The 230,686-nt window shown below is 68.0% G+C and carries 189 protein-coding genes, 3 tRNA genes and 2 pseudogenes (2 of these 194 cut by a window edge); 120 read left to right on the top strand and 74 right to left on the bottom strand.

All coding sequences use genetic code 11. The features are described 5' to 3' along the window. The 5 genes from J2W78_RS16975 to J2W78_RS16945 all read left to right on the top strand — a co-directional run. Window positions 1-18,318, top strand: partial view of an LEPR-XLL domain-containing protein gene (locus J2W78_RS16975; RefSeq protein ID WP_301288599.1) — the 3' portion only. The gene continues 30,561 nt to the left of window position 1, outside the view; 18,318 of the gene's 48,879 nt are visible here — the last part of the coding sequence; its start codon lies beyond the left edge, outside the window; its stop codon occupies window positions 18,316-18,318. Between the two features lie 171 nt (window positions 18,319-18,489). After that, window positions 18,490-19,305, top strand: coding sequence for a 2OG-Fe(II) oxygenase (locus tag J2W78_RS16960; protein ID WP_253372363.1), 816 nt, complete (start codon window positions 18,490-18,492; stop codon window positions 19,303-19,305). After that, on the top strand, window positions 19,280-20,092 hold the full coding sequence (locus tag J2W78_RS16955) for a class I SAM-dependent methyltransferase (RefSeq protein WP_253372361.1): 813 nt from the start codon (window positions 19,280-19,282) through the stop codon (window positions 20,090-20,092). Before J2W78_RS16960 ends, J2W78_RS16955 begins: the two co-directional genes overlap by 26 nt. Window positions 20,093-20,230: 138 nt before the next feature. After that, window positions 20,231-21,610 carry a B12-binding domain-containing radical SAM protein gene (locus tag J2W78_RS16950; protein WP_253372359.1) on the top strand — a complete coding sequence of 460 codons (1,380 nt, stop codon included), beginning with the start codon at window positions 20,231-20,233 and terminating at the stop codon, window positions 21,608-21,610. Next, on the top strand, window positions 21,607-22,920 hold the full coding sequence (locus tag J2W78_RS16945) for a B12-binding domain-containing radical SAM protein (RefSeq protein WP_253372358.1): 1,314 nt from the start codon (window positions 21,607-21,609) through the stop codon (window positions 22,918-22,920). Before J2W78_RS16950 ends, J2W78_RS16945 begins: the two co-directional genes overlap by 4 nt. A gap of 73 nt (window positions 22,921-22,993) precedes the next feature. On the opposite strand, the gene J2W78_RS16940 is transcribed toward J2W78_RS16945, so the two are convergent. Beyond that, complete coding sequence (locus J2W78_RS16940) at window positions 22,994-24,451, bottom strand: multicopper oxidase family protein (RefSeq protein WP_253372357.1); 1,458 nt, start codon at window positions 24,449-24,451, stop codon at window positions 22,994-22,996. A gap of 163 nt (window positions 24,452-24,614) precedes the next feature. Between J2W78_RS16940 and J2W78_RS16935 the strand changes: the two genes are divergently transcribed. The 7 genes from J2W78_RS16935 to J2W78_RS16905 all read left to right on the top strand — a co-directional run bounded on the left by J2W78_RS16935 (window position 24,615) and on the right by J2W78_RS16905 (window position 33,622). Then, window positions 24,615-24,699: transfer RNA gene (locus J2W78_RS16935), tRNA-Leu, on the top strand. Between the two features lie 119 nt (window positions 24,700-24,818). Next, window positions 24,819-26,255, top strand: a complete 1,437-nt coding sequence (tig, locus tag J2W78_RS16930; RefSeq protein ID WP_253372356.1) for a trigger factor — start codon at window positions 24,819-24,821, stop codon at window positions 26,253-26,255. A gap of 131 nt (window positions 26,256-26,386) precedes the next feature. Continuing rightward, window positions 26,387-27,013 carry an ATP-dependent Clp protease proteolytic subunit gene (locus J2W78_RS16925; RefSeq protein ID WP_012454265.1) on the top strand — a complete coding sequence of 209 codons (627 nt, stop codon included), beginning with the start codon at window positions 26,387-26,389 and terminating at the stop codon, window positions 27,011-27,013. Window positions 27,014-27,264: 251 nt separating this feature from the next. Beyond that, window positions 27,265-28,536 (top strand): ATP-dependent Clp protease ATP-binding subunit ClpX, encoded by a 1,272-nt coding sequence (gene clpX, locus J2W78_RS16920; protein ID WP_060769918.1) that lies wholly within the window; start codon window positions 27,265-27,267, stop codon window positions 28,534-28,536. Between the two features lie 267 nt (window positions 28,537-28,803). Continuing rightward, a complete protein-coding gene (lon, locus tag J2W78_RS16915) occupies window positions 28,804-31,224 on the top strand; it encodes an endopeptidase La (RefSeq protein WP_253372355.1) in 2,421 nt (806 codons plus the stop codon). 137 nt (window positions 31,225-31,361) lie between these two features. Next, window positions 31,362-31,437 (top strand) — tRNA-Val (locus J2W78_RS16910). A 1,012-nt stretch (window positions 31,438-32,449) separates the two neighbouring features. After that, on the top strand, window positions 32,450-33,622 hold the full coding sequence (locus J2W78_RS16905) for a glycosyltransferase (protein WP_253372354.1): 1,173 nt from the start codon (window positions 32,450-32,452) through the stop codon (window positions 33,620-33,622). A 99-nt stretch (window positions 33,623-33,721) separates the two neighbouring features. Here J2W78_RS16905 and egtD read toward each other — a convergent pair whose 3' ends face one another. The 4 genes from egtD to J2W78_RS16885 form a co-directional block, all read right to left on the bottom strand. Next, entirely contained in the window at window positions 33,722-34,669 is a 948-nt protein-coding gene (egtD, locus tag J2W78_RS16900; protein ID WP_253372353.1) for an L-histidine N(alpha)-methyltransferase, read from the bottom strand. Beyond that, on the bottom strand, window positions 34,666-35,682 hold the full coding sequence (locus tag J2W78_RS16895; RefSeq protein ID WP_253372352.1) for a methyltransferase: 1,017 nt from the start codon (window positions 35,680-35,682) through the stop codon (window positions 34,666-34,668). Before J2W78_RS16895 ends, egtD begins: the two co-directional genes overlap by 4 nt. A 2-nt stretch (window positions 35,683-35,684) precedes the next feature. Then, entirely contained in the window at window positions 35,685-36,440 is a 756-nt protein-coding gene (gene gntA, locus J2W78_RS16890) for a guanitoxin biosynthesis heme-dependent pre-guanitoxin N-hydroxylase GntA (RefSeq protein WP_253372351.1), read from the bottom strand. A gap of 275 nt (window positions 36,441-36,715) precedes the next feature. Continuing rightward, window positions 36,716-37,312, bottom strand: coding sequence for a DUF1989 domain-containing protein (locus J2W78_RS16885; protein ID WP_253372350.1), 597 nt, complete (start codon window positions 37,310-37,312; stop codon window positions 36,716-36,718). A gap of 168 nt (window positions 37,313-37,480) precedes the next feature. Here J2W78_RS16885 and J2W78_RS16880 point away from each other — a divergent pair, with 168 nt between their 5' ends. The 3 genes from J2W78_RS16880 to J2W78_RS16870 all read left to right on the top strand — a co-directional run bounded on the left by J2W78_RS16880 (window position 37,481) and on the right by J2W78_RS16870 (window position 40,710). Next, the gene (locus J2W78_RS16880; protein WP_253372349.1) at window positions 37,481-39,502 is read left to right on the top strand and encodes an OPT family oligopeptide transporter; all 2,022 of its coding nucleotides are present in this window, start codon (window positions 37,481-37,483) and stop codon (window positions 39,500-39,502) included. Between the two features lie 68 nt (window positions 39,503-39,570). Next, window positions 39,571-40,365 carry an ABC transporter permease gene (locus J2W78_RS16875; protein ID WP_253372347.1) on the top strand — a complete coding sequence of 265 codons (795 nt, stop codon included), beginning with the start codon at window positions 39,571-39,573 and terminating at the stop codon, window positions 40,363-40,365. 269 nt (window positions 40,366-40,634) lie between these two features. Continuing rightward, window positions 40,635-40,710 (top strand) — tRNA-Ala (locus J2W78_RS16870). Between the two features lie 261 nt (window positions 40,711-40,971). Here J2W78_RS16870 and J2W78_RS16865 read toward each other — a convergent pair. Continuing rightward, complete coding sequence (locus J2W78_RS16865; RefSeq protein WP_253372345.1) at window positions 40,972-41,673, bottom strand: hypothetical protein; 702 nt, start codon at window positions 41,671-41,673, stop codon at window positions 40,972-40,974. 247 nt (window positions 41,674-41,920) lie between these two features. Between J2W78_RS16865 and J2W78_RS16860 the strand changes: the two genes are divergently transcribed. Then, window positions 41,921-43,114, top strand: a complete 1,194-nt coding sequence (locus J2W78_RS16860) for a YihY/virulence factor BrkB family protein (protein ID WP_253372343.1) — start codon at window positions 41,921-41,923, stop codon at window positions 43,112-43,114. 17 nt (window positions 43,115-43,131) lie between these two features. Here the strand turns inward: J2W78_RS16860 and J2W78_RS16855 are convergent, their stop codons facing one another. Together J2W78_RS16855 and J2W78_RS16850 are read right to left on the bottom strand one after the other, a co-directional pair. Further along, entirely contained in the window at window positions 43,132-43,650 is a 519-nt protein-coding gene (locus J2W78_RS16855; protein WP_253372341.1) for a cupin domain-containing protein, read from the bottom strand. Between the two features lie 156 nt (window positions 43,651-43,806). Beyond that, window positions 43,807-44,232 (bottom strand): hypothetical protein, encoded by a 426-nt coding sequence (locus J2W78_RS16850; protein ID WP_253372339.1) that lies wholly within the window; start codon window positions 44,230-44,232, stop codon window positions 43,807-43,809. Between the two features lie 501 nt (window positions 44,233-44,733). On the opposite strand from J2W78_RS16850, the gene polA reads away from it, so the two are divergent. Next, window positions 44,734-47,877: a DNA polymerase I gene (gene polA, locus J2W78_RS16845; RefSeq protein WP_253372337.1), complete on the top strand. Its 3,144-nt coding sequence runs from the start codon at window positions 44,734-44,736 to the stop codon at window positions 47,875-47,877. An 18-nt stretch (window positions 47,878-47,895) separates the two neighbouring features. Here the strand turns inward: polA and nfi are convergent, their stop codons facing one another. From nfi to J2W78_RS16820, 5 genes are all read right to left on the bottom strand, one after another. Beyond that, on the bottom strand, window positions 47,896-48,558 hold the full coding sequence (nfi, locus tag J2W78_RS16840) for a deoxyribonuclease V (protein WP_253372335.1): 663 nt from the start codon (window positions 48,556-48,558) through the stop codon (window positions 47,896-47,898). A 13-nt stretch (window positions 48,559-48,571) separates the two neighbouring features. Next, the gene (gene ychF / locus J2W78_RS16835; protein ID WP_253372333.1) at window positions 48,572-49,669 is read right to left on the bottom strand and encodes a redox-regulated ATPase YchF; all 1,098 of its coding nucleotides are present in this window, start codon (window positions 49,667-49,669) and stop codon (window positions 48,572-48,574) included. A 79-nt stretch (window positions 49,670-49,748) separates the two neighbouring features. Further along, window positions 49,749-50,381 (bottom strand): aminoacyl-tRNA hydrolase, encoded by a 633-nt coding sequence (pth, locus tag J2W78_RS16830; protein ID WP_253372331.1) that lies wholly within the window; start codon window positions 50,379-50,381, stop codon window positions 49,749-49,751. Between the two features lie 103 nt (window positions 50,382-50,484). Continuing rightward, window positions 50,485-51,171: a 50S ribosomal protein L25/general stress protein Ctc gene (locus J2W78_RS16825; RefSeq protein ID WP_253372329.1), complete on the bottom strand. Its 687-nt coding sequence runs from the start codon at window positions 51,169-51,171 to the stop codon at window positions 50,485-50,487. A gap of 170 nt (window positions 51,172-51,341) precedes the next feature. After that, window positions 51,342-51,824, bottom strand: a complete 483-nt coding sequence (locus J2W78_RS16820) for a pilus assembly protein N-terminal domain-containing protein (RefSeq protein ID WP_253372327.1) — start codon at window positions 51,822-51,824, stop codon at window positions 51,342-51,344. Window positions 51,825-52,175: 351 nt separating this feature from the next. Here J2W78_RS16820 and J2W78_RS16815 point away from each other — a divergent pair, with 351 nt between their 5' ends. From J2W78_RS16815 to J2W78_RS16760, 12 genes are all read left to right on the top strand, one after another. Further along, window positions 52,176-52,382 (top strand): Flp family type IVb pilin, encoded by a 207-nt coding sequence (locus tag J2W78_RS16815; RefSeq protein ID WP_200943148.1) that lies wholly within the window; start codon window positions 52,176-52,178, stop codon window positions 52,380-52,382. Window positions 52,383-52,522: 140 nt separating this feature from the next. Next, window positions 52,523-53,032, top strand: a complete 510-nt coding sequence (locus J2W78_RS16810; protein WP_253372325.1) for an A24 family peptidase — start codon at window positions 52,523-52,525, stop codon at window positions 53,030-53,032. Window positions 53,033-53,225: 193 nt separating this feature from the next. Continuing rightward, window positions 53,226-54,011, top strand: a complete 786-nt coding sequence (cpaB, locus tag J2W78_RS16805; protein WP_253372323.1) for a Flp pilus assembly protein CpaB — start codon at window positions 53,226-53,228, stop codon at window positions 54,009-54,011. 11 nt (window positions 54,012-54,022) lie between these two features. Then, the gene (locus J2W78_RS16800; protein WP_253372321.1) at window positions 54,023-55,531 is read left to right on the top strand and encodes a type II and III secretion system protein family protein; all 1,509 of its coding nucleotides are present in this window, start codon (window positions 54,023-54,025) and stop codon (window positions 55,529-55,531) included. 25 nt (window positions 55,532-55,556) lie between these two features. Then, window positions 55,557-56,303, top strand: a complete 747-nt coding sequence (locus J2W78_RS16795; RefSeq protein WP_253372319.1) for a CpaD family pilus assembly protein — start codon at window positions 55,557-55,559, stop codon at window positions 56,301-56,303. Window positions 56,304-56,387: 84 nt separating this feature from the next. After that, window positions 56,388-57,632, top strand: coding sequence for an AAA family ATPase (locus J2W78_RS16790; RefSeq protein WP_253372317.1), 1,245 nt, complete (start codon window positions 56,388-56,390; stop codon window positions 57,630-57,632). A 47-nt stretch (window positions 57,633-57,679) separates the two neighbouring features. Further along, window positions 57,680-59,128, top strand: coding sequence for a CpaF family protein (locus J2W78_RS16785; RefSeq protein ID WP_253372315.1), 1,449 nt, complete (start codon window positions 57,680-57,682; stop codon window positions 59,126-59,128). Then, on the top strand, window positions 59,125-60,096 hold the full coding sequence (locus J2W78_RS16780; RefSeq protein WP_253372313.1) for a type II secretion system F family protein: 972 nt from the start codon (window positions 59,125-59,127) through the stop codon (window positions 60,094-60,096). Before J2W78_RS16785 ends, J2W78_RS16780 begins: the two co-directional genes overlap by 4 nt. A gap of 72 nt (window positions 60,097-60,168) precedes the next feature. Continuing rightward, window positions 60,169-61,140, top strand: a complete 972-nt coding sequence (locus J2W78_RS16775; RefSeq protein WP_253372311.1) for a type II secretion system F family protein — start codon at window positions 60,169-60,171, stop codon at window positions 61,138-61,140. Window positions 61,141-61,240: 100 nt separating this feature from the next. Continuing rightward, window positions 61,241-62,239 (top strand): MaoC family dehydratase, encoded by a 999-nt coding sequence (locus J2W78_RS16770; protein WP_253372309.1) that lies wholly within the window; start codon window positions 61,241-61,243, stop codon window positions 62,237-62,239. Continuing rightward, window positions 62,236-63,498, top strand: a complete 1,263-nt coding sequence (locus J2W78_RS16765; protein ID WP_253372307.1) for an MFS transporter — start codon at window positions 62,236-62,238, stop codon at window positions 63,496-63,498. The genes J2W78_RS16770 and J2W78_RS16765 overlap by 4 nt, the downstream gene beginning before the upstream one ends. Before the next feature lie 150 nt (window positions 63,499-63,648). Beyond that, entirely contained in the window at window positions 63,649-64,074 is a 426-nt protein-coding gene (locus J2W78_RS16760; protein WP_056192596.1) for an organic hydroperoxide resistance protein, read from the top strand. Window positions 64,075-64,134: 60 nt separating this feature from the next. On the opposite strand, the gene J2W78_RS16755 is transcribed toward J2W78_RS16760, so the two are convergent. Further along, window positions 64,135-64,698: a CoA-binding protein gene (locus J2W78_RS16755; RefSeq protein ID WP_253372305.1), complete on the bottom strand. Its 564-nt coding sequence runs from the start codon at window positions 64,696-64,698 to the stop codon at window positions 64,135-64,137. Between the two features lie 43 nt (window positions 64,699-64,741). Between J2W78_RS16755 and J2W78_RS16750 the strand changes: the two genes are divergently transcribed. Next, complete coding sequence (locus J2W78_RS16750) at window positions 64,742-65,173, top strand: PaaI family thioesterase (protein WP_253372303.1); 432 nt, start codon at window positions 64,742-64,744, stop codon at window positions 65,171-65,173. Between the two features lie 37 nt (window positions 65,174-65,210). Here J2W78_RS16750 and J2W78_RS16745 read toward each other — a convergent pair whose 3' ends face one another. Beyond that, window positions 65,211-66,530, bottom strand: a complete 1,320-nt coding sequence (locus J2W78_RS16745; RefSeq protein ID WP_253372301.1) for an MFS transporter — start codon at window positions 66,528-66,530, stop codon at window positions 65,211-65,213. Between the two features lie 347 nt (window positions 66,531-66,877). On the opposite strand from J2W78_RS16745, the gene J2W78_RS16740 reads away from it, so the two are divergent. Continuing rightward, window positions 66,878-68,404, top strand: coding sequence for a sensor domain-containing diguanylate cyclase (locus tag J2W78_RS16740; protein ID WP_253372298.1), 1,527 nt, complete (start codon window positions 66,878-66,880; stop codon window positions 68,402-68,404). A gap of 105 nt (window positions 68,405-68,509) precedes the next feature. Here the strand turns inward: J2W78_RS16740 and J2W78_RS16735 are convergent, their stop codons facing one another. The 3 genes from J2W78_RS16735 to J2W78_RS16725 all read right to left on the bottom strand — a co-directional run bounded on the left by J2W78_RS16735 (window position 68,510) and on the right by J2W78_RS16725 (window position 70,373). Further along, window positions 68,510-68,929 (bottom strand): BA14K family protein, encoded by a 420-nt coding sequence (locus tag J2W78_RS16735; protein ID WP_253372296.1) that lies wholly within the window; start codon window positions 68,927-68,929, stop codon window positions 68,510-68,512. A 152-nt stretch (window positions 68,930-69,081) separates the two neighbouring features. Next, the gene (locus J2W78_RS16730; protein ID WP_253372294.1) at window positions 69,082-69,993 is read right to left on the bottom strand and encodes a PhnA-like protein; all 912 of its coding nucleotides are present in this window, start codon (window positions 69,991-69,993) and stop codon (window positions 69,082-69,084) included. A gap of 47 nt (window positions 69,994-70,040) precedes the next feature. Then, window positions 70,041-70,373, bottom strand: coding sequence for a CsbD family protein (locus J2W78_RS16725; RefSeq protein ID WP_253372292.1), 333 nt, complete (start codon window positions 70,371-70,373; stop codon window positions 70,041-70,043). Window positions 70,374-70,679: 306 nt separating this feature from the next. Between J2W78_RS16725 and J2W78_RS16720 the strand changes: the two genes are divergently transcribed. The 10 genes from J2W78_RS16720 (at window position 70,680) to bchI (ending at window position 79,384) form a co-directional block, all read left to right on the top strand. Next, window positions 70,680-71,057: a ComEA family DNA-binding protein gene (locus tag J2W78_RS16720; RefSeq protein ID WP_253372290.1), complete on the top strand. Its 378-nt coding sequence runs from the start codon at window positions 70,680-70,682 to the stop codon at window positions 71,055-71,057. Between the two features lie 95 nt (window positions 71,058-71,152). Next, entirely contained in the window at window positions 71,153-71,782 is a 630-nt protein-coding gene (locus tag J2W78_RS16715; protein ID WP_253372288.1) for a ribonuclease D, read from the top strand. 268 nt (window positions 71,783-72,050) lie between these two features. Continuing rightward, window positions 72,051-72,809, top strand: coding sequence for a lipopolysaccharide-assembly, LptC-related protein (locus J2W78_RS16710; protein ID WP_253372286.1), 759 nt, complete (start codon window positions 72,051-72,053; stop codon window positions 72,807-72,809). Then, complete coding sequence (locus tag J2W78_RS16705) at window positions 72,806-73,534, top strand: LptA/OstA family protein (protein ID WP_253372284.1); 729 nt, start codon at window positions 72,806-72,808, stop codon at window positions 73,532-73,534. Before J2W78_RS16710 ends, J2W78_RS16705 begins: the two co-directional genes overlap by 4 nt. A 17-nt stretch (window positions 73,535-73,551) precedes the next feature. After that, window positions 73,552-74,421: an LPS export ABC transporter ATP-binding protein gene (gene lptB, locus J2W78_RS16700; protein WP_253374069.1), complete on the top strand. Its 870-nt coding sequence runs from the start codon at window positions 73,552-73,554 to the stop codon at window positions 74,419-74,421. 543 nt (window positions 74,422-74,964) lie between these two features. Next, window positions 74,965-76,500, top strand: a complete 1,536-nt coding sequence (rpoN, locus tag J2W78_RS16695) for an RNA polymerase factor sigma-54 (protein ID WP_253372283.1) — start codon at window positions 74,965-74,967, stop codon at window positions 76,498-76,500. Between the two features lie 112 nt (window positions 76,501-76,612). Next, on the top strand, window positions 76,613-77,221 hold the full coding sequence (gene hpf, locus J2W78_RS16690; protein ID WP_253372282.1) for a ribosome hibernation-promoting factor, HPF/YfiA family: 609 nt from the start codon (window positions 76,613-76,615) through the stop codon (window positions 77,219-77,221). 198 nt (window positions 77,222-77,419) lie between these two features. Beyond that, the gene (gene ptsN / locus J2W78_RS16685) at window positions 77,420-77,887 is read left to right on the top strand and encodes a PTS IIA-like nitrogen regulatory protein PtsN (RefSeq protein ID WP_253372281.1); all 468 of its coding nucleotides are present in this window, start codon (window positions 77,420-77,422) and stop codon (window positions 77,885-77,887) included. A gap of 1 nt (window position 77,888) precedes the next feature. After that, complete coding sequence (locus J2W78_RS16680; protein ID WP_253372280.1) at window positions 77,889-78,230, top strand: hypothetical protein; 342 nt, start codon at window positions 77,889-77,891, stop codon at window positions 78,228-78,230. 140 nt (window positions 78,231-78,370) lie between these two features. Continuing rightward, window positions 78,371-79,384 carry a magnesium chelatase ATPase subunit I gene (gene bchI / locus J2W78_RS16675; RefSeq protein WP_253372279.1) on the top strand — a complete coding sequence of 338 codons (1,014 nt, stop codon included), beginning with the start codon at window positions 78,371-78,373 and terminating at the stop codon, window positions 79,382-79,384. A gap of 3 nt (window positions 79,385-79,387) precedes the next feature. Here bchI and J2W78_RS16670 read toward each other — a convergent pair whose 3' ends face one another. From J2W78_RS16670 to J2W78_RS16655, 4 genes are all read right to left on the bottom strand, one after another. Beyond that, on the bottom strand, window positions 79,388-80,026 hold the full coding sequence (locus tag J2W78_RS16670) for a 2,3-bisphosphoglycerate-dependent phosphoglycerate mutase (RefSeq protein ID WP_253372278.1): 639 nt from the start codon (window positions 80,024-80,026) through the stop codon (window positions 79,388-79,390). Between the two features lie 136 nt (window positions 80,027-80,162). Next, window positions 80,163-80,966 (bottom strand): 4-hydroxy-tetrahydrodipicolinate reductase, encoded by an 804-nt coding sequence (gene dapB / locus J2W78_RS16665; RefSeq protein WP_253374068.1) that lies wholly within the window; start codon window positions 80,964-80,966, stop codon window positions 80,163-80,165. Window positions 80,967-81,041: 75 nt separating this feature from the next. After that, window positions 81,042-81,737, bottom strand: coding sequence for a MarC family protein (locus J2W78_RS16660; protein ID WP_253372276.1), 696 nt, complete (start codon window positions 81,735-81,737; stop codon window positions 81,042-81,044). A 39-nt stretch (window positions 81,738-81,776) separates the two neighbouring features. Next, window positions 81,777-82,511, bottom strand: a complete 735-nt coding sequence (locus J2W78_RS16655; RefSeq protein ID WP_056192650.1) for a class I SAM-dependent methyltransferase — start codon at window positions 82,509-82,511, stop codon at window positions 81,777-81,779. A 230-nt stretch (window positions 82,512-82,741) separates the two neighbouring features. Between J2W78_RS16655 and gloB the strand changes: the two genes are divergently transcribed. From gloB to J2W78_RS16630, 5 genes are all read left to right on the top strand, one after another. Then, on the top strand, window positions 82,742-83,521 hold the full coding sequence (gloB, locus tag J2W78_RS16650; protein WP_253372274.1) for a hydroxyacylglutathione hydrolase: 780 nt from the start codon (window positions 82,742-82,744) through the stop codon (window positions 83,519-83,521). A 260-nt stretch (window positions 83,522-83,781) separates the two neighbouring features. Further along, window positions 83,782-83,934 carry a histidine kinase gene (locus J2W78_RS16645; RefSeq protein ID WP_253372272.1) on the top strand — a complete coding sequence of 51 codons (153 nt, stop codon included), beginning with the start codon at window positions 83,782-83,784 and terminating at the stop codon, window positions 83,932-83,934. Next, entirely contained in the window at window positions 83,931-84,917 is a 987-nt protein-coding gene (locus J2W78_RS16640; protein ID WP_253372270.1) for a site-specific tyrosine recombinase XerD, read from the top strand. The genes J2W78_RS16645 and J2W78_RS16640 overlap by 4 nt, the downstream gene beginning before the upstream one ends. Window positions 84,918-85,085: 168 nt before the next feature. After that, entirely contained in the window at window positions 85,086-86,309 is a 1,224-nt protein-coding gene (locus J2W78_RS16635; RefSeq protein WP_253372268.1) for a GGDEF domain-containing protein, read from the top strand. A gap of 209 nt (window positions 86,310-86,518) precedes the next feature. Beyond that, window positions 86,519-88,681, top strand: a complete 2,163-nt coding sequence (locus tag J2W78_RS16630; protein WP_253372266.1) for a glycoside hydrolase family 3 N-terminal domain-containing protein — start codon at window positions 86,519-86,521, stop codon at window positions 88,679-88,681. A 6-nt stretch (window positions 88,682-88,687) separates the two neighbouring features. Here J2W78_RS16630 and J2W78_RS16625 read toward each other — a convergent pair whose 3' ends face one another. Genes J2W78_RS16625 through J2W78_RS16615 form a run of 3 tightly spaced genes read right to left on the bottom strand, consistent with a single transcriptional unit; the run spans window position 88,688 to window position 91,633 of the window. Further along, the gene (locus J2W78_RS16625) at window positions 88,688-89,890 is read right to left on the bottom strand and encodes an ABC transporter permease (RefSeq protein ID WP_253372264.1); all 1,203 of its coding nucleotides are present in this window, start codon (window positions 89,888-89,890) and stop codon (window positions 88,688-88,690) included. Window positions 89,891-89,927: 37 nt separating this feature from the next. Continuing rightward, complete coding sequence (locus J2W78_RS16620) at window positions 89,928-90,452, bottom strand: DUF4112 domain-containing protein (RefSeq protein WP_253372262.1); 525 nt, start codon at window positions 90,450-90,452, stop codon at window positions 89,928-89,930. After that, a complete protein-coding gene (locus J2W78_RS16615) occupies window positions 90,449-91,633 on the bottom strand; it encodes an aminotransferase (protein WP_253372261.1) in 1,185 nt (394 codons plus the stop codon). Before J2W78_RS16615 ends, J2W78_RS16620 begins: the two co-directional genes overlap by 4 nt. 436 nt (window positions 91,634-92,069) lie before the next feature. Here J2W78_RS16615 and J2W78_RS16610 point away from each other — a divergent pair, with 436 nt between their 5' ends. The 6 genes from J2W78_RS16610 to zwf all read left to right on the top strand — a co-directional run bounded on the left by J2W78_RS16610 (window position 92,070) and on the right by zwf (window position 103,670). Beyond that, window positions 92,070-92,243 carry a hypothetical protein gene (locus tag J2W78_RS16610; RefSeq protein ID WP_253372259.1) on the top strand — a complete coding sequence of 58 codons (174 nt, stop codon included), beginning with the start codon at window positions 92,070-92,072 and terminating at the stop codon, window positions 92,241-92,243. A gap of 156 nt (window positions 92,244-92,399) precedes the next feature. Further along, on the top strand, window positions 92,400-93,779 hold the full coding sequence (locus J2W78_RS16605) for an MdtA/MuxA family multidrug efflux RND transporter periplasmic adaptor subunit (protein WP_253372258.1): 1,380 nt from the start codon (window positions 92,400-92,402) through the stop codon (window positions 93,777-93,779). A gap of 12 nt (window positions 93,780-93,791) precedes the next feature. After that, window positions 93,792-96,929 carry an MdtB/MuxB family multidrug efflux RND transporter permease subunit gene (locus J2W78_RS16600; RefSeq protein WP_253372256.1) on the top strand — a complete coding sequence of 1,046 codons (3,138 nt, stop codon included), beginning with the start codon at window positions 93,792-93,794 and terminating at the stop codon, window positions 96,927-96,929. Between the two features lie 256 nt (window positions 96,930-97,185). Further along, entirely contained in the window at window positions 97,186-100,500 is a 3,315-nt protein-coding gene (locus tag J2W78_RS16595) for an efflux RND transporter permease subunit (protein WP_253372254.1), read from the top strand. A gap of 73 nt (window positions 100,501-100,573) precedes the next feature. Continuing rightward, window positions 100,574-102,061 carry an efflux transporter outer membrane subunit gene (locus J2W78_RS16590; RefSeq protein ID WP_253374067.1) on the top strand — a complete coding sequence of 496 codons (1,488 nt, stop codon included), beginning with the start codon at window positions 100,574-100,576 and terminating at the stop codon, window positions 102,059-102,061. A 100-nt stretch (window positions 102,062-102,161) separates the two neighbouring features. Then, window positions 102,162-103,670, top strand: coding sequence for a glucose-6-phosphate dehydrogenase (gene zwf / locus J2W78_RS16585; protein ID WP_253372252.1), 1,509 nt, complete (start codon window positions 102,162-102,164; stop codon window positions 103,668-103,670). A 113-nt stretch (window positions 103,671-103,783) separates the two neighbouring features. Here zwf and leuB read toward each other — a convergent pair whose 3' ends face one another. Together leuB and J2W78_RS16575 are read right to left on the bottom strand one after the other, a co-directional pair. Next, window positions 103,784-104,893, bottom strand: coding sequence for a 3-isopropylmalate dehydrogenase (gene leuB / locus J2W78_RS16580; RefSeq protein WP_253372250.1), 1,110 nt, complete (start codon window positions 104,891-104,893; stop codon window positions 103,784-103,786). A gap of 91 nt (window positions 104,894-104,984) precedes the next feature. Beyond that, on the bottom strand, window positions 104,985-105,302 hold the full coding sequence (locus J2W78_RS16575) for a hypothetical protein (protein WP_253372248.1): 318 nt from the start codon (window positions 105,300-105,302) through the stop codon (window positions 104,985-104,987). Between the two features lie 246 nt (window positions 105,303-105,548). On the opposite strand from J2W78_RS16575, the gene J2W78_RS16570 reads away from it, so the two are divergent. The 3 genes from J2W78_RS16570 (at window position 105,549) to J2W78_RS16560 (ending at window position 109,355) form a co-directional block, all read left to right on the top strand. After that, window positions 105,549-107,054: a hypothetical protein gene (locus J2W78_RS16570; RefSeq protein WP_253372246.1), complete on the top strand. Its 1,506-nt coding sequence runs from the start codon at window positions 105,549-105,551 to the stop codon at window positions 107,052-107,054. Between the two features lie 163 nt (window positions 107,055-107,217). Then, entirely contained in the window at window positions 107,218-108,906 is a 1,689-nt protein-coding gene (locus tag J2W78_RS16565) for a thiamine pyrophosphate-binding protein (RefSeq protein WP_253372244.1), read from the top strand. Between the two features lie 20 nt (window positions 108,907-108,926). After that, entirely contained in the window at window positions 108,927-109,355 is a 429-nt protein-coding gene (locus J2W78_RS16560) for a thiol-disulfide oxidoreductase DCC family protein (protein ID WP_253455022.1), read from the top strand. Window positions 109,356-109,359: 4 nt separating this feature from the next. Here J2W78_RS16560 and J2W78_RS16555 read toward each other — a convergent pair whose 3' ends face one another. Beyond that, window positions 109,360-110,322, bottom strand: a complete 963-nt coding sequence (locus tag J2W78_RS16555; protein WP_253372240.1) for a polyprenyl synthetase family protein — start codon at window positions 110,320-110,322, stop codon at window positions 109,360-109,362. Window positions 110,323-110,358: 36 nt separating this feature from the next. On the opposite strand from J2W78_RS16555, the gene mtgA reads away from it, so the two are divergent. From mtgA to J2W78_RS16535, 4 genes are all read left to right on the top strand, one after another. Then, window positions 110,359-111,144, top strand: a complete 786-nt coding sequence (mtgA, locus tag J2W78_RS16550) for a monofunctional biosynthetic peptidoglycan transglycosylase (protein ID WP_253372238.1) — start codon at window positions 110,359-110,361, stop codon at window positions 111,142-111,144. An 83-nt stretch (window positions 111,145-111,227) separates the two neighbouring features. Then, window positions 111,228-111,470 (top strand): hypothetical protein, encoded by a 243-nt coding sequence (locus J2W78_RS16545; RefSeq protein WP_253372236.1) that lies wholly within the window; start codon window positions 111,228-111,230, stop codon window positions 111,468-111,470. Between the two features lie 57 nt (window positions 111,471-111,527). Continuing rightward, complete coding sequence (locus J2W78_RS16540; protein WP_253372234.1) at window positions 111,528-111,833, top strand: GyrI-like domain-containing protein; 306 nt, start codon at window positions 111,528-111,530, stop codon at window positions 111,831-111,833. A 68-nt stretch (window positions 111,834-111,901) separates the two neighbouring features. Continuing rightward, a complete protein-coding gene (locus tag J2W78_RS16535) occupies window positions 111,902-112,981 on the top strand; it encodes an IS630 family transposase (protein ID WP_253372232.1) in 1,080 nt (359 codons plus the stop codon). A gap of 36 nt (window positions 112,982-113,017) precedes the next feature. Here the strand turns inward: J2W78_RS16535 and J2W78_RS16530 are convergent, their stop codons facing one another. Continuing rightward, the gene (locus J2W78_RS16530) at window positions 113,018-114,421 is read right to left on the bottom strand and encodes a deoxyribodipyrimidine photo-lyase (RefSeq protein WP_253372230.1); all 1,404 of its coding nucleotides are present in this window, start codon (window positions 114,419-114,421) and stop codon (window positions 113,018-113,020) included. A 526-nt stretch (window positions 114,422-114,947) separates the two neighbouring features. Then, window positions 114,948-116,078, bottom strand: coding sequence for a TRAP transporter substrate-binding protein (locus J2W78_RS16525; protein WP_253372228.1), 1,131 nt, complete (start codon window positions 116,076-116,078; stop codon window positions 114,948-114,950). A gap of 134 nt (window positions 116,079-116,212) precedes the next feature. Here J2W78_RS16525 and J2W78_RS16520 point away from each other — a divergent pair, with 134 nt between their 5' ends. Further along, window positions 116,213-116,788, top strand: a complete 576-nt coding sequence (locus J2W78_RS16520; RefSeq protein ID WP_253372226.1) for a tyrosine phosphatase family protein — start codon at window positions 116,213-116,215, stop codon at window positions 116,786-116,788. Window positions 116,789-116,797: 9 nt separating this feature from the next. Here the strand turns inward: J2W78_RS16520 and J2W78_RS16515 are convergent, their stop codons facing one another. The 4 genes from J2W78_RS16515 to J2W78_RS16500 form a co-directional block, all read right to left on the bottom strand. After that, window positions 116,798-117,922 (bottom strand): branched-chain amino acid ABC transporter substrate-binding protein, encoded by a 1,125-nt coding sequence (locus tag J2W78_RS16515; RefSeq protein ID WP_253372224.1) that lies wholly within the window; start codon window positions 117,920-117,922, stop codon window positions 116,798-116,800. Window positions 117,923-118,240: 318 nt separating this feature from the next. Beyond that, window positions 118,241-119,413, bottom strand: coding sequence for a polysaccharide biosynthesis/export family protein (locus J2W78_RS16510; protein WP_253372222.1), 1,173 nt, complete (start codon window positions 119,411-119,413; stop codon window positions 118,241-118,243). Between the two features lie 181 nt (window positions 119,414-119,594). Beyond that, entirely contained in the window at window positions 119,595-121,079 is a 1,485-nt protein-coding gene (locus J2W78_RS16505) for an LTA synthase family protein (protein WP_253372220.1), read from the bottom strand. A 7-nt stretch (window positions 121,080-121,086) separates the two neighbouring features. Next, window positions 121,087-123,033 (bottom strand): capsular polysaccharide export protein, LipB/KpsS family, encoded by a 1,947-nt coding sequence (locus J2W78_RS16500; protein WP_253372218.1) that lies wholly within the window; start codon window positions 123,031-123,033, stop codon window positions 121,087-121,089. 353 nt (window positions 123,034-123,386) lie between these two features. On the opposite strand from J2W78_RS16500, the gene J2W78_RS16495 reads away from it, so the two are divergent. Genes J2W78_RS16495 through J2W78_RS16485 form a run of 3 tightly spaced genes read left to right on the top strand, consistent with a single transcriptional unit; the run spans window position 123,387 to window position 126,374 of the window. Further along, the gene (locus J2W78_RS16495; protein ID WP_253372215.1) at window positions 123,387-124,694 is read left to right on the top strand and encodes a capsule biosynthesis protein; all 1,308 of its coding nucleotides are present in this window, start codon (window positions 123,387-123,389) and stop codon (window positions 124,692-124,694) included. 55 nt (window positions 124,695-124,749) lie between these two features. Beyond that, window positions 124,750-125,517: an SDR family NAD(P)-dependent oxidoreductase gene (locus J2W78_RS16490; protein ID WP_253372213.1), complete on the top strand. Its 768-nt coding sequence runs from the start codon at window positions 124,750-124,752 to the stop codon at window positions 125,515-125,517. After that, entirely contained in the window at window positions 125,517-126,374 is an 858-nt protein-coding gene (locus J2W78_RS16485; RefSeq protein ID WP_253372211.1) for a formyltransferase family protein, read from the top strand. The genes J2W78_RS16490 and J2W78_RS16485 overlap by 1 nt, the downstream gene beginning before the upstream one ends. Window positions 126,375-126,377: 3 nt before the next feature. On the opposite strand, the gene J2W78_RS16480 is transcribed toward J2W78_RS16485, so the two are convergent. Next, window positions 126,378-127,658, bottom strand: coding sequence for an O-acetylhomoserine aminocarboxypropyltransferase (locus tag J2W78_RS16480; protein WP_253372209.1), 1,281 nt, complete (start codon window positions 127,656-127,658; stop codon window positions 126,378-126,380). A 406-nt stretch (window positions 127,659-128,064) separates the two neighbouring features. Here J2W78_RS16480 and petA point away from each other — a divergent pair, with 406 nt between their 5' ends. The 4 genes from petA (at window position 128,065) to J2W78_RS16460 (ending at window position 131,938) form a co-directional block, all read left to right on the top strand. Further along, window positions 128,065-128,613 carry a ubiquinol-cytochrome c reductase iron-sulfur subunit gene (gene petA, locus J2W78_RS16475; protein WP_253372207.1) on the top strand — a complete coding sequence of 183 codons (549 nt, stop codon included), beginning with the start codon at window positions 128,065-128,067 and terminating at the stop codon, window positions 128,611-128,613. Window positions 128,614-128,647: 34 nt separating this feature from the next. After that, entirely contained in the window at window positions 128,648-129,940 is a 1,293-nt protein-coding gene (locus tag J2W78_RS16470; RefSeq protein ID WP_253372205.1) for a cytochrome b, read from the top strand. A 21-nt stretch (window positions 129,941-129,961) separates the two neighbouring features. Beyond that, window positions 129,962-130,855, top strand: a complete 894-nt coding sequence (locus J2W78_RS16465) for a cytochrome c1 (protein WP_253372203.1) — start codon at window positions 129,962-129,964, stop codon at window positions 130,853-130,855. 207 nt (window positions 130,856-131,062) lie between these two features. Next, a complete protein-coding gene (locus tag J2W78_RS16460; protein WP_253372202.1) occupies window positions 131,063-131,938 on the top strand; it encodes an S-methyl-5'-thioadenosine phosphorylase in 876 nt (291 codons plus the stop codon). A gap of 130 nt (window positions 131,939-132,068) precedes the next feature. Here the strand turns inward: J2W78_RS16460 and J2W78_RS16455 are convergent, their stop codons facing one another. Both J2W78_RS16455 and J2W78_RS16450 read right to left on the bottom strand, forming a co-directional pair. Then, on the bottom strand, window positions 132,069-132,332 hold the full coding sequence (locus J2W78_RS16455) for a YARHG domain-containing protein (RefSeq protein ID WP_253372200.1): 264 nt from the start codon (window positions 132,330-132,332) through the stop codon (window positions 132,069-132,071). 35 nt (window positions 132,333-132,367) lie between these two features. Then, complete coding sequence (locus J2W78_RS16450; protein ID WP_253372198.1) at window positions 132,368-133,273, bottom strand: metallophosphoesterase; 906 nt, start codon at window positions 133,271-133,273, stop codon at window positions 132,368-132,370. 237 nt (window positions 133,274-133,510) lie between these two features. Here J2W78_RS16450 and hisB point away from each other — a divergent pair, with 237 nt between their 5' ends. From hisB to J2W78_RS16405, 9 genes are all read left to right on the top strand, one after another. Continuing rightward, window positions 133,511-134,098: an imidazoleglycerol-phosphate dehydratase HisB gene (gene hisB, locus J2W78_RS16445; RefSeq protein WP_060769995.1), complete on the top strand. Its 588-nt coding sequence runs from the start codon at window positions 133,511-133,513 to the stop codon at window positions 134,096-134,098. 22 nt (window positions 134,099-134,120) lie between these two features. Beyond that, a complete protein-coding gene (locus J2W78_RS16440; RefSeq protein WP_253372197.1) occupies window positions 134,121-134,624 on the top strand; it encodes a DUF2628 domain-containing protein in 504 nt (167 codons plus the stop codon). Then, entirely contained in the window at window positions 134,621-135,283 is a 663-nt protein-coding gene (hisH, locus tag J2W78_RS16435) for an imidazole glycerol phosphate synthase subunit HisH (protein ID WP_253372195.1), read from the top strand. Before J2W78_RS16440 ends, hisH begins: the two co-directional genes overlap by 4 nt. A gap of 41 nt (window positions 135,284-135,324) precedes the next feature. Beyond that, the gene (hisA, locus tag J2W78_RS16430) at window positions 135,325-136,080 is read left to right on the top strand and encodes a 1-(5-phosphoribosyl)-5-[(5-phosphoribosylamino)methylideneamino]imidazole-4-carboxamide isomerase (protein ID WP_253372193.1); all 756 of its coding nucleotides are present in this window, start codon (window positions 135,325-135,327) and stop codon (window positions 136,078-136,080) included. Between the two features lie 42 nt (window positions 136,081-136,122). Continuing rightward, window positions 136,123-136,899 carry an imidazole glycerol phosphate synthase subunit HisF gene (hisF, locus tag J2W78_RS16425; protein ID WP_253372190.1) on the top strand — a complete coding sequence of 259 codons (777 nt, stop codon included), beginning with the start codon at window positions 136,123-136,125 and terminating at the stop codon, window positions 136,897-136,899. Window positions 136,900-137,019: 120 nt separating this feature from the next. Continuing rightward, the gene (locus J2W78_RS16420) at window positions 137,020-137,343 is read left to right on the top strand and encodes a phosphoribosyl-ATP diphosphatase (RefSeq protein WP_253372189.1); all 324 of its coding nucleotides are present in this window, start codon (window positions 137,020-137,022) and stop codon (window positions 137,341-137,343) included. After that, a complete protein-coding gene (coaA, locus tag J2W78_RS16415) occupies window positions 137,340-138,353 on the top strand; it encodes a type I pantothenate kinase (protein ID WP_253372187.1) in 1,014 nt (337 codons plus the stop codon). The genes J2W78_RS16420 and coaA overlap by 4 nt, the downstream gene beginning before the upstream one ends. 657 nt (window positions 138,354-139,010) lie before the next feature. Continuing rightward, window positions 139,011-140,144, top strand: a complete 1,134-nt coding sequence (locus J2W78_RS16410) for a transglycosylase SLT domain-containing protein (RefSeq protein WP_253372185.1) — start codon at window positions 139,011-139,013, stop codon at window positions 140,142-140,144. A 191-nt stretch (window positions 140,145-140,335) separates the two neighbouring features. After that, on the top strand, window positions 140,336-140,857 hold the full coding sequence (locus J2W78_RS16405) for a response regulator (protein WP_253372183.1): 522 nt from the start codon (window positions 140,336-140,338) through the stop codon (window positions 140,855-140,857). Between the two features lie 49 nt (window positions 140,858-140,906). Here the strand turns inward: J2W78_RS16405 and J2W78_RS16400 are convergent, their stop codons facing one another. Further along, entirely contained in the window at window positions 140,907-141,413 is a 507-nt protein-coding gene (locus tag J2W78_RS16400) for a hypothetical protein (protein ID WP_253372182.1), read from the bottom strand. 486 nt (window positions 141,414-141,899) lie between these two features. On the opposite strand from J2W78_RS16400, the gene J2W78_RS16395 reads away from it, so the two are divergent. Further along, complete coding sequence (locus tag J2W78_RS16395) at window positions 141,900-142,571, top strand: L,D-transpeptidase (protein ID WP_253372181.1); 672 nt, start codon at window positions 141,900-141,902, stop codon at window positions 142,569-142,571. Window positions 142,572-142,695: 124 nt separating this feature from the next. On the opposite strand, the gene J2W78_RS16390 is transcribed toward J2W78_RS16395, so the two are convergent. Together J2W78_RS16390 and J2W78_RS16385 are read right to left on the bottom strand one after the other, a co-directional pair. Then, a complete protein-coding gene (locus J2W78_RS16390) occupies window positions 142,696-143,022 on the bottom strand; it encodes a hypothetical protein (protein ID WP_015822918.1) in 327 nt (108 codons plus the stop codon). 208 nt (window positions 143,023-143,230) lie between these two features. After that, window positions 143,231-143,707 carry a phasin gene (locus tag J2W78_RS16385; RefSeq protein WP_253372180.1) on the bottom strand — a complete coding sequence of 159 codons (477 nt, stop codon included), beginning with the start codon at window positions 143,705-143,707 and terminating at the stop codon, window positions 143,231-143,233. Between the two features lie 241 nt (window positions 143,708-143,948). Between J2W78_RS16385 and J2W78_RS16380 the strand changes: the two genes are divergently transcribed. From J2W78_RS16380 to J2W78_RS16365, 4 genes are all read left to right on the top strand, one after another. Next, window positions 143,949-146,477 carry a PAS domain-containing sensor histidine kinase gene (locus J2W78_RS16380; protein WP_253374066.1) on the top strand — a complete coding sequence of 843 codons (2,529 nt, stop codon included), beginning with the start codon at window positions 143,949-143,951 and terminating at the stop codon, window positions 146,475-146,477. Window positions 146,478-146,737: 260 nt separating this feature from the next. Further along, window positions 146,738-148,687 carry an acetate--CoA ligase gene (acs, locus tag J2W78_RS16375; protein ID WP_253372179.1) on the top strand — a complete coding sequence of 650 codons (1,950 nt, stop codon included), beginning with the start codon at window positions 146,738-146,740 and terminating at the stop codon, window positions 148,685-148,687. Window positions 148,688-148,908: 221 nt separating this feature from the next. After that, window positions 148,909-149,295 carry a DUF485 domain-containing protein gene (locus J2W78_RS16370; RefSeq protein ID WP_253372178.1) on the top strand — a complete coding sequence of 129 codons (387 nt, stop codon included), beginning with the start codon at window positions 148,909-148,911 and terminating at the stop codon, window positions 149,293-149,295. Next, the gene (locus tag J2W78_RS16365) at window positions 149,292-150,992 is read left to right on the top strand and encodes a cation acetate symporter (RefSeq protein ID WP_253372177.1); all 1,701 of its coding nucleotides are present in this window, start codon (window positions 149,292-149,294) and stop codon (window positions 150,990-150,992) included. The genes J2W78_RS16370 and J2W78_RS16365 overlap by 4 nt, the downstream gene beginning before the upstream one ends. A gap of 373 nt (window positions 150,993-151,365) precedes the next feature. On the opposite strand, the gene purH is transcribed toward J2W78_RS16365, so the two are convergent. The 3 genes from purH to sseA form a co-directional block, all read right to left on the bottom strand. Beyond that, complete coding sequence (gene purH / locus J2W78_RS16360) at window positions 151,366-152,964, bottom strand: bifunctional phosphoribosylaminoimidazolecarboxamide formyltransferase/IMP cyclohydrolase (protein ID WP_253372176.1); 1,599 nt, start codon at window positions 152,962-152,964, stop codon at window positions 151,366-151,368. Between the two features lie 246 nt (window positions 152,965-153,210). After that, window positions 153,211-154,923 (bottom strand): heparinase II/III family protein, encoded by a 1,713-nt coding sequence (locus J2W78_RS16355; RefSeq protein ID WP_253372175.1) that lies wholly within the window; start codon window positions 154,921-154,923, stop codon window positions 153,211-153,213. Window positions 154,924-155,109: 186 nt separating this feature from the next. Then, complete coding sequence (gene sseA, locus J2W78_RS16350) at window positions 155,110-155,958, bottom strand: 3-mercaptopyruvate sulfurtransferase (RefSeq protein WP_253372174.1); 849 nt, start codon at window positions 155,956-155,958, stop codon at window positions 155,110-155,112. Between the two features lie 212 nt (window positions 155,959-156,170). Here sseA and J2W78_RS16345 point away from each other — a divergent pair, with 212 nt between their 5' ends. The 9 genes from J2W78_RS16345 (at window position 156,171) to gyrB (ending at window position 163,926) form a co-directional block, all read left to right on the top strand. Next, window positions 156,171-156,407: a hypothetical protein gene (locus J2W78_RS16345; RefSeq protein WP_253374065.1), complete on the top strand. Its 237-nt coding sequence runs from the start codon at window positions 156,171-156,173 to the stop codon at window positions 156,405-156,407. Between the two features lie 267 nt (window positions 156,408-156,674). Beyond that, window positions 156,675-158,207, top strand: coding sequence for a DEAD/DEAH box helicase (locus tag J2W78_RS16340; protein WP_253372173.1), 1,533 nt, complete (start codon window positions 156,675-156,677; stop codon window positions 158,205-158,207). Window positions 158,208-158,380: 173 nt separating this feature from the next. Further along, window positions 158,381-158,566 carry a YegP family protein gene (locus tag J2W78_RS16335; RefSeq protein WP_253372172.1) on the top strand — a complete coding sequence of 62 codons (186 nt, stop codon included), beginning with the start codon at window positions 158,381-158,383 and terminating at the stop codon, window positions 158,564-158,566. Between the two features lie 128 nt (window positions 158,567-158,694). Beyond that, complete coding sequence (locus tag J2W78_RS16330) at window positions 158,695-158,976, top strand: hypothetical protein (RefSeq protein WP_253372171.1); 282 nt, start codon at window positions 158,695-158,697, stop codon at window positions 158,974-158,976. A gap of 209 nt (window positions 158,977-159,185) precedes the next feature. Then, a complete protein-coding gene (locus J2W78_RS16325) occupies window positions 159,186-159,329 on the top strand; it encodes a hypothetical protein (protein WP_253372170.1) in 144 nt (47 codons plus the stop codon). A gap of 85 nt (window positions 159,330-159,414) precedes the next feature. Then, entirely contained in the window at window positions 159,415-159,819 is a 405-nt protein-coding gene (locus J2W78_RS16320; protein ID WP_253372169.1) for an acyl-CoA thioesterase, read from the top strand. Between the two features lie 72 nt (window positions 159,820-159,891). Beyond that, a complete protein-coding gene (locus J2W78_RS16315; protein WP_253372167.1) occupies window positions 159,892-160,536 on the top strand; it encodes an MBL fold metallo-hydrolase in 645 nt (214 codons plus the stop codon). 106 nt (window positions 160,537-160,642) lie between these two features. Then, a complete protein-coding gene (locus J2W78_RS16310) occupies window positions 160,643-161,266 on the top strand; it encodes a hypothetical protein (protein WP_253372166.1) in 624 nt (207 codons plus the stop codon). 212 nt (window positions 161,267-161,478) lie between these two features. Beyond that, window positions 161,479-163,926: a DNA topoisomerase (ATP-hydrolyzing) subunit B gene (gene gyrB, locus J2W78_RS16305; protein WP_253372164.1), complete on the top strand. Its 2,448-nt coding sequence runs from the start codon at window positions 161,479-161,481 to the stop codon at window positions 163,924-163,926. A 62-nt stretch (window positions 163,927-163,988) separates the two neighbouring features. Here the strand turns inward: gyrB and J2W78_RS16300 are convergent, their stop codons facing one another. Continuing rightward, entirely contained in the window at window positions 163,989-164,696 is a 708-nt protein-coding gene (locus J2W78_RS16300) for a sigma-70 family RNA polymerase sigma factor (protein ID WP_253372162.1), read from the bottom strand. Window positions 164,697-165,109: 413 nt separating this feature from the next. On the opposite strand from J2W78_RS16300, the gene mscL (J2W78_RS16295) reads away from it, so the two are divergent. Further along, window positions 165,110-165,499 carry a large conductance mechanosensitive channel protein MscL gene (gene mscL / locus J2W78_RS16295; RefSeq protein ID WP_253372160.1) on the top strand — a complete coding sequence of 130 codons (390 nt, stop codon included), beginning with the start codon at window positions 165,110-165,112 and terminating at the stop codon, window positions 165,497-165,499. A 62-nt stretch (window positions 165,500-165,561) separates the two neighbouring features. On the opposite strand, the gene J2W78_RS16290 is transcribed toward mscL (J2W78_RS16295), so the two are convergent. Further along, on the bottom strand, window positions 165,562-166,389 hold the full coding sequence (locus J2W78_RS16290; RefSeq protein ID WP_253372158.1) for an abortive infection family protein: 828 nt from the start codon (window positions 166,387-166,389) through the stop codon (window positions 165,562-165,564). 229 nt (window positions 166,390-166,618) lie between these two features. Here J2W78_RS16290 and J2W78_RS16285 point away from each other — a divergent pair, with 229 nt between their 5' ends. The 6 genes from J2W78_RS16285 (at window position 166,619) to J2W78_RS16260 (ending at window position 175,274) form a co-directional block, all read left to right on the top strand. Then, window positions 166,619-167,917, top strand: a complete 1,299-nt coding sequence (locus J2W78_RS16285; protein WP_253372156.1) for a hypothetical protein — start codon at window positions 166,619-166,621, stop codon at window positions 167,915-167,917. Window positions 167,918-168,095: 178 nt separating this feature from the next. Beyond that, the gene (locus J2W78_RS16280) at window positions 168,096-168,860 is read left to right on the top strand and encodes a hypothetical protein (RefSeq protein ID WP_253372154.1); all 765 of its coding nucleotides are present in this window, start codon (window positions 168,096-168,098) and stop codon (window positions 168,858-168,860) included. A 143-nt stretch (window positions 168,861-169,003) separates the two neighbouring features. Beyond that, complete coding sequence (locus J2W78_RS16275) at window positions 169,004-170,494, top strand: DUF2235 domain-containing protein (protein ID WP_253372152.1); 1,491 nt, start codon at window positions 169,004-169,006, stop codon at window positions 170,492-170,494. 106 nt (window positions 170,495-170,600) lie between these two features. Further along, window positions 170,601-171,230 carry a hypothetical protein gene (locus J2W78_RS16270; protein WP_253372150.1) on the top strand — a complete coding sequence of 210 codons (630 nt, stop codon included), beginning with the start codon at window positions 170,601-170,603 and terminating at the stop codon, window positions 171,228-171,230. Beyond that, complete coding sequence (locus J2W78_RS16265; protein WP_253372148.1) at window positions 171,227-173,182, top strand: hypothetical protein; 1,956 nt, start codon at window positions 171,227-171,229, stop codon at window positions 173,180-173,182. Before J2W78_RS16270 ends, J2W78_RS16265 begins: the two co-directional genes overlap by 4 nt. Then, entirely contained in the window at window positions 173,130-175,274 is a 2,145-nt protein-coding gene (locus J2W78_RS16260; protein ID WP_253372147.1) for a hypothetical protein, read from the top strand. Before J2W78_RS16265 ends, J2W78_RS16260 begins: the two co-directional genes overlap by 53 nt. Before the next feature lie 68 nt (window positions 175,275-175,342). Here the strand turns inward: J2W78_RS16260 and J2W78_RS16255 are convergent, their stop codons facing one another. The 5 genes from J2W78_RS16255 to zorA are packed head-to-tail and all read right to left on the bottom strand — an operon-like array spanning window position 175,343 to window position 183,639. Further along, on the bottom strand, window positions 175,343-176,197 hold the full coding sequence (locus J2W78_RS16255) for a hypothetical protein (protein ID WP_253372146.1): 855 nt from the start codon (window positions 176,195-176,197) through the stop codon (window positions 175,343-175,345). A 10-nt stretch (window positions 176,198-176,207) separates the two neighbouring features. Further along, the gene (locus J2W78_RS16250; protein WP_253372144.1) at window positions 176,208-179,207 is read right to left on the bottom strand and encodes a DEAD/DEAH box helicase; all 3,000 of its coding nucleotides are present in this window, start codon (window positions 179,205-179,207) and stop codon (window positions 176,208-176,210) included. Further along, complete coding sequence (locus J2W78_RS16245) at window positions 179,207-180,607, bottom strand: EH signature domain-containing protein (RefSeq protein ID WP_253372142.1); 1,401 nt, start codon at window positions 180,605-180,607, stop codon at window positions 179,207-179,209. Before J2W78_RS16245 ends, J2W78_RS16250 begins: the two co-directional genes overlap by 1 nt. Continuing rightward, window positions 180,598-181,518, bottom strand: a complete 921-nt coding sequence (locus tag J2W78_RS16240) for an OmpA/MotB family protein (protein ID WP_253372139.1) — start codon at window positions 181,516-181,518, stop codon at window positions 180,598-180,600. The genes J2W78_RS16245 and J2W78_RS16240 overlap by 10 nt, the downstream gene beginning before the upstream one ends. 9 nt (window positions 181,519-181,527) lie before the next feature. Further along, window positions 181,528-183,639 carry an anti-phage ZorAB system protein ZorA gene (gene zorA, locus J2W78_RS16235; protein WP_253372137.1) on the bottom strand — a complete coding sequence of 704 codons (2,112 nt, stop codon included), beginning with the start codon at window positions 183,637-183,639 and terminating at the stop codon, window positions 181,528-181,530. Between the two features lie 347 nt (window positions 183,640-183,986). Here zorA and J2W78_RS16230 point away from each other — a divergent pair, with 347 nt between their 5' ends. The 9 genes and pseudogenes from J2W78_RS16230 to J2W78_RS16195 all read left to right on the top strand — a co-directional run bounded on the left by J2W78_RS16230 (window position 183,987) and on the right by J2W78_RS16195 (window position 194,110). Then, window positions 183,987-184,541, top strand: a complete 555-nt coding sequence (locus tag J2W78_RS16230) for a metallophosphoesterase (protein WP_367399391.1) — start codon at window positions 183,987-183,989, stop codon at window positions 184,539-184,541. Between the two features lie 271 nt (window positions 184,542-184,812). Next, on the top strand, window positions 184,813-185,154 hold the full coding sequence (locus tag J2W78_RS16225; protein WP_253372135.1) for a hypothetical protein: 342 nt from the start codon (window positions 184,813-184,815) through the stop codon (window positions 185,152-185,154). A gap of 178 nt (window positions 185,155-185,332) precedes the next feature. Further along, the gene (locus J2W78_RS16220) at window positions 185,333-187,354 is read left to right on the top strand and encodes an AAA family ATPase (RefSeq protein ID WP_253372133.1); all 2,022 of its coding nucleotides are present in this window, start codon (window positions 185,333-185,335) and stop codon (window positions 187,352-187,354) included. Continuing rightward, window positions 187,347-187,553, top strand: a complete 207-nt coding sequence (locus J2W78_RS16215) for a hypothetical protein (RefSeq protein WP_253372131.1) — start codon at window positions 187,347-187,349, stop codon at window positions 187,551-187,553. The genes J2W78_RS16220 and J2W78_RS16215 overlap by 8 nt, the downstream gene beginning before the upstream one ends. Window positions 187,554-188,034: 481 nt before the next feature. Next, on the top strand, window positions 188,035-188,706 hold the full coding sequence (locus J2W78_RS16210; protein WP_253372129.1) for a hypothetical protein: 672 nt from the start codon (window positions 188,035-188,037) through the stop codon (window positions 188,704-188,706). 94 nt (window positions 188,707-188,800) lie between these two features. Next, a complete protein-coding gene (locus tag J2W78_RS16205; protein WP_253372127.1) occupies window positions 188,801-191,059 on the top strand; it encodes a hypothetical protein in 2,259 nt (752 codons plus the stop codon). Beyond that, window positions 191,056-192,042, top strand: coding sequence for an ATP-binding protein (locus tag J2W78_RS16200; protein WP_253372125.1), 987 nt, complete (start codon window positions 191,056-191,058; stop codon window positions 192,040-192,042). Before J2W78_RS16205 ends, J2W78_RS16200 begins: the two co-directional genes overlap by 4 nt. Before the next feature lie 19 nt (window positions 192,043-192,061). After that, window positions 192,062-192,565 (top strand): annotated as a pseudogene (locus J2W78_RS24855) (TniQ family protein); the annotation flags it as partial. 198 nt (window positions 192,566-192,763) lie between these two features. Beyond that, window positions 192,764-194,110 (top strand): hypothetical protein, encoded by a 1,347-nt coding sequence (locus J2W78_RS16195; RefSeq protein ID WP_253372123.1) that lies wholly within the window; start codon window positions 192,764-192,766, stop codon window positions 194,108-194,110. Window positions 194,111-194,230: 120 nt separating this feature from the next. Here the strand turns inward: J2W78_RS16195 and J2W78_RS16190 are convergent, their stop codons facing one another. Continuing rightward, window positions 194,231-194,893 carry a hypothetical protein gene (locus J2W78_RS16190; RefSeq protein WP_253372121.1) on the bottom strand — a complete coding sequence of 221 codons (663 nt, stop codon included), beginning with the start codon at window positions 194,891-194,893 and terminating at the stop codon, window positions 194,231-194,233. Between the two features lie 206 nt (window positions 194,894-195,099). Between J2W78_RS16190 and mscL (J2W78_RS16185) the strand changes: the two are divergent. Further along, a pseudogene (gene mscL, locus J2W78_RS16185) lies at window positions 195,100-195,210 on the top strand (large conductance mechanosensitive channel protein MscL); the annotation flags it as partial. Between the two features lie 6 nt (window positions 195,211-195,216). Here mscL (J2W78_RS16185) and J2W78_RS16180 read toward each other — a convergent pair. From J2W78_RS16180 to J2W78_RS16150, 7 genes are all read right to left on the bottom strand, one after another. Continuing rightward, complete coding sequence (locus J2W78_RS16180) at window positions 195,217-195,507, bottom strand: hypothetical protein (protein ID WP_253372119.1); 291 nt, start codon at window positions 195,505-195,507, stop codon at window positions 195,217-195,219. A 290-nt stretch (window positions 195,508-195,797) separates the two neighbouring features. After that, complete coding sequence (locus J2W78_RS16175) at window positions 195,798-196,211, bottom strand: DUF1236 domain-containing protein (RefSeq protein ID WP_253372117.1); 414 nt, start codon at window positions 196,209-196,211, stop codon at window positions 195,798-195,800. A 183-nt stretch (window positions 196,212-196,394) separates the two neighbouring features. Beyond that, on the bottom strand, window positions 196,395-197,576 hold the full coding sequence (locus J2W78_RS16170; RefSeq protein ID WP_253372115.1) for a pyridoxal phosphate-dependent aminotransferase: 1,182 nt from the start codon (window positions 197,574-197,576) through the stop codon (window positions 196,395-196,397). A 127-nt stretch (window positions 197,577-197,703) separates the two neighbouring features. Beyond that, window positions 197,704-197,889, bottom strand: coding sequence for a hypothetical protein (locus tag J2W78_RS16165; RefSeq protein WP_056192824.1), 186 nt, complete (start codon window positions 197,887-197,889; stop codon window positions 197,704-197,706). A gap of 133 nt (window positions 197,890-198,022) precedes the next feature. After that, window positions 198,023-199,429, bottom strand: coding sequence for an ATP-binding protein (locus J2W78_RS16160; RefSeq protein ID WP_253372113.1), 1,407 nt, complete (start codon window positions 199,427-199,429; stop codon window positions 198,023-198,025). Window positions 199,430-199,436: 7 nt separating this feature from the next. Continuing rightward, complete coding sequence (locus J2W78_RS16155) at window positions 199,437-200,165, bottom strand: response regulator (protein WP_253372112.1); 729 nt, start codon at window positions 200,163-200,165, stop codon at window positions 199,437-199,439. Continuing rightward, complete coding sequence (locus J2W78_RS16150) at window positions 200,165-200,728, bottom strand: MarR family winged helix-turn-helix transcriptional regulator (protein WP_437178539.1); 564 nt, start codon at window positions 200,726-200,728, stop codon at window positions 200,165-200,167. Before J2W78_RS16150 ends, J2W78_RS16155 begins: the two co-directional genes overlap by 1 nt. A gap of 220 nt (window positions 200,729-200,948) precedes the next feature. Between J2W78_RS16150 and J2W78_RS16145 the strand changes: the two genes are divergently transcribed. From J2W78_RS16145 to J2W78_RS16135, 3 genes are all read left to right on the top strand, one after another. Further along, window positions 200,949-201,836, top strand: coding sequence for a branched-chain amino acid aminotransferase (locus tag J2W78_RS16145; protein ID WP_253372110.1), 888 nt, complete (start codon window positions 200,949-200,951; stop codon window positions 201,834-201,836). 102 nt (window positions 201,837-201,938) lie between these two features. After that, entirely contained in the window at window positions 201,939-202,202 is a 264-nt protein-coding gene (locus J2W78_RS16140; RefSeq protein ID WP_253372108.1) for a DUF3072 domain-containing protein, read from the top strand. Between the two features lie 276 nt (window positions 202,203-202,478). Continuing rightward, a complete protein-coding gene (locus J2W78_RS16135) occupies window positions 202,479-202,697 on the top strand; it encodes a Flp family type IVb pilin (RefSeq protein ID WP_253372106.1) in 219 nt (72 codons plus the stop codon). Window positions 202,698-202,925: 228 nt separating this feature from the next. On the opposite strand, the gene J2W78_RS16130 is transcribed toward J2W78_RS16135, so the two are convergent. The 3 genes from J2W78_RS16130 to J2W78_RS16120 form a co-directional block, all read right to left on the bottom strand. Then, complete coding sequence (locus J2W78_RS16130; protein WP_253374062.1) at window positions 202,926-203,687, bottom strand: DUF937 domain-containing protein; 762 nt, start codon at window positions 203,685-203,687, stop codon at window positions 202,926-202,928. Between the two features lie 278 nt (window positions 203,688-203,965). After that, on the bottom strand, window positions 203,966-205,411 hold the full coding sequence (locus J2W78_RS16125; protein ID WP_253372104.1) for an MATE family efflux transporter: 1,446 nt from the start codon (window positions 205,409-205,411) through the stop codon (window positions 203,966-203,968). Then, window positions 205,404-207,302 carry a monovalent cation:proton antiporter-2 (CPA2) family protein gene (locus J2W78_RS16120; RefSeq protein WP_253372102.1) on the bottom strand — a complete coding sequence of 633 codons (1,899 nt, stop codon included), beginning with the start codon at window positions 207,300-207,302 and terminating at the stop codon, window positions 205,404-205,406. The genes J2W78_RS16125 and J2W78_RS16120 overlap by 8 nt, the downstream gene beginning before the upstream one ends. A gap of 287 nt (window positions 207,303-207,589) precedes the next feature. On the opposite strand from J2W78_RS16120, the gene ispH reads away from it, so the two are divergent. Then, the gene (ispH, locus tag J2W78_RS16115) at window positions 207,590-208,612 is read left to right on the top strand and encodes a 4-hydroxy-3-methylbut-2-enyl diphosphate reductase (RefSeq protein WP_003600714.1); all 1,023 of its coding nucleotides are present in this window, start codon (window positions 207,590-207,592) and stop codon (window positions 208,610-208,612) included. A gap of 97 nt (window positions 208,613-208,709) precedes the next feature. Next, window positions 208,710-209,675 (top strand): homoserine kinase, encoded by a 966-nt coding sequence (gene thrB, locus J2W78_RS16110; protein ID WP_253374061.1) that lies wholly within the window; start codon window positions 208,710-208,712, stop codon window positions 209,673-209,675. 48 nt (window positions 209,676-209,723) lie between these two features. Here the strand turns inward: thrB and J2W78_RS16105 are convergent, their stop codons facing one another. Then, complete coding sequence (locus J2W78_RS16105; RefSeq protein WP_253372100.1) at window positions 209,724-210,206, bottom strand: peroxiredoxin; 483 nt, start codon at window positions 210,204-210,206, stop codon at window positions 209,724-209,726. Window positions 210,207-210,345: 139 nt separating this feature from the next. Between J2W78_RS16105 and J2W78_RS16100 the strand changes: the two genes are divergently transcribed. Continuing rightward, entirely contained in the window at window positions 210,346-210,954 is a 609-nt protein-coding gene (locus tag J2W78_RS16100; RefSeq protein WP_253372098.1) for a YqgE/AlgH family protein, read from the top strand. A gap of 140 nt (window positions 210,955-211,094) precedes the next feature. Here J2W78_RS16100 and J2W78_RS16095 read toward each other — a convergent pair whose 3' ends face one another. From J2W78_RS16095 to J2W78_RS16085, 3 genes are all read right to left on the bottom strand, one after another. Then, window positions 211,095-212,159, bottom strand: a complete 1,065-nt coding sequence (locus J2W78_RS16095) for a zinc-binding metallopeptidase family protein (protein ID WP_253372097.1) — start codon at window positions 212,157-212,159, stop codon at window positions 211,095-211,097. Between the two features lie 178 nt (window positions 212,160-212,337). Then, the gene (alaS, locus tag J2W78_RS16090; protein ID WP_253372095.1) at window positions 212,338-215,013 is read right to left on the bottom strand and encodes an alanine--tRNA ligase; all 2,676 of its coding nucleotides are present in this window, start codon (window positions 215,011-215,013) and stop codon (window positions 212,338-212,340) included. Window positions 215,014-215,106: 93 nt separating this feature from the next. Continuing rightward, window positions 215,107-215,826, bottom strand: coding sequence for a helix-turn-helix transcriptional regulator (locus J2W78_RS16085; RefSeq protein ID WP_253372093.1), 720 nt, complete (start codon window positions 215,824-215,826; stop codon window positions 215,107-215,109). 74 nt (window positions 215,827-215,900) lie between these two features. Here J2W78_RS16085 and J2W78_RS16080 point away from each other — a divergent pair, with 74 nt between their 5' ends. Further along, on the top strand, window positions 215,901-216,503 hold the full coding sequence (locus J2W78_RS16080) for a glutathione S-transferase family protein (RefSeq protein WP_253372091.1): 603 nt from the start codon (window positions 215,901-215,903) through the stop codon (window positions 216,501-216,503). 81 nt (window positions 216,504-216,584) lie between these two features. Here the strand turns inward: J2W78_RS16080 and recA are convergent, their stop codons facing one another. The 8 genes from recA to flgB all read right to left on the bottom strand — a co-directional run bounded on the left by recA (window position 216,585) and on the right by flgB (window position 224,510). Then, window positions 216,585-217,664: a recombinase RecA gene (recA, locus tag J2W78_RS16075; RefSeq protein WP_437178559.1), complete on the bottom strand. Its 1,080-nt coding sequence runs from the start codon at window positions 217,662-217,664 to the stop codon at window positions 216,585-216,587. A 342-nt stretch (window positions 217,665-218,006) separates the two neighbouring features. Further along, window positions 218,007-220,718 carry a cell cycle histidine kinase CckA gene (cckA, locus tag J2W78_RS16070; protein ID WP_253372089.1) on the bottom strand — a complete coding sequence of 904 codons (2,712 nt, stop codon included), beginning with the start codon at window positions 220,716-220,718 and terminating at the stop codon, window positions 218,007-218,009. A 158-nt stretch (window positions 220,719-220,876) separates the two neighbouring features. Continuing rightward, on the bottom strand, window positions 220,877-221,941 hold the full coding sequence (flhB, locus tag J2W78_RS16065; RefSeq protein WP_253372086.1) for a flagellar biosynthesis protein FlhB: 1,065 nt from the start codon (window positions 221,939-221,941) through the stop codon (window positions 220,877-220,879). A 39-nt stretch (window positions 221,942-221,980) separates the two neighbouring features. Next, on the bottom strand, window positions 221,981-222,757 hold the full coding sequence (fliR, locus tag J2W78_RS16060) for a flagellar biosynthetic protein FliR (protein ID WP_253372084.1): 777 nt from the start codon (window positions 222,755-222,757) through the stop codon (window positions 221,981-221,983). A 45-nt stretch (window positions 222,758-222,802) separates the two neighbouring features. Further along, the gene (gene fliQ / locus J2W78_RS16055) at window positions 222,803-223,069 is read right to left on the bottom strand and encodes a flagellar biosynthesis protein FliQ (RefSeq protein ID WP_003603418.1); all 267 of its coding nucleotides are present in this window, start codon (window positions 223,067-223,069) and stop codon (window positions 222,803-222,805) included. Between the two features lie 249 nt (window positions 223,070-223,318). Further along, window positions 223,319-223,642, bottom strand: coding sequence for a flagellar hook-basal body complex protein FliE (fliE, locus tag J2W78_RS16050; protein WP_253372082.1), 324 nt, complete (start codon window positions 223,640-223,642; stop codon window positions 223,319-223,321). A gap of 5 nt (window positions 223,643-223,647) precedes the next feature. After that, entirely contained in the window at window positions 223,648-224,058 is a 411-nt protein-coding gene (gene flgC, locus J2W78_RS16045; protein WP_003603420.1) for a flagellar basal body rod protein FlgC, read from the bottom strand. Window positions 224,059-224,093: 35 nt separating this feature from the next. Continuing rightward, complete coding sequence (gene flgB / locus J2W78_RS16040; protein WP_253372081.1) at window positions 224,094-224,510, bottom strand: flagellar basal body rod protein FlgB; 417 nt, start codon at window positions 224,508-224,510, stop codon at window positions 224,094-224,096. A 330-nt stretch (window positions 224,511-224,840) separates the two neighbouring features. Between flgB and J2W78_RS16035 the strand changes: the two genes are divergently transcribed. Continuing rightward, on the top strand, window positions 224,841-226,064 hold the full coding sequence (locus J2W78_RS16035) for a hypothetical protein (RefSeq protein WP_253372079.1): 1,224 nt from the start codon (window positions 224,841-224,843) through the stop codon (window positions 226,062-226,064). Window positions 226,065-226,169: 105 nt separating this feature from the next. Next, complete coding sequence (locus tag J2W78_RS16030; RefSeq protein ID WP_253374059.1) at window positions 226,170-227,264, top strand: NAD(P)/FAD-dependent oxidoreductase; 1,095 nt, start codon at window positions 226,170-226,172, stop codon at window positions 227,262-227,264. Between the two features lie 2 nt (window positions 227,265-227,266). Here the strand turns inward: J2W78_RS16030 and J2W78_RS16025 are convergent, their stop codons facing one another. Next, entirely contained in the window at window positions 227,267-228,106 is an 840-nt protein-coding gene (locus tag J2W78_RS16025; protein ID WP_253372077.1) for a transglutaminase-like domain-containing protein, read from the bottom strand. A 197-nt stretch (window positions 228,107-228,303) separates the two neighbouring features. Here J2W78_RS16025 and J2W78_RS16020 point away from each other — a divergent pair, with 197 nt between their 5' ends. The 4 genes from J2W78_RS16020 to J2W78_RS16005 form a co-directional block, all read left to right on the top strand. Then, on the top strand, window positions 228,304-229,110 hold the full coding sequence (locus tag J2W78_RS16020) for a heme ABC transporter permease (protein ID WP_253372075.1): 807 nt from the start codon (window positions 228,304-228,306) through the stop codon (window positions 229,108-229,110). A gap of 34 nt (window positions 229,111-229,144) precedes the next feature. Further along, window positions 229,145-229,297, top strand: coding sequence for a heme exporter protein CcmD (ccmD, locus tag J2W78_RS16015; protein ID WP_056192892.1), 153 nt, complete (start codon window positions 229,145-229,147; stop codon window positions 229,295-229,297). Then, window positions 229,294-229,914 (top strand): DsbE family thiol:disulfide interchange protein, encoded by a 621-nt coding sequence (locus tag J2W78_RS16010; protein ID WP_253372074.1) that lies wholly within the window; start codon window positions 229,294-229,296, stop codon window positions 229,912-229,914. Before ccmD ends, J2W78_RS16010 begins: the two co-directional genes overlap by 4 nt. A gap of 122 nt (window positions 229,915-230,036) precedes the next feature. Next, a protein-coding gene (locus J2W78_RS16005; RefSeq protein WP_253372072.1) for a (Fe-S)-binding protein crosses the window boundary here: on the top strand, window positions 230,037-230,686 show its 5' portion. Its footprint extends 94 nt past the window's final position; 650 of the gene's 744 nt are visible here — the first part of the coding sequence; the start codon lies at window positions 230,037-230,039; its stop codon lies beyond the right edge, outside the window.

The raw sequence follows: 230,686 nt of genomic DNA, 5'->3' as shown, positions 1-230,686 counted from the left end.
GTCGAGATCTCCACGGACGGCATCACCTGGGCAGATGCGCTGACGCTGCGCTTCACCGCCGTCCTCGACAACATCAGCAACACCTACGTCTGGAGTGCCGACCGGACGGTCTTCGTCCGCGCCAAGTCGGACACGGCGCTGGAGGGCGACCAGAACGTGGCGATCGGCCACTCAGTGATCAGCTCCCATGCGGAGGTGAACGGCACCTTCGTTCGCAACACGCTGGTCAAGGTCATCGACAACGACAAGCCGGGGCTGATCATCGTCGAGAGCGGCGGCGGGACCTCGGTCATCGAGGGCAACGGCAACAAGCCCCAGAACAAGGACAGCTACACCGTCGTCCTCAACAACGCCCCGCTGGTCGGCGAAGAGGTGCGTGTCACGCTCAACGTGTCGAGCACGGAGGTCGCCTTCACCGACGGCAACGGTACGCCGCTGCCGCGGGACGGCAACGGCCGGGCCTATCTCACCTTCACGCTCGCCAACTGGAACCAGCCGCAGACGGTGCTGGTCTCCTCGCCGGCAGACCTGAAGCCCGAGAACCGCTTCGTCGCGGAGATCACCCACACCGTCACCAGCACGCTGAACGGCACGGCGACGGAGGGCTTCTTCAAGGCGGCGCTCGTCGGCCAGCCGGTGGTGCGGGTGCAGGTGACCGACGGCAACACCGCCGGCGTGGTGGTGACGCCCAAGGAGGGCGGCGTCGTGGTGACGCCGAGCCAGACCTCCCATTACGACGTCGTCCTGACCATGCAGCCGAAGGCGCCGGTGACGATCACGCTGGCCGGAGACGGCCAGACGATCACGTCGAGCGCCGACAGCCGGTTCAAGGCGGCCGACGGCACCAACCCGGCCACCATCACCTTCACCGCGGCGGATTGGGACCAGGCCGTGCGGGTCACCGTGGCGCGCGACCCCAACGGCGCGCGGACGACCTCGGACCTCAAGACCTTCTCGCGTCAGCCGCACGAACTCAGCGCCATTGAGGGACCGCTGGTCCTGGAGGGCGGCGTCGGCCCCGAGAGCCGTTCGCTGACCCCGGCGATCGTCCTGCCGGGCGAGAACAACCCCGTCGTCAACCGCAACATCGTCGATGATGGCTTGCCGGACTTCGACAAGGTCACGCTCTACAACGACTCCACGACGGCGGGCGTCTCCGGCACGGTGAGTGCTACGCATATCGACGGCTTCGGCATGTCGACGAACGACGTCACCACGGCGACGAGCACGAACAACACCGTGCGCACCTTCGAGGGCGGCGTGACCTATAGCGGCATGCGGTCGGTCGAGCTGCTGCTCGGCTCCGGCGCCGACACGGTCACGGTGACCGGCACGGCCGTCGGCACCCTCACCGCGATCCATGGCGGCGGCGGCGCCGATACGATCAAGGTGACCGGCTCGCAGGGTACGCTCGCCCTGTTCGGCGATACCACCGCCGACGGCAGCCGCTACGACTCCACCTTCGCGAAGCAGACCGGACGCGCCTACGGCTTCCGCGATGAGGGAACCCTGGATCGCGACAACACCGTCGTCAGCCTCAACGACATCATCGATGCCTCGGGTGCGACCGGCCTCGTCATCATCGACGGCGGCGCCGGTAACGACACGATCACCGGCGGCAAGGGGCGCAACATCATCGCCGGCGGCACCGGCAACGACACGATCGTCGGCGGACCGGCCGCGGACACCATCCTCGGTGATTCCAGCCTCAACCTCGACGACGTCCGCCGCATCGTGACGATCGCCGATCCCTTCATCGATCAGCCGCGGGCCGCGGGCACCGACACGATCGATGCCAAGGGCGGCGACAACGTCATCGTCGGCGATCACGGCCAGATCTGGCAGGACGGCTCGGCCACCGCGGGCATCGCGCTCGAAGGCACCCACGTCGTCAGCCGGATCGTCTCGACCTTCACCGGCATCGGCGGCGGCGACACGATCACCGCGACCGACGGCAACAACATCGTCATCGGCGGCTTCGGCGCCGACACCATCACCGCGGGTGCGGGCAACCACGTCATCCTCGGCGACAACGGCGAAGCCGTGTTCGAGAACGGCGTCCTGACCAGCCTGCGCAGCATCGCCGGGACGACCGGCGACGCCGACACGATCAAGGCGAGCGACGGCGACACTACGATCATCGGCGGCGCCGGCAAGGACGGCATCACCGTCGGCAAGGGCACGCATGTGATCCTCGGCGATACCGGCGAGGCGCGCTTCGTCCCGGGTACGCGGATCATCAACGGCGTGACCGTCCCGGTCCCAGTGCTGACCAGCATCAAGACCACGGACAACGAGGCGGCCGTCGGTGACGACGACAGCATCGAGACCGGCGACGGCAACGTCACGGTCATCGGTGGCGCGGGTGCGGACCGGATCACGCTGGGCAAGGGCACGCAGGTCGTGCTCGGCGACAGCGGCTCGGCCACCTTCACGAACGGTAGGATCGCGACCATCACCTCGGTGGCGACCGGCATCGGCGGCGGCGACACGATCACCGCGTCCGACGGCGACACCACGATCATCGGCGGCGCGGGCGCCGACGCGATCGAGGTCGGCGCGGGCAACCACGTGATCCTCGGCGACAACGGCCGGGCCGTGTTCACCGCAGGTGCGCTGGTTTCGATCGAGAGCATCGATCCCGAGATCGGCGACGACGACACCGTGTCGGCCAAGGACGGCAGCGCCACGGTCATCGGCGGCGCGGGTGCGGACCGGATCACGCTCGGCAAGGGCACGCAGGTCGTGCTCGGCGACAGCGGCTCGGCCACCTTCACGAACGGTAGGATCGCGACCATCACCTCGGTGGCGACCGCGATCGGCGGCGGGGACACAATCACCGCGTCCGACGGCGACACCACGATCATCGGCGGCGCAGGCGCCGACTCCATCGATGTCGGCGCGGGCAACCACGTGATCCTCGGCGACAACGGCCGGGCCGTGTTCACCGCAGGCGTGCTGGTCTCGATAGAGAGCATCGATCCGGGCATCGGCGGCAACGACATCATCACCGCCAAGGACGGCAACGTCACGGCGCTCGGCGGCGCGGGTGCGGACCGGATCACGCTGGGCAAGGGCACGCAGGTCGTGCTCGGCGACAGCGGTTCGGCCACCTTCGCGAACGGCAAGATCCAGGACATCACCTCGATCGCGACCGAGATCGGCGGCAACGACACGATCACGGCGGCCGACGGTGACACCACCATCATCGGCGGTGCCGGCGCGGACGGCATCGATGTCGGCGCGGGCAACCACGTCATCCTCGGCGACAGCGGCAAGGCCCGCTTCAGCGCCGGAGCACTGGTCTCGATCGAGAGCATCGATCCGGGTATCGGCGGCGACGACACCGTCACCGCCAGGGACGGCAACGTCACGGTCATCGGCGGCGCGGGCGCGGACCGGATCACGCTGGGCAAGGGCACGCAGGTCGTGCTCGGCGACAGCGGCTCGGCCACCTTCGTCGCGGGCATCATCGAGACGGTGACCTCGACGGCGACCGAGATCGGCGGCAACGACACGATCGAGGCCACCGAGGGCGACACCACGATCCTCGGCGGTGCGGGCGCGGACACAATCAAGGTCGGCGCAGGCAACCACGTGATCCTGGGCGACAGCGGCAAGGCGGTGTTCCGCAACGGCCGCGCCCAGCGCATCGAATCGATCACGCCCGAGGTCGGCGGTGCCGACATCATCACGGCTGAAGACGGCGCCTCGCAGATCATCGGCGGTGCGGGTGGCGACACCATCACCACCGGCGCGGGCAACCACGTCATCCTCGGTGACAGCGGCGAGGCCGACTTCACCGTGACGGTGACGAACGGCATCACCACCAGCGTACTGGCGCGCATTGCCACCACCGCGCCCTCCATCGGCGGAAGCGACACGATCACCTTCGGCGCGGGCAACAACGTCGTGCTCGGCGGCATGGGCGGCGACACGATCAGGGGCGGCGACAAGGGCGCCATCATCCTGGGCGACAACGGCATCGTCACCTTCGATGCCCTCGGCCTGATCCAGCGCGCGCTCTCCTTCGACACCGCGATCGGCGGCGACGATACGATCACCATCGGCGACGGCAACAACGTCGTGCTCGGCGGTACGGGCCGCGACACGATTACCATCGGCGACGGCAACAACGTCGTGCTCGGCGACAGCGGCCAGGCCGATTTCGAGGCCGGCATCATCGTCGAGATCGCGAGCATCAGCCCGGAGGTCGGCGACAAGGATACGATCGCGCTCGGCAGCGGCCGCAACACCGTCATCGGCGGTGCCGGCGGCGACAGCATCACCGCGGGCATCCGCAACGGCGTGAAGCTCGGCACCGGCACCAACGTCATCCTCGGCGATGCCGGTCATGCCCGGCTCACCACCGCCGGCCTGCCGATCGTGGTCGAGACGACCTACAACAACGTCGGTGGGGACGACACGATCACGGTCGGCGACGGCGTGGCCGTGATCCTCGGCGGCTCGGGCAGCGACCTCATCTCGGCCGGCAATGGCCGCAGCACCGTGCTCGGCGACAACGGTGGAGCGACTTTCGACGCGCAGGGCCGCGTGCTCCAGGCTGCGACCACCGCCGCCACGGCCGGCGCGCGCGACGAGATCGCCCTCGGCGATGGCGGCAGCGTCGTCATCGGCGGCGTCGGGGCCGACAAGATCCAGACCGGCTCGGGCGCCGACGTGATCCTCGGCGACAACGGCAGCGCCGTGTTCGTGAACGGGATCCTGGTCTCGATCGAGACGATGGAATCCACCTTCGGCGGTGGCGATGCCATCGTGGCGGGCGAGGGCGACAACGTGGTGTTCGGCGGCGTCGGGGCCGACGACATCACCACGGGGGCCGGTCTCGACATCATCCTCGGCGACGACGGCGCAGCGACCTTCGCGCAGGGCAAGCTGGTGCGCGTCTCGACCAAGAACGAGAGCGTGGCGGGCGACGACATCATCCGCGCGGGCGACGGCGACAACGTCGTGCTCGGCGGCTCGGGCAGCGACACGATCACCACCGGCATCGGCGCCGACCTCGTGTTCGGCGACAACGGCGCCGTCGACTTCGTGGACGGCGTCCTGCGCGAGGCTCTCAGCGAGCGCGTCGGCGGTGGCGGTCGCGACACCATCGTCACCGGTGCGGGGGCGGACCTCGTCATCGGCGGCCTCGGCGGCGACACCATCGATGCCGGCAAGGACGATGCGGACGCCGACATCGTCTTCGGCGACAACGGCCACATCATCTTCGACGCCCTCGGCCGCGTCTCGCTGGCCGAGACCGTCGATCCGACGCTCGGCGGCGACGATGAGATCCTGGCGGGCGCAGGCGCCAACCTGATCCTCGGCGGCGCGGGTTCGGACACGATCACCACGGGTGCCGGCGCGGACATCGTGCTGGGCGACAACGGCAGCGTAATCTTCGCAGGTGGAATCCGCCTCGAGGCCAAAAGCGACCTGTCGGGCGGTGCGCGCGACACCATCGTCACCGGTGCCGGCGCCGACCTCGTCATCGGCGGCCTCGGCGGTGACACGATCGATGCCGGCAAGCTGGATGCCGACGACGACATCGTCATCGGCGACAGCGGTCACATCACCTTCGACGAACTGGGTCGCGTCATCCGCGCGGAGGCCACCGATCCGACCGCCGGCGGCGACGACAGCATCGATGTCGGCGGCGGCAACAACATCGTCATCAGCGGCGCGGGCTCCGACACGATCACTACGGGTGCCGGCGCGGATGTCGTCCTGGGTGACAACGGCTTCGTGACCTTCACAGGCGGAGTCCGCCTTGAGGCCAAGAGCGATCCGGCCGGCGGCGCACGCGACACGATCCGGACTGGTGCCGGCGCCGACCTCGTCATCGGTGGCCTCGGCGGCGACATCATCGATGCCGGCAAGGACGATGCGGACGACGACATCGTCTTCGGTGACAACGGCCACGTCACCTTCGACGAGCTCGGCCGCGTCAAGTTCGCTCAGAGCATCGATCCGACCAGCGGCGGCGACGACAGCATCGAGGCCGGCTCCGGCAACAACATCGTCCTCGGTGGCGCGGGTTCCGACACCATCACCACGGGTTCGGGTGCCGATGTCGTTCTGGGCGACAATGGTGCGGTAACCTTCTCAAGCGGAATCCGCCTCGAACTGACGAGCGGCCGTGACGGCGGTGCTGCCGACACGATCACCACCGGAGCCGGCGCGGACCTCGTCCTCGGCGGCCTCGGCGCCGACACCATCGATGCCGGAAAGAATGATGCCGATGCCGACATCGTCTTCGGCGACAACGGCCATGTGACCTTCGACGGCCAGGGCCGTGTGAAGCGAGCCGAGAGCCTGGATTTTGGCCTCGGTGACGACGACAGCATCGATGTCGGCGGCGGCGACAACATCGTCGTCGGCGGCACCGGTGCCGACCGGATCACGGCGCTCGGCGGAAACGATGTGGTGCTCGGCGACGACGGTCGTGCCACCTTCGAGTCCAGCGGCCGCGTGAAGCGGGCCGAGAGCTTCGACCTCGGCTTCGGCGGCAACGACACGATCGATGTCGGGGCCGGTGACAACGTGGTCATCGCCGGAGCCGGCAGCGACGTCGTGACGGCGCTCAGCGGCAACGATGCGGTGATCGGCGACGGCGGCTATGCCGAGTTCGAGGCCGGCGTGCGCGTGGTCTTCGTCTCGACCGATGCCACGGGCGCCGGCAACGATCGGATCGCGGTCGGCGACGGCGACAACGTCGTGCTCGGCGGCTCGGGCAACGACACCATCACGACCGGCGCGGGCGCCGACGTCGTGCTGGGCGACAACGGCACGATCCGCTTTGCAGGCGGAATCCGTCTGGAGATCGTCAGCGACCGGATCGGTGGCGCCTCCGACACGATCACCACCGGAGCCGGCGCGGACCTCGTGCTCGGCGGCCTCGGCGGCGACACGATCGATGCCGGCCAGACCGACAGCGACGCCGACATCGTGTTCGGCGACAACGGCCACGTCACCTTCGACGCGACCGGTGGCGTGATCCGCGCCGAGAGCTTCGATGCCGGCTTCGGCGGCAACGATGAGATCAAGGTCGGCGGCGGTGACAACCTCGTCATCGGCGGCACCGGGGCCGACACGATCACGGCGCTGGGCGGCGGCGACATCGTCATCGGCGACAACGGCTACGCGGTGTTCGAGGCCGGCGTGCGGATCGAGTTCGCCTCGACCGACACCGCCGACGGCGGCAACGACCGGATCGAGGCTGGCGACGGCGACAACCTCGTGCTCGGCGGTTCGGGCAGCGACATCGTCACCACGGGCGCGGGCGGCGACATCGTGCTCGGCGACAACGGGCTCGTCGCCTACGAGCTCGGCATCCGGGCGCGGGTGGTCAGCGATCGCAACGGCGGGGCGCGCGACACCATCACCACCGGTGCGGGTGCCGATGTGGTGCTCGGCGGTCTCGGTGCCGACACGATCGACGCAGGCCGTCTGGATACGGATGCCGATGTCGTGTTCGGCGACGACGGCCACGTGACCTTCGATGCGCAGGGCCGTGTGAAGCGGGCCGAGAGCCTCGATCCGGGCTTCGGCGACGACGACACCATCCATGTCGGCGGCGGCGACAACCTCGTCATCGGCGGCACGGGTGCCGACGTCATCACCGCGCTCGGCGGCAACGACATCGTGCTCGGCGACCAGGGCTACGCTCTGTTCGCCGCCGGTGTCCGCGTCGAGGTGGCCTCGACCGAGACCAATGACGGCGGCAACGACCGGATCGAGGCCGGCGACGGCGACAACGTCGTGCTCGGCGGTTCGGGCAGCGACACCGTCACCACGGGCGTGGGTGCGGACATCGTGCTCGGCGACGACGGTCGTGCCACCTTCGAGTCCAGCGGCCGCGTGAAGCGGGCCGAGAGCTTCGACCTCGGCTTCGGCGGCAACGACACGATCGATGTCGGGGCCGGTGACAACGTGGTCATCGCCGGAGCCGGCAGCGACGTCGTGACGGCGCTCAGCGGCAACGATGCGGTGATCGGCGACGGCGGCTATGCCGAATTCGAGGCCGGCGTGCGCGTGGTCTTCGTCTCGACCGATGCCACGGGCGCCGGCAACGATCGGATCGCGGTCGGCGACGGCGACAACGTCGTGCTCGGCGGCTCGGGCAACGACACCATCACGACCGGCGCGGGCGCCGACGTCGTGCTGGGCGACAACGGCACGATCCGCTTTGCAGGCGGAATCCGTCTGGAGATCGTCAGCGACCGGATCGGTGGCGCTTCCGACACGATCACCACCGGAGCCGGCGCGGACCTCGTGCTCGGCGGCCTCGGCGGCGACACGATCGATGCCGGCCAGACCGACAGCGACGCCGACATCGTGTTCGGCGACAACGGCCACGTCACCTTTGACGCGACCGGTGGCGTGATCCGCGCCGAGAGCTTCGATGCCGGCTTCGGCGGCAACGATGAGATCAAGGTCGGCGGCGGTGACAACCTCGTCATCGGCGGCACCGGGGCCGACACGATCACGGCGCTGGGCGGCGGCGACATCGTCATCGGCGACAACGGCTACGCGGTGTTCGAGGCCGGCGTGCGGATCGAGTTCGCCTCGACCGACACCGCCGACGGCGGCAACGACCGGATCGAGGCCGGCGACGGCGACAACCTCGTGCTCGGCGGTTCGGGCAGCGACATCGTCACCACGGGCGCGGGCGGCGACATCGTGCTGGGCGACAACGGGCTCGTCGCCTACGAGCTCGGCATCCGGGCGCGGGTGGTCAGCGATCGCAACGGCGGGGCGCGCGACACCATCACCACCGGTGCAGGTGCCGACGTGGTGCTCGGCGGTCTCGGCGCCGACACGATCGACGCGGGCCGTCTGGATGCGGATGCCGATGTCGTGTTCGGCGACGACGGCCACGTCACCTTCGATGCGCAGGGCCGTGTGAAGCGGGCCGAGAGCCTCGATCCGGGCTTCGGCGACGACGACACCATCGACGTCGGCGGCGGCGACAACCTCGTGATCGGCGGCACGGGTGCCGACGTCATCACCGCGCTCGGCGGCAACGACATCGTGCTCGGCGACCAAGGCTACGTTCTGTTCGCCGCCGGTGTCCGCGTCGAGGTGGCCTCGACCGAGACCAATGACGGCGGCAACGACCGGATCGAGGCCGGCGACGGCGACAACGTCGTGCTCGGCGGCTCGGGCAGCGACACCGTCACCACGGGCGTGGGCGCGGACATCGTGCTCGGCGACAATGGCCTCGCCACCTTTGAACTCGGCATCCGTGCCCGCATCATCAGCGACCGCAATGGCGGCGCGCGCGACACCATCACCACGGGTGCAGGCGCCGACGTGGTGCTCGGCGGTCTCGGTGCCGACACGATCGATGCCGGCCAGGCCGACGCCGATGCCGATATCGTCTTCGGCGACGACGGTCAGATCACCTTCGATGCGCAGGGCCGTGTGAAGCGGGCCGAGACCCTCGATGTCGGCTTCGGCGACGACGACGAGATCAAGGTGGGCGGCGGCGACAACCTCGTCATCGGCGGCGCGGGCAACGATGTCGTTACGGCGCTGGGCGGCAACGACGTCGTCATCGGCGACCATGGCTACGCGGTGTTCGAGGCCGGCGTGCGCGTCGAGTTCGCATCGGCCGACACCACCGATGCCGGCAACGACCGGATCGAAGCCGGCGACGGCGAGAACATCGTGCTCGGCGGTTCGGGCAGCGACACGGTCGTGACCGGCACCGGCGGCGACATCGTGCTGGGCGACAACGGCCTCGTCCGCTTCGAGGGTGGCATCCGGGCCGTCGTCCAGAGCAGCCGCGATGGCGGAACGCGCGACGTCCTCAAATCGGGCGCGGGCGCCGACGTGGTGCTCGGCGGTCTGGGCGCCGACACGATCGATGCCGGCCGCGACGATGCCGATGCCGACATCGTGCTGGGCGATGACGGTCGCCTCACCTTCGATGCTCAGGGCCGCCTGAAGCGCGCCGAGAGCCTCGACCCCACCTTCGGTGACGACGACATCATCGAGGCCGGCGGCGGCGACAACGTCGTCATCGGCGGCACGGGCACGGACACGATCACCGCGCTCGGCGGCAACGACGTGATCCTCGGCGACAACGGTTACGCGCTGTTCGAGGGGGGCGCTCGCGTCGAGTTCGCCTCGACCAATCCGGACGACGGCGCCCGCGACCTGATCAACGGCGGTGACGGCGACAACGTCGTCATCGGCTCCGTCGGCTCGGACGACATCACCACGGGTTCGGGCGCCGATATCGTGCTCGGCGACATGGGCGTCGTCACCTTCGAGAACGGCCTCGTCCGCGAGGTCTACACCACCGATGAGCGCCGCGGCGCAGGCGACGTCATCCGCGGTGGCGACGGCGACAACATCGTCTTCGGCGGCGCGGGCCGTGACGAGATCACCACCGGCAACGGTGCGGATCTCATCCTCGGCGACTTCGGCGAGGCGAGCTTCACCGGCGGACGCCTCGTGCGCGTGGCCACGCTCAATCCGAACCGCGGCGACGACGACACCATCGTGGCGGGCGACGGCGACAACGTCATCCTCGGCGGCTTCGGCAATGACAGCATCACCGTCGGCTCAGGCGCCGACGTGGTGCTGGGCGACAATGGCCTTGCCACCTTCCGCACCGACGGCAAGCGGGTCCTCGTCCGCACGACGGATGTGGAGATCGGCGGGACCGATACGATCGCGGCGGGCGACGGCGATAACCTCGCCCTCGGCGGCGCGGATGCCGACACGATCACCACCGGCAAGGGTGCCGACGTGATCCTCGGCGACTTCGGCAGCGTCAGCTACGACGCGGCCGGCCTGCTCACGCAGATCCTGTCCACCGACACGGGTCTGGGCGGCAACGACACGATCACGGCCGGCGACGGCAGCGACACCCTCCTCGGCGGCTTCGGCTCCGACACGATCACGGCGGGCGACGGTGCCAAGACCGTGCTCGGCGACAGCGGCCAGCTCGACCTTACGGCGGGCGTGCCGACCCTGATCCAGACGCTGACGCCGGTCCTCGGCGCGGCCGACACGATCAAGCTCGGCAACGGCCGCAAGCTCGTCCTCGGCGGCGCCGGCGGCGACCTCGTCGACGGCGGGTCCGGCGATGCCATCGTCATCGGCGATGCTGGGCTCGTCCGTCTGGTCAACGGCAGCCCGGTCCATGCCGAGAGCACGGATGTCGGCGTGTCCGGCGACGACACCGTCACGCTCGGCGCCGGCAACGGCGTGGTGCTCGGCGGCTCGGGTGCCGACCGGCTGACGCTCGGCACCGGCCGCTCGGTGGTGCTCGGCGACAACGGTACGGTCGACTTCGACGGGCAGGCGCGTCCGGTCGAGATCACCTCGATGGCGCCGGAGGTCGGCGGCGGCGATGTGATCGTGGTCGGCGACGGCGGCTCGGTGGTGGTCGGCGGCTTCGGCTCCGACACGATCAGCACGGGCTCGGGCTCGGACGTGATCCTCGGCGACAACGGCGCGGTGACGCTCTCGGCCTTCGTTCCGGTCTTCGTCCGCACGACGAATGCGGGCGTGGGCGATGCGGACGAGATCCGGTCGGGCGAGGGCGACAACGTCGTGCTCGGCGGCGTCGGTGGCGATACGATCGTGACGGGCTCCGGCCGCGACACGGTGTTCGGCGATGCCGGTCAGGTGCGCTTCGACGCGAAGGGTCTGGTCGAGCGGGCCGAGAGCCTGGACACGGCCATCGGCGGCGATGACACGATCGAGGCGGGCGCGGGCGACAACCTCGTCATCGCGGGCGTCGGCGCCGACAAGGTCGCGACGCTGGGCGGCAACGACATCGTGCTCGGCGACAACGGTGTGGCGGTCTTCGTCGGCGGCGTGCGGGTGAGCCTTGCCACCACCGCTCCGGCGGACGGCGGCAAGGACATCCTGTCGCTCGGCGACGGCGACAACCTCGCCCTCGGCGGCGCGGATGCCGACACGATCACCACCGGCAAGGGTGCCGACGTGATCCTCGGCGATTTCGGCAGCGTCAGCTACGACGCGGCCGGCCTGCTCACGCAGATCCTGTCCACCGATACGGGTCTGGGCGGCAACGACACGATCACGGCCGGCGACGGCAGCGACACCCTCCTCGGCGGCTTCGGCTCCGACACGATCACGGCGGGCGACGGTGCCAAGACCGTGCTCGGCGACAGCGGCCAGCTCGACCTTACGGCGGGCGTGCCGACCCTGATCCAGACGCTGACGCCGGTCCTCGGCGCGGCCGACACGATCAAGCTCGGCAACGGCCGCAAGCTCGTCCTCGGCGGCGCCGGCGGCGACCTCGTCGACGGCGGGTCCGGCGATGCCATCGTCATCGGCGATGCTGGGCTCGTCCGTCTGGTCAACGGCAGCCCGGTCCATGCCGAGAGCACGGATGTCGGCGTGTCCGGCGACGACACCGTCACGCTCGGCGCCGGCAACGGCGTGGTGCTCGGCGGCTCGGGTGCCGACCGGCTGACGCTCGGCACCGGCCGCTCGGTGGTGCTCGGCGACAACGGTACGGTCGACTTCGACGGGCAGGCGCGTCCGGTCGAGATCACCTCGATGGCGCCGGAGGTCGGCGGCGGCGATGTGATCGTGGTCGGCGACGGCGGCTCGGTGGTGGTCGGCGGCTTCGGCTCCGACACGATCAGCACGGGCTCGGGCTCGGACGTGATCCTCGGCGACAACGGCGCGGTGACGCTCTCGGCCTTCGTTCCGGTCTTCGTCCGCACGACGAATGCGGGCGTGGGCGATGCGGACGAGATCCGGTCGGGCGAGGGCGACAACGTCGTGCTCGGCGGCGTCGGTGGCGATACGATCGTGACGGGCTCCGGCCGCGACACGGTGTTCGGCGATGCCGGTCAGGTGCGCTTCGACGCGAAGGGTCTGGTCGAGCGGGCCGAGAGCCTGGACACGGCCATCGGCGGCGATGACACGATCGAGGCGGGCGCGGGCGACAACCTCGTCCTCGGCGGCTTCGGCGCCGACAAGGTCACGACGCTGGGCGGCAACGACATCGTGCTCGGCGACAACGGTGTGGCGGTCTTCGTCGGCGGCGTGCGGGTGAGCCTTGCCACCACCGCTCCGGCGGACGGCGGCAAGGATATCCTGTCGCTCGGTGATGGTGACAACCTCGTCCTCGGCGGCGCGGATGCCGACACGATCACCACCGGCAAGGGTGCCGACGTGATCCTCGGCGACTTCGGCAGCGTCAGCTACGACGCGGCCGGTCTGCTCACGCAGATCCTGTCCACCGACACGGGTCTGGGCGGCAACGACACGATCACGGCCGGCGACGGCAGCGACACCCTCCTCGGCGGCTTTGGCTCCGACACGATCACGGCAGGCGACGGCGCCAAGACCGTGCTCGGCGACAGCGGCCAGCTCGATTACGCGGCTGGCGTGCCGATCCTGATCCAGACGCTGACGCCGGTCCTCGGCGCGGCCGACACGATCAAGCTCGGCAACGGCCGCAAGCTCGTCCTCGGCGGCGCCGGCGGCGACCTCGTCGACGGCGGGTCCGGCGATGCCATCGTCATCGGTGATGCCGGCTTGGTGCGGCTTGTGGGCGGTCTTCCGGTCCATGCCGAGAACACGGATGTCGGCGTGTCCGGCGACGACACCGTCACGCTCGGCGCCGGCAACGGCGTGGTGCTCGGCGGTTCGGGTGCCGACCGGCTGACGCTCGGCACCGGCCGCTCGGTGGTGCTCGGCGACAACGGTACGGTCGACTTCGACGGGCAGGCGCGTCCGGTCGAGATCACCTCGACGGCGCCGGAGGTCGGCGGCGGCGATGTGATCGTGGTGGGCGACGGCGGCTCGGTGGTGCTCGGCGGCTTCGGCTCCGACACGATCAGCACGGGCTCGGGCTCGGACGTGATCCTCGGCGACAACGGCGCGGTGACGCTCTCGGCCTTCGTTCCGGTCTTCGTCCGCACGACGAATGCGGGTGTGGGCGATGCGGACGAGATCCGGGCAGGCGAGGGCGAGAACGTCGTGCTCGGCGGCGCCGGTGGCGACACGATCGTGACGGGCTCCGGCCGCGACACGGTGTTCGGCGATGCCGGTCAGGTGCGCTTCGACGCGAAGGGTCTGGTCGAGCGGGCCGAGAGCCTGGACACGGGCATCGGCGGCGATGACACGATCGAGGCGGGCGCGGGCGACAACCTCGTCATCGCGGGCTTCGGCGGCGACACGATCACCACCGAAATCGGCGCGGACGTCATCCTGGGCGACAGCGGCGAGGTGCTCTACACGGGCGGCCGTCTCGTCCAGGCGCGCAGCCTGGATGCCGGGATCGGCGGTCGCGATGCGATCAAGGCGGGTGAGGGAGCCAACATCGTCATCGGCGGCATGGATGCCGACGTGATCGAGACCGACTCGGGTCGCGACGTGATCCTGGGTGATAGCGGCCTCGTGCGTCGCGACGCCGACGGCCTCGCGCAGGCGGTGTCGACCGACACCGCGCTGGGCGGCGACGACACGATCCGGGCGGGTGAGGGCGACAACTTGGTCCTCGGCGGCGTTGGCGCGGACACGATCGACACCGGGGCCGGCACGGACATCGTGCTGGGCGACAGCGGTGACGCTCGGTTCGAACTCGGTGTCATCGCCTCGGTGACGACGCTCGATGCCCTCAACGGCGCGGGCGACACGATCCGGGCGGGCAACGGCGACAACCTCGTCTTCGGCGGTCTGGGCGGTGACGCGATCACCACCGGCACCGGCAACGACACCATCGTCGGCGACCAAGGCCGGGCCGGCTTCGCCGGCGGCATCATGGTCCTGCTCGAAACGATCGACCCGAATGCGGGCGGCGACGACCAGATCGTGGCGGGTAACGGCGACAATCTCGTCCTCGGCGGGATCGGTGCGGACCGCATCGTGACGGGTACGGGTGCCGACATGATCCTCGGCGACAACGGCCGGGCGGATCTCGCTCTGGTCGCGGGTCGCGCGGTGATCCGGCGTGTGGCCTCCACGGATCCGCTCGCGGGCGGCGACGACCGCCTCGAGGCGGGTGAGGGCAACGATTACGCTGCCGGCGGTACCGGTGCCGACGTGATCCTGGGCGGCGGTGGCCACGACGTGCTGTTCGGCGACCACATGCTGTACGACCGGGCTCTGCCGGTGAACCAGCGCGCGGTCTCGATCTTCACCGCAATCACCGATGGCGGCGGCAACGACACGATCGAGGGCGGCGCGGGCGACGACTTCCTCTACGGCCAGCAGGGCAACGATTGGCTCTCCGGCGGCGAGGGCGACGACGACATCACCGGCGGGCATAACGTGCTCGGCGGGGCCGACGGCGACGACCTCATCAACGGCGGCGTCGGCGCGGACGTGATCCTCGGCGACAACGGCGTCATCACCCGCAACGTGCTCGTGGACGACGTGAAGTCGGTCACGTGGCAGCGCAATCCCGGCACCTTCGCCGACACGGTGATGCGCGACGTGCTGCGCTTCGATCTCATCGACTTCGTCGGCGGCAACGACGCGATTGCCGGCGGCGCGGGCGATGACCGGATCTTCGGTCAGATGGGCGACGACCTCATCTACGGTGAGGAAGGGTCCGACGAGATCGTGGGCGGCCTCGGCCGCGACAGGATCGATGGCGGCACCGATGTCGACTATCTCCTCGGTGACGAGGGCCGGATCGTCCGCGCCTTCACCAAGGACGGCGCGGCGGTCCTCAACAGCGACGGCACCTGGCACCGCGACGTGGTGCTGGAGGAGATCGGCACCGTCACGGCCGCCATCGCCACCGACGCGCAATCGGCCGCCGCACGCACCGCCGACCTCGCCGAGAAGCTGGCGCAGGCCGACCTCGTCCTCGCGGTGGGCGCCCGTGATGGGTCGGGCACGCGCCTGACCTCAGCCACGGGGGGAGCCTGGGCGACCTCCGCGCTGACCGTCTCGCTGGCCAGGGCCGACGACGACATCATCGCGGGCGGCGACGGCAACGACGTGCTGTTCGGTCAGCGCGGCAACGACAGCCTGTTTGGCGGGGCCGGCGACGACCTGATCTACGGCGACCGCGCCTCGAACCTGTCGGAGATCGCCTCCGACAAGCCGACCATCGTCAACGCCATCCGGCTCATCGGTGCCGCGGCGGAAACCGGACTCGTTCTGCCGCTCGGCGGCGAGGTCGTGGTGCCGGCCCTCAACCTTCTGCCCGGCGCGTTCGGCGCCGGGGCACCGCGGATCGAGGTGTATCCCTCGATGGCGGGCGTGGTCTCCGACATCGCCGGATCCGATCCGATCCGGCGCGGTGACGGCGCGAAGCTCACGGTCTACGCCTCGCTGGTTCCGAGCCTCTACGGCACCAACAACGTGCTGGCGGGCAACGACGTCATCGAGGGTGGCGCAGGCAACGATACGATCTACGGCGACAGCAGCGAGACCTACACGCTCGACGTGACGGCCTACGCCGCGCTCAACGGACAGATCGACAAGGTCTCGGCCTCGGTCTCCGATCTGCTCGGTGTCTTCGCCACGCTCAGCCGCGGTGTCGACCTCCTGCAGGGCGGCCCGAGCCGGACGATCACCTACGGCAACGACACCATCACCGGTGGCGAGGGCGACGACGTCATCGTCGGCGATGCCGCCCGCACCATCGTGCAGGGCTCGGGGCCGCTGCGCAGCTTGTCTCTCGATGCCGCCCTCGCGCTCAGCGACGCGCTCTCCGACATGCGCTCGGTCATCACCGACCTCGCCATGACGGGCCGGGTCGCGCAGGCCGCGGTGACGGTGAAGCTGGAGACGATGGCGCAGCTGCCGCTGAACCAGATCCTCGCCTACGGCCTGCCAGAGGGCATGGGGAACAACCACGTGGTGTCGATCGGCAACGACAGCATCGATGGCGGCGCGGGCGACGACCTCGTGGTCGGCGACACCCTCGTGATGTTCCAGCCGGGAGTGGCGCGCGGCCTCGCGATCCACGATCCCGCGACCGCGGCCGGAGCGGCCCAGGTCGAGGCGGCCGTGGCGGCCCGTGCCGCCGAGCGGTTCTCCGCCATGCAGCAGCATCTGACGGCGGATTACCCGGTCGATCTGAAGTCGGTGGCCCTCCACTGGATCGTGTCCATCGCCTCGCGCGGCGACAGCTTCCTGAGCGGGAACGACCGGATCGAGGGCGGCGGCGGCAACGATCTGCTGATCGGCGATACCGGCTTCATCCAGTTGCCGGCCGCCAATGCGGCGCAGAGCCAGCGCGTGACGACCGCGACCCTCGCCGAGGATCGCAACCAGGTCGAAGCCCGCGTGCTCGGCACCGGCGCGACCGGCCTCGACGGGGATCTCGACGCCTGGAACCGCTCGGCCTGGGACGCCCTGGCCGGGAGCGTCGTCAGCTGGCGCAACCCGCTTTACGGCGGTCTCGCCTGGAGGAGCCCGTTCGGCTTCGGCGGCCATCAGAATCTGACTGCGGGCTACCGCGGTTGGATCGGAGCTCCGAGGGATGCCCGGCTCGACCTGCAGAGCGTGCTGTTCGACATCCGCTTCATCCTGGGCGTTCCGGACGCGGCGCAGCCGGCCTCCGGTGTCTATGCCGGCGCGATCAAGGCGGGTGAGGACATCATCTCGGGCGGTGCGGGCAACAACCGGATCTTCGGGGCGAAGGCGACGCTCGTCCCGACGGTGGATGCCAACGGTCAGATGGTCGGGCCGAATGCCTTCACGGTGCTGCTGCCCACCAACCTCGGGATGCTGCAGGGAAGCTTCACGCCGTTGATGTTCCCCAACAGCATCGGCGTGATCAACACGGCCGGCGTCGGAACGCAGTTCCTCAACTTCCACTACGGCGTCGCCGTCGCCGGGAAATGGGGTGCCACGTCGCTGGCGACCTACGGGCAGACCTACGGCGCTTCCGCTGCGAACCCGTCGGGGCTCAACGCTGCGGCGCCGCAATACGGGGTTCCGCAGGGGTCGCAGACCGGCGCGGATCAGGTCAGCGAAGGCGACAGCGGCATCAAGGTCATCGGCTTCCATAAGAAGCGGGCGATCTGGTCGTTCGATGCCGGGGTGACCCTGCCGTCCTTCTCGGCGACGGCGGCCAACACCCTCACGCCGACCTCGGTTGCCGGTCGCCCGGCCACGATCGAGGCGATCGCTCACAAGCCGCTGCTGGCCAATGAGGTGATCCGTTCCATCGAGGGCGGCAACATCGTCCTGCGCGGTGCCGACCGGCCGGCCTCCAACCCGTCGAAGTACGACACGTGGTTCTTCGACGAGGCCAAGGGCAGCTTGGTGGAGCAGGCGAAGAGCGAGGATGACATCCTCTTCCTCGCCAAGCGCTTCGGTGATCCGACGCTGCCGACGAAGTGATCGCGGCCCGCAAGGCTACCCGGCGACACCTCGAAGCCGCCGCCCGACTTTGATCGGGCGGCGGCTTCGATCATGGTCGTGGATGCAACTCGGACGGTTCGGCCAGGGCGCTCACCGCCGAAACCGGTCTAAGAGCGAGGATCGCCGAAGTCCGGGCGAGGGGATGGGGCGATGCCGTTTCTGCAAACGATCTCGATCGACGCCGCCGAGGCCTCGGTCCATGCCGATGCGCTGACGCGGCTGCGGGAGGATGCGCTTCAGGCCGTTGTCATCCGCAACGTCCTGACGCCCCCCGAATGTGCGTCGATCGTCGCGGATCTCGCGGTCAACCGGCAGGGCTTCCCCACCACCTCGTTCCCAGCGCCGTTCCGGTCGCACTTCTACGGGATGAACCTGAACCTCGCGGATCCGGATCTGCGCGCCTACTTCGACATGGCACCCGGCTTCGCCCGCAGCCTCGGCGACCTGATGGCGCCATGGGGCGGGTTCGAGACCCGCGTCCTCGCATTGCTCTCGCGCCTCGATGGCGGGCGGCCCTACGGCCCACCCGCCCTGCACGATGGGCGGACATACATGGCCACGACCCTGCGCTCGCACCACGAGGGCGGATACATTCCCCCGCATTTCGACAACGAGCAGAAGGACCGCCCGAGCTACCGCCACCTCGAAAGCGTGGTCGAAGGTGACATCTTCTCCTTCGTGCTGACCCTGTCCAAGGCCGAGCGCGGCGGGATGCTCGAAGTCTTCGACGCCAAGGCGGAGGCGTGGTCGGGTCGGTTCCAGAATCGCGATCGCCCGAGGGACAAGCCCGACCTCGCGCGGTTTGCCCGCCACGCCTTCGATGTCGAGGCAGGGACCATCGTGATCCTGCGCTCAGGCCGCTTCCTCCACCAGGTCACGCCGGTGGAAGGCGCTCGCCTGCGCTGGACCGCCTGCTCCTTCATGGCCCGATCCCGAATCGGTGACGCCGTCCATTGCTGGGGCTAGGTGGGTGGTGCGGGTTCCGGCCTATTTCGATGCGTTCCTCGCGGCGGTCGCAGAGGGGGCTGCGATCGATCATGTCCATCTCGGCCATTGGGACGAGCCGGGGGCAATCGGCCCGGCCCGGGCGCGGGCGGGTTTCGTGCAGGCACAGGAACGATTGAGCGCGGCGCTCGTCGCGTGGCTCGGCCTCGCGCCGGGCCACCGCGTGCTCGATGTCGGCTGCGGCTTCGGCGGCACCCTGCAGGCGATCCGGCGGAGCGATCCCGAGGTGGAGGTGATCGGGCTCAACCTCGATCCGCGCCAGCTCGCGATCGGACTTCGCCGGGACGACCGGCTGCGCAACGCTGCCTGGGTCGCCGGTGATGCCTGCCGCCTGCCTTTCGCGGGAGCCGCGTTCGATCGGCTCCTCTGCGTCGAGGCGGCGTTCCACTTCGCCTCCCGGCGCGCCTTTTTCAGTGAGGCGCACCGCGTGCTGACCCAGGACGGGGTTCTCATGATGAGCGACATCGTCCTTACTCGGCCGCCGGAGCGGCTCGCGCTGTTCGCGGATGGGCTCGAAGCCGCCTTCGGCCCCTGGCCGGACAAATGGGCGGGGCTCGATGCGATCCGGCGCGATGCGCACGCCGCCGGCTTCACCTTCCGGGTCACCGACGCCACGGCGAACATCGAGCCGAGCTATCACACCATCGCCTCGGATCGGCGTGGCCAGCCGACCGGTGGTGACGTCTTGCGGGAGCTGCACCGTCTCGGCTGCCTGCATTACCTCTACTGTCGCCTCGACAAGCGATGACCCGAATCGGTCCGCCCAGGCCTCAAGACGATGTGAGGGCGGGACGCGTCGATTGAATTCCTCAAGTTCTGCCGCAGCCTTAAATTCGCTTCCCTCACGCCTGATCGCATCGGGCGTCCCTCCGGTCATCGCGAAACCATGCTAGAGCCGTCCTCCCCCACGCATCGGCGTATCGCCCTCGTCTGCATGACGCCGCGCCCCGATGCGCAGGAACTCGGCGAGCTGCTGCTGCCGAGCTACGGCATCCGGCGCATCCACGCGGCTTTGCTCGGCGATCCCGATCTCGCCGACGCGTCCGTGCGGCTGTTCGACCGCCGCACCGCCGACATCGAGGCTTACGTCGCCGACATCCTGGAATTCGAGCCCGACCTCGTCGGCTTCTCGATCTATGTCTGGTCGGCGCCGGCGATGATCGCGGTGGCGCGGGCCCTGCGCGCGCGCCGCCCCTCGCTCGCCATCGTCTTCGGCGGTCCCTCGGCGCGATCCGCTTTCTTCGATCTCGAACCGTACCGCCCGGCCCATGCCTATCTCGACGCCGTGGTCGAGGGCGACGGCGAGGAGATCATCTGCGAGATCGCGCGGCTGCCGCAGCTCGACCGGACCGCGTGGGAGCAGGTGCGCGGGTTGACGCTGCCGACCGCAACCGGCTGGCTGCGGACCGAGCGGCGCCCGCCCATCACCGCCCTCGACCGGATCGCCTCACCCTACGCACACGGGCTGATGCCGCAGGGGGGCGTCGCCTATCTGGAGAGTTTCCGCGGCTGCCCGCTCTCCTGCCGCTTCTGCGAGTGGGGCACCAAGGAGAACAGCAAGGCCTCCTTTTCGGCCGACTACATCGCCCGCGAGCTCGACGCTTTCCGCACCCTGGAGGCGCCGGCGGTGTTCCTGCTCGATGCCGGCCTCAACCTGAACATCGGCGCCTTCCGCAACCTGCGGCTCGCCAACCAACGGTCGGGCTTCCTCAAGGAAACGCTGCTCTGGGCGGAGATCTACCCGTCGATCGTGCGCGACGAGCATCTCGCCTTCATCGAGGAGATCGGCACCGCCTATCTCGGCGTCGGGATGCAGTCGATGGACCCGGCGGTGCTGCGCTTGCACGACCGCCCCTCGGATTCGCCCCGCTTCGAGGCGGCGGTGCGCGCGCTGGCCCGCGTCACCAATATCGAGCTGCAGATCATCGCGGTGCTGCCCGGCGATACGCCGGAGGGCTTCTTCCGCACCCTCGATTACGCCCTGTCGCTGCCCGCGAGCGTTCGGGTCTATCACTGCCTCGTCCTGCCCGACGCGCTGCTGACCCGCAGCCGGCCCGAATGGAATGTCCGCTTCGACCCTCACACCCTGACGATGCGCTCCTGCGAGGGATGGAGCGAGGAGGCGGTCGCGCGCACCCGCGCGGAGCTGCGCCGCCGGGCGCTCGCCGCCGGCGGCAAGGCTGGTGAGTTCTGGTGGGCGTTCCCGCGTCAGCCCGAGCGCGTCACCCAAGCCCGCGCTTCGTGGCGGCAGGCCGCCGCGCGATGAGCGCGGCCCGCTCCGGCCTGCGCATCGCCCTGGTGGCGCAGTACCCGGAACGCGATCCGGCGATGCCGAGCTTCGTGCCCAATCTCGGCTTGCGCATGGTCGAGGCCACCCTGCGCGCCGCCGCCCTTCCCGGCCTCGTCTGCCGGGTCTGGGATCTGACCGGCGGCGACGCCGAGCGGGTTGCCCGCGAAATCACCGCTTTTGACCCCGACATCGTCGGCTTCTCGGCCTATCTCTGGTCGCTGCCCTTTCTTTGCCGCGTCGCCGCGCTCATCAAGCAAGACGACCCCGCCCGGCTCGTCGTGTTCGGCGGACCTTCCGCGCGGCCGGTCATGTTCGCGCGTCCGCCGTTCTCGAACGCGGCGGACGACATCGACGTCCTCGTCATCAACGAGGGAGAGGAGACCTTCCTCGAGATTGTCTCGCTCGAACAGCGCACGCCGGCCGCGCTGGGCACGCTGCGCGGCGTCGCCGTCCGGGACGGCGCGGGCTGGCGCGAGACCCCGGCGCGTCCGCTGGCCAACCTCGACAGCCTCGCCTCGCCCTACACGCTGAACCTCGTGCAGCACGGCGGCCTCGGCGTGCTGCAGACCTATCGGGGCTGCCCGTTCACCTGCTCGTTCTGCGAGTGGGGGACGATGGAATCACCCAAACGCGTGCGGGCGGTCGATCATCTGACCCAGGAGTTCGAGGCCATCGCCGGCCACGATGTCTACGCGGCGCTCCTCGTCGATGCCGGCTTGAACCTCAACCGCAACGCATTCCTCAACCTTCGGCGCGCGGCCGAAGAGAGCGGCTTCTTCGAGCGCCACGGGCTGATCTGCGAGGTCTACCCGGCGGCGGTGCGGCAGGAGCATCTCGATTTCCTCGCCACCGTCAGCAACGCCTATGTCGGCATCGGCCTGCAGAGCTTCGACAACGCGGTGCTGGCCCATGTCGATCGCACCTACGACGAGCGTCGCTTCGACGAGACCTTCGCTCGGCTCGATACGGTGGCGAGCCTCGCCGTCGAGATCATTCTGGGATTGCCCGGCGACAATCCCGAAACCTTTCGCCGCAACTTCGAGCGCGCTCGCCGGCTCCCCTGCGCGCTCCGGGTGTATCACTGCGTCGTCCTGCCCTCGGGCCTGATGGTGCGTTCGCCCCCCGAGCATCGCCTCGAATACGACCCGGTCTCCCTGAAGATGACCGCCTGTACCGGCTGGAGCGAGGCCGCCCTCGCGGCGGAGTGCCGCTTCCTCACCCGGCAGGCCTCGCTCCAGGGCGGACGCTCGGGCGAATTCTTCTGGACGTTCCCGCCGCCCCGGTGAGACGGTGCGGCGCCTGAGCGACGTCCAAAGCCGCCATCCCGAAGGGATCAGCCGAATTTGGTATGGGGGGCGTTCAACTCACTTCGAAGCTCGTCCACAGCCCCGTGTCGAACCGCTCCAGCACGGTCGCACTGAGCAGCCATCGACCGGGATTGTCCGCGACGAAGGCGATCTGCGCGCTGCGGCCCTCGGGGATCTGCACGGTGTCGAGCCAGTAGGGCTCCCAGCCGTCATCGAGCTGGTGCAGCAGGCGGAAGACGTGGCCGTGCAGGTGTAGGCTCTGGAGGAAGCCGGTGTCGTTGCGGATCGACAGCACCACGACCCCGCCGCGCTTGACCGAGAACAGGGGGGCTGCCCCTGCCGCCCCGCTCGCGCCGTTGATCTGCCAGATCTTGGCGGGATCGCCGGAATAGGGCGTCTCGGCGCCGGGCCTCGCCTTGTCGGGCCGCACGCCGCCCGTCAGCACGAGTTCGCGGCGGAGTGCGCTTTGCAGCCGGATCTCGGCCGGCAGACGCTTGTTCTCCGGAATCGAGCCGATCGCGGCGCGGCCGGATTGCGCCACCGGCTCGCCGGTGGCGGTCAGCGTCGCCAGCGGCAGGCCCTGCCCGATCAGCGCGGTGATGGTGCCGGCTGGTCCGGCTTGGGCCGGGAGATCGAGGAGCAGGTCGTAGCGCGTGCCCGGTGCGAAGGGGAGGGTGGCCTTCAGAGGCTCGAAGGTGTCGGTCGGCTGGCCGTCCACGGCCGCGACATAAGCCTTCACATTGTCGAAGCGGATGCGCAGGCCCCGCGCGTTACAGGCGTTGGCGAGCCGCAAGCGCAGGCGGCTGCCGGGCCGCGCGTCGAGCGCCAGCGGGATCGGCTGTCCGTTGAGCGTCACGACGCTGCCGAGCCGCCCGGCCGCTGCAGAGAAGGCGACCTGCCCGAAGGGCTGGAGCGCACCGGCCTCGTCGAGCCGCCAATCCTGCACGAGCAGGGCAAGATCCCCATCCACCGGGGGCGGGGCTGGCTCCTCCACGATCAGCATGCCGGCGAGGCCCCGGCCCGACGGCTCGCTCGATCCGCCGACGACGAGCGGGCGGATCAGGAAGCTGCCGGCATCCGGCGGCGTGAAGTCGTAGGTGAAGCTCGCGCCCGGCTTGATCGGCTCCTGGGTGACGCCGCCGACGCCGTCCATGGCGTTGGCGATCCGCACCCCGTGCCAATGCAGCGACAGCGGCTTGTCGGTCCCGTTCTCGACGCGCAGGCGGATTGCTTCGCCGAGCTTGATCCGCAGGATCGGCGCCTCCGCTTCGCCCAAGCGCCATACGGCCGTCTCGGGCGCAGGATCGGGCTTCAGGCGGAGCTTGGCCGACGCGGCCTTGATCGATTTCGGCTCCGGGGGCGGGGCTTTCCCGGCGGGCGCTTGGGCCGAGGCCGTCCCTTGGGCCGAGGCCATCCCCGGCATCAGTGCGAGGGCGGCGCTGCCCGCGAGCAGATCGCGCCGTGAGAACGATCCCGGCGCGGGCTCGGCCGTCGGGTCGGGATTTCGCATGGCGTCTCGCGTCGTCGGTCGGTCGGGCTCGCGTTGTAGACAGGCTTCGTCCCAGCCGCCACCGCACGCGGCGCCCCGCAAGTTTTTTGCTGCGGCCCCGAGCCCGCGTGCTATAGACGCGCGCTTCGACGGCCCGGTATCCGGGCTCGTGTCGATGGCGCTCGCGGGCGTGGCGGAACTGGTAGACGCGCTGGATTTAGGTTCCAGTGTCGCAAGACGTGGGGGTTCGAGCCCCTCCGCCCGCACCATGTCCGTATCGGCGTCAGGAACCCGAGCGGTTCCCGCCGGAGCGCCCGCACGGGGCTTCCCTGGCGCAGCGGCACGCGAAGACGAGATTGCGGTTTTAGAAAACAGCGGACGAACGACGATGCAGGTGACCGAGACGACCTCCGAGGGGCTGAAGCGCGAGTTTCAGGTGCTCCTCCCCGCGAACGAGCTTGAGGATCGCCTCAACACCGAGCTCTCGAACATCAAGGGCAAGGTCCAGATCAAGGGCTTCCGCCCCGGCAAGGTGCCGGTCGCGCATCTGCGCAAGGTCTACGGCAAGTCGGTGATGGCCGACGTGCTGCAGAACGCCGTCAACGAGGCCAACCAGCAGATCGTCTCCGACAAGGGCCTGCGCCTCGCGCTCGAGCCGCAGATCGAGTTCCCGAAGGACGAGGAGCAGACCATCATCGAGCGCGCGCTCGATGCCAAGGGCGACCTCGCCTTCAAGGTGAAGCTTGAAGTGCTGCCGAGCTTCGAGCTCGCCGACCTCTCCGACGTGTCGATCAAGAAGCTCGTGCTCAAGCCCTCCGACGAGGAGATCAACGAGACGCTCGAGCGCATGGCCAAGGACAGCCGCTCCTTCGAGCCCCGCGAGGAGGGCGCCGAGGCGCAGTCCGGCGACCGCGTCACCATCGATTTCGTTGGCCGCATCGACGGCACCGAGTTCGAGGGCGGCAAGGGTGAGGACGTCGATCTGGAACTCGGCTCCAACACCTTCATCCCCGGCTTCGAGGACCAGCTCGTCGGCGCCAAGGTCGGCGACAGCCGCCTCGTGAAGGTCGCCTTCCCGTCCGACTATCAGGCCGAGCAGCTCGCCGGTAAGGACGCCGAGTTCGACGTGACCGTGAAGGTCGTCGCCGCCCCCGGCGAGACCCAGATCGACGACGAACTCGCCAAGCGCTTCGGCATGGACGACCTCGAGAAGTTGAAGGAGGCCGTCTCCAAGGCCGTCGGCTCCGATTACGAGGCCCAGTCCCGGCGCAAGCTCAAGAAGGAGCTTCTCGACGCGCTCGACGGCAAGTACGCCTTCGACCTGCCCCCGAGCCTCGTCCACCAGGAATTCGCCGCCGTGTGGGCGCAGGTCGAGCAGGACCTGAAGACCCGCGGCAAGACCTTCGAGGACGAGGGCACGACCGAGGAGGCGTCGCAGGCGGAGTACCGCAAGATCGCCGAGCGGCGCGTCCGCCTCGGTCTGGTGCTTGCGCAAGTCGGCGAGACCGCCGATATCAAGGTCTCGGATGACGAGGTCAATCAGGCCCTGTTCGCCCGGATCCGGCAGTTCCCGGGCCAGGAGAAGCAGGTCTACGACTTCTACCGCAACAATCCGCAGGCGCTCGCCGAGCTTCGCGCGCCGCTGTTCGAGGAGAAGGTCGTCGACCATGTCCTCGGTCAGGTCCAGGTCGTCGAGGAACCCGTCTCCAAGGAGGCGCTCTTCGCCGAAGACGACGAGGCCGACGCCGTGAACGGCGCGGCCGCGACGGACGAGAAGCCGAGCGAGTCCAACAACGAGGCGGCGGCCGACAAGGCTGCCGGCTGATCGCCGACCCACCGGCTCCGCGGCGGGCGGCGATCTTCGAGATCAGGCGGCGTTAACGCTTGCCGTGTTCGCTGTAACCATCCGGCCTCGGGCGATTCGCCCCGAGGCCGGACCCGGAGCCGAGGGCTGATATGAGAGATCCGGTCGATTACTTCCACAACTCGCTCGTGCCCATGGTGGTCGAGCAGTCGAGCCGCGGCGAGCGCGCCTTCGACATCTACTCGCGGCTTCTGCGCGAGCGGATCATCTTCCTCACCGGCCCCGTCGAAGACCAGGGCGCGTCGCTGATCGTCGCCCAGCTTCTGTTCCTGGAAGCCGAGAACCCGAAGAAGGAAATCTCCTTCTACATCAACTCGCCCGGCGGCGTGGTGACCTCGGGCCTGTCGATCTACGACACGATGCAGTTCATCCGCTGCCCCGTCACGACGCTCTGCGTCGGCCAGGCCGCGTCGATGGGCTCGCTCCTGCTGGCCGCGGGTGAGGCCGGCCACCGCTTCGCCCTGCCGAACGCCCGGATCATGGTGCACCAGCCCTCCGGCGGCTTCCAGGGACAGGCGACCGACATCCTGATCCATGCCCGCGAGATCGAGGCGCTGAAGAAGCGTCTGAACGAGATCTACGTGAAGCATACCGGCCGCGACTACGAGACGATCCATCAGGCGCTCGAGCGCGACAACTTCATGACCGCCGACGCGGCCAAGGAGTTCGGCCTGATCGACGACATTCTGCACAAGCGCCCCGAGCCGGCCGCCGCCTGAGCGAGAACGGAAACCCGAGGCGCTCGGGGTACGCAGGCCCGACCATGTCGGGTCATGCGTCCTTTGGGCGCCCACCCCAGCCGATAGGCCGGTTGATCCCGAGCCGGCTGCATGATTGCATCGGGATTCGAGCGCCTCAATCCCGACGCATCCGCCCTGTGTGACTGTTTCTTTAGGCGGATGCGCTTACATCGTATGATCGACGCGCGTGCCCTCCTGGCTGGGGCCGCGCCCGCGAACCGGAGACCGACATGAGCAAGACAGGCGGCAACGACTCGAAGAGCACGCTGTACTGCTCGTTCTGCGGCAAGAGCCAGCACGAGGTTCGCAAGCTGATTGCGGGCCCGACGGTGTTCATCTGCGACGAGTGCGTCGAGCTGTGCATGGACATCATCCGCGAGGAATCGAAATCCTCGCTGGTGAAGTCCCGCGACGGGGTGCCGACCCCGAAGGAGATCCGGCGGGTCCTCGACGACTATGTCATCGGGCAGGACTTCGCTAAGAAGGTTCTCTCGGTGGCCGTGCACAACCACTACAAGCGGCTCGCCCACGCGACGAAGCACAACGACGTCGAGCTCGCCAAGTCCAACATCATGCTGATCGGGCCGACGGGCTCGGGCAAGACGCTGCTCGCGCAGACGCTCGCCCGCATCCTCGACGTGCCTTTCACCATGGCCGACGCCACCACGCTGACCGAAGCGGGCTATGTCGGCGAGGACGTCGAGAACATCATCCTCAAGCTGCTCCAGGCCTCCGACTACAACGTCGAGCGCGCGCAGCGTGGCATCGTCTACATCGACGAGATCGACAAGATCTCCCGCAAGTCGGACAACCCCTCGATCACCCGCGACGTCTCGGGCGAGGGCGTGCAGCAGGCGCTCCTGAAGATCATGGAAGGCACCGTCGCCTCCGTGCCTCCGCAGGGCGGCCGCAAGCACCCGCAGCAGGAGTTCCTGCAGGTCGATACCACGAACATCCTGTTCATCTGCGGCGGCGCCTTCGCCGGGTTGGAGCGCATCATCTCCCAGCGCGGCAAGGGCACCTCGATCGGCTTCGGCGCCAGCGTCCAGGCGCCCGACGACCGCCGCACCGGCGAGGTGTTCCGCTCGGTGGAGCCCGAGGATCTGCTGAAGTTCGGCCTCATTCCCGAGTTCGTCGGCCGTCTGCCGGTTCTGGCGACGCTGGAGGATCTCGACGAGGAGGCCCTCAAGAAGATCCTGCAGGAGCCCAAGAACGCGCTGGTCAAGCAGTACCAGCGGCTGTTCGAGATGGAGAACGTCGAGCTGACCTTCCAGGACGAAGCGCTCAGCCTCGTCGCCCGCAAGGCCATCGAGCGCAAGACCGGCGCCCGCGGCCTGCGCTCGATCCTGGAGACCATCCTCCTCGACACGATGTACGACCTGCCCGGCCTCGACTCCGTCGAGCAGGTGGTGATCGGCCCGGAGGTGGTCGAGGGCAAATCCAGGCCGCTGTTCATCCACGGCGACCGCAACAAGGAAGCCCCGGCCAGCGTCAGCGCCTGACCGGCAAACATCCGGGGCCGCACGGTTTTTGAGCCGGCGGCCCTTTTTCGTTCCGGGGGGTGCCCGCGCTTGAAAGCACCCCCCGCAACGACCATTTCAGGCGCAACGCAGGGCTCCACGCTTCATCCCCCGAAAGGTCGGGCCCGCGCCACCAGCCGCAAACTGATTATCCGCTTCCGACCCTTCGCGGCCCGGTCGGCACCTGGCAAGATGCTTGCTCGCCGTTGAGGAGCGACTGCCCGGCGTCAACACATAAGGGAAGAACCCATGACCCAGTCGAAATCGCGCCAGCCGGTCGTTCCCGGTTCGACGGGCTCCTACGCCGTCCTGCCGCTGCGCGACATCGTCGTGTTTCCGCACATGATCGTGCCCCTGTTCGTGGGCCGCGAGAAGTCGATCCGCGCGCTCGAGGAGGCGGTGCGCTCTGACCGTCACATCCTGCTCGCGACGCAGATCAATGCCAGCGACGACGATCCGGCCACCGACGCGATCTACACGATCGGTACGCTCGCCTCCGTGCTGCAGCTCCTCAAGCTGCCCGACGGCACCGTGAAGGTGCTGGTCGAGGGCGCCGGCCGTGCGCAGATCGAGTCCTTCGTGCGCTCGGACGAGTATTACGAGGCGCAGGCGCTCACGCTCACCGACGACCTCGGCGACCGCGTGGAGGCCGAGGCGCTCGCCCGCTCGGTAATCTCCGAGTTCGAGAACTACGTGAAGCTCAACAAGAAGATCTCTCCCGAGGTCGTCTCCGCCGTCACGCAGATCGACGAGCCGTCCAAGCTTGCCGACACCGTCGGCTCGCACCTCGCGGTCAAGATCGCCGACAAGCAGGCGATCCTCGAGATCCCCACGGTGGCGCAGCGCCTTGAGCGCGTGCTGTCGCTGATGGAGAGCGAGATCTCCGTGTTGCAGGTGGAGAAGCGCATCCGCACCCGCGTCAAGCGGCAGATGGAGAAGACCCAGCGCGAGTACTACCTCAACGAGCAGATGAAGGCGATCCAGAAGGAACTCGGCGACGAGGACGGTCGCGACGAGCTGGCCGAACTGGAAGACAAGATCGAGAAGACCAAGCTGACCAAGGAGGCCCGCGAGAAGGCCACTGCCGAGCTGAAGAAGCTGCGTCAGATGTCGCCGATGTCGGCCGAGGCCACGGTCGTGCGCAACTACCTCGATTGGATGCTCGGCATCCCGTGGGGCAAGCGCTCGAAGATCAAGAAGGACTTGCTCGGGGCTCAACAGGTCCTCGACTCGGATCACTTCGGCCTCGACAAGGTCAAGGACCGGATCGTCGAGTATCTCGCGGTACAGCAGCGGGCGAACAAGCTCACCGGCCCGATCCTCTGCCTCGTCGGCCCGCCCGGCGTCGGCAAGACCTCGCTCGGCAAGTCGATCGCCAAGGCCACCGGCCGCGAATTCGTGCGGATGTCGCTCGGCGGCGTGCGTGACGAGGCCGAGATCCGCGGTCACCGTCGGACCTATATCGGCTCGATGCCCGGCAAGATCGTCCAGTCGATGCGCAAGGCCAAGACCTCGAACCCGCTCATCCTGCTCGACGAGATCGACAAGATGGGCATGGATTTCCGCGGCGATCCCTCCGCGGCGCTCCTTGAGGTGCTCGATCCGGAGCAGAACGCGACCTTCAACGACCATTACCTCGAGGTCGATTACGACCTGTCGAACGTGATGTTCGTGACGACGGCGAACACGCTCAACATCCCCGGCCCGCTCATGGACCGGATGGAGGTGATCCGTATCGCCGGCTACACGGAGGAGGAGAAGCTCCAGATCGCTCGCCGCCACCTGATCCCCGAGGCGGTCAAGAAGCACGGGCTCACCCCCGACGAATGGTCGATCACCGATGACGGCCTGATGATGCTCATCCGCCGCTACACGCGGGAGGCGGGCGTCCGCAACCTGGAACGCGAGCTCTCCAACCTGATCCGCAAGGCGGTCAAGGAGATCTTGCTCACCAAGGTGAAGCAGGTCGAGGCCAACCCCGAGACGCTGCCGGAATTCCTCGGCCCGCCGAAGTTCCGGTACGGCGAGATCGATGCGGACGATCAGGTCGGCGTGGTCACGGGTCTGGCCTGGACCGAGGTGGGCGGCGAGTTGCTGACCATCGAGGGCGTCATGATGCCCGGCAAGGGCAAGATGACGGTCACGGGCAACCTGCGCGATGTGATGAAGGAGTCGATTTCGGCGGCGGCGTCTTACGTCCGCTCGCGGGCCATCGATTTCGGCATCGAGCCGCCGCTGTTCGAGCGTCGGGACATCCACGTCCACGTTCCGGAGGGGGCGACCCCGAAGGACGGTCCGTCGGCCGGTATCGCCATGGCCACCGCGATCATCTCGACGCTCACCGGGATCCCGGTGCGCCGCGATGTGGCGATGACCGGCGAGGTGACCCTGCGTGGTCGCGTCCTGCCGATCGGCGGCCTGAAGGAGAAGCTGCTCGCCGCACTCCGCGGCGGCATCAAGACGGTGATGATCCCGGAAGAGAACGCAAAGGACATCGCCGAGGTGCCCGACAGCGTGAAGAACGGTCTGGAGATCATCCCCGTCTCGCGGATGGATCAGGTGCTGCAGCACGCCCTCGTGCGCCAGCCCGAACCCATCGAGTGGGACGAGCCGCTCCCGGCCAAGACGCCGAAGCGGGATGAGGACGGCGCGGCGGTCATCGCCCACTGATCCTCGGTTCGTCGATCACGGACGAAGCCCCCGGAGCGCTGCTCCGGGGGCTTTTTCGTGCGCTGAGTCAGGGGAAGAGCGCGAGCCCGGCCTTGCGCAGCCGCGATCCCTTCCGTAACGCTTCGCGGCGCCGGTTCGGGCGGTTAGCTCAGTTGGTAGAGCGTCTCCTTTACACGGAGAGGGTCGGGGGTTCGAGTCCCTCACCGCCCACCAAATCCGGGCGCAGGATGGTTCAGAGGCGGGCGCAACGGTTCTTGCCGGCTCCGTTGGGCGTCTGCGACGGAACACCCTCGTCGAGACGTTCGTCCGCGATCGTTGCGGGCATGCTCAGTGAGTGAGCATTCCGGCCCGGTATCGGGCAGACGATCGGCATCGTCCGGCGGAGGCGAAAACGGTAAACCAATGTCCTCCTGCGCGTTCCCCGTTCAGGCGTGAGCGGGGAGCGACATGGAAGGTAGGCTGATCTGGCTCGGCCTCATCGCCGGCATCCTGGGATCGAGCGGCGTCGGCGATCTGCTTGCGGCCTGGGCGAAGGCGCGGAGGGAGCCGCGCTGGAATCTTGTCGTGCCCGAGGAGAGAGTGCGAGCCGCGTGTGCTCTACCGCGAAGCGAGCGCCGCCTGACGATTGCGCGGCTCATACCGGTTCGGCGCGTCCCGTGCCGTCGCGTTGTCGTTGTCGCTGGGCTGAGGGCTCGTGTTCCCGGTCCGATCCGTCTTCTCTTTACCGCGAAGCAACAGCGGCACGATGCGTGTCGAGCGTCGGTAGATCCAGGCCTCGTGCCGGCGGCGCAGGGGGCGTCCGTACTGGACGGTTTCTTTTCCACACATGGTCATTCTTCACGGTGCCGTCTGGCTGACTAGTCCCTGACGCTAGCCGCGAACTGCCTCGACACATTGCCTGTACGTCCCAAAATATACGCCGCTGCGCTTTGCCGCACGGATGCGGCGATGTCGCAACCCGGTAGGGAGTGGATTGGCCGGCATCGACACCCGGGTCGGCATGAAGCGCCGTCATCCGGAGCAGATTTTTTGCATCGCCAAAGCGTCAATGCGGATGAATTGCCCCGGCTGAGCCGCTCAACTCTTTGGTGCAGAAGAAGGCGCATGTCAGCGCCCGCTGCGTTGCGCCGGTTCGACACGAGGGCACCGGCGCGCCGGAATGACGGATTTCCTGTTCGTTCACGACCACTTCCCGGGACCTTTCGGCTTTGTTGCCGAAGCGCTGATGGATCGAGGCCATCGCTGCGCTGCCATTGCCGGAGAGGCCGCGCCGGGTTTGGCCAACTTGCCGATCCTGCGGTGGCGTCCGGGGCGGAAGGTGACGCCGGGCCTGTTCCCGCTGGCCCATCCAACCGAATCGGCATTCATCAACGCCACAGCCGCCCTGCGATGCGCGCTCGAACTGCGCAAGCATGGCTTCGATCCGGCCGTCATCGTCGGGCATCCGGGGCGCGGAGAATCGCTGCTGCTCAACCAAGTCTTTCCCCGGGCGCGTCGGCTTGCCTACGCGCCGTATTATCGGGCGGACGGTGATGCCCTCGGTTTCGATTCCGAGTGGACGCGCCCGCCCAATCTCGAGGACCGCGTGCGTGACCGCGCCGGGAATGCGGCGCTGGCCATGGCCTATGCCGAGGCCGAGCGGCTGGTCTGCCCGACGGAGTTCCAGCGCAGCCTGCTGCCGGCGGGCTTGCGGGCGCAGGCCAGCGTGATCCACGAGGGGATCGATACGGACGAGGTGCGCTACGATCCCAATGCCGTCGTGCACCTGCCGAACGGGCGCACGCTGACCAAGGCGCGCCCGGTCATCACCTTCATCGCCCGGCAACTGGAGCCGCTCCGCGGCTTCCCGACCTTCATGCGCGCCTTGCCGGCGCTGCTCGAAGCCGTGCCCCAGGCGGAGGTTCTCGTGGTCGGAAGCGATCGGCGCCGTGATGCCGCGGCAAAAGGGGACCAGCCGCAGACGTGGAAGGAACGCCTGCTGGCCGAGTTGGACGGACGGCTCGATCGCGAGCGCGTTCATTTCCTCCCCCGTCTCACGCACGAGGAAATGGTTGCCGCCCTCTCGATCGCAACGGCGCATGTCGCCTACACCTATCCCTTCTCGCTCTCGCGGGTCTTCCTGAAGGCGATGGCGTGCGAATGCCTCGTGATCGCTTCGGATACCGCGCCGGTGCGGGAGGTGGTGCGGGACGGCGTGAACGGGATCATCCGCGACTTCTTCGATGCCGACGCGCTGGCGGAGGCACTCATCGAGGCCTGCCGCGCGCCCGAACGGTGGCGGCCCCTGCGGGAGGCAGCCCGGCGCACGGTGATCGAACGCTACGACCGGCGGCGTCACTGCCTGCCGACTTGGCTCGCGCTCCTGACCTATCTCGCCGACGCGCCGGCCCGTGCGTGATGTATCGGACCGGATATCGGATCCCGGCCCATGCACCAATCTTTTGGTTTTGCATCCTCTTTTTCCCGAAAGCCGGAAGCCACCTTTCGGGATGATGTTCTAACGCGCCCGGAACAGGTGGAGGCTGAAGCCGCTGTCCTCATCGACCCAGAGGCGGACCGGCTCCCAGCCCTGCGCCGAGGCGAGGGCCCGAAACGTATCCGGCGCGTATTTGTGGGAGGTGTCGGTGCGAATGGTCTCGCCCGCTGCGAAGCGGATCGTCCGGTCGCCGAGCCGGTAGGCGCCGGGCCGGGTTGCCACGAGATGGGCCTCCACCCGGAACGGGCCGTCGGCGAGCCGTGCCTCGTGGCGGAAATGGCTCCGGTCGAAATCGCTGCCCAGCTCCCGGTTCATCCGCTCGAGAAGGTTGAGGTGCAAAGCCGCCATCAGCCCGCCGGCCTCTCCGTAGGCACGGCGTAGGCGGGCCGGGTCGTGCGTCGGGTCGGCCCCGATCAGGAAGTGGCTTGCCCCCAGCGTCTCCCGCGCCCGCGCCAGGAAACCCGCCGCCTGCTGCGGCGTGAAGTTACCGACGCTGGTGCCGGGAAAGAAGCCGAGAATCGGCGGCACGACCGCCCCCGGCGGCAGTCGGATGGGCTTCGAGTAATCGGCGCAGACCGGCATCATCGTCACGTCCGGATAATCCGGAGCGAGGCGCGCAATCGCGGCTTCGAGATAGGCTCCCGAGATGTCGAGGGCGAGGTAAGAGGCCGGCCCCTCCAAGGCGTCGAGCAGGGTGCGGATCTTCCGGCTGGCACCGCTGCCGAATTCCACGACGCTGACGCCTGGGCCGACCAGCGCGGCCACCTCTGCCGCGACCCGCGGCAGGAGCGCCATTTCCCGCTTTGTTGGGTAGTAGTCTGGATGCGCGCAGATCCGGTCGAACAGATCCGAGCCGGTCTCGTCCCAGAGGTATTTGCCGGGCAGGGTCTTCACCTCGTCCGACAGACCGGCAAGAGCGTCCTGAAGGAACTCGGCACGCTCGTCGGCCGCTGCTTCTGCCGCGCTCATCGCGGTCCGCTCGGGCGGGTCGCTGTGAGAATCACGAGCGCGATGCGCTCGGCCGCGGCATAGCCCGGATCGTCGAGTTCCTCGCCATACGCGTCCGGATCGAACTCGCGGTACGAGACATCGAGACCGGCCCGCGCGCCGATCGCGGTCGCCTCTTCCCGGAAGCCGTCATGGCCTTCGACGATGGCCGAGCCGGTGAACAGGACAAGGCTGCCGCCCGGCGCCAAGCGCTCGGTCGCCGCCTCGACCACGCGCAGCGACAGCCCGGCCCCGAGCGGTCCGCCTCCCTGCCGGTAGGCCCGCCCCCCCGAATCCACCATGAAGGGCGGGTTCGAGACGATGAGATCGAACGCTCCCTCGACGCCGCGCAGCATGTCGCTGTGAACGGGCTGCGCGTTGCCCGCGCCCGCGAGCCGGGCATTGACGCGTGCGGCGCGGAGCGCCGCCGGGTTGACGTCGACGAGAACGACCTCGGCCTCAGGCAACCGCTTGGCGACAAGGATGCCCGCCGCGCCCGAGCCGCAGCCGATATCGGCCACCCGCCGCGGTGCCGGGTGTCCGGCCCTGGCCCGCTCTTCGAGATGGGCGAGGACGGCCTCGGCAAAGCGCATCGTGTCGGGGCCGAAGAACACGGCATCGGCCGCGAGCGGCGGATAGGCCGCGTGCAGAAACAACGAGTCGTCGAGGCTCGACAACCGAATCCGCGCCTTCATGAGAGAACCGTCCGGCCCCTCCGAGCGGTCGAGCACGCCCGCCCGCTCCATCAGGTCGGTCAGGTCCACCGGGATCAGGCCCGCGCGAAACGGGCGGCTCCAGCCCAGAACGTCCCGTAGCGATCGCGCCAGAGCATTCTCGGGCCGGGCGTTCACCCGCGCATGCGTGGCGGGCGTGACGGTGGTGAACCGGTAGCCGGTATCCCGCACCGCGCGAGCGAGAGCGAGGAGCGCGTCCTCGCTGCCTATATCCGGTTCCTGGGAGGCCGAGGGATGCGTTGCAACATCGGCCCCCGTCATCCTCAACCCTCCATCTGTCCGGCAAGGAAGGCACCCGAGCGCAGATCCGCCGCGACCTGTTGCGCGTCCCATTCCACCGCCTCCGTTTGGCGGTGGTAGGGGCAGACCCAATCGTCCGGCACGGCCCGCCCGCTGAATTGCCGCGCGGCAGAGCGCTCGCCATGCTGCGCAAGCATCGGGTTGGCGGACCCGGCCCAGGCCACGTCCCGCTCGACGATCGAATCGCGCAGCCGGTCGTAGCGTCCTTCGGCCCGCAAGCGCTCGAACTGGTCGTGCAGGTTGAACACCAGAACCGGATGCTCGAAGCGGCGCGCCTTGCGGCTCGCCCCGGGATGCAGCCCGACGATGAAGAAGCCTTCGCCCCCGAGGCTCATCGAGAAATGCGTGTCTTCCGGGTTGGCCGACACGCGCGGATCCTGGGCATGACCCAACTCGCTGTCGCGGTCGGACAACGACTGCATCCGCCGCCAGAGCGCCGCCTCGAACGCCTCCTCTGAAAGGTGGTGAGGGCCTTCGAACACCACGGCGAAGCTCTGGAACTGGTCGCGCCGGGCGCGATAGCGACAGATGAAGGCCAGCAGCGCCGGGTAGATCCGCGCGTCGTCGCCGTCGGAGGCGACGTCTCGGGCGACCAGCACCTTGAGCTGGCCGCGGGACAGAGCGGACTTGGCGCCGACGCAAGGGAAGGGCTGTTGGCGAATGAAGTGCCGGAACCGCTCAGCGAGCGGATGGCCGGTGTCGTCGGTAGGCAGCAGCATGACACCTCGTGGAACGCAGACAAACGAGCGACGCGACCGAGCCTGTCGGCCCGGCACGGTGAAGATTGTGGGAGAGAAGGCGGCTGACCCACAGTCCGCCGACTCCCGGAAAAGATGAACTGCGCGGAGGAACCTCAGTCTGTGCCCATTGTTCCGCCGGGTCTGGGGATAACTAATGAGCTACGATACGGCTTCATCTATATGTTGTCTTGATCCGCCGCGGCATCGTAGCGCAGTAATCTATCCGATCGTGACCGTTTCTTGGACGCGGAACTTCAAGATTCGATCTCGTAATGGATCGGCTTGAAGGAGAAGTTGTTCGACTGCAGGGCGGAGCAGGCTGTAAGACCGATGACGAGGTCGGCCTCGGCCACGAAACTCACCCGGTCGCCGGCCCGGCTCAGCGGCGGGCGCACCGCGATCTCGCCGCTCTGCCCATCGATGGTAACGTGCATGAACACGTTGAAGGCCACCGGGATGCGGTCCGGCTCGATTCCGTAGGGCGCCAGCGCTTCGGCGAGATTGCCGAAGCAGCCCCGATGGGGGTGCTCGTCGCCGTAGATGATCCGGAAGGTGTCGGCCGAGCAGGGTGTGAGCAGGAAGTCGTGCCGGCCCACCGTGTCCTCCACGATGCGCAGGAGCACGTTGGAGCGGTTGGAGTAGATCGGGTCGCCCGTCGTCAGGAAGATGCGCGAGGCGTAGTCGATGGTGCGGCCTGAGGAGATCACCTCATCGAGGTCGTTTCGGCTGAAAGCCACGAGGTCGGCCACCTGCTCGCCCTGAGGATCGATCACGGTGAGGCGCTGGCCGCGATCCAGCGTGAAGGCCGCCCCCGAGCGCGGTGGAATCTCATGGCGCATCGGTTGGCTCATCCGTCGTTGTCTCCTTGCGGGTGAGGCCCGCGGGCTCGCGTGCCGATCCGCGGCGGCTCCAAGCTTGGCCGCCGCCGCATCACGACGGGGGATCGGACGAGACCCCCGTTGGGTTCCCGATAAATGTCGACGTCTCGAGCAACGGGGCGGCACCGGAGATGCCTGCCCGTGGATGCCCGATCCGACGAACGCTCCCCCCCGCGTGGCAAGGATAGTGGAGATCACCCTCGCCATGCCGCCGAACTCACCCTCCGAGGGCTTCTGCTCGGGGCGGTGATCACCGTCGTGTTCATGACCGCCAACCTCTATATGGGGTTGAAGACGGGCGTGACCTTCTCCACCTCGATTCCCGCTGCGATGCTGTCGATGGGGCTGCTGCGCCTGTTCGGTGGGTCCGGCATCCTCGAAAACAACATCGTCCAGACGCAAGGGTCGGCGGCCGGCACGCTGTGCAACGTCATCCTGGTCCTGCCGGGCCTCGTGCTGATCGGCCACTGGCACGGTTTCCCGTTCTGGCAGACGACGGCCGTCTGCCTCGTCGGCGGTCTGATCGGCCTCGTCTACTCGATCCCCCTCCGCCGCGCCCTGGTGATGGGCGCCGGGCTTCCGTATCCCGAGGGCACCGCCGCCGCCGAAGTGTTGCACGCGGGTGAGGCCGGCGACCGGGGTGGTCTGCGCATCCTGCTGGGCGCGGCGGGGGCGGGTGGGCTGATCGGCTTCGCCACCACCGGCTTGCGCCTCCTCGCGGACGGCCTCCACACCACCCTCGCCGTGGGACCGGCCCTGTTCCGGTTCGCCACGGGCTTCTCCCCCGCCCTCGTCGGGGTGGGGTATCTCGTCGGGCTCGGCGCCTGCCTCGCCCTTCTGGCGGGCGTGGCTCTGGCTTGGGGCGCCGCGGTGCCGCTGCTCACCGCCTTCGGTGACGGGGCCGGCTCCGGCTCTGCGGAGGTGACGGCGAGAGCGGTCTGGTCGGAGAAGGTCCGTCTTATCGGTGCCGGCATCATCGCCGTTGGCGCGATCTGGACGGTCGCCTCCCTCGGCCGCTCGATCCTCGGAAGCATCCGTTCCGCCTTCGGTGCCGCGCAGGGCGGTGGGCAGGCTCTGCGCCGGTTGCCGCGCCAGGAGCGCGACCTGCCGATCACCTGGGTTGCGGGCACCTCGCTCCTGCTTACGCTGCCCCTGGCTTGGCTGTTCTTGAATTTCAGCGCGGAGGCCGAACTCGGTGGTCTGCGCTTCGCGCTGGTCGCCGTCGCCACCGTCTTCACGGTCGGCTTCGGCTTCCTGATGGCGGCCGCCTGCGGCTATCTCGCGGGCCTTCTCGGCTCCTCCTCCAGCCCGATCTCCGGCATCGGCATCCTGACGACGCTCCTCGCCGCGCTGCTGCTCCCGCTGCTGCTCGGCCGGTCCGCCGGGCCGGAGGGTGAGCGCTTCGTCGTCGCCGCCGTCCTGCTCCTGTCGGCCATCGTCGTCACCACCGCCTCGATCGCCAACGACAACCTTCAGGATCTCAAGACCGGCCAACTCGTCGATGCCACCCCCTGGCGCCAGCAGGTGGCGCTCGCGGCGGGCGTCGCGGTGGGCGCCCTGGTGATCGCCCCGCTCCTCAACCTTCTCTACAACGCCTACGGTTTTGTCGGCGCCCTGCCGCGCGAAGGCATGGACGAGGCCGCCGCCCTTCCGGCACCGCAGGCTGCTCTGATGACGCAGATTGCCGGCGGTATCGTGCGCAACGAGTTGCCCTGGTCGATGGTGGCGACGGGGGCGGGCCTCGGGGCGATCCTTGTCGCGGTGGAGGCGCGTCTGCGCCGCAGCGGCCGTTCTTTTCCGGCGCTCACCGTCGGGATCGGCATGTACCTGCCGCTGGAGGTGGTGGTGACGATCGCCTGCGGCGGCCTCGTCGGACGCCTCGCCGAGCGCCGACTGCGCGGGGCGGGCGACGCGGCGCGGGCCGAAGGACGCCGCCGCGGCGTGCTGCTGGCCTCGGGCTTCCTGGTCGGCGAGAGTGTCGTCGGCGTCCTGCTCGCTGCCGCCGACACGCTGAGCGGACGCGGCGGTTCCCTTGCCTTCGCGGCCGATGCGCTCGGCGGGGTCGGGCCCTGGCTCGGCCCCATCGTCTTCCTGCTGGTGCTCGTCGCCTTCTACCGCATCGCTTCGCGCACGGACGAGACGGGCCGCCGCGGCGACGCCTGACCCGTCCTCGATTTCGTCGCGATTGCAAGCGAGCATAAGGGCGCGACTGCCCCGTTGCGACGGATATCATGAACGCCCACGCCTCGTCCCTGCCGCGCCGGCAGAGCCATCTCGACGTCTACCTGCGCGTCCTCAGCGCCCTGATGCTGCGCGACATGCGCAGCCGCTTCGGCGGAAACTACTGGGGCTACCTAGTACAGGTGCTCTGGCCCTGCGTGCATCTCGGGATCATCGTCGGCGCCATGACATTCCGCGGAATGAAGTCACCCATGGGTGACGAACCGATGGTCTTCGTCGCTTCGGGCGCATTGCCGGCCCTCGCCTTTCAGTACATCTCCCGCGAGGTGATGAAGGGATACATGGTCCACAAGCCGCTTACTTACTTCCCACAAGTAAAACGCTTCGATACAGTGGTCGCACGCATCCTCGTCGAGATCGTCAGCAGCTTCATGGGGGTCTGCCTGGTTTTTGTGGTCCTTGTCTGCTTCGGTGTCGATCCCGTTCCCGCCGACATGACGACGGCAATCACTGGCTATCTGACGGCAATCGCGCTCGGAATCGGTGTCGGGACGATCAATGTTGGGATTTGCTCGGTTTTTCCCGGTTGGGCACTCGGTTACATCTTGGTGACGCTCACCTTGTATTTGACGAGCGGCGTGTACTTTATGGCATGCTATATGCCCGATGAGATTTATTACTACATGAAATGGAATCCCATCACGCAGCTCATTGAATGGGTTCGCCTGGCTTACGATCCGACCATTCCTGCTCAGATCGACTATCTTTATCTCTTCTGCTGGGTCTTCGGCAGCCTCACCATCGGTCTTCTCATGGAACGCTACGTCGTTCGGGCCCAGCAGTGACCGGACTTCGGTACTGCCGGGTATAGCCGGGATCGGTGTTTGGGCTCGGTTTCGGCGGTTCCAGAGAAGATCCGCCGTCGGGCTGGGCCGGTGGACCGACGTTCTCCAGTAGGGCCGTACGGAGATGAGGAGGCGGCTCAAAAATTCGGCGGCGCTTCAAAAAAGGGGGTTGAGTCCCGCCAATCCTCCCCGTATAGAACCGCCCAACGCCGACGCACTCAGCGCCGCCGGCGAAGCCAGGGACCGGAAACGGTCACGGCAGAAGTGATGGGGCCTTAGCTCAGCTGGGAGAGCGCTTCCATGGCATGGAAGAGGTCATCGGTTCGATCCCGTTAGGCTCCACCATCATATCTTCCCAAGAATGACATAGAGGCTGGGCGGGTCGCGCGATGATGCCGACCGCCGCCGCATGGTTCGAGTTGTCGTTCGGACGAAGTGCCGTCGGCACGGACTTCATCACTCACTCCATCGAAGCCTCTACCATCGCGCATGGTCCGCAGCACGAGCCTCGAAGGTTCTGCTCTGCATGAGCCCTCTCGGATCAGGCTCGATCATCCTGTGACAGCCGCCTGATGCCCGAGCGGGTCCCGTCGTTCCCCGTGGATCCTACTGAGCGATCTGCCAGGGGCTGATGATGCGAGTCGGTTTCGGGCCGGTCTCGGCGCGAGCCTGCCGGGTCAGCGGTTCGATCGCTTCCTCCGGAGCCAGACGGCGGGCTTTCGCGAGCGCTTTACGGGCTTCCTCGGCGGGCATCGCGCCCTGCGGCAGCATCATCGCCATCAACTGGCGGCGGGTCGTCGCATTGATCGCGCGCGAGCGCTTCACATCCTCGAAGTCGCTCATCCGGTGGCGGGCCGCCTTGGCGCCGCGACCGCGATCGTCGTGGCCCATGAACACCTTCGGGCCGCCTGGCATGACGACGATGTCGCCGGGCCGCAGAGTCTCGTCGCGGAGAAGCGCCGCGGTCGGATTGGCCGCGATCGCCTTCGAGTCGACTGGCTGCTTGCCGCTGATCCCAGTACCGTCATCCTTCGGCAGGGCCGCGTAACGCACCTTCGGCCGGCTCCGATCCGCGGTGCTGCGATGCCGTCGCCAGCGATAACGCTCGTTGACCTCGCCGCCGCCGTAAACCTGAATAGGAGCGACCATCGGGGCGGGCGCTGCCCGCTGCGGCGAAAAAAGTTGCTGAAACAGGCCGCCGAGACCGCCCTCTTGAGCATGAACGCCAGCAGCAGTGGAGAGAATGAGGGCGGAAGAGGCCAGGACGAGCGCGAGGCGTCGTCCGGAGCGGCGCAGGGTCGAAGGCATCGACGGCTCCTGAAGCGAGGCGGTCGCGTTCGACCGATGCGTTTTCAACCGGAGCCGATCTTAACGGTTCCGGCGAGAACTTGGCGCGAATGTGAATTTTTCATGAGTACGCCGTTCGAATACGCAGCGGCAGCAGCGGGAAAAGGCTGCTGACGGCCAGCTCACGTCTCTGTGAACCGAAGTTCGGGCCAGACGGTTGCCGAATAGCGCAGCCGTTGATCGCGCGCTGGACGGAGCCCATTCCGCGATGCCTACAACCGATCGCGTCGTTCCCGACGCTGCTGCCGCGGCGGACAACCCCCGCTACCCGACCTTGTGGACCATGGCGCTGGCGACGGCGCTCCTCGGCATCGTCGCTCTTCCACGCCGGTCTGCTCAGCCTACTGATCATGATGCGGATCGTGCCGGCGATCACGCGCGCGGCGCGTCGGGCGGCGATGCGGCGCGTCAGGAGTCACCCTCGCACGAGGGCGCCGATGCCCATCTGGTCGCGCGGACCGAGCAGAACCGTGGCCGCTCCGCCGACACGCCGACGGAGGTGCCGGCCGAAGGCTGGAAGGACATCCTGAAGCGGACCTACCGGGATATTGGCGAGAATCGCCTGACACTGGTGTCGGCGGGCGTCACTTTCTTCGTCCTTCTCGCCATCTTCCCGGCCGTTGCCGCGCTGGTCTCCGTCTATGGGCTGATCGCCGACGTTTCGACCATCAACCACCAGATCGAGACGCTGCGCGGCGTCCTTCCCTCGGGGGGCGTCGACATCGTCGCCGAGCAGGTGAAGCGAGTGACGGAGAAGGGTGATACGACGTTGGGGCTGACCGCCCTCATCGGCATCGCCCTTTCGGTCTGGAGCGCCAATGGCGGCGTGAAACACGTCTTCGATGCGCTCAACCTCGTCTACAACGAGCGCGAGCAGCGCGGCTTCTTCAGGCTCAACCTGGTCTCGCTGGCCTTCACGGCGGGCGCTCTGCTCTTCGTCGTGCTCGCGCTGGCTGGCATCGTCGCGGTGCCGCTGGCGATCCAGTTTGTGGGCCTGTCGGGCGACGCATGGTGGCTGGCACTGCTGCGCTGGCCGGTCCTGTTCCTGATCGTCATCCTGATGCTCGCGGTGCTCTACCGCTACGGGCCCAGCCGCGACGCCCCACGCTGGCGCTGGGTGACGACGGGCGGCATCGTCGCCGGATTCCTATGGCTGGCCGGCTCGCTGCTGTTCTCGTGGTACGTCTCGAACTTCGGCAGCTACGACAAGACCTACGGCTCCCTTGGCGCCGCGATCGGCTTCATGACCTGGATTTGGATCTCGACCACGATCGTGCTGCTCGGCGCGCAGCTCAACGCGGAGATCGAGCACCAGACCGCCAAGGACACGACGGTCGGCGCGCCGCAGCCGCTCGGCACGCGCGATGCCCGCATGGCGGATACGGTGGGAGCCGCCGCCTGACGGCCGTCCCCTCTCCGTCAGTTCTTCGCTTGGCTCGGGTCGTCGGCCGGATTCAGGTAGTTCACGCCGAACGGCCCGCTTCCGTTCACTTGGAGGACGACCGGTTCCTTGGTCGTCCAGAGGGCATGCGGCATGTTCTCGGGTAGGAACACGAAGCCGCCGGTCCGCAATTCGACGCCCTTGGCCCGGTCGATCGTCGCGCCGTGCTGGTGATGGATCGAGCCCGATAGGATCGTCAGCGTCTCGGCCTTCGAGTGGGTGTGCGGGGCGATCACCGTGTCGGCGGGGAACCGGATCCGCAGTACGAAGGGGCCGGGTTTGGCCGGATCGCCGGCCAGGGCGCTGATCTCGGTCCCCTTCGGAAGGTTGGGCGGCCCCTTCTCCCATTTCACGGCAGCGCCATCCGGCAAGGTCACCGCGCCGAGTCCGTCTCCATGCGCCTCGCCGGCCGCGCGAGCGGTGCCGAGGGAGAAGGAAAGAGCGAGGGCGAACGCGGCGCTCCCGATGATCGCAGCCGAGCCTGATCGAAGCGTCACGTTCATTCTCCCCTGGCTTTTCGGTCCCGGCGGTCCGGCCGCCAGAAGCCGGAAGCCATTCCCCGTGCCCTTTCGTGCCCTTCCTGTGGCTTGCACACAAGAGAACGGCGGGGCTCGCGCCCCGCCATTCCATCGTACTCCAAGAGCGATTCAGCCTCAGTAGGCGGTGCGACCGTAGGCGCCGACACGATCGACCGGCTGGGCGCCATAGGCCGTGTAACCGGCCGGGCTGCGGACTGAGCCCGTGGCGATGTTGTCCGCCGCATCGGCCGTGCCGCCGACGACACCGCCGACCACGTTGCCGGCCGCATCCACGGTTCCGCCAACGATGTTGCCGGCTGCGCCGAGCGTGCCACCGACGATGTTGCCCGCCGCGCCGGTCACGCCGCCGACGACATTGCCCACGCCGCCGAGGAGGCCGCCACGCTCACGCACCGGGTCGATATGCGCGCCCCATACGTTGAGACTGCCGTCCCGGTTGTAGCTGGCGCTGTCGGAAGCGAGCCCCTGGGCGAGGCTCGGGGTCGCGGCAAGGCCGAGAGCCAGGGCGAGGGCAGCGGTGATCTTGGTGCGATTGGTCATGATCGATCCTTTATCCGTTCATGCGGGCGACGATCCACTTCGTCTGATCTAATCGTTCGATCAGACTAGTTGCGCCGTCTTCGATGAACGGGATTTGGGGTCGATTGTCTGAGTGACAATAGCGGGTTTGTCGCAGTGCACCATCGATATATTTCGGACTTACCTTTCGCGCCCGAAATTTCGTGCCGCGACATTGCGCGCGGCCAAAAAACCCATTCATCTTGAGGGCGTTGCCTCCGCTGACTAGGCTCGATTTTGTGCGGTGCACGAGCGCACATAGGCCCGGTAATCGGGAGTTTTTTGAGCGTTCTGCCTTTCGCGCGGCGTCGGGGCCCTTGCGAGGAACGGGACCTGTTCCGTGCCATGCCGACCATCGCGGACCAGAGAACCGGGGACCTGCGGCATTTCCCGGCGACGGAGCGATGTTCTGAAGCGGCGAAAATGCTCTATGGATCGGCGGCCCCGCCCTTGGGGGCCCGTTCGCCGATGGCTGTTCGACCGATGACCGAAGAGACGCAACTGCAACCGGCCAAGCCCGTCGGCGCCGACGACCGGGTGATCCTCGTCGATGGCTCGTCCTTCATCTTCCGGGCGTACTTCCAGTCGATCAATCAGGACCAGAAGTACAACACCCGGCCCTCCGACGGCTTGCCGACGGGGGCGGTGCGCCTGTTCTGCACCAAGATCGCGCAGTTCCTTCAGGAGGGCGCCGCCGGGGTGAAACCAACCCATCTCGGCATCGTCTTCGACAAGTCCGAGGGCTCGTTCCGCAAGGAGCTGTTCCCCGACTACAAGGGCCACCGCCCCGACGCGCCGGACGACCTCAAGCGCCAGATGCCGCTGATGCGCGATGCGGTGCGCGCCTTCGGGCTGCATGCGGTCGAGCTGATACGCTACGAGGCCGACGACCTGATCGCGACCTACGCCCGGCAGGCTGAGGCGCGCGGCGCCGAGGTCATCATCGTGTCCTCCGACAAGGACCTGATGCAGCTCGTCTCGGACAAGATCCGGTTCTACGATTTCGAGTCGGGCGCCAAGGGCAAGCCCGGCTACCGCCCCGAGCGCAACCTCGACCGCGAGGCGATCATCGCCAAGTGGGAAGGTCTCGCGCCGGAGCAGATCGGCGACGCGCTGGCGCTGATCGGCGACACCTCCGACAACGTGCCGGGCGTGCCGGGCATCGGCCTGAAGACCGCGGCCGCGCTCATCAAGGAGTACGGCAGCCTCGCCGAACTTCTGGAGCGGGCCAGCGAGATCAAGCAGCCCAAGCGCCGGGAGATGCTGCTCGCCAACATCGATCAGGCCAAGCTCTCGCGCCGCCTCGTGGCGCTGGAAGAGAGCGTGCCGGTGCCGGTGCCGCTCGACGAACTTGGCGTGCCGCAGCCCGATCCGCAAAAGCTCGTCGGCTTCCTGAAGGCGATGGAGTTCAACACCCTGACGCGGCGCATCGCGCAGATGCTCCATGTCGACCCGGAAGCGGTCAAGCCCGATCCGGCGCTGCTGCCGGGGGCACAGCCCCACGCCTACACCAACGCGGCCGGCGGCAGTGATGCCGTGCCGTTCTTCGGCGACGACGTGCCGGTCGATCCCGAGACCGCCGCCGCACCCGAGCGGATGGATGGGGAAGCCCCGCCCGAGGCGGGCGAGGCCGATCCCTTCGCCGATCTCGATCTGCCGGATCAGGCTCCGGCGAAGAAGCGCGGCGCTAACGAGCCGACGCCCGCGACCCTGGTTGGCGCCCGCGCGGCGGAGTCGGTCAAGCCGTTCGATACGGCTGCCTACGAGACGATCTCCACCGTGGAGCAACTCGAAGCCTGGATCGCCGAGAGCTACGAGGCGGGCGTGATCGCGGTCGATACCGAGACCGACGCGCTCGACGCGGCCAAGGCCGGGCTCGTCGGCGTCTCGCTCGCCACCGCGCCGGGGCGGGCGGCCTACATCCCGCTCGCCCACGTCAAGCCCGAGGTGAAGGGCGGCGACCTGTTCGGCGAGAGCGGGGCAGGGGCGGATGCCTCCGACAAGCAGCCCGGCCAGATCGATTTCGACACCGCCCTCAAGCTGCTGAAACCGCTCCTGGAGGATGCCGGAACGCTCAAGGTCGGCCAGAACCTAAAATACGACCTCTCGGTGCTCCACCGCTACGGCATCGACGTGGCGCCCTTCGACGACACGATGCTGATCTCCTACGTGCTCGATGCCGGCAAGGGCGGGCACGGCATGGACGAACTCGCCCGCCGCCATCTCGGTCACCAGCCGATCACCTTCGCGGATGTGGCTGGCACCGGCCGCAACAAGGTCACCTTCGACCGCGTGGCGATCGACAAGGCGACGGCCTACGCGGCGGAGGACGCCGACGTCACCTTGCGCCTGTGGCGGATGATGAAGCCGCGCCTCGTCGCCGAGCACCGGGTGACCGTCTACGAGACGCTGGAGCGTCCGCTGGTGCCGGTCCTGGCCCGGATGGAGCGGGCCGGCATCGCCATCGACCGCAACATGCTGAGCCGACTCTCGGGCGACTTCTCGCAGATCCTGGCGCGGCTGGAGGAAGAGATCCAGGACGACGCGGGCGAGCGATTTCAGGTCTCCTCGCCCAAGCAGATCGGCGACGTGCTGTTCGGCAAGATGGGCCTGCCCGGCGCGAAGAAGACGCCGTCCGGCCAGTGGGCCACGCCCGCCACGCTCCTCGAAGAGCTGGCCCAGGCCGGCCACGATCTGCCGAAGAAGATCCTCAACTGGCGCCAGCTCTCCAAGCTGAAATCGACCTATACCGACTCGCTGCAGCAGCACGCCGACCGGGGGACCAACCGGGTCCACACCTCGTTCTCGCTCGCGGCCACGACGACGGGCCGGCTCTCCTCCTCCGATCCGAACCTTCAGAACATCCCTGTCCGCACGGAGGAGGGAAAGCGGATCCGCCGCGCCTTCGTCGCGCCCGAGGGCAAGAAGCTGATCTCGGCCGATTACAGCCAGATCGAGCTGCGCCTGCTCGCCCACATCGCCGACATCCCGCAACTGCGCGAAGCGTTCGAGCAGGGGATCGACATCCACGCGGCCACGGCGTCTGCCATGTTCGGCGTCTCCCTCGACCAGATGACCGGCGACCTGCGGCGGCGGGCCAAGACCATCAATTTCGGCATCATCTACGGTATCTCGGCCTTCGGCCTCGCCGACCGCCTCGGCATCGGCCGCGAAGAGGCCTCGGTCTTCATCAAGCAGTATTTCGAGCGCTTTCCCGGCATCCGCGACTACATCGACACCACCAAGCGCTCGTGCCGCGAGAAGGGCTACGTGACGACCCTGTTCGGCCGCGTCTGCCACTATCCGCAGATCCGCTCCAACAACCCGTCCGAGCGGGCGAGCGTCGAGCGCCAAGCCATCAACGCCCCGATCCAGGGCACCGCCGCCGACATCATCCGCCGCGCCATGACGCGGATGGAGGGGGCGCTGGAGGCCAAGCGGCTCACCGCGCGGATGCTGCTGCAGGTGCACGACGAACTGGTGTTCGAGGTGCCCGACGACGAGGTGGAGGCGACGATCCCCGTGATCGCCGGAGTGATGGAGGAGGCGCCCGCGCCGGCCTTGACGCTGAGGGTGCCGCTGGTGGTCGAGGCGCGGGCGGCGGGGAACTGGGAAGAGGCGCACTGACCTCTTTCGGTCCCGACTTCAGAAATCGCCGGCCGCCTTGTGCGCGAGGCGGATCGGCTCCGGCAGGCGGTATTTCGGCGAGCAGGCCAGCACCAGTTCGACCGCACTCGGGATGTCGGCGCGGTGCCCGGGCGAGATGAACAGCGGGAGCGTGGCGGTGCGCGTGCGGACCAGGGCGCCGATGGTCTCACCCCGGTCGATCAGGGGGACGTGCGCGCCCTTCACCTCGGGCAGGGCAGCGTTGGTACCGACGAGCCGCGTCTTGCCGACGCCGATGGTCGGGCGCTCCAGCCACAGGCCCATATGGCTGGCGATGCCGATGCGACGCGGATGGGCGATGCCCATGCCGTCGAACAGGAAGACGTCGGGCTCCGCGCGCAGGCGCCCGAACGCCTCTTCCAGAACCGGTCCCTCGCGAAAGCTCAGCAGGCCGGGGATGTAGGGGAACGGCGTGGGCCGCTCGGCGAAGGCGCTCTCGACGAGAAGAAAGCCCGGAAAGGTCACGACGACGATGGCGGCGCGGGAGCGCTCGTTCTTCACGCTGACATCGACGCCGGCCACCAGCCGCACCGCGCCGAGATCGATGGCTCGGTCGGCCACGATCTCGCTGCGGAGCCGGCGCTGGAGCGCGACGGCCTCGGTCGGCGTCAGGTCCCAGGCATGGCGCGGGTGAAGCTCCATGCCGCGGGCCCCGTCAGTTGGCGAAGCGGAAATGCAGCACGTCGCCGTCCTGCACCACGTATTCCTTGCCCTCCAGCCGCAGCTTGCCGGCATCGCGCGCGCCGGACTCGCCGTTCAGCGCGGTGTAGTCCTTGAAGGCGATGGTCTCGGCGCGGATGAAGCCCTTCTCGAAGTCGGTGTGGATCACGCCGGCCGCCGCCGGGGCACGCGTCCCCTTGGTGATCGTCCAGGCGCGGGCCTCCTTCGGGCCGACCGTGAAGTAGGTCACGAGGCCGAGCAGATCGTAGCCGGCGCGGATCACCCGGTTCAGACCGGGCTCGGTCAGCCCGACTGCCTCCAGGAACTCGGCCTGGTCGGCTTCCGGCATCACCGCGATCTCGCTCTCGATCTTGGCCGAGACGACGACGGCGACCGCGCCCTCCGCCTTGGCCCGGTCGAACACGGCCTGAGACTTGTCGTTGCCCTTGTCGGCGTCGCCTTCGTCCACGTTGCAGACGTAGAGTACGGGCTTTGCCGTCATCAGGCCGAGCTGCTGGAACAGCCGCTCCTCCTCGGGCTTGCGCTCCACGAGCCGGGCCGGCTTCCCCTCGCGCAGCAGCGGCAGGGCGCGGTTGACGAGGTCGAGGAACTCCTTGGCCTCCTTGTCGGCGCCCTTGGCGCGCTTCTCAAGGGCGACGACGCGTTTCTCAAGGCTGTCGAGATCGGCCAGCATCAGCTCGGTCTCGATGGTCTCGATGTCGGCGATCGGATCGACCTTGCCCTCGACGTGGGTGACGTCGCCATCCTCGAAGCAGCGTACCACGTGGGCGATGGCATCGACCTCGCGGATGTTGGCGAGGAACTGGTTGCCGAGGCCCTCGCCCTTCGACGCGCCGCGCACGAGGCCGGCGATGTCGACGAAGGTCAGCCGCGTCGGGATGATCTCCTTCGAGGAGGCGATCCGGGCGAGGTCATCGAGGCGCGGATCGGGCACCGCGACCTCGCCGACATTCGGCTCGATGGTGCAGAACGGGTAATTCGCGGCCTGGGCCGCGGCCGTCTGCGTGAGCGCGTTGAAGAGGGTCGACTTGCCGACGTTCGGCAGGCCGACGATGCCGCATTTGAAGCCCATGGCTGGTCCTAGAGGTCCGTTGTGATCGGTCGGGAGCCGCGCCCGGAAGCCCGCTGCATCGGGGTCCGGCGGCTTCGTGTCAATTCGCGTCGCGCGCTTTCGCCTTGCCGGCCTCGACAGGCGTCTTCACCGTCTCCCAGCCGCGGCCGGCCATGGCGAGGTGCACCTTGTTCTGGAAGCTCGCATCCTCGCCCGCCGCGAGCAGGGCTGCGTGGTCGGCGGTGGCGCGGCAGAGATCCTCGACCCAGGGCTCCTCCGACTTGGCGAAGTCGTTGAGGACGTAGGCGTGCACCAGCGCCTTGTCACCGGGATGGCCGATGCCGAGGCGGACGCGGCGGTACTCGTTGCCGCACAGCGCCGTGATCGAGCGCAGGCCGTTATGCCCGGCATTGCCGCCGCCGAGCTTTACCCGCAGCTTGGCCGGCGCGAGGTCGAGTTCGTCGTGCAGCACGATCACGTCGACGAGCGGGATCTTGAAGAAGCGTTGCGCCTCGCCGACCGAGCGGCCGGATTCGTTCATGAAGGTCTGGGGCTTGAGCAGGATGGCGCGCTCGGTGCCGAGCACCACCTCGGCGGCCTCGCCCTGGAAACGGCGGCGGAACGGGGCCGCCCGGTGGACGCGGGCGATCTCGTCCACGGCCATGAAGCCGATGTTGTGGCGGTTGCGCGCGTAGCGCGAGCCGGGATTTCCCAATCCGACGATGAGCCGCATGTGCGCTCCCGATCCATGCTCCGACAAATGGAAATGCCCCGGCCGGGCGGCCGGGGCATCGATGGATGCGCAAGGTGCGGGCGCCCGCGGCGCCCGCTGCGGCTTACTCCTCGGTCTCGTTCTTCTCGCTGGTGGCCTCGGCCTCGGCTTCCGCCTTCTCCTCGGCCGCCTCGGCGGACTGCGCCTCGGCGATCGCGGCTTCCTCGGCCTCGACCTCGGCGCCGAGCACGGTCGGCGGCAGCAGGTTGGCGACCGTGTCGGTCGGCTCACCCGTGTAGGTGCCGGCCGGCAGGCGCAGGTCGGAGGCGTGGATCACGTCGCCGATCTCGCGGCCGGTCAGGTCGACCTCGATCGCATCCGGGATCTGGTCGGGCGCCACGTCGAGGGCGACCGTGTGCAGCGCGACGTTGAGGGTGCCGCCCTTCTGCTTGATGCCGGGGGCCTGATCCTCGTTCACGAAGTGAACGGGAACGTCGACCGTGACGGTCTGGCCGGAGACGACGCGCAGGAAATCGACGTGCAGCGGCACGCCGCTCACCGGATCGAGCTGGTAGTCGCGCGGGATCGCGCGGGTCTTCTTGCCGCCGGCATCGATCTCGAACACGGTGGTCTTGAAGCCGCCGGCGTAGATCAGGGTGCGGGCGCGGATGAGGTCGATGGCGATGGCCTGCGGGGCCTGGTTTCCGCCGTAGATGACGGCGGGAATCTGGCCCTGGCGACGAACGGCCCGGGCGGCCCCCTTGCCGACCCGGTCGCGTGCCACGGCCTCAAGCGTCTTGGTGGCGCTCATGGCGTGATCCTTTTGTAAGATATGGAGCCGGGCCAACGACAAAGGCCGCCCGAAGCGGACGGCCCGACCGTTCCCCAACGCGCCCGTGCCTCCAAGGGTGTCTCAAGGGCGCGGGCGGGCCATACACGCAATGGGGCCCGGTGGCAACGCCGGACCGGACGATGGGCGTGCTACCGGTTCGCGGTCGCCATGCCGCGACGGGCTTCGGCCTGCTTGCTGGTGTCGTCGAAGTACTTGGTGGCGTCGCCGAGCTGCACCGAGGGCTGGCAGTCCGGGGTGCAAGAATAGGATTCCCGATCCAGGCCGCGCTGCACGGTGATGATCGAGGCCTGCGGCGCCTGCACGCTGATGGTCGATTCGGCGAGCATCGCCCCCTTGCCGTCGAGGGCGATCAGGTTGGTGGTGCCGAAGCTCTTGCCCGTCAGCACTACGACGCCGTTCTTCTGCAGCGTGATGTCGGCGATCATCGGGTTGCCCACCACGACGGTCTGGGTCTTCTCCGGCAGGCGGATCACCTTCGCGTTGTCGACCTGCACCGAGACGGTGCCCTGCGGCACCGGCTCGTTCGCGCGGACGGGCGCGGTGAGCGCGAGAAGCACCAGGGCGGCCGGGCCGGCGCGGAGCGGGAGGCGGTGAGGGCGCAGGCGGGGCATGAAGGGTCGGTCCGATCGCGCGTAGGGCAGCGCTCTCCGTTGAAGGCTGTGCCGTGTCCGCGGCACGAATCCGGAGCGGAGGCGTCTCTCGTCGCGTGAACGGAACAGGAAACTGATGAAGGAAGCGCTAACCTTGTCCGGAAGTTCAACGCCGACGAGCCTCGTCCTGCGTCAGCGAACCATTCGACCGATCGTCGAAACGCATCATTAACTGCCGCTCGCAAACACCCGGCTAGTGGCTTGGTTAGGAGGTCGATTTAACCCAAATGCAACGCGTCGGGATTACAACTCGGTCTGTCGCCGATCGGGGCTTCTGCAGACTTCCGACGGACGCCCATCGGATCTAATCAAGTGGAGATCATCGTGAAGAATATCGCCAAGCGCTTCATCTCTGACGAGTCCGGCGCGACTGCCATCGAATACGGCATGGTTGCTGCTATGATCGGTATCGCGATCGTCGGTATTTTCGCCAGCTTCAAGACGAACCTGACGACCGCCTTCACAACGCTCGGCACCGGCCTCAACACGCAGACCACGAAGCTCGGCACCGCCAACTGATCGATCGGTCAGGCGACAAGGGCTTTCAGGGCGTGACGAGTATACTTCGTCACGCCCCGCAAAAGCCTAAGGTAGGTTGGACGCTCTGATGCGTATCTAGACCGACGAACAGGTGGGGAAGGAACCATTCCGTGTTGAGCATGGCAGCCTACCTCCTTCTGTGTGTCGTCTTCCCATTTCTCATGGCTTACGCCGCCGCCAGCGATCTGCTGACGATGCGGATTTCCAATCGCGTGACCGGTCTCGTTTTTGTAGGGTTCGTACTCTACGCAGTGGTGTCCGGTATGGATTGGAGCGATCTGTCCCGGCACCTCGCGGCCGGCGCCCTAACGCTCGTAATCACCTTTGCCTTGTTCGCCCGGGGCTGGATTGGAGGCGGCGACGCCAAGCTCGCGGCGAGCACGGCGCTCTGGATCGGCCTTGCGAACCTTCCGGAATACTTGATCCTGACCTCGATCCTGGGTGCGCCTCTCACCCTGTCGATCGTGTCGGCCCGCAAGTATCCGCTGCCGAAGCTGGCGCTCAAGCTTCCCTTCGCCGTTCATCTGCACGACACGAAGACCGGGGTTCCCTACGGCATCGCATTGGCCGCCGCCGCGCTGCTGGTGCTCCCGAACTCCGTCGGATTGGATCGGCTCGCTCTGCCTTGATCGGCGCCGAAGGATCCGATCGAGCATGCCGCCCACGAGGCGGCCATCGTGTTTTGCCCGGTCTCGAGCGATTGCCGGTTGGGACACCATTGCGAAGGCCGCTGTGACGATCGGTTAACCCTAACTTGACGAATGCCGGGCAAGTCTCGGAACCAGACGGCGACGGAGCCGTCGTCACGGTCCCGCGCCTGCCATGAAACCAGCCCGTCTTGCCGTCCTGGGGATCGCACTCGTTGCGGGCTGCGGCGCCGCCTTCTTGATGCAAGGGGAGGAGAAGGCGCCGGAGCCTGCGCCCGTCGCGAAAGCCGAGCCCGTCGTGCCGGTCCCGATGAGCGAAGTCCTCGTCGCCGCCGCCGAACTGCCCATGGGCCAGACCCTCAAGCCCGAGGATCTGCGCTGGTTGCCCTGGCCGGAACAGGCGATCTCGCCGGGCCTGATCGAGCGCCGCGCGGCGCCCAAGGGACTCGAGGACTCGGTCGGTGCGATCATCCGCACCGGCTTCTCGGCCAACGAGCCGATCCGGCCCGAACGTCTCGTCAAGGCCGGCAGCGGCTTCATGTCGGCCATCCTGCCGCCCGGCATGCGGGCCGTGGCGATCACCACGGATACCCGCGGATCGAGTTCGGCGGGCGGCTTCATCCTGCCGAACGATCATGTCGACGTCATCAAGACCAGCAACGAGGGCAGCGAGCAGTTCGCCGAGACGCTGCTGACCGACGTGCGCGTGCTCGCCGTCGGCCAGATCGTGCAGGAAAAGAACGGCGCCAACGTCGTGACGGCGGAGACCGCCACCCTGGCCCTCACCCCGGCACAAGCCGAGACCGTGACGCTGGCTCAGAAGGTCGGGCAGCTCTCCCTCGTGCTGCGCAGCATCCAGGATTCCGCCCGAACCGCTTCCCTCTCGCAGGAGGCCGACATGCCGCCCGAGGGACCCATGACCGTGGTGCGATTCGGCGTCGCCAAGCAGCAGCGCCGGTGAGGACAGGACCGATGACGACCGCCCCTCGCTTTCGCGGACTTGCCCGTCTCCTGCTCGCCGGCGCTTGTCTTGCCCCGGCCGTCCTGCTCGGCCCGGTCCCGGCGCAGGCCAGCCCTGCCGGCGCTTCTCCCGTCCTGACGATCGGACCCAACGAGGCGGCCGTGTCCCGGCGGGTCGAGTTGAGCAAGGGCCGCTCGCTCATCGTCGATCTGCCGCGCGACGCCAAGGAGGTGTTCGTGGCCAACCCGGCGGTCGCGAACGCGGTCGTCCGTTCCAGCCGCAAGCTCTTCCTGATCGGCATCGACAACGGCGCGACCTCGATCTTCGTGATGGATGGCGAAGGACGCCAGATCGCAGCGCTCGACGTCACCATCGCCCGCGACATCAACGTCCTGCGGCAGTCGCTGCAGCAGAGCCTGCCCGGCGGCCGGTTCGACGTGAAGGCGGTCGGGGATTCGCTAGTCCTCTCAGGCAGCGTGAACTCGGCCTCGGAGGCGCAGCAGGCGCTCGACATCGCCAACGCCTTCGTCGGCCTCGCGGCCGGCGGCGGTGTCGCGACCCGCGGCGCCGTCATCAACAACCTGACGATCCGCAACAAGGATCAGGTGATGATCCGCGTCACCGTGGTCGAGGTGGCACGCACAGTCCTGAAGCAGTTCGGTATCAGCACCAGCGGCAATTGGTCGGCGTTGAACCCGATGGGCGGAAACGTCCTCACGAACAACACGGGCTTTCCGTTGACCGGGTCACGGAGTCCGGATGCCAATGCTCTGACGGCATCCGTCCAGACGGGCGGGTTTTCCTTCAAGGCCACCTTGCGCGCCTTCGAGCAGGCCGGCGTGTCCCGCATCCTGGCCGAGCCGACGCTGACCGCGATTTCCGGTGAGTCGGCGAAATTCACGGCGGGCGGCGAGATTCCGGTGCCGCTAAGCTGCTCGGCCGCCTCGACCGTCTCGATCGGCACGTCGGTCAGTCAGGGTTGCGTCGTCGCGCTGACATACAAACCCTACGGCGTGAGCCTGGCGTTCACCCCCGTCGTCATGGCCGAGAACCGCATTTCGGTCCGGATCGCCACCGACGTCGTCGATCTCGATCCCCAGAACAGCTTCACCTACTACCTCAACGACCGTCCGACACCCGTGCCGGGCACGACGAAGCGCAGCTCCGAGACCACCGTCGAGCTCGCCTCCGGCGCGACCATGATGACCGCCGGCCTGATCCAGCAGAAGAACCGGGCGGCGATCTCCGGCCTGCCCGGGCTGATGAACCTGCCGATCCTCGGTGCCCTGTTCCGCTCCCGCGACTACCAGCGCGACGAGACCGAGCTGATGATCATGGTCACCCCCTACATCGCGCAGCCGATGGAGGCGCGGCAGGTGCAGCGGCCGGACGATGGCTTCGTTGACGCGCCGGACGGGCAGGCGGTGCTGCTCGGACGTCTGAACAAGATCTACGGCACGGTCGGCGGCGGCACCCTCGGGCCGGCCTATCGCGGCCGGGTCGGCTTCATCGCCGACTGACCCCGTCCATCAGGATCGAATCACGATGTCCTCCCCCGTCCGCACCCCCGTCTCCCGCGTCTGGCCGGTGGCCGCCGCCGTGCTTCTGTCCGCCGGTCTCGGTGCCTGCCGCGCGGACCGGGTCACCACCACCGGCTCGACCTACCCGATCGACGTGCGCACCCGCCACCCGATCGTGCTCGCCGATGCCGACCGCAGCCTTGATGTGTTTCCCACCGGAATCGGCCATATCGATCCGCGCCAGCGCGCCGACATCGAGGCCTTCCTCGTCGAGTACCGGCGCTACGGCCGCGGCATTCTCCTCGTCGAGCTGCCGCGCGGCGTATCTCCGGCTTTGGCCGGGCCCGTCGAGCGCACCGGCGCATCGATCCGGCGCCTCGCGGCGGAGATGGGCGTGCCGGCCGGCGGCGTGCGGGTGGCCGCCTACCCGATCGCCAACCCCACATTGGCCTCGCCCCTGCGCCTGAGCTTCCAGCGGATGCAGGCCAAGGTCGCCGACAAGTGCGGACTCTGGCCGCGCGACCTCGGCGCCAGCGACCTGCGCGCCAACTGGTCGAACGAGCCGACATGGAATCTCGGCTGCGCGATGCAGTCCAACGTCGCCGCCCAGGTCGCCGATCCGATCGACCTCGTACGCGGCCGGCCCGAGGGTCGTATCGATACGGTCCTGCGCACCAAGGATCTCGGCCAGCTCCGCGAGGGCAAGGATCCGTCAACGCAATGGCGTCAGGATGGGCAGACGAATGTCAGCAGCGAAGTGAAGAGCCAGTAGCCTGCCCGGCCGCTCGCGCGCCGCCTCGAACCCTTGTCGATCACCGGCCGCGCCACTCGGCATAAGAACCGGAAACCACGCATCATGCCGGACCCATACGAGGTTTCAGAGCGGACGATCGCCCCGGTGCCGCGGATCACGATCCAGGCTTTCTGCGAGACGCCGGAGACGGCTGCGATGATCGAGAGCATCGCTGCCGAACGCCGGATGCAGAAGGCCCACGTCAAGGTGCAGATGGGCGGGGGAGCGGCAGCCCTCGAGGCTTACCGGCACGCGCCCACGCCCAACGTGATCGTGCTCGAATTCCTGAATCTCAAGTCGCGGCCGCTCGAATGCCTCGATCAGCTCGCTGAGGTCTGCGACGAGGGCACGAAGGTGCTGGTGATCGGCCACGTCAACGACGTGTTGCTCTACCGGCAGTTCATCCAGCGGGGGGTGAGCGAGTATCTGATGGCGCCGGTCGAGCCGGTCGCGATGATCGCCGCGGTCTCCGACCTGTTCGCGGCGCCGGGCGCGAAGCCGGTGGGGCGTACGGTCGCTGTCTACGGCGCGCGCGGCGGCGTCGGCAGCTCGACGGTGGCCCAGAATCTTGCCTGGACGGTGGCCCGCGAGCACGGCACCGCGACGGTGATCGCCGACCTCGACGTCGCCTTCGGCACGGCGAGCCTCAACTTCAACCAGGACCCGCCCCAGGGCATCGCCGAGGCGGTGTTCGCGCCCGAGCGCCTCGATGCCAACCTGCTCGACCGCCTGCTCTCGAAATGCGCCGACAACCTGAGCCTGCTCTCGGCGCCCGCCACCCTCGACCGCACCGTGGACCTGACCGAGCCCGCCTTCGATGCGCTCACCGACCTGCTGCGGGCGGCGGTGCCCTGCATCGTCCTCGACGTGCCGCATCAATGGTCGGCCTGGACCCGCCGCGTTCTGATCAGCGCCGACGAGATCCTGATCGTCGCCCCGCCGGATCTGGCGGGCCTGCGCAACGTCAAGAACCTGCTGGCCCTGCTGCATCAGCAGCGTCCCAACGATGCGCGGGCACGGGTCGTCCTCAACGGCGTCGGCGTGCCGAAGCGGCCCGAGATCGCGGCGGCCGAATTTGCCAAGGCGCTCGACGTCCCCCTCCAGGCGGTCATTCCCTTCGATCCGGCCCTGTTCGGCACCGCTGCCAATAACGGCCAGATGATCGCCGAGGTGCAGGCCGGCTCGAAGCCCGCGGAGATCTTCTCCGATCTCGCTGCGGCCGTGACCGGGCGGGCCGAAATCCGCCGGGCCCGGGCTAACCTCCTGGAGCCGCTGCTGGCCCGGCTGACGCGCAAGAAGGCGTCCTGACGGTGTCCTGCGCTCTTTCCTCCCACGACTGCTGAAGGCGCGGCGCCATGTTCGGTCGACGCTCCAATACCGCCGCGGCTCCCGCCCCGGCCGCACCCGCGGCCGGACCGGTGACCGTCACCCCGCCGGTTCTGCAGCAGGAGGCCGTGCGCGCGCGTCCCGAGCCGCCGAGCGCCCCGGTGCCGCAGGTGCAGCAGCCGAAATCCGAAGATTACTTCCGCACGAAGAGCATGATCTTCGGCGCGCTGATCGAGGCGATCGACCTTGCCCAGCTCGCACGGCTGGAAGGCGAGGCGGCGCGCGAGGAAATCCGCGACATCGTCTCCGAGATCATCGGTCTCAAGAACATCGTGCTGTCGATTGCCGAGCAGGAGGAACTGCTCGACGACATCTGCAACGACGTGCTCGGCTACGGTCCGCTGGAGCCGCTTCTGGCCCGCGACGACATCGCCGACGTGATGGTCAACGGCGCCGACCGCACCTTCATCGAGGTCGCCGGCAAGATTCAGCTCACCTCCGTGCGCTTCCGTGACAACCAGCAGCTGATGAACATCTGCCAGCGGATCGTCAGTCAGGTCGGCCGCCGCGTCGACGAGTCCTCGCCGATCTGCGACGCGCGCCTGCCCGACGGCTCGCGCGTCAATGTCATCGCCCCGCCGCTCGCCCTCGACGGCCCGGTGCTGACCATCCGTAAGTTCAAGAAGGACAAGCTCACCCTCGACCAACTCGTGCGCTTCGGGGCGATCTCGCCGGAGGGCGCCAAGATCCTGCAGATCATCGGCAAGGTCCGCTGCAACGTCGTGATCTCGGGCGGCACCGGCTCGGGCAAGACGACCCTGCTCAACTGCCTCACCGCCTTCATCGAGCAAGACGAGCGCGTCATCACCTGCGAGGACGCCGCCGAGCTTCAGCTCCAGCAGCCGCACGTGGTGCGCCTTGAGACCCGTCCGCCCAACCTAGAGGGACAGGGGCAGGTCACCATGCGCGACCTCGTCAAGAACTGCCTGCGCATGCGCCCCGAACGCATCATCGTCGGCGAGGTGCGTGGACCGGAAGCCTTCGATCTGCTGCAGGCGATGAACACCGGCCACGACGGCTCCATGGGCACGCTGCACGCGAACTCCCCGCGCGAATGCCTTGCGCGTATCGAGTCGATGATCACGATGGGCGGCTTCTCGCTGCCCTCGCGAACGTTGCGCGAGATGATCACCGGCTCGATCGACGTGATCGTCCAGGCCATGCGCATGCGCGACGGCTCCCGGCGCATCACCCACATCACCGAGGTGATGGGGATGGAGGGTGAGGTCATCATCACCCAGGATCTGTTCGTCTACGATGTGCTCGGAGAGGACGCGAACGGGCGCCTGCTCGGCCGCCACCGCTCCACCGGGATCGGCCGGCCGCGCTTCTGGGAGCGGGCGCGCTATTACGGCGAGGAGCGGGCGCTGGCCGCCGCCCTCGACGCCGCCGTGGTCGATGTGGAGGCGGCATCGTGAGCGCGCTCAACGCCCCTCTGGCGGTCGGGCTCGTGGCGGTGGCCGCCGGTTCGCTCGCCTACGTGTTCCTGATGCCCGCCCTCTCGGGCGAGCGGCGGGCGGACCAGCGTCGCAAGGCGCTGGGGCAGCCGCGGGCCGTCCTCGCGGAGCGCGGCGCGGCCGCCAACCGCCGCGAGCAGGTCGCCAAGAGCCTCAAGGAGCTGGAAGCCAAGAAGGACAAGACCAAGGTCACGCTCGAACTTCGCATCGCCCGCGCCGGCCTCGATTGGAGCCGCCAGAAGTATCAGGTCGTCTCGGCGATCACCGCCGTGGTCCTCGCGCTGGCCGCCTTCTTCGCCTCGCAGAATGTGATCGTCGCCGGGCTCGCGCTGTTCGTGGGCGGGCTCGGCCTGCCCGCGTGGTGGCTCAAGCGGCGGCAGAAGCGGCGGGTCGCGGCCTTCATTGAGGAATTGCCCAACGCCATGGATGTGGTGGTGCGGGGTCTACGCTCCGGCATCCCCCTTGGCGACTGCCTGCGCATGATCGCCCGCGAGGCGAAAGAGCCGCTGCGCAGCGAGTTCCGGGTGACGATGGAGGCGCAGGCGCTCGGCCTGTCGATGTCCGACGCGATCCTGCGCATGTACGAGCGCGTGCCCGTGACGGAGGTGAACTTCTTCTCCATCGTGATCGGCATTCAGCAGAAGGCCGGCGGCAACCTCTCGGAGGCGCTCGGAAACCTGTCGCGGGTGCTGCGCGAGCGCAAGAAGATGGCCGGCAAGATTCAGGCGATGAGCATGGAGGCCAAGGCGTCGGCCGCCATCATCGGTGCCCTGCCGTTCGTCGTCGGCGGGGGGACCTACCTTTCGAGTCCCGATTACACCGCGCTCCTGTGGACCACGGCGATCGGCAAGATCGCCCTCGTGATCTCGGGTCTGTGGATGCTGACCGGCGTCTTCGTGATGAAGAAGATGATCAATTTCGACATCTGAGTCGCGCACCGGATGGCGACGTGAAGGGGCGGTCCGAGCCGCTCCGCAAGGGACGGACTGGGCCGGACACCGATGCTGGATGACTTCGTCAACGCCGCGTTCGCGCCCCGCACCATCGCCGCGGTGCTGGCCGGCATCGCCGCAGCGGCTACGGCCTTCACCCTGGTGCAGCCGCTGCTGGAGGGTGACCCGCTCGCCAAGCGGATGAAGCTGGTCAGCGACGAGCGCGAGCAGATTCGTCAGCGCGAACGCGAGCGGCTCAACAACCGCGGTACGCTGCGCGTCGAGCCGAAGGCCTACATGAAGCGGGTCGTCGAGCAGTTCAACCTCGGCCGCTGGCTCGGGACGGAGACCGCCAAAGCCAAGCTGATCCGGGCCGGGTATCGCGGTGCGGGGGCGGAGACCGCTTTCCTCTTCTTCCGCCTCGTGATGCCGATCACCCTCACGGCCGTCGCGCTGTTTTACCTGTTCGTGCTCGAAGTGCTCGACCAGCCGTTCGTCATCCGGCTCGGCCTCGTCTTCGCTGCCGGCTTCTTCGGCCTCAAACTGCCGGAGGTGTACCTGTCGAACGTCACCTCCAAGCGGCAGGCGGAGATCCGCCGCGCCTGGCCCGACGCCCTCGACCTGTGTCTGATCTGCGTCGAGTCAGGCATGTCGGTCGAAAACGCTTTCCGGCGGGTCAGCCTGGAGGTCGCGAGCCAATCGGCCGTGCTCGCGGAGGAGCTGGCGCTCCTGACTGCCGAGCTGTCCTTCCTGCCGGAGCGGCGCGTGGCCTATGAGAATCTCGCCCTGCGCACGGGGCTGGAGATCGTCAAATCGCTGACCACGGCGTTGATGCAGGCCGAGCGCTACGGCACGCCCGTGGGGCAGGCCCTGCGTGTGCTGGCGCAGGAGAGCCGCGACTTTCGTATGACCGAGGCAGAGAAGAAGGCCGCCTCGCTTCCGCCGAAGCTTACCGTGCCGATGATCCTGTTCTTTCTGCCGGTGCTGTTCGTGGTTCTTCTGACGCCCGCGGGTATCCAGGTCTACGAGGCGATGAAGTAGACGGCTTCGGGGGCCGCGGGCCGCCTCGGCCCGAACCCGGATGCACGTGGCCGTTCGATGCTGTAGCCACACGCGGATCTCCACCGCGACGCGGCACCCCATGGCTCTGCTTTCCCTCGACGATCTCGCGCCCGGTCAGGAATACGCGCCAGGGCCGATCACCGTCAGCCGTGACGAACTCGTCGCCTTCGCCCGGGACTACGATCCGCAGCCTTTCCACCTCGACGAGGCGGCCGCGAAGACGACCTTCGTCGGCACCCTGATCGGCTCGGGCTGGCAGACGGCGGCGGTCGGCATGCGGCTGCTCGCGGACGGCCTCGTCTCGCATGCGACCTCGATGGGGTCGCCCGGTATCACCGCCCTGCGCTGGCTCAGACCCGTCCTGCCGGGTGACGCCCTGAGTGCGGTGATCCGCGTCGAGGAGGTCCGCCCCTCATCCTCGAAGCCGGACCGCGGCATCGCGCGGCTCTCGATGACGCTGACGAACGGGCGCGGCGAGGCAGTGATGACCCAGGCCTTCGCGGTGCTGTTCGCGCGGGCCGGCGCTGAGCCCGCACCGCGCCCGGTCGAGCTCTCGACCGAGACGGCCCCCGTGACGGAGCCGGCTGATGCGGTGCTGCTGCCCTACCTTGCGCGGGCGGAGCTTGGCACGACTCGCGATCTCGGCGCCCACCGCTTCGAGGCGGACGACATCATCGCCTTCGCGCGGGCCTACGATCCGCAGATCTTCCATCTCGATGCGGAGGCTGCGCGGGCGACGCATTTCGGCGCGCTCTGCGCCTCGGGCTGGCAGACCGCGGCGGTCTGGATGAAGCGGCTCAACGCGACCTTCGACCGGGACATCGCACTCACCGCCTGCTCCGGCCCGGTGCCGCAACTCGGCCCCTCGCCGGGCTTCAAGGATCTGAAATGGCTGCGGCCGGTCTATGCCGGCGACACGATCCGCTATGCCAGCACACTCGTTGATCGCCGCGCCTCCCGCTCGCGGCCGGGCTGGGGCATCGCCACCCACCACAACACCGCCGAGAATCAGCGCGGCGAGCCGGTCTTCGCGTTCACCGGCACGGTGTTCTGGCAGTGGGAGCCTGCGGCTGCATGAGCGCTCCGTCCGCCCGCCGGATCCTCGTCGCCAGCTTCGTCGGCACCGCGATCGAGTTCTACGACTTCTACATCTATGCCACCGCCGCCGCGCTGGTGATCGGGCCGATCTTCTTCCCCCAGGGCGAGCCCGGCGTTCAGACGCTCCAGGCGTTCGCGACCTTCGCCATCGCCTTCCTCGCCCGGCCGGTCGGCGCGGCGGCGTTCGGGCATTTCGGCGACCGGATCGGGCGCAAGGCGACGCTGGTCGCCTCGCTGATGATCATGGGGCTGTCCACGGTCCTGATCGGCTGCCTGCCGGGCTATGCCAGCATCGGCTGGTGGGCGCCGGCCCTGCTCTGCCTGCTGCGCTTCGGCCAGGGCGTCGGCTTCGGCGGAGAATGGGGCGGGGCGGCCCTGCTCGCGGTCGAGAACGCGCCGCCGGGGCGCCGCGCGCTCTACGGGATCTTTCCGCAGCTCGGCGCGCCGATCGGCTTCATCGCCGCCAACCTTCTGTTTCTCGGGCTCAGCGTGGCGTTGAGCCCGGCGGATTTCGAGGCCTGGGGCTGGCGTCTGCCCTTCCTGGCCTCGGCCGCCCTCGTCGGCGTCGGGCTCTATGTCCGCCTCAAGCTCACCGAGACGCCGGCCTTTCGCGCCGCCCTCGAACAGGCCCCGCCGGAGCGGGTGCCGCTCGCCACGATCTTTTCCGCGCATCGGCGCGCAACGCTGCTCGGCACGCTCGCCATGGTGGCGGCCTACGCGGTGTTCTACCTCTCGACCGTCTTCGCGCTGAGCTACGGCACCGGCACGCTCGGCTACCCGCGAAAGACCTTCCTGCTGTTCGAGTGCGTCGCGATCCTGTTCATGGCGCTGTCGATCCCCCTTTCGGGATGGGCGGCCGACCGGTTTGGACGCAAGCCCGTGATGCTCTCGGGGCTCGCCGTCACGGGGGCGCTCGGCGCGGTGCTCGGACCGATGCTCGGCAGCGGCGAGCCCGCCCTGGTGCTCGCTTTCCTCTGCCTCGCGCTCTTTGCCATGGGCTGGATCTTCGGGCCGATGGGCGCGCTGCTGCCCGAACTGTTCCCGACCCGGGTGCGCTATACCGGTGCCTCGGTGACCTACAATCTCGCCGGTATTGTCGGCGCCTCGGGCGCCCCATTCGCCGCGCAATGGCTTGCCGGCTGGGGTGGCATCGGCTGGGCCGGGCTCTACCTGACGGTCGCTGCCGGGATCAGCCTCGCCGCCATCGCCTGCATGCCAGAAACTGGCCGCGACGCCTGACGCCGCGAAAGCGCGTCCCTAGGCAGATCAGCCATGCATCAAGCGAATAGATTGCGCGCTATTTACATTGCGCACAATCTAAATTTCCGATAGGAAGAGGCCAAGCCGAACGGATCGGCCCCGTTCCACGCCCATCACGAGGACAGACCCATGACCGTCGATGTGAAGTACCGCACCACTGCCTCCGCCACGGGTGGCCGCGACGGCTCCGCCCGCACGGAGGACGGCAGCTTCCAGGTCCAGCTCTCGACCCCGAAGGAACTCGGCGGTGCGGGCGGTCCCGGCGCCAATCCCGAGCAGCTCTTCGCCGCGGGCTATTCCGCCTGCTTCATCGGCGCCCTGAAGGTCGCCGGCGGCCAGCTCAAGCTGAAGGTGCCCGCCGACACCACAGTGACCGCCCAAGTCGGCATTGGTCCGCGCTCCGAGGGCGGCTTCGGCATCACCGCCGACCTCAAGGTCAGCCTGCCGGGCCTCGACCGCGCCGACGCGGAGCGCCTCGTCGAGGCGGCCCACCAGATCTGCCCGTATTCCAATGCGACGCGGGGGAATGTCGATGTCGGCCTTACGGTCGCCTGAGCCTTACCCTGATCGATAGCCGCGAAGCGCCCTCGGCCCAAGGCCGGGGGCGTTCTTGCGTCACGTGCCTTCGATCGTCCGTTTCTGCACGCCGCCCTTCGCCATCACCGGCTTCTTCGCGCTGATGATGCGGGAGTTCACGCCGGTCCAGCCGATCTCGCCGGAAAGCCGGCCGTACTCGATCTTCGGGCAGCGGTTCATGATCACCGTGACGCCCGCTGCCTCGGCTCGCGCGGCGGCCGCGTCGTCGCGCACGCCGAGTTGCATCCAGATCACCTTCGGCGGCACCGGCAGCGCCAGCGCCTCATCGACCAGCGGACCCGCCGCAGCGGAATTGCGGAAGATCTCAACCATGTCGACCGGCCCGGCCAGATCGGACAGCCTCGCGATCACCGGCCGGCCGAGCAGGGTCTGGCCCGCCAGCCCCGGATTGACCGGCGTCACCGCGTAGCCGCGCTCGGCCAGGTACTTGAAGACGATATAGCTCGGCCGCGCCGGGTTGGCCGAGGCGCCCACCAGGGCGATCGAGCGCGCGTCCTTGAGCACGGCGCGGATCTGCGCATCGGGATAGCGGTCGTGCCGGGTGGCGATGCCGTCGGGCGCGTCGTCGATCGTCGGGATCATGCCGCCCTTGTCCGCCATGCGTCGGCGTGCTGCAAGGCAGGGCATGAGCGAGACCGTGTTGAGCCTGGAGGAGACCGCCGCCTTCCTCGAGCGCGACTTTCCGCAGATGAATGCGGGCTGGCGCCACTACCATCTGGAGGCGGTCGGTGCGCTCTCCGCACGGATGCGCCTCGATTACCATGAACGCCACCTGCGCCCCGGCGGCACGGTGTCCGGCCCGTCGATGATGGCCTTGGCCGATTATGTGCTCTACGCGGCGATCCTCGCGAATATCGGCCCGGTGGCGCTCGCCGTGACGACGAGCCTGAACGTCAACTTCCTCCGCCGCCCCGGCCCCGCCGCCCTCGTTGCCGAATGCCGGCTCCTGAAGCTCGGGCGGCGCCTCGCGGTGGGCGAGGTCGCGATCCGGAGTGCGGGCGAGGAGGCGATCGTCTGCCACGCCACTGGCACCTACTCGATCCCGCCGGAGCGGTGAGGCGATTCGATGCTCGTGATGGAGCCGGAGGTCGGATCTACTCGGCCGGCGCCGCGAGCGGCGTCGAGGGCGATTTCGGCGGCGCGTCCGTCGGGCGCGGCTCGTAGCCGAAGGTTTCCGGCATGAACAGCAGATAGAGTGCGAAACCCGCCGCCGCGATCGCGGCCAGCACGAGGAAGGCCGCCGAGTAGCCCGCACTCACGATGACCACCCCGGCCAGCGTCGCGCTGAGCGCCGCGCCGAGACCCTGTGCGGTGGCCGCCGCGCCCTGGGCGACGTTGAACCGGCCGGTGCCGCGGGTGAGGTCGGCGACGACGATCGGGAACAGCGCGCCGTAGATGCCGGCGCCGACGCCGTCGAGGCACTGGACCGCCACGAGATAGAACGGGTTGTCCGAGACCGTGTAGAGCACGCCGCGCAGGGCCAGCACGCCGAAGGCGACGAGGAAGATCGGCTTGCGCCCGAAGCTGTCGGCCTTGGCGCCCACCAGCACCGCCATCGGCACCATCACGCATTGCGCGGCGACGATGCAGACCGCGATCAGCGAGGTCGCGTTGTCCTTGCCGACGACCTTGGTGAGCAACTGCCCGACGGAGGGCAGCATCGCCGCGTTGGCGAGGTGGAACGCGGCGCAGAGAAGCGCGAACAGCATCAGGTGGCGGTTGCGCAACAGCAAACTCAGACCCGAGGGCTGCTCGCAGTTCTGGTCTTCGGCGCAGTCGAGGCCGCGGGCGAGGTCGTCGTCGATTTCCTCGGCCGGCACCATCAGCATCGCGACGATCGAGCAGGCGGCGAGAAGTCCCATCAGCCAGAACACGACGACGGGGCCGAAGACATAGGCCAAGCCGCCCGCCAGCATCGCCGAGACCGCGTTGCCCGCATGGTTGAAGCCCTCGTTGCGTCCGATGCGCTTCGAGAACAGCTTCGGGCCGACGATCCCCAGAGTGATGCCGGTAAGCGCCGGCGCGAAGATCGAACCCGCCATGCTGGCCAGCGCCTGCGTGGCGGCCACGAGCGTGAAATTCGAGATCCAGGGGAGAACGAGACAACTCAGCGTCACGACCACCGCCGCGGCGATGACGACGCCGCGCTTGGCATTGGTGCGGTCGATCAGGGCGCCCGCGGGCGTCTGGGCGAGCAATCCGGCCACGCCGGCGATCGTCATCACGAGACCGATCGTCGCCTCGTTCCAGCCCTGATCGGGCCCGCGCACGGCCAGAAGGTAGATGGCGAGATAGGGGCCGAGGCCGTCGCGCACGTCGGCGAGGGTCACGTTGAGCAGGTCGAGCCCGCGCAACGCGCGCCGGGAGGGCTGGCGAGACACGGGATCGATCGAGGGAAGTGCGTCGCCACGCATCGGCAATGTCCACGGGTCGGCGCAGCGTCCGGAAGGGCGAAGGTCGGCCTTCGAAAACGACGTTGCGGAATGAGCGTTTCCAGGGGTCGGGCGGCACAAACGGCGTCGCGAGACGACCGCAAGTCCGTTCGATCCCCGCGCTAAAGCCCGCTCGGCCGGATCGTTCCGATTGCCGATGATGGTAATCCCGGCATCGCGATCACGAATGCGTGGAATGTGGATGGCGGCGGCCCCCGGTAACGCCGCCTTAGCCATGGTCGGATCGAGCGCCGCCGTCGCGGCCCGGCGAAAGGTTTGCTTAGAGCGCCGCACCGGAAAAGAGGGGACCATTCGTCAGAACGAAGCCGATGCGTACCCCCGAAGGCGAACGGAACTGGATGCGGGAAGGATCGCTGTCGGCGCAATGGCTTGCGCTGGCCCTGCGCGTCCGCTCCGCCCGGAGCTGGATCATCCTCGGCGTGCTTGCGCCGATCGGGATGCTGGTGCTCTCGGCCCTCATGCTGCTCGAACTTCGCCAGGACGCTTGGGACAAGGCCGAGCAGACGTCGAAGAACCTGCTTCAGGTGATCGAGCGTGACATCGCTCGCAACGTCGAGATCATCGATCTGTCCCTGCAGGGCGTCACCGACAACCTCAAGGCGGCTGGACTGGCGGAGATCAGCCCGTCCCTGCGCCGCCTCGCCCTGTTCGATCGTGCCGCGACCGCCCGCGACATGGGGGTCATGCTCGTTGTCGACGAGAACGGCGACAGCATCATCGATGCGAACTCTGACACGCCCCGCCGGCTCAACAGTGCCGACCGCAGTTATTTCCAGGATCACAAGACGCATGCCGACCTCGGCCTGCACATCAGCCGGCCCTTGATATCGCGTCTGCTCGGCGAACCGGTCATCGTATTGAGCCGGCGCATCGACAAGCCGGATGGTAGCTTCGGCGGCGTCGTGTTGGCGAGCCTGAAACTGTCCTATTTCAGCCGCTTGTTCGCCCGGATCGGGCTTGGTCGCGAAGGCGGGATCAACCTCTATCTGCGGGATGGCACCCGCGTGATGCGGTACCCTTCCGTTGAGGGCGATATCGGTGCGAACATCGCCGGTGCCCCAACCTTCCAGAATTTCGTAGTCAAGCGCGACGGCAGCTTCAAGGGCGTCTCCGTCCGCGACGGCGTCGAGCGGTACTACGCCTTCACCCAGGTCGGCGATTTGCCGCTCGTTCTCAATGTCGCCCTCGGAACGCGGGAGATTGAGGCGGAGTGGCGGGAGAAGGCGGCCGTCATCGGCTTCGCGGTTCTCGCCCTGTGTGGATTGACGGTTCTGCTCTCGCTCCTGTTCGGGCGGGAACTGCGCCGCAGTGCGGCCATGCAGGTCGAACTGGCTCGCCTCGCCCAGACCGACGTTCTGACCGGCCTACCGAACCGGCGATGCTTCGAAACGGTCTTCGCTCAAAGCTTGGAGACGTCCCGGAATACGGGCCGCCCGCTCGCGCTCATCCTGATCGATGCCGACCACTTCAAGCGCTACAATGATCGCTACGGCCACGCGGTCGGCGACGCCGTGCTCAAGGGGCTCGCGGCCAGCTTGGGCGCCAGCGTTCGGCGACCGGGCGACCTCGTCGCCCGCATCGGCGGAGAGGAGTTCGCGGTTCTGCTGCCGGGGACGGACCGTAACGGCGCGACCCGCATCGCCGAGGCGATTCACCATGCGATCGCTGGATTTGCCGTACCCTCCGCCGGCATCGCTCCCCGAACGGTCACCGTGAGTCTCGGCCTCGCCGTGCGTTCCGGCAAGGCAAGCGCCGAGGATCTCTACCGGCGGGCCGACGCGGCGCTCTACGAGGCCAAGGCGGGCGGGCGGAATCAGACCCGATATGCGGCCTGACGAAGCGACACGGTCGGCCGCATTAGGCAGAGCTTGATCGTCACCGCCGCCCCGACTCGGCCACCCGCGCACCGATATCGTGCGGGCGCGGGTGGAGTGCTGCGCTTACGGGCAGGGGTGGCGGGCGCCGTCGTTGCCGAGATAGGTGCCGCTGCGCGCGTCGTAGGAGCGGAAGCGGCGGGCGCAGGCCGCCACAGCCTCCGGATCGCCGCCGCCCTGGACCACGACGGGCGCGGCCTGGGCCTGTGAGTTGGCGATGGCACCACCGAGGATGGCACCGGCCGCGAGGCCCGCGACACCGGCGCCGACGGCGGCTCCGACGCCCTGACCGCGGCGATAGCCCCGACCGTAGCCGTAGCGGCGGTGCCCATAATGGCGGTGGCCGTAGCGGCGGTACTGGACATAGTCGGTCGGCAGATCGCCCCGAACCAGGGCCTCCACTGGGCTCTGAGGCGCGGATCCAGCCAAAGCCGGCGTGCCGACGAGCAGAGCGGTCATGGCAGCGAGGGCGAAGGTCGATTTCATCGGTTTGAATGCTCCATCGGTCGTTGAGCCTCAGTTCGAAACGGGAGCGCCGGCCGGTACGAACGGCCGGCGCTCCATTCTCTGACAACGTGCGAAGCGGGTACCCGCGTCCGGCGGCGGGGAGGCCGCCGGATCGGGGCCGGACCGACGGTTCAGTCGCGAACGGTCAGGGAAGCCGGCTTCGGCGCGGCGAGAAGCCCGCCGATGAAGGCGGCGATGGCGCCGAGGATCAGCGCGATCGCGGCGTAGAGGGCGCCCTGGGTCGCGACGGATTTGGCGGTCTTGGCTGCCTCTTCCGCCTGCTTCTTGGCGGTGGCGACCGCCTGCTCGTACTGCTTCTGGTAGTCCTGGACCTGCTGGCGCGCCTGATCGACCGGGATGTTCTGCGCCTTGGCGAGCGCGTCGGCAGCGCGCGTCTCCGCCTGCTGCTTGTCGGCGGCGTCGCCCGAGAGCAGGGCACGCACGGCCGAGACGGCAGCATCGCGGGCTGCCTGCGGGTCCTGGCCGGCGGCCTGATCCTTCACCCGCCGCTCGATCTGATCGAGCGGGTTGGAGACCTTGGTCAGCGAGGGAGCGGCGGCCTGCGCTGCGGTCTGAATCGTTCCGCCGACGAGGTTGCCGGCTCCGCCGAGGGCCGAGCCCACCGTGCTGACGGCGCTGCCGACGATGCCGCTGGCGGCGGAGGTCAGCAGGTAGAGGACGACGAGGGTGGTGACGACCCACGACACGAAGCCGTGCAGCCCGGCGACGCCGCGCAGCGGCTTGCCGGAGAGGCGACCGGCGATCAGGCCGCCGACCAAGGAGGCGATGACCCCGGAGGCGACGAACCACGCGCCGGCCCCGAGGGAGAAGTTCGACGCCGTCGGGTTCTCGGCCGTGTCGAGGCCGACCGAGGCGAGGCCGGCGGCGACGCCTCCGAGGTTGATGACGACCTGCGTCACCAGCGCCGTCGCGGCACCTGCGAAGACGGCGCCCCAGGAGACCTGATTGAGGGCGACGGTCTCGTGGGCGAGGCTCCGCGTGCCGTCGATGGGCGATGGTTGGAAGCCGGAAGGATAGGACACTCTGGTACTCCGAGTCTGGGGCCGTTCGAAGAGGAAGGGGGCAGGCGTCAGTTGCGCCCGCGCACGAGAAGGCCGAGGCCGAAGCCGACGAGGCCGGCAATGAGGAGGGACGTGTGCGGCCACTCGACCGAGCGCTCGTGTCCATCCTGCAGGGAGCGGCGGCCGCGATCGTAGAGGTCCTCGGCGGTGTCGTAGGCCTCGTCCGCAGCGTGCCGCGCGGCGTCCTTGGCCTGACCGTAGACGTTCTCCACCCGGCCCGCGGCCTCGCGCAGGCGGCCCTCAGCCGAATCGTCGCGGGAGCCGGTCAGATCTCCGATCGCGCCCTGAAGCTTTCCGCCCAACTCCCGGGCGGCGCCGGTGATCCTGTTGCCATCGACCATGGTCGCATTCCTCGCTCGAAAAGTCCTCGTCGTGTCGCCTTTCGGGGGGCGGACCGACGTTCGTTGCCGGTCGTGAGCTTGACCGGGCAGCGGTGCACGAACGAGTTGCGAACACTGTGGTTCCGCGGCCGCACTGCGAATCCTGTGTCACAATCGCGCCAGGTCTCCCGCTTCTTTTCAAAGAATGCCGTCGCGGGAAGTGTTCGGATCACCGCAGGATCGCGTTCAAGGACGGTTCAACAGATTTGCCCTACGTGTCGGGATAGGGCGCGGCGCCCCGCCGCCCCGAGATGTCGGGAGATCGACATGCGTTCGTCTCTGCTGCGCACCATCACCGTTCTGATCGGGCTTGCTGCCGCCCCGGCCCTGGCACAGGCGCCGAGTCCGGCCGCGCCATCCCCCACCACGAAGCCGCCGGCCAGCGCCCCCGCAACCGCGCCGGCCGCCACACCCTCCGCGGCCGCCAAGGCGGATGCGAAGGCGGATGCGAAGGCAGAATTGATCGACATCAACTCGGCCAGCGCCGAGGAGCTGAGCCGGCTCAAGGGCATCGGCGAGGCCCGCTCGGCGGCCATCGTCAAGGGCCGTCCCTATCGCGGCAAGGACGAACTGGTCCGCAAGAAGATCGTGCCGGAAGCGGTTTATGCCGGCATCAAGGACCAGATCATCGCCAAGCAGAAGTAGCGTTTCATCCGCCGGTGGATCGGCGGAGCTATCGGGACGGCGCGCGCGGTGCTACGCGCGGGTCGTCCCGCTCTTCGAACACGCTTGAACCCACGATGGCCGCCGCCCCTTCCCGGATCCGCCTCCACCACGGCGACCTGCCGCCCGATTTCGAGCCGGGCGAGGCGATCGCGATCGATACCGAGACGCTGGGGCTCAACCCGCATCGCGATCGGCTCTGCGTCGTGCAGGTGTCCCGCGGCGACGGCAGCGCCGATGTGGTGCAGATCCGGCCCGGCGACCCGGCGCCGGAACGGCTCATGGCGGTCCTGGCCGATGCCGGCGTCGTCAAGATTTTCCACTTCGCCCGGTTCGATCTCGCGGTGCTGTTCAACGCCTTCGGCGTCATGCCGGCGCCGGTCTATTGCACGAAGATCGCCTCGAAGCTCGCCCGCACCTACACCGACCGTCACGGCCTCAAGGACGTCGTGCGCGAACTCGTGGGCGTCGATCTCTCCAAGCAGCAGCAATCGTCCGACTGGGGCGCGGGTACCCTGAGCCAGGCGCAGATCGACTACGCGGCGTCCGACGTCCTCCATCTGCATGCCGCCCGCGAGCGTCTCGATGCCATGCTGACCCGCGAGGGCCGCACCGAGATGGCGCGGGCCTGTTTCGACTTCCTGCCGACCCGATCCAAGCTCGATCTCGCCGGCTGGCCGGAAGTCGACATCTTCGCCCACGCCTGAGACCCAAGGGCCCTCCAAGGTCAGGGCTGATCCGGCGAAGTAGAGAGCATCTGAGCGAGCCGCGTCACTGCGGTACCGGGAGCGATGCCGGCCGGCAACGCCGCGCAGGAAGCATGTCGGGATGCGAAGTTTCATGCCGCTTTCGGTGCGAGGGCGCACGCGGGTGCCGTTGATCATTTCGCGAAGACGAGGCCATAACTTTGCCACCGCACCGGGGCATCCGGCCGGCGGGGCGCGACCGCAAGCGCGCCGATCCTTCAGGAACGCGATGCAGGCGGCCGACACCATCCAGGGGGAGACGGATCTCCTCGCGCTAGCCGCGAACGAGAACGCGCGTCGCAAGCGGGCGCATGGGCGCGCGCGACGGCACAGCGCGCAGGTCCGGACGCTGCGCCGGGTTATCCCGGTCACCGCCGGCATCGCGGTGCTGGCGCTTGCTGCGATCGTGCTCTGGAGCCCGCTCACGGGCAGCATTCCCAACGTCTCCTTCGGCCCGATCAGCGTTTCTGGCACGAAAGTGACGATGGAGAATCCGCGCCTGTCCGGCTTCCGCAAAGGCGAGCGTGGCTACGAAGTGGTCGCCGACGCGGCGCAGCAGGACGTGCGCAAGCCCAGCATCATCGAGCTTCAGGCCATGAAGGGCCATGTCGCCACCGACGACAAGGGCGGCCGTGCGTATCTGCAGGCGAAGGGCGGCGTGTTCGATTCCACCCGCGAATCGCTCAACCTCGAGAACGATATCCGGCTCTGGACCGACAAGGGCGAGGAGGTTCGCCTCTCGGTCGCCACCGTCGATTTCAAGACCGGCAGCCTTCGCTCGTCCAAGGCCGTCACCGTTACGGTGCCGTCGGGCTCCATCGTGGCCGACACCCTCGACGTGGTTGAGAACGGCCGCGTCGTCTCCTTCGTCGGCCGCGTGCACGCGGTGTTCCACGGTGACGAGGCCGATAAGGAGAACGGGGCCAAGGTCGCCTTGCGGACGGATTCGGAGCGCATCCACACCTCCGCTGCGGAACCCACGCGATGACCCCGCGTCTCGGCCCGGCGCTGGCCGCCGGCCTCGCTCTCCTCCTGGCGCAGTCCGCGACCGCGGCTCCGACCAAGGAGACGGCAAAGGAGAAGCCCGCCGCGCTCGGCACCGTCGGCGGCGGCAAGGGGCCGATCAAGATCGACGCCGACCGGCTCGACGTGTTCGACAAGGAAAACAAGGCGATCTTCGCCGGCAACGTCGTGGCGGTGCAGGGCGAGAGCACGATCCGCTGCTCGGCGATGACGGTCCACTACAAGCGCGACAAGGACAAGGACTCGAACAAGGACGCGGCGAAGTCGGAGGCAGAAGCCGCCGAGGACGCGAAGGCCAAGGCGGCGCTCGGCGGCAACGGCATCCGCAAGGTCGAATGCGCCGGCCCCGTGACCGTCGCGCAGAAGGATCAGATCGCCACCGGCGACAACGCCGTGTTCGATCAAGAGGCCAAGCGCATCGTGCTGACCGGCAACGTCGTGCTCAGCCAGTGCCAGAACGTCACCCGTGGCTCGCGCCTCGTCTACGATATGGCGAGCGGCCGGGCCAACATGGACCCGGTGGCCGGCGGACGCGTCTCGGCGATGTTCGTGCCGGGCGAGGCCGGCCAGGCGAAGGGCAGTCAGCCGAAGGGCTGCACCCAGCCGGCCATCGCGGCCAAGCCCGGTGCCAAGGGGGCCGACAAGGGTGCCGAGAAGCCGACCGTCAAGACGCGGGCGCAGGCGAACTGACGGTGACGGGGGCCGGAATGCCTGCGGGCGTGCCGCTTCGCGCGGTCGCCGAGCCGAGGCCGGCGAGCTGGGGCCGCAAAGCCTCGTGGTTCGGCCGCTTTCTCGGGCGTGGTGGATCGGCGCCGCAGCCGGCGCCCGGCGGCGTGCTCGCCGAGGGCGGCGGTCCGGGCGTGCTGCACGTGCGCGGCCTTCGCAAGAGCTACGGCGCGCGCACCGTGGTCCACGAGGCCGGGCTCACCGTCCATAACGGCGAGGCGGTGGGGCTGCTGGGCCCCAACGGCGCCGGCAAGACCACGATCTTCTACATGATCACCGGCCTCGTCCCCGCCGACCGCGGCTTCATCAGCCTCGACGGGATGGAGATCACCCACCTGCCGATGTACCAGCGGGCCCGGCTCGGCATCGGCTACCTGCCGCAGGAAGCCTCGATCTTCCGCGGGCTCTCGGTCGAGGACAACATCCGCGCCGTGCTCGAAGTGGCCGAGCCGGACCGCAAGGCCCGCGAGCGCAAGCTCGACTCCCTGCTCGAAGAGTTCGACATCGCGCGCCTGCGCAAGTCGCCCTCCATCGCGCTCTCGGGCGGCGAGCGCCGCCGCTGCGAGATCGCCCGGGCGCTTGCCTCCTCGCCGACCTTCATGCTGCTCGACGAGCCCTTCGCCGGTATCGATCCGATTGCCGTCGGCGACATCCAGGATCTCGTGAAGCACCTGAAGCAGCGCGGCATCGGCGTGCTCATCACCGACCACAATGTCCGCGAGACGCTCGGCCTGATCGACCGCGCCTACATCGCCCATTCCGGCCGCATCCTCACCGAGGGCACGCCCGAGCAGATCGTGGCCAACGAGGACGCTCGCCGGCTCTATCTCGGCGAGGATTTCCGGCTTTAGGTCGGGGCGGCGGGCGAAGATAAGGCCGGACTCGGCGACCAGAGGCCGGGGCGGCATTCCTCCCTCCCGGTGACGGACCGTAGCGCTACGCAGGCTCAGGTCGGTTCTCGCAGAGGGCTGCCTTGTCTGACGATGTCATATCAGGGGCCTGATGGGTCCTTCGCACGCCGGCCGGGCCGTGGAGACATCTTCCCCTCGTTCGCCGCAAAGGACGGCCCGAAGCGAGTTTTCGCCGGTGCGGTAACGACCGCTGAACCATGCTCACCGCTGCCGTCTTGCCAGAAACACTTTCTTCGCACGCCCCTGGCAAATGCAGGTGTGGCGATGAGCCAGTGCTCACCAGTAGAATCGGCTGGGGGCGGCTTGCCTCTGTTGCTCGGCTACCGCGGTGCGAGAATTTGGGTGACGGGCGGACAAACCGCTTTGACGTCTCGAACCGATGGCGCTAGATCTATCAAAGGAGAAGCAAAGAACGTGCCGAGTTCGATGCGGCTCGTCCGCGGGCTGCGATTTTTCAATGATTTCTGAAGGTTGGGCGTCGCGATGAGTCTGCTCCAGCGGCTCGAGATGCGCCAGGGTCAGGCCCTGGTGATGACACCGCAACTGCTGCAGGCGATCAAGCTTCTGCAGCTCTCGCAGCTCGATCTCTCGGCTTACGTCGATGCCGAACTGGAGCGCAATCCGCTTCTGGAGCGCTCCGAATCCGAGGGGGAGCCCGAGCGCGAGGCGCCGGAGGCTTCGGGCGACGGCGAGTACGACGGGGGCGACGGGTCGGAGCCTGAGGGATGGCTCGGCTCCGAGATGACCCAGAGCCGCAGCGAGATCGAGGGCGACCTCGACACGCGCCTCGACAACGTGTTCGCCGACGAGAATCCCACTCCGCGCGAGACCGGAACCGGGGACATGCTCTCGCTGACCCCGGCGCCTTACGGCAATGCCGGCGGCAGCTTCGACGGGGAGCTTCCCGATTTCGAGGCGACGCTGACCGCCGAGACGAGCCTGCGCGAGCACCTCGCCGCACAGCTCGACCTCGCGACGCAAAATCCGTCCGACCGGCTGATCGGCAGCTTCCTCATCGATGCGGTGGACGATGCGGGCTACCTGCGCGAGGACATCGACGGCGTGGCCGAGCGGCTCGGCGCCTCGCTCGATGATGTCGCCCGCATCTTGAAACTGGTCCAAACCTTCGATCCGCCGGGCGTAGCCGCCCGCGACCTCGCCGAATGCCTCGCGATCCAGCTTCGCGAGCAGGATCGGTTCGATCCGGCGATGCAGGCGCTGGTCTCGCGCCTCGATCTCGTGGCCAAGCGCGACTTCCCGGCCCTGCGCCGCCTCTGCGGCGTGGACGACGAAGATCTCGTCGAGATGCTGTCCGAGATCCGCCGCCTCGACCCCAAGCCCGGCCGCGCCTTCGGCGCCCACGCGGTCGAGGTGCTGATCCCCGACGTGTTCGTTCGCCCCGCGCCGGACGGCTCCTGGCTCGTCGAGCTGAACTCCGAGGCGCTGCCGCGGGTGCTGGTCAACCAGAGCTACTACGCGCGCGTCTCGAAGGGGGCGGTGGCGGACGGTGACAAGGCATTCCTGTCCGAGTGCCTGCAGACGGCGAACTGGCTTACCCGAAGCCTGGAACAGCGGGCGCGCACCATCCTCAAGGTCGCCACCGAGATCGTCCGCCAGCAGGACGCCTTCTTCCTGCACGGTGTCGCCCACCTGCGTCCGCTCAACCTCAAGACGGTCGCCGAGGCGATCGGCATGCACGAATCGACCGTCTCCCGCGTCACCTCTAACAAGTCGATCGGCACCAGCCGCGGCACCCTGGAGATGAAGTACTTTTTCACCGCCGCGATCCCCGGCGCGGCCGGTGCCGCCTCCCATTCCTCGGAATCCGTGCGGCACCGCATCAAGCAGTTGGTCGATGCGGAAGCCGCCGATGTCTTGTCCGACGACGCGTTGGTGCAGCGGCTGCGCGATGAGGGCATCGACATCGCCCGCCGTACTGTCGCCAAGTATCGGGAGTCGCTGCGGATCCCCTCGTCGATCGAGCGCCGCCGGGAGAAGATGGCCACGGCCGCCCGCTGACCCTGGTCGCGTCGTCAGGTGTGAAAGCCTTGCGCCGGCTCGCCTTCGCGTTTGACTTGCCCCGTCCCCCTTTCTAACTCTCGATGTCCCGGGACGAAGAGCGGAGACGTCGATGGCAGGTTTGCGGGTGACGGGGCATGGCCTCGATCTCGGTACGGCCCTGCGAGGCCGGGTCGAGGACCGCATGGCGGCGACCCTCGCGAAGTATCTCGATCCGCATATGAGCACCAGTTGCACGGGGCACGTGACCCTGCGGCGCGATGGGCCGGCATACCGAACCGATTGCGTGCTGCATCTGGTCACCGGGCTGACGCTGGAAGCCTCGGGTGCGGCGCACGACGTTCATGCGAGCTTCGAGCAGACCGCCGACAAGCTCGAAAAGCGCCTGCGCCGCTACAAGCACAAGCTGAAGGATCACGGCGCGCCGAGCCACAACGGGGCCGACATCGAGGCGGCCTACGCCGTCTTCGCCGCGCCCGACGACGAGGTGGACGAGGAGCCGCTCGACGCCGAGGCGGAGGAGGGGGCGCACCCCCCGGTGGTGGCCGAGAGCACGCGCACGCTCAAGCGCCAATCCGTCAGCGAGGCGGTCACCGCCCTCGACATGACCGGCGCCCCGGTCGTCGTCTTCGTTCACGCTGGCACCGGGCGCATCAACGTCGTATATCGGCGCAGTGACGGTGCGATCGGGTGGGTCGATCCGCCCGGCGAGCGGGACTGAGAAAGAGGCTCGTCTCAAATCCACTCGGACGGGAAGTTCGGGGTCCTTCACGAAGCTCCGGAGACCGGCGCCGGGAACGGTTTCCGGGATCCGGACAGGCTCGTAAGGCGCTCCATGCCGGGGACGTCGGATCTCGGCAGTCGTGCATGGGAACGCGGGATCGCTGGATGGATCCCGCCCACGAGGCGTTTAGTTTTCATGCCGATGCTCGAATTTCTGAACCCGGACTCGGTCGTTTCTTCCTTGCGCGTGCGGGACAAAAAGCACGTCCTGCAGGAACTGGCCGCCCATGCGGTTCGCCACCTCCCGCACCTGTCCGAGCGCGACGTCTTCGAAACCCTGCTCCACCGTGAGCGCCTCGGCTCCACCGGGATCGGCGACGGCGTGGCGATCCCCCACGGCAAGCTCCCCCAACTCGACCGGCTGTTCGGTCTCGTCGCCCGGCTGGATAAGCCCGTGGATTTCGACGCCCTCGACGGCCAACCCATCGACGTCGCTTTTCTCCTGCTCGCTCCCGAGGGCGCGGGGGCCGACCACTTGAAGGCGCTGGCCCAGGTCGCCCGACTCCTGCGCGAGCCCGGCATGCTGGAGCGCATCCGCAGCGCCCGCGACGCGACCGCCCTCTATGCCCTGCTGGCCAACGGCCCGACGACGCAGGCCGCCTGACATGGCCGTGTCTTCTCCGAGCGCCGCCCTTGGCGCCGGCCTCGTTCTGGCGGCGCTCCTCGCTCCCGGCAGCCTGCGCGCGGAAGGCGAGGCGGCCTGTGCCCGCGACGTGCTCGTTGCGGGCTCGATGCAGCGGCAGGCGATCGAGCAGCTCGAAGGCGGCGGCGAGGACGAGGCGAGCCTCTGCCGCGTCTGGCGCCGCCATGTCGAGACCATGCGCCGGATCGCCGGCGTCTACGGTCGCTGCCTGTCCGGCCCCGAACGGACCGAGCGCCTGACCCAGGTCCAGACCTCGGAAAAGGAATTCTCGGGCCTCCTGCGCAGCCGCTGCCGCGGGATGTGAAGCGCCGCGCCGTCATGCGAAGCTCGATTGCCCCGCGGTGAGATCGAGCGCGGCTGTTCGTGCCGCGCAATTCGTGCATGATCGGTGCAACCGCCCGTGAGCCCTTTCCGGGCCCCTCCGGCTCAGGAAGCTGATCGCGCGTGCCTGCCTTTCCCTTCACCGCCATCGTCGCCCAGGAGGAGATGAAGCGGGCGCTCCTGATCGCGGCGGTCGATCCGTCCGTCGGCGGCGTCCTCGTCTTCGGCGACCGGGGCACCGGCAAGTCCACCGCGGTGCGGGCGCTCGCGGCGCTGCTGCCGAAGATCCGGGCGGTCGCCGGCTGCCCTTATTCCTGCTCGCCCGACAGCCCGGCCGAGGCCTGCCCGCACTGCGTGCGCGGACGCGGCAAGAGCCACCAGATCCCGGTGCCGGTGGTCGACCTGCCGCTCGGCGCCACCGAGGACCGGGTGGTCGGCGCGCTCGATCTGGAGCGGGCGCTGACCAAGGGGGAAAAGGCGTTCGAGCCGGGCCTGCTGGCGCGGGCCAACCGCGGCTTCCTCTACATCGACGAGGCGAACCTGCTGGAGGATCATCTCGTGGACCTCCTGCTCGACGTGGCGGCCTCGGGCGTCAACACCGTCGAGCGCGAGGGCCTGTCGCTTCGCCATCCGGCCCGCTTCGTCCTCGTCGGCAGCGGCAACCCGGAGGAGGGGGAGTTGCGTCCGCAGCTTCTCGACCGCTTCGGTCTCGCCTGCGAGGTGACGACGCCGACCGACATCGCCACCCGCATCGAGGTCGTGCGGCGGCGCGACGCCTACGAGCGCGACGGCGAGGCGTTCTGTGCTGCGCAAGCCAAGGCGGAGAAGGCGCTCCAGAAGACGATCTTGGCCGCGCGGGAGCGGCTGGGCGGCGTGAGCGTGCCCGATGATGTGCTTGAAAATGCGGCCCGGCTCTGCCTCGCGCTCGGCACCGACGGCCTGCGCGGCGAACTCACGCTGATGCGCACCGCCCGGGCGCTCGCCGCCCTCGACGGGGCCGAGACGGTGTCCGTCGCGCATCTCAGGCAGGTTGCGCCGAGTGCGCTCCGCCACCGCCTGCGCCGCAACCCCCTCGACGAGTCGGGCTCCACGGCGCGCGTGGCGCGGGCCGTGGAGGAGGTGTTGGGACCGGGCTGAGCCTCAGTCGTCCTGGTCGATGTCCTTGTCGAGGACCGTCTTCGATTCGACCGTGGTGTCGGCCTTGAGCTGGTAGACCAGGGGGATGCCGGTGGCGATCTCGAGGCTGGCGATGGTCTTGGTGGTCATGCCGTCGAGGACCATGACCAGGGCCCGCAGCGAGTTGCCGTGGGCCGCGACCAGCACCCGCTCGCCCGACATGACGCGCGGCAGGATCGTCTGGATGTAATAGGGCAGCACCCGTGCGGCGGTGTCCTTGAGGCTCTCGCCGCCGGGCGGGGGCACGTCGTAGGAGCGGCGCCACTCGTGAACCTGCGCGTCGCCCCAGCGCTCGCGGGCATCGTCCTTGTTGAGGCCGGAGAGGTCGCCGTAGTCGCGCTCGTTCAATGCCTCGTTGCGGATCGTCTCCAGGCCCCCCTGGCCCATCTCCTCGAGGATCAGCGAACAGGTGTTCTGGGCGCGCCGCAGGTTCGAGGTGAAAGCCACGTCGAATTGCGTGCCCTGGCCCTTGAGCCAGCGCCCGGCGCGGCGGGCCTCGTCGATCCCGAGCTCCGTCAGCTCCGGGTCGCGCCAGCCGGTGAACAGCTTCTTCAGGTTCCATTCGCTCTGGCCATGCCGAGCGAGGACGAGCAGGCGCTCCATGGGACGGGTCTCTCCGGAGAAGGGGACGGGGCGGCCGCACGGCGCCTCGCGATCTTGGGCGGGCCTCTATCAGACGCGGCGGCCCCTCCCAAGCCTAAGCCTGACGTTCCGTTGGATTCGTTATTCGTACGTGAGTCTAGTCGCGAAGCCCCAGCACGTCGTCCATGCCGTAGAGGCCCGGCGGCTTGTCGAAGGCCCATTGCGCCGCCCGTACGGCACCGCGGGCGAAGATGGCCCGGTCCTCGGCGTGGTGCGAGAGCGTGATCCGCTCCGAGGGGCCGGCGAAGATCACGCTGTGGTCGCCGACCACCGAGCCGCCGCGCAGAGTCGCGAAACCGATATCGCCGGGCCGGCGCGCGCCGGTATGGCCGTCGCGGGTCGAGACGCGAGTCTCGGTCAGAGACACGTCCCGGCCTTCCGCCGCCGCCTCGCCGAGCAGCAGGGCCGTGCCGGAGGGGGCATCGACCTTCATGCGGTGGTGCATCTCCAGCACCTCGATGTCGAATTCCGGGCCCAGCGTGGCGGCGACCTTGCGCACGAGGCCGGCCAGCAGGTTGACGCCGAGCGACATGTTGCCCGAGCGCACGATGCGGGCATGGTAGCTCGCCGCCTTCAGCCGCGTCAGGTCGTCCTCGGATAGTCCCGTGGTGCCGACGACGTGGACGATGCGGGCCTGTGCGGCGAGTTCGGCGAAGGCGACCGTCGCGGCGGGGGCGGTGAAGTCCAGAACCCCGTCGGCGGCTACGAACTGCGACAGGGGGTCGTCGCTCACCGGCACGCCGAGTTCGCCGAGGCCGGCCAGGATCCCCGCATCCTGGCCGATGACGGCCGAGCCCGCGCGCTCGACGGCGCCGTGCAGCGTGCAGCCCTCGGCCTCCGCGACCGCACGGATCAGCATCCGCCCCATGCGCCCTTCGGCGCCCACAACGACGAGCTTCATCATGATCGACTCTTCGCTCCGATGAATGGCCGGCTCACCCGGCGCTGATCGCACGGGTGGGGGCCGGTGACCTGTCTATACCCGCTGCGCCGCGATTAGCGGCCCCAGCACATCCGATACGCCGCTGACGGTGATCTGCGTGCCGACGCAGAGCAGCAGGAAGGCCGACAGACGCCCGAGCACCCGTGCCCGCACCGATCCGATCAGGGTCACGACCCGGTCCGCCGAGCCGTAGGCAAGACGGATCACCCCGGCGATGGCCAGGGCCGCCAGGGAGGCGCCCAGGAAGAAGCCGGCGAGGTCGCCGGGCTCGGAGGGGCGGTTCGCGCCGAGCGCGATGGCGACGGCAATGGTTCCGGGCCCGGTGGTGAAGGGCAAGGTGAGCGGGAAGAACGCGACCTCGGCGAGGTTTTCGCCGGTCTCCGGCTCGGTCTCGACCTCGGCATGCTTGCGGGCCTCCCGCGCCTCGGGGGCGGTGAGCATGGTCCAAGCGAAGGCCGCCACGAACAGGCCGCCGGCGATGCGCAGGGCCGCCAGCGACACGCCGAAGAAGTTGAGGATCGGGGCGCCGGCCCAGAGGGCGGCCAGCATGACGAGGGCGGCGTAGAAGCCGATCCGCCGCGACAGCTCCGCCCGCTCGGCCTGTGAGCGGTCGGAGGTGATCTGCGCGAACATCAGCGCGGAGCCGACCGGGTTCACGATCGAGAACAGGCTGGACAGCGCGAGCAGGAAGCTCGTCAGCACGGTTTCGAAGCCAACGGATGGCAGCATGCTCGCTCGGCTCGACAAGGGGAGGGAAACGCGCCGGCTTTAGCCCGGCTGTCCGGCGGGCACCAGCACCCGCGCCGGCACGCGGCTTTCCAGCCGGCGCACCTGCCGCACGGCAATCGGCCGGTAAAGCTGCTTCGTCGCGTCCACGACGTGCAGGCCGGCGAACGGCATGGCGAGGCCGGTGCCGAACCGCTCCCAGGCTGCGGCGGTGCGGAGCCAGAACCGGCTGCGGATCGGCGGCATGTAGAGCGTCTCGGCCCAGCCCTCCGGCGAGAACAGCGTGTCGCGCATCAGCCGCGAGAGCTGCGACCGGCTGTAGGGCTGGCCGTGGCCGAACGGCGTCGCGTCGCGCCGCGCCCAGACGCCGGTACGGTTGGGCACGACGAGGATCAGGCGTCCGCCCGGTGTCAGCACCCGCCACACTTCGGCGAGCAGCTCGCTCGGGCTTTCCACCGCTTCGAGGCCGTGGACGAGGATGACGCGATCGACCGCCGCCTCGGGCAGGGGCAGCATGGTGAGGTCGGCCAAAGCCGTCACCGAGCGCCCGCTGGAGGGCCAGTTCACGACCCCCTGCGTCGCCGGCATGAAGGCCAGCGTCCGCTCGGCAATGACGTGGACGGGGCCGAGATAGGGCGTAACGTAGCCGAGACCGAGCACGCGCAGCCCCGAGACGGAGCCGAGGAAGCCGTGGATCGTCCGGCCGACGACACGGTGCGTGACGACGCCGAGCGGACTGGCGTAGAACGCGCGTAGGTCCGTGACGTCGAGGCGCATCGGATGGGGTGCCGGCACGGCCGGTTGTCCTCCGCAGGGCTGATTCCGCATCAATGGGGATCGCGCAGACGTCAGGCAAGCGTGGCGGCGTCTCCGATGCCGGAACCGTCGCCGCCATGCAACGGTTCCTCGCCGAGGTTTGCAGTGCGCGTCCCGGCGCCGATCTCCCTCGGCGGCCTTAACCCCGTGACCGCCCGGGCGGAGAAATCAGTTTTCGCGAAAGGTCTTCGATGACGAGAGCAGCCCCCGAAATCCGCACCTTCCTGTGCCGGAGCGACAATATCGGCGTGCTGATCCGCGATCCCGCCAGCGGCGCCTGCGCCGCCATCGACGTGCCGGAGGCCGGGCCCGTGCTTGCCGCCTTCGACGCGGAGGGCTGGCAACTCACCGACATTCTCGTCACCCACCGCCACGGCGACCATATCGAGGGGATCCCCGAGGTGGTGGAGCGCACCGGCGCGCGGGTGACCGTGCCGGAGAAGGCACGCGGGGCGGTGCCGGGCGCCGCCCGCACCGTCAAGGAGGGCGACACGGTGACGGTCGGCGGTCTCACCGCCGCGGTCTGGGAAACGCCGGGGCATTGCGCCGACCACGTGACCTACCATTTCGCCGATGCCGGCGTGGTGTTCTCGGGCGACACCCTGTTCACCCTTGGCTGCGGCCGGGTGATGGAGGCCGAGCCCGAGACGCTCTGGCGCTCCCTCAGCCGCTTCCTCGACCTGCCCGACGCGACCGCGGTCTATAGCGGTCACGATTACGTTCTCTCGAACGGCCGCTTCGCCCTGGCCGCCGATCCGGACAACGCCGATCTGAAGGAGCGCGTGGCCGAAGCCGAGCGGCTGGCCGAGCAGGGCCGCTTCCTGATCCCGTCGACCATCGGCGAGGAGAAGGCGACGAATCCGTTCCTGCGCGTGGGCCAGCCGGTGCTCGCCCGCTCGGCTGGACTTGAGCCGGGCTCCGACCCGGCGGCGGTGTTCACCGCGCTGCGGGCCTGGAAGAACCGATTCTGAGAATCGGGCGAGGGGCAACGCACGGCTCTCTCTCGAAGCCTGACGCGGCGGAGCTGGCCGTCGCTGACGGAGGCCGGCACGGAACCGGGGTGATCGCGGTCGAGCGATAGCCTCGGGGTCCGGTGGACGATCCCTTGACCGCGCCGCCTGTGCTCCGCCAGACCTTGCCTTCGAGCCTCCGGCGTGTGATCGAAACCCACGGTTTGCGCATCGCAACACGACCCGCTCGTCCGCGTATCCTCGGCGAAAGGCCGGTTCCCTTGCCCACCCTGTTCCGTTTCCTCGCCACGATCGCGATCCTCGCGGGCCTCGTCTTCGCCGGGATGTTCGCACTGGCGACCTTCGTTGAGCCGACGCCGCGGGAGATCAGCGTCACCATTCCCCCAGCGAAGCTCCAGCCGGGCGGGCGATGAACGCGGACGGTTCCGCGCTGCCAGGCGGAGCGGAGGATCCGGGTCAGCTCTTTCTCGACATGCTCGCCGCCGAACGCGGTGCGGCAGCCAACACCCTGGCCGCCTATCGGCGCGACCTCGACGACTATCTCGGCTACCTCGTGCAAGCCGGGATCGATCCGGAGGAGGCGCAGGCCGATCAGGTTCGCGCCTACATCGCCTCCCTCGAGCCGCGCGGACTGAAGGCGTCGTCGGCCGCCCGGCGCCTCTCCTGCATCCGCGGCTTCCACCGCTTCCTCTACGCGGAGGGCCATTCCGAAACCGATCCGACCGCACCGGTCGCAGCCCCCCGGCGCGCCAAGGGCCTGCCGAAGGTCCTGTCGGTGGCGGAGGTCGATCGCCTGCTCGCGACGGCGCGGGACCGGGTTGAGGCCGCGGGCGACGACCGGGCCGAGGCCCGTTCGGCCGCGCGAATGCTCTGCCTGCTCGAACTCCTCTACGCCACGGGCTTGCGCGTTTCGGAACTCGTGGCCCTGCCGCGCTCGGCCGCCGCCACCCGCGAGCGCTACCTCGTGGTCAAGGGCAAGGGCGGACGCGAGCGCCTCGTGCCGCTCACCGACCTCGCCCGCGAAGCCATGCGCGCCCACGTTGCGTACCTCACCGCGGAGGGGGCCTGGCTGTTTCCCGCCGAGAGCGAGAGCGGACATCTCACCCGGCAGGCCTTCGCCCGCGACCTCAAGACCGCCGCCGCTGCGGCGGGCCTGCGGGCCGACCGGGTGAGCCCGCACGTCCTGCGCCACGCCTTCGCCAGCCACCTGCTCCAGAACGGCGCGGATTTGCGCATCGTCCAGGAGTTGCTGGGGCATGCCGACATTTCGACCACGCAGATCTACACGCACGTCCTCGATGAACGGTTGAAGGGCATGGTGCGCGATCTTCACCCCCTCAACGACCGGGGCGAACAGGTCGGGGTGAGCAATGTTTCCCCTAAAGAACCGTATTAAAGTGTACATTGTTGGGTCTTGATGGATAGGGCAATGGAATTTCGAAAATCTGCCTAATAAGCGCTCGGCGATGCTGTTGACATCGAAGTCGCTCTCAGACCAATCTTGAGACCACTAGGATGAGGGGAGGCGGCGCAGCGGTCCGTATGGGCCGGTGCCAGGGATACGATGCGCCTCGATCTCTCGACGCTTCTCTTCATGACGGTCGCCGTCACCTTCGTGGTGGGCGTGCTGTTCCTGTTGTCGTGGAGCCAGACCCGACGCGAGCGCTCCCTGGCGGTCTGGGGCATCGCCCACATCGTCGGCAGTGGCGCGTCGCTGATGCTGGGCCTGCGGGGGCAGATCCCGGACAGCCTGTCCATCGGCCTCGCCAACGCGGTGATGATCGGCGGCTATGGGTTGATCTGGAGCGGCGTGCGCGCCTTCGAGGGCCGCCCGTTGCGGCTCGGCTGGGTCTTGGCCGGCGCGGTGACCTGGCTCGCGGCCTGCTTGATCCCTGCCTTCTTCGAGTCGCTCGCCGCCCGCGTCAGCCTCGCCTCGATCCTCGCCGGGCTCTACTGCGCCTCCGGCGCACGCCTGATCTGGCAGGGCCGCAGCGAGCCCCTGGTCTCCCGTTATCCGGCGCTGGTGTTGCTGGCCACCTATGCCGGCCTCTATTGGATCCGCATACCGTTGGCGTTCGCCATGCCGATGCCGATACCGGCCTCGGTCGCGATCGCCTCGCCGTGGATCGCCATCCTCTGCTTTGCCGGCACGCTGTTCTCGGTCGCAATCGCCTTCGTGTTCATGGCGCTGACCAAGGAGCGGGCTGAGCGTGAACAGCGGCTCGCAGCCGAGACCGATTCGCTCACGGGGATCGCCAACCGCCGCGCTCTGGTCGCCGGCGCCGAGCGGCGCCTCGCCGTCGCACCGGCTGCGCTGCTCCTGTTCGACCTCGACCACTTCAAGGCGATCAACGACCGCTACGGCCACAGCGTCGGCGACGCGGCTTTGGCCGCTTTCTGCCATGTCGCCGACCCTCTGCTGCCGCCCGGGGCGGTGTTCGGGCGGATGGGCGGCGAGGAATTCGCGTGCCTGCTGCCACGGCTCGACGAGCGGGCGGCCTTGCGGGTCGCCGAGGATGTCCGGGCCGCGGTCGCGCGCTTCGTTCATCCGGATTATCCGGAACTCGCGATGCGCGTGAGCGTGGGCGTGGCGGTCGAAAGCCAGATCCGCGGCAGCCTGGATTACCTGCTGCGCCGGGCCGACGACGCCCTTTACCGCGCCAAGCATGCCGGACGCGACAGGGTGGTCGCCGCGGGCGAGGATCGCCTTCCCGTCGCCGAGACGGCGGGCCCGTGCATCGGCCTTCGCGCCACGGAAGGTCGACGGAGCCGGATGCGGTCGCCGTGAGCGTCACGCGCGCCGTCCACACCGATCTGCCTGCCATTCACCGAACCTGAACCGTGCTCCATCGACGGCGCGCCCCTTCGTGAGGCATCGTCACGTCCCGTGAGAGAGGGCGGTGGAACCGCTCCGGGGAGACGGTGACGATGCGGCGGCTGGCTCGGTGGATCATCCGTGGTGCCGCAGCTTGCGCCGTTGCCCTCGGCGCCCCGGCGATGGCTTCGGAGCCGGCCGAGAGCCGGATCGAAGCTCTGCTCGTCCGGATGACGCTTGAGGAAAAGGCCGGCCAGCTCAACCTGATCTCGCACGAGCCGGTCCTCGACCTCGATGCCTTCCGCCGCGGCGAGGTCGGGGCGGTCATCAACTTCAACAATGCCGGTCTCGTCGCGCAGGCCGACCGGCTCGCCCGCTCCTCGCGGCTCGGCATCCCGCTGCTCGTCGGACTCGACATCGTTCACGGCTACCGCACCATCTTCCCCCTGCCGCTCGCCATGGCCGCGAGCTTCGATGCCGGGCTCGTGCGCCGCGCCGCCGCCGCGCAGGCGCGCGAGTCGGCGGCGGTCGGCCTCAACTGGACCTTCTCGCCGATGGCGGACGTCGCCCGCGATCTGCGCTGGGGCCGGGTGGTCGAGGGCCTGGGCGAAGACCCGTGGCTGACGGGGCGGCTCACCGCCGCGCAGGTCGAGGGCTTTCGCGATGGCGGACTCGCGAGCACGCTCAAGCACTTCGTCGGCTACAGCGCCGTGCTCGGCGGGCGCGACTACGACGCCACCTTCGTGGCGCCCACCGAGTTGCACGACCTCCATCTGCCGCCGTTCCGCGAGGGCATCCGGGCCGGCGCCGACGCGGTGATGACGGCGCTGACCGCGCTGAACGGCCTGCCCACCACCGCAGACCCAGCGCTGATGACGGGTCTGCTGCGTCGACAGATGGGCTTTTCCGGCCTCGTCGTGGCCGATTGGCAGGCGATCGCCAGCCTGACGAAGCACGGTGTCGCCCGCGACGGGGCGGAGGCCGCGCGCAAGGCGCTGGCGGCGGGCGTCGACATGGACATGACGAGCGGGCTGTTTCTCCGCCACCTTCCCGAGGAGGTGCGGGCTGGGCGCGTTCCCGAATCTGCGGTCGATGCGGCGGTGCGCCGGGTGCTTCGGCTGAAGTTTGGACTCGGCCTGTTCGACCGTCCCGTGGCCGATCCGGACGGGGCGGAGGAAAAGCTTTTGCGCCCCGAGACCCGGAGGCTCGCCCGCGACGCGGCGCGGGCGAGCCTCGTCCTGCTCCAGAACCGCGAGGATCTGTTGCCGATCGACCCTGCCAAGGTGCGCCGCATCGCCGTCGTCGGTCCCTTCGCCGATTCCGCCTGGGATCAGGTCGGGCCGCACGAGGGCACGGGGCAGGAATGGGACGCGGTGACGATCCAGGCGGGCCTGCGCGAGCGCGCCGCCGCGGCGGGTGTCGCGATCGATTTCGCGCCGGGCTGCGGGCGCGTCTGCGACAACCGGGAGGGGTTTGCCGCCGCGGTCGAGGCGGCGGCCGGCGCCGACCTCGTCGTGGCGGTGATGGGCGAACCGCGGGACCGCTCGGGCGAGGGCTCGTCGAGCGCCACCCTCTCCTGGCCCGGCCTTCAGTACGATCTGCTCGCAGCGGTCGCCGGTGCCGGCAAGCCGGTCGCGCTCGTCGTGGTCGGGGGGCGCCCGACCGAACTCAGGGATGCCCTTGGGCAGGCGCAGGCGGTGCTGATGGCGTGGCTCTCGGGCACCGAGGGCGGGCCGGCGGTGGCCGAGACGCTGTTCGGCGACGCCAACCCGGCGGGTCGACTGCCGGTCTCATGGCCGCGCACGGTCGGGCAATTGCCGCTGACCTACGACACCCTGCCGGGCGGGCGCCCGCACATCCCCGGCTCGCGCTGGACCATGGGCTACGCCGACGAATCGCCGCTGCCGCTGTTCCCGTTCGGCTACGGCCTCTCCTATACCCGCTTCGCATATGGCGAGCCGGAGATCGTGACGCCGCGCGTCGGCGTCGGGGATCGCTACGATGCGGTGCTCGAGGTGCGCGCGTCGGTCACCAATTACGGCACGCGGCCGGGCCGGGCGGTGGCGCAGCTCTATCTCGGCCAACCGGTGGCGAGCCGCAGCCGGCCGAAGCGGCTGCTGAAGGGCGTTGCGCTCCTCGACCTTTCCTCGGGCGAGACCGGGGTCGCGAGCTTCCGCGTGCCGGCGCGCGACGTCGGCTACCACGAGCCGGACGGCACGCTCGTGGTCGAGGCCGGGACCTACCTCGCCCATGTCGGCGGTGATTCCCTCGCCACCCGCAGCGCCGGCTTCACCGTCGAGACCGGCTGGCGCGGGCCGCCGGGCAGCGACGAGGCGCGGCGCTGACGCGATTCAGCCGAAGGTCTTGCGCGGATCGAACGCGTCGCGCACCGCCTCGCCCGCGAAGACGAGCAAACTCAGCATCGTCGCCACCACGAAGAAGCCGGTGAGCCCGAGCCAGGGCGCGTTGATGTTGTCCTTGCCCTGCGCCAGCAGCTCACCGAGCGAGGGGGAGCCCGGCGGCAGGCCGAAGCCGAGATAGTCGAGCGAGGTTAGGGTCGTGACCGAGCCGTTGAGGATGAACGGCAGGAAGGTCAGCGTCGCCACCATGGCGTTGGGCAGAAGGTGGCGCGTCATGATGCGCACGTTCGACAGGCCGAGGGCGCGGGCCGCGCGCACGTATTCGAAATTCCGCGCGCGCAGGAATTCTGCGCGCACCACGCCGACCAGCGCCGTCCACGAGAACAGCGTGAGGATGCCGAGCAGGGTAAAGAAGCTCGGCACGAGGAAGGCCGACATGATGATGATGAGGTAGAGCGTCGGGATCGCGCCCCAGATCTCGATAATCCGTTGGAAGATCAGGTCGGTCCAGCCGCCGAAATAGCCCTGCACCGCCCCCGCGATCACGCCTATGACCGACGAGACGCCGGCGAGTACGAGGCCGAACAGGATCGAGATGCGGAAGCCGTAGATGACGCGCGCCAGCACGTCCCGCGTGGCGTTGTCGGTGCCCAGCCAGTGCCACTCGATGTCACGACAGCCGAGTTCGCGCCCCTCGGCCTTGACTCCCGCGCGCTCGGCGACCGGGCGGCACTCGTCGTCGCTCAGCATCCAGGTCGGCGGCGAGGGGGCCGGGGTCGGCAAGTCCCGCATGAATGTGTTGTCGGCGTAAGGGATGGGCGGCCAGAGCACCCAGCCGTTCTCCTCGATCTCCTTGCGCGTCTCGGGCGCCCGGTAATCGGTCTGGGCCAGGAAGCCGCCGAACTTCTCGTCCGGGTAATCGACCAGGACGGGAAACAGCCACTCGCCCTTGTACTGCATCACGATCGGGCGATCGTTGGCAATGAGTTCGGCGAACAGGCTCAGCACGAACAGCACGGCGAAGATCACCGCCGACCAATACCCGCGACGGTTGGCCCGGAAATTCGCGAGCCGCCGACGGTTGAGCGGCGACAGACCGCGGCGGGTGGCGGTCGGCAGAGGCTGCATCTGCGGCGCGTTGCCCGGCGCGGTGACGGGCACCGCATCGGGTACGGGTCGCAGGTGCTCGTTCATCGGCTCCAACCCTTACGCTCGGGCGGCCGATGCCGGCTCAGTCGAGCCGAACCGCGGTGCCCTCGATCTCGCTCGGCCGCAGCGCACCCTTGCGCTCCAGATGGCGACGCAGAAGACGCACGTTGCGGCGGTTCGCCTTGAAGGCCGCGTCGAGCAGGTCGCCGGCCAGCGGCACCGAGCCCACCGCACCGTCGATGGCGACGTTGCCCATCATGCGCCAGACGAGCCAGCGCGGCGCGCCGAGCCGTTTCGCCTCGTAGACGATGTACGAGGCGATCGCCATGCCCGCGATGTCGCCGAGGATGGGGACGAGACCGATCACCGCGTCGAGACCCACGCGGCGGTTGATGCCCGGCACGAGGAAGGCCGAGTCCATCAGGTGGGCGAGCTGCTCCAGGCGCAGGAGGCTCGCCTCCGTGCTGGTATCGGTGAGGCGGCGCAGCTGCGCCGCGGCGGCAGACTCGCGAAAGACCTTATCGGAGGTGTGAACGGAGGTGCTCATGGCGACGATGTGGCCCCGGCCCAACCGTTGCACAAGGAAGCGGATCGCGCGGTCGTTCACGTCTCGCGGAATAATCCTGCCAAGCGTTCGACCGCCGCATCGAGGGTGGCGTCCGTCTTGGCAAAGCAGAAGCGCGCGAGATTCGTCACGCCGCCTCCCTCGTAGAATGCACTGACGGGGATCGCCGCGACACCGTGCTCGGTCACGATCTGCTCGCAGAAGGCGACGTCGTCGGCGGCGAGTCCCGCGATATCGACGGTGAGGAAGTAGGTACCGGCACTCGGCAGCACCGTGAAGCCGATCTCGGACAGCCCCGACGCCAGCCGGTCGCGGGAGCGGGCGAGGTCAGCCCGCATACCCTCGAAGTATGCGTCGTCCTTGGCCAGGCCGTAGGCGACCGCCTCCTGAAGGTTCGGCGGTGTGGTGAAGGTGAGGAACTGGTGCGCCCGCGACAGCACCCGCATCAGCGGCTCGGCCGCCATCACGAACCCAACCTTCCAGCCGGTGAGGCTGAAGATCTTGCCGGCCGAGCCGATCTTCACCGTCCGCTCGCGCATGCCCGGCTGTGCCATCAGGGGCCGGTGGCGCCGGCCATCGAAGATCACATGCTCCCAGACCTCATCGCAGATCGCCACCGCGTCGAAGCGCTGGCAGAAATCCGCGAGCAGGGCGAGGTCGTCGGGTTCGAAGACGGTAGCGCTCGGGTTGAGCGGGTTGTTCAGCAGAACGATCCGCGTGCGCTCGGAGAACGCCTCGGCCAAAGCCGCCGCCTCGATCCGGAAATGCGGCGGCTTGAGCGTGACGTAGCGCGGCACACCGCCGGCCCGCCGCACCAGCGGCAGGTAGGCGTCGTACATCGGTTCGAACAGCACGACCTCGTCGCCCGGCCGAACCAGCGCCATCAGCGCGCCGGCCAGCGCCTCGGTCGCGCCCGAGGTCACCATCACCTCGCGCTCCGGATCGAGGTCGAGACCCTGGTGGTGCCGGTAATGGGCGGCGACGGCCGAGCGGAGCGAGGGCAGCCCCATCATCGGCGGGTATTGGTTGCTGACACTCTCCAGCGCCCGTGCCGCGGCGGCGCGCACGTCGTCGGGCCCCTGACCGTCGGGAAAGCCCTGGCCGAGATTGATCGCCCCGTGCTGCCGCGCGAGCCGCGACATCGATTCGAACACGGTTTCCGGCAACTCGGCGAAGACGGGATGGCCGGTGAGCGGGGGGATGCGATTCGCGGCGAGACTCATGAGCGATGTCTTCGCAGAGAGACCGGGCCGCTCCAAGTGCTCCCGATAAGATGGAATGGAGAAGAGAGCAGGGCTGCGCTTGGTATCGCCATCTGCGAAGACAAGAGGCGTCCTGTCGAACCTTGTCGAGAACGTCGGCGTGTCGTCTGCGCAGCGTGCGCTCACGCACACGAGTTTGCGAATGAACCGCGAAATCCCGTTTTTGCGCTGCGTCGGAGGGGTGACGAATGTTGACGATCATCAGTCGTAAGCGCATGTTCACCCCACGGTCGGACCGGCCGCCGCGCTCAAGGGACTTCGCCCCCTCGTTTCTTGGATGTGGCAGGCCGGTCCGGTCGTGCTTCATGAAAAAGGCCGCCGCTCGACACGGCGGCCTTTTTCGTGTCCGATCAGCCGGTGCACGTCCTTGCGGCGGCGCTGTCACCATCGGCGGATCATGCGTCTGGGAACTTGCCTGCTGCTCGCCGTCGTGTCGGGTGTTCTGGGCCTTACCTTGCGTCTTACGCTGCCGGTCACGCCGGCCGATGCGTCGTTTCGCGACGTGATGCGCCTCTATCAGTCGCAGGCTGCGCCGACGGGCAGCAACACGCTGGAAACGTCGCCGCCGTAGGAAGACCGCAATGACCGGCGAGGCTCGCCGGCCGTACCAAGTCCGCCCGCCTTGTCCGAAACGGGTTCGAGCCGGATGGATCCTCCGCCGGCCGGATCGTGACCCCGGGCCGGCCCGCGGTGTCTGGCCGTGCTGTCGCCGATGAGTGTGTGAGGGATGAACGAGAGTTCGCCGATACGCAGGGAGACCGCCCGGGAATACCGGACCGCGGACCCGGTGACGACCGCGCCGGTCCGCCGGCGCCGCAAGTTCGGCCGCTGGATGCTCGCGCTGCTGATCCTCGGCGGGGCCGGCGCTGTCGCTCACCGCACCTACGACGCCCGGCAGAAGCCGGCCGAGGAGACGGCACAGGCGCCGGGCGGCGGCCGTCCCGGTCACGGCGGACGGCCGGCCGACATGAAGCAGGCGGTCGGCGTCGCACCGATCGTGACCGGCGACATGCCGGTCGTGCTCCAGGGCCTCGGCACGGTGACGCCGCTCGCCACCGTCTCGATCCGCTCGCAGATCAACGGCTACCTCACCAAGATCGGCTTTCGCGAGGGCCAGATGGTGAAGGAGGGCGATTTCCTCGCCCAGGTCGATCCGCGGCCCTACGAGGCGTTGCTCGCCCAGTATCAGGGCCAGCTCGCCCGCGATCAGGCGTTGCTGCAGAACTCGAAGCTCGATCTCCAGCGCTACCAGACCCTGAACCGCCAGGATTCGATCTCGAAGCAGAACGTCGACACCCAGGCTGCCCTGGTGAAGCAGAACGAGGGCACAGTCGCGGCCGACCAGGCGCTCGTCGATCAGCAGAAGCTCAACCTCACCTATGCCCGGATCGTCTCGCCGGTGGAGGGCCGGGTCGGCCTGAGGCAGGTCGATCTCGGCAATTACATCACTGCCGGCTCGACCAACATCGTCGTCGTCACGCAGTTGCGTCCGATCTCGGTGGTGTTCGTTCTGCCGGAGGACGAGGTGGCGCGGGTGATGCGCCGGGTGCGCGCGGGCGCTACGCTCACCGTGCGCGCCTACGACCGCAGCGACCAGCACGAGATCGCCGTCGGCCGCCTCGACACGGTGGACAACCAGATCGACACCACGACCGGCACGGTGAAGCTGCGGGCGATGTTCGAGAACGAGGACGAGAGCCTGTTCCCGAACCAGTTCGTCAACGCGCGCCTTACCGTCGAGACGATCCGGAACGCGGCCCTGGTGCCCAACGCCGCGATCCTGCGCGGCACGCCGGGCACCTACGCCTACCTGATGGACGGTGACGAGAAGGTCACCGTGCGCCCGATCAAGACCGGCGAGACCGATGGGGTGAACACGGTGGTGCTCACCGGCCTCACGGCGGGCGACCGCGTCGTCACAGACGGCACCGATCGCCTGCGCGAGGGTGCGCCGGTGCGCGTCGTCGGCCAGACCCCCGGACCCCAGGCCGGCGCACCGGCAGCAGGCGCCCCCGGTGCGACGCTTCCGACGACGCCCGCGGCTTCCGCCGACGGCGCGAATCCGGGTAGCCAGGAGCGCCGGGGACGCCGGCGCCCGGCACCGTAGCGGGATGCGGCCATGAATCCGTCCCGCCTCTTCATCCTGCGGCCCGTCGCGACGACGCTGTCGATGCTGGCGATCCTGATCGTCGGCGCGGTCTCCTACCTGAACCTGCCGGTCTCGGCGCTGCCCGCCGTCGATTACCCGACGATTCAGGTGCAGACGTTCTATCCCGGTGCCAGCCCGGAGGTGATGACTTCGGCGGTCACCGCGCCGCTGGAGCGGCAATTCGGCCAGATGGCCAATCTGAACCAGATGTCCTCGCAGAGTTCGGCGGGGGCGTCGGTCATCACCCTCCAGTTCAACCTCGACATCCCGCTCGACATCGCCGAGCAGTCGGTCCAGGCCGCGATCAATGCGGCCGGCAACCTGCTGCCGACCGACCTTCCGGCGCCGCCGATCTACGCCAAGGTCAACCCGGCCGACGCGCCCGTGCTGACCCTGGCGCTCACCTCCGCGACGATCCCGCTGACGCAGGTGCGCGACCTCGCCGAGACGCGGCTCGCCCAGAAGATCAGCCAGATCGCGGGTGTCGGCCTCGTCAGCATGGGCGGCGGGCAGCGGCCGGCGGTGCGGGTGCGGTTCAATTCCCTGGCGATGGCCGCCTACGGCCTCAACATCGACGACCTGCGCACCACGATCGCCAACCTCAACGTCAACACGCCCAAGGGCAACATCGACGGGCCGACCCAGTCCTACGCCATCAACGCCAACGATCAGGTGCGTGACCCGGCGGTCTATGCCAGCGCGATCATCGCCTACCGCAACGGTGCACCGGTCCACCTCACCGACGTGGCCGAGGTCGTGGACGGGGCCGAGAATACCCGGCTCGGCGCCTGGGCCGACCGCACGCCCGCGGTGATCCTCAACATCCAGCGCCAGCCCGGCGCCAACGTCATCGATACGGTGGACCGTATCAAGCGGCTGCTGCCGCAGCTTCAGGCGACGATGCCGGCCTCGGTCTCGGTGGCGATCCTCACCGACCGCACGACGACGATCCGCGCTTCGGTGCACGACGTGCAGTTCGAGCTGATGCTCGCCATCGGCCTCGTGGTGATGGTGATCTTCCTGTTCCTGCGCAGTTTTTCGGCGACTCTGATCCCGAGCCTGTCGGTGCCGCTCTCGCTGATCGGCGCGCTCGCGGCGATGGATGCCTGGGGCTTCTCCCTCGACAACCTCTCCTTGATGGCGCTCACCATCGCCACGGGCTTCGTGGTGGACGACGCCATCGTCGTCATCGAGAACATCGCCCGCCACGTCGAGGAGGGTGACAGCCCGTTCGAGGCCGCGCTGAAGGGAAGCCGCGAGATCGGCTTCACCATCATCTCGCTCACCGTCTCGCTGATCGCGGTGCTGATCCCGCTCCTGTTCATGGGCGACGTGGTCGGTCGCCTGTTCCGCGAATTCGCGATCACCTTGGCTGCAACCATCGTCATCTCGGCGGTGGTCTCGCTCACCCTCGTGCCGATGCTGTGCGCCCGGCTCTTGAAGCCCGTCGCCCACGGCGCCGACACGCCGGCCGCGCGCCGGGAAGGTCCGATCGCCCGCGCGGGCCGGCGGCTCAACGACGGCGTCATCGCCCTCTACGGCCGGGCGCTTCGCGTCGTCCTGGCCAACCAGGGCCTGACGCTGCTCGTCACCCTCGGCACCGTGGCGCTCACCGCCTATCTGTTCGTGGTGATCCCCAAGGGCTTCTTCCCCGTGCAGGACACGGGCGTGATCCAGGGCATCTCACAGGCCGACCAGAGCGTCTCCTACGAGGCCATGGCCGAGCGCCAGCAGGCTCTGGCCGACATCGTCCTGAAGGATCCGGACGTGGCGAGCCTGTCCTCGTTCATCGGGGTGGACGGGCAGAACGTCACGCTCAATTCCGGCCGCTTCCTCATCAACCTGAAGCCGCGCGAGGCGCGCGGCGCCGACGCCAGCGCGATCATCCGCCGCCTCAACGCCGCGACGAGTTCTGTCCCCGGCGTCCGGCTCTACATGCAGCCGGTGCAGGATCTGACCATCGATACCGCCGTCTCGGCGACGCAGTATCAGGTCATCCTCGAGAACCCGAACCTCGGCGACTTCGAGACCTGGGTGCCGCGCTACGTCGAGGCGCTGCGCCGCTCGCCGCTGCTGGCCGACGTGACCAGCGACTACCAGGGCAACGGCCTGGCCGCCTACGTCACCATCGACCGACCCACCGCCGGGCGCTACGGCATCACGCCGGCCACAATCGACAACGTGCTTTACGACGCCTTCGGCCAGCGCATCGTCTCCACCATCTTCACCCAATCGAGCCAGTACCGGGTGATCCTGGAGGCGAACCCGAAGCTGCACACCTCGCTCGCCTCCCTCGACAACCTCTACCTTCCGTCCTCGACCGCACCGTCGGGCCAAGTGCCGCTCTCGGCCGTTGCGAAGATCGAGGAGCGTCGTGCCCCGCTGCTGATCGGCCATCTCGGCCAGTTCCCGGCCACGACCGTCTCGTTCAACCTCGCGCCGGGCGTGGCCCTCGGCCAAGCCGTCGACGCCCTGGAGGCCGCGCAAAAAGACATCGGCTTGCCGGCGAGCTTCAACGTGGTGCCGCAGGGCTCGGTCTTCGCCTTCGAGTCGGCGCTCTCCAACGAGCTGTTTCTCGTCTGCGCGGCGATCGTCACCGTCTACATCGTGCTCGGCGTGCTCTATGAGAGCTTCATCCACCCCATTACCATCCTCTCGACCCTGCCGTCCGCCGGCATCGGCGCGCTGCTCGGGCTGATGTGGTTCGGGCTCTCGCTCGACATCATCGCGATCATCGGCATCGTGCTCCTGATCGGCATCGTGAAGAAGAACGCGATTATGATGATCGACTTCGCGCTCCAGGCCGAGCGCGAGGAGGGCAAGGCGCCGCGCGATGCGATCTACGAGGCCTGCCTGCTGCGCTTCCGCCCGATCCTGATGACGACGCTGGCCGCCCTGTTCGCGGCGGTGCCGATGATCGTCGGCTCGGGCGTCGGCTCGGAGCTGCGCCAGCCGCTCGGCATCGTCATCGCCGGCGGGCTCATCGTCAGTCAGGTGCTGACGCTGTTCACGACGCCGGTCATCTATCTCGCCTTCGACCGGTTGGAGCGCCGGATCATGCGGCGGCGGGAGCGGGACGGGCTGGCGCCCGGCGGGGCGGTGCCGTGAGCTTCATGGCAATACCGATGGTGCGCATCCCCTCTCCCCGCACGCGGGGAGAGGGCTTCGGCGACCCCGTCGTCGGCGAAGCGAGGCGGCAGCCGAAGGTGAGGGGGCTTGACCGGAAGAGCCAAATCCGGGGGCGCCCCCTCACCCTCGCTACGGCTTCGCCTCCGCTTCCCGTAGGCACGACAGGGTGCCTGCGGGCCTCTCCCCGCATGCGGGGAGAGGGGAACGCCCGCGGCGCTGGCATGGGCCGCTCCCCATGAACCTCTCCGAACCCTTCATCCGCCGCCCGGTCGCGACGACGCTGTTGACCATCGGCCTGCTGCTCGCCGGCATGTTCGCCTATGTGCGGCTGCCGGTGGCGCCGCTGCCGCAGGTCGATTTCCCCGTCATCCTCGTTCAGGCGCAGATGGCCGGCGCCTCGCCGGAGACCATGGCGACCACGGTCGCCGCGCCGCTGGAGCGGCGGCTCGGGGCCATCGCCGACGTCAACGAGATGACCTCGACGAGTTCCACCGGCACCGTGCGGATCGTCCTGCTGTTCGGCCTCAACCGCGATATCGACGGCGCCGCCCGCGACGTCCAGGCGGCGATCAACGCCGCGCGGGCCGACCTGCCAACCTCGCTGCGCACCAATCCGACCTACCGCAAGTTCAACCCGGCCGATTCGCCGATCCTGATCCTCGGCCTCACCTCCGATACGCTGACGCCGGGGCAGCTCTACGATTCCGCCGCGACGGTCGTGCAGCAGCGGATGAGCCAGATCGAGGGGGTCGGCAACGTCGATATCGGCGGCTCGTCGCTGCCTGCGGTGCGGGTCGAGCTCGATCCGACGGCCTTGTTCCACTACGGCATCGGCCTGGAGGGCATCCGCGCGGGTCTGGCCTCGGCCAACGCCAACTCGCCCAAGGGGGACATCGTCGCGGGCGATCGCCGCTACCAGCTCTACGCCAACGACCAGGGCCGGCAGGCCTCCGACTATCGCGACATCGTCGTGGCCTACCGCAACGGCGCCGCCGTGCGGCTCGCCGATGTCGGCGAGGTGGTCGATTCGGTCGAGGACAAGCGCAACCTCGGCCTCGTCGACGGCAAGCCGGGCGTGATCCTGTTCATCTACAAGCAGCCCGGCTCCAACGTCGTCGAGACGGTGGAGCGCGTGCGCGCGGCGATCCCGCAGGCGAAGGCGGCGCTGCCCGGCGACATCGACCTCAACATCTCCGGCGACCGCTCCGCCACGATCCGTGCCTCGCTGGCCAGCACCGAGGAGACGCTGGTCATCGCGGTCATCCTCGTGATCTTCGTCACCTTCATCTTCCTGCGCTCGTGGCGGGCGACGCTGATCCCGGCGGTGGCGGTGCCGATCTCGATCATCGGCACCTTCGCGGCGATGTGGATGCTCGGCTACTCCCTCGACATCCTGTCGCTGATGGCGCTCATCATCGCGACCGGCTTCGTCGTGGACGACGCCATCGTCGTGCTGGAGAACATCCAACGGCACATCGAGGCGGGCAAGCCGCGGGTGGAGGCGGCCCTGCTCGGCGCCCGCGAGGTCGGGTTCACCGTCGTCTCGATGAGCCTGTCGCTCATCGCCGTGTTCCTGCCGATCCTGCTGATGGGCGGCATCGTCGGCCGGCTGTTCCAGGAATTCGCGGTCACGCTGTCGATGGCGATCCTCGTCTCGCTCGTGCTCTCGCTGACGACGACGCCGATGATGTGCGCGCTGCTCCTCAAGCCCGAAGCGCAGATGCAGGCGGGCAAGCGCCCCAACATCCTGCTGCGCGGATTGGAGGGCGGTTTCGACGCTGTGCTGCGGGGTTACGAACGGACGCTCCGTTTCGCCCTCCGTCACCGCCGGCTGACGGTGCTCAGCGTGTTCATCGCGATCGGGCTCACGGTCTACGGCTACATCATCGTGCCGAAGGGCTTCTTCCCCGATCAGGATACCGGCCAGCTCATGGGCGGCATCCAGGCCGACCAGCGCATCTCGTTCCAGTCGATGAAGGATAAGCTGGAGCGGGCGAGTGCCATCGTGCAGGCGGACCCGGCGGTGGAGAGCATCGTCGGATTCACCGGCGGGCGTGGTACCAACTCCGCCAACGTCTTCGTCGGGCTGAAACCCCGCGGCGAACGCGAGCCTATCGAGACCGTGATGGCCCGACTTCGGCCCAAACTCGCCCAGGTTGCGGGCGCGCGCCTATTCCTGTTCCCGCGCCAGGATCTCAGGATGGGTGGGCGCCAGAGCTTCGCCCAGTACCAGTACACGCTCCAGGGCGACACCGCGGCCGAGCTCTACGCCGCCTCGCCGAAGCTGCTGCAAGCCTTGCAGAAGCGCACCGACATCTTCGCCGACGTGACCTCCGATCAGCAGGAGGGCGGGCTGGAGAGCCGCCTCGTCATCGATCGGGCGACCGCCTTCCGCTACGGCATCACCCCGGACCAGATCGACAACACCCTCTACGACGCCTTCGGCCAGCGGCAGGTCTCGACGATCTACAACCCGCTCAATCAGTACCACGTGGTGATGGAGATCGCGCCGCGATACCTCCAGAACCCGGAGGTGTTAAAGACGATCTATGTCTCGACCACGGGCGGCCGGGCGCGGGGCTCGGCCACGACGAACGCGGTTGCCGGCACGGTGGCGGGGGGCGGGACCACGACGGCTTCGCAAGCCTCGACCTCCGGCACGTCCACCACCGACACGGCGGCCACCATCGCCGCCGACTCGGCGCGCAACGCCGCGGGCAACGCCATCGCCGCGAGCCGAGGCAGCGCCTCGTCGAGCGCGCCGGTGTCGAGCGCCAAGGAGACGATGGTGCCGCTCTCGGCCTTCGCCCATTTCGAGACCGGCAACGCCCCGGTCCAAGTGGCGCACCAGGGCCTGTTCGTGGCCACCACCATCTCGTTCAACCTCGTGCCCGGCAAGAGTCTGGGCGAGGCCACCGCGGTCATCGACCAGACCATGCTCGACCTGCAATTGCCGCAGACCATTCACGGCGAGTTCGCGGGCGCGGCCAAGAGCTATCAGGAATCCTCATCGCGCCAGCCGCTGCTGATCCTCGCCGCCCTGCTCGCCGTCTACGCCGTGCTCGGCATCCTCTACGAGAGCTACATCCACCCGATCACGATCCTCTCGACCCTGCCCTCCGCCGGGATCGGTGCCATCGTCGCGCTGCTCACGACCGGAACCGAATTCACCATCGTCGCCCTGATCGCGGTGTTCCTTCTGATCGGCATCGTGAAGAAGAACGCCATCCTGATGATCGATTTCGCCATCGATGCGGAGCGCAGTCGCGGCCTGACGCCGGGGGAGGCGATCTACGAGGCCTGCCTCCTGCGCTTCCGCCCGATCATGATGACGACGCTCGCCGCCATCCTCGGCGCGGCGCCGCTCATCGTCGCGGGCGGCGAGGGGGCCGAGCTGCGTCGGCCCCTCGGCATCGCGATCGTCGGTGGACTCATCGTCAGCCAGATCCTGACCCTCTACACGACACCGGTCGTCTACCTGTATCTCGACCGTCTCCGGCTCTGGGCGAAGCGTCGCCGGGGCGGACCGGCGGCGGTGCCGGCCGAGTGAGGATGGTTGTTTCGTGATCCGTGATTTGCGCGAAGGCCGCCTGCGTCGAGCGGGGAGGGGAGGGGCTGCGGCTCTGCTTCGTCTCTCGGGCGTCGCCGCGCTGGCCGCGACCACCTCCGGCTGCCTCGTCGGACCCGATTATGCGCGCCCCTCCGTCGAGACGCCGCTCGGCTTCAAGCAGGGCGGGATGCGCGAGGACAGCCTCGCCTATGTCCAGGCGCAGAAGGGTTGGCGCCCGGCAGTACCGAACGACGCGGCCGAGCGCGGCGACTGGTGGCGGGCCTTCAACGACCCGACGCTCGACCGGCTGATCCGCTCCATCGACGTCGACAACCAGAACCTCCGCGCCCAGGTCGCGGTCTACGATCAGGCCCGCGCCCTCGTCGCGCAGGCGCGCGCCGCCCTGTTCCCCACGGTGATCGGCGCGCCGGGCATCACCCGGTCGCGGGCACTGGGCGCCGAGCGCACCACCGTCTCGCTCCAGGGGCAGGCGAGCTGGGAACTCGACCTGTTCGGCGGCATCCGCCGCCAGATCGAGAGCGACGTCGCCTCCGCCCAGGCCTCGGCCTCCGATCTCGCGCTCGTGCGTCTCAGCCTTCAGGCGGAACTGGCGACCAACTACCTCCAGCTGCGCTATCAGGATTCGCTGAAGCGGGTGCTGGAGGAGAATGTCGAGGGCTTCAAGCGCAGCCTCAGCATCGCCGAGAACCAGTACAACGCAGGTGTCGCCGCCCGCTCCGACGTCATCACCGCACAGACGCAGCTCCAGACGACCCAGGCCTCGCTGATCGCCGTCGATCTCCAGCGGGCAACCTTCGAGCACGCGGTGGCGATTCTCACCGGCCGCCCGCCCTCCGAGGTGAAGCTTCCCTTCGCGCTCCTGCCGGTGCGTCCGCCCTCGGTGCCGGTCGGCATCCCGTCCGACCTCTTGGAGCGTCGGCCCGACATCGCCGGGGCCGAGCGGCTGGTTCAGGCGCAGAGCGAGCAGATCGGTGTGGCGGTCTCCGCCTTCTATCCGACGGTAACGCTCTCGGCCTCGGGCGGCATCTCGGGCGCGACGAGCAACGGTGTGTTCTCGGCTGCCAACCGCGTCTGGTCGATCGCCGCGAACGGCTCTCAGGTGCTCTTCGACGGCGGCGCCCGCGCCGCGGTGCTGCAAACGGCGCGGGCTGCCTACGAGGCGGCGGTGGCCAATTATCGCCAGACGGTGCTGACCGCCTTCGGCGAGGTCGAGAACGGGCTGGCCGGGGTGCGAATCCTCGCCCGGCAGCAGGCCAAGCAGGACGAGGCGGTCGCCTCGGCGCGTCGCGCGGTCGAGATCACCCTCAACGAGTACCGGGCCGGCACGCAGAACTACACCACTGTCGTGACCGCCCAGGCGCTGCTCATCAACAACGAGGTCACCGCGCTCCAGATTCGCCTCAACCGCTTCACCACGGCCGTGGCGCTGATCCGGGCGCTCGGCGGCGGCTGGGATGCCCGCTCGCTCCCGACCGGCGAGGAGCTGAAGGGCGTGCGCCTGCCGATCGACGGAGGCTCGGCCGTTCGCACCGACGAGTAGGTCTTGCAGGGCAGCTCGGCCGGAACAGGAACCGCCGACCTCTGTTGAAACCGGGATTCCAGCGGCCGGCCTCTTGCCGGCCGAAAGCCCCGGATGGTCCATGCCCGACGCCCCCGTTCACGACACGCCCGACACGCCGAAGACCCCGGCCTGCACCTTCGTGATCTTCGGTGCCGGCGGCGACCTGACGAAGCGTCTCTTGATGCCGGCCCTCTACAATCTCGCGGGCGGCGGGCTGCTCGACGAAGGCTTCTCCGTGCTCGGCGTCGACCACAACCCGCTGACCGACGAAGGCTGGCGGGACGACCTGACGAAGACCATGGAGTCCTTCACCAAGGACCCGTCCGCCGAGTTCCATGCCGAGCGGATCGACCCGCGCCCCTGGGGCTTCATCCGCGAGCGCCTGCACGTGATGCAGGGCGATTTCGCCGACGAGGCTACCTTCAAGGATCTCGCCGGGCGCCTTCACGGCAACGCCGTGTTCTACCTCGCGGTCGCGGCACGGTTCTTCGGCCCTGTGGTCGAGGGCCTCGGCAAGGCTGGCCTGCTGAAGCAGACGGACGACGCATTCCGCCGCGTCGTCATCGAGAAGCCGTTCGGCTCCGACTTCGCTTCCGCCAAGGCGCTCAACGAAACCATCCTGGCGCAGGGCGACGAAAGCCAATTCTACCGGATCGACCATTTCCTCGGGAAGGAGACGGTTCAAAGCATTTTGGCGATACGCTTCGCCAACGCGATGCTGGAGCCGATCTGGCGGCACCAATACGTCGATCACGTCGAGATCACCGCCGCCGAGACCATCGGCGTCGAAGAGCGCGGCCGCTTCTACGAGCCGACGGGCGCGCTGCGGGACATGGTGCCCAACCACCTGTTCCAGCTTCTCACCATGGTGGCGATGGAGCCGCCCGCTGCCTTCGACGCCGAAATCGTGCGCGACGAGAAGACGAAGCTGGTCAAAGCGGTCCGCCCGATCACGCCGGAGAATGCCGTGCGCGGCCAATATGCGGCGGGACGCGAGGAGGGCAGGGACGTCCCAGGCTACCGCGACGAGCCGGATGTGGCCGAGGACTCACGGACCGAAACCTACGTTGCCCTCAAGCTTGAGATCGAGAACGAACGCTGGTCGGGTGTGCCGTTCGTCCTGCGCACTGGTAAGCGGCTGGCCGAGCGGCGCACCGAGATCGCGGTGCATTTCAAGCCGACGCCGCTCACGCTGTTTCGCGGAGCGGAGGGCGGCGATCTTACCCCGAACGTCATGCGCCTGCGCCTCGACCCGGCGCCCGGTTCGGCCACGCGCCTCAACGTGAAGCGGCCGGGGCCGCAGATGCATCTCGCCGCGATCGAGACCGGCTTTAGCTACGGCGACTTCTTCGACCCGGCGCCGACCGTCGGCTACGAGAGCCTGATCTACGATTGCCTGATGGGCGACCCGACCCTGTTCCAGCGCGCCGATACCATCGAGGCGAGCTGGGCTGCCGTCGATCCGCTGCTCAAAGCGTGGAGGGACGCGCCGGTCTGCCTCTATCCGGCGGGTACGCCCGGCCCGAAGGAGGCGGATGATCTGCTGGCGCGCGACGGGCGCACGTGGCTGCCGCTGGGGGAGAAGTGACCGCGGCGTCCGGATAAGCGCCGACCGAGGAGAGCAAGCCCTCGCCCCGCGTGCGGGGAGAGGGGAAGGCAGCGGCGACGGATGTAAAGTGAAGCGGCGAAGATACGGCGCCCTCAGACCGCCTGCGTCTCCAACTCGCGCAGGATCGCGTCGCCCATCTCGGCGGTGCTGATCGGGGTCTGGCCCTCACCAACAATGTCGCGGGTGCGGGCGCCGGCGGCGAGCGCCCGGGTGATCGCGCCCTCCACGAGGTCGGCGGCGTCGCCGAGGCCGAAGGAGTAGCGTAGGCACATGGCGAGCGAGCCGATCATCGCGATCGGGTTGGCGTAGCCCTTGCCGGCGATGTCGGGGGCCGAGCCGTGGACCGGCTCGTAGAGCGCCTTGCGGGTGCCGCGCGCGTCGGTGGCGCCGAGCGAGGCGGAGGGCAGCATGCCGAGCGAGCCGGTGAGCATCGCCGCGACATCCGAGAGCACGTCGCCGAACAGGTTGTCGGTCACCAGCACGTCGAACTGCTTGGGGCGGCGCACGAGCTGCATGGCGCAGTTGTCGGCGAGCACGTGCTCCAGCTCGACCTCGCTGTAATGCTCGGCATGAACCCTTGTGACGACCTCCTTCCACAGGACGCCGGTCTTCATCACGTTGTTCTTCTCGGCCGAGGCGACCCGGCCGGAGCGCTTGCGGGCGAGGTCGAAGGCGACGTGGGCGATGCGCTCGATCTCGGTGGTGGTGTAGACCTGCGTGTCGACCGCCCGCTTCGAGCCGTCTTCCAGCGTGGTGATCTCCTTCGGCTCGCCGAAGTAGACGCCGCCGGTCAGCTCGCGCACGATCATGATGTCGAGGCCCTCGACCAGCTCGCGCTTGAGGGCCGAGGCGTCTGCGAGCGCCGGGTAGCAGATCGCCGGGCGCAGGTTGGCGAACAGGCCGAGATCCTTGCGCAGGCGCAGCAGGCCCGCTTCGGGGCGGATGTCGTAGCTCACGCCGTTCCACTTCGGCCCACCGACCGCGCCAAGCAGAATCGCGTCGGCCCCGTCGGCGCGGGCCAGCGTCTCGTCGGCCAGCGGCTTGCCGTGGGCGTCGATGGCCGCGCCGCCGACGAGGTCGTGCTCGGTTTCGAAATCGGCGAGGCCCGCGCTCTTGAGCCAGCCCACCACCTTCTCGACCTCGGCCATCACCTCGGGGCCGATGCCGTCGCCGGGCAGGAGCAGAAGCTTGTAGGTGGTCATGGGGCTGAAATCCGGGCTGATGGCACGCGCCACGTCGCCCGCGCTCTATCGGCGCGGCCCGGCCCCCGCAAGTCCGTCGCTCGGTCCGGCGCTAACCCGCGCGCTTGCCCGAGCGGAACGGGCGCAGCATCCAGGCCATGCGCCCGACCTCGTCCTCCTCCGGGCGCTTGGCGGGGCGCACGGCCCGCTCCGGCGCGGAGGAGCCGATTTCGTGGATGATCTGTTCCAGTAGAGGCGGAATTTCCTGGCCGTACTCGTCGAGGAGGACGGCGGCGTCCAGCAGGGCCTGAACCTGATCGTCGGGAATGGGACGGCTCATGATCTGCGCGTCGAGCGCCTGATCGGCCAGCAACGTCGCGAGGCGGGAGACCTCCGACAGACCGGCCGGTGCCGAGAGACCGCTGCTCATCGATGGAATACCCTCATGATCGAACGGAGGCCCACGATAATCCGTGTTGGTGAGCCAATCCTTTCACCATGTTCGATTCTCGCGTGCCGAAAACGACCTGATCGTGATGGGAAGCCTTGCCACGAGTGCTTTCCGAGCGTGGGCCGGAAGAGCTAAGGTTGCGCCGTGCATAATTCGCGTTTTCCCGACCCTATCGCCGCCGGACGCGGCTCCCTCTCACCCGAGACCGGGCCCGCCCGACGTGCAATGGGGATCGTCGCTGTGCCGCTCGTCCTGCTCGCGGCGTGGGCGGGGCCGTCCCAGGCCGGCTCGCCGCGCGGCGGCGCCGGTGCCTGCTATGTTACAGGGGGCGGCGCCCTGGAGATCTGCCGTTCGGCCGACGAGGCCGAGGGCGTCTACGCCGTGCCGCCGCCCTGCCGCTTCGTCCACGACGTGCAGATCCTGCGGTTGAAGGATACCGGGCCGCCGGGCCCGCTTCAGGTGATCTACCGGGCCGAGCCGCCGCGCCAGAGTGGTCGCCGCGGCGACGACGCCTGCCCAGCCGATCTACGCGCCACCGACCCCGCTGCGGGCGGCGCCGTGCGGATCGGCCGACAGATCGAGACGCTGGTGACGATCCTGCCGCCGACCGATCCGCGCTTCTGGAGCGAAGGGCTCAAGGGTGCCGCTTCGGCGCGGGCCGAACAGCCGCGCCGCCGCAGCCGGGCGACCCGGCAGGCACGGCGGGAGGCCCGCCGGGCGGCGCGCGAGGCGGGCCGAGAAGATAAGATGACCTTCCGCGCTCAGGCCTCCGCGCCGGAGGACGATCCGTCCGGCAATGCGATGCTGGTCGCGGGGCGCGATTGGGCGGGCGACCCATACTACGCCATCCTCGCCACCGCGACGGAGCCGTCCGGGGAGGGCCGCCGCCGGGTGCTGGTCCAAGCGCGGACCTACGATTTCCAGAGCCTCGACCTGCGCGTCGAGTCCGATCCCGGCACCGAATGGCGGCCGTTCGGAGCGCCTGCCATGGAGGAGAAGGGGCGTCGGCGCGGGCGCGCACGACCGGCGGCGATGAAGCCCGCCCCGGTGCTGGACGATACGGGCAAGCCGATCGTCGGAAACTGCGCCGCGCCGGACTTCGAGGCGCGGGGCCTGACCGGTTCGATCAGCGCGGTCGATCGTGTCTACCATTACTTCTATACCGACGTCGTGCCCGCCGATTGCGATGCGCCGCGGAGCCGGCGGCGGATGGCGCTGTACCTGCGCACGAGCCGCGATCCGCTGGCGGAGCGCACATGGTCGGCCCCCGTCACGCTGATCGAGAGCCTGCCGGCCGAGACCGAGATCCGCGTCGCCAAGGCGCGGGGCATGGACCGTTGGGCCGTGGCCTATTCCTGCTCGCGGCCGGTCACGGTCTCGGGCGGGCCCGTCGCCGATATCTGCCTGCACTACACCGCCGATCTCTCGCCCGGCAGCCTCACTGCCCTGACGCTCTATGCCGAGCCCGTCGCGGCCGGCCACTCCACCGCTTATCTCGGCCTGCGCTCCGGCGGCGACGCGCTGGGGCGGTTCACCCGTGACGGCTTCGGCTGGATGACCGACCGCTACGGAAACCTCGACGCGCCGACGATCTACCCCGACAAGGGCGGCTTCCTGACCTGGCTCGACCGCCGGGCCCCGCGGACCGACGGCAGCGATGCCTCCTCGCTCTACGGCCGATCCGTCTACTGGGCGACCTGGACGGTTCGCCCCCGCGCCGCCACGCCGTGATCGCGTGACGATTTCGGGCCCGCGTTCGACAGAGGGATGGATGTCCCCCGCGGCGCCGTCGATGTTCGAGAGACCTTGAACACCCGTCGCCGGGCCGGACATCGTCCCGGCGCGGGTGATGCGTACTCAGATTGCCTCTCGAAGGTGCGGTAAGGAGCAGGCCATGACGGTCACGACACTCGACTCTCAGTCCGAGCGGCGCGGGGCCGACGTTCTGCTGGAGGTGCTGCGCTCGGAGGGCGTCCGCTACATCTTCGGCAATCCCGGCACGACCGAGCTGCCGCTGATCGATGCGCTGACGGACGCGCCCGACATCGCCTACGTGCTCGCCCTTCAGGAGGCGAGCGCCGTCGCCATGGCCGACGGCTACGCGCAGGGGGCGCGCCGGCCGGGCTTCCTCAACCTGCACACGGCCGGCGGTCTCGGCCACGGCATGGGCAACCTGCTCAACGCCCAGATCTCCGGGACGCCGCTCGTCGTCACGGCGGGCCAGCAGGATTCGCGGCACGTCATCACCGATCCGCTGCTGTTCGGTGACCTGACCACCATCGCCGCGCCGACCGTGAAGTGGGCGCGCGAGGTGACGCATGCCGATCAGCTTCCGGTGCTCTTGCGCCGCGCCTTCAACGATGCCGCGGCGGCGCCCTCCGGGCCGGTCTTCCTGTCGCTGCCGATGGACGTGATGGAGGCGATGACCTCCGCGCCGCTCGGGGAGGCTTCGACCATCGACCACCATGCGGTGGCCGGCTCCCTGGACCGGCTCGCAGACCATCTCGCGGGCATCGCGCCGGGGCGGCTTGCGCTGATTGCCGGCGACGAGGTCGATGCCAGCGACGCCTCGGCCCAGGCGGTGCGGCTCGCCGACCTTCTTGCTGCACCGGTCTACGGTTCGTCCTGGCCGGCGCATATCCCGTTCCCGACCGCCCATCCGCTCTGGATGGGCAACCTGCCGACCAAGGCGAGCGGCATCGCCGAGATCCTGGGCCGCTACGACGCGGTGTTCGCGCTCGGCGGCAAGTCGCTCATCACCGTCCTCTACACCGAAGGCTCGGCCGTCCCCCCCGGCACGCAGGTGTTCCAGCTCTCGGCCGATGCACGCGACCTCGGCCGCACCTACGCGACGCAACTCTCGACGGTGGGCAACGTCCGCGCCTCGCTCGACGTGCTGCTGCCGCTCTTGGAAGCACGGCTCGCGCCCCGTGCCGAGACCTATGCCCGCCTTCGCCGTGAGGCCGTCGCCGCCTACGACGCGCGCCGGGCAGCCCTGGCGGCCAAGGCGCAGGCCGCCTTCGCCGATCCGGTCATCCACCCCCTCGTCGCCGCCTGGGAGATCGCGCGCGTCGTGGGCTCCGATGTCGCGATCATCGACGAGGCGCCGGCGACGCTCGGGCATCTGCGCACGATCCTGCACAGCACCTGGACACGGCAGTATTCATCGATCCGCGGCGGCGTGCTCGGCTGGGGCATGCCCGCCTCGGTCGGCTTCTCGCTCGGGCTCGACCGGGCGCCGGTGGTCTGCATCGTCGGTGACGGCGCGGCGATGTACTCGCCCCAGGCGCTCTGGACCGCCGCGCACGAGGGGCTGCCGGTGACCTTCGTCGTCATTAACAACGCCGAGTACAACATCCTGAAGCAGTTCATGAAATCGCAGACGCACTACGCCTCGGTGCGGGCGAACCGCTTCATCGCCATGGACCTCACCGAGCCGCGCATCGACTTCCTGGCGCTCGCCACTTCGATGGGCGTGCCCTCCCGGCGGGTCGAGCGGGCGGCGGACATCGCCGGTGCGGTCGAGGCGGGTATCCGTTCGGGCGCGCCGAACCTCGTGGAAGTGGTCGTCAGCGCCGCGTGACCGCCTCAGCACCCCGGCCGATGCCGCCGACCCTCGTCTTCGACACGGATTGCGTGCTCTGCGCCGGGATGCTGCGCTTCGTGCTGGCGCATGAGCGCGACCAGAGCCTGCACTTCATGGGCGCGTGGTCCGGCGAGGGGCTCGACCTCGTCGCCCGCCACGGCTTCACTGAAGCGGATCTCAACGGCACCTTCCTGCTGATTCAGGATGGGCGGGCGCTGACGCGTTCGGATGCCGCGCTCGCCGTGGCGGGGCATCTCAAGGCGCCGTGGCGCTGGTGCCGGGTGTTCGGGATCGTTCCGAAGCCGTTGCGTGATCGCCTCTACGGCCTCGTCGCGCGATACCGCTATCGCTGGTTCGGCCGTCGAGAGGATTGCGCCCGGGTGCCGCCGGACCAGCGGCACCGCTTCCACGGCGTGCGGCCGGCGGACCCGCCGCAACCAGAGTAACGAATCAGGCCTTGCGTGCCACGGTGAACCGGGCGGCATCCTTGAGCACCTGCGCCCGCTCGCCCCAGGGGGCGACCGCCTCCTCGCAAACCGCCACCAGCCGGTCGCACTCCGCCCGCGCGCCGTCGAGGCCGAGGCGGTCCACCAGCGTCGCCTTGCCGGCCTCCTTGTCCTTCCCGGTGGCCTTGCCCATCGCTTCCGGGGAGGCCTCGCGGTCCAGAATGTCGTCGGCGACCTGGAAGGCTTGGCCGAGCGCCTTGCCGTAGCGCAGCAGTGCCGCCCGCTCGTCCGCATTCGCGCCGCCGACGAGAGCGCCGGCCTCGACCGAGAAGGCGAGGATCGCGCCGGTCTTCATCGCCTGCATCCGCAGGGTGTCGTCGATATCCATGGTGGCCGGGCCGAAGCGCCCCTCGGCCGAGAGGTCGAGAAGCTGGCCGCCGACCATGCCGCCGAGCCCGGAGGCGCGGGCGAGGCCGAGCACGAGTTCGGCCCGGATCGCCGGATCGGGCTGCCAGCGCGGGTCGGCGGTCACCTCGAAGGCCAGCGTCTGAAGCGCGTCGCCGACGAGGATCGCGGTGGCCTCGTCGAAGGCCTTGTGGACGGTGGGCTTGCCGCGGCGCAGGTCGTCGTCGTCCATCGCCGGCAGGTCGTCGTGGACGAGGCTGTAGCAGTGGACGAGTTCGACGCCGGCGCCGGCCGCGAGCGCGGCATCCTCGGCCCCGCCGAGCATCCGCGCGGTCTCGATGGCGAGGAACGGCCGCAGGCGCTTGCCGCCGCCAAGCACGGCGTGGCGCATCGCCTCCATCAGCCGGGGCGGCCGGGCGATCTCGCCCTCTTGCAGGGTCGGCCCGAGCAGATCGACGAGGAAGGTCTCGACGGTGTCGGCGACCCCGGCGAGCCTGTGGGTAAAGTCACCCGTATAGGCGTCCGCCTTGACCGAGGGGTGGGAAGCCTGCGTTGAGGTCATCGGAAGGGGCCTGGATCGGGGAGGGGCGGACGCGACGTGGCGGTGCCGGAGGAGAGCGAGTCGGAACGGCACGGGCGCGACCTGCGAAGGATTCCTTCGCCGAAGCCCCTCGCGAGGACTCCCGCGCCGCGGAACCCCGCCCCGAGGCGTCGAACCGGGCTGCGGCGCGCCGCCACCCTGATCACGCTCGCTCCCATTGCCATTCTTGCCTTCACGCTCACGCTCGCGCTCGTCTATAGCGTGGCGACCCCGCCCTCAACCCTGATGCTGGGCCGTTGGGTGACGCTTCAGGGCGCGCAGCGGGACAGCGTGAAGCTGGAGGCGATCGCGCCCGCCCTGGTCCAGGCGGTGATGGCCTCCGAGGATCAGCGCTTCTGCCTGCATAACGGCGTCGATTGGGGCGCCCTGCGCGACGTGGTGGACGACGAGGAGGGCCCGAGCCGCGGCGCCTCGACCATCACCATGCAGACGGTCAAGAACGTCTTCCTGTGGCCGGGCCGCTCCTACATCCGCAAGGGGCTCGAAATCCCGCTCGCGGTGATGGCCGACGCGCTCTGGGGCAAGCGCCGGACGATGGAGATCTATCTCAACGTCGCCGAGTGGGGCGAGGGCATCTTCGGGGCCGAGGCCGCCGCCCGCCACTGGTTCCGCAAGAGCGCACGCGACCTGACTCGAGGCGAGGCCGCCCTGCTTGCCGCCGTGCTGCCGAACCCGATCCTGCGCAGCGCCGGCAAGCCGACCCGCGGGGTGCGGGCGATCGCCGGGCGCATCCAGAGCCGGATGGGTCAGGTGGATGGGCTGATGGGGTGCTTGAAGCGCTGACCGGCGGAGCCCGGTCTCTGGCGAGCGGCCCGGCCAGAGCCGGGGCACCTGACCGCAATCGTGCCGAGGGATGTCGCCGATCCATGGACAAGATCGACCTGAAGAAGCGCTTCAAGAAACTCTACAGCGCACCGACGCGGGAGTTTGCCGAAATTCACGTTCCGACCTGGACCTTCGTCAAAGTCGATGGCGAGGGCGACCCCAATGTCGCCGAGTCCTACCGCACGGCGGTCACGTGGCTCTACGGCGTCAGCTACGCGATGAAGTTCGCTGCCAAGTCCCTCGGACAGGACTACGTCGTGCCGCCGTTGGAGGCGCTCTGGTGAGCCGACGATCCCGGCAGCTTCGTTCGGCGCGATAAGGAAAGCTGGCGCTGGACCGTCATGATCCCGGCTCCTGATTTCGTCACGGACACCATGTTCGAGGCTGCCGCGACGAAGATGGGTGACAAGCTCGGAACGCCGCCGAACGCGATGCGCTTCGAGCCCTACGACGAGGGCAGGGCGCTCCAGATCCTGCACATCGGGCGATACGACGACGAAGGTCCGACGCTGAAGCACCTGCACGACGAGGTCATGCCGAGCCGGGGCGTGACCTTCAACGGCCCGCATCACGAGATCTATCTCAGCGATCCCCGCAAGACGGAGCCCGCCAAACTGAAGACGATCCTGCGCCAGCCCATCCGGTAGTGGTTCAGCCCTGACGGTTGAGTCCGTCCGGGGTTCCGGTTTGAAGTCCGTCCTGCGAGTCTCGTGGGATGCGCAGTGACATCTCTTTCACGCTCTCCGCCTCGGATCGCCTTCGGCTAGAGGCCCTGGTCGCGGATCGAAACACTCCGCAGAAGCACGTTTGGCGCGCTCGCATCGTGCTGCTGAGCGCCGATGGGATCGGGACGCACGCGATCATGCGTGAGGCGGCCGTGTCCAAGACGGCGGTCTGGCGCTGGCAGGACCGCTTCGCGCAGGAGGGCGTCGAAGGGCTCCTGCGAGACAAGACGCGGCCGGCGCGCATCCCGCCGCTGGGGCCGGAGGTGGCGGCGCGTGTTGTGGCTCTGACGCAGGAAGATCCGCCCGGCGAGACCACGCATTGGACGGCCGCCGCCATGAGCAAGGTCACAGCCATAAGCATTTCGTCGGTGCAGCGGATCTGGCGGAGGCACGGCCTACAGCCACACCGGGTCCGGCAGTTCAAGCTCTCTACCGACCCGGCCTTCGCTGCCAAATTGCGTGACGTCGTCGGGCTCTACGTCGATCCGCCCGCCCATGCCGTCGTGCTTTCGGTCGACGAGAAGAGCCAGATCCAAGCGCTCGCCCGCACGCAGGCCCCGTTGCCGATGAAGCCGGGCCAGCCGACGACGCGCACCCACGACTACAAGCGCCACGGCACGACGACCCTGTTTGCCGCTCTGGACATCCTGGAGGGCAAGGTGATTGGCCGCTGCATGCAGCGCCACCGGCATCAGGAGTTCATCCGTTTCCTCAACGCGGTCGAGGCGGCGGTTCCGGCGGGCAAGATCGTCCACGCGATCCTGGACAACTATGCCGTTCACAAGCACCCGAAGGTCCGCGCCTGGCTCGATCGCCACCCACGCTGGACCTTCCATTTCACCCCGACCTCAGCCTCGTGGCTCAACGCCGTTGAGGGCTTCTTCGCCAAGCTCGCAAAACGCCGCCTGCGACGCGGCGTGTTCGGATCGCTGATCGAGGTACAGGCGGCCATCAAACGCTTCATCGCCGAGAGCAACGGCGACCCCAAGCCCTTCACCTGGACCGCCGACCCGGATCGCATCATCCAGGCCGCAAGGCGCGGGCACCAAGTGTTAGACTCGCACCAGTAGGAGCCTCGGAGGCGACGCACGTCGTCGGATTTCGCCTCAACCCTTCTCCGCCTCGCACAGCTGCGTCACCGCCCGCTCGTAGCCCTTCGCGTCGAACTTCCTGAGCGAGTTCTCGCTCTGGTAGCGCACGCTCCCGAAAATCTTCCGGGTCTGCCACGGGCGGTCGTGCAGCCCGAAGATCCAGGCAACGTTGGTGAAGGAGTTCGCGTCGCGCCCATCGAGGAAGTAGCGGTTGTTGAGCCGCAGCGTCCGGGCGAATGCCTCCTCCGGGGAGGGCGACCATTCGAGGATCTTCTTGCCCCAGTACATGCGGAGCTGGTTGTGCATGTAACCGGTCTCGCGCATCTCGCGCATGGCGACGTTCCAGTAATGGTCGTGAGTCTTCCCCTCCGCCAGCTCCTCTTCGAAATAAAGTTTCGGGCGCTCGTCGTCGGCATGCTCGGCCAGCGTCTTGCGGGCCCAGTCGGGCACGGCGCGGGCGTAGTCGTCGTAGCCCTGCGTGTGGAAGACGTGGTTCATCGCCAGCTCGCGCCGCACGATCAGCTCCTCGAGATAAGCCGAGCGGTCGTCGGGGTCGCCGTCCTTGGCGGCGCGGATCGCCAGTGCGATCTCGACCGGTGAGATGTGCCCGAAATGCAGGTAGGGGCTCATGTGGGAGGCCGCCCCCGCCTCCGGCTTGTTGCGGCCGGCGCCGTAGCCGGCGAACGCGTCCTTCACGAAGCGCTTGAGATGCCCGGCGGCCTCGGTGTAGCCGCCGCGGAAGCGCTTCACCGGGCCGACCGTGGTGTCGAGCGTCAGCTTCGCGAGAAGCTTGTCCGGGTCCGAGACGTCGAGCCCGTCCTTCAGTTTCAAGCGCTTGAGCAGCCCGTCGGCCGGGTGATCGACCCTGCGCGGTTTGACGGGTTCGAGGTATTCGTCCCAGAGCTTCCGGAGCTTGGGGCGCAGGGTGCGGGCGGCGTATTCGTGCTTGGTCGAGGCGGTCTCGACCGGCACCACCACATCGCCCTCGACCTGGACGATCCGGCATCGCGCCGCGCGTTCGATCTCATCGTACCAACGCTTCTGGATCGCGAGGTAGCCGCGGTCGAGCACCAGCAGCGCGGCTTTGTCCGAGAGGTCGACGGCGACCTCGGCGGGCGTCGCCCGGCGTACGAAAAAGGCGATGCCGCGCTTCTCCAGGGCGGCCGCCGCGTCGGCGAGCCCCTGGAGCAGGAAGGCGTAGTGCCGGGCATTGGCCTCGGGGAAGCCGTTGGCGCCGTCGAGCAGGCCGAAGCAGACGAGAAGCGGGAGTTCGAGGCGGTTGGCCTCCTCGATCGCGAGTTCCAGCGCCGGATTGAACGGAACGCGCATGGCCTGCTGCATCAGGTACAGCACGTGATCGGCGCCCTCGCGTGGCGGAACGTCGTTCAGCACCCGGATGCGGGCCGGTTGGATCGCCATGGTTCGAAAACGCCCCGTCTCGGCTGCTTCTGTTCGGTCCGTCTCCGCCGAGGCAACCGGACGCGCCGATTCGGGCCCCGCCTTCCATTTCGCGGGTCGGACGTCCCGTTCGGGGCAGGGAATGCGTCAGCGCCAAGAACGTTGCATCGGGCTCGGCCCGACGCGCTCCCCGCCTCCGTGCGTCGCCGGCTGCGGATCAGAAATCGCCAACCCGTTCAGGAATTTGTCGTGCGCGAAAACAATGGGCGCAGTTCAATTTACTGCATAGATCGCGGTGATCCATTACACTCAGGCCTCGAATTCATCTGCGGCATTTGAGTGACAGACCCCGGCCGACGTGTGCCTCCGCACGCGCAAACGCGACCATTGCCGGCCAAGCGTCTTGCAAAATTCAGGGCAAAGATCACTTTGTGCATTGCGGGAACGCAGACGGCGTCTGCCTCCCGCTGCCCTCCTTGGGCGTTTCCTCCCTAGACTTCGGGCCGCCCTCACGGGCGGCTTTTTTTTGTCCTGAGTCCGGGGGCGATCATCCGCGGGCGCGGGCGCGGATCATGAAGTTGTCGTAGGTGTATTCGGCCACTTGGAACCAGAGGTATTCCTCGTTCCGGAAGGTCTTCATCGCGTCGTAGATCCGCTTGAAGTCCGGGTTCTTGGCCGAGAGGTCGGCATAGACCTCGTTCGAGGCCTTGAGCGCGGCTTCCATCACGTCCTGCGGGAAGGGACGCAGCTGCGCGCCGCCCGAAACGAGCCGGCGCAGGGCCTGCGGGTTGCGCGCGTCGTAGCGGGCCTGGACGTCGGCATTCACTTGCGCCGCGGCGGCCTGAAGAATGGCCCGGTACGACTTGGGCAGGCCCTTCCAGGCGTCGGCGTTGATCCAGAAATGCAGGAGCGCGCCGCCCTCCCAGAAGCCGGGATAATGGTAGACCGGCGCGATCTTCTGGAGGCCGAGCTTCTCGTCGTCGTGCGGGCCGATCCATTCGGCCGCATCGAGCGCCTTGCTCTCCAGCGCGGCATAGATCTCCGGCCCCGGCGTCGCCTGCACGGTGGCGCCGAGCTTGGCCAGCACCGTGGCGCCGAGCCCGCCGATGCGCAGCTTGAGACCTTGGAGTTCGCCGACCGTCTTGATCTCCTTGCGGAACCAGCCGCCCATCTGCGCCCCGGTATTGCCGCCGGGCAAAGCCACTAATCCGTTCTTGGCGAAGATCTCGACGAACAACTCCGCCGCGCCACCCTGGAGCCACCACGCGTTCTGGCCGCGGGCGTTGAGCCCGAACGGCATCGCGGTGGCGAGGGCGAAGGCTGAGTTCTTCGCCATGCCGAAGCTCGCCGGGGCGTGGCCCATCTCGGTCTTCCCGCCGCCGACTGCGTCGAGCAGCCCCTCGGTGGGGACCGACTCGCCCGCGGCCGAGACCTGGATCTGGAAGCGCCCGTCGGTCGCCTCGGCCACCGCTTTCGCAAGGCTCTCGGAGGCGCCGAACAGGATGTCGAGGTTGCGCGCATAGCCCGAGGCGAGGCGCCAGCGCAGCTCCGGCGCGGGTTGCTGGGCCTGGGCCGGGCTCGCCAGCGTTCCAGCGCTCAATCCGGCACCGAGGCCGGCGGTCAGCACGGCGCGGCGCTGCAAGGATTTCGGCACGGACTTCGGCAGGGGCTTTTCCATGGATCTCCCGGCTCGTCCCGATCGCTCGAACGCCCTTCCGTGGGCCGACCGTTGCCATACACGTGAAGCCCGCCATCCGGAAACCGGGGCACGCCCGGTCGCCTCGCGTGGCGCGGCGTGATAGCAGGCTCGGTGTGAACACCGAAAAGCTCCACCTCCACACCGTCTGCGGCCTCGACGAACTCGTCGAGCACCAGGCTCGCGGCGTCAGCCACGTCCTGTCGATCCTCGATCCTGATCGGGCGGACCCGGAGGCGTTCGGTGCCTACGGCACCCATCGGCGCACCATCCTGCGCTTCCACGATGCCATCGAGCCGGCGCCGGGCGTCGTCCTGCCGGAGCGCGAGGACGTCGAGAAGATCCTCGCTTTCGGCCGTGACGCCATCGCCGATGGCGGTGAGGTCCACATCCTCGTCCACTGCCATGTTGGCATCTCGCGCTCGACCGCGGCCCTCGCGACCCTGTTCGCCGAGGCCGAGCCCGACACGCCGGCGCAAGACCTGATCGCCCGCCTCCACGCGCAGCGGGAGAAGGCTTGGCCGAACGCGCGCATAATCGCATTTGCCGACGAGATGCTCGGGCGGCAGGGCAGCCTCAGCGAGGCGGTGCGCCGTCTGCACGCGCTGCAATTGCGCAAGCGCCCGCATCTCGATCAAGTGATGCGCGACCTCGGCCGCGGCGCGGAAGTGGACGCGGCCCTGCGGGACTGACGGTCCGCTTCAGTTCGATTTGGCCGGCGTGAAGTTGCCGTCGCGCCAGACGTAGAGCACGTAGCCCTGGGCGGTGATGTCGCCCTTGTTGTCGAAGCCGACGGGTCCGAGCACCAGATCGAAGCGCTCGCCGTGCAGGGCCTTGGCGATCGGCGCTGGCTCCGTGCTGTGGGCGAAGTTACCGGCCTCCACCAGCGTCTGGAGCGCGGCATAGCCGTAGATCATCGAGCCGTCGGCCTCGACGCCGTGTGCCTTGAACTCGGCCACCACGCCCTGCGCCTCCGTCTTGCGGCTCGGATCGAGATAGAAGGTCATCAGCACGCCGTTGCTGGCAGGGCCGGCGATCTTGGCGAAGTCCGGCGTGGCGATGGCCGAGGTGCCGAACCATTGCGGGCGAAAGCCCCGTTCGGCCGCGATGCGGACCAGCCGGCCCATCTCCTGCGCGTCGCCGCCGTAATAGACCACGTCGATATTCGCCGCCTTCAACCGGTCGGCGAGGGCCACGTCGTCCGCATCGCTCGGCTGGAAGGCCGTCGCCATCGCCTCGTTGACGCCGATGCGGTTGAGGTTGTCCTTGGTCGCCGCCGCGAGGGTGCGCGAGGCCGGCGACAGATCGTTGAGGATGGCGATCCTCCGGTCGCGGAACCGCTCGGCCAGGATCGCGGCCGAGAGCTTGGCCTGGTCGTCGTCCCGGCCGCAGACCCGGAAGATCGTCGGCAGGCCGCGATCGGTCAGCTTGGCAGCGACCGAGGCCGCGGTGATCATCACGATTCCGTTGGCGGCGTAGACATCGGAGGCTGCAAGCGACGCATTCGAGCAGACATGGCCGACAACGAGGCGGACACCCGTGTTCACGTAGTGGTTGGCCACCGCCACGGCCTGATTCGAATCACAGGAATCGTCCTGTACGTCGAGCACGATGGGCTCGCCATCGATGCCCCCCTTCGCGTTGGCATCCCGCGCCGCCGCCTCGACGCCGCGCAGCACCTGAGCGCCGACGGTGACGTAGGGCCCGGTGCGCGGCACCGCGACGCCGACCTTGACCTCCGCCGCGGCCGGCGCGGCCGAGAGGAGGAGCCCGGCCAGCAGCGCGAGCGAGGCCGAACCGAGGGCGTGGGGGCGTCGGACCGTCATGGCGCCTCTTTCCCAGCCCGCTGCCCCTTTGCCAAGGTCTGCCGGTCCGGACCGTTGTCGTCTGTCAGGACAGCCATCCTGTGCAGGCTCCCGTTCCGGGGCCGGCACAGCCGCGCATCCGACATCACCTTCGCTGCATGGAATGACGCGGGCTGGGCCTTTGGCAAGTCGCGATCTCGACGAAACGGGGCGGACTTTCGCGGGGGAGCGAACGTGCAGGGTCCATCCGCAACCACACGCCACCCGGACGATGCGCTAGGCTTTCGTTCTCGCATCGTCTGTTTCCGAAAGCCGGCGACCACCTTTCGGGACGATGCTCTACCGCGTGACGGTGTAGATCGAGGCGCCCGCCGCGATGGGCGAGGCCACGGTGGAGAACACGCTCAGCACCTTGCCCAGTTCCGCGAACGGCGAGCTCGATACGTAGACGAGATCGCGGTTCCGCATGCGGAAGCTCTGGGTCAGGAACATCCCCTGCGCGTCGCGCAGGTTCACCCGGTACACCACCGGCACCTGCGGTGAGGCCAGGAGCGGCGAGTTAGGCCGCAGCCGCCGCACTACCGCTGCCGGCTCGTAGCGGAAGATGAACACGCCCGCTGGGTCGGCCTGGGTCTCGCGCAGACCGGAGGCCCGTGCCAGCGCCTGCGACAGCGTCAGCCCGTCCGCCGTGAACGGCACCTCGGTGGTGTTGCCGAGTGCGCCCACCGAGAGGAAGGTTTGCGGATCGCGCACCAGGGTCAGGGTGTCGTCGGGACGCACGAAGATGTTCTCGCGCGGGTTGGAGACCACCGTGGTCATCGGCACGGTAACGGTGCGGTTGCCGCGCGACAGGCGCACGAAGGTCTCGGCCACCGGGGTGCGCACGCCGCCGGCCTGGGCGATGACGTCGAGCAAGCGGTCGCCGCGGCCCGAGAGCGGCACGCGCTTGCCCATGGCCGCCTCGCCGGAGACGGTGACCGATTGCGAGACCGGCTTGGTGACGGAAACGAGCACCTGCGGCTGGATCGCCTTGCCGGCGAGTTCGGTCTCGATCAGCGCCTGGACGTCCTGGGTGCGGCGTCCGACGACCTTGATCCGGCCGGCGTAAGGAACGGTGATGCCGCCGTCGGGCCCGACCACCTGCTCGGGGATCGTGGCGGACTTCGATCCGGCCGAGAAGCGGTCGGAGACGAGCGGGCCGGAGAACAGGCCGCCGGCCCCGGCCTCCCAGACCTGAACCGCCACCGAGTCGCCGACGCCGATCACCGGCTCGACCGAGGGGCGATGGTCGCCGAAGGTGACGAGGAGGCTGTCGAGGGGGCGGGTGCGCAGGGCCTCGACGAGGGCGGGGGTGATGTCGATGATCTCGTAGCGGGCGAACAGGCCCTCGGCGGTGGCGACGTCGGCGCCGCCCTCGATCGCCGAGGTGGTCGGCCCCGCGGCCGGAAGGACCGAGCATCCCGGAAGCGCCAGGGAGGCGGCAAGGATCGCCAGGGCCGCAGCGCACTTCATCGGAGACTCCATCCGGGTCGAGGCAGGGCGTAGAGCCACGTCCGTCCCCTTCCCGGTAGCCACGCAGTCACTGCGATTCATTGAATACGGGCCCCGGCCTGATCTTGATTGACGCGTACGATGCGCCGACGGCCGGCGAGGGCTCACGCAGCAATGCGTCACCACCGTGGCACGGCTACGCTTATCCCCCAAATCCTGAACGTTTCGGGGTGACGGCGTCCCGCAGGACACAGCCGAGCTCGCCCGCGGTGAGATCGATCCGGGCGGGGGCCGGGCCGCCCTCCCGGCCGAAACGGAACAGCGCGTAGTCCGTCGCCATCGGGCCGGACTCCGGCGGGCGGAGGTCGGGCAGCGACGGCGCATGGTCACCGAACACGCAGAGCGTCGCCCGCCGCCCGGCGAGTCCGTCGATCAGTCGCTCGATCGCTTGGCCGGTATGGGCGACATGGTGGAGGTACTGCGCCAGCGGCTCGTCGATGCCGGTGAGCCGGCCGGGCTTCCAGGGCCCGTGATTCTCCATCGTGACGGAGAACACGAACGTGCGCCCCGTCTTGCTCCCTTGGCCGTTTGCCACCTCCGCCAGGATGCGATCGGCGACGGCGACGTCGCCGATATAGGGGCCGATCCGAGGGGCATCGGAGAAATCCTCCTCCATGACGAGGCGCTCGAAGCCGAGGCGCTGAAACACCCGAGCCCGATCGAAGAAGTCGCGGTGGAACGGATGCACGAACACCGTCTCGAACCCGGCGGCGCGGGCGAGCCGGGCGAGGCTGGTCGGCTCCTCGCCCTTGCGCGCGAGGTAGGGGTCGTAGCGGCCGAAGCCGAGGCTTTCGGGGCCGAGGCCGGTGAGCACGGCGTGCTCGGAACGCATGGTGTAGGCGCCGTGCGCCGGCACCGCGAGCCGGCCGTACTGTGCTGCCTGCGCCCGGATCCGCGCCATCGCCGGAAGATCCGGACCGCCGAGACGGGCCGGATCGAGGAAGGATTCGAGCTGGACGACCACGATGACCTCGTCGTCGGGGCTGCCGTGACCATACGCCAGCACCGGCGGCGCATCTTCCTCGCCGAGGCGGCGCAGCCCGTAGCCCATCATCGTCGCGACGAGCCCGTAGCGGGCGACGTCGCGGGCGAGGTCGGGCTGCGGGAAGATGTGGCGCAAGGTCCTCTGCCCCGGCGGTGTCAGGCCCGCGAGCGCGAGAGCCGCCAGCGCTGCCGGTAGGCCTAGCATCGCGACGATGGATGCGCTCGTCCCGCTCGGCAGCGCGGCGGGTTCAAGGACGTACCAAGCGATCACGATGGCAACGCCGAGGAGCAGAGGCCCGGCGATCCGAAGGTCGGTGAGCGGCAGGGTGTAATAGAGCTGAGGGTGGCGCGGCACCTGCGCGAGCAGCGCGAGGTCGCTGAACACCACCGGCTCACCGATCACCCGGCGCTTCAGCCGGTCCACCACCGAGAGGATGGCGAGGGTCAGCAGGCAGGAGGAGACCGCGAGCCAGGGCCGCCACGAGAACTGGAACCAGAATAGCGTGATGAGGGCATAGCCGGCGGCCCGAATCGCCAGATCGCCCGGCCGGAGGCTCGGGCGTTGCGACGAGGCCGCCGCCTCGATGGCGAAGGCGCCGGTGAGCGCAACCGCGAGAGGCACGAGATGGGTCGCGAGGCTCATGGCCGTCTCAGCGGCCGGATTCACTGCGCACGCCGCGGCGGGCGCGCAGGCGGCGAATGACCGGATTGATCAGGGCGTAACGCAGCCGCATCGTCGCGTGACGGACTGCGCCGAGGGCGAGACGCGAGGGCGGCGCTGCGGCCCGAGCCTCGCTGAGCCGGTCGAGCAGTTGCTCCGGCGTGCACGGCTTAATCGCCACCGGATCGAGATAGAGCGGGTAGAGGATCAGCGCTCCCGCCACCAGGGCGTCGAGGGACAGCGTGCGGCCGCGGTCGGCCCCCGGTGCCAGATCCTCGGTCAGCCCCCAGCCCGCGTAGAAGGGGCGGCCGTGGACGGCGACGCTCAGTCCGCGAATCAAGGCCTCGAAGCCGGCCAGCGAGGTCATGGTCTCGACGTGGTGGCAGCGGTCGAGCAGGTCGACGATGGACAGGCCGCCAACGACGCGGTCGGCGAGCCGCCGCACCTCCTCCTCCGGGATCGTGCCGGGCCGGAACCCGGCCTCGACATCGGGATGCGGCTTGTAGAGCAGGAACGCGTCCGGGTTACGGGCGCGGGCGGCCCGCAGCAGGGCGAGGTTGCCGCGCACCTGCGGTGAACCGGTCAGCACCGAGGCGTCGTCCTCGACCTGGCCCGGCACCAGCACGATTCGCCGGTCCGTGGGCCAGTCCTCGCCCACGCCTTCGAGGCCGACATTGTACTTGCTCAGGCGCCGCGCCACGATCGACTCGCGCAGGGCAGCGGCGCGAGCGGTCAACCCGGCCGGGAACTCGGCTTCTTTCAGCGTGCGGGCGAGCCGGCTCTCCACCCGCGGGTCGTAGTAGATGCCGAGATCGTCCACGACGATGGAGGCGCCCGGCTCCAGGCTGGCGCCGAGCCCGACCGAGCGCAGGAATCCGTCCTCGATCCGTGCGAAGGGCAGACCGGCCTCAGCGCAGAGGCGCGGAAGCTGTTCCGGGCAGCGGGTCGCCCAAGCCTGGACCCGGCCGCCCTGCGCGCGGGCGAGCGCCACCGCCTCGCCCGCGGTCATCGTGTGGAGCGGTGCTCCCGCCGGCCCGGTGGCGAAGACATCGAGCGCGGCGCGCTTCCAGCCGGACACGCCGACGAGGACGACGCGGCGCTCATTGCCGAGGAAACGGTCGCGCAGCCACGCCACGCGTTCCACCGCATCCGCGAGCGGAATCGGCCGGCGCGTCCACGGATCGAAGCCGTGCACGCCGACGCCGTAACGGAGCGCCAGGAACGCCGCCGCATCGGCCGGGCGCGGACCCGTAGCCGGGTCGGGGCCATGGGCCTCGAAGTGGGCCAGCGCCGGCTCGCAGGCCGCATCCCACCGCGCCACGTGGATGCGCGCCGCGAGGGGAAACAGCAGCCACGGATCGGCCGGGGCGGGGATCACGGTGAGCCGCGGATCGGTGGGCGCCCCGTCCGGCGGACATCCGTCGGGGCCGGCGGCGACGAAGCGCGTCCCCGGATTCTGGGTGAGAAGCCGTGTCAGGAAACTTCGCAGGGTCGCGCCCGAGGCGGCGGTTTGCGGATCGATCAGGGCGAGAGCGGGCCGCGTTTCTCCCGAGAAGAGGTCCGCCGCGACATCCGGAAGCGAGCGGGCGAACCGGTTGAAGCCGGCGAGCCCGCGCGCGCGCAGAAGGTCGCCGAAATCCGGGGAGGGGGGCTCGCCTCCGAGGGGCTGGCCGGCATAGCTGAGGCGAAGGCTCGAAAGGCCGGTCTGCGGCGAATCGTAGGGGCTGAGGAGCGGGCCCGGCGCGACCCGCAGAACCGCCTTGCCGTCCGGCGCGGCAGACCACAAAGCCGGCGGGCCGGGGGAGCGGAAGGTCAGCGCCGCACCCGTTGCCGCCTCGATCTGCGCGCGCAGAAGCCGGACCGTCCGGCCGAGCGGCAGGTAGGAGCGGGGCAGCCCGGTATCCCCGTGCGACTCGATGGGGCGCAGGTCGGTCATGGCCTGTCGATCATGGTGAGGCCCGCTCCATAGCCCAAGCCCCGTCCTTGGCCCAGGCCGGTTCGAACATGGGCTGCAACTTCCCATGCGTCGGTACGGCGCGCTTCGGCAGCGGCTGTGAAGAATGCACTTTTCCGGGGATGGATTTGCACCCGACATATCGGAGCCGCAATCTGGCGCGAGAGGTGCCTCGACTGATCGTCACAGTCGTGGCGTGATCGATCGGCAACGGAGGCTGCAAATTCTCTCGGTTGCTTCGCGCAGCGGTTGTCGTTCGCGGGGCTGTTGTGAGAGGCGTTCGGCCGGATGGTGCAGCGCACACCGCTTCACGACTAGGGATTGAGCGCCTGGGAATGTCGCAGCCTCGTGCCCATGCCATAGGCCCCTGCGCCGCCACGTTCCTGTTCCTGCAGGGGATCGCGTCCCCGTTCTTCTCGGTCCTCGGAAACGCTCTGCGCGAGCGCGGCCACGGCGTCCGCCGCATCAACTTCTCGGCCGGCGACTGGTTGTTCTGGCCCTTCCCCGCCGACCATTACCGCGGCAAGCGCGACGGCTGGGACGCCTACCTCGAAGCCTATATCCGCACGCACGCCGTCACCGACATCGTGCTGTTCGGCGATTGCCGACCCTACCATCAGGCTGCGGTGCTCGTCGCCAAGCCGATGGGCGTGCGCATCCACGTGTTCGAGGAGGGCTACATCCGGCCCTACTGGATCACCTGCGAGGCAGGCGGGGTGAACGGCAACTCGACCCTGCCGAAGCGGGCTGAAGAGATTCGGGAGCTGGCGCGCAAGCTGCCGCAGCCTGGACGGGCCATGCCGCTGACCGGAGACATGGGCCGGCGCAGCCTGTGGGATATCGGCTTCAACATCGCCAATATCGGCTTTCCGTACCTCTATCCGGGCTTTCGCACCCACCGGCCGAACCACATCGCCGCCGAATATGCCGGCTGGATCCGGAAGTTCGTGCGCCGCCGCCGCACCCGCCGTGAGGCGGCGCGGGTGAACGAGATCTACCACGCGATCAACGCCGATTATTTCCTGCTGCCGCTCCAGCTCGACAGCGACTACCAGATCCGCGTCCACTCGCCGTTCCTCGGCGTCGAGGGCTTCATGGACCGGGTGATCGCCTCCTTCGCCAAGCATTCGCAGGCGCCGACGCGGCTCCTGGTGAAGCTGCACCCGCTCGACAGCGGCATCATGAACTGGCGCAAGCGCGCCCGCCAATCGGCCAAGCGCCACGGCTGCAACGACCGGCTCGACTTCATCGACGGCGGCGACCTGCCCAAGCTCATCGACGGCAGCCGCGGCGTCGTTCTCGTGAACTCCACCGTCGGGATGCTCGCCCTCGAGCGCGGACGGCCGACGCTGGCCTTCGGCTCGGCGGTCTACAACATGCCGGGCCTGACCCATCAGGGCGACATCGACACCTTCTGGAGTAACCCTCAGGCACCCGACGCCGCACTGATGCAGGATTTCTTCCGGGTCGTCATGAACCGTACTCAGATCAATGGCGGCTACTTCTCCCGCTCGGCGATCGAGCGGGCCGTGGCCGGCGCCGTGCCGCGTCTTGAGGCGGCACTTCCGCCTGCCGCGCTGGCCGCCGCCCGCGACACGCTGGAACAGGCCGGGCGCGACGGAAGCCTCTCCCCCGCCTTTTGACCGCCGGCCTTCGACACGGTCACGACCCGGCTCCTCAGCGGAAAGACCTCTCTCCTTGACCGTCATCCTGATCACCGGTGCCTCCAGCGGCATCGGCGCAGCCCTCGCACGCTTCTACGCCGGGACCGGCGCGAGCCTCAGGCTCACGGGCCGCGACCGGGAGCGGCTGGAGGCGGTGGCGCAGGAGTGCCGGACGCGAGGCGCCGAGGTGCTGACGCGGCTGATCGACGTGCGCGAGCGGGAGGCGGTCGGCGCCTGGATCCACGAGACCGATGCGGCGACACCCCTCGATCTCGTCATCGTCAACGCGGCGGTCAACGGGGGGCACCCATCCGGCGGCTTGGAGACGGAGGCGACGGCCTTCGAGACGGCGGATATCAATCTCACCGGCGCGCTCAACGTGATGCTGCCCTGCGTGACCCTGATGAGTGGGCGCGGCCGGGGACAGATCGCGCTGATTTCTTCGCTGGCCGCCTACGCGCCGCTGCCCGACGCGCCGGCCTATAGCGGCGCCAAGGCGGCTTTGCTCGCTCATGGTCTCGCGCTCCGCCAGAAGCTGAAGCCCCTCGGTGTGCGCCTCAGCGTCGTGACGCCGGGCTACGTCAAGACGCCGATGGGCGGCGTCATCAAGGGCTGGCGCCCCCTGGAGATGACGGCGGACGAGGCCGCCGCCCGCATCGCCCGCGGGCTGGAGCGCAATCAGGACGTGATCGCCTTCCCGGCGATCCTCGCCGCGCTCGCCCGTGGCGCGCTGTTGGTGCCCGAATCGCTGCGCAGCGCCGGGCTGAGCGGCTTTCGATTCCGTAACCGGGCGCGGCGGTGATGCCGCCCCTCCGGATCGCCCTGTTCGCCCTGGAGGCGCTGCCGAACGCCCGCGCGGTGCGTCGCTTCGTGGCGGATCACGCCGGTGAGATCGCTTTCGTCGGCCTCTCCAACGCCGAGCGGCCGGCAACCGGCGGGCTCGTCGGTCAGGTCCGGCGGCATCTCGCTCGGTCCGGCCCCGGCTTCCTTCCTTATCTCGGCGTGAACTTCGGGCTGCCGGACCTGCTCCGCCCGCTCGCGCCCCTCACCCAGCGCCTCGGCGGCAGCCGCGGGACGCCCGAGGCGACGCCGCTCGCCGCTCTGTGTCACGGGCTCGGAATTCCGACTCTGTGGGTCGATGACGTGAACGGCGATGATATCGGCAGAAGCTTTGCGGCGCACGCGCCCGACCTGATCGTCACCTTCCACTTCGACCAGATTCTGTCCGCGGCCACGCTCGCGCGTGCTCGGCTCGGCGGGATCAACCTCCATCCGAGCCTGCTGCCGCTCCATCGCGGGCCCGTGCCGACGATCCACGCGCTGGCGGACGGGAAGGGGGCGTTCGGCGTCACCGTCCACCGCCTCGCGCCCACGATCGATGCCGGGGCGATCCTGGCCCAGGAAGCCGTCGCGCTGCCCGACGGCACCACCGCCACCCGCGCGGCCGTGCGGCTGCACGAGCACGGCCGCCTCATGGTCGATCGCGTGCTCGGCCAGATTGCCGCCGAAGGGGCGATTCCGGCGGGCCGCACCGTTCCGGTGCTGCCCTATTGCGGCTTTCCCGACCGGGCGCTGTTGGCGCGGATGCGCCGTGAGGGTCGGCTCCTTACCGACGGGCAGGACCTGCGGGACGCGCTAACGCTGTCCCGCAAGGAGTGAGCTTTACGTCCGAAGGGCGGCGTCGAGATCGTCGATGAGATCCTGCGCATCCTCGATGCCGATCGAGAGGCGGACGACCTCGGGGCCGGCGCCCGCCGACCGCTTCTGCTCGTCCGTCAGCTGGCGATGCGTGGTCGAGGCCGGATGGATCACCAGCGAGCGGGTGTCGCCGATATTGGCGAGATGGCTGAAGAGCTGGAGGTTCGAGACCAGTTTGACGCCCGCCTCGTAGCCGCCCTTGAGACCGAAGGTGAACACGGCACCCGCGCCCTTGGGCGTGTAGCGCTGCGCGAGTGCGTGATAGCGGTCGCTCGTGAGGCCGGGATAGCTCACCCAATCGACATCGGCGTGGTCCGCGAGGAAGGTCGCCACCTTCAGGGCATTGTCGGAGTGGCGCTGCATCCGGAGCGGAAGGGTCTCGATGCCGTTGAGGATCAGGAAGGCGTTGAATGGCGACAGCGACGGGCCGAGGTCGCGCAGGGACAGCACGCGCACGGCGATGGCGAACCCGAAATTGCCGAAGGTCTCGGCCAACACCATGCCGGCATATTCGGGCCGCGGCTCCGACAGCATCGGGTAGCGCGCATCGCCCTGCCACTGGAACGTGCCGCCGTCGACGATGAGGCCGCCGATGGAATTGCCGTGACCGCCGAGGAACTTGGTGGCCGAATGCACGACGATGTCGGCGCCATGCTCGAACGGCTTGATCAGGTACGGCGTCGCCATCGTGTTGTCGACGATGAGCGGGATGTTGTGGCGCTTGGCGATGACGCTGAGGGCGGCGATGTCGGTGATGACGCCGCCGGGATTGGCGATCGATTCGCAGAAGATCGCCTTGGTGCGCGGGGTGATCGCCCGCTCGAAGGAATCCGGATCGTCGGTATCGGCCCAGACCACCTGCCAGCCGAAGTTCTTGTAGCTGTGATTGAACTGGTTGATCGAGCCGCCGTAGAGCTTGTTGGCCGCGATGAACTCGTCGCCCGGCTGCATCAGCGCGTGCATGGTCAGGAACTCGGCGGCGTGGCCCGAGGCGACGGCGAGCGCGGCGGTGCCGCCTTCGAGCGCGGCGATGCGCTCCTCCAGCACGGCGTTCGTCGGGTTGGTAATCCGGGTGTAGATGTTGCCGAAGGCCTGGAGCCCGAACAGCGAGGCGGCGTGGTCCACGTCGTCGAAGACGAAGCTCGTCGTCTGGTAGATCGGCGTCGCCCGCGCGCCCGTGGCCGGGTCGGGGGTCGCGCCGGCGTGGATCGCGAGGGTGTTGAAGCCGGGCTGGCGGTCGGTCATCGGAAAACTCCTCAAGACGCGTCGTTTACGCTCCTGCTCTTCGGCGGTGCAAGCGCCGCCGTGGCATGCGACCTCTCCCTTCGGCATGGAGCGCTGTTCGGGAATGTGGACTCCGATGCGGGCCGCGACACCGGGATGGTGCGCAGGGGTGACGATCGGAAGGGAACGTTGCGGCACTGCACAGCGCTCAAGCGCAGCAGTCTAGACATGTTCGCATCTGCCATGTCACAGAGCCGCGCGAACCAAACGGTAATCCGGTGACCCACGGTCGCATTGATTGCCCCGGCGCGATGGTGTCTGCCGTTGCGTCAGATTTTGAATTTGAAAGCCTTCAAGGTGCGCGCGGGCGAAGTCGCCGGAGCGCTGCCCAGAAAGGCTCGGCGCGGCGGCTGACGGGAGGACCACCTTGGCGGACGAAGGGCCTCAGGGCACCAAGCGAGATTTCCTGTTCCTCGCGACCGGCGCGGGATTGGCCGTCGGGGCGGGCGCGGTGGCGTGGCCCTTCGTGGCCTCGATGGCGCCCGATGCGGCGACCGTCGCGGCCGGTGCGCCGCTCGACGTGGACCTCACACCGATCCAGGACGGCCAGATCGTCAACGTGTTCTGGCGCGGCAAGCTGATCTTCGTGCGCAAGCTCACGGAGAAGGAAGTCACGGACATGAAGGCCGTGCCGCTCTCCGAGATGATCGACCCGGCTTCCTATGAATCCCGGGTGAAGAAGGGCCACGATCAGTGGCTCGTCAGCTACGGCAACTGCACCCATCTCGGCTGCGTGCCGATCGGCCATTCCGGCAATTACGAGGGTTGGTCCTGCCCCTGCCACGGCTCGCAGTTCGACGCTGTCGGCCGCGTGCGCCGCGGCCCGGCGCCGACCAACCTGCCGATTCCGCCCTACGCCTTCGAGACCGATACCAAGATCAAGATCGGCGAAGAGGGCGGCAAGGCGGTCGCCTGACAACAGGACACGAGAAGCCGGAGCGGGCAAACCGATGAGCAGCGCACACGCGACCTCGACCTACGTACCCAAGAGCCGCCTCGCGAAGTGGTTCGAGTCACGGCTGCCGCTGGTTGGGCTGGTGCACTCGTCCTTCGTCGCCTTCCCGGTTCCGCGTAACCTCAACTACTTCTGGACCTTCGGCGCGATCCTGATCGCGTTCCTGGGTATCCAGATCATCACCGGCGTCTGGCTGGCGATGCACTACGATCCGAACGCCAGCAATGCGTTCGAGAGCGTCGAGCACATCATGCGCGACGTGAATTACGGCTGGCTCCTGCGCTACGCGCACGCCAACGGCGCGTCGATGTTCTTCGTGGCGGTCTACGTCCACATCTTCCGCAACCTCTATTACGGGTCCTACAAGGCCCCGCGCGAGGTGCTCTACCTGCTCGGCGTCATCATCTACCTGCTGATGATGGCCACCGCCTTCCTCGGCTACACCCTGCCGTGGGGCCAGATGAGCTTCTGGGGCGCCACCGTCATCACCAACATCCTGGCGGCGATTCCGGTCGTCGGCGACACGATCCAGAGCCTGCTCTGGGGCGGCTACTCGGTCGGCAACCCGACCATCAACCGCTTCTTCTCGCTGCACTTCCTGCTGCCGTGGATGATCGCCGGCGTCGTCGTCCTGCACGTCTGGGCGCTGCACGTCACGGGCCAGAACAACCCGGCCGGCATCCCGATCAAGTCGAGCAAGGACGCCGTGCCCTTCACCCCCTACGCGACCATCAAGGACGTGTTCGCGGTGGTGGTGTTCATGATCCTGTTCGCGTGGTTCATCTTCTACCAGCCGAACTATCTCGGCCACGCCGACAACTACGTCCCGGCCAACCCGTCGGTGACGCCCGCGCACATCGTGCCGGAATGGTACTTCCTGCCCTTCTACGCGATCCTGCGCGCGGTGCCGGACAAGCTCGGCGGCGTGATCCTGATGTTCGGCGCGGTGCTGATCCTGGCCTTCGCGCCCTGGCTCGACACCTCGCGGGTTCGCTCCTGCAACTACCGTCCGGTCTACCGGGTGTTCTTCTGGGTGTTCCTGGTCAACGCCATCATCCTCGGCTGGCTCGGCGCCAAGCCCCCGGAAGGCGGCTACGTCCTCGCCTCGCGGATCTGCACCGTCTACTACTTCGCCCACTTCCTCATCGTCATGCCGTTGGTCGGCCTGTTCGAGACGCCTGACCGCCTGCCGGGCTCGATCCTCGAGACCGTGACCGGTCCGGGTAAGCAGGTGAGCGGATCCGGCATGCCCGCGGGTGCTGCGGCCGAACCCGCCAAGCGCGCCTAAGGGCTGAGGGAGAGAACAACGATGCGCATCGCACGCCTCGCCGCCGCGACCCTGCTCGCGGCCTCCCTCGGTGCCGGCTCGGCTCTGGCCGAGGACGGACACGGCACCAATCCGCCGCGGGAGAAGTGGTCCTTCGCCGGCATGTTCGGCCGCTTCGACCAGGCGCAGCTCCAGCGCGGCTTCCGAGTCTACAAGGAAGTCTGCGCAAACTGTCACTCCATGCGGCTGGTCGCCTTCCGCAACCTCGCGGAGCCGGGCGGACCCGGCTTCACCGAGGGGCAGGTCAAGGCACTCGCCGAGACCTACAGCGTCAAGGAACTCGACGATTCCGGCGCCGAGAAGGAGCGTCCGGCCCGTCCGGCCGATCGCTTCCCGTCGCCGTTCCCGAACGATAAGGCGGCTGCGGCAGCCAATGGCGGCAAGGCGCCGCCGGACTTCTCGGTGCTGGCCAAAGCCCGCACCTACGAGCGCGGCTTCCCGCTCTTCGTGTTCGATGCGCTGCCCTTCACCGGCTATTCCGAGCAGGGCGTCGATTACATCCACGCGCTCCTGACCGGCTACGAGGACGCCCCCAAGGGTTTCACGATGCCTGAGAGCGGCTACTACAACAAATACTATCCCGGCCACGTGATCGCGATGCCGCCGCCGATCAGCGACGGCCAGGTCACATACCCGAAGAACGACAAGGGCGAACTGTTCGTGCCGGAGACGGCGGACCAGTACTCGCGCGACGTGTCGGCCTTCATGGCCTGGGCGGCCGAGCCGCACATGATGGCCCGCAAGTCTCTGGGCCTTCGGGTGATCCTGTTCCTCTTCGTCCTGGCGGGTCTGCTGTTCTACGTGAAGAAGCAGGTTTGGAAGAAGGTCGGCGGCGAGGTGCACGGCCTCCAGCCCGAGCTGCATAAGACCTACTGAGCCAGCGCTCCCACGGTCGAACCGACGAACGGGCCCCTCGCGGGCCCGTTTGCGTGTCGGGGAATGCCTACGTTAAAGGTTCCCCAGCACCGGACGAACCGATCCGGGCCCATTCAAAAAATATCACCGCCGGGACTGACGGCGCCCTGCGCGCAGCAGATGCGCAGCGTGCCTTTCGGCTTGGCCCATAGACAAGGGTATTCTTGCATGACGGCAGCGGTTCTCGGCGTGATCGGCGGCTCGGGCGTCTACGACCTGCCCGGCCTGGAGGATGTCCGCGAGGAGGCGATCACGTCGCCCTGGGGCGAGCCCTCCGACGCGCTGCGCATCGGCCGCATCGGCGAGACCAAGGTGGTGTTCCTGGCCCGCCACGGGCGCGGCCACCGCTTCTCACCCACGGGCATCAACTACCGCGCCAACATCGACGTGCTGAAGCGCGCGGGCGTCACCGACATCGTCTCGCTCTCGGCTTGCGGCTCGTTCCGCAACGAGCTGCATCCCGGCCTGTTCGTTCTGGTCGATCAGTTCGTTGACCGCACCTTCGGGCGCGCGACCTCGTTCTTCGGCAATGGCTGCGTCGCCCACGTGCCCTTCGCTCATCCGGTCGGGCCGCTGCTGCAGCGGCGCATCGCCGCCGCGGCGGAAGCCGAGGGCATCACGGTGCACAAGGGCGGCACCTATGTCTGCATGGAGGGGCCGCAATTCTCCTCGATGGCCGAGTCGAAGCACTACAAGGCGGCGAATTTCGACGTCATCGGCATGACCAACATGCCCGAGGCCAAGCTCGCCCGCGAGGGCGAGATCACCTACGCGACCATCGCCATGGTGACGGACTACGATTGCTGGCACCCGAGCCACGACAGCGTGGACGTCGCCTCGGTGATCGCCGTCGCCCGCGCCAACGCCGACAAGGCGGCCCAGCTCGTCTCCCGCGTTGCCCGCGACTTTCCGGCCGAGCGCGAGGATTGCCCGGCGGGCTCGCACCGGGCGCTGGACGGCGCGATCATGACGGCGCCCGCGCACCGTGATCCGGAGCTGCTGGCCAAGCTCGACGCGGTGGCCGGGCGTGTGCTGAAGGGCTGAACCGTCATCGCGGGGCGGAGCCGAAGCGATCCGGGCCGCGACGCTTCAAGCCGGGCATCTCACCCGGTTGCGTTGCGGCCCTCGACGGCTTCGCTCCACCCGCCGTGACGGCGGGCGGCTTCACAAGACATCAGCGTGCGCAGCCGTTCTCGCGTTCCTGGCGCTGGATATCGGCGATGTCGGCGCGCTGGCGGGCGGAGAGCGGCACATCGGCCAGCGCGTCGTACTTGCAGCCGGAATTGCCGAAGGCGCGGATCGCCCGCTCGGTGCGGAAGCAGTAGCCCGCATCCTTGTAGATCGCGTTGCGCTCGCCCCACAGCTCGTCGCAGGGGAAGGCCGCCAGGGCGGGCGAGGCCGTGAGCGACACGAGAATGGCCGCGGCGAGGAAACGCATCGATGGGGCTCCGAGCCGTCGGAGCACGGGCGTCCTCAGGCGGTCTTGAGGGTCAGTGAGCGGCTCGGCTCGCGGCCGAACCCGCGGATTTCCAGTCGGTCGCCCGCGATCTCCACCACGGCAAAGGCCGAGCTGTCCGGCGTGTCTACCATGCCGTGGAAGTTGACGTAGTGGATTCCGTCGCGCTCGGCGTAATTGCCCGCATGATTGTGGCCGTTGAAATAGGCGATAACGTGGGGCTGCCCCGCGAGCAGCCCCGTGATCCGGCCGGCATCCCAGAGATTGTGCGGGTTGTCGGGCGCGATGGGGTAATGGTTGAGCACGACGACCCGCTCGCCGGCCTTCCGCGCCGCCGCCAGCCGGCGCTCCAGCCACGTGAACTGTAACTCACTGAGCGACCCATTCCAGGGCTTGGCGTTGACGAGGCCGGCCGCATTGGCCTGCTCCAGGCGCTCCGCAGCCAGCCTCCGGCGCGGATCGTCCGGTGGCGGGGCAAACAGCGAGACATCGTTACCGTCGAGTACGATGAAACGGATGCCGGCGACTGCAAAGTCGTAGTACGGCCCCTCCATGCCGAGCAGGCCCGGCACCCGCCCGAGATCTTCAGGCGCCACTTGGAAGTCGTGATTGCCGAGCAGGAACCGGGTCTCGTGGCGCAGCGTCCGGTAGATCGGCAGGATCTTCTCGTAGCTCGCCACGTCGCGGTCGATGACGTCGCCGAGCGTCACGACGAAGCGCAGATCCTCCCCGTTCAGGGTCGCGACCGCCGCGCGCATCTTGTCGAGGCTGTTGGCGTAGTAGCGGCCGAGCGTCAGGTTGGGCGGCGCCTCGGCATATTGCGGATCGGCGATCACGCCGAAGCGCAGGGGCCCGTCGGCGGCTCCGGCGCGGCCGGCAAGGAGCGCGGCGCTGGCGGCGAGGACGGAACGGCGGGACAGCATGGCGGCTTCTCGGCATCGGTGAGCCCGGCAGGCTGGCGCGCCGGCATGACCGGCGAATGACGCCGGGCGGCTTCCCGGGGCGGTTCACGCGGGATCGCCGCCAGGACCCTTCAGCAAGCCCCCTCAAGCAAGACCCTTCAAGACCCTTCCCCCACCGGGCAAAACCACACTACAAGGCAGGCCCGGCCGGCCGCTGAAGGCCCGCCGTCCGTTTTCAGGATCAGACGCCCGTATCCGATGCGTACAGCCAGCATCAGCCGCCGCACGGCAGAGACCGACGTGTCCGTCTCGATTGATCTCGACGGCACCGGCAAGGCCGCGATCGCGACCGGCGTCGGCTTCCTCGACCACATGCTGGAGCTGTTCGCCCGGCACGGCCTGTTCGACGTGACGATCAAGGTCGCCGGTGACCTGCACGTCGATCAACACCACACCACCGAGGATACTGGCATCGCGCTGGGCCAGGCGGTGGCTCAGGCGCTCGGTGACAAGCGCGGCATCGCCCGCTACGCCGACATCCACCTGCCGATGGACGAGACGCTGAGCCGCATCGCGATCGACATTTCCGGCCGCCCGTTCCTCGTGTTCCGCACGAGCTTCCGCGTCGAGAAGATCGGCCAGTTCGACACCGAGCTGGTCCGGGAGTTCTTCCAGGCCTTCGCGATGAATGCCGGCATCACGCTGCACGTCGAGACGCTCTACGGCGAGAACGCGCACCACATCGCCGAGAGCGTGTTCAAGGGGCTGGCCCGGAGCTTGCGGAAGGCCGTCGCCATCGACCCGCGTGAGGACGGACGCGTTCCCTCCACCAAGGGATCGCTCTGAGACCATTTGAGGAGGAGCGAGAATGCGGACCTACACGCTGCACGTTCCCGAAGGCTCGGTTCGGGGTGACCCGCGGGCACTGGAACAGGCGCATCTCGTGCGCGACGGCTTCTCGTGGAACGCCTTCGCGTTCACGGTGCTGTGGTTCCTGCGCCACCGCCTCTGGCTCGCGGCGCTCCTCGTGCTGGTGGGGCTCGTCGGGCTGGCGTTCGCGGGCCGGGCTCTCGGCCTTTCGCCGTTCGCGGCGCTGATCGTGACGGGGCTGGTGAGCCTGCTGATCGGCATGGAGGCGTCGAGCTTGCGCCGCTGGACCTATGGCCGTCGGGGCAAGCCTGCTCTGGACGCGGTGATGGCGAACTCGCAGGAAGAGGCCGAATTGAAGGCCGCCGCTCGGTGGCTCGATGCCGAACCGGTTCCGGGCAGCGCCACGACGGGTTTCCCCACGTCGGCCGTGATCCGCCCGACGCATCGCCGCGGCGATGACGCGGTGATCGGTCTTTTCCCCGCGAGCGAGGGTGGACGGTGAGCGAGCAGACCGTCGCGATCATCGATTACGGATCGGGCAATCTCCACTCGGCGGCGAAGGCGTTCGAGCGTGCGGCGCGCGAGGCCGGGCTCGACGGCACCCGCATCGTCGTCACCGACGTGCCGGAAGCGGTGGCCGGGGCCGACCGCGTGGTGCTGCCCGGTGTTGGCGCCTATGCCGATTGCCGCCGCGGCCTCGATGCGGTGCCCGGCATGGTCGAGGCCATGACCGAGGCCGTCAGGGTGCAGGGCAAGCCGTTCCTCGGCATCTGCGTCGGCATGCAGCTGATGGCGAGTCGCGGTCTCGAATACGAGGAGACCGCGGGCCTGAACTGGATTCCTGGCGATGTCGGCCCGATCGAGCCGGCCGACCCGGCGCTCAAGATCCCGCATATGGGATGGAACACCCTGCAGCTCGACCGTGAGCACGCGCTGCTGCGCGACATCGCGATCGGGGAGGGCGGGCTCCACGCCTACTTCGTCCACAGCTTCGCGCTGAAGGCCGCCGAGCCGGCCGACGTGGTCGCCCATGCCGAGTATGGCGGGCCGGTCACGGCCATGGTCGCGCATGACAATATGGCCGGCACCCAGTTCCACCCCGAGAAGAGCCAGCGCCTCGGCCTCGCGCTCCTCGGCAACTTCCTGCGCTGGCGCCCCTGAGGGCCGCCTTTGTCCGACACATCGTATTCGCGAGCTGACGCGTGATTCTGTATCCGGCCATCGACCTCAAGGAAGGGCGCTGCGTCCGCCTCGTTCAAGGCGACATGGCCCAGGCCAAGGTTTTCAACGACGATCCCGCCGCGCAAGGGGCGGCCTTCGAGTCGCAGGGGTTCTCCTGGCTCCACGTGGTCGATCTCGACGGTGCCTTCGCCGGAGAGCCCCGCAACGCCGCGGCGGTCGATGCCATCCTGGCGCGCGTCAGCCTGCCGGTGCAGCTCGGCGGCGGCGTGCGCGAGATGCGCACCCTCGAAGGCTGGCTGGAAAAAGGCGTGAGCCGCGTCATCATCGGCACGGCCGCCGTACGTGACCCCGCCTTCGTCCGCGAGGCGGCTCGCCGCCATCCCGGCCGCATCGCCGTCGGCATCGACGCCAAGGACGGGCGCGTGGCGGTGGAGGGCTGGGCCCAGACCTCCAGCATGACCGCGGAAGAGCTTGGGCGCCGCTTCGAGGATGCTGGTGTGGCCGCCATCATCTACACCGACATCGCCCGCGACGGCATCCTCAAGGGGCTCAACATCGAGATGACGCTGGCGCTGGCCTCGGCCGTCAGCATCCCGGTCATCGCCTCGGGCGGCCTCGCCTCGATCGCCGATGTCGAGCGGCTGCTCGAGCCGGACTGCGCCGTGCTGGCCGGCGCCATCACCGGCCGCGCCCTCTACGACGGCCGCATCGACCCGAGGGAAGCACTCGCCGCCATCGCCCGTGCCAGGGGCCGTGACCAGGGGAGCGCCGCGTGATCGCGGCCCTCCGACCCCCGACAGCCTGAAGGCCATTCACGCGTGCTCAAGACCCGCATCATCCCCTGCCTGGACGTGAAGGACGGGCGCGTCGTGAAGGGCGTGCAATTCCTCGAACTGCGCGATGCCGGCGACCCGGTCGAGTCGGCCAAGGCCTACGATGCGGCCGGTGCCGACGAACTCTGCTTTCTCGACATCACCGCAAGCCACGAGGCGCGCGGCACCCTGCTCGACGTGGTGAGCCGCACGGCGGAAGCCTGCTTCATGCCCCTCACCGTCGGCGGCGGGGTGCGGACCGTGGCCGACGTGCGCACGCTCCTGCTCGCGGGCGCCGACAAGGTCGGCATCAACACCGCTGCCGTGAAGAATCCCGACTTCGTCGCCGAGGCGGCGGAAAAGTTCGGCGACCAGTGCATCGTCGTGGCGATCGACGCCAAGCGGGTCTCCGGTCCGGACGAGGCTGCGCGCTGGGAAATCTTCACCCATGGCGGGCGCAACCCGACCGGGATCGATGCGGTGGAGTTCGCCCGTACGGTCTCTGAGCGGGGTGCGGGCGAACTCCTCGTCACATCCATGGACAAGGACGGCACACGCTCCGGCTACGACCTTGCGCTCACCCGCGCCATCACCGATGCGGTGAGGGTGCCGGTGATCGCCTCCGGCGGCGTCGGCGGGCTCGACGACCTCGTGGCGGGCGTCCGTGACGGCGGCGCGAGCGCGGTGCTGGCCGCCTCGATCTTCCACTTCGGTCACCATACGGTCGGCGAGGCCAAGACCCACATGGCCGCCGCCGGACTTGCGATGCGGCTCGATCCGTAACCGGTATCCGGTGGGCGGGTGACCGCGCCCCTTGACCGGGCGCGTGGGCCTGCGCAGGGTTTAAAGTGCCGGTATCCGATCATGCGATGCCGCATGATACGGTTTTCGCTTGCGCGCCTTATGACGAAGTTCAGCCTCGACGACCTTGCCGCCCTCGTGGACAGCCGCGCCGGCACACCCCCCGAGACATCCTACACCGCAAAGCTGCTCTCCGAGGGGACGGCCAAGGCCGCCAAGAAGCTCGGCGAGGAGGCGGTCGAGGCCGTCATCGCCGCGGTGCAGGGCGACCCCAAGGCGCTCGTCTCGGAGGCGGCCGACGTGCTCTATCACCTTGTCGTGACCTTGAAGGCAGCGGGTGTGCCGCTCGACGACGTGATGACGGAGCTGGGTCGGCGCACCGCGCAGAGCGGGCTCGCCGAGAAGGCGGCGCGGAGGCACACATGATCGGCGCCCCGATCCCGTCGGCGGGGATCGAACCGGAGGAGCGTCAGAATCCCGTGACCGGCCAGGGGCCGGGCCGCCTCTCGCCCTACCGGATCTTTTCGCGGGACGAATGGGCGCAATTGCGCGCCGATGCCCCGCTGACGCTGAGCGCCGAGGATATCGGCCGCCTGCAATCCCTTAACGACCCGATCTCGATCGAGGAGGTGGTGGCGATCTACCTGCCGCTCTCCCGCCTGCTCTCGCTCTACGTCGCGGCGACGCAGGGACTGTTCAAGGCGACGCAGCGCTTCCTGCTCGCCGAGCACGACGCCAAGGTACCCTACATCATCGGCCTCGCCGGCTCGGTGGCGGTCGGCAAATCGACGACGGCGCGGGTGCTGAAGGCCCTGCTGGCACGCTGGCCCAATACCCCGAAGGTCGATCTCATCACGACCGACGGCTTCCTCCATCCCAATGCCGAATTGCAGCGAATGGGCGCGATGGAGCGGAAAGGCTTTCCCGAGAGCTACGACAGCGCCGCCCTGCTGCGCTTCCTTGCCGACATCAAGGCCGGGCACCGGCGCGTTGCCGCCCCGGTCTATTCCCACCTCGTCTACGACGTGGTGCCCGGCGAGGAGCAGGTGATCGAATCGCCCGACATCCTCATCGTCGAGGGTCTCAACGTCCTCCAGCCGGCGCGCCTGCCGCGGGACGGCACCGCGATTCCCTTCGTCTCGGACTTCTTCGACTTCTCGATCTATCTCGACGGGCACGAGGACGACCTGCACCGCTGGTACGTCAACCGCTTCCTGCGCCTGCGCCAGACCGCCTTCCGCGATCCGCTCTCCTATTTCCGCAAATACGCCGAGGCCTCCGAGAGTGAGGCGCTGGAGATCGCCGACCGGCTCTGGACGACGATCAACCTGCCGAACCTGCGCGACAACATTCTGCCGACGCGCCAGCGGGCCGGCCTGATCCTGGCCAAGGGGCCGAGCCATCGCATCGAGAGCGTGGCGCTGCGGCGGTTGTAACCAGCGGCACTCAAGCGCTTGATTCTAGCCCCCCTCGCGCGTCGCGAGTCCGAGCATGTGCCGTCCGGATCGCGGTCACGCGACACACCCATCGACGGGGATACCCCGCGATGCGCGCTTCGCCTCCCATGCAGGCAGGTCGTCCTCGGTCGTCCCGACACAGAGATGCAATAGCCCTGTCCCGTCATGCGGCGGGCTCGACCCGCCATACAGGCGCTGCGGTGACACGGATGCGCCGCGCCCGAACCGCAGACGCATGTTCCACCCGCCGGGGTCGTAGGCCTGGAGTGTCTCGAACTTCAGAGCGTGCTCGAGACCGATAGCGGTTTCATAGAAGTCATGGGCTCTCTGTCAGTCATCGACGTGCAGCACCGGCTCTACGATGCAATCGGGCCGCAGCATCGCCGATCATCTTCTTTCTTTGAGTGCGCGATGCCAATCGGCGCGCACCGCATTCTCCTCCGATCTTGTCGGCTATGAACCGCAACTCCGGTGGAAGACACCGGGGACAACTCGCCAAACGGCTCAGCTTGCCCGCAAATCGCCCCGCACTGCCTTGGGGATGCCACAACCTCGGCCGTGTTTGCGCCACATCCGGCGACGTAAGTGTGGCCCATACGCCGCTGGCGCCATCACGAAGAGTGAGCGACGACAACGATGCAGGGCCGTACGATCGGATCGCCGCGTACCACCTCGACGCCCCGCAAGAGCGGGCGTCCCACCCCGTCCTCCGACGCCATCACCCTCAATTCCCGGACCGGGCGTGATCACGGCAGCCGCACGGCGCTGGTCCGCTCCATCCTCTCCATGACCCTGCTCGCCGGTGGCTTGAGCGCGGTTCTGCTCAATGCCGGCACCGATTTCGGCCGGGCCGAGGCCTCAACCAAGGTGTCCGACCTTGCCATGCCGAAGCCGCGCCTCCAGGCGCTCGCGCCCGAGATGCCGGTGCCGAGCGTGCTGGCGGCCTCCACGAGCTTCCACCCCGTGGGCGATCTCGACACCGAACTCGGCGCCAACACGGTCGATCGCGTCTCCTACGACTTCCTGCTCTCGCAGACCTCGACCGGCGACCCGAACGACATCCTCGAATTCGGGCCGATGAAGATCCGCCGCCACCTCGTCCAGACGATCGTGAAGGCGTCACAGGCGGTCCAGACCGATCCGGTCCTGCTCATGGCCGTGGCCGACAAGGAGTCGAGCTTCATCACCGCCGTCCAGGCCAAGACCTCTTCGGCCACCGGCCTGTTCCAGTTCATCGAGCGCACCTGGCTCGGCGTGATCCGCGACTTCGGACCCCGATACGGGTACGAGAAGGAGGCCGGCCTGGTCGTCCCGGACGGCAACGACCGGCCGTCGATCCAGGATCAGGCCGAGCGCTCCCGCATCCTCGACCTGCGCCGCGACCCCTACCTCTCGGCCGTCATGGCCGGCGAGATGCTGAAGCGCGACGCCGGGCGCATCGCCCTGAAGATCGGCCGCGAGCTGACGCTCGGCGAAGTCTACCTCGCCCACTTCCTCGGACCGGACGATGCCGAGAACTTCCTGTCTCAGGTCGTCGACAAGCCCACCGCCGCCGCCGCGACCCTGCTGCCCGGCCCGGCTCGGGCCAACCGCTCGATCTTCTTTGCCGGCACCACCGGCCGGGGCCGCCACCGCAAGCCTGCGAGCCTCTCGGTCGCGCAGGTGCACCAAAAGTTCGAGGCTATGATGAACGCCCGCGGCGACCGCTATCGCGATGTCCGCACCGTGGCCGGCCTCGTCGCGCTCGCCGATGCCGAGGCCGTTCAGTAGCACTGCGGCCGCCCGCCGCGCGGCGGGCCCGCGACGGTGAAAATCTTCCTCCGACGCAACTGAGCGGCACCCGCCGGCTTTGTTATGTTGTGGTGCGGCCCGGACGCGCAGGGGAGGATCGTTTCGCCTTGAACGATACGTTTCGAAACCGATCGCATCGGGGGTCCGCCGATGATCCTCTGCTGCCGAGCATGAAACTCGATCAAATCGGGCAGGCGCTCGCCTCCTGCTACGACAACCTCGTCGCGGAAGGCATTCCCGACCATCTCGCCGCCCTGGTTCGGCGAGTCGATCATGCTGAACGCGCCATGCCCGCGAAGACCGAGCGCGCGGATGCCCGCATCGCCCTCGTGGTCGAGGATGAGCGCGACACCCGCGAATTGGCCGAAAGCGTGCTCGAAGAGAGCGAACTGCGCGTCATCGGCTGCGACAGCGCCGAGCGTGCGCTGAGCGTCCTGCAGGAGTGCGGCGGTGATGTCGCCCTGGTCTTCGCCGATATCCGCCTTGCGGGAGCGATGGATGGGCTTCAACTCGCCCGTGCCATCGCCACCCTCTGGCCGCGAACCCGGCTGGTCGTGACCTCCGGCGTCGAACCGGAGCACGGCGCGGCGTTGCCGGAAGGGGCGGTGTTCATCCCGAAGCCGTGGCGCGCCTTCGATGTGCTAGTCGAGGCCGAACGGGCCGCCCGCGACCCGTCTCCCCCCGTGAGCTGACCGCGCCGAAGGCGTGGTCAGGATTGTCGAAGCGCCGTCCGAACGGCCCTCAGGCCGCGACTGCATCGCGCCGACGGCGCCGGGGTAGGAAAAAGACGGCTGCGCCGATCAGGCCGACGACGCCGGCACCCATGCCGACATAGACGAGCTCCGTGTCGGTCCTCTCCTGATGCGCGGTGTCATCCAAGACGATGAGGTTGTCGTCCGCCCTCAGTGATCCCGCTTCCCCGGCGATGTACTTGATGGGCAGGCGATCGGTGGCCAGTTGGTTGTCGACGATGACCTGGGCGGCCAGCGCATGCGAGATCGAAACCCCTTCGGCCTTTCGCCGTAGGCCGCCGCGATCCATCCAGCTCAGGTCGAGCTTGTAACTCGTTCCGCCGCGGCGGCGCTTGACCCGTGTCGCGCTGTCGATCGTCGCCTCGGTCTGGATGCCCATTGCCATGACATCCCGCCGACGATTTCCGTCCTGCCAGCATGCGAAAGCCAAGATCGGTCCGCCGATCGCGCAGAGGACCGTAAGCCACTTCAGTTTGCCGAGGAGCCAACCCACCATACCTTCGACCTCTTCTAAGTTTCGAGGCAATCAGGCTAGGCGGGGCAACCGAAAAAATCAAACGAACCACGGGTTGATTGGGTTCGGTGAAGACTTTGCTTCGTGAAGTCAGGGCGTTGAGACGGCTCTATTGATGGAAGCTCTCGCCGGACGCCGCAGCTTTGCCGGCAGGCGGTTGGGCGCAGGCTTCACCGAATCGGCTCACGCGATCTCGTTGTGACGCATGAAGCACTTGGCGACCGCTACGAGCCGAGAATGATCGGCAACCGAGCGTCCTGGGCAGCGCCGTAAATCTTGGATGACGGCCCGAGGCGGGTCACGCGTCGCTCCCGGCCATACCGGCTTCGGGAGTAACCACATCGCAATGGCCAAGCTGATGCGAGCCGCCGCACGGCCGAGTCGTGGAAAATCCGTAAACTGCGTGGAACCGACCAAGCACAGTCACGCTTGTAATTGCAAAGATTACTGCACAGGTAGGCACCTGCGATGAAGACCTTAGCATCTGTTCTCGCCGGCGTTGTCGGCGTCTGTGTTCTCACGATGGGCGCCGCAAACGCCGCGCCCTACGACCCGTTCGGCTCGGACGGCGATGATTATCAGGAGCAGTCGTCGCCCGGCGGCTGGCCGGTCTACGATCCCTATGCCACGCAGCGCGGCGCCGGCGCGCGAGGCTACAGCCAGGGTTACGGAGAGGCTGAGGCTGCTCAGGCACAGGTGGCGCGTATTCCCCGCGAAATCGTGGAGTATGACAGCCGCTACGCACCGGGCACGATCGTCGTCTCCACGGCCGAGCGCCGCCTCTACTACGTGATGCCGGGCGGACAGGCCGTTCGTTACGGTGTTGGCGTCGGGCGTCCGGGCTTCACCTGGAGCGGCGTGAACAAGATCACTGCCAAGCGGGAATGGCCGGGCTGGACGCCTCCGGCGGCGATGATCGCGCGTCGTCCCGATCTGCCGCGCTACATGGCCGGCGGCATCGAGAACCCGCTCGGCGCCCGCGCGATGTATATCGGCAAGTCGGAATACCGGATCCACGGCTCCAACGAGCCGGACACGATCGGGCAGGCGGTCTCCTCGGGCTGCATCCGCATGACCAACGAGGACGTCACCGACCTCTATTCACGTGTGAAGGTTGGTGCCACCGTCATCGTCAACTGACGCGTCGGATCATCGAGACTTTTGATAAGAGCCGCGCCGGTCATCCCGGCGCGGCTCTTTTTGATTATCTCGGTCTAGCGCATCGTGACGCGCCGAGGGCGGTCGTTATCGGGCGAAAGGGCGTTTACGGTGCGACCCGTCCGACGGCCGTCCGCGGGCCGTTCAGGAACGACACCGGCATGTCGCAGAAGCAGCGGGCGCCCAGCGGGCGCGGGCCCGGCAGAGGGCAGGAGAACGGCTGCAGGCCGCTGATGCCCGATTGCACCGCATCGCAATTGAGGCCCATGGCTCGGCGCGGCGGCGGGCCGCCCCAGTCGCGATCACGATAGGCGCGCGCGCGGGGCGGAGGCGCATCGTAGCCGTCGTCGTAATATTGTGCCTGGGCGGGCGCGAGGCTTCCGGCCGCGACGGCGATCAGGGCCGCGAGGCCGAGAGTACGAACGGGACGCATCGTGTCCAAAACCTCCGCTGGGCCGCCCCACACGGAGCCGGCGAGGTGTGGAGCCTTGCGGTGTCCGGGCGGCGGAAAAGTGGCGGAGCCAGAGACCGCTTTTCTGGGTGAAGCTCGGAGACCGAGGTCCGAAACGAGGAACGGCCCACTCCGTCGGGAGCGGGCCGTCGGCCTTACATGCCGTCCGAGCCGAAGCGCGGAGGGTGCGTCAGGACGTGGCCTTCTGCGCGTCGTTGGCGTTCTCGCGGGCCGTCTCGACGCCCTGCTCGTAGGCCTGACGGGCGTCGGCAGCACCCTGCTGCATGGCGCTCTTGGCATTCTCGGCGCTCTGCTGAAATGCGCTCTGTGCGAGGCCGCCGAACTCCTTGGCCTGCGCCTGGATCGCAGCGAACTGCGCGCGCACGAACTCGGCCTGGTGCTGCATGGCCTCCTGGACATCGCGCGAGCGCACGAGCTTCTGCGCTAGGTCGAACGCCGCGTTGACGTTCTGCTCAGCGTATTCGAAGCCGCGGGAGGAGATGCTGGTGGCGTTGCTGCGGGCGAGGTCGGTCGAGCCCTGGACCGTGTCGGCGGTGCGGCGGGCCGCGCCGATGAAGGAATCGAACGCCTTGCGGGCCTGCTCGACGCTCTTCTCTGCGAAATCGCGCATCTCGGTGGGGACTTCGTAGTTGGGGGTGTTCGTCACGTCTCTCTCCTTAAGTTCGCATCGAGCGCTCGTTGTGCGGCGCACAATGTGCAATGCACAATAGCGCGGGGGTCGCCTTTTTTCCAGCCCCGGAGGACCAATTAAGGTTACCAGTTGATAAACGTGTGTCGGCGGGCTTCAGTGTCCACGTCTGGCCGCAGTTAAGTTACACAGGGCGCACGTGTTCATGCCCCGAACGACCGGCGACAGGGCGATGAAGGGGCTCATGACCAGGGTTCGGATGTCGGACCGCGCATTGCAGGCTTCCCATCCGGGCGACGATGCGGCCATTCGTGCCGCGTTGGCGCGATGGAGAGGCGACGCGTCGATCGCTCATCTCGTTCGCGAGGGCAGTGCGCTTCTCGTTCTCGACGAGGCGGCCGGTCGCATCCTCCATGCGGCGGGTGCGGCGCTCCCCCTACGGGCCGGCATCGCCGACTCGGACGGCACTGTCCTCCCTGCGCTGCGCCTGTCCGAGCAGATCCGCCGCGCCGGCGTCCTGGACGCGCGGCCCCGCATGGTTCGCTTGCGCGTCGATCCCCGCGGCGTCGCGCCGCCCGTGGTCGCTCTCGCCGCGCGGGCCGAGTTGGGGGAGGGGCGTTCGGTCCTGCTTCTGGCTCCGATCGGAGCCTTGCCGGCCCTGCGGCCGTTCGACAGCGGGCCCGCCAAGGCCGATCTCCCCCCCGCGGATGCGGGTCCGGATGTTGCGACGCCTGAGGCTCCTTCGCCATCCTCGATGTCGGAGGTGGAGCCGGCCGAACTGCCCCTCCGTGTGATCTGGCGCAGCGATGGCGATGGCGTGCTGACCCATGTCTCGCGGACCCATCCCGACCTCGCCGAGGCCCTGTCCGGCCGCACCTGGGCGATGCTCGCCGCCGACGGTGTGATTGAGGGCGCGGCGCTGACGCAGGCGCTCGCCGACCGGCGTACCTTCCGGGCCCTGCCGCTTCTGGTGCGCGGTCGTGCCTATGAGCACGCGCTCGAAATCTCCGGCGCTCCGACCGGCCGCGCGACGGATGATTTCGCCGGGTTCGGCGGCTTCGCGATCCTGGGCGAGCGTCAAGCCCGCGCGATGGAGAGCGCGCACGAGGATGAGGAAGATGAACCGGAGAGCTTCGAGGAAGAGGCGTTAGTCGAAGAGACGGTGGCGGAAGCCGGCCTGTCGGTCAACGAGCATGCCGCTTTCCGCGAGGTCGCGCGCGTTCTCGGCCTGCGGTTCGCCCCCGATGAGGATGGGGACGACGCGGCGCCAATGCCCGCGCGTCCCGAATCCGCGCTGAGCGGCTCGGTGATGCCGTTCCCGATCCCGCAGGGCCGCCTCTCGGAGGGCGAGGCGCGCGCGCGCCTCGCGCTCACCGACCTGCTCGAAAGCCTCCCCCTCGGCGTGCTCGTCTACCGTGGCAGCGAGATGCTGTTCGCCAGCCGCACCTTCCTCGATCTCACCGGCTACGCGGATCTGCCGGCCCTGCGTCAGGCGGGCCTCGCGCATCTCTTCCGCGGCCTTCCGCCCAGGGACCGGGAGATCATCGGGCCGGTTCCCTTCGCGCGGCCCGAAGGCGGTACGGTGGCGCTCCTCGTCGATCGAGCCGGCCTCGTCTGGGAGGGGGCGGCGGCGGAAATCTGCCTCGCGCGGGCGATGCCTGCTGGCGGCGACGTCGATTTCCCGGCCGTTCCGGCCAATGCCGCGCGGCTGCGGGCGGAGAAGGTGCTCGACAGCCTGGAGGAGGGCGTCGTCACGCTCGATGCCGAGGGCCGCGTCGTCGGCCTGAACCCGAGCGCTGCCGAACTCGTCCATGCGCATCCCAAGGAGATCGTGGGCGGGCGCTTCGCCGACCTGTTCGCGCCCGAGAGCCTGTCGGCGCTGGAGACGGCCGTTACCGATTCCCGCCGCTCCGGTGCGAGCGCGATCCACGGCGTGACCGTCCGCACCGGGGCGGCGGCGTTGCGCCTGCGCATCGCCCGGCTGCTCGGAGAGGACGCGCCGGGTTACTGCGCCAGCCTGCGCGAGATCCGCGACGAGGATGGGGCGCCCCCGGCACCGGCCGCGGAAACCGCGCGGTGGAGCGAGCCCGAGGCGGAAGGTGCCTGGAAGGCCAACGCGCTCGCGCGCGTCAGCCACGAAATTCGCCCCTCGCTCAACGCGATTCTCGGCCTCACCGACATGATGCTCTCCGACCGCTTCGATCGGGCGGATGCCGAGCGTCTGGAGGCCTATTTGCGCGAAGTGCGTCTCTCCGGCGGCCGGATCGCCGCCTTGATCGACGACTTGCGCGATCTCGCCGAGATTCAGGCCGGCCGCGGCAAGCTCACCTTCGCCGATCTTGCGCTCAACGACCTCGTCGCCGCCTGCATCGCGGCGCAGCAGCCGAAGGCGGCGCGCGACCGCATCGTCCTGCGCACCAGCCTCGCTCCCAACCTGCCGGCGATGAAGGCGGACGAGCGTTCGATCCGGCAGGCGGCGCTGACCGTGCTCGGAAATGCGATCCGCGTCACCGAGGCCGGCGGACAGGTGATCGTCTCGACCACGCTCGCCGAACGGGGCGAGGTCGCCCTGCGTGTGCGCGACACCGGCACCGGCATGACCGAAGACGAACTGATGAGCGCCCTCGAGCCGTTCGGGGCCGATCTCGGCGCCGCTCCGGAGGGAGATGGGAAGGGGTTCGGGCTGACGCTGACCAAGGCGCTCGTGGAGGCCAACCGCGGACGTTTCCGCATCAGCAGCCGCAAGGACGAGGGCACCCTCGTCGAGATGCTGTTTCCGGCCGCCTGACGGGCTGGAGCACCGATCGTAGCCGCAGCGGCGGCCAGCCAATTCCCGTGACACGACAAGCGTTTCCCGGTGTTGCTCCGGAAGACCGCCAGTCTGCGCGGCGCCTCCAATGAATTACTGTGCAACTCGATTGCGCAAAACCGCCGAACTCGACTTTTTGGTGCTTGCCGGGTGTATTCATCTGCGCTTAAGAGTTCTGAGGAAGCCCCGGCTGCGCGGACCTTCGCGATACGATCGGGCACCGGCAGGGAAGAAACCAAATGAGCGAGAAGGTCATCGACGTCCAGGATGCCTGGCGGGACCGGGCGCTGATCGACGAAGCCAAGTACAGGGAGATGTACGAGGCCTCCGTTTCTGATCCTGAGGCGTTCTGGGGCGAGCACGGCAAGCGGATCGACTGGTCGACGCCTTTCAGCAAAGTAAAGAATACGAGCTTCGCGCCCGAAAACGTCTCGATCAAATGGTTCGAGGACGGCAAGACCAACGTCGCACTCAACTGCATCGACCGCCACCTCGAGACCCGCGGAGACCAGACCGCGATCATCTGGGAAGGCGACGATCCCAACGAGTCGAAGCACATCACTTACCGGCAGTTGCACGCCGAAGTGTGCCGGATGGCCAACGTTCTGCGCAACCGCGGCGTCGGCAAAGGTGATCGCGTCACGCTCTACCTTCCGATGATCCCCGAGGCCGCCTACGCGATGCTGGCTTGCGCGCGTCTGGGCGCCATCCACGCCATTGTCTTCGGTGGCTTCTCGCCCGACTCGCTGGCAAGCCGGATCAAGGGCTGCGGCTCGAAGCTCGTCATCACCGCCGACGAGGGCCTGCGCGGCGGGCGCAAGGTGCCGCTCAAGGCCAACGTGGACGAGGCGATCAAGCGCCTCGACGCGGACTTCGTGGACCACGTCATCGTGGTCAAGCGCACGGGCGGCAACGTGGCGATGGAGCCGGGCCGCGACGTCTACTACCACGAGGCCGCCGAGCAGGTGACCGACGATTGCCCGGCCGAGGCAGTCGAGGCCGAGCACCCGCTGTTCATCCTCTACACGTCGGGCTCGACGGGCCAGCCGAAGGGCGTGGTGCATACCACCGGTGGCTACCTCGTCTACGCCTCGATGACCCACCAATACGTCTTCGATTATCACGACGGCGACGTCTATTGGTGCACGGCCGATGTGGGCTGGGTCACCGGCCACAGCTACATCGTCTACGGTCCGCTCGCGAACGGCGCGACCACGCTAATGTTCGAGGGCATCCCGACCTATCCGTCGAATTCCCGCTTCTGGGAGGTCATCGACAAGCATAAGGTCAACATCTTCTACACCGCGCCGACCGCGATCCGCTCGCTCATGGGCGGAGGCGAGGGCCCGGTGAAGAAGACCTCGCGCCAATCCCTTCGGGTGCTGGGTTCGGTTGGCGAGCCGATCAACCCGGAAGCCTGGGACTGGTACTACCGTGTCGTCGGCGATTCCCGGTGCTCGATCGTCGATACGTGGTGGCAGACCGAGACCGGCGGCATCCTCATCACCCCTCTGCCGGGGGCGACGCGGCTGAAGCCCGGCTCCGCCACGCTCCCGTTCTTCGGCGTTCAGCCTGTGATGGTCGATGCCGAGGGCAAGGTGCTGGATGGCGCCTGCGAGGGCAACCTCTGCATCAAGGACAGCTGGCCCGGCCAGATGCGCACAGTCTACGGCGACCACGAGCGCTTCGAGCAGACCTACTTCTCGACCTACAAGGATCTCTACTTCACCGGCGACGGCGCCCGGCGCGACGCGGACGGCTATTACTGGATCACCGGCCGCGTGGACGACGTCATCAACGTCTCGGGCCACCGCATGGGTACGGCGGAGGTCGAATCCTCACTCGTCGCCCACCCGAAGGTCTCGGAAGCCGCGGTCGTGGGCTATCCTCACAACGTCAAGGGCCAGGGCATCTACGCCTACGTCACCCTCAACGAGGGCGAGGAGGGTACGGACGAACTGCGCAAGGAGCTGGTCACCTGGGTCCGCAAGGATATCGGCCCGATCGCCTCGCCCGATCTGCTGCAGTTCGCGCCCGGCCTGCCCAAGACCCGCTCCGGCAAGATCATGCGCCGCATCCTGCGCAAGATCGCCGAGGACGATTTCGGTTCGCTCGGCGACACCTCGACCCTGGCCGAGCCGGCCGTGGTCGATGACCTAATCGAAAACCGCCAGAACCGCTCGGCCTGAGCGGATCACGATAGGCGCCCGCCACCTCGCGCGGCGGGCGCCCTTCCGGGCACGGCCTCGATGCCTGGAATCCACGGTGCCGGTCGCCCCCTTGCGGGCGGTCCGGGGCCGGTTTGTGCCGGAGCGGACGCCAACGCTTCGGTCGTCACGATCACAGAACAAAGCAGCCGATCACCCGGCCCCGAGGCCGCGGTGAGACAGGATCGCGCGGGAGGAGATTCATGAGTAGCATCCAGACGGTGAGGCCGTCCGCGACGTCGGACGCCCGCACACTTCATGGGGCGGGCGCCCCCGAAATGCCCGAGCCCGATCAGCGGCTCGACCGGATCGCCGAGCACCCGATCTTCAAGACGTTGGTTCACGAGCGCACGCGCTTCGGCTGGATTCTCACCGGCCTGATGCTGCTGGTCTATTTCGGCTTCATCGGCCTCATCGCCTTCGACAAGGCGCTACTCGCGACGAAGGTCGGCGGCACGGCCTCGCTCGGGTTCTACATGGGCATGTTCGTCATCGTCTTCGCCTTCGTGCTGACCGGCATCTACGTCGCCCGCGCCAACACCCGCTACGACCGGCTCTCGGCCGAACTCATCCGGAGCCTCGCGAAATGATCCGTCCCGTTTCCCGATCCGTCGCGCTCCTCGGCGCGAGCCTCGCGCTCGGCGCCGGTTCGGCGCTCGCCGCCGGCCCCGACATGGGCGCCGTGCAGCAGCAGGCCACGAACTGGCCCGCGATCTTCATGTTCCTGTTCTTCGTGCTGTTCACCCTCGGCATCACCTACCGGGCGGCGAAGGGTTCGAAGTCGGCGGCCGACTTCTACGCGGCCGGCGGCGGCATCTCCGCGCGCACGAACTCGCTCGCGATCGCCGGCGACTACATGTCGGCGGCCTCCTTCCTCGGCATCTCCGGCCTTGTCTATTCCTCGGGCTTCGACGGCCTGATCTACTCGACGGGCTTCCTCGTCGGCTGGCCGATCGTGCTGTTCCTGATCGCCGAGCGCCTGCGCAACCTCGGCAAGTTCACCTTCGCGGATGTCGCGAGCTTCCGCCTCGATCAGACCTCGATCCGCATCATCTCGGCGACCGGCACCCTCGTCGTCGTGGCGTTCTACCTGATCGCGCAGATGGTCGGCGCCGGTAAGCTGATCCAGCTCCTGTTCGGCCTGCCCTACCTCTATGCGGTGGTGATCGTCGGCGCGCTGATGATCATCTACGTCGCCTTCGGCGGCATGAAGGCGACGACCTGGGTGCAGGTCATCAAGGCCTGCCTGCTGCTGGGCGGGGCGACCTTCATGGCCGGCGCCGTGCTCTACAAGTACGGCTTCAGCCCGGAGAAGCTGTTCGCCGCAGCGGTGCAGACCCATCCGAAGGGCGATTCCATCATGGCGCCCGGCGGCCTCGTGACGAACCCGATCGACTCGATCTCTCTCGGCGTCGGCCTGATGTTCGGCACCGCGGGCCTGCCGCACATCCTGATGCGCTTCTTCACGGTGTCGGATGCGCAGGCCGCGCGGAAATCGGTGTTCTACGCCACCGGCCTGATCGGCTACTTCTACATCCTCACCTTCATCATCGGTTTCGGCGGCATCGCCCTGCTGATGTCCGATCCGAGCTACTTCAAGCTCGGCGCCGACGGCGTCGCCTACGACAAGATCAAGGACATGGTCGGCGGCACCAACATGGTGGCCGTGAACCTCGCCAACGCGGTGGGCGGGCCGTACTTCCTCGGCTTCATCTCGGCGGTGGCCTTCGCGACCATCCTCGCGGTGGTGGCGGGCCTGACGCTCGCCGGCGCCTCGGCGATCAGCCACGATCTCTACGCCCAGGTCTTCGCCCGCGGCCGTACCACGGAGAAGGCGGAGGTGAACCTCTCAAAGCTCTCCGCCGTCGGCATCGGCATCGTCGCGATCTATCTCGGCTACGTGTTCGAGAACCAGAACGTCGCCTTCATGGTCGGCCTCGCCTTCTCGGTCGCGGCGAGCTGCAATTTCCCCGTCCTGGCCATGTCGATCCTGTGGCGCGGTACCACGACCTGGGGTGCGCTCATCGGCGGTCTCGTCGGGCTCGTGGCGGCGGTGGTCATGGTGGTGCTGTCTGATGCGGTCTGGGTGAAGACCTTCGGCTATCCGGCCGCTCTGTTCCCCTATGCCAACCCGGCCCTGTTCTCGATGCCGCTCGCCTTCCTGACGATCTGGGGCATCTCGACCATCGACCGGACCCGCCGGGCCAATCGGGAGCGTGCCGCCTTCGACGCGCAGTTCGTGCGCTCGGAGACCGGCATCGGGGCGTCGGGCGCGCACGCGCACTGAAGCGTCTGTCCTGCAAGAAACGAAAAGGGGCGCGGCCGATAAGGCTGCGCCCCTTTCGCTTGTCCGCTTCCGGATGAACCGCTCGGGACACCCCGGAGCCCTCCGACATCGCGAGGCGGAGCCGAAGCGAACCGAGAAGCGACCTTTCCGGCTCAAGTGCATTCCGACGGAGTGATTACCGTCTCGTCGAAAGAATGCGCGTCGAAACGATGATTTGGAGATTCCGGCCTGATGTAATCAGGCCGGATACGGCTCTAGGTCAGCCCTGGATCGCCTCGCTTTCTCTCGCGATGACGGCGCTTCGCAACTCCAGGCGCGTCAATGAAAAAAGCCCCGCCGTGAGGCGGGGCTTTTTCGTTCATTCGGCCGGCGCTTAATGCCGGAAGTGGCGCACGCCGGTGAACACCATGGCGAGTCCGGCCTCGTCGGCGGCCCGGATCACCTCATCGTCGCGCATCGAACCGCCGGGCTGGATCACGGCGGTGGCACCGGCTTCCGCCGCGGCGAGCAGACCGTCGGCGAAGGGGAAGAAGGCGTCGGAGGCGACGGCCGAACCCTTGGCAAGGCTCTCGGAAAGGCCGAGGCGCTGCGCCGCTTCCGCTGCCTTGCGCGCGGCGGTGATCGAGGAATCCACCCGCGACATCTGCCCGGCACCGATGCCGACCGTGGCGCCGCCCTTGGCGTAGACGATGGCGTTCGACTTCACGTGCTTGGCCACCCGATAGGCGAAGCGCATGTCGGCGAGTTCCGCCTCGCTCGGGGCGCGCCGGGTCACGACCTTCAGGTCCATGTCGTCCACGCTGAGCGCATCCCGGCCCTGGACCAGGAAGCCGCCCGCCACGGTGCGGACAACCTCGCCCTTCGCCCGCGGGTCGGCGAGGCCGCCCGCCAGCAGCAGCCGCAGGTTCTTCTTGGCGCCGACGATGGCGCGTGCCTCCTCGGAGGCGTCGGGGGCGATGATGACCTCGGTGAAGATCTCGACGATCTTTCGCGCGGCCTCGGCGTCGAGCGGCCGGTTGAGGGCGACGATGCCGCCGAAGGCCGAGGTCGGATCGCAGGCCAGCGCCTGCTCGTAGGCCGCCAGCAGATCCGCCCCCTCCGCGACGCCGCAGGGGTTGGCGTGTTTGATGATCGCCACCGCCGCCGTGCGGGCGGGGTCGAACTCGGCGACGCATTCATAGGCCGCGTCGGTGTCGTTGAGGTTGTTGTAGGACAGTTCCTTGCCCTGGACCTGCCGGGCGGTGGCGATGCCGGGGCGCAGGGTCCCTGGCAGGCGGTAGAAGGCGGCCGACTGGTGCGGGTTTTCGCCGTAGCGCAAGCTCTGGGCGAGCGTGCCGCCGAGCGCCTTGAAGGTCGGGGCCGCGTCGCTCCCCTCGACCTCGGCGAGCCAGTTGGCGATCGCCGCGTCGTAGGAGGCGGTGCGCGAAAACGCCTTCTGCGCGAGCCGGCGGCGGGTCGCGGCGGTGAGGTTGCCCCCGTGCGCCGAGAGTTCGGCGAGGATGGTCGCATAGTCCGAGACATCGACCACCACGGCGACGTCGGCATGGTTCTTGGCCGCCGCGCGGATCATCGCCGGGCCGCCGACATCGATGTTCTCGACACAGTCGTCGTAGGCCTTGCCGGCCTTCAGCGTCTCCTCGAACGGGTAGAGGTTGACCACGAGCAGGTCGATCGCACTGATTCCGTGGGCGGCCAACGCCGCCTGATGTTCGGGGTTGTCGCGCACCGCGAGCAAGCCGCCATGGACGGCCGGATGCAGCGTCTTCACCCGCCCGTCCATCATTTCGGGGAAGCGCGTCAGCTCGGACACTTCCCGGACGGCCAGCCCCGCTTCAGTGAGCGCACGGTGGGTGCCGCCCGTCGAGACCAGTTCGACGCCCCGCTGGCTCAGCGCCGCAGCAAAGTCCGTGAGCCCGGTCTTGTCCGAAACGGAAAGAAGGGCGCGGGTGACCCGGATCTGGTCGCGCGGCATGGGGATCGCCTGTGTCGTCGGTGAGGGAATTTGCGCGCGCGGTAGCATGGAACCGGCTGGGGCGGCCAGTTGAAGCGGACGATCTCCGCTTGAAGACGCGGTTGTTTCAACCGCTACACTTAAGAGCCTCGTCAGACCGAGCGGTACGGAAGCCCTCGTCGGGGGACTTTCGTGCATCCGGTGGAGGCCCGCCGCTCCGCAACTCGGGAGCAATCGGCGCAGAGCCGGGTTCATCGCCGATCGAAATCAGACCTGCTCGATCTGCCAGCGTACCAGCGCGTCCTCGTCCACCGTTAGGTGCAGGACGATCTGCGCGGTGCGCCGTGCACCGACGACGCCTGCGAAATACACGCTCTCCTCGATCGCCGCCGTCGCGCCCTCCACCGTGAAGCGCCATCGCTCACCCGTCGGCAGGCCCAGCATCACGCTGCCGTCGTCCTGAGGCTGCGCCGCGACGGCGGTGTGGAGATGGAAGCGCACCGCCACCGGCTGGGGCCGCGAGCGCGGGCGCTTGCTGTCACGCCGGAACGCATCCTCGCCTGCCAGACGCACGGGGCTGTCGGAAAGGCGCCAGCGGCGCTCGTGCAGGATCCCGAATTCGGTGACGTAGCCGTCATGGCGCGCGGCGAGGACCGCAGCCCCGTTCTCCGTGCGCCGCTCGACCGCGACCGGACCGGGGCCGCGCAGGACCACGGGGCCGCGGCGATACAGCAGCCAGCGGGCGGCGATCCGGCTGATCCACCAATCCTCCGGCTGGTCGAGGAAGCGGTAGGAGGAGGTGTCGGCGACCGTCGCCGTCGAGTGGGCGGCGGTGCTGCGCGCGGCCCGGCGCAACTCGCCGCCGCTCGCGGGACTGCCGCAATTGACGACGATGCGCTGCGCCCCGCTCGTCAGTTCGAAGGAGAGGCAGCCGGCGCCAGCCTCGCGCGACTGATCCATCGGCGGCGGTGCACCGACATCGCAGACGAGCACGACCCGCCCCAGTTCGAGCCGGGCGTATCCGGAATGGGAGGCGTACATCAGCGGCTCGGTGCCGGCCCCGTCATAGACCAGCAGCGTGGCGAGATGGTCGGCCGCCGTCACGCCCATGCCGTTGAAGTGGCTGAGCGAGGCATCGCCGTGGCGCAGGAGGCGCAGCGCCGGCAGCATCCGGTCGACGGCGCGCAGGAGCGCCTCCGGCGGATCGACGCTGCGGCTGAGGAAGCTCTGGCGAAGCGGCAGCAGATCGAGCAGCAGCTCCATGGCAAATCGCGGATCGCGGGACTGATGGCCGCCATCCGGCAGGATCTGCGCTTCGAGTTCACGCACGAGGATGCGGGTGGCCCGGCGCAGGATCGGCTCGATGCCCTCGCAGCACAGGCCGGCATAGGTCAGCGCTACCGCCGCCAGCAGGCGCGATTGCGGCGGTGACGAGCGCCGCAGCGAGCGCTCCAGTTCCCGCGCACCCTTGCCCACGGCCTTGAGGAAGGCCTGATAAAAGGCGTGGTCTGCCCCCTCCAGCACCAACGGAGACTGGCACAGGAACGAGATCAGCCGGCGTGAGGCGACCGGCACCGGGCTGGCGCGGGCGGCCTCGCCGCGTCCGCCCATGAAGTCCGAGACGAAGGCGCGGGCATTGGCGCGGGCCAGGGCCGTGTCGGCAGCCCGCAGGTGGCGCAGCCAGCCGAAGCCGTAGAGCGCGTCCGCCCATTCGGGGGAGGGAGGATCGTAGTCGAAGGGCGACCGTCCGCTCACCACCAGCGAGCGGCCGGCGAAGACGAACAGGCCGGAATAGATGTCGTCGGCGAGCGAGGCGTCGCTGGTCCGCAGGTCGTGCGGCGCGATCACGAGGCCGGTCACCCGCGCGCGGGTGAGGATCTCGGGCCGCGCCGTGAGCTGTGCTGTCCGCTCGCGAACCGCGCGGACGATCTCGTGACCGAGCAGGCGGTAGAGCTGCCAGCGTTCGGGGCCCCTGCCCAAGCCGTATCCTCCGAGCCTTCGAGACGGGCCGTACGGGTCGCCGCCCGGACCCGCACGATGGGCGCCCGGCAGCCGGCTTCGGCCAAGCTTATGCCCGTCCTCTTAACCGCCCTTTAACGCTGTGTCGTCCTCGCCGGGGCCGGCATCCCCGGAATGCACCGGCCCGACGCGGCGGCGCTTCACCGCTCAGGCGGGGCTGGTCTCGACGGGGCGGGCGGGATCGGCGCCCCACTCCGACCACGAGCCGTCGTAGAGCGCCCGCGGCTCCTTGCCCAAAGTCTCGAGTGCCAGCGCGACGATGGCCGCGGTCACGCCCGAGCCGCAGGTGGTGACGACGGGCCGGTCGAGATCGACGCCGGCCTCCGCGATTGCGGCCCGCAGCGAGGCCTCGTCCCGCAGGCGGCCATTCGCTTGGAGGGCGGCGTAATGCAGGTTCTTGGCGCCGGGCATATGCCCGGGGCGAACGCCGGGGCGCGGCTCCGCCTCCTCGCCGCGGAAGCGCGGGCCGGAGCGCGCATCGACCACCTGCGTCGTGCCGCCGGCCAGGGCGCGGGCGATGTCACCCGCATCCGCCACGGCGCCGTTGTCGAGCCGGGCGGTGAAATGGCGCCGGTCGCGCGGGCGGCCCTCGCCGTCCTCGGTCGGGTAGCCCGCCGCGACCCAGGCGGGCATGCCGCCTTCCAGGATCTTGACCTCGCGCATGCCGAAGGTCTGGAGCATCCAGCGCACCCGCGGCGCCGAGAACAGCCCCATTCCATCGTAGACGACGACCTGCGCCCCGTCGCCGACCCCGAGCGTCCGCATCTTCGAGGAGAACACCTCGGGCCGCGGCAGCATGTGGGGGAGGGCGGATTCGGTATCGCTCATCGCGTCCAGATCGAAGCGGATCGCACCGGGGATATGGGCCGCTTGATACTCGGCCGCGGCGTCGCGCCCCTGCGCCGGCAGGTGCCACGAGGCATCGAGCACGACGACGTCCGGCGCGTTCAGGCGCTGATGCAGCCATTCCACCGTGACGAAGGGCGATGTGGTCATGAACATCCTCGCTGCGCGGGTCTTCGCGGGGAAGACATCACATCCGGCATTGGCGGGAATTCGGCAAGGCCACGAGCCCAAAAGTCATGGCAATTGCTTCGCGCGATCACCCTGCGTGAAAAGCAGGCGCGACGGTGTGGCGTCCGTTACGCCCCTGCCACCGGCGCGATCTTCGGGTAAGCGCGGGACGACAGCGAAAAGGGTGCATGTCCGTGCGAGAAACCTATCACATCGAAGTGCTCGGGCCGGAGGAGCCGGACGCGCCGGGCGGCGTGCAGCAGCGGGTCTCCGTGCGGACGGCGAGCCCGGAGGCGGCGGCGGAGCGGGCCAAGCGGCTGTTCGCCCGGGCGCGAGTGCCGCAACGCGCGCGCACGGCCGCCGAGGCAGTTCGCGTCGTCGACGGCGCGGGCATCGAGATTTTCAGCATGAGCCGATTCGACGAGGCGTGAGCGAGGCGCTCCGACATTCATTGACTTCGCGGGTGCAACGTCGCATATCGCAGTTGCAGCGTCAGCGACCGAACGGGGTCGCTTGAGGGGGCTGCGTGACGGTTCGCGCCTTTTCCAAGGTTGCGCCCCGGCCCCTCTCTTCAACGTGTATGCACCCCAGGCCGCCCCATCACGCGGGCAGCCTCCCGGACCGATGGACCCGCCTTTGATAGTCCCGCGCGATTTGATGCGCCGGATTGCGGGTTCCGCTGCCTTGAAAGTACCGACTTGACCCAATTCACCGATTTCGGCCTCGCTCAGCCCGTGCTCCGCGCGCTGGAAGAGGCCGGCTACGTTACGCCGACGCCGATCCAGTCGCAGGCCGTCCCGCCCGCGATGGAGGGCCGCGACCTCTGCGGCATCGCCCAGACCGGCACCGGCAAGACCGCTGCCTTCGCCCTGCCGATCCTGCATCGCCTGTCGCTCGACAGTCGCCGCGCGCCGCGCCGCGGTTGCCGCGTGCTCGTGCTGTCGCCGACCCGCGAGCTCGCCAGCCAGATCGCCGACAGCTTCTCGGACTACGGCCGGCATCTGCCCTACACCAACACCGTCGTGTTCGGCGGCGTGAACATCACCCGCCAGGAGCGGGCGATCGCGCCGGGCGTCGATATCCTCGTCGCCACGCCGGGCCGGCTCATCGACCTCGTCGATCGCCGCGCGCTGACGCTGGAGGGCGTCGAGATCCTCGTCCTCGACGAGGCCGACCAGATGCTCGACCTCGGCTTCATCCACGCGCTCAAGCGCATCGTGAAGATGCTGCCGGCCAAGCGCCAGAGCCTGTTCTTCTCGGCCACCATGCCGAAGAACATCGCCGGGCTTGCCGACCAGTACCTCAGCAACCCGGTGCAGGTCGCGGTCACCCCCGTGGCGACCACCGCCGAGCGGGTCGATCAGCAGGTCATCTTCTGCCACACGGGCGCCAAGCAGGCCCTGCTCAATCACGTCCTGCGTGATCCGAAGATCGAGCGTGTGCTCGTCTTCACCCGCACCAAGCACGGCGCGGACCGGGTCGTGCGCGGCCTCGACAAGGCCAACGTCGTCAGCGCGGCGATTCACGGCAACAAGAGCCAGCCGCAGCGCGAGCGGGCGCTTGCCGCCTTCCGTGACGGTTCCTGCCGCGTGCTGGTGGCCACCGACATCGCCGCCCGCGGTATCGATGTCGATGGCGTGACCCACGTCGTGAACTACGATCTGCCGAACGTGCCGGAATCCTATGTCCACCGCATCGGCCGCACGGCCCGCGCGGGTGCGGAGGGCCAGGCGATCTCGTTCTGCAACGACGAGGAGCGCAGCTACCTGCGCGACATCGAGCGCACCACGCGTCAGAAGGTACCCGTCGCCGGGTTCCCCGAGGGCTTCGTGCCGCCGACGCGCCAGGAGGCGCAGGATAACGCCGCCGAGGAGGCGCGCCGTCCGCCGCGTCAGCCGCAGGGTCGCCCCGGCCAGCGCCAGGGTCGTCCGGGCGGCGGTCGCGGCCAGGGTGGCGAGGGACGCGGCGAGCCGCGCGCCCACGACGCTCGCGGCGGGCGTCCCGGCGGACAGCCGGGCCACCGCCAGGACCAGCGCGCCGCCGGCGCACCGCGTCCCGACGCTCAGCGGCAGGACCAGCGCCGCCCCGAGCGGGCCGGTGAGGCCCGCCCGCAGGGTGCGCGTCCGCAAGGAGCCCGTCCGAGCGACGGCCGTCGCGACGGTCGGCCCGCGCGCTCCGGTGGCGAGGGCGGCCGGGCGATCGGCTGGCTCGATCGCGCACCGCGCTCCTGATCGCCGGATGACCTGACGATCCCGCATCGGACTCTCGCCGCATTGCGCGGCGGGGGACGACGCAACCGATCCTCGGGTCTCGACGGGACATGGAAATCGATCTTTTCGGCGCGGGATGCGTTCATCCCGCGCCGTTCTCGTTCGGAGCACGGCCTGTCAGGAGATCAGGCGGGATGCGCTACGAACTCTATCGTGATGCGGGTGGGCAGTGGCGCTGGCGCCTGCGCGTCCAGAACGGCAACGTCATCGCAGATTCCGGTGAGAGCTATGTTCGCCGCGAGGATTGCGAGCGCGGCATCGAACTGGTGAAGGGAAGCGCCCAGGCGTCCGTCGTCGACATGACGACGAAGATCGCCTGACCCCGTTTCATAGGTCACCGCAGGCGCTCATTTTTTGCGAAACCGTTTTGCGGCCTCGTGCGTTCTCGCTCGCGCGGTACGCCGGGTTCGGCGTGTCCGTTCGCGATTGCCGAAGAGGGAATGCCCACTTGCTCAGAAAACTCCTCCTTGCCGCGCTGATGGTCCTTGGCCTCGCTGCGGTGGCACCGCAGGGTGCGTCGGCCGCCCCGGTCGGCCCGTCGTCCGCGCTCGTGACCGAAGCCACGCCCGCGACCGTCGAGAAGGCGCAATATTACCGCCGTGGCTGGGGTCCGCGCCCCTATTACGGCCGCCGGTTCTACGGCCCGCGCCCGTTCTACCGTCGCCCGTATTACCGCCGTCCGTTTTACGGCCCGCGCCGTTTCTATGGCCCGCGTCGCTTCTACTACTAAGCCGAACGGATCCCTCGGGAGTCACGCCTGACTTCTGAAGACGATCGTTTCCGATCTGAGCCCGGAGCGTCACCGCTCCGGGCTTTTTCGTGCTTACATCTTGGAGCGACCGATCAGCCCCCGCGCTTTTCCAAAGGCCGCGGACCGATATAGGATGGCGTTCAAGCGAGTATGGCCCGCGTGAGACGGGTCGCTCCGGAGGACGTCCCATGATCGATCTCGTGACGCGGCAGCGGCGCGCGATTGCGCCCGCTCGTACCCTATCCTGGCAGGACATCCCGCTCGAGCTGTTCGTCTGCGCTGCGGCGATCTTTCTCGCAGCCGGGCTGGAGCTTCTCGGCCTGATGCCCTGACGCGGTTCCGCCTCTGGCGCGGGATCGGCGCCCGTGCTTCGCTGTCCGACAACGCGTGTTCGAATCGGCGCGAACGGGGGGATCGATGATGCAGACGATCGATGTGGGCGACGAGCATCCCGTCGGCGACCTGACGGTGCGCACGATCGCCATGCCGGCCGACACCAACGCCAACGGTGACATCTTCGGCGGCTGGGTGCTGTCGCAGATGGATCAGGCCGGCGGCATCGCCGGGGTCGAGCGGGCGCAGGGCCGGGTCGTGACCGTGGCCGTCGATGCAATGACCTTCATCCGGCCCGTGCGGGTCGGGGATGTGCTGTGCGTCTATACCCGGATCGGCCGGGTCGGACGCACCTCGATGAAGATCCACTTGGAGGCCTGGGCGCGGCGCTTCCAGACCCGGATTCGCGAAAAGGTCACCGATGCGACCTTCACCTTCGTCGCCATCGACGAGGCGGGCCGTCCGCGCTCGATCCCGGTCGAGGACTGAGGCGCCTCCCCTTGGCGCTTCCCGGCGTGACGGTCTAGAACCGGGGCGACATCCTCGAACCGCCGAGTCCGTATGCCCGCCACGCCCCGCGCCGCGATCATTCCGGTCACCCCGTTCCAGCAGAACTGCACCTTGGTCTGGGACGACGCCACCAAGGCCGGCGCCGTGGTCGATCCCGGTGGAGACCTGGACCGGATCGAGGCGGCGATCCGCGCGCAGGGCGTGACGGTCGAGAAGATCCTGCTCACCCACGGCCATATCGACCATGCGGGCGGCGCCGCCGAGCTGAAGGAGCGCCTCGGCGTTCCCGTCGAGGGCCCGCACGAAGCCGACCGGTTCCTGCTCGATTCCCTGCCCGAGACGGGCGCGAATTACGGGATCGACGGCGCCCGCGCGGTCACGCCGGATCGCTGGCTCAACGAGGGCGACACGGTCACCGTCGGCGGCCTGACCTTCGACATCTGGCACGCCCCCGGCCACTCCCCCGGCAGCGTCGTCTTCATGAGCCGCGATGCCCGTTTCGCCCTGGTCGGCGACGTGGTGTTCCAGGGGTCGATCGGCCGGACCGACCTGCCCGGCGGCAGCCATGAGCAACTGATCCGGATGATCAAGGAGAAGGTGCTGCCGCTCGGCGACGACGTCGCCTTCATCCCCGGCCATGGGCCGACCGGAACGCTCGGGCAGGAGCGGATGACGAACCCGTTCCTGCAGGGATGAAACGGTCTGGATCGTCGCCCGCACGGCTTCACCGGCCGGCCACCGTGTCGGGTGAGACTCGAACGGTCGGGCCGGCAGCGTGCGCTATTTGGGCGATGATGCGGGAGTGCTCGACATGATGGCGTCCGATGCCGGTTCGATCCGAGTCTTTCTCGGCCTCGGAGCCGTGCGCGTCCGGCCGCGCATGTACATCGGCGATACGGAGGACGGGACTGGGCTGCACAACATGGTGCTCGCCACCGTGAGTTATGCGCTTCGCGAGCGCTCCGGTCGCTGCGCTGGCTGTATTCGGGTGTGCCTCGACGCTGACGGTTCCTGCACTGTCTCTGACGATGGTCCGGGCTTGTCCGGCGAGCCGGGCAGCGGCGGCGAAATCAGTGAGTTGGAAGCCGCGATGACGCGGCTCGATCCGAAAGATCTCGCGGGCGGTGTCGAACAGACGGGGCTGTGTGTCGTCAACGCACTTTCATACTGGCTACAGATCGAGAGCCGGATTGGGGGCACGTCGTTCGATCTAGCATTCCGGCACGGTGTGCAGCTCTCGCCGCTTGGCATCCGGGCGATCACGGACGATCATTGCGGAACGACGATTTCGTTTCAGCCCTCCGCCGACACCTTCCCGGAACGGAGCTTTAACGGCGCGAGATTGAAAGCCGATCTGGAGGCGCTGTCGCTTCGATCCGGAGCGCGGATCGAACTCAAGGATGCACGCGGGAACCCCGCGACCTGATGTTGTCCATTCGCGCGACGGCGTGCTGAAGAGCCCTTACGCGTCGTTAACGCGATCGGTCCACAAAGAGCACGCAACAACGCTTTCCAGACGTAAAAAGCGATGCAAAATCAGGGGGGAACGCCTATATGAAGACGAGACGGAAATAGCAGGCACACCCGGCCCGTACGGGCTCGAGAAAAGGCTCAAGAGCCGCCTGCCCGAGGAATTTTATGGCTGACTCCCCGAACACCGAACCCGCCGACAGCTACGGCGCGGAATCGATCCGCGTGCTCAAGGGCCTGGATGCCGTGCGCAAGCGGCCCGGCATGTATATCGGCGATACCGACGACGGCTCCGGCCTGCACCACATGATCTACGAGGTGGTGGACAACGCCATCGACGAGGCGCTCGCGGGCCACGCGGACCTCGTGACGGTGACGCTCAATGCCGACGGCTCGGTGACGGTCTCGGACAACGGACGCGGCATCCCCACCGACATCCACCGGGAAGAGGGAGTTTCGGCCGCCGAGGTCATCATGACCCAGCTCCATGCCGGCGGTAAGTTCGACCAGAATTCTTACAAGGTGTCGGGCGGACTGCACGGCGTCGGCGTGTCCGTCGTCAACGCGCTCTCCACCAGCCTGACGCTGCGGATCTGGCGCGGGGGCAAGGAACACCGCATGGAGTTCCGCCACGGCGACGCGGTGGCGCCGCTGGAGGTCGTCGGCCCTGCGGGCGATCGGCGCGGCACGGAGGTGACCTTCCTGCCGTCGACCGAAACCTTCACCATGGTGGAGTTCGACTATCCGACGCTGGAGAAGCGTCTGCGCGAGCTCGCCTTCCTCAATTCAGGCGTGCGCATCGTCGTCACCGATGCGCGCCACGCCGAGCACAAGCGCGAGGAGCTTTGCTACGAGGGCGGCGTCGAGGCCTTCGTGCGCTATCTCGACCGGTCCCGGAAGTCGGTCGAGGGCATGACGAAGCCCGTGACCGTGCTGGGCGAGCGCGATGGCATCCGCGTCGAGGTGGCATTCTGGTGGAACGACTCGTTCAACGAGACCGTCCTGCCCTTCACCAACAACATCCCGCAACGCGACGGCGGTACCCACATGGCGGGCTTCCGCGCCGCCCTGACGCGCCAGCTCACCGGCTACGCCGAATCCTCGGGCGTCGCGAAACGCGAGAAGGTCTCGCTCACCGGCGACGATTGCCGCGAGGGGCTGACCGCTGTCATCTCCGTGCAGGTGCCGGACCCGAAATTCTCGTCGCAGACGAAGGACAAGCTCGTCTCCTCCGAGGTCCGCCCGGCGGTCGAGAACATCCTCAACGAGGGTCTCTCGACCTGGCTCGAGGAGAACCCGGCCCAGGCGAAATCGGTGATGGGCAAGGTCGTGCTCGCGGCCGCCGCCCGTGAGGCGGCGCGCAAGGCGCGCGAGACCATCACCCGCAAGGGCGCGCTCGACATCGCCTCGCTGCCCGGCAAGCTCGCCGATTGCCAGGAGCGCGATCCGAGCAAATGCGAGTTGCTGCTGGTCGAGGGCGATTCCGCCGGCGGCTCGGCCAAGCAGGGCCGTGACCGTACCTTCCAGGCAGTGCTTCCGCTGCGTGGAAAGATCCTGAACGTCGAGCGGGTACGCGCCGACCGGATGCTGTCCTCGGCCGAGATCGGCACGCTGATCACCGCGCTCGGCGCCGGCATCGGCCGATCGAGCACTGACCGCGAGGGCTTCAACCCGGATAAGCTGCGCTATCACCGCATCATCATCATGACCGACGCGGACGTGGACGGCTCGCACATCCGGACATTGCTGCTGACGTTCTTCTTCCGGCAGATGCCGGAGCTCATCGACCGCGGTCACCTCTACATCGCCCAGCCGCCACTCTACAAAGCGGAGCGCGGCCGTCGGACCCTCTACCTCAAGGACGAGCGGGCGCTGGAGGATTACCTGATCGATCAGGGCGTCGAGGGCGCCGTGCTCCGGCTGGCCTCCGGCACCGAGTTCGGGGGTGCCCAGCTCAAGACCCTGGTCGAGGAAGCGCGCGCCTTCCGCGGCATCCTGCACGGGCTCCACACCCGCTACGACCGCTCGGTGGTCGAGCAATCGGTTCTGGCCGGCGCCTTCGCCAAGGATGTGGCCGAGAATCCCGGTGAGGCCGAGGTCCTGGCCGACCGCACCGCCAAGCGTCTCGACCGGATTGCCGACGAGATCGAAAAGGGCTGGACCGGGGCGGCCTCGGAGGGCGGCTACGTCTTCAGCCGGACGCTTCGCAGCGTGACGCAGATCGCCAACCTCGATGCGACGCTGCTCGCCTCGCAGGAGGCACGCCGACTTGCCGAGCGGGCGGAGACCTTGCGCGAGATCTACGAGGAGCCGGTGACGCTCGCCCGCAAGGGGGACGAGACCGAACTCTACGGCCCTGTTGGTTTGTTCGAGGCGGTGATGGCGTTCGGCCGGAAGGGCCTCCAGCTCCAGCGCTACAAGGGCCTCGGCGAGATGACCGCCCAGCAGCTCTGGGAAACGACGCTCGATCGCGACGTGCGCTCCCTGCTGCAGGTAAAGGTCAAGGATACGACCGACGCCGACGACCTATTCGTCAAGCTGATGGGTGACGTGGTGGAGCCGCGCCGCGAGTTCATCCAAGAGAACGCGCTGAGCGTCGCGAATCTCGACGTGTGATGGCGTGAGCCCGAAGGGCCGGTGACGGCTCTCGGGACGATGCCGATGGACGGTGGCCCGGGTCAGGCCCGTGCCGCCGACAATCCATCCGGAAGGCCTTCGTACGAATCGACGAGGAAGGCGCGGGCGCGGCTGACGCGACTCTTGACTGTGCCGACCTGACAGCCAAGCTGCTCGGCCGCTTCCTCGTAGGTGAAGCCCTCGGCACCGACGAGCAGAAGCGCCTGCCGCTGCGGCAGCGGCAAGGTGCCGATCAAGTTCATCACCATCCGCAGTCCCGCCGCGTGCTCCTGGTCGGGGTGAGCGGTGAGCGTGCCGGCATGGACGCCGTCGGCATCCTCGACTTCGCGGCGGCCCTTGCGAATCTCGGTGTAGAACTGATTGCGTAGGATGGTGAACAACCACGCCGTGAAGTTCGTGCCCGGCGTGAACCGCTCGCGGTTGGCCCAGGCCTTCACCATCGTCTCCTGAACGAGATCGTCGGCACGGGTCGGGTTGGCCGTGAGCGAGATCGCGAAGGTGCGCAACATCGGCAGCGCTTTCACCAGATCGTCGCGGAAGATGGCTTCGACCTGTCCGCCGTGGGCGGCGAGAGCTGTCTCGAACTGCCGCAACAGCGCCGCCAGCGGGCTCGGCAACGGAGCTTGCTCCGCCAGATCGAAGTAATCCCGCAAGGCGAGAGCCAACTGGCGCGGAACGGCTTTTGCCGCTTCACCCCGTACAAAACCGGGATCTTCCGGCAATTGGCTGCGAATCAGTTCGTCGGGCATCCGGATGGGCACCTCGGGATAGGGCAGGGCGTTTGAAGTAGTCACCTTTCGGTAGCAATTGAAAAATGAACTGATGCTAAACGGAGACGGAAAAAGCCCCAATCCCTCTAAGCAGGTAGAGCAGATCGCCCGCACAGCCCTTGGAATTGTTTCGGAGTTTTTCTGAAAGATCGCCGGATCGCAGCGCGACAGGGGCCGAAGATTGCAGTGTCCCGCGATTTGCTTTCAGCTTAGCCGTTTGAATTGCGTACGGCTGGTTCGCTTCGCACCGGCGGGAATCGGCAACGCTGCGTGGTGGCAAACCGTCATCGGCAGGGCTTCCTCTTTATCGGCTTGCCTTGGCGGCCACGACCTGCGGCATAGCTGTGCACGCAACGGCCTGCGCCGGAGCCGGTGGTTCAAGGAGTCCAAGTATGTTGGAAGAGTTCAAGAAATTCGCGCTGCGCGGCAACGTGGTGGATCTCGCCGTCGGCGTGATCATCGGCGCGGCGTTCGGCGCCATCGTCACGTCGCTGGTTCAGGACGTCATCATGCCGATCATCGGCGCGGTGACCGGCGGCCTCGATTTCTCGAACTACTACATCCCGTTGTCGTCCAAGGTGCAGGCGGGCATGCCCTATGCCGAGGCGAAGAAAGTCGGCGCGGTGATCGGCTACGGCCAGTTCCTGACGCTCGCCGTCAACTTCACGATCATCGCGTTCGTGCTGTTCATGGTGATTCGCGCCATGAACGTGATCTCGGGCGCAATGTTACGTTTTCGAGATCAAATTCCCGCTTTGAGGCATCTGCTTTGGGTGGGCTAGTGACCTGACGTTAGGCGAGGCTGCTTTCGAGAGAAGGCGGCCTCGCTCACGTTGGAGACTCCTCAAGGAGCAGTCTGGTGCCGGCGAAGGAGCCACGCCGCCAAAACCAAGCCGGACGAACCGACCAAGCTCGCGTCGTCAGGCGATACCGCAACCTCCTCACCGACGACCCGTCCATGGCCGGTCCCCGCGAGATTCCGAAGCTCATTGGCGCTCTCGATCATCGCCCGGGCGCTGGACGCCATCTTCCGCAGGTACTTTTCGCTCGGCGTTGCCGGAGGCGTGTTCGGCGCCATTCCGAGCAGGGTGAAGCAGCGCCCGGTTAGCCCAGGAAAATCGAGTTTCTCGAAATCGGTCTCGCCTCGCTTGCGCAGGATCGAACGCATTGTCGCTTCGAGCATGTCCTTGGTTGCGCCGAGCGCACCGTGGGGATCGGACGGAAGGGACTTCTCGATGCGTGCCGCGTAGGCATCAAGGTCCACAATATCGCGGGATGCGCTGACCTCGGACATTCCGTGTGCAAGGGCAGCCAACAGTGGATCGCCAGTACCTTCCCATAACTCGACGATGTCTCGGTACCCATGCGTTGCGAGCCAGAACCGCACATCCTTGTTATCGAACAGGGCAGCGAACGCATCCTCGTCGTCCGAAAAGAGGTTGTTTACCAAATCGACGACATGTCCTTCGTGATCGTCGTCGCCCCAACTCAAGCTCCGATAGAAGCGAGGATGGCGCTCCAGGCGCTCAGTCAGGCCATGGAGGGCCGCAAACTTCTTCCAGTCGCTTTCGCCAAATCGGCGCGATAGCGCTTCGGCGAGAGCAACCTTCAGGCGGCCTGCTAGCCTTTCATCATCCTGAAAGACGTCGGGGATGCGCCGCGCCGTCGGCATTTCCAACCTCGTATGATTCTGCGTGGACGGCCCTTGGCCATGTCGCCTGTATATCGTGCCGACCGTTGAAATGCGCTTGCTATGATAGCCTGCTCGGAGCGGTCCTGTCGGTTCCATGCCCGATATCGCTCCGCAACCTGAGATATCATTTCGAGCGGGAGCGGCCATCGTTGGTTCAATGCCCAAAGGCTGCATAGTGTTGGCCACAGATTGCTAAGGATCAGATCGGATGAGGCGTAGCAGACGGCGTTCGGGCAGTTCACCGGTTTCCGCACGCCCATTCATGGAGACGCCAAAGGGAAAGCTGGCTCAATATCGACGCCGCAAGAACAAGCGGCTGCGAATTTGGATCGACGATATAGAGCCTCAATCCAAAAAGATGTCTGCCAAAGACAAGGATGCATTTCAAGAAACATTGGCGCAAAAAATGAGCGAGTTGAAGAGGTCTTCATTCAGGGGCAGTATCGCTCTGCGTGTTGACCTTGCAACAACGAGCAAAACCGCGCCGCACGTGCATACTATCGCCAAAAATCTGCTGGATCTGTTCGGGATGGTCGAAGCACGAGTCGGCATTCGGCAAAAAAGCCTACTGTATAAGGATGACTCCCAAATCCATGCACTTGAAGTTCTATGCCGCCACGGGGAGGATTATCCCTCCATCTCCGTCGAGGCCAGACCACTGAGATCGATGCTCGATGATGTCGAGTTGGGGTTAGAAGCCATGATGGCGCTGTACTACGACAACCCCCAAGATGAGTACGAGAAGGAGATAAGGGAAGAAGCGATCCGTGATCTGAAAAGAATGAAGGATAATGAGGCTGCACAGCGAAGCAGGATGGGTGATCTGCTTTATGAGGCGATGCTGAAACTCACTAGGAGCGGGGCGCAGGACGTCTTCTTGCGTAAATCGATTCTTGACATCGAAATGTTGGCCTATCTTTATAGGTGTCCGAGAGGGCCGTTTCAGCCCATTGAACCTGAGGCCTGGGTACAACTGATGCGAAAATCGTCTTTTCGCATTGATGTAGGCGAGCTCCCGACCGCGCGTGGCAATTCGAATGATTTCCGACATCGTATCGACTCGGCGATAGCTTGCTTTAAGGCAAGGTGGGACTGGCTGCTGAAGCCGCTGGTCGTACCTGTTGGGCTGCAGCTTATCGTCCGCCCTGACTTCAATACGCCATCTGGGGTGCTCCACGATCTCGACAACATTGTCCGCGATTATCTCTTGCCCCGGTTCACTCCTGAATTCGGGACCGTCTCAGACCGCCACTGGACCATCGACTTCGAGGAGCTCGAACGCACCAGCCCGGAGCTTGCATCTCGGTGGAGGGAATGGCGGACGCCGCCCAAAGGCACACGTGACGGCGTCATCGGGTACAACGCCTGGAGACTGCCCGCCGTGGAAGGAGCGCCAGGGTTTGTGAATGCTGCCCTTGTCGTCGATCCCGACTTAGATGCCGGCATATTTCGACGGCTCGATAACATCATCGACAGGTGGGAGAAGGAGATCGTTTCCACGGGCTGAGACCTGGATCGATCTCAAATCGTCTTGAGGCGTGTACCAAGTCGTTCAAACTCCGGGCTTTGACCCAACCGGCGATGGCATCTCGTAGAGCAGGCCGATGACGACCGCCACGCCGAGGGCTCATCGCAACGAGCGCATGTCGTCTGTTACGCTCTCAGCAGCGTAAAGGGGGCGAATCGTGGGTTTGTTTAGATGGATAACGGGAGGGCTGGAGGCCAAGCTCATCGAGGCCGCCCGCAACCTCGATGAGGCCGAGTGCCGCTACTTAGAGACGCTCAGGCGGGAGTTCGCAAACCTCATCATGGAAGCCGATCCCGAGCTGATGCGCCGGGCGTATGAGAAGGCGTGGAATTGGGAGCGGGAAACGGCGAAGAGCCCGGACCGGCTCTGGGCCGATGAGCATGCTCTCGTCACCAGGCTGGCCCGCTTCGAGGAGTTCGACCGGATCGGGACCCGCCACTTCGTGCCATATGCGGAAAGCCGCAGCTCGCTATCAGACGACGACTTGCTGGACTGTTACCTGGACCTATCCCGCATGCTGGTCTTCCTGCGGAACCGTAGGCAACCTGATGTCGGCCGCCGGCGGCCCTTGCACGATGAGAGGGAGCACAAGGTCCTGCTGGACGCCATTCATCGGGTCAAGGATCGGCACTTCCGAACACGCATCGAGGATGCACTTCGGCGCTTCCATGCCTATCGTCAGGGTTCCGGCGCCGGCAAGGCGGACCCCTACGCGGGCACCCGCGAAGCCTATTCCGATGCCGAAGTCGAAGTATTCCCGCTTCCATACGGACCAACACCGGAAAACGAGACCGGCATCGTATTCCGGAAAACTGACGAATACGCGGTCTCGGCCATCTTCCATGGCGACGACGGGCGCATCGTCGAGAGCCTCTATCGCAGCGACCGGCAGTTCTCGTCGCGGACCATCCTCAGCCGATGAAGGAAAGGTAGACCACGCGGTCTACTAAGGAGAAGCGGAAAGTTCCGCGCGACCGGTTACGAGCGTGGCCGGAACAAAGGACGAACCAATACGTTGGGTATCTTGGCCGACGGGAAGTCGTGCCCAGGCGTTCCGGGGGGGCCATGCCGAAGAACATCGTGGTCTTCTCCGATGGCACCGGCCAGGAAGGTGGGCTGCGCGAGGAGCAGCGGCTCAGCAACGTGTACAAGCTTTACCGCGTCTGTCGGGTCGGCCCGGACAGCGGCATCGACCCGCGCGACCAAGTCGCTTTCTACGACCCCGGGCTGGGCACCGACGGGTCGGCCACTGGCTTCCTCGGTGCGTACCGTCGGCTCCAGAAGCTGCTGTCCTCTGTGACCGGCTTGGGCATCACAAAAAACATCACCGACTGCTACGAGTTCATCGTCAACCACTACGAGCCGGGCGACCGGATCTATCTCGTGGGCTTTAGCCGGGGCGCCTACACGGCTCGGTGCGTAGCCAACGTGCTGTTCCTTTGTGGGGTGCCGACCACGGCGCCGGATGGCTACTTGCCCCGGTTCCGCCGAGCAACGCGCGCCATCGCCAAGGAGGCGGTTCTGCAGGTCTACGAGTACGGAGCCGGCTCGCCTCGGGCGCAGTACGAGCAGGAGCGCTTCGAGCTCGCCAGGCGCTTCCGACATAGGTACGGCTCGGGCGACGAGCTCCGCTCGAACGTAGCCCCACACTTCGTAGGCGTCTTCGACACCGTGGCCTCGCTCGGTTCGACCGGTCCGCTGCGCTGGGGCATCGGCGCAGGCTTAGCGCTGCTCGCCGCCCTCGTAGCGGCGGTGCCGGCGGCGCTGCTCGACCTCTCGTTCGATACGGGCTTCTGGGGACCGTTCGTTTCCATCCTGGCTCTGATGGGCGCCTTCATCCTGTTGCGCTGGCTACCGACGGCGGTGAAGACCATCGAGAAGAGCCCGGTCGACGGGAAGACCCATCGGCACCTCGCGCAGTGGCGCTCAGGCAACTACGACCGCCTCCTCTCCGGTCACGTCGGCTACGCTCGGCACGCGCTCGCCATCGACGAGACCCGCGCCGATTTCCCGCCGGTCGGGTGGGGCAAGAAGGGTGCGGTCCGTGAGAAGGTCGGCGACGAGCCGGAGCCGCTCGTCCAGATGTGGTTCGCGGGGAACCACTCCGACATCGGAGGCAGCTACCCCGAGGCCGAGAGCCGGCTATCCGACATCGCCCTGGGCTGGATGGTCGAGGAGGCGACGACCATTCCGAACCCGCTGCTGGTCGATGGCATGGTGCCGGGCGAGCCTGGCAACGGGCGGTTGCGCCTGCACCCGGCCGCGGACGGCATGCAACACTGCGAGGTCGCCAGCATGCGCGACACCATTGCCGGCATCTTCCCCCGCTGGCTGGTGCCCCGGCTGGGCCGGTTTGGTTGGCCTGTGAAGCCACGGACGGTTCCGCCCGGCGCCCCGGTTCACCCGACCGTTTACGAGCGGTTCGAGATGGCCGAGGTGACGCAGTGCGCCGGCAGGGGCGCCTACCGGCCCGAGGCCTTGGCATCTCACGAGGATTTCAAGGCCGGCTATGTGACGGCAGCCGCCTCACCCGACGCCGTTCGGGCTAACTCCTAGCCTTCATGCGTACGGCCTACCGCTGCGCCCCCCGCTCGCGCGGTGTAAGCTTGGCCGACCGATTCTCCGGACGACACTCGAATACGGCTCGAACGGCACTCTCAGGATGGCCAAGGTCGATTACCACCGGAATGCCCTGCGCATCCTCTTCATCTTGGTGAAGGGCAGCACGCCCTATGGAGGCGAGCCCGTCGACGGGTATCACCGGGTGTTCAGGGGTGAGACCAAAGTTCAGGCGCTCGACTTCTGGGTCCGCTACCCGGACTACTTGGCGGATGAACTCCTCACGCTCTACGAACTCACGCGCGACCAGGAATACCTCGACATCGCCGACGGTATCTTCGCGGAGGAAGAGCCTGACCTTCGTCGCGTACCCATGCTGCGTCGCTATTTCGGCGCCTACGAACCCCTCGACACCGTTCTCAGCATCCTCAAAAGCAGGGGGTTGGTGATGCTTCGCTCCCTCCAGAAGCAGAAGGGCAACGACGAACACGACTTCCTTGTCGGAGACCGAGCCGTCAACTTGCTGGACCGCATCGTGGCCGGGGTGCCGGAGATGGGCTGGTACGACCAGCGCGTCGATCTCGTCCTGCGCGTGGCGAGCGGACGCGGGGGCTACGACCTAAAGGCTCGGCAGCATCAGCAGAAGGAATACCACGATGCGGCTACGGGTCAGATCATCCCGACGACTGCCGAGCGCGTCCGGCTCCGTCTCGAAAAGCTGAAGGCTGCATGATGGCGAGCGAACTGCAACGGACCGATGCGTCCTCGCTGATTGCGCAGATTGCATCGAAATCCGGTCGGGGCGTAGAGGACGTTCGGGCCGTTCTCGCCCGTCATGGTGTGGCCTATAAGCCGTCAATCGCGGTGCCCAAGCGCCTCTGCATCCTTTCGCTCGCGTTCACCGGTGAGAGGAAGGGGGAGAGGGCGCCCGGGCCGATCTCCTTCACCTGGGACGATCTCGGGCCCGGTCTCACGGCCATCCTCAGCGACAGGAATTTCAGGGGTAAGTCGACGCTGCTCTCGATGCTCCGTTGGTGCCTCAACGGGCGCCGTAGTGACGGGGTGCCAAGCGAGATGGCGGACTGGTTCCACACTGTGACTATGCGGTTCACGCTGGAGGGGCACCTCTACGAGGTCGACATCGCAGATGCCGTTGCGTCGGCCGGCACGCTGTGGCGCGTGGACGACAAAAGCCGGCAGGCCCAGGCCTCCTTCTCGACCGAGGACGACTTCGAGGCCGTGATGTCGGCCTTCTTCATGGATCAACTCGGCCTTCAGATGATGGTGACCCACATCGAGCGGCAGGGCAAAGGCATCGACCAACCTCACGACTGGGTGTGGTTGTCCGGGGCCATGGTGATCGAGCCCAGCCCGTCCGTTCTCTTCGGCACCGGAACCTACGCGGGGCTCGGCACCCGCATGATGCAGATGTACCTCGGCGTGCCTTGGACGAACGCCGCAAGCGACGTGGCCGCGGCGCAAAATCGCATCAAGACCGATACGCGCGAGGCGTCCGTTGCGCTTGAGCGGACGCGCGACCGGCGCCTGGGGCGCATCGCCGAACTTGATGCGGAAATCAGGGACCTTCGCAAGAAGCTCGATGCGCTGCCGAAGCCTGAGGACCAGCGGGCCGCCCTGCGGGCGGCGAACCGCGCGTTCGCGGATGCGCAGACGCGTGAGCGGCTCGCTTTGCGCATGCTTACCAAAGTCGACGAGGACGTCGAAGCGGCGAAGGAGGCATATGCGGCCGCCCGGCGTGACTTAGTGGACTTCAAGGACGGGCGTGCCGCTAAGAGGGTGTTCAGGTCGCTCGATCCGGTTTGTTGCCCTCGCTGCGACGAGGTGTTCGACGAGGACCGGCGTGTCGCAACCAGCGAGAGCCACACCTGCGTCGTGTGCCGTTCGAACGAGGAGCCGGAGGGCGACCCCGCAGCGCAGGAAGCCGCTTTGAAGAAGGCGGTCGCCGACGCGGAGGTGGAGGCCAAGGCACAGAAGGCGCGTCACGCGTCCGTCGGTCAGGCCCTCAAGGATGCCCGTGCCGAAGTGGCGGATGCCGAGAGGGATTGCGGTCGCATCGAGTCGGCGCTGGCCCAGCCATCACCCGCCGCGGCATTACAGTTAGAGATCGTCCGGAAGGAAGCCCAGAAAGAGGAACTGGATGCGGAGGCAGTCGCCGTGCCGGCGCCGGTCGACGACCAAGCCGTGCTCAAGTTCGCCGAGCAGGTCACTAAGGATGCCTACAAGCCGTTGCAGGACGAACTCCTGGCCGAGGTTTCCGATCTCATCAGGGAGTATGCGGTGCGCTTCGGCGTGGAGAGCCTGGAAAGCGCCGACCTCAAGGGGAACACCAACCTCTTCCTGGTCAAGGACGGAGGTAAGACGTCTTTCTCTAAGCAGACCGACGGCGAGCGGGTCCGGCTGAAGGTCGCGACCACCCTGGCCATCATCAAGGTGGCTGAGAGGCGTGGCCTCGGGCGACATCCTGGTCTCCTCCTCATCGATTCGCCTGGGGCGAACGAGATGGTCGGACGCGATTATGCGAACCTGATCGCGGGGCTCGCGGAAATCGCCAAGGAGATCCCGCACCTGCAGGTCTTCGTGGCATCCATCAACAACGAGACCATCCGCGCCCATGTGCCTCGCGACCGCGTGCTGTACGCTGAAGGGGACGATTACCTCTGGTGAGCCTGTGGACGCACTCGATGAAAGGATGACCGCGGCGCTGACCGAGGGGCGGCGGCCTTCGGCTGCGGAATTCGGTGGGTTGGGATCGATCCTGGCCGCTCCTGAGGTGGTCGCAGGCTCGAAGTTCGCACCGGAGTTTTTTTCCCTCGTACTCGACGAGGCCGACTTGGAGGACGCGGCGATGCAGTCGTTCTCCGGCGAGCTCGTTGACCGGCTCGCCGACGATTTTGGCATCAATGCCCTTGTGGACCTCGTTGCGGATCGGCCGCCGTTACCGGAGCCGGTCGAAGGTCGGTGGTTCAAACGGTGGCTCGCGCTAGCCCGAGACCGCGCGGCCATGGCCAGCGTGCGGACCGCCGCGCTGCGTGGCGCGCTCCTCATGAAGCGTCAGAGCTCGCGCCGTTCCATCAGCTTGTCGGCGTTCGTCGTGAACTGCGAGCCGGACGACGACGCCAGCTTCCTTGCGCACGCCGCGCGCATTGCCGGTCTCCTGCACGCGGAAACGCCGAACGACGCGACCGTCGAGTTCCTTGAGGGGCTCCTCGACGTGGCCGATGCCGCGGACGAGGCGACGTTCGAGCTCGGCATGGAGCGCGTAGGCTTGGCCCTGCAGGCGACCAGCGGCCTCGACGCTTTGAACCGACTGCGAGAAGCTCGCATTCGGTTCGATGCGGCGTCGGCCATGCGGGAGGCCCGTTCAGACGCGCGTGTGCTCTCGCTGGCGATAGGTCTGCTGGACGACTTCTACGAGGAGCGCGTCGGGGGGTGGGCTGACCGGGTGCATGAACTCGGCCGAGAGGCATTCGCCTACTCGGCCTATTCCCATCAGGACGGTGACTTCCTCAACGGTGCGAAAGCGGCGGAGGTGTCCGCCTGGGCATCGTTGGCGATCCGGCTCGCGACGCTGGGACCCAGCCTCGACAAGCCGTCCTGGTGGGATGCGGCACGCATCATCGAAAATGAGCTGCTCGCCGTCTACTCTGCGAACCGGACCATCTTCCGGCGGTCGAGCGACGGGGGCCTGGAATGGCTGGTGCGTCCTCGGATCGAGGATTACTTCGCTCGACACCGTGAGCAGCTCTACGCGCTGCGGGACTGGCTCGGAGCCCACGGCGCCTCCGAGCTCGGGGCCGCAGCCTCTCACCTCATCACGCGCACCGATGCCGCACTCGGAAAGGGGGCGGACCCGGACCCTCCCGGGGCGGCGACCTTAGGCCCCACGGTCGCCGCCGTCATTGAGCAGGGCTCACCGTCGTTCGAACTACAGGAGCGCCTCGCCCGGGAGGTCATCTCGAATGTCAACACGTTCGAGGTCCGCTCACTCACACCGACTTTGATGGAGGCGCTGGCGGTCGTGCTCCCGGCGTTCGAGGGCATACCCTACTTCGACACCAACCCGACCGTGAGGATCATCGTGCAGGCGGTGGTCTATAAGACGCTGCTCTTCCTCGAAAGTCGGATGGACCCGAGCCCGGGGGTCGACCCGACCGTAGCTTACCTCTTCACCAGTGAAGGGGAGACCGATCCCTTGGAGAAGGAGATCCAGCAGGATTTCATGAGGTTCATCCGGACGGCCAAGTTCGGTACCGTCGACGAGTTGCGAGGCGTCGCCGCCGGCCGTGCCGACGTAGTGCATCAGGTGGATGGCGTGAGGTTCATCACGGAGGTGAAGCGCGAGGAGGAAGACGCGTCGTTCGAGAACCTTCTGGCCTCCTACGGCGACCAGACCGCCCTCTACCAGAACACCAACCTCCCCATCGGCATCCTGCTCGTCCTAGATCTCACGACGAAGGGCGGCCTCTCAGGCCACTTCAGAACTCTCTACCGGACCGAGGTGGGCGACCTCCTAGGTGACGGGACCCGGCGGGGTGTGCTGATTGTGAAAGTTCCCGGCCGTCGGATCGCGCCGAGCGCGGCGACTGTGGAGGCCGTGAAGAGAGTATCCAAGGCCAAGACCGAGGCGGCGAAGACGGCGAAAGCCGCCGCAAAGGCTGCTACCGCCCCCGCCTCTCGCCCGAGCCGCCGCGGGCGAGGCCGGCCGGCTGCCGACGCTCAAGACGCTGCTTCCCCGACGCCGACGAAGAAGCGTTGACGCCTCACCGTCGTATGTGGGCCCTCAACTCCAGCGTCCGACAGCGCAGGTTCATGGGGGACTTCAGACTAAGCACAGAGGGCAGCCGTCCAGGCTGTTTGCATCTGCGTCTCAGAGCAACGCAAACGTTCCCCCTCGGTGCGGAACGCGGCCATGCCGCGAAAGAGGCGCTGTTCCATCCCGTACGCCTGCACCGAGTCCGGCCAGCATTGCCGCAGCCGAAGCTCCCACCTCTCACCGAGCTCCTCGTGGGGGACGTGCAGGTTGAACTCGGCCTGCCGTACGGCGGTGTCCTGAGCGTGCCCGACCTTCCAGATGTTGCGTCGGCCGAAACGCATGGCATAGGTCCATGCCTCCGAGCCGACGCTTCTGGACACCGTTCCCTCCCAATCGACCGGCACCGGGCCGGTGGTGGGACGACCGTGTCCCAGGGCTTGATTGAGCTTGGTCAGGCGCTCGATAACGGGATGCGTCGGCACGACGACCTCATCCCGCGGGAGCGCCAGGACGGCTCGCGCATCGGCCTCGTCCAGTTTGACCGCGCGCACCGTCGCCTCGAAGGTGAGCTGCTCGCGCAGGACGTCGAGCAGCTTGAGACGAGGTTCTCTGAACCGCCATGCCCGCAAGATCGGGAGGCCCTTCGGCCACGCCAGCGAGCCGTCCGGGTTCACGTCGAACGAGCGCAAGGTGGCGGGGTCGATCAGGTCTCGGGCATCGACTGCAACGCGGGCAAACTCGGCGATTCCGAGCAGGCGGCCACGCTCGCCTTCAGCCGTCGGCTCGCCCTGCGTGCCCACGTAGACAATGAGGTCCCCCGGAGAAGAGGCGGTGATTAAGGCGTCACGGTTGCCCTCCTTGCCGAACGCAACGACGGGGCGGGAAACCGGGTCGAAGCCGTAGAACCGCTTCGCGAAGATCCTCATCGCGCCCCCGCTAAGCCGCCATGCTCATATTGAAGACCTCGGTGAGATCGGCGTCGGAGACCGGCGGCATGAGCAGGTTCCTCGACGTTTCCCGCTTACGTTCGAGAAGCTTGTGCAGCGTCACGTCGAAGGTTCTGTCCCCCAGCGTGGGATGCACCGCGATGGGGATATGGACGGTCACGGCCTTCTCTTGCCCGATCCGATAGACGCGGTCGTTGCACTGGTCCTCAACGGCCGGGTTCCACCAGCGGCTAAGGTGGATCACGTGGTTCGCCGCCGTGATGGTCAGTCCAACCCCAGCCGCCTTCGGAGAGAGGATCATGGCGTCGAAGCCCCGGCGTCGCGCCTGGAAATCATCAACCATATTCTGGCGCTGGCTACCAGCGACGGAGCCATTGATGATTAGGGGCCTGTCCATCCCGAACACCGTGGCCATCGCTCCAGCGAGGAGCTTCTGCATCGCGCGCTGTTCGACGAAAACCAGCCCCTTCTCACCCCTGCGTTGGAGGTCGCGCAGAACTTCGAAGGTCTTGCCCAACCGCGCCGACCTCTCAATCCAATCCCAGCACTCCCGCTCGCTAGCGAGGTCAACCTCACCCGGGTCGCCCGGGTAGAGCGAGACCGCGCGAAGATGCTGGATAATCTCCAACATCGCGCCCCGGGCCCTTGGCCCTCCATCCAGGGCACGCGCGACGATGTCCCCGTAAGCCTCGGCCTGTGCTGTGGGCATCTCGGTCCGGTAGGTCTGGACGCGCTTCTCGGGCAAGCCTTCGAGCACGTCCTCCTTCATCCGCCGCAGCATGACCGCTGGTGCCCCGTCGAGAGGCTTCCTCATGCGGTCCGAGAGGGCACGGTAGCGTTCGGGGTCGCCGTCCCGATGATCCTGCGAGAATGAGCGCAGGTCCCGCAGGAATCCAGGGAAGACCCTATCGACGATGCACCACAGGTCCTCGACCCGGTTTTCGATGGGGGTGCCCGTCAATCCAAGGATGAAGTCCGCGTTGACCGCCTTGGCCGCCAAGGTGTTCAGCGTACCGGGGTCCTTGACCTTCTGCATCTCGTCGAAGAGGACGGCGGAGAAGTTGATCCGCGCGAATGAGACGTGGTTGTCGGCCAGCGTCTCGTAGGTGGTGAGCACCCAGTCGTGGTCCGCGATCTTGCGCCAGTCGAGCGTCTCACCCTGCTTCCTGGCCTCCTCGTCCGGGTTCCTGAACTTCTTGATGCCGGCTCCGAAGACGTCAGCGAGGTTCTTGCCGAGAGCATCGGGCGCGAGGTGCCGCCGGGCCTCCTGAACCCAATTCTGGAGGAGCGCGGTCGGCGCGACGATCAAGGTAGGGCCCTTGCTGACCCCGGTCACGCCGCGGTCGCGGGCCGCCTCTCGGTTCGCCTTGAGCCATGCCAGGAAAGCGAGGCCCTGGAAACTCTTGCCGAGCCCCATGTCGTCCGCCAGCAGCACTCCCGGCCAGCCGGCCACCCAGGACCCGACGAGCCAATCGAAGCCCTCTTGCTGGTGCGGCTTGAAGCGGGTGGCGCCCATTCGCCCGGCTGGCGGCTCCAGGGGGATAACGGCCGTGCGGGGTCGCCTCCGGACCTCGTAGGTCACCCCCTCGAAATTGGTCTCGATCAGGACAACGACCGGCTCGGTGGCGCCTTGCCGCGGCCGGTCGGCCCTATCCTCGGGCGTCTCGTCGACCTGGCCGGTCTCGGCATCCACCGGCATGCGTTCCCGGATGGCGATCCCGACGCCTTCGAGGATAGTGCGGGCGGTCGGCAGCGGGACGTGGCTTTCCCTGAAGGGGACCTCGTCCTCACCCGCATCCTCCGCCGCGCGCGTGTCTCGACCTAGCTTGCCGGCCTCCTCGCGGGTGATCTCGTCCGGCTTGCCGTCGATCTCGACGGGGAAGCGCTCCGGCAGCCATTCGGTGCCCGCCTTCGAGAGCCAGGTCAGCTCGGGTCGCTGCCATACCCCGAGCCCAATAACCCGATCCGAGTATTGCTGCGTCTCGACGAAGATCGCGGAGAGCGACGCGTCCTCCGTATCGAGGCCGAGCTTGGTCGCGATGGCCGTGCGCGGGTTCCTCAGGAAGGCGCGCTTCCGCTCCTCGGGAGCGGCACGCATCTCGCGCACCACGTCCAGGGCCCGCTGCAGGTCCGGGTCGATCAGGAGGTACGTGTTCCGCCTGAGCGCATAGGACCGGCGGACGCCGTCCGCGGCATTGTCGAATGCGCGCAGGAACGCCTTGCGGTCCTCGCTCACCAGGAGGGTGGCGGCCTCGTCGTCCACCAGTTCGTCGAAGTCGTCGCCCCCGTCCTCGGAGACGGGCGCGTTATCCTCCAGCGAGCGCGCCACCGTACGGCTCATGAGGATGGGCGAGAACTCGATGGTGCCTGGGGCGTGCCTCACGTCCAGGGCGAAAGACCCTGCCTGGAAGACGGTCAGACTCTTCGTGTAGGCGTCCGCGCTGATTTCCTCCCCCTTCACCGCGGCGAGCGCCGCGGTGACCGCGCCCCAACGCGTGACCTTCGCGTCGAGGTCGCCAGGCGCCGCGGCATTGAAGCCGTCGATGGCCTCCGTCAGGAAATAGAGGGGGCCGCCCAGGCGCCTGACGCGTTCACCCCACTGGACCTGCAGGCCTGTACGCCTCGGCATGATGGGGGTGTGCGAGGCCTCCATCCAGGCGGTCTCGATCCGGCTTCCGCTCTCGCCTATGGTGCCGTGGAAGGAGATGTCCACGAGAAGTGGCGCCAACTCAGGTAGGCCGATGAGGGAGGCGAGCATGCCGTTGAAGGTCGCTGCCGCGTCATTTCGGACGAGCAACGCGTCGCCTTCCCAATGCGCTGCGCCTTCGGCGACGAGGGGTAGGAGGTGGCGCGCCGCGACGGCTTTCGCCCCGGTTAGCCCTTCCCACTCGTTCCTCGGCAACGTCTTGGCGCCGCCGAATAACCCGGTATGAACGAGGGTGACTTCAACGGCTCCGAGGCCGCAGCGTGACCGGAAGCGCGTCGCCATCACGGGAGCCTATATTCCGATTCCATGATCCGGACGTTGGTCAAGGCGAAGATCTCGTCGGCCACTTTCGACTGCCAACGGTACCCATCGGAGCCATCGTGCCTGATCCCTGACCGCGTGAATTCCGCTTGCTGCCCGGGCGACAGCCTCACCTCGTTCGTATTGTACCTGGAACGGCTCAGTTTCGGTGCAGTCGGGTCCGAAGTCGAATGCCATACGTTGCACCGGCCGTTCTGGCTCCATTCCGCGATGATGCCGGCGCCGACGCGCAGCAACAGGACCGCTTGACCCTGTTCGACCTGATTGGCGGCACCGGCTGCGAAACGGGCGTAGGGAGCCTCGACCTTGAATAGCTTCCGTGCCGTCAGGTCTCCCAAATCGTCGAAAACGACCCAAGCGTCCGAAATGAGCTCGCGGCGATGAACCGCCTCCCAGAAGGCGCGCCGGTATTGCCATTGGCTGGCTTTGGCACCCCGGTCGACGACGTCGAGGAATTGGCGAAGCGACAGAGACGTCAGCCAGCGCCTGACCGTGTCGACCGAGCGCATCGGCATCCAGTACGCCTGTCGCAACCGGGGATCGCCGAACTTGGACACCAAGAACCTGAGGTACAGGTCGGTTATGTCCCTTGGGGGCAGCGTGTCGCCGTAAGGAAGCACAAGCGCATCGACGAGAGCCCCTCGATGCTGCTCGTAGAGAACCGTCCCGTTGCGTCGCAGGCCCCATTCCGAGATGCGTGCCAGCCGGTCCTGATGGCTCAGGCCCATGTCCGAGGCGAGTTGACGAAGGCCGGCTAGGAATGCCGCCTCGGCAAGGCCGCCCTCGGCCGCCAGGTTACGGATACCCGCGTCCTCAAGGGCCTTGCTGGGTGACGTCCTTGACGCGAGGGCGCGGCCGGCGATGATACGGGGCGCCTCGTCGGGTTCGTAGAGATGAAGGGTGCGGGCGGCATCCGAGAAGGTGCCCGTGAAGTCCGGTGCGATGCCTCTCAAGGTGTCGGCCACTTGTCGGATCACGCCGGCCCGTTCGGATGTCTCCAGGGGCTCGAACTTCGAAAGATAGACTGCGGCCAGACGACGGAACGCCGACCGCTTGCCACCCCTCCTAACGTGGTCGAGCAACCTTCCTAGCACGACGGGCATGTCGGCAAGCGGCCGCCTGCCCTCCCAGATGCACCACGCGGCTTGGTTGAGGTCTCTACGTTCCGGTATCCGGCCGGTCTCAAACGCGTCGATGAGGCGACCGGCGATCTGGTCAAGGTCGTCGGGCTTACGCTGTTCCAGGGTGACGCCGGGGTCGACTATGAGCGCCGCGGCCGCGCTCACCCGTGATACGGCTGGGACCGCTGGGAGGTTAATGACGCGGCCGGGGATGGCGGCCAACGCGGCCTTCATTTGCATGCCTGGACGCTCTCGTCGCTTATTGCGGCCAAGCGCGCGATCTGCGCCTTCACCTGCTCGTTCAAGGCGATGATGTCCCGCAGGTTGATGGTCGTGTCCGCGTCCATCACGAACCGCAGGTCGATACGCCTGTTGCGCGCCCACACCGTCCTGTCGTCCCCCGCGGCGATGGGCCTTGTGGAGGAATAGCCGGAGACCGACACGATCTGCTCTCCGCGCCGGTTGCGGAACTCGCGCAACTCGGGCGAGCCCGCCAGGATCTCGCGATAGGTGGAGGTGGCGCGCTCCGTCGAGAGCAACCAGTTTCGGCGGTCGCGCTCTGCGGCGTCGGGCACGCCGGTGGTGTCGGTGTGGCCTTCGATGAAGATGGTCTCCAGCCCTGCCCCACGCGTCGCGTTGCAGTCCCTGCCGACCGCCGTGCCCTTGCATGCAGCGTTGTCGGCCACGACGGCGGCGAGGATGCGTCCGACCCGGGCTATCGTGTAGCGGGCGGACTGGTCCAAGTCCGAGCGCCCCGGTTCGAAGCGGACCGCCGCCTCAGTGAGGCGGAGGACGCCATTGCGCTCATCGATCTCGGCTTTGATGTCCTGTTCGACAAGGCGCCGGTTGATGTCGGCGAGCAAGCGCCTGCGCTGATCGGCGGCGAGTTCCAACGCCTCGACCTGACCCCTGACCTCATCCTGGATGCGGTTCACGTTGGTGTTGATGTCGGCGCTCAATTGCGCATTCCGCATCAGCAGTTGCGTGAGGCAGTCCTTGATGCGCTTGGAATCGTCGTCGCCCACTTTAAAATTCAGGGCGAACACCATGAGCATGATGATGAAAATGAAGAGCATGCCGACCATCATGTCCGTCATGGACACGAAGTAGTTCTCGCTCTCTTCGGCTGGCTCGTCGGTCGCGGTCAGCATCGTTGGGGCCTACGCGTTCGCCATGGCTTGGCGAGGCAGGCGGCCGAGGAACTCCTCGAACACCTCGCTGATTTCGGCGGTGTTTTGCTCCATGGCCCCGGTCGTCACTTGGAGGCGCTGAACGGCGTCGGCGCAGCCCTGGTCGATCTTGCTGACGAAGTCGGTCAACACCTGTTGCTGGTTGGCCGTCTCGGTAGCTAGGAACTGAACCGCCCTTGAAAGGGCCTCGTCGACCGCACCGAAACGCTCCTCGTAGTTCCGCCAAGCGACCTCGATCTGGCGGTTCCCGTCCTCAAGGCGCGCGGCCAGCGTCCGGGCTGCTTCCTGCCCGACGCGAAGGCTTTCGGCGGCTCCCTTCGCCGCTTCCGCCAGGGCTTCCGTAGATGTCGCGATCCGGTCGGAGGCCTGAAGTAGCGGGCGAGAGGCGCCTGTCACGCTACTGGCGACGTCGCCGAACGCAGACGAGACGACCTTCGTCTGCTCGACCGTTGCAAGGCTGGCGCGGTTTTGTGCCTCGAAAGATTGCTCGGAGGCGCGGAGGGCGGTCGAGAGCCGGTCGACGTCGCTGCGCAGTTGCGCGACCGTCTCGGCGAACCCATTCCGGATTGCCTCGGCAGTGTCGGCTGCCGCCTTGCTCGCGGCTGCAGCCGCGGCTTCCGCCGCACCCTTGGCTTTGGCCGAAGCGTCGCTGGCATCGCGTGCCGCTTGGTCCTGAAGGCCAGCCATCGTAGCCTGGAAAGCCTCCATTCGCTTCTCGACCTGCGAAAGCATGCCGGCCATTCCGGCTCTTACCGCCTCGGAGGCGGCTGTGCCGGCGTCGGCTACGTCCCGGTTCAGGCGCTCCTTTGTGGCATCTGCGGATTGCCTGAGGGCGTCCAGCACCGCCTCGATGGTATCGCGCGTCGCGGCGTTGTTGGCGTTAAACTGGTTGCCGGCTCCTTCTATGAGACGACCGAGCGTACCGGTGACCTCGGCCATGCGACGGGCAAAATCCTGGCCCGAACCGGTCAGGTCGCCGCGTACGTTACCGAGGGCGTCCTTGGTCTGGCTGAGGACGACGGCGAGTTCCTTGAGCTCCGTGCCCGCAGTCCCGTGCAGGGTCTCGGAGAACTGCTTCAGCAACCCCTCCGTGCCCGACCGGCTGGTGTCCTCCAACTTGCCGACTGTGGCCTCCAGTTTTTCCGCGAGCGGCTTCACGGCTTCACCAACGGCCGAGGACAGGGCGGGACCAAGCGCTTGTCCGAGGCGGTCGAAGAACTGGACGTCGTTGATCTCCTTGAGTTGTTGGAGTTGCTCCTTGCTGGCATCCGCAAGGTCCACCAAGGCATCCTGGTTCGTGAGAAGGGTGGTCCGGCGCTCGACCTCACGACAAAGCCGTTCGAAGCCTCCCTCGATGGCGATGGAGTAGATCTTAAAGAGCAGGGCCAACGCGAGCGACGAGAATAGGCCGGCGATGGATGTCGAGAACTTGAACGTCGCCGCGTCGAGCAGTTCCCGAAGTGACTGCGTCATGTTCTCGGGGGAGCCAGTGACCCCGCCCGCGGCCTTCGACAACGCCATCACGAGGCCTACGAAGGTAAGGAGCAGGCCGAGCCCGACGAAGTAGCCGGGGATGGTCGGCATCAGCTTCAGGCCAGGCAGCCGTTCGCGTGCCGTAGCCGGAGAGAGAAACGCGTTCGGCCTCGCCGTTCGGACGACAGAGTTCTTCCTAATGCAGGTCTTAGAGAACTCTTCCCAGCCATGGCTAACCAACGGATGATCACGTAGGCGCTGGTTGATCCGGTCGAAGTTCTGCAGGAACGCCGCTGGCGACGAAGTTGTGCCTAGATCCCTGCGGGCAGCCCGGAGTGATACGCGAACCGCGATGACATGTGTGAACAGCATGGCGAAAGCGATTGCCACGGCCGCCGAAACAATGGCGCAGGCTAGGGCGAACGCGAATTCCGAGTGTCCGACGTTGTTGAAGTCGCCTCGTCCAACCTCTCCAACAACTTTTTTTAGTATGCCCAAGTTCGATTTTGTGGAGAGAACCGGCAGCAAATTAGAGAGGGCGTAGCCTGCCAAAAAAAACGCAACGAATGCCGGCAAGCGGAAGAGGGGCGACCAGAGAAGTGACTTCATAGCTGCCAGGAAGGTGTTGCTCAGCCTATCGGAAACCTGTCACGCGAATCGGGCTCAAACAAGCGCGTCGCCGCATCAGTCGCACTCTAAGTGGTCCTGGATGCTGCCCAATCTGGTAGGTCGGGACGTTCCCATAGCCGCATCTCCTGTGGCCGGGCTCCAGGTGAGCACCGTGCTGGTGCCGTGCACCTGTGGATCCCCAGCGCCCGGACTTGTGCGGGCACCACGGCCGCGACAGGGTCGGCTGCATTCAGGAGATGCACCGATGAAACCCGAGGACCAGCACTCGACCAACTGACCGCCGGAGTGTCGCCGCGTGCCGAGCCTCCGCATCCCGCGAGGCTTCGATGTCACACAGAGTTCTGTGGTCCAGTGACCACCATTTCGGCCACCGCGCCCTGCTGGGCGAACGGATGTCCACGCGTCGCCCGTTCGCCTCCATCGAGGAGCACGACGAGACGCTGATCGCGAACTGGAACGCCGCGGTGGGCCCAGAGGACACCGTCTGGCACCTTGGCGATTTCTGCTACCGCTGCAGCGAGGACTACGCCCGCTCCGTGTTCGGCCGTCTGAGAGGACGCCGCCGTTTCCTCGTGCGTGGCAATCACGACAAGATCGGCGCCCGCCTGCCCTGGGACGATGTGGTCGACGTCGCTCGGGTCGTCGTCCAGCAACCGGACGGCACACCCCAAGGCGTTTGGCTGAGCCACTACGCCCACCGAGTATGGCCGCGCATGCACCGCGGCGACCTGCATTTCTACGGGCACTCACATGGCACCCTGCCGGGCACAGCCGCCAGCACCGACGTTGGCGTCGATTGTTTCGGCTTCCGACCCGTCACCATCGACGAGATCCGGACCCGGCTGGCCGAGAACGCCCAGGCCACGGCTGGCGCACCGTGAGCGCTTCCAGCCAGTCCTGGGCGTCCACGAGACTACGGCCTGGCGAGGCCTAAGTGTTGCTCCCCCGACCTGTACCGGCTTGACGGAGCCGGTTTCAGTTGCCAGTTTGTTCCATCCCTGGGCGGTCGCCGTCCCATCGCGAGACCTCAGTGTTCCATCTCCTGCGCCTCATACGGATAGCGTCAGCCGCCGGCCGAACCTCGCTCTCCCACAACGCCCTGCAGGGGGCCTGACCGACGCTTGGCGTCCGGCGGCCCCGAGAGAGGCTGCCTTGACCGACATCGTCACCGACCATTCCGACGCCCGTACCGCGCCCGGCCGCACACCCTCACCGTGCCTTACCGCGCTACCGCCCGACACCGAGGATCCCGCCCGCCAGGTCGGGGAGATCTTTCGGCGCCTGAGCGGCTGCCATGCCACCTACGGCGAGACCGGCTTCGCCCGGGTCGTCGCCGCCGTCCTCGTCGCCCTCGGCAGGGCCGCGATGGAGGAGTCCGAGCGGCAGGCTCGCCGCTTGAGGGAGCGGACCGCGCCGGCCGGCCCCGGCGTCAGGGTCTCCGCGACGGCCCGCCGGATCGACTTCGACGGCTGGGACCCCGGCGAACGCGACTGACCCCGCAAGCAGATTATCCGAGGAGCACCTCATGCCCGACAGCTTGAAACCGATACCGTACGCCGCGGGCCGTCTTCCGAGCCCGCCGGCCATCCTCTCCCTCACCCCATCCGAGACACCCGCAGGGCCCTGACCGGCGCGCATGGAGGCGCGCGGCGGCCCCGTGCCGGAGGCCGCCATGACACCCAAGAAGACGCCCGCACATACGCTTCACGACATCGCCCGGCGCACCGCCCGCGCAGCCGACGAAAAGGGCTACCTCGACCTCGGCGCGGCACCTTTCGAGCCCGCCTCGCCCGAGGAGGCCCATGCCGCATTCCTGGACGGTAACACCGTCCCCCGGATGCTCGCCACCGCGATGCTGGTGGAGGCTCTGTCCGAGCGCGAACAGGCCGCCATCAGCGTCCGCAACGGCCTCGCCGTCGTGGTCGAGGTCGCCCATCCCGAGATGGTCGCGCCGGTCGCCGACGCCCTCCGCACGGCAGGGACGTTCTCCGAAATCCTGCAGCGCTCGGGCGGCAACAGATCGCAGGATCGACCGGACCACGGTTGCGACAAGGTGGCCAACCTGCTCGGGGCCGGCGCCAACGTGGCCGGCGTCTCCCCGTCGCCCACGCGCTACCTGCCCTCGACACTGACGGCCGCCGCAGACATGCACCTGACCCTCGGCGCTCCCACGCCCAGGGCGGTCAGGTCGATCATCGGGCTCGTCACCGGCCGCCGGCCCCGGAAGCTGCCGCCGCTCGCCGGCCTGACCTTCCTCGACGTCTGCGCCGCCATCCGCCGCAACTCCTCTGCCGCGGCTTGCACGAAGCGGCTCTCGGTGATGGCCGCCACCAAGCTGGCCGTCGTCGCCACGAACGACGCCCCGCCGCTGGAGCAGATGCACGGGCTCGGCGAGGCCAGGGAGTGGGGGCTGGCGCTCGCCGCCGCGGTCGAGGAATGGCGCTCGGGGAGGCCCTGGGAGAGCCTACCCGACAAGTCCGTGGTAATCGGGGGCCCCCCGGGGACCGGCAAGACCAGCTTCTGCGTAAGCCTTGCCAGGAGTCTAAAGCTACCCCTTCACATCACCAGTGCTTCAGCATGGTTCAGCGCCAACGGCGGGTATCTCGGGGACGTGATCGCAGCCATCAACTCGGCGTTCACGAACGCCTCCGCCAACGGGCCCGCGGTCCTGTTCATCGACGAGCTCGATGCCGTCCCGAACCGAGATACCCTGGATAGCCGGCACCAAAGTTTTTGGACCCCCGCGGTGACGGCCCTGCTGCTGGCCCTGGACTCCGCGGCGTCGAGCAGCGCCAACCTCGTCGTGGTCGGAGCGACGAACTATCCTGACCGCCTGGACCCGGCACTCGTCCGTCCCGGCCGCCTGAACCGCGTCCTGAACATCCGCATGCCGGACGCCGACGCCATCATCGGCATCCTTCGGCAGCACCTGGGCGACGCGCTCCCGGAAGCCGACCTGACCCCGTTCGGCATCCTCGGTGGCGGTGCCAGCGGTGCGGACATCGCCGGTTGGGCTAGGGCCGCCAAGGCGGCGGCCCGCTCCGCCGGCCGCGCGGTCGCGATGGACGACGTCGTCCGCCAGGTCTGCCCGCCCGAGACGCGCCCGCCGGAGACCGTCCGGGCCATCGCACGCCACGAGGCGAGCCACGCCGTTCTCGGGGTGGTGACCGCCACGGGCGAGCTTGAGCTCGTGACCGTCGTCGAGCGTGGCTCGTTCGCCGGCTGCACGAACGTGCGCCTGCAAAACCCCGCCATGATGACTTCCGCGCAGGTGGACGCCCTGGCGGTGACCCAACTCGCCGGCAGGGCGGCCGACGAGATCTGGGGCGAGCCGACCTCCGGCGCCGGCGGAGAGCGGTGGAGCGACCTCGCCGTCGCCACCGAGCTCCTCGCGACGAAGGCCGCTTCCTGGGGGCTCTCGGGCTCGATCCTGTACCGAGGCGACCGGACGGAGGCGCAGGCCCTGATCCGCGCCGACGGCAAGTTTAGGGAAGGGGTCGAACGTGACCTGAACCGCCTCTACGCCCGGGCTCTTCGCCTGGTCCGCGAGAACAAGGACCGCATCGAGCGCGTCACCGACCGGCTGGTCGAGCGCCGCGTCCTCGGCGGGGCGGAGGTGCGCGCGATCATCGCCGACACCCCGCCGACGCCCGTCCACGAGGCCAGGGACACGGCGGGAGGCCTCCATGCCTGAGGACGTCGAAGCCCGCATCGCCGAGGTCGTCATGGGTCTGGTGCGCCTGTCCCGCCTCCTGCCGCCCGACGACATGGACAGCCTGCTCGGGGCCGTCGCCGTCGAGGTCGAGACCGGGATGGAACTCGTCGAGGAACGCCGCCTTACCCGCCGGGCAGACGGCAACGTCGTGGCCTTCCCCGGAACCTGGGGGCCGTGAGCGGACCCCAGGGTCCGCGCCGCGTTGTCCACAGGCTTGTCGGGCCAATCGCTACGCCCAGGGTTTTTTTAACCTGTCCTCAGCCTGGGCGGTGGCATCGTGCCTTCACCGCCCGAACATCGATCTCACGGCCAGAACCTGGCCCAACCGGAGGAGAGCAACCATGCCCTGCATATTAGCCCGTCCCTTCCGGTCCGGCGGCGTCCGATTAGCGGCGATACCCCCTCACCGGAACTGACTTGGCGCCCTTCCCGGGCGTCCAAGCCTTCGAGCACCCGAAGGCGCGCCCGGTCCACCTGGCGCGACGTCACGCCCGTCCCAGGAGGTTCGTCATGCCGTCACGCCACAGCATCCTCGTGTCCAGAATCGAACAGCGCCGCGCCTGGCATCTCAACGCGGATGCTTCCGCCCCCAAAGGGTGACAGGCTAGTCCCGGCCAAAGGGAGACACCGGGTACGTCGCGCAAGCGGCCACCGGGCTCGTGGGCTTCGACTGGTCCGACACCGATCCGGACCGCCATCCCGCCCCGAAGTGGGGCGGCGCCTCCGTCGGCTCCATCGGAGACCCGTTCCGCGGGTTCGAGCACACCTACGAGAGCGAGCCTGAACGCGCGGTCCTGACCGTGCTGATCTCGCTCCCGGGCGTGCTCCGCATCCGCGAACAGCGGACGGTGAAGTACCGGATGGCTGACGTCGACCGCCCCTACACCTTCGACATCCACGTCGATTGGGTGGGCGGGGTTCGTGAGGTCATCGCCGTCAGGCAGACCACCGAGGGCCTGCTAGGGGACGAGACGGTTGAGATCGTGAAGACGATCTGCGCCCAGCACGGGAGCAGGCTCGCCGACGATTACCGCGCCGTCACCTACGAGACCCTCGACCCCTTCGCGGTGCTCAACGGCCGGGACATCATCGAGTGCGGCCGCGACCGCGACGAAGCCGGGAAGGCTGCCATCCGGAAGGCGCTCCCGGGGCTCGGTCCGGTCACCACGCTCCGCGAGGTCGCCATGGCCACCGGCCTGGGCCCACGCGGGGTGCGGGCGGCAAAGGCTCTCCTGCAGTCCGGGATCCTAATGAACCCGCCCGGGAAGAGGCTGGACCTCGACCTGGAGCTGGGGAACCGGATCTCGGGCCGCAGCCCCCGAGAACAGTAACCATCCCCCTTAATCGAGCCGACAGCTCCGTGCGGGAAGGTGACGCCCACCTTCGCCTTCCCGCCGGCAGTTCGGACGCCTGAGAACGAGAGCCATGCCAGCGCAAAGCTACAACTTCGGCCGCAACGACCGCATCACCATCGACGGCGTCCACTATCGGCCGTCCGGTCGTCAGGGGCGTGCCAACCTCCTGCGCCTCGTCATCGACAATGCGGTGGTGGACACATCCATCAAGCCCCTGACCGACGAGGAATACGTCCGGCTGCATTCGGCCAGGAAGATCCGCATCGAGGAAGGATACTTCTCGCTCGCCTATCAGCTGCTGCGGGACCGGGCGGCGGGCACCAACCTTTCGGATCTGTCCGACCTCGACGACGGGCAACTGCGTACGGTCGCCTGGAAGGTCGAATGGTGCGTCCGCTTCAACCAGGCCCGCGTGGGCGCCGCGGGCCACGAGAGGCGTCCGAACAAGACGCCGGAGGACATGGGCGCCTTCATCGCCAGCGAACGGGAGCTGATCCACCGCTGGTATATCGACACCTTCCACGTTTCCCGTCCCCCGGGCCGCAAGACCGCGGGTTACCCGCGCAAGACCTACGACTACCCGGGCCCGACGACCCTGCGGGAATGGCTTGTCCTCTTCGAGGCGGGCGACGGACAACCGGGCGTGTTCCGACCTCAATACGACAAGTGCGGCAACCGCAACCAGCTCGACCCACGGGTCCGGCGCATCGTCGAAAAGGAGGTCCGCGCGTACGCGACCAGCAACAGGATCAAGCCCAGCGACGTGTTCACGCGGGTCGAAACCGAGCTCATGACCCTGAACCGCCGGCTTCCGCCCGAGTGCCACGTCTCCGTCGACGAGACCGCCATTCGCCGACGCATCAAGAAGCTCCCGCCCCTGCTCGTCGACATCGCGCATCTCGGCCCCAAGAAGGCCGAACTCAAGTACAACCCCGTCAGGGGCATGACATCGGTCGATGGTCTGACCAAGCTCGGGCGCATGGATCGCGTCGAGATGGACGACTGGGAAATCGACCTGTTCGCCATCCTCAAGCACAAGCATTCCAAGGGCGCTGTCACCACCAAGGCCAGGCAGGCCGCGCGTGAGATGCAGAAGAACCGTCAGGCAGTTCGCGGCACCGTCACGGTTGCCATCGACACGGTCACCAAGTGCGTCGTTGGCCTGCATGTCACGCCCTTCGCCCCGTCCGCTGCGGGTTCGAAGTCGGCCCTCCAAAGCATCGTGGTCGACAAGGATCCAATGGCCAAGCTGGCGGGGTGCATCAGCGATTGGCCCATGATGGCGCGGCCGCGCGAGGTCGCGACGGATGGCGGTGCGGCCTTCCTCGGCGACTTTCATGCCACGCTCGGGAAGCTGCAGGTGGAGCACCGCTACCCTGGCAAGAACCCGACCTCGCGCGCAACAATCGAGTCCTTCTTCCGAACCCTGAAGAGGTTTTGCCGCATCTACACCGGACAGTCCTTCTCGAATGTCGTTGAGAAGGGCGAATACAAGTCCGAGCAGATGGCAAGCCTGGTCTTCGACAAGCTCCATCGGAGCCTCGTGCGGTTCATCGTCGACGAGTACCACCACAAGAGCCACTCCGGGCTGGGCGGCGAACGGCCCTATCGGGCGTGGGAGTTCAACAGCGCGGAAGGCAAGGTGTGGGATGCGCTGAACCCGGCGCCGGACGATCACAACCGGCTCCTGGCCTTCGGGCTGGCCGTTCCCAACCGGGTTCTTGCGAACGACGGGATCACCTACCTTCAGGCGGTCTACACGCATGACCTGATGGCTGTGCTGCGGGCTTTCCTCGGCGAACGCCGGCTCACGATCGTCACCGACCCGTGCGACATAGGCGCCATCTTGGTCAGGATCCCGCCCGACCTCCGGCACCGTTTCCCGGGAGAAGGTGCCTATCTCCGCTTCACCTGCGAGAAGCTGGAGGGGGTGAGCCTCGCCGAATGGCTCAAGGAGAACCGGGACCTGCGTCGCTTCGAGAAGCAGGAGAAGCTCGCCGGAAACCCGTTCCGACTCACGGCGCACCTCGACCTGATGCGGGAAGCCGAGGAGGCGCGTAGGGCGGCCGGCGTGCCCTCGCACATCATCTCAGAGGAGCAGCTCAACCGCATGGTCAAGCTGCTCGAACGCAGGGGCGCCCTGGCCCGAGCCAAGCAACCCGCGCCGTCCGGGCCTGCCATCAACGGCGACGCCGGCCCGGGCAGCATCGGGACCTCCCTGGCGAAGCCTTCCGGCCGACGGAGCAGGTCACCTACCGTGGTCGCCACCATCCCCGGGGCCGAGGCCCTCGGCAACTCGACCAACATGGACGACGAGGACGAGGCATGAGCGACGACGTGGATGCCCAGGGCCATGTCCAGCCCGGCGTTGCCGGCTTTATGGACGACGACAATGCATACCTGCGCACGCTGCGCGAGAGGATGCCCGCGAGGAGCCAGGCCATCCTTGCTCGCCTGGACCAAGTCAACGAGGTCTATGTCACCTGCCGGCGCGACACGATTTTGGCCGAGGCCTTCGAGACTTTCATGGAGGATTTCCTGTCGACGAGTGGAGGCAGACGCAGGGAAGCCGACATCTTCTTTTTGACCGGCGAGAGCGGGGCGGGAAAGACCGCGGCCGTCGGACGGCTGCTACGGCAGAACCCGGTCCTGCAGCCTACCCTAACCTCCTTCGGGACCGTCCGCCCCTACGTATCCGTCAAGCTCTCCGGATACACGCTGCCACGTATCGTGGCCCAACAGATCATCTCCGAGTCCGGGCATCGCGTTAAGGCCGGGACGAGGCAAGGCGACGCCTGGAACGAGATGTCCCCGGCCCTCAGGCGACGACGCGTCATCCTCGTCCACATCGACGAGGTCCAACACCTCATCAGGAATGACGGCACAGACCTGGCTAGGATTGCGGACGCGATCAAGGGCGTTTCCATCGCGAGCGACTGGCCCGTGGCGTTCGTCCTCTCCGGGCTCCCCGGCATCCGGGCGCTCGCAAAGAAGGACGAGCAGTTCGAACGCCGCGCGAGATGGGTCCATTTCCCGGACTTGACGATGCCCGAGGAGGAAGGGCTCGTGATCCGCATCCTCAAGAAGCTGTCTGAGGCTTCCGGCCTCGGTATCGGCTCAATGGCCGATACCGACATGCCGTGTGGCGTATCGCCCATGCTTCCCGATACCGTTACGCCCGAGTTAGCCAACTTGTCGTCGCCGCCATCCATCAAGCCTTGCGTGCCACGGATGACCCGGCGGAGCTGCTGCGCGGCCATTTCGCGCTGGCCTACGCCAGTCGGTCTCGCGCGCGCAACAACAACGCGATGAACCTGTTCTTGGTCGACGATTGGAAGGAGCTCGAACCCGGCAGCTTCCTCGACGTCGAGGGCCCGGAGGAGGACGAGGATTGACCGAGCTTCAACTCATCGAGCCGCTGGATTGGAAGTTTCCGCCCAAGCCGGGCGAGCCCGCGGCTGGATACGCCTCCCGGCTGGCCGCGCTCAACGGCCTCGATTTCCCTACCTTGATGCGCCTAGCCGGCATCTCCGCCGAAGAGGTGCACAGCGGCCTGGAGCCGGGCGTGCGAGGGGTTGCTCAGCTCGGCGGGCTGGATGACGTGCAAGCGGAGGCCTTGGCGTCCAGCACTCCCGTCAGGCCTTCGAGGCGCAGGTTGGGTCGGCTCGGATCCGAGACGCTCGTTCCGGGCGCCGTACTCGCGGGGTTCTTCCGCTTCTGCCCCCATTGTGTGGCGCAGGATCTCGTCGAGTCCCCTCAGGACGTGCCGTTGGCCGCGCGTCCCTGGCTGCGCCTCGAATGGTCGATCAACCAGATCCGTTCATGCCCGGCGCACGGGGTTCGGCTCGTCGAAACCCGACGCCTCGAAGGGCGGGATCTAGTCATCGATTTCGCGCGGACGGTGGCGAATGAGGTGCTTCCGAGACTCGACGGGCTACGCGCGGAGGCGGTCACAGTCGAGCCCAACGCGTTCGAGGCTTGGGTCCTGCGCCGGCTGAGGAACGTCAAGGAGCCGGGGAACTGGCTCGATACCATGCCCCTGAACGCCGCCGTCACGGCCTGCGAGAGCCTCGGCATCGAAGGTCTTGGCGCCGAGCGGCCGCGCCTGTCGAAGCTTGGGAACGATGCGTGGGCGGCCTCCTCGCTAGCTGGTTTCCGCGTCGCGTCCGGGGGGGAGGCATCCATCGTCAGCTTCCTCGATACGCTCGTGGCGCGGAGCCACGCGGCGGGTTTCGTCGGGGCGAAGAGCATCTACGGCTACGTGCTTGAGGTTCTCGACCGTACCCTCGACGACCCCGGCTTCGACGCTTTCCGGAACATCGTCCGCCGGCACGCCATCGAGAACGTCCCCTTGGCGGCAGGCAGCCAAGTCCTGGGGTATGTCCTTGAGGAAAGGCGTCTGCACACGACGACCTCCGCCGCCGCCGCGTCCGGGACCACCCATGCGACCCTGCGCGCGATCTTCGCGAGGTCCGGCATCGCGCCGCCGGCCGGTGGACCCGACCACCAGCGCCTGACCATCCGGGTGGACGCGTTCGAGACGCAACTCAGGGAGTTCGGTGCCGCCCTCACGGTAACCGACGTACGGGACACGGTCGGCATCCCGCACAAGCACATCCTGGAACTCATCGCCCGGGGAATGGTCCCCACGTTGTTCGGCTCGCGCGAGGTGCACCGAGCTCGGCATCGCGTGGCGCGGGCCGATGTCGAGGCCTTCATGGCCCGCCTGTTCGAAGGGGCCGTCCCGGTCGAGGCACCGACCGCGAGACAGGTGAAGTTCGGGCGCGCGTGTTTCTTCGCGTCGACCAACATCGGCGACGTCGTCGGCCTCGTCCTCGACGGCAAGCTCGGGTGGAAGGGCTGCCTGCACGGCGGTCGCCGCTACACGGACTTGCTGGTCGATGCCGACGAGGTGCTGGCGCTGCTGCAGGGAGTGGCACCGCCCAGGCGCGGCCTGATGAAGGCCGAGATCGCGGCGGAGACACCTGGGCTGCGGCTCGACGTCCTGACCCCCCTGATCGCGGCGGGGCACCTCATGGTCGAGCAGGAGTTCTGCCCGGAGACCCGGCGGCGCCTGCCCGTGGTGACCCGCGAGAGCTACGAGGCCTTTAAGGGACGGTACCTGACCCTGACCGAGATCTGCCATGCGAAGGACTTGAACGCCCGCGTGGCGAAAAGGCACCTCGCCGCGGCTGGCCTTGTACCGGCCTTCGACCCGGCGGTGTTCAAGAACGCCATCTACGAGCGGGCGGAGGCACTGGATGCAGCCCTGCACGACTGCCCGCCCCGGGGCGCCATCTGGGAAGCAAGCCATCGCAAAGGTGCGGTCAGGGGCCGTTCGCAATCTCGGAACGCGGCTCCAACCCATGCCGAACGGTAGCCGGCCGAAGGCGACAGGCTTGACCGTGTGAATGGCAGCAGAGGGAAGGGAGCAGCTTTTTCACGGTCAAGCTGAATTGGTTTCGACCCTCGTCGTCGCTTGCCGATCCTTGGCCGGACGTCATTGCCGCAGTCCGGACGCAGCCGGCGCGTAGTCGGCCCAAACTCCGTCGGTGAGGGAGAATTGCGTGCGGCCAAGAGCCATCGCGATCTCGCAATCGACCGCAAGGCGCTCCCGGATTTCGTCATCCGCAGCCTCGACCGCCTCCTTGGTCATCGGCTCGTCTCCCGAGATGACGTGCCTGAGGTAGGCCAGTCGCCCGAGGGCGTCCTCATGCGTACATCCCTCCCTCTCCAACTTGGCGGCGATGCCGGGTAGGTAGCCGGGGTCGACCGGTACCTCGATGTCGTCGAATACGAACCAGCGCATCGTGGTGTCGAAATTCGCCATGATGGTCTTCTCGCGCTCGGCGCAAAGCGAGAGGTTCCGGATAGCGCTTTGAAGGGCTTCCTGCCGGGTCGTGCAGGGGACCGCATTCCCGATGATGGTCGGCACGCCGACGGGTAGGTCCTCGAACGCAATGTCGGCATTCCAGCCGCGGGCGGTCTCATAGAGGTGGACGCCGGCGACGTTCGACAGCCGCCAATGCGGAGACGAGGTTGCAGCCTGCATGGTTGCCGGACGCTCGACCGCTTCGCTCGCATCGATGAGCTCGCCCTTGAGGGACTCAAACAGAGCGGCGGCACGCCTTCGGTTCGGCCGGCTTGAGAAGTCGTAGGCCATGAAGAAGGTCCCAAGGTCGATGGGCGCCATCGGCCCATCGCGGTGAGCCTCCCACCCACCACCGAAAAGGACAAAACCCTTCGCGGAGGCGTGCCGCATTCGGTCACTCGGAAAGCGGATCTTTGCAGCCGCCAGGACCAGAACTTTGGTCTTCTTTCGGTCGCAGCCCCTCTGCAAACGGAACGGAACTTCGAGCCGAAGATCAGAACGTTCTAAAATCCCGGGAAGAGGCCAAGCCGAAGCCTGAGGCCGAGGTGCCGGCCGAGGTGAAGCTGCTGGGTGAAATCCGGGATCTGCTGGCGGCGCGAAAAGTCTGAATCGCTCTACTTCTTTGGATCGCCCGCGTCGGGCGTGACGCCGAAGGCATCGAGAATCCGGTCGAGCGCCTGTTCGACGGCCTCGGTGCCTTCCTCGTGTGTCTTCAGGCGCGTCTCGAGCCGGCGGAGTTGCGGCTCGAATTCCTGCGGTACGGTCGGTTCGTCGCCGAGGAAGCGCGGCTCGGGGGCCGGCTCGGTGTAGACGCTTCGCAGCTCATGACCGAGATGGTCACGGACCGATTCCGGCAGCGGCGGATTTTCGGGAGGGTTTTCGGCGGTTGTGTCGGGGGCGGGCATCGTCAGTCCTGTCCGGGCGCAAACATCGTCTCGGACGGATCAACGAGTGGACCACGCGGAGCGTTGCGTACGGTGCCTCGCATCTCAGCAACAGCATGGCCGGAACAGGTCGAACACTGATCATCCGGGACCTTGGCCGGTGCGCACGAGCGATGCGTCACCGGGGTGGCGGCACCGCACGGTCGGCGTGCGAGCCCTCAGGGGCAGGTCGGAACTACAAAAAAGGCCCCGGCAATGGGTGCCGGGGCCGGATGGTGCCGCCCGTTGCGGGCGGCTCACGAAAGGAGTGACTAGTCGAGCACTTCGATGATCCGATGGCGGCCATCCACCAGCACCGGACGCTCGTTGACCACGGTGTAGCGGGTTCCGCGGGTCACGTTGTAGTCGTTCGGGACGTCGTAGTACGTCACGCCCGAGGACGGCAGCGTCGAGCCGACGACCACACGACCGTCGTAGTCGTAGGAGCGGACGTTGCGCTCACGGACATAGGAGCGGAAGCGCGGACGATCCTCGACACCGAGAATGCCACCGATCGTCCCGGTCGCCGCACCCACCGCACCGCCGACGATGCCGCCGATCGGACCCGCCGCATCGGAACCTTCCTGAGCGCCGCGCTCCGCGCCGCGCAGCGTGCCTTGCGCCTGGGCGGCCATGGGCAGAGCAAGCGCGATGGCCGAAGCAGCGAGAAGGGTCTTGATCTTCATGTCAGCATCTCCGTCGTTGTGACGTCCGCCGCAGTCTCAGCGCAGCGAAGCATGGGCCGGTAACGCCGCAGCCTCGAATTCGGATGCATGGAAAATCGAGAAAGGCCGAGATTACCCCACGGTGCCTGAAACGGAGGCAGATCTCGCGAAAGCTGTCGCGGGAGCGAACGACATCTTTCGATCTCAGCCCGGCGCGTGCTCGGTGAGGAACCGGTTCATCCGCTCCAGCGCCCGGCCGATGTTCTCGGCGGAGTTGGCATAGGAGAGCCGAAGATAGCCTTCGCCGTGCACGCCGAAATCCGGCCCGCCGATCACCGCCACGCCCGCCTCGTCGAGGAGTGCGGTTGCCAGGGCCTTCGCCTTCCAACCCGTGCGCACAATGTTCGGGAAGGCGTAGAAGGCGCCCTTCGGGGTGATACAAGAGACGTTCGGCAGGCCGTTCAGCCCGTCCACGACGAGGCTCCGACGCCGGTCGAACGCGGCGACCATCGCGGTGACGCAGTCCTGCGGTCCGTCGAGGGCGGCGACGCCGGCCCACTGCGTCGCGGCGTTCACGCAGGAGAACGAGTTTACGGCAAGCTTGCGGGCTGCGTCGTAGAGAGGTTTCGGCCAGACCGACCAGCCAAGCCGCCACCCGGTCATCGCATAGGTCTTCGAGGCACCGTCGAGCGCGATCAGCCGGTCGCGGATCTCGGGATAGGCGAGGAGCGAGACATGCGCCTCCCCGTCATAAGTCATGGAGCCATAGATCTCGTCGGACAGCACCGCGATGCCGGGATGGGCGGCAAGACCTCGCACCAGAGCGTCGATCTCGGACTTCGGCGTGACGCCGCCGGTCGGGTTGGCCGGCGAGTTGACGATCAGGAGGCGTGTGCGCTCCGTGATCAGCGAAAGCGTCTCCTCCGCCGAGAAGGCAAAGCCGTTGGCCTCGCGGATCGGCACCGGCACCGGGGTCGCCCCGGTGAACGCGATCATCGAGCGGTAGATCGGGAAGCCGGGGTCCGGATACAGGATCTCGGCACCGGGCTCGCCGAACATCAGGATCGCCATGAACATGGTGACCTTGCCACCCGGCACGATCATCACCGCGTCGGGCGAGACCTCGACGCCGTGGCGGCGATGGAGGTCCCGCGCCACCGCCTCACGGAGCGGCGGGATGCCGATGGCCGGCGTGTAGCCGTGATGGCCGTCGCGCAGGGCCTTGATGCCGGCCTCGACGATATGGGCCGGCGTCGGAAAATCCGGCTGGCCGATGCCGAGATTGACGATGTCGCGCCCTTGCGCCGCGAGCGCACCGGCACGGGCGAGAACGGCGAAGGCGTTCTCCTCGCCGATCCGTTCGAAGGATGACACGACAGGCAGCATGGCCTCGACCTTCCGTCAGACGCCGGTCGGGGCCGGGATTCGGCAGGACCTCACGAAACGCCCGCTCATCGACCGTGCCTCGCGGGGCACGGCAGAGCGGCGGGTGTCTCGTGGGAGATGCTCGGTCTTAGGTGCGTGCGGCGAGGCGGCTCGCGGCGAAGGAGATTGCGCCGCCGACGACGAACAGGATCGCGAAGGTCTTGACCGCTGCGTAGAACAGGGCCGGCTCGATGCCGGTATCCGTGAAGAGAACGGCGCAGACGGCCGCGATCGGGAGGAGCAGCACGACGGAAAGCGGCACCAGCGGGTTCATTCGACGTCACTCGCGTTCGTTGAGGGGTCGCAGCGCGGCCCGAAGAACAATGCGAAGCGGTCTTAGCATCGCCGTTCCGCCGGAGGAAACTCCCGCCGCTTCAGAATCTCCGATCGATCCGCGGGCGTTTCGGTCAGGCGGGGATGCGCACCGTCGCCCGCAAGCCGCCGAGCGGGCTGTCGTGCAGGGCGACATCGCCGCCATGCGCGCGGGCGATGTCGCGGGCGATGGCGAGACCGAGCCCGGAGCCGCCGGCATCCTGGCGCGCATCGTCGAGGCGCACGAACGGCTTGAACACGTCCTCGCGGCTCTCCGCCGGGATGCCGGGCCCGTCGTCGTCAATCGCGACCAGGAAGGCGCGATGCTCGCGTTTGCCCCAGATCGCCACGGTGTCGGCGTAGCGGGCGGCGTTGGCGGCGAGGTTGAACAGGCAGCGGCGCATCGCATCCGGCCGCACCGTGACGAGGGGGCTCCCCTCGATCTCCACCGCCTCGACATGGGCGCCGAGGCGCTCCACGTCGCTGCGCAGGTCCTCCAGCAGGGTCCGCATGTCGGTCTCGGCAGCGGTCTCGGCGGAATCGCCCCGGGCGAAGGCAAGGTAACCCTCCAGCATCCGGCTCATCTCGTCGACGTCGCGCTGGAGATCCTCCACCTCCGGGGTCTGCTCGACCAGGGCGAGCGAGAGCTTGAACCGGGTGATGATGGTGCGCAGGTCGTGGCTCACCCCGTTGAGCATCGCCGTGCGCTGCTCCATGGCCCGCTCGATGCGCCGCTTCATCTCGATGAAGGCGTGCCCCGCCTGCCGGACCTCGCGGGCGCCGCGGGGCTTGAACTCGATCTCGCGGCCCTTGCCGAACCCCTCGGCCACCGCCGAGAGCCGCAGGATCGGCTTGATCTGGTTGCGCAGGAATAGAATGGCCACGCCGAGCAGCACCAGCGAGGAGCCGGTCATCCAGAGCAGGAAGATATGCGAGTTCGAGGCGTAGGCCTGGTTGCGCCGGGCGGTGACCCGCATCACCCCCTCGGGGATGGCGACGCGGATCTCGATGAGGTTCGAGCGCCCCACCGTGTCGATCCAGAACGGGCGCCGGATCTGGCGGCGGATCTCTTCCGACAGGACCTCGTCGAGAATCGAGAAGAACGGCCGCGGCCCCGGATTCGGCAGCTTGGCGCCCTTCAGGATGTCGATGTCGAGGTTCAGCCGCTCCCCGGCGATGCGCGAGAGCGTCTCGGCATTCTTGTCCTGCGGATAGGACTCGTAGATGTCCATCAGTGCGGCGACATCGGCGGTGACGGCCGCCGAGAGCCGGCGGGTCACGAGCTGCCAGTGCCGTTCCATGAAGGTGTAGGCGATCACCGACTGGAGCAGAACCATCGGCGCGATGATGATGATCAGCGAGCGGGCGTATAGGCCCTTCGGTAAGGCATCGCCGATGGCGCGGCTGAGGCGCCGCCAGATCTTCCGAACGCGGCCGAGCGCCCCGGCGAGGGTGCCGGTTCGAGACGGTGCGGTCGCGGAGGGGCGGGCGGGGGCCGCCATGATGGCCTCAATCGATGGCGAGGCGGTAGCCGACGCCGCGGACGGTGTGCAGGAAGCTCGGATTGGCCGGGTCCGGCTCGATCTTACGGCGCAGACGGTTGATCTGCACGTCGATGGTGCGTTCGGCCGCCAAGCCGCCGTTGCCCGCGAGCGTCTCGCGCTCGACATTGCCGCCGCGGGCCTGGGACAGCATGGTCAGGATCTCGCGCTCGCGCTCGGTGATCTTCACCGGCTCGTTCTCGCGCCGCAACTCGCCCCGGTCGGCGCGGAAGCTGAAGGGGCCGAAGGTCACCGCGCCCTCGCCCGAGAAACGCGCCTCCGGCACGGCGATGTGGCGGCGGATGATGTTGTTGAGCCGCAGGATCAATTCGCGCGGCTCGAAGGGCTTGGGCAGATAATCGTCGGCGCCGATCTCCAGCCCCGTCACCCGGTCGTTCGGGTTGGAACGGGCCGTCAGCATCAGGATCGGCACCCGTGAGGTCTCGCGCACCGAGCGAGCATAGTCGAAGCCGCTCTCGCCGGGCATCATCACGTCGAGCACGAGAGCGTCGAACACGAAGCACTGGCCGCGGCTGCGCGCCTCGGCCGCGTTCGCGGCGGCCGTGACGCGGAAGCCCTGCTCCGAGAGGAAGCGGGACAAGAGTTCGCGTACCCGCCGGTCGTCATCCACCAGTAGGATATGGGGCGCGTGGTCGGGAAGCTCGGGGCGCGCCTTGAGGGCGGTCTCGGCCGACATCAGGCACGCCCCGTCGTGCGGCGGGCCATCAGCCGACGGATCGCGGCGCGCTCGGCCGGCTCGATCATGGCGAGCAGAAAATCCTGGGCGGATGCCGCGCGGGCCTCGCGTCCGCTCTCGGCCTCGTCTTCTTCGGACGGCGCATCGAGCGCCCGCACGATCCGGCGGACCTGAACCCGCGTCAGGTCGGCGGTCAGCGCCCGGCCGGACGGGGTGCAGAACAGGAGCCGCTGGCGCCGGTCGCTCGTGCCGGTCTGCTGCTCGACATAGCCCTGGTCGATCAAATCCTTGAGTACCCGGTTAAGGCTCTGTTTGGTGATGCGCAGGATATCGAGGAGTTCGGCGATGGTGAGGCCGGGATAGCGATCGACGAAGTGCAGAACCCGGTGATGCGCCCGGCCGAAGCCGTACTGCGCCAGAATCCGGTCGGGATCGCCGACGAAATCGCGATAGGCGAAGAACAGCAGCTCGATCAGGTCGTCGCTGTCGCCGCCCGCTGCGGGACAGTTCGAGGGAGACGCCTCACCGGGAGCCTGGACCGCCATGTCGGTATCTGGCGTCATCACACGATTCACGTCGTGAAAACCTCGGTCGGCGGCGGATCGCGGGGCTCCGGACGGCCTGGGAAGATAAGTCAGTGTTGTTGACATATCTCAGCCCCGTTGTTACCCGTCAACCCTGCCGGTCCAGCCGCTCGCTGCATCGTTCCGCGTCCGCGCGCCGGCATTTGCCCCACCCGACGACCCCGCGCTTCGCCGAGGCCGCGCAGAGGAACTTCGAGAGATGTCCGTGATTCCCTTCGATGAGCGCGAAGGCACGATCTGGTTCGACGGTGCCATGGTGCCGTGGCGCGAGGCGAAGATCCATGTGCTCAGTCACGGCCTCCACTACGGTTCGTCGGTGTTCGAGGGCGAGCGGGCCTATGGCGGCCGGATCTTCAAGAGCCGCCAGCATTCCGAGCGACTGCGCCAATCGGCCCAGCTCCTCGATTTCGAGATTCCGTACTCGGTCGATCAGATCGAGGCGGCGAAGGCTCAGGTGCTCGCGACCAGCGGCCTCCAAGACGCCTATCTGCGCCCTGTGGCGTGGCGCGGCTCGGAGATGATGGGCGTCGCCGCTCAGAAGAACACCATCCACCTCGCCATCGCCGCCTGGGAATGGCCGAGCTACTTCGACCCGGCGACCAAGATGAAGGGCATCCGCCTCGACATCGCCGATTACCGTCGCCCCGATCCGAGGACCGCACCCTCGACCTCGAAGGCGGCGGGTCTGTACATGATCTGCACGATCTCCAAGCACCGCGCCGAGAACAAGGGCTATGCCGACGCGCTGATGCTCGATTGGGAGGACAACGTCGCCGAATGTACCGGCGCCAACGTCTTCTTCATCGCCGACGGCGTGATCCACACGCCCCAGGCCGACCGCTTCCTCAACGGCATCACCCGCCAGACCGTGATCGAGTTGGCCAAAAGCCGCGGGATCGAGGTGATCGAGCGGCGCATCCGCCCGGAGGAGATGACCGGCTTCTCCGAGTGCTTCATCACCGGCTCGGCCGCCGAGGTGACCCCGGTCTCCGAGATCGGCCCCTACCGCTTCACGCCGGCGGCCCTGACCAAGTCGCTGATGGACGATTACCTCGCCGAGGTGCAGCCGCAGGCGGCCGCCGCCTGAAGCATGCATGATCGACGGTTCCGGGCGCATCAACAAAGCGCCCGGAACTTAGCGCGGACCCCTGCGTTTTTTAGAACAATCCATGAACGAAGGGGTGTCCCGATGACTGGCAAGACGACCGGCAAGACGACGAAGGACCAAGCGGCGGCCGAGAATCCGAAGGTCGACCCGACCGACGAGTCGAACCGGATCAAGGATCCCGACGAGTGGACGACCGGTGCCGAGCCGATGACGGGCGCGCAGGCATCCTACCTGAAGACGCTGTCAGAGCAGGCCAAGGCACCGGAGGCCTTCGAGGCTGACCTCGACAAGGCGGAGGCCTCCAAGCGCATCGACGCCTTGCGCAAGGACACCGGCAAGGCCTGACGGGGGCGGGAGCATCATATGCTCCGGGAAGCCTTTGGCCGATTTTCGGGGTGAGGCGCGAACTTTGCGCGGGTGAGGCGGCCCCGGGTCCGGAGGGCGGTGGGAGCGGGACACAGGTCCGGCGATCCATTGCCCGCCGCTCCGTCAGCGAACGAATCCACTGCTGAATGAGACGCGTCGGCGGGGAATGTCCCCGCTTTCTTCAATTCCTTTAAGTTCGCTGCAAGTTCGCGCTGGCAGGATCACGTCACTGCCACACGTCCAGGACGATGCGCCGTGTCTCTGCTTCCTCCATCCGCGCCCGTCCCGAAATCCGCCTGGCCTTTGTATCCGTCCCTCATCCGCTTCGCGCATCACGAATCGGGGGCGACCGCTATCGAGTACGGATTGGTCAGTACCTTCATCGGAATTGCGGTCATCGGTGCCTTCCGCGTTTACGGAACCGCGCTGGGGAATTTTTTTCCGAGGATCTTTGAACTGTTCGTGTTCGAGTAGTCATACCAAACCCGGTTGATCCCTTTGGGATGGCAGATTTGGGCTTCGGGGGATCCCGTACGCCCTGGCGCGGTGGGTACCCACCTCAAGCGCCGCGCGGGCTGGCTGATACGGTCCCCGCTTGGATCAAGCGGAAACCGTATCACGGGCGGTCGGAAGCAGGCCGGCGCCGTGACCGGACGACGCCGAGCGCTGCTCGTCCGGTAAGGCCAGCCGGCCGACGACTCCCTATTTCGGCCCCGCCGGCTTGCGCCTTGCGGAAGCCGGTTCCCTCCCGGCGGCTGGGGAGGGGGGCGGAGCGGCGCCCGGCTTCGTATTGTCCGGCTTCGGCTGGCTCCAAAACGCGTCGAACGCGTCCTTCATCGCCTTGACGTTCTGCTCCTGAACATCGGCTCCGGTCTGGAGCATCTGCTGGATCACTTCCATCGAGGCTTTGGTCGCATCCGGCGCCGGCTCTGCCTTACGGACGGCCGGGCGCGGCTCGGGCTTGCGCGCTGCAGGCGGGGAAGGAGAGGCCATCTGTCCCGCCGCGGCCGTGAGGCCGTTGAGCCAGTCCGTCCAAAGCGTGCCAACCGGGTAAGTGGCGGGTGGAGGCTCAGCGGCCGGCGCCCCGGCGGGCGGGTTGAGGAGCAGGTGGACGATGCCGGCCACGATCATGCCGGCCATGATCGGCAGCATCTGCCGGAGGGCTTGGCTCCCGACGCCGCTCGCCGCCGACGCTTGCTGAATGACCGCCTGGGCGATCATCGGCGAGCCGAACAGCCCCGAGAACATGTCCGCACCCGCCTGTGGCGGCGCCTTTCCCGGCTGGCCGAGCCCGAACATGCGCCCGAACCCCATCGGATCGGCCGCAGCGTTGCGCTGCATGCCCATCGAAAGGGCCGGCATCAGCGCCTCCATGGCGCGGCGAGTCTGGTCCGGCGAAAGACCGAACGGCTGCCCGAGGGCCCGCACGCTCGCGTCGCCCTGGCTCTGGAGGATGTCGAACATCGTGTACATGGCCGGGCGCCTCAGCGAGCAGCAACGGTCCGGGTGCCGAACGCCTCCAGGCCTCGCCATGACAACGCGTGCAAGCGGGCCCATCTTCGTTCCGGACGCGCACCGGTGATGACCGCCGACACTCACATCCGAAGGCTCGCCGGAACGGCCTCGGCCGCGAGTGTGTCGCAACCGGGCGGGGCTGGCCAGCGATAACCCCGGTTCCGCAGCGATTTCCCGAGGAAAGGCGGACATTTCGCCCGTGTCGGCGCCCGTCGGCCCTCTCCGGGCTACAACGACATTCCGCTGGAGGGGGCCGCCTGCACCGCTTCATCGGCGGTGGGGGGCTCGGGAGCCGGGCTTGCCGCGAGGGTCATGCCGCGTTCCAGCCGGCCGACGGTGCGGAAGGCCATTGCGAGGCCGGCTACCCCGAAGGCGATCGAGCCGAGGCCGGTGCCCGCGATCACACCCTCCGGTCCGTACCACGCCGCTCCGACGAGGGCGGGTGGGACCGTGCCCAGTGTCGCCCGGCCCCAGTTCAAAAGGGTCGAAATGAAGGGGAAGCCGAGATTGTTGAACGAGGCGTTGGCGAGGAACAGGAGCCCGTTGAAGAACCAGACTGGCCCACTCACCAGACAGAAGAACGCGAACAGGTCGGCCGCCACGCCCTGAAGTTCGAAGGCCCCGGCCAGCGGCGCCCGCGCCAGGGCGAGGAGCAGCCAGACGAGGACGACGTAGAGCGCGGTCACCCCCGCGCCGACCCGGAGCACACCCCGCATCCGGTCGAAGCGCCCGGCGCCCCAGTTCTGACCGAGGATCGGGCCGATCGAGCCCGACATCGCGAACAGCCCGCAGAAGGCGACCGGGGCGAGGCGCTCGATGACCACGTTCCCGGCGATTGCCGGAGGCCCGAAGCCGGACAGGGCGTGCGCCACAAAGGCGCTGGCGATCGAGGGGGCGAGGTTGGTGAGTACCGCCGGCCCGGCGATGCGTGTCACCAGCGGCAGATCGCCGATGACGGCCGTGAGGCGGGGCGGTTCGAGCAGCCGGTAGCGCCGGATGCCGGCCCAGCCGACGGCGACGAAGGTCACGCGGGCAACGCAGACCGCGAGCGCGGCTCCGTCCACGCCGAGCCCGAATCCGAAGATCAGCAGCGGATCGACGAAGACGGTGATGACGGCGCCGCCGAGCGTGACGTACATCGCCTCTCGTGCCGCGCCGACCGCGCGCAGGAGCCCCGTAAACAGCATGCCCGGCCCGAGCAGCAGGTTCGACGGCAGGCTGATCCAGAGAAAGCGCCGGGCGACCTCGAGGGTGTGCCCCTCCGCGCCGATGGCCGAGAGCAGCGGGTCGACCACGGCGAGCAAGAGGGCGGCCAGCAGAGCCGACGCGATCACGCAGTGGATTGTGACCGAAGTCGCGATCCGCCGCGCGTCGGCCGGATCGTTCGCTCCGATCGCCCGCGACACGAGGGCACCGGCCGCGATCATCAGGCCGATGTTGAAGGCGATGGCGAAGAACTGGACGATCGAGGCGAAGCCGACTGCGGCGGTGAGCGCCGGGTCGCCGAGCTTCGAGACGTAGAACAGGGACAGCAAATCGACCGCGAAGATCGCCATCAGGCCGACGGAGCCGGTGGCGCTCATCACGACGACATGGCGCAGGATCGAGCCCGAGACGAAACGCGCCGCGCCCTCGTTCCTCTCCGGTGCTGCGCCTGTGCCCGTCTCAGGCATTCGGCTCGGCATCTTCGGGTTCGAGCGCGCGGGCGGCGGATTCGTGCGGTTGCTGTTCGATCAGGCCGCGGGTTTCGGCGCTGAGCGCCCGCGAGGGGCTCTTGGGCGCGGTGAGCGGTTCGGGCCGCAATTCCGGCGTGCCGCGCAGCCAGCCCGAACCGTCCGGCATCGCACCCGCCTGTTGGAGCACGAGACGGGCGACGTCGCGCTTGCGCACGTCCTCGACGCGGCGCGCTGCGGCCTCGGCGGGCAGCCCCAGGCTCTCGAGGGTGGCGCGGCCGAAGCCGAGGGCGGATTCCACGGTCTCGCGGAGCTGGAAATCGACGTCGCGGTTCATCAGCTCGATGGCGTGCGTGCGGTCGTAGGCCCGCACATAGGTGCGCACGTTCGGGAATTCCTCGTGGACGATGTCGACGATCTTCAGGGCGGCCGGCGCGTCGTCGATGCACACGCAGATCAAGTCCGCCTTGGCGAGGCCGGAGGCGCGCAGCACGTCGAGCCGGGTGCCGTCGCCGTAATAGATCCGAAAGCCGAAGCTCGTTGCGTTGCGGATCTGCTCGACGTCCTTGTCGATGACGGTGATGTTGATGCCTTCCGCCAGCAGCACTTGCGCCAGAATCTGGCCGAAGCGGCCAAATCCCACCACCAGCACGCGGGTGTCGCCGGATTCCTGCGCCTCGCCGACGTCCGAGGGCGGCTCGGCCTCTTTCGGGCGGCGGGCGATCAGCGCGTCGAGCCCCTTGGCGGCGATCGGCCCGACCAGCATGGTGAGGGCGGCGAGCGCCACGCAGAAGCGGGTCACATCCGAGGCGAAGATGCGCAGGTCGCCCGCCGCCGGCAGGATGACGAAGGCGAACTCGCCGGCCGGCGCCAGCACCGCAGCACCGCGTAGGGCGTCGAGCCAGGGCGAGCCGAACAGGCGGAACAGCCCGGCGACGAGCGCGATCTTCACCGCGATCGCGGCCATGGTCGCGGCGAGCAGCGCCAGCCAGTGGTTCGTGAGCAGGCCCCCGTCGATCGACATGCCGACGCTCATGAAGAACAGGCCGAGCAGCATGCCGCGGAACGGCTCGATATCGGCCTCGAGCTGATGGCGGAAGTTCGATTCGGCGAGCATCACCCCCGCGAGGAAGGCGCCCATCGCCATGGAGAGGCCGGCCTTCTCCATCACCAGGGCGGTGCCGAGGACGACGAGGAGGGCGGCCGCCGTCATGACCTCGCGCCCGCCTGCTGCGGCGAGCAGGCGGAAGAACGGGTTCAGGCCGTAGCGCCCGACGAGCACCACGCCTGCGACCGCCACCGCCGCGCGGCCGGTGGAGCGCAGGCCCTCGTCGAGCCAGCCGTCCTTCGGCGTGGCGCCGGCCGAGGCCAGCAGCGGCAGCAGCGCCAGGATCGCCACCACCGAGATGTCCTGGAACAGGAGCACGGCGAAGGAGCGCCCGCCATAGGGCGAGCCGAGATCGCCGCGCTCCTCCAGCAGCTGAAGCGCCACAGCCGTGGCCGAGAGGGCGATGGCGATGCCGACGACGCTCGCTGCGGCCGGTGTCAGGCCGTAGGCGAGGGCCGCGCCCGCGATGACGAGGGAGCACAGCGCCAGCTGGGCGGCGCCGAGCCCGAAGATGTCGCGCCGCATCGAGACGAGGCGCGAGATTTCCAGCTCGAGCCCGACGATGAAGAGCAGGAGCACCACGCCGATCTCGGCGACGCTCGCCGCCGTCTCGGGCTCGGCGATCAGGGAGAAGCCGGCCGGGCCGATCACGACACCGGCCACGAGGTAGCCCAGCACCGCGCTCTGGCCGAGCAGGCGCACGAGCGGCACGCCGATCACCGCCGCCGACAGGAAGGTCAGCACCGGCGGCAGGAAGCTGGCGTGGTCCGTGGCGCTCGCCATGAAAGCCCGTTGCCTCGCTGGTTCCGGATGGGAGAAGGGCTTCCCCTTAGCCCGCCGATCACGCCATCGCGAGGGTGATTCGCGTGTCGTTCGTCACATGCCCGGCCCTTCGATTCCGGCAGCGTTGCCACAGCAGCGTGGATGCAGGGCCGCCGGGCGGATGGTGGGGGTCACGGATCGCGTCATCTGTGCTAGGCGAATGATAACGGACAGGCGCGAGCCTGTTGCGGCTTTCGGGCTGGCCGCTGTTGACAGACCCGGCCACCCCTCTCCACATCCGTCGGATCATGAGCGCTGACACCATCAACCTCACCGCCGACCCGAACAGGGTCCCGCATCCGGCCGTGACGGGCGACAAGCCGCCACTGGAGATTCTCCTGTGTGCCCCCCGCGGCTTCTGCGCCGGCGTGGTGCGCGCCATCGACGTGGTCGAGCGGGCGCTGGCGATCTACGGAGCGCCGGTCTACGTCCGCCACGAGATCGTCCACAACAAATACGTGGTCGAGACCCTGAAGCGGAAGGGCGCCGTATTCGTGCGCGAACTGGACGAGGTGCCCGATAGCGGCGCCCCGGTCATCTTCTCCGCCCACGGCGTTGCCAAGACCGTCCCGCAGAACGCCGACGCCCGCGGCCTCACCACCATCGATGCGACCTGCCCGCTGGTGACCAAGGTCCACCGCGAGGCCGAGATCCATCACAAGCGCGGGCGCCACGTCCTGCTCGTGGGCCATTCCGGCCATCCGGAAGTGGTCGGCACCATGGGCCAGTTGCCCAAGGGTTCGATCACGTTGGTCGAGGACATCGACCAGATCGATGCGCTGAACCCGCCGGCCGACCAGGCTTTGGCCTGGGTGACGCAGACGACCCTGTCGATCGACGACACCAAGCACATCGTCGAGGCGCTGAAGGCGAAGTTCACCGGGATCCACGGTCCGCACAAGGACGACATCTGCTACGCCACCACCAACCGCCAGGAAGCGGTCAAGGAGGTCGCGCCGCGGGTCGATGCCCTGATCGTGGTCGGCTCCTCGAACTCGTCGAACTCGCAGCGCCTGCGCGAGGTCGCCGAGCGGGCCGGCTGTCCGATCACCCGCCTCGTCCTGCGGGCCGAGGAGATCGATTGGGATGCCTTCAAGGATATCCGTCGCCTGGGCCTCACCGCCGGCGCGTCTGCACCGGAGGTTCTGGTCGAAGAGATCATCGACGCTTTCGCCGCGCGCTTCGACGTGACGGTGGATCAGGTCTCGGTCACGGTCGAGGACATGTCCTTCCCGCTGCCGCGCGAGCTGCGCAGCGAGGCCGCCGAATAGGGCGGACGATACGCCGGCCTCCGAACAAGGCCGGCCGAACGACATCCAGGGGCGCCCACGGCGCCCCTTTCTCTTGCGCGAAACCGGCAGCGGCACCGTGGCGGTCTACACCGACGTATCCGACGAGGCGCTGCGCGCCTTCCTCAACGAGTACGAACTCGGCGATTTGCTCTCCTACAAGGGCATCGCGGAAGGCGTCGAGAACTCGAACTTCTTCCTGCATACGAGCACGGGCAACTACATCCTCACCCTCTACGAGAAGCGGGTGAACGCGGCGGATCTGCCGTTCTTCATCAACCTGATGGGCCATCTCGCGCGGGCCGGCCTCGCCTGCCCGCAGCCGGTGCGCAACCGCGCCGGCACCGCCCTTGGGCATCTCTGCGGCCGGCCGGCGGCGATCGTCACCTTCCTCGAAGGCGTGTCGTTGAGCCGCCCGAACGCCGAGCATTGCCGGGCGCTCGGCGCCGCTTTGGCCGGGCTCCACGCCGCAGGCCGCGACTTTCCGATGGTGCGTGAGAACAATCTGTCGGTGGAGGCATGGCGCCCGCTCTTCAAGCAGGCGGAAGGGCAGGCCGATACCGTGGCGCCCGGCCTCGCGGCCCGCACCCGTGCCGACCTCGATTGGCTCGAAGCCTCGTGGCCTCAGGGCCTGCCGCGTGGCGTCATCCACGCCGACCTCTTCACCGACAACGTCTTCTTCATCGGCGATGCCCTCTCGGGCCTGATCGACTTCTACTTCGCCTGCACCGACGCCTTCGCCTACGATCTGGCGATCAGCCTCAACGCGTGGTGTTTTGACCCCGACGGCACCTTCCACCGCGACAAGGCAGGCGCGATGATTGCGGGCTACGATGCGGTGCGGGCGCTGGAACCGGCGGAGATTGCGGCGCTGCCGATCCTGGCGCGGGGCGCGGCCATGCGGTTCATGCTGACCCGTCTCGTGGACTGGCTCAATGTGCCGCCCGGCGCCCTGGTGCAGCCCAAGGACCCGCTGGAATACGACCGCCGGCTCGCCTTCCACCGCACCGCGACCGATGCGCGGGACTACGGCTGGCAGAATTAAGGATCGTCGAACCCTCCCCGGGACCGGGGAGGGCTCTTGTTGGGTTGCTCAGAGCACCTTCAGCAGCGCTTCGGCGCCCGAGACCTCGGCCTTGGACGGGGTGTCCTCGACGTTGAGAATCCGCACCACGCCGTCATCAACCAGCATCGCGTAGCGCTGGGAGCGCGGGCCGAGGCCGAAGCCAGAGCCATCCATCTCCAGGCCGATCGCCTTCGAGAACTCGGCATTGCCGTCGGCCAGGAACTCGATACCCTCGGCGCCGCTCTGCTGCTGCCACGCGTTGAGCACGAAGATGTCGTTGACCGAGGTCACGGCGATCGCATCGATGCCGCGAGCTAGGATCTCTTCGCGCTTGGCGACGAAGCCCGGCAGGTGGTTGCGGTGGCAGGCCGGGGTGAAGGCGCCCGGCACGCCGACCAGCACGACGCGGCGCCCCTTGAACACGTCGTCGGTCGTCTTGGCCTGCGGACCGTCCGGCCCGTTCACCCGGAAGGTGGCCTGCGGCAGGTGATCGCCAACCTGAATCGTCATCCGTGCTCTCCTCGCAAAAGCCAAGCCCTGCAAAAGCTAGGAACCGTTAGACGCGCTTCGCGCGACTGTCGAGGCACGGCCGCGCTGCGTGCGCGTTTGCCTTATGGATCAATGACGGTCGCCGCATTAGCATAGCCACATGCAGACGCCCGATCCCTCGCTCAATGACTCGGCCTATCTCGACGGCCAGTTCCTCGTGGCCATGCCGGGGATCGGCGACGAGCGCTTCGCGCGCTCGGTGATCTATCTCTGCGCCCATTCGGCGGACGGCGCGATGGGCATCATCGTCAACAAGCCGGTCGCGGATCTGAGCATGCCGGATCTCCTGATCCAGCTCGACATCGCCAGCGAGGCCGATGCGATCCGCCTGCGCGAGCGAGTTGGCCACATGCCGGTGCTGATGGGCGGCCCGGTCGATGCCAAGCGCGGCTTCGTACTCCACACTGCAGACTTCCACATCGACCAATCGACGCTGCAGATCGACGAGGGCGTGTGCCTCACGGCCACGGTCGAGATCCTGCGCGCCATCGCCGACGGGCGCGGACCCTCGAACGCCGTGCTGGCGCTCGGCTATGCCGGCTGGCAAGCGGGCCAGCTTGAGAACGAGATTTTGGCCAATGGCTGGCTGAACTGCCCGGCCGATCCCGAACTGATCTTCGATCCGGGGCTGGGCACCAAGTACGATCAGGTTCTCAAGGCGATCGGCATCGATCCCGCCATGCTCTCGGCGGAAGCCGGACGGGCCTGACGCGAGGCCCGTCCGTCTGCGATCGTTGCGAGGCGTTTCCAGAGCATCGTCCTGGATGCCGGATCCAGGACGATGCTCTCGTCTCCTGCTTTTTGCATCGTCTTTTCCGAAAGCCGGCAACCACCTTTCGGGACGATGCTCTAGACACGGCCGTGCACGAGGTTGTGGATGAAGCCGAGCTTCGTCACCACGGCCGGGCCGAGTACGAAGGGGTAGAGGTCGCCCTCGCCCATGGCGCGGCTGACGCTGTTCATCGCGAAGACGAAGGGCAGCCACGCATCGATGATCTGCTCCACCGTCTCGGCTGCGTAGGGGTCGAAATCAACCCGTGTGGCGAGTTCGCCCTCGACATCGGCCTTGGGCTTCACCTGCAGGCCGAAGGCGCTCGCCATCTCCAGCGTATCGACGATGTGCAGGTAGTGCGCCCAGGTCTCGGCGAAGTCTTCCCACGGATGGGTGGTGGCGTAAGCCGAGACGAAAGTCTCCTGCCAGTTCGGCGGCGGCCCCTGATCGTAGTGGCGCTGGAGAGCGGCGCCGTAATCCTGCGAGTCGTCACCGAACACCGCCCGGCACGGCTCCAGCTTGCCGGCGTCACGCACGAGGATGTCCCAGTAATGGTGGCCGACCTCGTGGCGGAAATGGCCCAGCAGCGTCCGGTAGGGTTCACCCATCGCTGTGCGGCGTTTCTCGCGCTCGGCCGGGTCGGCTTCGACCAGGGCGATGGTGATGATGCCGTTCTCGTGGCCGGTCATCACCTTGGGGCCGCTCGAATCCGGCGAGTCGGCTAGGAAGTTGAAGATCAATCCGTGCTCGGGATCCTCGGCGCGGGTCTTCAGCGGCAGGTTCCAGCGCAGCAGGGTGTAGAACAGCCGGTGCTTGGCATGCTCCATCTCGCGCCAGCGCTCGAGATTCACCGGGTCGTTCACATCCGGCACGGTGCCGTTATGGCGGCAGGCGAGGCAGAAGGCGTCGGTCGTCCCCGGCGGCACCATCCAGTTGCAGGTGTCGTGCGCGGCGTTGGTGCAGAAGAAGCTCGGGCGATCCGGCGCAGCGAGCGGCGTCCACGCGTTATTGTCGCCCGCCGGCTCGAGCGCCGAGATGCGACCGAGCTGCGGCAGGTAGGCAAGCCGATGGCCGCAGCGCCCGCAGGAGCGGTTTTCGAAATAGAGGACGTTGTCGCAGGACTGGCAGCGAAAGAGTTTCATCGGCTCACGGGACGTTGACGCCCTGTTCCGGATCCGGCGGGAAACCGGGGAACGGGACGCGCCGGGCACAAGGCTCGGAAGCGGCGGGAAGTGGCGGCCAACCAAGCCGCGAACCCGCTCACCGTTCCGTGAGCGACAAGGTTTTTCTTGCCGCCGCCGCCGCGTCGGCGAAGGCCGGTCAGCCCGCGGCCAACGCCTCCGCGATCGCGGCGAGCGCGGCGTCCGCACCGGCGCCGTCCGGGCCGCCGGCCTGGGCCATGTCGCGCCGTCCGCCGCCGCCCTTGCCGCCGAGATGGCCGGCCCCGGCGCGCACCAAGCCGACTGCGTCGTAGCGCTCGGTCAGATCCTCGGTGACGCCGACCACGAGCCCGGCCTTGCCGTCCGCGGAGACGCCGACGAGGGCGACGATGCCGGAGCCGAGGCGGCTCTTGCCCTCGTCGGCGAGACCCTTCAGGTCGCGCATCTCGACGCCCTCGACCACACGGGCCATCAACTTCACGCCGTTGATCTCGCGGGCCTCGTCGCCGCCGCCCGACGCGCCGCCCATGGCGATCTTCTTGCGTGCATCTGCCAGTTCCTTCTCCAACCGGCGACGTTCCTCGATCAGCGTGGAGAGGCGCTCCGGCACGTCCGCGACCGGCGCCTTGAGCAGGCCGGCGAGCTGGCTCAGCGTACGGCTCTCGATGGCGCGGTGGCGACGGGCGGCGGTGCCGGTCATCGCCTCGATCCGGCGCACGCCAGCACCGACTGCGCTCTCGCCGAGCACGGTGATCTGGCCGATCTCGCCGAGCTGCGAGACATGGGTGCCGCCGCACAGCTCGATCGAGAAGTTCGGCAGGCGGCCCTCGACCTCGCGGCCGTCATCGTCCACGGGCCGCCCCATGGAAACGACGCGGACCTCGTCGCCGTATTTCTCGCCGAAGAGCGCACGGGCGCCCGACTCGATCGCCTCGTCCACGGCCATCAGCTTCGTGACCACCGGCGCGTTCTGGAGCAGGACCGCGTTGGCGATCTCCTCGACGCGGGCGAGTTCCGCCTCATCGATGGGCTTGGGATGGCTGATGTCGAAGCGCAGGCGCTCGGGCGCGACGAGCGAGCCCTTCTGCGCGACGTGGTCGCCGAGCACCTGGCGCAAGGCTTCATGGAGAAGGTGGGTGGCCGAGTGGTTGGCGCGGATCGCGGCGCGACGCGTGTGATCGACCTTCAGCTCGATCGCTGCGCCGACGGCGAGCGCGCCTTCCTCGACCGTGACGTGATGCACGAACAGGTCGCCGAGCTTCTTTTCCGTACCCGTGACGCGCGCCCGGAGGCCGGGCCCGGAGATCGTGCCGGTATCACCGACCTGACCGCCGGACTCGCCGTAGAACGGCGTCTGATTGGCGACGACGATGCCGCTTTCGCCCGCCTTCAGCGTTTCGACCTCCGCGCCGTCGCGCAACAGCGCGCCGACGACGGCTTCGGCGGCCTCGGTCTCATATCCCAGAAATTCGGTGGCGCCGGTGCGCTCCTTGATGCCGAACCAGACCGTCTCGGTCGCGGCCTCGCCGGAGCCCTGCCACGCGGCCCGCGCCGCCTGCTTCTGGCGCTGCATCGCCGCGTCGAAGGCTTGCGTGTCGACGCCGATGCCGCGCGCCTTCAGGGCGTCCTGCGTCAGGTCGAGCGGGAAGCCGTAAGTGTCGTAGAGCGTGAAGGCCGTCTCGCCCGACAGATTCTGGCCAGCGCCGAGATCGCGGGTCTCGGTGTCGAGGATGGCGAGGCCGCGCTCCAGGGTCTTTCGGAAGCGGCCTTCCTCCAGCCGGAGGGTCTCGGAGATCAGCGCCTCGCTGCGGGCGAGTTCGGGGAAGGCCTGTCCCATCTCGCGCATCAGGGTCGGCACCAGCCGGTACATGACCGGATCGCGGGCGCCGAGCAGTTCGAGATGGCGCATGGCGCGCCGCATGATCCGGCGCAGCACGTAGCCGCGGCCCTCGTTCGAGGGCAGCACGCCGTCGGCGATCAGGAACGAGGTCGAGCGCAGATGGTCGGCGATGACGCGGTAGGAGGCGCGCGTCGACGGCTCCGGCGCCCGCGACACGGCGTGGGCCACCGCATCGATCAGCGCGCGGAACAGGTCGGTGTCGTAGTTCGAGTGGACGCCCTGGAGGATCGCAGCCATCCGCTCGAGGCCCATGCCGGTATCGATCGAGGGCCGGGGCAGGGGGTTGCGAACCCCCGGCTCGACCTGCTCGTACTGCATGAACACGAGGTTCCAGAATTCGAGGAAGCGGTCGCCATCCTCGTCCGGAGAACCGGGCGGTCCGCCCGCGAGCGCCGGGCCCTGGTCGATGAAGATTTCCGAGCACGGGCCGCAGGGGCCGGTATCGCCCATCTGCCAGAAGTTGTCGGAGGTGCCGATGCGGATGATCTTCTCGTCCGAGAAGCCGGCGATCTTCCGCCACAGCCCCGCCGCCTCGTCGTCGTCCGCGTAGACGGTGACGAGTAGCTTTTCGGCCGAAAGGCCGAACTCCTTGGTGATCAGCGTCCAGGCCAGCTCGATCGCATCGGCCTTGAAATAGTCGCCGAAGGAGAAATTGCCGAGCATTTCGAAGAAGGTGTGGTGCCGGGCGGTGTAGCCGACATTGTCGAGATCGTTGTGCTTGCCGCCGGCGCGGACGCATTTCTGCGAGGAGGTCGCCTTGACGTAGGGGCGCTTCTCGACGCCCGTGAAGACGTTCTTGAACTGCACCATGCCGGCGTTCGTGAACATCAGCGTCGGGTCGTTTTTCGGCACGAGCGAGGACGAGGGCACCACCGCGTGCCCGGCATCCCGGAAGTAGTCCAGGAAGCTCGATCGGATCTCGTTGACGCCGCTCATCGGATAGGCTCGAAAATCATGTCGCGTCGGGGAGCCGGCTGCGGACAGCACGGCGGCATTCTTGCGCCCTCATACGGGCCCAAGCTGTGTGAGTCACGTCGGCTCAGTACGTTGCTCAGCGCGCAGTTCGTGGCGGCCCGCGAGTTCGGCGAGATAGCTGCGCAGAAGCGTGACCCGCCGCGGGCGGAAGCTCGTGCCCGCCATCCGCACCGCTTCGATGCGGTCTAGCCGGAACATGCGGAATGCCTCGCGCAGGCAGCACCACGCCAGCAGGGTCATCTTGCTGTCGAGGTAGACGATGGAGAGCGGCAGGATCTGCCGCTCGGTGACCGCGCCGTCCTTGTCCGCGTAGCGCAGCGCAAGAGTCTCCTCCCGCCAGCACCCGGCCCGGATCGTCTCCATATCGGGGATCTCGGGGAAACGGGCCTCGAAGCGGCGAACCTGCGAGACTGCGTGGAGCAGGTGCTGCTCGGATCGGTCGGGCAAAGTGGCGGCGACCTTGGCCAGCGCCGAAGCGGCAGCCTGGGCCAGGGCGGGGTCCCCCATCTGGCGGACCTCGGCGAGGCCGAGAACCAGCGCTTCGATCTCCGTCCGATCGAAGGTTTGCGGTGGAAGGGCAATGTCCTCGATCAGACGGTATCCGTAGCCGCGCTCGCCATCGATCCGGGCGCCGGCGGCGCGCAGGCTGTCGATGTCGCGATAGAGGGAGCGCAGCGACACGCCGGTTTCCTCCGCCAGCCGCGCGGCGGTGACCGGAGAGGGCAGGACGCGCATCGCATGCAGCAGCCGGAACAGTCGATCGGTTCGTGCCATCGCCCAACTGACGGAAACTGGCAGGTACTCTGGGCTACACCCTCGCTTGCCAACCCGCCAGCCAGAGGCCACCGATGATCACGCTGTTCCACGCCCCGCAGAGCCGCTCGACCCGCATCGTCGCTCTCCTCAAGGAACTCGACGCGCTCGACGCCGTGCGGATCGAGGTCGTCACGATCCCGCGCATGGACGGCTCGGGCGAGCGCGACGGGCGCAACCCTCACCCCGAAGGCAAGGTGCCGCTCCTCGACCACGACGGCGTTCTGGTGCGGGAGTCGAGCGCGATCATCCAGCTCTTGGCCGAGCTGTTTCCGATATCCGGTCTGGGTATCCCCGCCGGCCACCCGCAGCGCGGCGCCTATCTCGGCTGGCTCGCGTGGTACGCCGGCGTCGTCGAGCCGGTCCTGACGCTGGAGGCCATCGGTCTCGATCATCCCGCCATTGCCCGTACCTTCCGCACGAGCGCCGACATCAAGGTACGGCTCGCCGAGGCGCTGACGGACAGGCCCTTCCTGCTCGGCGATCACTTCAGTGCCGCCGACCTCCTTCTGCACTCACCCTACGCCTGGTTCGGAAAGCCCGGCGAGCCGGCCATCGATGCCTGGGTCGATCGCTGCACCGATCGGCCCGGCGCCCGTTTCGCGGCCGCGTTCGATGCGAGGCACGCGGCGGCCTGACCGCTCGCCTTCGCAAAAGAAAGCCCGCAGCGATCGCTCGCGGCGGGCTTTCTCTTTCAGGTCGTGACGTGAGGCGCTGTTTTAAGCCTCTCCCTCATCGAGATCGTCGGCGGTCGGCTTGGCGGTCTCGAGGATCCGATCGGCGACGAGGCCCGAGTTCTGGCGGATCGAGGCTTCGATCTTGTTGGCGATGTCGGGGTTGTCGCGCAGGAAGCCCTTGGAGTTCTCGCGACCCTGGCCGAGGCGCTGGCTGTCATACGAGAACCACGCGCCCGCCTTCTCGACGATGCCGGCCTTCACGCCGAGGTCGATCAGCTCGCCGACCTTCGACACACCCTCGCCGAACATGATGTCGAACTCGACCTGCTTGAAGGGCGGCGCGACCTTGTTCTTGACGACCTTGACGCGGACCTGATTGCCGATGGCCTCGTCGCGATCCTTGAGCGTGGAGACGCGACGGATGTCGAGGCGCACCGAAGCGTAGAACTTCAGCGCATTGCCGCCCGTGGTGGTTTCCGGGCTTCCGTACATCACGCCGATCTTCATGCGGATCTGGTTGATGAAGATCACCATGCAGTTCGAGCGAGAGATCGAACCGGTGAGCTTGCGCAGGGCCTGGCTCATCAGGCGGGCCTGGAGGCCCGGCTGGCTCTCGCCCATCTCGCCCTCGATCTCGGCGCGCGGCGTCAGCGCGGCGACCGAGTCGACCACCAGCACGTCGATGGCGCCGGAGCGCACCAGCGTGTCGGTGATTTCGAGCGCTTGCTCTCCGGTATCGGGCTGCGAGATCAGCAGGTCGTCGAGGTTGACGCCGAGCTTGCGCGCATAGACCGGGTCGAGGGCGTGCTCCGCATCGACGAAGGCGCAGACGCCGCCCTTCTTCTGGGCCTCGGCGATGGTGTGGAGCGCGAGCGTCGTCTTACCCGAGGATTCGGGACCGTAGATCTCGACCACCCGGCCACGCGGCAGGCCGCCGACGCCGAGCGCGATGTCGAGGCCGAGCGAACCCGTGGAGATGGTCTCGACCTCCTGCACCTTGTCGTTCTTGCCAAGGCGCATGATCGAGCCTTTGCCGAAGGCCCGCTCGATCTGCGTCAGCGCAGCCTCGATCGCCTTGGACTTGTCCTTGTCGGCTGCTGCCATTGTCGAGGAATCCACCATCTTCAGCGCAGGCTGGGCCATCGCAAGGCTTCCTTATGCATGGGAGGGGCACGGCGCTCAATCCGCCGGAGCTGATGGATTTCGTACTTGTTTTGTTCTCGAAGCGCAAGCTCGACGTCGCGGTTTGCGCCGGAAAGAACAGAATGTGGAAGCGAAGCCGCCAATCGAGATTCCCTGCGACGGCGCAGGATGCAGACCGTCCTTGTGCCGATGTCGCTCTGACCGAATTTGGAGGCCGATTCCGCCTCTTGCGCGAGCCGCGCGCCATGCGGGCTTGATGGATGCCGACATCCGATATCCCGAAGGATCCGATCGGATGTCGTACGCTCCCCTCGGGCGCGTTCAGCTCGCCATCGTTTGCTTCACCGTCTCGACGAGCTGCTTCAGGCTGAAGGGCTTGGGCAGGAAGTTGAAGGCCTCGCCCTCGGGCAGGTTCTTGCGGAAGGCGTCCTCGGCATAGCCGGAGACGAAGATCACCTTGAGGTCGGGCATGTGCTTGCGCAGCTCGCGCAGCAGGGTGGGCCCGTCCATCTCCGGCATCACGACGTCGGAGACCACCACGTCGATGCCGTCGGCATGCTCCTCGATCAGGCGCAGCGCCTCGATGCCGGAGGCCGCCTCCAACACGGTGTAGCCCCGGGCGGACAACGCCCGGGAATTGACCGCGCGGACCGGATCCTCGTCCTCGACGAGCAGGACGGTGCCCTGGCCGGTATGGTCCGCCGCGGGCTTCGGTGGCGGCTCAGGGGGACGGGCAGCGGGAGAGCCGGACTCCGTGCTCGATTCGGCCGATCCCGCCTCGGCATCGTCACCGGACGCGGAGTTCGGCTCGGAGGCGCTGACTTTCGTCGATCCGGAGGCCGATCGCGGCGGCGGCAGCGGCTCGGGCAGGGCTTCGATGCCGGGCTCGTGGCGCGGCAGGTAGATGCGGAAGGTGGTGCCTTCGCCCACGATCGACTGCACGTCGATCGCCCCGCCGGACTGGTTGACGATGCCGAACACCGTCGAGAGCCCGAGCCCGGTGCCCTTGCCGATCTCCTTGGTCGTGAAGAACGGCTCGAAGATCTTCTGGCGTACCTCCGGCGGGATGCCTTCGCCGGTATCGGTCACCTCGATCATGACGTGATCGCCCGCCGGGATGCCGACCGGGCGCTCGCCATCGACGGGGCAATTGGCGGTGCGGATCGTCAGGCTGCCGCCGCCCGGCATCGCGTCGCGGGCGTTGACCGCGAGGTTCACGATCACCTGCTCGAACTGGTTCACGTCGGCCTTGATCGGCCAGATCTCGCGGCCGTGGCGGAAATCGAGCTGCACGCGCTCGCCGAGCAGGCGCTTCAACAGGAGCGTCAGGTCGGAGAGTGCCTCGCCGACATCCATCACCTCGGGCCGCAGGGTCTGGCGGCGGGAGAAGGCGAGCAGTTGGCGCACCAGGGATGCGGCCCGGTTCGCGTTCTGCTTGATCTGCATGATGTCTTGGAAGGCGTGGTCGGTCGGCCGGTGGCTCGCGAGCAGGAGGTCCGAGTAGCCGATGATCGCCTGGAGGACGTTGTTGAAGTCGTGGGCGATGCCGCCGGCGAGCTGGCCGACGGTGTCCATCTTCTGGGTCTGGGCGACCTGCTGTTCGAGCTGGCGCTGGGCCGTCGTGTCGAGCGCGTAGAGGATCACCCGCTCGCGGTCGCCATCGCTGCCGGCCTGCGCCTCGGCATCGGGGTTCGGCGTCCCGTCGGAATCCGCCGGGCTCATCCAGACCCGGGCCGAGCGATCACCCGGCCCGGACAGGCCGACCTCAATCGGATCCAGGCCGCCGAAGCCGTTGGCGGCCCGCGCCAACGCGCCCTCGATGACGCCACGGTCGCGCTCCAGCACCGCGTCGCGCATCAGCGGATCGGGCGCGTCGCGGCCGGCCTCCGCCGCTGGCTGGCGCGGCATGCCGGCGAACAGGCGCACGAACGAGGTGTTGGCACGGATCACCCGGCCGTCCCGGTCCAGGGTGGCGATGGCGATCGGGCTGTTATTGAGGAAGCGGGCGAGCCGCACTTCGGCCGCGCGCTGCGGCTCGTCGGCATCCGATCCGGCGGATCGGTTGAGCACGAAGGTGCGCGAGGGGCCGGGCGCTCCGTCCTGACCGTAGGCGACGCGGTGGTAGAGGCGCGTCGGCAGCGGCTGCCCGTTGCGGCGGCGCAGGTCGATGTCGTAGCGGTCGGTGCGCACCTCGCCGGGCAGGCCCGGTGAGGCGGTGAGCATGTCCGCGCCCGGTGCGATCTCGAGGAGCTTCAGCCCGCCGGAGCCGACGGTGGCGAGGTCGTAGCCGAGCCAGGAGGCGAGCGTCGCGTTCATGTAGACGATCGAGCCGCCGGCATCGATCGACAGGAAGCCGGCCGGCGCGTGGTCGAGATAGTCGATTGCGTGCTGGAGTTCCTGGAAGACGTTCTCCTGGCGCTCGCGCTCGTGGGTGATGTCGCTCACGGTCCAGAGCGCGGCGGAGCCGCGGTGGCGCGGGATCGGCCGCACCGCGATGCGGTACCACGCGAAGTCGCGGTCCGGCGCGCCGCCGGGCGGCGGCGACATCCGGATCTCTTCGGCATAGGCGCGGTCGTCGCGGGAGGCCTGGGCGAGCCGGTAGACCGCCTCCGAGACTTCCGGCGCGCCGACGAAGATGCGCTCGATGGAGCGGAGATTCGAGAAGCTGTCGCCGCCGGCAAGGCGCATATAGGCCTCGTTGGCGTAGATCATCCGCCCGTTGTCCTCGACGACGAGCTTGCCCTCGGGGGCGGCATCGACGATGGCGCGGGTGATGTCGTCGCGCGAGGCCGGGCCGGCGAGCTGAAGCGCGCCGATCGCCAGGGCGAACAGGAAGAACACGCCCGCCATCGCCAGCAGCGCCAGCAGCGCGAGGATAAGCGGCTGCGCCTGCTCGTTGGCGACGAAGGACAATCCCACCGCCGCGCCGACGAGCAGGCCCGCCAGCATCAGCAGCAGGCCGACCCGGCCGGGCCGTTCCGAACGATCGATCGAACCGGACGCCGGCACCGCTGGTCCGCTGACCTCAGCCATCAGGCCCTACCCATCCCTCGCACATGGACGGCACATGGCTGCTGCGAGCCCTGTGGGTCGTCGAATGCCGCGCCTTTTGCCGGAGCATTGCCGGACAATGGTGCATAAACCGTGGCGCCTGAACGACTTCGCCGTCCCATGCGGAAGCGGATCGAGCCTCAGGCGGCTCGGCGAAGGCGAAGCACGAAACCGATGACCTCCGCAACTGCGCGATAGTGCTCGGCGGGAATCTCGGCATCGACTTCGACCGTGGCGTGGAGGGCGCGGGCGAGCGGTGGGTTCTCCATCACCGGCACGTCGTGGTCGGCGGCGACGGCGCGGATGCGCAGCGCCAGCGAGTCGACGCCCTTGGCGACGCAGATCGGTGCGGCCATCCCGGCTTCGTAGCGCAAGGCCACGGCGAAGTGGGTCGGGTTCGTCACCACCACGGTCGCGGTGGGCACGGCGGCCATCATCCGCTTCTTCACGCGCGCTTGGCGCAATTGCCGGATCCGGGCTTTCACCTCGGGGCTACCCTCGCTCTCCTTGTGCTCCTGCTTCATCTCCTCCTTGGTCATGCGCAGACGCTTGTGCCAGCGGTTCCGCTGGTAGAGCGCGTCGCCGAGGGCGATCACGGCATAGACCGCGAGCATGCCGCCCATCATCTTGAGGGCGAGGGTCAGGGTGCCCTGGAGCGCGACGCCGGGATCGAGCTGGGCGAAGGATTCGGCCCGGTCGTGCTCGCTCCACAGGATCGTCCCGGCAATGGTGCCCACCACGACGATCTTGGCGAGCCCTTTGCCGAAATTCACCCAGGCATCCATGCCGAGCAGGCGCTTGGCGCCCGCCATGGGCGAGATGCGCGCGAATTTCGGCATCAGGCTCTCGGCGGTGAAGATCGGCCGGTGCTGGATCAGGCCGGCGGCGATGGCCGCGAGCATCGCGATGCCCAGAGGCACGGCGAGCGCCTTGGCGCAGACCCAGGCCGCGCGCAGCGCCACGCCGAGATAGGTGCCCGAATCCGAAGGCAGGCCGCCGGCATGTTCGAGGAAGCCGCGCATGTCGCGGGTCAGCCCCTCCGCCATGGGCTTAGCCGAGAGCATCAGGGCGAGGGTGAAAGCCGCCAGAATGAAGAAGGTGTTGATCTCGGGCGAGTTGGGGACGTCGCCCCGCTCGATCGCCTGCTCGATGCGCCGTGGCGTCGGGTCTTCGGTCTTGTCCTCGTCGTCGGTCTCGTCGGACACCGGCTCAGGCTCCCCTGTTCCCGATCAGCGCAAGGGGGATCAGCGACCCAGGAACGCGCCGAGATAGCGGCCGAGATCGTCGAGGAACAGCCCCATGATGAGGCCGAGCGCCCCGACGAACAGCATCATGCCGATGATGACCGAGGCGGGAACCGCGAGGAAGAACACCTGCAATTGCGGCATCAGCCGGGAGAGCACGCCGAGGCCGAGATTGAACAGGATGCCGAACACGATGAACGGCCCGGAGATCCGCACCGCCAGGGCGAAGCTGCGGCTGAACGCATCGAGGGCGAGCTTGGCCGCATCCGCCATCGCCGGTACGCCGCTCGGCGGCAGCAGGACGTAGCTGCGCCCGATCGCTTCGAGGGCGACGTGGTGCAGATCGGTCGCCAGGATGAGCGTGACGCCGAGCATCGCCAGGAAGTTGCCGATCGCCGCCTGCTGTCCGCCCATCGTCGGATCGACGGTCATGGCATAGGACAGGCCGAGCTGTTGCGAGATCACTACGCCCGCCGTCTGGAGCGCGGCGACGATCATGCGCACGCACAGACCCAGCATCAGCCCGATCAGGATCTCGCCGATCAGCAGCCCGATCAGGGAGGGGGCTGCCAGCGCCGCATTGCCCGTCGGCAGCATCGGGCGCACGGTCGGGAACAGCACCAGGGTCACGAGCAAGGCGAGGGCGAGCCGCAGGCGGCCCGCAATGAGCTGCTCGCCCAATCCCGGCATCAGCATCATCAGCGTGCCGACCCGGGCGAAGGTGATGAGGAAGGCCGCCGCGAGGCCGGGCAGCAGCAGGTCGAGCGGCGTGGTCATGCCGTCCCATCCTACACGCTTGGGCCGGCTGCCGCTGCCGCCGCATCATCCGCCCGCCGCGATCCGAGCAGCGATCCGGGCCATGTAGGCGGCCATGGCGTCGCCAATGAAGGGCAGCATCAGGAGCATCACGCCGAACACCGCGACGATCTTCGGCACGTAGATGAGCGTCTGCTCCTGAATTTGCGTCAGAGCCTGGAACAGCGAAACGATCAGGCCAACGACGAGGGCGACGATCATCATGGGACCCGCCACCTTCAGGAAGACGAAGATGCCGTCGCGGGCGATGTCGAGGATGGCGAGACCGGTCATGGGAGTTCGTCTTTAATCTGGGGGGGGCGTCGGCAGCATCCCCTCTCCCCGCTTGCGGGGAGAGGGCTTCGGCGACCTCGTCGTCGCCGAAGCAAGGCGGCAGCCGAGGGTGAGGGGGCGTTTCCATAGGAGCCTCTTGCTGAGGCGCCCCCTCACCCTCGCTCCCGCTTCGCCTCCGCTCCCGGCCCGCACAACGAGGTACAAGCCGGCCTCTCCCCGCGCGCGGGGAGAGGGGAAACCAGAACGGAATCAGATCGGCATCCGCATGATTTCTTCGTAGGCGGAGATCACGCGGTCGCGCACGGCGACGAGGGTCTGGAGGGCGGTTTCGCTCTCGGCCACCGCCGTCACTACGTCCACAACGTTGGCCTTGCCGGTGGCCGCCGAGAGGGCGGCGCGGTCGGCCTGCGCCCCGGATTGGGCGACGTTGTCGAGGCTCTGCTGCAGGAAGCCGGTGAAGCCGCTCGGTGCGGTCAGGCCCTGGGCCATGCCTTGGACGGGTTTGGCGGCACCGGGACGGGCGAGGCTTTGGGCGTTGCCGTAGGCACCGGCTGCGAAGGCGGAGGTCGTCATCGGGGCTACGCCTTCAGGATCTCGAGGGTGCGGGAGATCATCCGCCGGGTGGCGGTCACCATGTTGAGGTTGGCCTCGTAGGAGCGTTGGGCCTCGCGCATGTCCATGTTCTCGATCAGCCCGTTGACGTTGGGCAGGCGCACCTCGCCGCGGGCATCCGCCGCCGGGTTGCCGGGATCGTGCTTGGTGCGGAACGGCGTCGGATCGCGCCGCACCCGGCCGGCCTCGACGACGCTGGCGTTCAGTTCGTTGTCGAAGCGGCTGGTGAAGGTCGGGATCTTGCGCCGATAGGGATCGCCGCCCGCGGTCTGGGCGGTCGAATCGGCGTTGGCGATGTTCTCGGCGATGATGCGCATCCGGCCGGACTGCGCCTTCAAGCCCGAGGCGGCGATGCCGAGGCTCTTCAAGAAATCCATGACCGATCCCCGTTCAACGATGTCAGCGAGCGATGTCAGCGCTTGCCGACGGCGATTTTCAGGGCGTCGAGGCTCTTCTGGTAGAGCGAGGCGACGAGTTGGTAATCGGATTGATTGTCGCCGGCCTTCATCATCTCTTCCTCCAGGTTCACCCCGTTGCCGGAGGGGCGGACCTCGAAGCCTTTGAAGCGGCGCGGATCGGCGTTCGGTCCGGTGCTCGCCGTCATCCCGATATGCGTGGAATCGGTGCGGGCGATCCCGTCGCCGCCGACCGAGGCCCCGAGCGGCGTCGCGAGTTTCACCGAGGCCGCGGACGGCTCGGCGAGATCGCGCGGGCGAAAGCCCGGCATGTCGGCGTTGGCAACGTTCTCGGCGAGCAGTGCCTGGCGGGCCTGATGCCACTGCATCCGGGTGCGCAGCATGCCGAGCAGGGGCAGGTCGGTGAGCGACATGGTGCCTCGGGGTCGGCGCGGCTGGCGATGGATTTCGGAGAGCCACAGGTCCGAACCCGGCAGAATCTGCCGCTCACATGGTTAAAGAGCCGTTAACCGGGCAAAACCTGCCGGGTACCCGTGAGGCAACGTCGCCGCGGATGGTGGAATGGCCGCGGCCGGCGGCACCGAGTTGTTAACGGAGTGTCAACATACGTTGCCGGAGCGCTAAGCGGCGGCGATAATCGGGGCGTGTAATGCGTGGGGCCGAGATTGCGTCTCCCGCCGGCTTCGGTCACCGCCGGACGTCGCGCGGCGGCGTCGGAGCCCCGACTTAGAAAGACGCGGGTCTTGCAAGCGTTCTTCAGTTCCGAGGGCTCCTACGCCTTGCAGTTCCTGGTGATCTTCCTCGTCATCCTGGTGCTGTTCCTGATCGCGGCGCTGCTGTTCATGCGGCTGTCCGGGCGGGGGCTCACGCTGTCGGCGAGCGCGGGCCAGCGCGGACGCCAGCCGCGGCTCGGCATCGTTGACATCTACGAGCTCGACCGGCAGCGCCAACTCATCCTGCTGCGGCGGGACAACGTGGAGCACCTGCTGCTGGTCGGCGGCCCCAACGATGTGGTGATCGAGCGCCATATCCAGCGCGGCGCGGGCGCCCGCTACGCGCCGGACGGGAGCGTCCGGCCCGGCGGCGAGGCCGGCCTGAACGATCCCGCGCTGGAGCCGCGCACCGATCCCTTCCTCGATTCCCCGATGCCGCCGACCTTCGCCATGCCGGAGGTGGTCCCCTCGGCGGTGTCCGGTCCCCAGCCTGCCATCGACCGGGCACCGCCCCTCGATCCCGGCCTGTTCGAGCCTGAAGTCCTGCCGGCCGACGCCCCTGCGCGGCCGGTCTCGCCGGTCAGCCGGCTGATGCGGCGCACGGCGCCGCCGGTGGTCTCTCCCCGCCCCGAGGTCTCAACCGAGCGCCCCGCTCGGCCGGAATCCGCGGCAACCGAGCCGGTGCCGGAACCTGTGCCGGAGGCGCCGGTCATGGCCGGTCGCGGGCCGCGGTCGGTCGATCCGGCCGTTCTCTCGGACATGGCCCGGCAGCTTCAGGTGGCGCTGAAGCGGCCCTCATCCGCGGTTACGCCGCCGCCTCCGGCCTCGAAGCCGCCCGAGCCGGCGCCCGATCCAGTCGCTGCGGCGATGGCGGCTCCGCCGGCTGCCGCCGCACCGCCACCGCAGGCTGCACCGGCTCAGCCGGAGCCGCCTCCCGCCCCGGTCCCGGCGCGCCCCCGGCCCGAGCCAAAGCCCGCGGCGCCGGCCAAGCCCGTCGCACCCCCTCCGTTCGTGGCGCCGCCGAAGCCGGAGGCGGCAAAATCCGAACCTCTGAAGGCGGAGCCGCCAAGACCCGAGCCCGCAAGACCCGAGCCTTCAAGGCCTGAGCCGTCCAAGCCGGAACCGTCCAAGCCGGAACCGTCGAAGCCCGAACCGCCCGAGCCCACCGCCGGGGGTCAGAACCCCTTCTCGGTGGAGGAGATCGAAGCCGAGTTCGCCCGTCTCCTCGGGCGCCCGCTCGACAGCAAGAACTGAGACGAGCAAGCTGATCCGGGGCTTGGCCGAAGGCTTGTTTCTCCGGAGGCCGCCGACCCTTGTGACGGTGCGGCGGCCCGAACGTTCGTGAGGCAGGCCGCAGGCATGGAGGCGCTCGTCGTCGGGGCAGGGGTGGTGGGGCTGGCGATCGCGCGGGCCCTCGCGCAGCGCGGCGCGTCCGTGATCGTGGCGGAGGCGGCCGAGGCGATCGGCACTGGCGTGTCCGCCCGCAGTTCGGAGGTGATCCACGGCGGGATGTATTATCCCCCCGGCTCGCTGCGCGCCCGCCACTGCGTCGAAGGACGCCGCCGCGTCGTCGATTTCTGCGAGAGCCACGGCGTACCCTACCGAATCTGCGGCAAGCTGATCGTGGCGACGCATGAGGCGGAGTGTCCGGCGCTCGAAACGATCCTGTCCCGCGGCGTTGCGAACGGCGTTGAAGACCTGACCTGGCTCGAGCGCGCCGAGGCGGTCGCCCTCGAACCCGCTTTGTCCTGCGTCGCCGCGCTCCATTCCCCCGCCACCGGCATCATCGACAGCCACGCCCTGATGCTGGCGTTCCTCGGCGATCTCGAGGATGCAGGCGGCGTGCTGGCGTTGAATACCCCCATCGAAGCGGCTCGGCGCCGAGATGGGCGCTGGGAGGTCCGCTTCGGCGGCGAGGCGCCGGACGTCCTGAGGGTCGATTGTCTCATCAACGCCGCGGGCCTCGGCGCCCAGGCCCTCGCCCGCCGGATCGACGGGGTCGCGTCGGAGGATATCCCCCGGCAGGTTCTGGCCAAGGGCAGCTATTTTGGATGCAGCGGCCGGCCGGCGTTCACGCGGCTGATCTACCCGGCCCCGGTCGAGGGCGGCCTCGGGATCCACCTGACGCTGGATCTGGCCGGGCGCATGCGGTTCGGTCCCGATGTCGAATGGGTGGACGCGCTCGATTACGCAGTCGATCCGGGACGCGCCGACCGCTTCGAGGCGGCAATCCGGCGATACTGGCCCGGCCTGCCGGACGGGCGACTGATGCCGGATTATGCCGGCATCAGGCCGAAGCTCAGCGGTCCCGGCGAGCCGGCGGCAGATTTTCGCATCGACGGACCGGGCGAACACGGTCTGCCCGGCTTGGTTCAATTCTTCGGGATCGAGAGTCCGGGACTGACCTCCTCGCTCTCACTAGCGGAGGCGGTGGCCGATCAGGTGATGGCGTAGGGTTAGGCGGCCTGCATCAGATCGGTCTTTGTCCCGTCCGCAACTTCATCGGTGTGAACCGTGAAATTGATCAACCGCGCGGCGCCGAAGCTTGTGGAAATCGCGCAATCCGTCGCGTCGCGACCGCGCGCCATGACGATGCGTCCGATCCGCGGCGTGTTGTGGCGGGCATCGAAGGTGTACCAGCGACCGCCGAGATAGACCTCGAACCATGCCGAAAAGTCCATCGGATCGGCAACCGGCGGCACACCGATGTCGCCGAGATAGCCCGTGCAATAGCGCGCCGGAATGTTCATGCAACGGCAGAACGCGATGGCGAGATGTGCGAAATCGCGGCAGACGCCGACCTGCTGCTGATAGCCGTCGAAGGCCGAGCGTGTGGCATCCGCCTTCTGGTAGTCGAAACGGATGCGCTGGTGCACATAATCGACGATGGCCTGCACCCGCGCCCACCCTTCCGGCGTCTGGCCGAAGAGCGGCCATGCGATCCCGACCAGTTTATCGGTGTCGCAGTAGCGGCTCGCCATAAGGTAGAGCATGACCTCGTCGGGCAGGTCCTCCACCGGAATCTGGGCGGCCTCCGGCGCGGCCGCATCGGGCAGGCCCGTATCGGCGACCAAGAGGTCTGCCGAGATCGTAAGGCGGCCGGGCGGCGCGACGATTCGGGTACAGACGTTGCCGAACGAATCGAGCATCTGCCGCTGCGAAATCGGCGGATCGAAGACGATGGCCTCCGGGCTGCGCAGGTCGCCCTGGCGGGAGGGGTGGAGGCTGAGGAGCAGCGACATTGGCGTTGCAGCATCAGTCTCGAAGGTAATCTCGTAACCAGTCCTGATCAGCATGCGACAGCTCGTAACTTCGATCTTCAATCCCGAAAAATAAAGTTTGAGCGGGATTAATAATTAAGTCTCCGGACTATCACGCGTTCCAGTATCGCGCTGCACAAATGTTTCGCACCACGCCGACTCGAAAGGCAGGCACCGGGCGGGACGTCGGCGCGCATTGCCGCTGCAGCGCACTCGGCGGTATGGAGGCTTCCATGTGGACCGCTCTCTGGAACCGCCTCGCCCATCCGGGCCACTTCCTGCGCTGGTCGGGTGTGGCCTTGCCCTGGCTCGCAGCGGCTTCGGTCCTGCTCGTCGCCGCCGGGCTGTACCTGACGTTCTTCGTCGTGCCGCCCGACTACCAGCAGGGCGACACCGTCCGGATCATGTACGTCCACGTCCCGGCCGCGCTCCTCGGCATGGGCTTTTATGGCGCGATGACGCTCTCCGCGATCGGTACGATGGTCTGGCGCCATCCGCTCGCCGACGTGTCGCAGCGCGCCGCCGCGCCGATCGGTGCGGCCTTCACCCTGATCTGCCTTGTCACCGGCTCGCTCTGGGGCAAGCCGATGTGGGGCACCTACTGGGTCTGGGACGCGCGCCTGACCTCGATGCTGGTGCTGTTCCTGATCTATTGCGGCATCATCGCCCTGTGGCGGACCATCGAGGATCCGAGCCGGGCAGCGCGCGCGGTCTCCATCCTGACGCTGGTCGGCGCGGTGAACCTGCCGATCATCAAGTTCTCGGTGAACTGGTGGTCGACGCTGCATCAACCGGCCTCGATCCTGCGCATGGGCGGCTCGTCCATCGATTCCTCGATGCTCTACCCGCTGCTCGAGATGGTGCTGGCGATGACCCTGCTCGGCGTGACGCTGCACCTTCAGGCGATGCGCACCGAGATCTACCGCCGCCGGGTGCGCACCCTGCTGATCCGGCAGGCGGAGCGGCTCGATGCCGGCGTGCAGGACGCTGCACCGACGACCCGCGCCGCGACGACCCTTCCCGTGGGCCAAGCGATCTAAGTCGATCGATGGGACGATCACTCTGAGACCCGCCATGGAATTCGGACCTTACGCCCCCTTCATCGTCGGTTCCTATGGCTTCGCGGCCCTGGTGCTCGGCGCCCTGGCCCTCAACGGCTGGTGGGACGGGCGGGCGCAGCGCCGCGCGCTCGCCGAGCTGCAGGACGAGCGGGGAGGTCGCTCGTGAGCGCGCAGGCCCCGCAAGCGACCCCACCCGGCACCGGCGAACGCCCCCGCCGCTCGCTCCTCGCGCTGCTGCCGGTGCTGGTCTTCGCCATCTTGGCCGTCACCTTCCTGGTCCGGCTGCGCTCGGGCGCCGATCCTGCGGCGCTGCCCTCGGCGCTGATCGGCAAGCCGGTCCCCGCTTTCGCGCTGGAGCCTGTGCCGGGCCTTCAGGCCGCCGGCCGGCCGGTGCCCGGTTTGTCGAGTGCGGACCTCAAGGGGCAGGTGACCGTCCTCAACATCTTCGCTTCGTGGTGCGCCCCCTGCCAGATCGAGCATCCGATGCTGATGCGGCTCGCGCAGGAGCCCGGCCTTCGCCTCGTCGGCATCGACTACAAGGATCCGGGCGATGCCGGTCGGCGCTGGCTGGAGCGCAACGGTCTCCCCTTCGCGGCGGTCGGTAACGACGCGAGCGGCCGGGCGGGAATCGACCTCGGCGTCTACGGCGTACCGGAAACTTTCATCATCGGTCCCGACGGCCGGATCCGCGACAAGCTCGTCGGCATTCTGACGCCGGAAAATTACGCGAGCGTGCTGGAGCGCATCCGCGCCGCCGGACGGACTGCCCCCGTGACCAACTGACCAAGACAAGGGCGCGCGCTTGGAAACCGGGGGGCGGAGGCGTATGCAGCCCCTGTCCGCTTGAAACCGTTCCAAGGTGGTTAAGCGGTGCAACCGTCTGAAATCACCATCAGAAGAGCGCCATGCGGATCGGACTGTTCGTCCCCTGCTACGTCGATGCCTTCGAGCCCGAGGTCGGCATCGCCACGCTGGAACTGTTGGAGCGCTTCGGCCTGACGGTCGAATACCCTTACGATCAGACTTGCTGCGGCCAGCCGATGACCAATACCGGCTGTCATGGGGAGGCCGCCGCGACAGAGGCGCTGTTCGTCAGGAATTTTTCCGGGTTCGACTACGTCGTCGCACCGTCCGGCTCCTGCGTGCATCAGGTGCGCGAACACCTCACCGCCATCCCGCAGACCGACGAGGTCAAGCATGTGCGGGCCCGGACGTTCGAACTCGTCGAGTTCCTGCACGACGTGCTCAAGATCGAGGATCTTCCCTGGGCGGAGTTCCCGCACAAGGTTGCCTACCATTCGAACTGCAACGCGCTGCGCGGCATCGGCCATGCACGGCCGTCCGAGCTGAACCGGCCGTTCTTCTCCAAGCCGCTCAACCTTCTGAAGAAGGTGAAGGGGGTCGAGATCGTCGATCTGACCCGGCCCGACGAGTGCTGCGGTTTTGGCGGTACCTTCTCGGTGTTCGAGCCCGCGGTCTCGGCCAAGATGGGCTACGACAAGGTGACCGATCAGGCTCGCGCCGGCGCTGAATATGTGGTCTCGGCCGATTCTTC

The sequence above is a fragment of the Methylorubrum extorquens genome (assembly GCF_024169925.1).
Taxonomy (GTDB): Bacteria; Pseudomonadota; Alphaproteobacteria; order Rhizobiales; family Beijerinckiaceae; genus Methylobacterium; species Methylobacterium extorquens_A.
This window is presented reverse-complemented; position numbering and strand designations above follow the sequence as displayed.

Coding starts and splice junctions, on each gene's coding strand:
- J2W78_RS16480 (WP_253372209.1), bottom strand. CDS start 127,658: ATGACCGACCGCCAGCCCGGCTTCAACACCCTCGCGATCCACGCCGGC.
- ccmD (WP_056192892.1), top strand. CDS start 229,145: ATGGAATTCGGACCTTACGCCCCCTTCATCGTCGGTTCCTATGGCTTC.
- J2W78_RS16410 (WP_253372185.1), top strand. CDS start 139,011: ATGCAGGGCCGTACGATCGGATCGCCGCGTACCACCTCGACGCCCCGC.
- J2W78_RS16605 (WP_253372258.1), top strand. CDS start 92,400: ATGAACGAGAGTTCGCCGATACGCAGGGAGACCGCCCGGGAATACCGG.
- J2W78_RS16160 (WP_253372113.1), bottom strand. CDS start 199,429: ATGGCGGCCCCCGCCCGCCCCTCCGCGACCGCACCGTCTCGAACCGGC.
- J2W78_RS16165 (WP_056192824.1), bottom strand. CDS start 197,889: ATGAACCCGCTGGTGCCGCTTTCCGTCGTGCTGCTCCTCCCGATCGCG.
- J2W78_RS16720 (WP_253372290.1), top strand. CDS start 70,680: ATGCGTTCGTCTCTGCTGCGCACCATCACCGTTCTGATCGGGCTTGCT.
- J2W78_RS16515 (WP_253372224.1), bottom strand. CDS start 117,922: ATGACGGTCCGACGCCCCCACGCCCTCGGTTCGGCCTCGCTCGCGCTG.
- J2W78_RS16100 (WP_253372098.1), top strand. CDS start 210,346: ATGCAGACGCCCGATCCCTCGCTCAATGACTCGGCCTATCTCGACGGC.
- mscL (WP_253372160.1), top strand. CDS start 165,110: ATGTTGGAAGAGTTCAAGAAATTCGCGCTGCGCGGCAACGTGGTGGAT.
- J2W78_RS16220 (WP_253372133.1), top strand. CDS start 185,333: ATGACACCCAAGAAGACGCCCGCACATACGCTTCACGACATCGCCCGG.
- J2W78_RS16370 (WP_253372178.1), top strand. CDS start 148,909: ATGAGTAGCATCCAGACGGTGAGGCCGTCCGCGACGTCGGACGCCCGC.
- J2W78_RS16825 (WP_253372329.1), bottom strand. CDS start 51,171: ATGAGCGCCACCAAGACGCTTGAGGCCGTGGCACGCGACCGGGTCGGC.
- J2W78_RS16175 (WP_253372117.1), bottom strand. CDS start 196,211: ATGAAGATCAAGACCCTTCTCGCTGCTTCGGCCATCGCGCTTGCTCTG.
- purH (WP_253372176.1), bottom strand. CDS start 152,964: ATGCCGCGCGACCAGATCCGGGTCACCCGCGCCCTTCTTTCCGTTTCG.
- gloB (WP_253372274.1), top strand. CDS start 82,742: ATGACGAGAGCAGCCCCCGAAATCCGCACCTTCCTGTGCCGGAGCGAC.
- J2W78_RS16600 (WP_253372256.1), top strand. CDS start 93,792: ATGAATCCGTCCCGCCTCTTCATCCTGCGGCCCGTCGCGACGACGCTG.
- J2W78_RS16190 (WP_253372121.1), bottom strand. CDS start 194,893: ATGGCCTACGACTTCTCAAGCCGGCCGAACCGAAGGCGTGCCGCCGCT.
- pth (WP_253372331.1), bottom strand. CDS start 50,381: ATGCGGCTCATCGTCGGATTGGGAAATCCCGGCTCGCGCTACGCGCGC.
- J2W78_RS16505 (WP_253372220.1), bottom strand. CDS start 121,079: ATGAGCCTCGCGACCCATCTCGTGCCTCTCGCGGTTGCGCTCACCGGC.
- J2W78_RS16130 (WP_253374062.1), bottom strand. CDS start 203,687: ATGTTCGACATCCTCCAGAGCCAGGGCGACGCGAGCGTGCGGGCCCTC.
- J2W78_RS16450 (WP_253372198.1), bottom strand. CDS start 133,273: ATGCTGTCCCGCCGTTCCGTCCTCGCCGCCAGCGCCGCGCTCCTTGCC.
- J2W78_RS16525 (WP_253372228.1), bottom strand. CDS start 116,078: ATGGAAAAGCCCCTGCCGAAGTCCGTGCCGAAATCCTTGCAGCGCCGC.
- J2W78_RS16500 (WP_253372218.1), bottom strand. CDS start 123,033: ATGACCGACCTGCGCCCCATCGAGTCGCACGGGGATACCGGGCTGCCC.
- ptsN (WP_253372281.1), top strand. CDS start 77,420: ATGCCGATGCTCGAATTTCTGAACCCGGACTCGGTCGTTTCTTCCTTG.
- nfi (WP_253372335.1), bottom strand. CDS start 48,558: ATGGAGCTTCACCCGCGCCATGCCTGGGACCTGACGCCGACCGAGGCC.
- J2W78_RS16790 (WP_253372317.1), top strand. CDS start 56,388: ATGCCGGACCCATACGAGGTTTCAGAGCGGACGATCGCCCCGGTGCCG.
- J2W78_RS16325 (WP_253372170.1), top strand. CDS start 159,186: ATGATCGATCTCGTGACGCGGCAGCGGCGCGCGATTGCGCCCGCTCGT.
- J2W78_RS16895 (WP_253372352.1), bottom strand. CDS start 35,682: ATGACGGGGGCCGATGTTGCAACGCATCCCTCGGCCTCCCAGGAACCG.
- rpoN (WP_253372283.1), top strand. CDS start 74,965: ATGAGTCTGCTCCAGCGGCTCGAGATGCGCCAGGGTCAGGCCCTGGTG.
- tig (WP_253372356.1), top strand. CDS start 24,819: ATGCAGGTGACCGAGACGACCTCCGAGGGGCTGAAGCGCGAGTTTCAG.
- J2W78_RS16470 (WP_253372205.1), top strand. CDS start 128,648: ATGAGCAGCGCACACGCGACCTCGACCTACGTACCCAAGAGCCGCCTC.
- J2W78_RS16485 (WP_253372211.1), top strand. CDS start 125,517: ATGCCGCCCCTCCGGATCGCCCTGTTCGCCCTGGAGGCGCTGCCGAAC.
- J2W78_RS16670 (WP_253372278.1), bottom strand. CDS start 80,026: ATGGAGCGCCTGCTCGTCCTCGCTCGGCATGGCCAGAGCGAATGGAAC.
- hpf (WP_253372282.1), top strand. CDS start 76,613: ATGGCAGGTTTGCGGGTGACGGGGCATGGCCTCGATCTCGGTACGGCC.
- sseA (WP_253372174.1), bottom strand. CDS start 155,958: ATGACCACATCGCCCTTCGTCACGGTGGAATGGCTGCATCAGCGCCTG.
- J2W78_RS16540 (WP_253372234.1), top strand. CDS start 111,528: ATGATCCCGGCTCCTGATTTCGTCACGGACACCATGTTCGAGGCTGCC.
- J2W78_RS16705 (WP_253372284.1), top strand. CDS start 72,806: ATGACCCCGCGTCTCGGCCCGGCGCTGGCCGCCGGCCTCGCTCTCCTC.
- J2W78_RS16215 (WP_253372131.1), top strand. CDS start 187,347: ATGCCTGAGGACGTCGAAGCCCGCATCGCCGAGGTCGTCATGGGTCTG.
- J2W78_RS16725 (WP_253372292.1), bottom strand. CDS start 70,373: ATGGTCGATGGCAACAGGATCACCGGCGCCGCCCGGGAGTTGGGCGGA.
- J2W78_RS16080 (WP_253372091.1), top strand. CDS start 215,901: ATGATCACGCTGTTCCACGCCCCGCAGAGCCGCTCGACCCGCATCGTC.
- J2W78_RS16925 (WP_012454265.1), top strand. CDS start 26,387: ATGAGAGATCCGGTCGATTACTTCCACAACTCGCTCGTGCCCATGGTG.
- J2W78_RS16510 (WP_253372222.1), bottom strand. CDS start 119,413: ATGAAGTGCGCTGCGGCCCTGGCGATCCTTGCCGCCTCCCTGGCGCTT.
- fliE (WP_253372082.1), bottom strand. CDS start 223,642: ATGACGACCTCCGCCTTCGCAGCCGGTGCCTACGGCAACGCCCAAAGC.
- J2W78_RS16555 (WP_253372240.1), bottom strand. CDS start 110,322: ATGACCTCAACGCAGGCTTCCCACCCCTCGGTCAAGGCGGACGCCTAT.
- J2W78_RS16150 (WP_437178539.1), bottom strand. CDS start 200,728: ATGACGCCAGATACCGACATGGCGGTCCAGGCTCCCGGTGAGGCGTCT.
- J2W78_RS16285 (WP_253372156.1), top strand. CDS start 166,619: ATGAGGCGTAGCAGACGGCGTTCGGGCAGTTCACCGGTTTCCGCACGC.
- J2W78_RS16155 (WP_253372112.1), bottom strand. CDS start 200,165: ATGTCGGCCGAGACCGCCCTCAAGGCGCGCCCCGAGCTTCCCGACCAC.
- clpX (WP_060769918.1), top strand. CDS start 27,265: ATGAGCAAGACAGGCGGCAACGACTCGAAGAGCACGCTGTACTGCTCG.
- zwf (WP_253372252.1), top strand. CDS start 102,162: ATGCCCGACGCCCCCGTTCACGACACGCCCGACACGCCGAAGACCCCG.
- egtD (WP_253372353.1), bottom strand. CDS start 34,669: ATGAGCGCGGCAGAAGCAGCGGCCGACGAGCGTGCCGAGTTCCTTCAG.
- J2W78_RS16560 (WP_253455022.1), top strand. CDS start 108,927: ATGCCGCCGACCCTCGTCTTCGACACGGATTGCGTGCTCTGCGCCGGG.
- J2W78_RS16860 (WP_253372343.1), top strand. CDS start 41,921: ATGCCTACAACCGATCGCGTCGTTCCCGACGCTGCTGCCGCGGCGGAC.
- J2W78_RS16120 (WP_253372102.1), bottom strand. CDS start 207,302: ATGGCGAGCGCCACGGACCACGCCAGCTTCCTGCCGCCGGTGCTGACC.
- dapB (WP_253374068.1), bottom strand. CDS start 80,966: ATGAAGCTCGTCGTTGTGGGCGCCGAAGGGCGCATGGGGCGGATGCTG.
- J2W78_RS16760 (WP_056192596.1), top strand. CDS start 63,649: ATGACCGTCGATGTGAAGTACCGCACCACTGCCTCCGCCACGGGTGGC.
- J2W78_RS16300 (WP_253372162.1), bottom strand. CDS start 164,696: ATGCCCGACGAACTGATTCGCAGCCAATTGCCGGAAGATCCCGGTTTT.
- J2W78_RS16810 (WP_253372325.1), top strand. CDS start 52,523: ATGGCAGCCTACCTCCTTCTGTGTGTCGTCTTCCCATTTCTCATGGCT.
- J2W78_RS16595 (WP_253372254.1), top strand. CDS start 97,186: ATGAACCTCTCCGAACCCTTCATCCGCCGCCCGGTCGCGACGACGCTG.
- lon (WP_253372355.1), top strand. CDS start 28,804: ATGACCCAGTCGAAATCGCGCCAGCCGGTCGTTCCCGGTTCGACGGGC.
- flgB (WP_253372081.1), bottom strand. CDS start 224,510: ATGTCGCTCACCGACCTGCCCCTGCTCGGCATGCTGCGCACCCGGATG.
- alaS (WP_253372095.1), bottom strand. CDS start 215,013: ATGAGCGGCGTCAACGAGATCCGATCGAGCTTCCTGGACTACTTCCGG.
- J2W78_RS16420 (WP_253372189.1), top strand. CDS start 137,020: ATGACGAAGTTCAGCCTCGACGACCTTGCCGCCCTCGTGGACAGCCGC.
- J2W78_RS16145 (WP_253372110.1), top strand. CDS start 200,949: ATGTCCGTGATTCCCTTCGATGAGCGCGAAGGCACGATCTGGTTCGAC.
- cpaB (WP_253372323.1), top strand. CDS start 53,226: ATGAAACCAGCCCGTCTTGCCGTCCTGGGGATCGCACTCGTTGCGGGC.
- J2W78_RS16575 (WP_253372248.1), bottom strand. CDS start 105,302: ATGAGCAGCGGTCTCTCGGCACCGGCCGGTCTGTCGGAGGTCTCCCGC.
- J2W78_RS16315 (WP_253372167.1), top strand. CDS start 159,892: ATGCCCGCCACGCCCCGCGCCGCGATCATTCCGGTCACCCCGTTCCAG.
- J2W78_RS16940 (WP_253372357.1), bottom strand. CDS start 24,451: ATGCGAAATCCCGACCCGACGGCCGAGCCCGCGCCGGGATCGTTCTCA.
- J2W78_RS16625 (WP_253372264.1), bottom strand. CDS start 89,890: ATGAACGAGCACCTGCGACCCGTACCCGATGCGGTGCCCGTCACCGCG.
- fliQ (WP_003603418.1), bottom strand. CDS start 223,069: ATGACCGGTCTCGCCATCCTCGACATCGCCCGCGACGGCATCTTCGTC.
- leuB (WP_253372250.1), bottom strand. CDS start 104,893: ATGACCACCTACAAGCTTCTGCTCCTGCCCGGCGACGGCATCGGCCCC.
- J2W78_RS16530 (WP_253372230.1), bottom strand. CDS start 114,421: ATGGCGATCCAACCGGCCCGCATCCGGGTGCTGAACGACGTTCCGCCA.
- J2W78_RS16820 (WP_253372327.1), bottom strand. CDS start 51,824: ATGCCCCGCCTGCGCCCTCACCGCCTCCCGCTCCGCGCCGGCCCGGCC.
- J2W78_RS16095 (WP_253372097.1), bottom strand. CDS start 212,159: ATGAAACTCTTTCGCTGCCAGTCCTGCGACAACGTCCTCTATTTCGAA.
- lptB (WP_253374069.1), top strand. CDS start 73,552: ATGCCTGCGGGCGTGCCGCTTCGCGCGGTCGCCGAGCCGAGGCCGGCG.
- J2W78_RS16460 (WP_253372202.1), top strand. CDS start 131,063: ATGACGGCAGCGGTTCTCGGCGTGATCGGCGGCTCGGGCGTCTACGAC.
- J2W78_RS16545 (WP_253372236.1), top strand. CDS start 111,228: ATGGACAAGATCGACCTGAAGAAGCGCTTCAAGAAACTCTACAGCGCA.
- J2W78_RS16875 (WP_253372347.1), top strand. CDS start 39,571: ATGAACGCCCACGCCTCGTCCCTGCCGCGCCGGCAGAGCCATCTCGAC.
- J2W78_RS16570 (WP_253372246.1), top strand. CDS start 105,549: ATGGGGATCGTCGCTGTGCCGCTCGTCCTGCTCGCGGCGTGGGCGGGG.
- J2W78_RS16785 (WP_253372315.1), top strand. CDS start 57,680: ATGTTCGGTCGACGCTCCAATACCGCCGCGGCTCCCGCCCCGGCCGCA.
- J2W78_RS16655 (WP_056192650.1), bottom strand. CDS start 82,511: ATGCGCCTCGACGTCACGGACCTACGCGCGTTCTACGCCAGTCCGCTC.
- J2W78_RS16140 (WP_253372108.1), top strand. CDS start 201,939: ATGACTGGCAAGACGACCGGCAAGACGACGAAGGACCAAGCGGCGGCC.
- J2W78_RS16885 (WP_253372350.1), bottom strand. CDS start 37,312: ATGAGCCAACCGATGCGCCATGAGATTCCACCGCGCTCGGGGGCGGCC.
- flgC (WP_003603420.1), bottom strand. CDS start 224,058: ATGGATTTCTTGAAGAGCCTCGGCATCGCCGCCTCGGGCTTGAAGGCG.
- J2W78_RS16390 (WP_015822918.1), bottom strand. CDS start 143,022: ATGCGTCCCGTTCGTACTCTCGGCCTCGCGGCCCTGATCGCCGTCGCG.
- J2W78_RS16180 (WP_253372119.1), bottom strand. CDS start 195,507: ATGCCCGCCCCCGACACAACCGCCGAAAACCCTCCCGAAAATCCGCCG.
- J2W78_RS16535 (WP_253372232.1), top strand. CDS start 111,902: ATGCGCAGTGACATCTCTTTCACGCTCTCCGCCTCGGATCGCCTTCGG.
- J2W78_RS16715 (WP_253372288.1), top strand. CDS start 71,153: ATGGCCGCCGCCCCTTCCCGGATCCGCCTCCACCACGGCGACCTGCCG.
- J2W78_RS16945 (WP_253372358.1), top strand. CDS start 21,607: ATGAGCGCGGCCCGCTCCGGCCTGCGCATCGCCCTGGTGGCGCAGTAC.
- coaA (WP_253372187.1), top strand. CDS start 137,340: ATGATCGGCGCCCCGATCCCGTCGGCGGGGATCGAACCGGAGGAGCGT.
- J2W78_RS16770 (WP_253372309.1), top strand. CDS start 61,241: ATGGCTCTGCTTTCCCTCGACGATCTCGCGCCCGGTCAGGAATACGCG.
- J2W78_RS16240 (WP_253372139.1), bottom strand. CDS start 181,518: ATGCTGACCGCGACCGACGAGCCAGCCGAAGAGAGCGAGAACTACTTC.
- J2W78_RS16455 (WP_253372200.1), bottom strand. CDS start 132,332: ATGCGTTTCCTCGCCGCGGCCATTCTCGTGTCGCTCACGGCCTCGCCC.
- J2W78_RS16250 (WP_253372144.1), bottom strand. CDS start 179,207: ATGGCGACGCGCTTCCGGTCACGCTGCGGCCTCGGAGCCGTTGAAGTC.
- J2W78_RS16775 (WP_253372311.1), top strand. CDS start 60,169: ATGCTGGATGACTTCGTCAACGCCGCGTTCGCGCCCCGCACCATCGCC.
- J2W78_RS16025 (WP_253372077.1), bottom strand. CDS start 228,106: ATGCTGATCAGGACTGGTTACGAGATTACCTTCGAGACTGATGCTGCA.
- J2W78_RS16680 (WP_253372280.1), top strand. CDS start 77,889: ATGGCCGTGTCTTCTCCGAGCGCCGCCCTTGGCGCCGGCCTCGTTCTG.
- J2W78_RS16245 (WP_253372142.1), bottom strand. CDS start 180,607: ATGCAAATGAAGGCCGCGTTGGCCGCCATCCCCGGCCGCGTCATTAAC.
- J2W78_RS16610 (WP_253372259.1), top strand. CDS start 92,070: ATGCGTCTGGGAACTTGCCTGCTGCTCGCCGTCGTGTCGGGTGTTCTG.
- J2W78_RS16380 (WP_253374066.1), top strand. CDS start 143,949: ATGTCGGACCGCGCATTGCAGGCTTCCCATCCGGGCGACGATGCGGCC.
- J2W78_RS16750 (WP_253372303.1), top strand. CDS start 64,742: ATGAGCGAGACCGTGTTGAGCCTGGAGGAGACCGCCGCCTTCCTCGAG.
- J2W78_RS16640 (WP_253372270.1), top strand. CDS start 83,931: ATGAACGCGGACGGTTCCGCGCTGCCAGGCGGAGCGGAGGATCCGGGT.
- J2W78_RS16365 (WP_253372177.1), top strand. CDS start 149,292: ATGATCCGTCCCGTTTCCCGATCCGTCGCGCTCCTCGGCGCGAGCCTC.
- cckA (WP_253372089.1), bottom strand. CDS start 220,718: ATGGCTGAGGTCAGCGGACCAGCGGTGCCGGCGTCCGGTTCGATCGAT.
- J2W78_RS16195 (WP_253372123.1), top strand. CDS start 192,764: ATGCCCCTGAACGCCGCCGTCACGGCCTGCGAGAGCCTCGGCATCGAA.
- J2W78_RS16800 (WP_253372321.1), top strand. CDS start 54,023: ATGACGACCGCCCCTCGCTTTCGCGGACTTGCCCGTCTCCTGCTCGCC.
- J2W78_RS16765 (WP_253372307.1), top strand. CDS start 62,236: ATGAGCGCTCCGTCCGCCCGCCGGATCCTCGTCGCCAGCTTCGTCGGC.
- polA (WP_253372337.1), top strand. CDS start 44,734: ATGACCGAAGAGACGCAACTGCAACCGGCCAAGCCCGTCGGCGCCGAC.
- J2W78_RS16270 (WP_253372150.1), top strand. CDS start 170,601: ATGGCCAAGGTCGATTACCACCGGAATGCCCTGCGCATCCTCTTCATC.
- J2W78_RS16755 (WP_253372305.1), bottom strand. CDS start 64,698: ATGATCCCGACGATCGACGACGCGCCCGACGGCATCGCCACCCGGCAC.
- J2W78_RS16105 (WP_253372100.1), bottom strand. CDS start 210,206: ATGACGATTCAGGTTGGCGATCACCTGCCGCAGGCCACCTTCCGGGTG.
- J2W78_RS16030 (WP_253374059.1), top strand. CDS start 226,170: ATGGAGGCGCTCGTCGTCGGGGCAGGGGTGGTGGGGCTGGCGATCGCG.
- J2W78_RS16275 (WP_253372152.1), top strand. CDS start 169,004: ATGCCGAAGAACATCGTGGTCTTCTCCGATGGCACCGGCCAGGAAGGT.
- gyrB (WP_253372164.1), top strand. CDS start 161,479: ATGGCTGACTCCCCGAACACCGAACCCGCCGACAGCTACGGCGCGGAA.
- J2W78_RS16865 (WP_253372345.1), bottom strand. CDS start 41,673: ATGCCTTCGACCCTGCGCCGCTCCGGACGACGCCTCGCGCTCGTCCTG.
- J2W78_RS16660 (WP_253372276.1), bottom strand. CDS start 81,737: ATGCTGCCATCCGTTGGCTTCGAAACCGTGCTGACGAGCTTCCTGCTC.
- fliR (WP_253372084.1), bottom strand. CDS start 222,757: ATGACCACGCCGCTCGACCTGCTGCTGCCCGGCCTCGCGGCGGCCTTC.
- J2W78_RS16400 (WP_253372182.1), bottom strand. CDS start 141,413: ATGGTGGGTTGGCTCCTCGGCAAACTGAAGTGGCTTACGGTCCTCTGC.
- J2W78_RS16735 (WP_253372296.1), bottom strand. CDS start 68,929: ATGAAATCGACCTTCGCCCTCGCTGCCATGACCGCTCTGCTCGTCGGC.
- J2W78_RS16260 (WP_253372147.1), top strand. CDS start 173,130: ATGTGCCTCGCGACCGCGTGCTGTACGCTGAAGGGGACGATTACCTCT.
- J2W78_RS16635 (WP_253372268.1), top strand. CDS start 85,086: ATGCGCCTCGATCTCTCGACGCTTCTCTTCATGACGGTCGCCGTCACC.
- recA (WP_437178559.1), bottom strand. CDS start 217,664: ATGGTGGATTCCTCGACAATGGCAGCAGCCGACAAGGACAAGTCCAAG.
- J2W78_RS16710 (WP_253372286.1), top strand. CDS start 72,051: ATGCAGGCGGCCGACACCATCCAGGGGGAGACGGATCTCCTCGCGCTA.
- J2W78_RS16335 (WP_253372172.1), top strand. CDS start 158,381: ATGCGCTACGAACTCTATCGTGATGCGGGTGGGCAGTGGCGCTGGCGC.
- J2W78_RS16265 (WP_253372148.1), top strand. CDS start 171,227: ATGATGGCGAGCGAACTGCAACGGACCGATGCGTCCTCGCTGATTGCG.
- J2W78_RS16200 (WP_253372125.1), top strand. CDS start 191,056: ATGAGCGACGACGTGGATGCCCAGGGCCATGTCCAGCCCGGCGTTGCC.
- acs (WP_253372179.1), top strand. CDS start 146,738: ATGAGCGAGAAGGTCATCGACGTCCAGGATGCCTGGCGGGACCGGGCG.
- J2W78_RS16440 (WP_253372197.1), top strand. CDS start 134,121: ATGCGGACCTACACGCTGCACGTTCCCGAAGGCTCGGTTCGGGGTGAC.
- hisB (WP_060769995.1), top strand. CDS start 133,511: ATGCGTACAGCCAGCATCAGCCGCCGCACGGCAGAGACCGACGTGTCC.
- J2W78_RS16795 (WP_253372319.1), top strand. CDS start 55,557: ATGTCCTCCCCCGTCCGCACCCCCGTCTCCCGCGTCTGGCCGGTGGCC.
- J2W78_RS16850 (WP_253372339.1), bottom strand. CDS start 44,232: ATGACCAATCGCACCAAGATCACCGCTGCCCTCGCCCTGGCTCTCGGC.
- J2W78_RS16290 (WP_253372158.1), bottom strand. CDS start 166,389: ATGCCGACGGCGCGGCGCATCCCCGACGTCTTTCAGGATGATGAAAGG.
- J2W78_RS16395 (WP_253372181.1), top strand. CDS start 141,900: ATGAAGACCTTAGCATCTGTTCTCGCCGGCGTTGTCGGCGTCTGTGTT.
- J2W78_RS16465 (WP_253372203.1), top strand. CDS start 129,962: ATGCGCATCGCACGCCTCGCCGCCGCGACCCTGCTCGCGGCCTCCCTC.
- J2W78_RS16320 (WP_253372169.1), top strand. CDS start 159,415: ATGATGCAGACGATCGATGTGGGCGACGAGCATCCCGTCGGCGACCTG.
- zorA (WP_253372137.1), bottom strand. CDS start 183,639: ATGAAGTCACTTCTCTGGTCGCCCCTCTTCCGCTTGCCGGCATTCGTT.
- J2W78_RS16125 (WP_253372104.1), bottom strand. CDS start 205,411: ATGCCTGAGACGGGCACAGGCGCAGCACCGGAGAGGAACGAGGGCGCG.
- J2W78_RS16020 (WP_253372075.1), top strand. CDS start 228,304: ATGTGGACCGCTCTCTGGAACCGCCTCGCCCATCCGGGCCACTTCCTG.
- J2W78_RS16230 (WP_367399391.1), top strand. CDS start 183,987: ATGTCACACAGAGTTCTGTGGTCCAGTGACCACCATTTCGGCCACCGC.
- J2W78_RS16085 (WP_253372093.1), bottom strand. CDS start 215,826: ATGGCACGAACCGATCGACTGTTCCGGCTGCTGCATGCGATGCGCGTC.
- gntA (WP_253372351.1), bottom strand. CDS start 36,440: ATGCTGCTGCCTACCGACGACACCGGCCATCCGCTCGCTGAGCGGTTC.
- J2W78_RS16950 (WP_253372359.1), top strand. CDS start 20,231: ATGCTAGAGCCGTCCTCCCCCACGCATCGGCGTATCGCCCTCGTCTGC.
- J2W78_RS16615 (WP_253372261.1), bottom strand. CDS start 91,633: ATGAGTCTCGCCGCGAATCGCATCCCCCCGCTCACCGGCCATCCCGTC.
- J2W78_RS16565 (WP_253372244.1), top strand. CDS start 107,218: ATGACGGTCACGACACTCGACTCTCAGTCCGAGCGGCGCGGGGCCGAC.
- J2W78_RS16170 (WP_253372115.1), bottom strand. CDS start 197,576: ATGCTGCCTGTCGTGTCATCCTTCGAACGGATCGGCGAGGAGAACGCC.
- J2W78_RS16495 (WP_253372215.1), top strand. CDS start 123,387: ATGTCGCAGCCTCGTGCCCATGCCATAGGCCCCTGCGCCGCCACGTTC.
- J2W78_RS16740 (WP_253372298.1), top strand. CDS start 66,878: ATGCGTACCCCCGAAGGCGAACGGAACTGGATGCGGGAAGGATCGCTG.
- J2W78_RS16960 (WP_253372363.1), top strand. CDS start 18,490: ATGCCGTTTCTGCAAACGATCTCGATCGACGCCGCCGAGGCCTCGGTC.
- J2W78_RS16205 (WP_253372127.1), top strand. CDS start 188,801: ATGCCAGCGCAAAGCTACAACTTCGGCCGCAACGACCGCATCACCATC.
- J2W78_RS16405 (WP_253372183.1), top strand. CDS start 140,336: ATGAAACTCGATCAAATCGGGCAGGCGCTCGCCTCCTGCTACGACAAC.
- J2W78_RS16745 (WP_253372301.1), bottom strand. CDS start 66,530: ATGCGTGGCGACGCACTTCCCTCGATCGATCCCGTGTCTCGCCAGCCC.
- J2W78_RS16255 (WP_253372146.1), bottom strand. CDS start 176,197: ATGAGGATCTTCGCGAAGCGGTTCTACGGCTTCGACCCGGTTTCCCGC.
- ychF (WP_253372333.1), bottom strand. CDS start 49,669: ATGGGCTTCAAATGCGGCATCGTCGGCCTGCCGAACGTCGGCAAGTCG.
- J2W78_RS16905 (WP_253372354.1), top strand. CDS start 32,450: ATGGATCGAGGCCATCGCTGCGCTGCCATTGCCGGAGAGGCCGCGCCG.
- ispH (WP_003600714.1), top strand. CDS start 207,590: ATGAGCGCTGACACCATCAACCTCACCGCCGACCCGAACAGGGTCCCG.
- J2W78_RS16630 (WP_253372266.1), top strand. CDS start 86,519: ATGGCTTCGGAGCCGGCCGAGAGCCGGATCGAAGCTCTGCTCGTCCGG.